General features: G+C 42.1%; 167 protein-coding genes, 6 tRNA genes, 1 pseudogene and 1 riboswitch (1 of these 175 running past the window's edge). Of the genes and pseudogenes, 70 read left to right on the top strand and 104 right to left on the bottom strand.

Going from position 1 to position 182,269, the window contains the following annotated elements; genetic code table 11:
- The 4 genes from FTU22_RS03605 to FTU22_RS03620 form a co-directional block, all read right to left on the bottom strand.
- A protein-coding gene (locus FTU22_RS03605) for an MFS transporter (protein ID WP_180093044.1) crosses the window boundary here: on the bottom strand, positions 1–455 show its start. It extends 775 nt beyond the left edge of the window; the window shows 455 of its 1,230 coding nt (coding positions 1–455); its start codon is at positions 453–455; the stop codon falls past the left edge of the window.
- A 250-nt stretch (positions 456–705) separates the two neighbouring features.
- On the bottom strand, positions 706–1,587 hold the full coding sequence (locus FTU22_RS03610; protein WP_180093200.1) for a pirin family protein: 882 nt from the start codon (positions 1,585–1,587) through the stop codon (positions 706–708).
- A gap of 344 nt (positions 1,588–1,931) precedes the next feature.
- Complete coding sequence (locus tag FTU22_RS03615) at positions 1,932–2,303, bottom strand: hypothetical protein (RefSeq protein ID WP_180093047.1); 372 nt, start codon at positions 2,301–2,303, stop codon at positions 1,932–1,934.
- A gap of 190 nt (positions 2,304–2,493) precedes the next feature.
- A complete protein-coding gene (locus FTU22_RS03620) occupies positions 2,494–3,903 on the bottom strand; it encodes an FAD-binding oxidoreductase (RefSeq protein WP_180093049.1) in 1,410 nt (469 codons plus the stop codon).
- A gap of 372 nt (positions 3,904–4,275) precedes the next feature.
- On the opposite strand from FTU22_RS03620, the gene serA reads away from it, so the two are divergent.
- From serA to FTU22_RS03635, 3 genes are all read left to right on the top strand, one after another.
- Positions 4,276–5,508 carry a phosphoglycerate dehydrogenase gene (serA, locus tag FTU22_RS03625; protein WP_180021554.1) on the top strand — a complete coding sequence of 411 codons (1,233 nt, stop codon included), beginning with the start codon at positions 4,276–4,278 and terminating at the stop codon, positions 5,506–5,508.
- Between the two features lie 117 nt (positions 5,509–5,625).
- Positions 5,626–6,495, top strand: coding sequence for a DMT family transporter (locus FTU22_RS03630; RefSeq protein WP_180093051.1), 870 nt, complete (start codon positions 5,626–5,628; stop codon positions 6,493–6,495).
- Positions 6,496–6,715: 220 nt separating this feature from the next.
- On the top strand, positions 6,716–7,594 hold the full coding sequence (locus tag FTU22_RS03635; protein WP_180093053.1) for a DMT family transporter: 879 nt from the start codon (positions 6,716–6,718) through the stop codon (positions 7,592–7,594).
- Between the two features lie 83 nt (positions 7,595–7,677).
- Here the strand turns inward: FTU22_RS03635 and FTU22_RS03640 are convergent, their stop codons facing one another.
- From FTU22_RS03640 to truB, 3 genes are all read right to left on the bottom strand, one after another.
- Positions 7,678–8,139, bottom strand: coding sequence for a hemerythrin domain-containing protein (locus FTU22_RS03640; RefSeq protein ID WP_078192502.1), 462 nt, complete (start codon positions 8,137–8,139; stop codon positions 7,678–7,680).
- A gap of 135 nt (positions 8,140–8,274) precedes the next feature.
- Positions 8,275–9,048 carry a TSUP family transporter gene (locus FTU22_RS03645; protein ID WP_180059151.1) on the bottom strand — a complete coding sequence of 258 codons (774 nt, stop codon included), beginning with the start codon at positions 9,046–9,048 and terminating at the stop codon, positions 8,275–8,277.
- A gap of 24 nt (positions 9,049–9,072) precedes the next feature.
- A complete protein-coding gene (gene truB, locus FTU22_RS03650; RefSeq protein WP_180093202.1) occupies positions 9,073–9,981 on the bottom strand; it encodes a tRNA pseudouridine(55) synthase TruB in 909 nt (302 codons plus the stop codon).
- 153 nt (positions 9,982–10,134) lie between these two features.
- Here truB and FTU22_RS03655 point away from each other — a divergent pair, with 153 nt between their 5' ends.
- From FTU22_RS03655 to FTU22_RS03675, 5 genes are all read left to right on the top strand, one after another.
- Positions 10,135–11,163, top strand: coding sequence for a lipase secretion chaperone (locus tag FTU22_RS03655; protein WP_180004766.1), 1,029 nt, complete (start codon positions 10,135–10,137; stop codon positions 11,161–11,163).
- A gap of 42 nt (positions 11,164–11,205) precedes the next feature.
- Complete coding sequence (locus FTU22_RS03660; RefSeq protein WP_180093055.1) at positions 11,206–12,186, top strand: triacylglycerol lipase; 981 nt, start codon at positions 11,206–11,208, stop codon at positions 12,184–12,186.
- 367 nt (positions 12,187–12,553) lie between these two features.
- Complete coding sequence (locus FTU22_RS03665; RefSeq protein ID WP_180093057.1) at positions 12,554–13,558, top strand: triacylglycerol lipase; 1,005 nt, start codon at positions 12,554–12,556, stop codon at positions 13,556–13,558.
- Positions 13,559–13,760: 202 nt separating this feature from the next.
- The gene (locus FTU22_RS03670; protein ID WP_078192507.1) at positions 13,761–14,726 is read left to right on the top strand and encodes a triacylglycerol lipase; all 966 of its coding nucleotides are present in this window, start codon (positions 13,761–13,763) and stop codon (positions 14,724–14,726) included.
- Positions 14,727–14,951: 225 nt separating this feature from the next.
- On the top strand, positions 14,952–15,911 hold the full coding sequence (locus FTU22_RS03675; RefSeq protein WP_180093059.1) for a triacylglycerol lipase: 960 nt from the start codon (positions 14,952–14,954) through the stop codon (positions 15,909–15,911).
- Between the two features lie 63 nt (positions 15,912–15,974).
- Here FTU22_RS03675 and rplS read toward each other — a convergent pair whose 3' ends face one another.
- The 12 genes from rplS to ispH form a co-directional block, all read right to left on the bottom strand.
- The gene (rplS, locus tag FTU22_RS03680) at positions 15,975–16,346 is read right to left on the bottom strand and encodes a 50S ribosomal protein L19 (RefSeq protein WP_078189351.1); all 372 of its coding nucleotides are present in this window, start codon (positions 16,344–16,346) and stop codon (positions 15,975–15,977) included.
- A 139-nt stretch (positions 16,347–16,485) separates the two neighbouring features.
- The gene (trmD, locus tag FTU22_RS03685) at positions 16,486–17,226 is read right to left on the bottom strand and encodes a tRNA (guanosine(37)-N1)-methyltransferase TrmD (protein ID WP_180004770.1); all 741 of its coding nucleotides are present in this window, start codon (positions 17,224–17,226) and stop codon (positions 16,486–16,488) included.
- Between the two features lie 42 nt (positions 17,227–17,268).
- Positions 17,269–17,817 (bottom strand): ribosome maturation factor RimM, encoded by a 549-nt coding sequence (gene rimM, locus FTU22_RS03690; RefSeq protein ID WP_078189353.1) that lies wholly within the window; start codon positions 17,815–17,817, stop codon positions 17,269–17,271.
- 17 nt (positions 17,818–17,834) lie between these two features.
- The gene (gene rpsP / locus FTU22_RS03695) at positions 17,835–18,092 is read right to left on the bottom strand and encodes a 30S ribosomal protein S16 (RefSeq protein WP_078189354.1); all 258 of its coding nucleotides are present in this window, start codon (positions 18,090–18,092) and stop codon (positions 17,835–17,837) included.
- A 144-nt stretch (positions 18,093–18,236) separates the two neighbouring features.
- A complete protein-coding gene (locus tag FTU22_RS03700; RefSeq protein WP_180024306.1) occupies positions 18,237–18,716 on the bottom strand; it encodes a type IV pilin protein in 480 nt (159 codons plus the stop codon).
- Positions 18,710–19,180, bottom strand: a complete 471-nt coding sequence (locus FTU22_RS03705) for a type IV pilin protein (protein ID WP_180024305.1) — start codon at positions 19,178–19,180, stop codon at positions 18,710–18,712. The genes FTU22_RS03700 and FTU22_RS03705 overlap by 7 nt, the downstream gene beginning before the upstream one ends.
- A gap of 9 nt (positions 19,181–19,189) precedes the next feature.
- Positions 19,190–22,702 carry a hypothetical protein gene (locus tag FTU22_RS03710; protein WP_180024304.1) on the bottom strand — a complete coding sequence of 1,171 codons (3,513 nt, stop codon included), beginning with the start codon at positions 22,700–22,702 and terminating at the stop codon, positions 19,190–19,192.
- A 17-nt stretch (positions 22,703–22,719) separates the two neighbouring features.
- Positions 22,720–23,499, bottom strand: a complete 780-nt coding sequence (locus FTU22_RS03715; RefSeq protein WP_180024303.1) for a PilX N-terminal domain-containing pilus assembly protein — start codon at positions 23,497–23,499, stop codon at positions 22,720–22,722.
- The gene (locus FTU22_RS03720; protein WP_180024302.1) at positions 23,496–24,572 is read right to left on the bottom strand and encodes a PilW family protein; all 1,077 of its coding nucleotides are present in this window, start codon (positions 24,570–24,572) and stop codon (positions 23,496–23,498) included. Before FTU22_RS03720 ends, FTU22_RS03715 begins: the two co-directional genes overlap by 4 nt.
- A 1-nt stretch (position 24,573) precedes the next feature.
- A complete protein-coding gene (pilV, locus tag FTU22_RS03725; protein WP_078189360.1) occupies positions 24,574–25,086 on the bottom strand; it encodes a type IV pilus modification protein PilV in 513 nt (170 codons plus the stop codon).
- Entirely contained in the window at positions 25,086–25,547 is a 462-nt protein-coding gene (locus FTU22_RS03730; RefSeq protein WP_180024301.1) for a GspH/FimT family protein, read from the bottom strand. Before FTU22_RS03730 ends, pilV begins: the two co-directional genes overlap by 1 nt.
- A 163-nt stretch (positions 25,548–25,710) precedes the next feature.
- Positions 25,711–26,661 (bottom strand): 4-hydroxy-3-methylbut-2-enyl diphosphate reductase, encoded by a 951-nt coding sequence (gene ispH, locus FTU22_RS03735; RefSeq protein WP_180093061.1) that lies wholly within the window; start codon positions 26,659–26,661, stop codon positions 25,711–25,713.
- Between the two features lie 133 nt (positions 26,662–26,794).
- On the opposite strand from ispH, the gene gmk reads away from it, so the two are divergent.
- The 6 genes from gmk (at position 26,795) to bfr (ending at position 31,673) form a co-directional block, all read left to right on the top strand.
- Entirely contained in the window at positions 26,795–27,418 is a 624-nt protein-coding gene (gene gmk / locus FTU22_RS03740; protein ID WP_078192517.1) for a guanylate kinase, read from the top strand.
- Between the two features lie 76 nt (positions 27,419–27,494).
- Positions 27,495–27,776 carry a DNA-directed RNA polymerase subunit omega gene (rpoZ, locus tag FTU22_RS03745; RefSeq protein ID WP_067762989.1) on the top strand — a complete coding sequence of 94 codons (282 nt, stop codon included), beginning with the start codon at positions 27,495–27,497 and terminating at the stop codon, positions 27,774–27,776.
- Positions 27,777–27,994: 218 nt separating this feature from the next.
- On the top strand, positions 27,995–30,100 hold the full coding sequence (locus FTU22_RS03750; protein ID WP_180093063.1) for a bifunctional (p)ppGpp synthetase/guanosine-3',5'-bis(diphosphate) 3'-pyrophosphohydrolase: 2,106 nt from the start codon (positions 27,995–27,997) through the stop codon (positions 30,098–30,100).
- A gap of 54 nt (positions 30,101–30,154) precedes the next feature.
- Positions 30,155–30,538 carry a RidA family protein gene (locus FTU22_RS03755; protein ID WP_180024298.1) on the top strand — a complete coding sequence of 128 codons (384 nt, stop codon included), beginning with the start codon at positions 30,155–30,157 and terminating at the stop codon, positions 30,536–30,538.
- A gap of 218 nt (positions 30,539–30,756) precedes the next feature.
- The gene (locus FTU22_RS03760) at positions 30,757–30,951 is read left to right on the top strand and encodes a bacterioferritin-associated ferredoxin (RefSeq protein ID WP_078192519.1); all 195 of its coding nucleotides are present in this window, start codon (positions 30,757–30,759) and stop codon (positions 30,949–30,951) included.
- A gap of 257 nt (positions 30,952–31,208) precedes the next feature.
- A complete protein-coding gene (gene bfr, locus FTU22_RS03765) occupies positions 31,209–31,673 on the top strand; it encodes a bacterioferritin (RefSeq protein ID WP_180093065.1) in 465 nt (154 codons plus the stop codon).
- Between the two features lie 36 nt (positions 31,674–31,709).
- Here bfr and FTU22_RS16430 read toward each other — a convergent pair whose 3' ends face one another.
- The 18 genes from FTU22_RS16430 to FTU22_RS03850 form a co-directional block, all read right to left on the bottom strand.
- Positions 31,710–31,874 carry a hypothetical protein gene (locus FTU22_RS16430; RefSeq protein ID WP_306670213.1) on the bottom strand — a complete coding sequence of 55 codons (165 nt, stop codon included), beginning with the start codon at positions 31,872–31,874 and terminating at the stop codon, positions 31,710–31,712.
- Between the two features lie 22 nt (positions 31,875–31,896).
- Positions 31,897–33,333: an O-antigen ligase gene (locus tag FTU22_RS03770; protein WP_306670212.1), complete on the bottom strand. Its 1,437-nt coding sequence runs from the start codon at positions 33,331–33,333 to the stop codon at positions 31,897–31,899.
- 76 nt (positions 33,334–33,409) lie between these two features.
- Complete coding sequence (gene tfpZ / locus FTU22_RS03775) at positions 33,410–34,120, bottom strand: TfpX/TfpZ family type IV pilin accessory protein (RefSeq protein ID WP_180093067.1); 711 nt, start codon at positions 34,118–34,120, stop codon at positions 33,410–33,412.
- A gap of 91 nt (positions 34,121–34,211) precedes the next feature.
- Positions 34,212–34,676: a pilin gene (locus tag FTU22_RS03780; protein WP_180093069.1), complete on the bottom strand. Its 465-nt coding sequence runs from the start codon at positions 34,674–34,676 to the stop codon at positions 34,212–34,214.
- 204 nt (positions 34,677–34,880) lie between these two features.
- Positions 34,881–35,441 carry a TPM domain-containing protein gene (locus tag FTU22_RS03785; RefSeq protein WP_180093071.1) on the bottom strand — a complete coding sequence of 187 codons (561 nt, stop codon included), beginning with the start codon at positions 35,439–35,441 and terminating at the stop codon, positions 34,881–34,883.
- Positions 35,435–36,502 carry a TPM domain-containing protein gene (locus FTU22_RS03790; RefSeq protein ID WP_180093073.1) on the bottom strand — a complete coding sequence of 356 codons (1,068 nt, stop codon included), beginning with the start codon at positions 36,500–36,502 and terminating at the stop codon, positions 35,435–35,437. The genes FTU22_RS03785 and FTU22_RS03790 overlap by 7 nt, the downstream gene beginning before the upstream one ends.
- Before the next feature lie 29 nt (positions 36,503–36,531).
- Positions 36,532–37,122, bottom strand: coding sequence for a LemA family protein (locus FTU22_RS03795; RefSeq protein ID WP_180093075.1), 591 nt, complete (start codon positions 37,120–37,122; stop codon positions 36,532–36,534).
- A gap of 161 nt (positions 37,123–37,283) precedes the next feature.
- Positions 37,284–38,168, bottom strand: coding sequence for a metal-dependent hydrolase (locus FTU22_RS03800; RefSeq protein WP_180093077.1), 885 nt, complete (start codon positions 38,166–38,168; stop codon positions 37,284–37,286).
- Positions 38,169–38,407: 239 nt separating this feature from the next.
- Complete coding sequence (locus tag FTU22_RS03805; protein WP_078189374.1) at positions 38,408–39,829, bottom strand: FAD-dependent oxidoreductase; 1,422 nt, start codon at positions 39,827–39,829, stop codon at positions 38,408–38,410.
- 69 nt (positions 39,830–39,898) lie between these two features.
- Entirely contained in the window at positions 39,899–44,374 is a 4,476-nt protein-coding gene (gene gltB / locus FTU22_RS03810; RefSeq protein ID WP_180093204.1) for a glutamate synthase large subunit, read from the bottom strand.
- Between the two features lie 445 nt (positions 44,375–44,819).
- Positions 44,820–45,659 carry a hypothetical protein gene (locus FTU22_RS03815; protein ID WP_180093079.1) on the bottom strand — a complete coding sequence of 280 codons (840 nt, stop codon included), beginning with the start codon at positions 45,657–45,659 and terminating at the stop codon, positions 44,820–44,822.
- A gap of 7 nt (positions 45,660–45,666) precedes the next feature.
- Entirely contained in the window at positions 45,667–46,749 is a 1,083-nt protein-coding gene (gene aroB, locus FTU22_RS03820; protein ID WP_180093081.1) for a 3-dehydroquinate synthase, read from the bottom strand.
- A gap of 14 nt (positions 46,750–46,763) precedes the next feature.
- Complete coding sequence (gene aroK, locus FTU22_RS03825; protein WP_078189378.1) at positions 46,764–47,309, bottom strand: shikimate kinase AroK; 546 nt, start codon at positions 47,307–47,309, stop codon at positions 46,764–46,766.
- Positions 47,310–47,345: 36 nt separating this feature from the next.
- Positions 47,346–49,460, bottom strand: coding sequence for a type IV pilus secretin PilQ (gene pilQ, locus FTU22_RS03830; protein WP_180093206.1), 2,115 nt, complete (start codon positions 49,458–49,460; stop codon positions 47,346–47,348).
- Between the two features lie 61 nt (positions 49,461–49,521).
- Positions 49,522–50,049 carry a pilus assembly protein PilP gene (locus FTU22_RS03835; protein ID WP_180093083.1) on the bottom strand — a complete coding sequence of 176 codons (528 nt, stop codon included), beginning with the start codon at positions 50,047–50,049 and terminating at the stop codon, positions 49,522–49,524.
- The gene (locus tag FTU22_RS03840) at positions 50,046–50,768 is read right to left on the bottom strand and encodes a type 4a pilus biogenesis protein PilO (RefSeq protein WP_180093085.1); all 723 of its coding nucleotides are present in this window, start codon (positions 50,766–50,768) and stop codon (positions 50,046–50,048) included. The genes FTU22_RS03835 and FTU22_RS03840 overlap by 4 nt, the downstream gene beginning before the upstream one ends.
- Positions 50,765–51,451, bottom strand: a complete 687-nt coding sequence (locus tag FTU22_RS03845) for a PilN domain-containing protein (RefSeq protein ID WP_180093087.1) — start codon at positions 51,449–51,451, stop codon at positions 50,765–50,767. Before FTU22_RS03845 ends, FTU22_RS03840 begins: the two co-directional genes overlap by 4 nt.
- Positions 51,451–52,509, bottom strand: coding sequence for a pilus assembly protein PilM (locus FTU22_RS03850; protein WP_078192532.1), 1,059 nt, complete (start codon positions 52,507–52,509; stop codon positions 51,451–51,453). Before FTU22_RS03850 ends, FTU22_RS03845 begins: the two co-directional genes overlap by 1 nt.
- Positions 52,510–52,674: 165 nt before the next feature.
- Between FTU22_RS03850 and ponA the strand changes: the two genes are divergently transcribed.
- Positions 52,675–55,215 carry a penicillin-binding protein PBP1a gene (gene ponA / locus FTU22_RS03855; protein WP_180093089.1) on the top strand — a complete coding sequence of 847 codons (2,541 nt, stop codon included), beginning with the start codon at positions 52,675–52,677 and terminating at the stop codon, positions 55,213–55,215.
- A gap of 56 nt (positions 55,216–55,271) precedes the next feature.
- Here the strand turns inward: ponA and FTU22_RS03860 are convergent, their stop codons facing one another.
- The 9 genes from FTU22_RS03860 to FTU22_RS03900 all read right to left on the bottom strand — a co-directional run bounded on the left by FTU22_RS03860 (position 55,272) and on the right by FTU22_RS03900 (position 65,690).
- Complete coding sequence (locus FTU22_RS03860) at positions 55,272–56,075, bottom strand: putative RNA methyltransferase (protein ID WP_180093208.1); 804 nt, start codon at positions 56,073–56,075, stop codon at positions 55,272–55,274.
- Positions 56,076–56,151: 76 nt separating this feature from the next.
- Positions 56,152–57,270, bottom strand: a complete 1,119-nt coding sequence (gene mraY / locus FTU22_RS03865; protein ID WP_078189386.1) for a phospho-N-acetylmuramoyl-pentapeptide-transferase — start codon at positions 57,268–57,270, stop codon at positions 56,152–56,154.
- A complete protein-coding gene (gene murF / locus FTU22_RS03870) occupies positions 57,270–58,679 on the bottom strand; it encodes a UDP-N-acetylmuramoyl-tripeptide--D-alanyl-D-alanine ligase (RefSeq protein ID WP_180093091.1) in 1,410 nt (469 codons plus the stop codon). Before murF ends, mraY begins: the two co-directional genes overlap by 1 nt.
- Positions 58,680–58,688: 9 nt before the next feature.
- The gene (locus tag FTU22_RS03875) at positions 58,689–60,185 is read right to left on the bottom strand and encodes a UDP-N-acetylmuramoyl-L-alanyl-D-glutamate--2,6-diaminopimelate ligase (protein ID WP_180093093.1); all 1,497 of its coding nucleotides are present in this window, start codon (positions 60,183–60,185) and stop codon (positions 58,689–58,691) included.
- A 10-nt stretch (positions 60,186–60,195) separates the two neighbouring features.
- A complete protein-coding gene (gene ftsI, locus FTU22_RS03880; protein ID WP_078192538.1) occupies positions 60,196–62,022 on the bottom strand; it encodes a penicillin-binding protein PBP3 in 1,827 nt (608 codons plus the stop codon).
- Positions 62,023–62,034: 12 nt separating this feature from the next.
- Positions 62,035–62,367, bottom strand: a complete 333-nt coding sequence (gene ftsL / locus FTU22_RS03885) for a cell division protein FtsL (protein ID WP_078189390.1) — start codon at positions 62,365–62,367, stop codon at positions 62,035–62,037.
- A gap of 10 nt (positions 62,368–62,377) precedes the next feature.
- Positions 62,378–63,289 carry a 16S rRNA (cytosine(1402)-N(4))-methyltransferase RsmH gene (gene rsmH, locus FTU22_RS03890; protein ID WP_180011304.1) on the bottom strand — a complete coding sequence of 304 codons (912 nt, stop codon included), beginning with the start codon at positions 63,287–63,289 and terminating at the stop codon, positions 62,378–62,380.
- A gap of 185 nt (positions 63,290–63,474) precedes the next feature.
- On the bottom strand, positions 63,475–64,491 hold the full coding sequence (locus FTU22_RS03895) for a sulfate ABC transporter substrate-binding protein (protein WP_180093095.1): 1,017 nt from the start codon (positions 64,489–64,491) through the stop codon (positions 63,475–63,477).
- Positions 64,492–64,739: 248 nt separating this feature from the next.
- Entirely contained in the window at positions 64,740–65,690 is a 951-nt protein-coding gene (locus tag FTU22_RS03900) for a sulfate ABC transporter substrate-binding protein (protein WP_373886235.1), read from the bottom strand.
- Between the two features lie 437 nt (positions 65,691–66,127).
- On the opposite strand from FTU22_RS03900, the gene FTU22_RS03905 reads away from it, so the two are divergent.
- The 4 genes from FTU22_RS03905 (at position 66,128) to FTU22_RS03920 (ending at position 68,762) form a co-directional block, all read left to right on the top strand.
- On the top strand, positions 66,128–66,421 hold the full coding sequence (locus FTU22_RS03905; RefSeq protein WP_078192541.1) for a hypothetical protein: 294 nt from the start codon (positions 66,128–66,130) through the stop codon (positions 66,419–66,421).
- A gap of 169 nt (positions 66,422–66,590) precedes the next feature.
- Entirely contained in the window at positions 66,591–68,099 is a 1,509-nt protein-coding gene (gene gltX, locus FTU22_RS03910) for a glutamate--tRNA ligase (protein WP_168378189.1), read from the top strand.
- Between the two features lie 91 nt (positions 68,100–68,190).
- Positions 68,191–68,266: transfer RNA gene (locus FTU22_RS03915), tRNA-Glu, on the top strand.
- Positions 68,267–68,420: 154 nt separating this feature from the next.
- The gene (locus FTU22_RS03920) at positions 68,421–68,762 is read left to right on the top strand and encodes a hypothetical protein (protein ID WP_078189395.1); all 342 of its coding nucleotides are present in this window, start codon (positions 68,421–68,423) and stop codon (positions 68,760–68,762) included.
- Positions 68,763–68,787: 25 nt separating this feature from the next.
- Here FTU22_RS03920 and FTU22_RS03925 read toward each other — a convergent pair whose 3' ends face one another.
- Positions 68,788–69,759, bottom strand: coding sequence for a cation diffusion facilitator family transporter (locus FTU22_RS03925; RefSeq protein WP_180093099.1), 972 nt, complete (start codon positions 69,757–69,759; stop codon positions 68,788–68,790).
- A gap of 353 nt (positions 69,760–70,112) precedes the next feature.
- On the opposite strand from FTU22_RS03925, the gene FTU22_RS03930 reads away from it, so the two are divergent.
- On the top strand, positions 70,113–70,523 hold the full coding sequence (locus FTU22_RS03930; protein WP_180024277.1) for an SEL1-like repeat protein: 411 nt from the start codon (positions 70,113–70,115) through the stop codon (positions 70,521–70,523).
- A 63-nt stretch (positions 70,524–70,586) separates the two neighbouring features.
- Here the strand turns inward: FTU22_RS03930 and ettA are convergent, their stop codons facing one another.
- Positions 70,587–72,248 carry an energy-dependent translational throttle protein EttA gene (gene ettA / locus FTU22_RS03935; RefSeq protein ID WP_078192544.1) on the bottom strand — a complete coding sequence of 554 codons (1,662 nt, stop codon included), beginning with the start codon at positions 72,246–72,248 and terminating at the stop codon, positions 70,587–70,589.
- A 319-nt stretch (positions 72,249–72,567) separates the two neighbouring features.
- Between ettA and FTU22_RS03940 the strand changes: the two genes are divergently transcribed.
- The 12 genes from FTU22_RS03940 (at position 72,568) to FTU22_RS03995 (ending at position 86,943) form a co-directional block, all read left to right on the top strand.
- Positions 72,568–73,845 (top strand): O-acetylhomoserine aminocarboxypropyltransferase/cysteine synthase family protein, encoded by a 1,278-nt coding sequence (locus FTU22_RS03940; RefSeq protein WP_180093101.1) that lies wholly within the window; start codon positions 72,568–72,570, stop codon positions 73,843–73,845.
- A gap of 400 nt (positions 73,846–74,245) precedes the next feature.
- Positions 74,246–75,133: an SDR family NAD(P)-dependent oxidoreductase gene (locus FTU22_RS03945; RefSeq protein ID WP_180093103.1), complete on the top strand. Its 888-nt coding sequence runs from the start codon at positions 74,246–74,248 to the stop codon at positions 75,131–75,133.
- A gap of 100 nt (positions 75,134–75,233) precedes the next feature.
- Positions 75,234–76,535 (top strand): NAD(P)/FAD-dependent oxidoreductase, encoded by a 1,302-nt coding sequence (locus FTU22_RS03950; protein ID WP_180093105.1) that lies wholly within the window; start codon positions 75,234–75,236, stop codon positions 76,533–76,535.
- A 96-nt stretch (positions 76,536–76,631) separates the two neighbouring features.
- Positions 76,632–77,414: a bifunctional phosphoribosyl-AMP cyclohydrolase/phosphoribosyl-ATP diphosphatase HisIE gene (gene hisIE, locus FTU22_RS03955; RefSeq protein WP_078189402.1), complete on the top strand. Its 783-nt coding sequence runs from the start codon at positions 76,632–76,634 to the stop codon at positions 77,412–77,414.
- Between the two features lie 9 nt (positions 77,415–77,423).
- On the top strand, positions 77,424–78,926 hold the full coding sequence (locus FTU22_RS03960) for a UvrD-helicase domain-containing protein (protein WP_111884125.1): 1,503 nt from the start codon (positions 77,424–77,426) through the stop codon (positions 78,924–78,926).
- A gap of 46 nt (positions 78,927–78,972) precedes the next feature.
- A complete protein-coding gene (locus FTU22_RS03965) occupies positions 78,973–80,376 on the top strand; it encodes an AAA family ATPase (RefSeq protein ID WP_180093107.1) in 1,404 nt (467 codons plus the stop codon).
- Positions 80,377–80,718: 342 nt separating this feature from the next.
- Positions 80,719–83,559: a monovalent cation/H+ antiporter subunit A gene (locus FTU22_RS03970; RefSeq protein ID WP_180093209.1), complete on the top strand. Its 2,841-nt coding sequence runs from the start codon at positions 80,719–80,721 to the stop codon at positions 83,557–83,559.
- Position 83,560: 1 nt separating this feature from the next.
- A complete protein-coding gene (locus FTU22_RS03975) occupies positions 83,561–83,926 on the top strand; it encodes a Na+/H+ antiporter subunit C (RefSeq protein ID WP_078189407.1) in 366 nt (121 codons plus the stop codon).
- The gene (locus tag FTU22_RS03980) at positions 83,926–85,734 is read left to right on the top strand and encodes a monovalent cation/H+ antiporter subunit D (protein WP_180093109.1); all 1,809 of its coding nucleotides are present in this window, start codon (positions 83,926–83,928) and stop codon (positions 85,732–85,734) included. Before FTU22_RS03975 ends, FTU22_RS03980 begins: the two co-directional genes overlap by 1 nt.
- 1 nt (position 85,735) lies before the next feature.
- The gene (locus tag FTU22_RS03985; RefSeq protein ID WP_180084543.1) at positions 85,736–86,257 is read left to right on the top strand and encodes a Na+/H+ antiporter subunit E; all 522 of its coding nucleotides are present in this window, start codon (positions 85,736–85,738) and stop codon (positions 86,255–86,257) included.
- Positions 86,254–86,529, top strand: coding sequence for a monovalent cation/H+ antiporter subunit F (locus FTU22_RS03990; protein WP_078192553.1), 276 nt, complete (start codon positions 86,254–86,256; stop codon positions 86,527–86,529). The genes FTU22_RS03985 and FTU22_RS03990 overlap by 4 nt, the downstream gene beginning before the upstream one ends.
- Before the next feature lie 12 nt (positions 86,530–86,541).
- Positions 86,542–86,943, top strand: a complete 402-nt coding sequence (locus tag FTU22_RS03995) for a Na+/H+ antiporter subunit G (protein ID WP_111884120.1) — start codon at positions 86,542–86,544, stop codon at positions 86,941–86,943.
- A gap of 188 nt (positions 86,944–87,131) precedes the next feature.
- Here FTU22_RS03995 and FTU22_RS04000 read toward each other — a convergent pair whose 3' ends face one another.
- From FTU22_RS04000 to tpiA, 13 genes are all read right to left on the bottom strand, one after another.
- The gene (locus FTU22_RS04000; RefSeq protein ID WP_180093111.1) at positions 87,132–87,377 is read right to left on the bottom strand and encodes a hypothetical protein; all 246 of its coding nucleotides are present in this window, start codon (positions 87,375–87,377) and stop codon (positions 87,132–87,134) included.
- Entirely contained in the window at positions 87,338–87,523 is a 186-nt protein-coding gene (locus FTU22_RS04005) for a hypothetical protein (RefSeq protein ID WP_180093113.1), read from the bottom strand. The genes FTU22_RS04000 and FTU22_RS04005 overlap by 40 nt, the downstream gene beginning before the upstream one ends.
- A gap of 403 nt (positions 87,524–87,926) precedes the next feature.
- Positions 87,927–88,334, bottom strand: a complete 408-nt coding sequence (locus FTU22_RS04010; RefSeq protein ID WP_078189413.1) for a ribosome-binding factor A — start codon at positions 88,332–88,334, stop codon at positions 87,927–87,929.
- Positions 88,334–91,027 (bottom strand): translation initiation factor IF-2, encoded by a 2,694-nt coding sequence (gene infB, locus FTU22_RS04015; RefSeq protein ID WP_111884116.1) that lies wholly within the window; start codon positions 91,025–91,027, stop codon positions 88,334–88,336. Before infB ends, FTU22_RS04010 begins: the two co-directional genes overlap by 1 nt.
- A 10-nt stretch (positions 91,028–91,037) precedes the next feature.
- The gene (gene nusA, locus FTU22_RS04020; protein WP_078192558.1) at positions 91,038–92,522 is read right to left on the bottom strand and encodes a transcription termination factor NusA; all 1,485 of its coding nucleotides are present in this window, start codon (positions 92,520–92,522) and stop codon (positions 91,038–91,040) included.
- Between the two features lie 35 nt (positions 92,523–92,557).
- Positions 92,558–93,082, bottom strand: coding sequence for a ribosome maturation factor RimP (gene rimP / locus FTU22_RS04025; protein ID WP_078192559.1), 525 nt, complete (start codon positions 93,080–93,082; stop codon positions 92,558–92,560).
- 216 nt (positions 93,083–93,298) lie between these two features.
- Positions 93,299–93,375, bottom strand: a tRNA-Met gene (locus FTU22_RS04030).
- A gap of 90 nt (positions 93,376–93,465) precedes the next feature.
- Positions 93,466–93,542 (bottom strand) — tRNA-Met (locus FTU22_RS04035).
- A gap of 58 nt (positions 93,543–93,600) precedes the next feature.
- Positions 93,601–93,677 (bottom strand) — tRNA-Met (locus FTU22_RS04040).
- Between the two features lie 73 nt (positions 93,678–93,750).
- Positions 93,751–93,827 (bottom strand) — tRNA-Met (locus FTU22_RS04045).
- Between the two features lie 48 nt (positions 93,828–93,875).
- Positions 93,876–93,960, bottom strand: a tRNA-Leu gene (locus FTU22_RS04050).
- 52 nt (positions 93,961–94,012) lie between these two features.
- Positions 94,013–94,342: a preprotein translocase subunit SecG gene (gene secG / locus FTU22_RS04055; protein WP_180093115.1), complete on the bottom strand. Its 330-nt coding sequence runs from the start codon at positions 94,340–94,342 to the stop codon at positions 94,013–94,015.
- Positions 94,343–94,355: 13 nt separating this feature from the next.
- On the bottom strand, positions 94,356–95,147 hold the full coding sequence (gene tpiA / locus FTU22_RS04060) for a triose-phosphate isomerase (RefSeq protein WP_180093117.1): 792 nt from the start codon (positions 95,145–95,147) through the stop codon (positions 94,356–94,358).
- 275 nt (positions 95,148–95,422) lie between these two features.
- Here tpiA and pilB point away from each other — a divergent pair, with 275 nt between their 5' ends.
- The 4 genes from pilB to coaE are packed head-to-tail and all read left to right on the top strand — an operon-like array spanning position 95,423 to position 99,890.
- Positions 95,423–97,132 (top strand): type IV-A pilus assembly ATPase PilB, encoded by a 1,710-nt coding sequence (gene pilB / locus FTU22_RS04065; protein WP_180093119.1) that lies wholly within the window; start codon positions 95,423–95,425, stop codon positions 97,130–97,132.
- A gap of 32 nt (positions 97,133–97,164) precedes the next feature.
- A complete protein-coding gene (locus tag FTU22_RS04070; RefSeq protein WP_180093121.1) occupies positions 97,165–98,394 on the top strand; it encodes a type II secretion system F family protein in 1,230 nt (409 codons plus the stop codon).
- Between the two features lie 20 nt (positions 98,395–98,414).
- The gene (locus FTU22_RS04075; RefSeq protein WP_180093123.1) at positions 98,415–99,278 is read left to right on the top strand and encodes an A24 family peptidase; all 864 of its coding nucleotides are present in this window, start codon (positions 98,415–98,417) and stop codon (positions 99,276–99,278) included.
- 9 nt (positions 99,279–99,287) lie between these two features.
- Positions 99,288–99,890 (top strand): dephospho-CoA kinase, encoded by a 603-nt coding sequence (coaE, locus tag FTU22_RS04080; protein WP_180093125.1) that lies wholly within the window; start codon positions 99,288–99,290, stop codon positions 99,888–99,890.
- Between the two features lie 14 nt (positions 99,891–99,904).
- Here coaE and FTU22_RS04085 read toward each other — a convergent pair whose 3' ends face one another.
- From FTU22_RS04085 to FTU22_RS04095, 3 genes are all read right to left on the bottom strand, one after another.
- Positions 99,905–100,825, bottom strand: coding sequence for a DMT family transporter (locus FTU22_RS04085; protein WP_373685427.1), 921 nt, complete (start codon positions 100,823–100,825; stop codon positions 99,905–99,907).
- Positions 100,826–100,833: 8 nt separating this feature from the next.
- Positions 100,834–101,592, bottom strand: coding sequence for a 23S rRNA (guanosine(2251)-2'-O)-methyltransferase RlmB (gene rlmB, locus FTU22_RS04090; protein WP_180093128.1), 759 nt, complete (start codon positions 101,590–101,592; stop codon positions 100,834–100,836).
- Between the two features lie 175 nt (positions 101,593–101,767).
- Positions 101,768–102,091 (bottom strand): pyrimidine/purine nucleoside phosphorylase, encoded by a 324-nt coding sequence (locus FTU22_RS04095; protein ID WP_067763086.1) that lies wholly within the window; start codon positions 102,089–102,091, stop codon positions 101,768–101,770.
- 601 nt (positions 102,092–102,692) lie between these two features.
- Here FTU22_RS04095 and recN point away from each other — a divergent pair.
- A complete protein-coding gene (gene recN / locus FTU22_RS04100) occupies positions 102,693–104,354 on the top strand; it encodes a DNA repair protein RecN (RefSeq protein WP_180093130.1) in 1,662 nt (553 codons plus the stop codon).
- A 61-nt stretch (positions 104,355–104,415) separates the two neighbouring features.
- Here recN and FTU22_RS04105 read toward each other — a convergent pair whose 3' ends face one another.
- Positions 104,416–105,141 (bottom strand): hypothetical protein, encoded by a 726-nt coding sequence (locus FTU22_RS04105; RefSeq protein WP_180093132.1) that lies wholly within the window; start codon positions 105,139–105,141, stop codon positions 104,416–104,418.
- A 308-nt stretch (positions 105,142–105,449) separates the two neighbouring features.
- Here FTU22_RS04105 and FTU22_RS04110 point away from each other — a divergent pair, with 308 nt between their 5' ends.
- Positions 105,450–106,004, top strand: a complete 555-nt coding sequence (locus tag FTU22_RS04110; protein ID WP_180022050.1) for a YqgE/AlgH family protein — start codon at positions 105,450–105,452, stop codon at positions 106,002–106,004.
- Positions 105,997–106,440, top strand: a complete 444-nt coding sequence (ruvX, locus tag FTU22_RS04115) for a Holliday junction resolvase RuvX (protein WP_111884874.1) — start codon at positions 105,997–105,999, stop codon at positions 106,438–106,440. The genes FTU22_RS04110 and ruvX overlap by 8 nt, the downstream gene beginning before the upstream one ends.
- Before the next feature lie 105 nt (positions 106,441–106,545).
- Here the strand turns inward: ruvX and FTU22_RS04120 are convergent, their stop codons facing one another.
- From FTU22_RS04120 to FTU22_RS04130, 3 genes are read right to left on the bottom strand one after another with little or no spacing between them, the layout of a single operon-like run.
- Positions 106,546–107,550 carry an HlyD family secretion protein gene (locus tag FTU22_RS04120; RefSeq protein WP_078189427.1) on the bottom strand — a complete coding sequence of 335 codons (1,005 nt, stop codon included), beginning with the start codon at positions 107,548–107,550 and terminating at the stop codon, positions 106,546–106,548.
- A gap of 34 nt (positions 107,551–107,584) precedes the next feature.
- A complete protein-coding gene (locus FTU22_RS04125; RefSeq protein WP_168378210.1) occupies positions 107,585–107,791 on the bottom strand; it encodes a DUF1656 domain-containing protein in 207 nt (68 codons plus the stop codon).
- Positions 107,784–109,883 (bottom strand): FUSC family protein, encoded by a 2,100-nt coding sequence (locus tag FTU22_RS04130; RefSeq protein ID WP_180093134.1) that lies wholly within the window; start codon positions 109,881–109,883, stop codon positions 107,784–107,786. The genes FTU22_RS04125 and FTU22_RS04130 overlap by 8 nt, the downstream gene beginning before the upstream one ends.
- A gap of 465 nt (positions 109,884–110,348) precedes the next feature.
- Here FTU22_RS04130 and FTU22_RS04135 point away from each other — a divergent pair, with 465 nt between their 5' ends.
- Positions 110,349–111,125, top strand: a complete 777-nt coding sequence (locus FTU22_RS04135; RefSeq protein WP_078189430.1) for an IclR family transcriptional regulator — start codon at positions 110,349–110,351, stop codon at positions 111,123–111,125.
- Between the two features lie 230 nt (positions 111,126–111,355).
- Here FTU22_RS04135 and FTU22_RS04140 read toward each other — a convergent pair whose 3' ends face one another.
- A complete protein-coding gene (locus FTU22_RS04140; RefSeq protein ID WP_180093136.1) occupies positions 111,356–111,982 on the bottom strand; it encodes an alpha-ketoglutarate-dependent dioxygenase AlkB in 627 nt (208 codons plus the stop codon).
- 172 nt (positions 111,983–112,154) lie between these two features.
- Here FTU22_RS04140 and FTU22_RS04145 point away from each other — a divergent pair, with 172 nt between their 5' ends.
- Positions 112,155–113,951, top strand: a complete 1,797-nt coding sequence (locus tag FTU22_RS04145) for an ABC transporter ATP-binding protein (RefSeq protein WP_078189432.1) — start codon at positions 112,155–112,157, stop codon at positions 113,949–113,951.
- Between the two features lie 58 nt (positions 113,952–114,009).
- Here the strand turns inward: FTU22_RS04145 and phoU are convergent, their stop codons facing one another.
- Positions 114,010–114,726, bottom strand: coding sequence for a phosphate signaling complex protein PhoU (phoU, locus tag FTU22_RS04150; RefSeq protein WP_078189433.1), 717 nt, complete (start codon positions 114,724–114,726; stop codon positions 114,010–114,012).
- Positions 114,727–114,809: 83 nt separating this feature from the next.
- Positions 114,810–116,165, bottom strand: coding sequence for a TolC family outer membrane protein (locus FTU22_RS04155; RefSeq protein ID WP_180093138.1), 1,356 nt, complete (start codon positions 116,163–116,165; stop codon positions 114,810–114,812).
- 332 nt (positions 116,166–116,497) lie between these two features.
- Between FTU22_RS04155 and FTU22_RS04160 the strand changes: the two genes are divergently transcribed.
- The 7 genes from FTU22_RS04160 to FTU22_RS04190 all read left to right on the top strand — a co-directional run bounded on the left by FTU22_RS04160 (position 116,498) and on the right by FTU22_RS04190 (position 123,223).
- Positions 116,498–117,466 carry a hypothetical protein gene (locus FTU22_RS04160; RefSeq protein ID WP_257225881.1) on the top strand — a complete coding sequence of 323 codons (969 nt, stop codon included), beginning with the start codon at positions 116,498–116,500 and terminating at the stop codon, positions 117,464–117,466.
- 102 nt (positions 117,467–117,568) lie between these two features.
- Positions 117,569–117,695, top strand: a riboswitch (TPP riboswitch).
- A gap of 116 nt (positions 117,696–117,811) precedes the next feature.
- A complete protein-coding gene (thiC, locus tag FTU22_RS04165; RefSeq protein WP_078189435.1) occupies positions 117,812–119,707 on the top strand; it encodes a phosphomethylpyrimidine synthase ThiC in 1,896 nt (631 codons plus the stop codon).
- Between the two features lie 76 nt (positions 119,708–119,783).
- Entirely contained in the window at positions 119,784–120,404 is a 621-nt protein-coding gene (locus tag FTU22_RS04170) for an NUDIX domain-containing protein (protein WP_111884865.1), read from the top strand.
- Positions 120,405–120,414: 10 nt separating this feature from the next.
- Positions 120,415–121,218 carry a 3',5'-cyclic-AMP phosphodiesterase gene (gene cpdA, locus FTU22_RS04175; RefSeq protein ID WP_078192576.1) on the top strand — a complete coding sequence of 268 codons (804 nt, stop codon included), beginning with the start codon at positions 120,415–120,417 and terminating at the stop codon, positions 121,216–121,218.
- 209 nt (positions 121,219–121,427) lie between these two features.
- A complete protein-coding gene (gene dksA / locus FTU22_RS04180; RefSeq protein ID WP_078189438.1) occupies positions 121,428–121,955 on the top strand; it encodes an RNA polymerase-binding protein DksA in 528 nt (175 codons plus the stop codon).
- A gap of 4 nt (positions 121,956–121,959) precedes the next feature.
- Positions 121,960–122,877, top strand: a complete 918-nt coding sequence (gluQRS, locus tag FTU22_RS04185; RefSeq protein WP_373886234.1) for a tRNA glutamyl-Q(34) synthetase GluQRS — start codon at positions 121,960–121,962, stop codon at positions 122,875–122,877.
- A gap of 85 nt (positions 122,878–122,962) precedes the next feature.
- A complete protein-coding gene (locus tag FTU22_RS04190) occupies positions 122,963–123,223 on the top strand; it encodes a zinc ribbon domain-containing protein (RefSeq protein ID WP_180093142.1) in 261 nt (86 codons plus the stop codon).
- On the opposite strand, the gene ftsW is transcribed toward FTU22_RS04190, so the two are convergent.
- The 5 genes from ftsW to FTU22_RS04215 all read right to left on the bottom strand — a co-directional run bounded on the left by ftsW (position 123,212) and on the right by FTU22_RS04215 (position 128,349).
- The gene (ftsW, locus tag FTU22_RS04195; protein ID WP_078192579.1) at positions 123,212–124,408 is read right to left on the bottom strand and encodes a putative lipid II flippase FtsW; all 1,197 of its coding nucleotides are present in this window, start codon (positions 124,406–124,408) and stop codon (positions 123,212–123,214) included. The genes FTU22_RS04190 and ftsW overlap by 12 nt on opposite strands.
- A 21-nt stretch (positions 124,409–124,429) precedes the next feature.
- On the bottom strand, positions 124,430–125,776 hold the full coding sequence (gene murD / locus FTU22_RS04200; RefSeq protein ID WP_078192580.1) for a UDP-N-acetylmuramoyl-L-alanine--D-glutamate ligase: 1,347 nt from the start codon (positions 125,774–125,776) through the stop codon (positions 124,430–124,432).
- 159 nt (positions 125,777–125,935) lie between these two features.
- The gene (locus FTU22_RS04205) at positions 125,936–126,187 is read right to left on the bottom strand and encodes a DUF6587 family protein (protein WP_180035955.1); all 252 of its coding nucleotides are present in this window, start codon (positions 126,185–126,187) and stop codon (positions 125,936–125,938) included.
- 39 nt (positions 126,188–126,226) lie between these two features.
- Entirely contained in the window at positions 126,227–128,089 is a 1,863-nt protein-coding gene (feoB, locus tag FTU22_RS04210) for a ferrous iron transport protein B (protein WP_180093144.1), read from the bottom strand.
- Positions 128,086–128,349, bottom strand: coding sequence for a FeoA family protein (locus FTU22_RS04215; RefSeq protein WP_078189444.1), 264 nt, complete (start codon positions 128,347–128,349; stop codon positions 128,086–128,088). The genes feoB and FTU22_RS04215 overlap by 4 nt, the downstream gene beginning before the upstream one ends.
- A 172-nt stretch (positions 128,350–128,521) precedes the next feature.
- Between FTU22_RS04215 and xerD the strand changes: the two genes are divergently transcribed.
- The 4 genes from xerD to thrC all read left to right on the top strand — a co-directional run bounded on the left by xerD (position 128,522) and on the right by thrC (position 132,985).
- The gene (gene xerD, locus FTU22_RS04220; protein ID WP_180093146.1) at positions 128,522–129,439 is read left to right on the top strand and encodes a site-specific tyrosine recombinase XerD; all 918 of its coding nucleotides are present in this window, start codon (positions 128,522–128,524) and stop codon (positions 129,437–129,439) included.
- Between the two features lie 96 nt (positions 129,440–129,535).
- Positions 129,536–130,348 (top strand): DsbC family protein, encoded by an 813-nt coding sequence (locus FTU22_RS04225; protein ID WP_180093148.1) that lies wholly within the window; start codon positions 129,536–129,538, stop codon positions 130,346–130,348.
- A 130-nt stretch (positions 130,349–130,478) separates the two neighbouring features.
- On the top strand, positions 130,479–131,783 hold the full coding sequence (locus tag FTU22_RS04230) for a homoserine dehydrogenase (RefSeq protein ID WP_078192857.1): 1,305 nt from the start codon (positions 130,479–130,481) through the stop codon (positions 131,781–131,783).
- A 62-nt stretch (positions 131,784–131,845) separates the two neighbouring features.
- Complete coding sequence (thrC, locus tag FTU22_RS04235) at positions 131,846–132,985, top strand: threonine synthase (protein ID WP_078192584.1); 1,140 nt, start codon at positions 131,846–131,848, stop codon at positions 132,983–132,985.
- A 122-nt stretch (positions 132,986–133,107) separates the two neighbouring features.
- Here the strand turns inward: thrC and FTU22_RS04240 are convergent, their stop codons facing one another.
- Positions 133,108–134,157: a serine hydrolase gene (locus FTU22_RS04240; RefSeq protein ID WP_143221671.1), complete on the bottom strand. Its 1,050-nt coding sequence runs from the start codon at positions 134,155–134,157 to the stop codon at positions 133,108–133,110.
- A 212-nt stretch (positions 134,158–134,369) separates the two neighbouring features.
- Between FTU22_RS04240 and FTU22_RS04245 the strand changes: the two genes are divergently transcribed.
- From FTU22_RS04245 to FTU22_RS04255, 3 genes are read left to right on the top strand one after another with little or no spacing between them, the layout of a single operon-like run.
- Positions 134,370–135,005, top strand: coding sequence for a response regulator (locus FTU22_RS04245; RefSeq protein ID WP_111884856.1), 636 nt, complete (start codon positions 134,370–134,372; stop codon positions 135,003–135,005).
- Positions 135,006–135,027: 22 nt separating this feature from the next.
- A complete protein-coding gene (locus tag FTU22_RS04250) occupies positions 135,028–136,593 on the top strand; it encodes a PAS domain-containing sensor histidine kinase (RefSeq protein ID WP_180093150.1) in 1,566 nt (521 codons plus the stop codon).
- A gap of 19 nt (positions 136,594–136,612) precedes the next feature.
- On the top strand, positions 136,613–138,040 hold the full coding sequence (locus FTU22_RS04255) for a sigma-54 dependent transcriptional regulator (protein ID WP_180093151.1): 1,428 nt from the start codon (positions 136,613–136,615) through the stop codon (positions 138,038–138,040).
- A gap of 21 nt (positions 138,041–138,061) precedes the next feature.
- On the opposite strand, the gene FTU22_RS04260 is transcribed toward FTU22_RS04255, so the two are convergent.
- The 4 genes from FTU22_RS04260 to lptF form a co-directional block, all read right to left on the bottom strand.
- On the bottom strand, positions 138,062–139,237 hold the full coding sequence (locus tag FTU22_RS04260; RefSeq protein WP_180024240.1) for a S41 family peptidase: 1,176 nt from the start codon (positions 139,235–139,237) through the stop codon (positions 138,062–138,064).
- Between the two features lie 17 nt (positions 139,238–139,254).
- Positions 139,255–140,802, bottom strand: coding sequence for a 2,3-bisphosphoglycerate-independent phosphoglycerate mutase (gene gpmI, locus FTU22_RS04265; protein ID WP_180024239.1), 1,548 nt, complete (start codon positions 140,800–140,802; stop codon positions 139,255–139,257).
- A gap of 122 nt (positions 140,803–140,924) precedes the next feature.
- Entirely contained in the window at positions 140,925–141,995 is a 1,071-nt protein-coding gene (gene lptG, locus FTU22_RS04270; RefSeq protein ID WP_180039929.1) for an LPS export ABC transporter permease LptG, read from the bottom strand.
- A 1-nt stretch (position 141,996) separates the two neighbouring features.
- Positions 141,997–143,097, bottom strand: a complete 1,101-nt coding sequence (lptF, locus tag FTU22_RS04275) for an LPS export ABC transporter permease LptF (protein WP_180093153.1) — start codon at positions 143,095–143,097, stop codon at positions 141,997–141,999.
- Positions 143,098–143,256: 159 nt separating this feature from the next.
- On the opposite strand from lptF, the gene FTU22_RS04280 reads away from it, so the two are divergent.
- From FTU22_RS04280 to FTU22_RS04295, 4 genes are all read left to right on the top strand, one after another.
- The gene (locus FTU22_RS04280) at positions 143,257–144,705 is read left to right on the top strand and encodes a leucyl aminopeptidase (RefSeq protein WP_180093155.1); all 1,449 of its coding nucleotides are present in this window, start codon (positions 143,257–143,259) and stop codon (positions 144,703–144,705) included.
- A complete protein-coding gene (locus FTU22_RS04285) occupies positions 144,698–145,105 on the top strand; it encodes a DNA polymerase III subunit chi (protein WP_180093157.1) in 408 nt (135 codons plus the stop codon). The genes FTU22_RS04280 and FTU22_RS04285 overlap by 8 nt, the downstream gene beginning before the upstream one ends.
- 39 nt (positions 145,106–145,144) lie before the next feature.
- The gene (locus tag FTU22_RS04290; RefSeq protein ID WP_180093159.1) at positions 145,145–145,783 is read left to right on the top strand and encodes a hypothetical protein; all 639 of its coding nucleotides are present in this window, start codon (positions 145,145–145,147) and stop codon (positions 145,781–145,783) included.
- 142 nt (positions 145,784–145,925) lie between these two features.
- Positions 145,926–146,144: a hypothetical protein gene (locus FTU22_RS04295; protein WP_180093161.1), complete on the top strand. Its 219-nt coding sequence runs from the start codon at positions 145,926–145,928 to the stop codon at positions 146,142–146,144.
- 62 nt (positions 146,145–146,206) lie between these two features.
- Here the strand turns inward: FTU22_RS04295 and FTU22_RS04300 are convergent, their stop codons facing one another.
- The 7 genes from FTU22_RS04300 to glnK form a co-directional block, all read right to left on the bottom strand.
- The gene (locus FTU22_RS04300) at positions 146,207–146,752 is read right to left on the bottom strand and encodes a VTT domain-containing protein (protein ID WP_078189460.1); all 546 of its coding nucleotides are present in this window, start codon (positions 146,750–146,752) and stop codon (positions 146,207–146,209) included.
- 112 nt (positions 146,753–146,864) lie between these two features.
- Positions 146,865–147,524: a riboflavin synthase gene (locus FTU22_RS04305; protein ID WP_180093163.1), complete on the bottom strand. Its 660-nt coding sequence runs from the start codon at positions 147,522–147,524 to the stop codon at positions 146,865–146,867.
- 33 nt (positions 147,525–147,557) lie between these two features.
- Positions 147,558–148,850: a DNA adenine methylase gene (locus tag FTU22_RS04310; protein WP_078189462.1), complete on the bottom strand. Its 1,293-nt coding sequence runs from the start codon at positions 148,848–148,850 to the stop codon at positions 147,558–147,560.
- Entirely contained in the window at positions 148,847–149,950 is a 1,104-nt protein-coding gene (ribD, locus tag FTU22_RS04315; RefSeq protein ID WP_180093165.1) for a bifunctional diaminohydroxyphosphoribosylaminopyrimidine deaminase/5-amino-6-(5-phosphoribosylamino)uracil reductase RibD, read from the bottom strand. Before ribD ends, FTU22_RS04310 begins: the two co-directional genes overlap by 4 nt.
- Before the next feature lie 36 nt (positions 149,951–149,986).
- On the bottom strand, positions 149,987–150,445 hold the full coding sequence (gene nrdR, locus FTU22_RS04320; protein WP_067763170.1) for a transcriptional regulator NrdR: 459 nt from the start codon (positions 150,443–150,445) through the stop codon (positions 149,987–149,989).
- 138 nt (positions 150,446–150,583) lie between these two features.
- Complete coding sequence (locus FTU22_RS04325) at positions 150,584–151,975, bottom strand: ammonium transporter (protein ID WP_180093167.1); 1,392 nt, start codon at positions 151,973–151,975, stop codon at positions 150,584–150,586.
- Between the two features lie 61 nt (positions 151,976–152,036).
- Positions 152,037–152,375, bottom strand: a complete 339-nt coding sequence (gene glnK / locus FTU22_RS04330) for a P-II family nitrogen regulator (protein WP_067763174.1) — start codon at positions 152,373–152,375, stop codon at positions 152,037–152,039.
- Between the two features lie 278 nt (positions 152,376–152,653).
- On the opposite strand from glnK, the gene FTU22_RS04335 reads away from it, so the two are divergent.
- Together FTU22_RS04335 and FTU22_RS04340 are read left to right on the top strand one after the other, a co-directional pair.
- Positions 152,654–152,881, top strand: coding sequence for an accessory factor UbiK family protein (locus FTU22_RS04335; RefSeq protein ID WP_078189551.1), 228 nt, complete (start codon positions 152,654–152,656; stop codon positions 152,879–152,881).
- Between the two features lie 66 nt (positions 152,882–152,947).
- Entirely contained in the window at positions 152,948–154,438 is a 1,491-nt protein-coding gene (locus tag FTU22_RS04340; protein ID WP_180093169.1) for a YifB family Mg chelatase-like AAA ATPase, read from the top strand.
- Positions 154,439–154,481: 43 nt separating this feature from the next.
- On the opposite strand, the gene FTU22_RS04345 is transcribed toward FTU22_RS04340, so the two are convergent.
- Together FTU22_RS04345 and FTU22_RS04350 are read right to left on the bottom strand one after the other, a co-directional pair.
- Positions 154,482–155,213: a TorF family putative porin gene (locus tag FTU22_RS04345; protein ID WP_180093171.1), complete on the bottom strand. Its 732-nt coding sequence runs from the start codon at positions 155,211–155,213 to the stop codon at positions 154,482–154,484.
- 396 nt (positions 155,214–155,609) lie between these two features.
- A complete protein-coding gene (locus FTU22_RS04350; RefSeq protein ID WP_180093172.1) occupies positions 155,610–156,386 on the bottom strand; it encodes a TorF family putative porin in 777 nt (258 codons plus the stop codon).
- 715 nt (positions 156,387–157,101) lie between these two features.
- Between FTU22_RS04350 and FTU22_RS04355 the strand changes: the two genes are divergently transcribed.
- Positions 157,102–158,436, top strand: a complete 1,335-nt coding sequence (locus FTU22_RS04355; RefSeq protein ID WP_180093174.1) for an OprD family outer membrane porin — start codon at positions 157,102–157,104, stop codon at positions 158,434–158,436.
- Positions 158,437–158,537: 101 nt separating this feature from the next.
- Here FTU22_RS04355 and ppa read toward each other — a convergent pair whose 3' ends face one another.
- Positions 158,538–159,074, bottom strand: coding sequence for an inorganic diphosphatase (gene ppa, locus FTU22_RS04360; RefSeq protein WP_078189469.1), 537 nt, complete (start codon positions 159,072–159,074; stop codon positions 158,538–158,540).
- Between the two features lie 114 nt (positions 159,075–159,188).
- Entirely contained in the window at positions 159,189–159,587 is a 399-nt protein-coding gene (locus FTU22_RS04365) for an MAPEG family protein (protein ID WP_078189470.1), read from the bottom strand.
- A gap of 108 nt (positions 159,588–159,695) precedes the next feature.
- Between FTU22_RS04365 and FTU22_RS04370 the strand changes: the two genes are divergently transcribed.
- Positions 159,696–160,085: a hypothetical protein gene (locus tag FTU22_RS04370; RefSeq protein WP_078189471.1), complete on the top strand. Its 390-nt coding sequence runs from the start codon at positions 159,696–159,698 to the stop codon at positions 160,083–160,085.
- A gap of 58 nt (positions 160,086–160,143) precedes the next feature.
- Here FTU22_RS04370 and FTU22_RS04375 read toward each other — a convergent pair whose 3' ends face one another.
- The 6 genes from FTU22_RS04375 to FTU22_RS04400 form a co-directional block, all read right to left on the bottom strand.
- Positions 160,144–161,823: a long-chain-fatty-acid--CoA ligase gene (locus tag FTU22_RS04375; protein WP_180024224.1), complete on the bottom strand. Its 1,680-nt coding sequence runs from the start codon at positions 161,821–161,823 to the stop codon at positions 160,144–160,146.
- A 149-nt stretch (positions 161,824–161,972) separates the two neighbouring features.
- Positions 161,973–164,192, bottom strand: a complete 2,220-nt coding sequence (gene parC, locus FTU22_RS04380) for a DNA topoisomerase IV subunit A (protein WP_180093176.1) — start codon at positions 164,190–164,192, stop codon at positions 161,973–161,975.
- Between the two features lie 163 nt (positions 164,193–164,355).
- Entirely contained in the window at positions 164,356–165,675 is a 1,320-nt protein-coding gene (locus FTU22_RS04385) for an MFS transporter (RefSeq protein WP_078189474.1), read from the bottom strand.
- A gap of 144 nt (positions 165,676–165,819) precedes the next feature.
- Positions 165,820–166,464 carry a trimeric intracellular cation channel family protein gene (locus FTU22_RS04390; protein ID WP_078189475.1) on the bottom strand — a complete coding sequence of 215 codons (645 nt, stop codon included), beginning with the start codon at positions 166,462–166,464 and terminating at the stop codon, positions 165,820–165,822.
- A gap of 59 nt (positions 166,465–166,523) precedes the next feature.
- Positions 166,524–166,991 (bottom strand): YchJ family protein, encoded by a 468-nt coding sequence (locus FTU22_RS04395; RefSeq protein WP_180093178.1) that lies wholly within the window; start codon positions 166,989–166,991, stop codon positions 166,524–166,526.
- 130 nt (positions 166,992–167,121) lie between these two features.
- Positions 167,122–168,693, bottom strand: coding sequence for a TerC family protein (locus tag FTU22_RS04400; protein ID WP_180005207.1), 1,572 nt, complete (start codon positions 168,691–168,693; stop codon positions 167,122–167,124).
- A gap of 320 nt (positions 168,694–169,013) precedes the next feature.
- On the opposite strand from FTU22_RS04400, the gene FTU22_RS04405 reads away from it, so the two are divergent.
- Positions 169,014–169,634, top strand: coding sequence for a TIGR00730 family Rossman fold protein (locus tag FTU22_RS04405; RefSeq protein WP_078192607.1), 621 nt, complete (start codon positions 169,014–169,016; stop codon positions 169,632–169,634).
- Positions 169,635–169,718: 84 nt separating this feature from the next.
- Here the strand turns inward: FTU22_RS04405 and FTU22_RS04410 are convergent, their stop codons facing one another.
- Together FTU22_RS04410 and FTU22_RS04415 are read right to left on the bottom strand one after the other, a co-directional pair.
- Complete coding sequence (locus FTU22_RS04410) at positions 169,719–170,684, bottom strand: hypothetical protein (protein WP_078189479.1); 966 nt, start codon at positions 170,682–170,684, stop codon at positions 169,719–169,721.
- A 156-nt stretch (positions 170,685–170,840) separates the two neighbouring features.
- A complete protein-coding gene (locus tag FTU22_RS04415; protein WP_180008096.1) occupies positions 170,841–170,978 on the bottom strand; it encodes a hypothetical protein in 138 nt (45 codons plus the stop codon).
- A 201-nt stretch (positions 170,979–171,179) separates the two neighbouring features.
- On the opposite strand from FTU22_RS04415, the gene mdtD reads away from it, so the two are divergent.
- The 6 genes from mdtD to FTU22_RS04445 all read left to right on the top strand — a co-directional run bounded on the left by mdtD (position 171,180) and on the right by FTU22_RS04445 (position 177,563).
- Complete coding sequence (mdtD, locus tag FTU22_RS04420) at positions 171,180–172,571, top strand: multidrug transporter subunit MdtD (RefSeq protein ID WP_180093180.1); 1,392 nt, start codon at positions 171,180–171,182, stop codon at positions 172,569–172,571.
- A 77-nt stretch (positions 172,572–172,648) separates the two neighbouring features.
- On the top strand, positions 172,649–173,434 hold the full coding sequence (locus tag FTU22_RS04425; protein ID WP_180093182.1) for a GH25 family lysozyme: 786 nt from the start codon (positions 172,649–172,651) through the stop codon (positions 173,432–173,434).
- A gap of 59 nt (positions 173,435–173,493) precedes the next feature.
- Entirely contained in the window at positions 173,494–174,507 is a 1,014-nt protein-coding gene (locus FTU22_RS04430) for an MBL fold metallo-hydrolase (RefSeq protein ID WP_180093184.1), read from the top strand.
- Between the two features lie 63 nt (positions 174,508–174,570).
- Positions 174,571–175,626 (top strand): DNA polymerase IV, encoded by a 1,056-nt coding sequence (gene dinB, locus FTU22_RS04435; RefSeq protein WP_180093185.1) that lies wholly within the window; start codon positions 174,571–174,573, stop codon positions 175,624–175,626.
- Between the two features lie 234 nt (positions 175,627–175,860).
- Positions 175,861–177,177: a shikimate transporter gene (gene shiA / locus FTU22_RS04440; protein ID WP_180093213.1), complete on the top strand. Its 1,317-nt coding sequence runs from the start codon at positions 175,861–175,863 to the stop codon at positions 177,175–177,177.
- A gap of 29 nt (positions 177,178–177,206) precedes the next feature.
- Positions 177,207–177,563 (top strand): RidA family protein, encoded by a 357-nt coding sequence (locus FTU22_RS04445; RefSeq protein WP_180093186.1) that lies wholly within the window; start codon positions 177,207–177,209, stop codon positions 177,561–177,563.
- Positions 177,564–177,625: 62 nt separating this feature from the next.
- On the opposite strand, the gene FTU22_RS04450 is transcribed toward FTU22_RS04445, so the two are convergent.
- From FTU22_RS04450 to FTU22_RS04465, 4 genes and pseudogenes are all read right to left on the bottom strand, one after another.
- Positions 177,626–178,168: a DUF2726 domain-containing protein gene (locus tag FTU22_RS04450; RefSeq protein WP_078189487.1), complete on the bottom strand. Its 543-nt coding sequence runs from the start codon at positions 178,166–178,168 to the stop codon at positions 177,626–177,628.
- Positions 178,169–178,602: 434 nt separating this feature from the next.
- On the bottom strand, positions 178,603–181,014 hold the full coding sequence (locus tag FTU22_RS04455) for a YgiQ family radical SAM protein (RefSeq protein ID WP_180093187.1): 2,412 nt from the start codon (positions 181,012–181,014) through the stop codon (positions 178,603–178,605).
- 229 nt (positions 181,015–181,243) lie between these two features.
- Positions 181,244–182,047 (bottom strand): M48 family metallopeptidase, encoded by an 804-nt coding sequence (locus FTU22_RS04460; protein WP_218954996.1) that lies wholly within the window; start codon positions 182,045–182,047, stop codon positions 181,244–181,246.
- A 22-nt stretch (positions 182,048–182,069) separates the two neighbouring features.
- Positions 182,070–182,269, bottom strand: a pseudogene (locus FTU22_RS04465) (IS5/IS1182 family transposase); the annotation flags it as partial.

The raw sequence follows: 182,269 nt of genomic DNA on the forward strand, positions 1-182,269 counted from the left end.
GGCGCCAGTAGTGAAATATTGGCCATGATCGCCATGACTTTGATGGCATCTCGCTCTTCAAAAGTTTCCTGAACAGCGGCATAGCCCACGGCTGAAATAACCGACAAGCCAAAACCTTGTAAAAAACGCAAAGTTAAAAAGCTTTCGATATTATGTGTGAGCAATATCGCTAAACAGCATAAGCTAAAGAACGCTACACCACCCAATAGGACTTTTTTACGGCCTAATCGGTCTGACAATGGCCCTAATATCGCAGCGACACAAGCACCTCCCAATAAGTAAAATGACATCGACGAGGGTGCCCATGCACTACTCACACCAAACTCTTGGGTAATCGCAAGCATGGCGGGTTGCACTAAGTCGTTTCCGATATAGACAGAAAATTCAAATAAAACCAGTGCCAAGGGAAACATTAAGGTGGCACGACTTAATTTTGTGGTTTGTACGTTTTGCATTGTTATCTACATATCAAATGTGTGCTGTCGAGCTTGAAATGACAAATAGGGAGAGACACTTCAGCCCAATGACGAGCACTGTAATATTAATTTTAAAAATGAATTTGCGGCATATCCGCCATATGTGCGTCGTATTCACAAGACGCTAGATAGAGATAAAATGAACTTCAACGAACCGATCTGTCGGTTTGAGTCCGACTATTTTAACAGTGTTTGCTGGCGTTGTATTGGTCTTTTTATCTAGCCACTTTTATGGCTTTTCATTGTCTGCTTTTTGGATAAAGCGACCTTGTTTTAGGTCCTCATAGGCTTGCATGACTTCTGCAAAATGATTCATCACAAAATAACCTCTCCCATAGATGGGCTCATTTAAAGGCTGCGCTGATAAATACAATATGTGGCTATCTTCGACTACCGTCAATTCGACATTTTCACCTTGGCTCGACATGACTGCCATATGCTGTGCAATTAACGGTTCATCTGTTTCAGTAAATTTCAGCTTGCCTGAGCGTAAATATACAAGTGTGGTATCCCCTTCCTGTGCAGGTAGTGTGATGCTTTGATTTGCTTTAATAAAGACATCAAATACTTGCATGGGTGTGTGTGTTTCTGCAGGGCCTTGGACTGTTAAATATTGTCCTGCAATGACCCGCACATAACCTGCATCTTGGGCTAAATTGATCTTTGGAATACTGGCTTTGGCTAAGCTCTGATAGCGCGCAGGATTCATTTTATCTTTGGTAGGCAGATTGACCCAAAGTTGCAAAATTTCAAATGCGCCGCCCCGCTGTGCAAAAGCTTGGCTAAAAACTTCTTCGTGCTGAATGCCTGAAGCAGCAGTCATCCATTGCACATCGCCCTCTCCAATGACACCACCGCCGCCAGTCGTATCATGATGTTCAAGTTCGCCTTTAAACACTAATGTGACGGTTTCAAAGCCTCGATGTGGATGTTCCAACACGCCTTTTTTCAGTTGGGTTGGTTTTAGCACTCCAGGCCCTAAATGGTCGAGCAATAAAAATGGCGAGACCGTATTTCCCAATTCATAATGGGAAAATACTGAAGTCACTGGTGCAAAGTCACCGACAGGTGAGCCTGAATCATTGACGTGAATAAAAGCGAGGGTTTTCATCATAAATTTGAAATCTGATCATGATTTGAATTCGGTTCAATATTATTAAAAACTATACGAACTCACGAGAAAATTTTTAGGATTGAATATTCTATGTTTAGGATGAAAATTAAGATACGCGGAAACTCATCCGCAACTGTCCGAGTCAGGACACATTCAATATGTAAAGTTTCTGCGACCTACACAATTGAAGATGGTATTTGACGAGTTTTGCGGATGAAAGATGGTTTTGCTACTTTTGCCGAAACAAAAGTAGATACGAGCTCCAATCATCGAATTTAAAATGAAATGACCCCGTCATGCTGAACATTTAATAAGAAAATTAGACCTTAACTTTTTATAATTTAAGGACACTTCGCCGACTGGAAAGTCTTAGTATTTTTACCACGTTGGCACTGATATTCCTTTTGCGTATTTACACGCTGCCAGTCACCATCCACCAATCTAAAACTATAAATAGTACGAATTGATTTCACCGAATCATCCATCAAACCCGTTTCCGTCACTTTCACCTGCCCCGCATTTGGCGACTCAATACGGTTAAAGTACTGACGAATTTCCACAGTCGACAGCTCTTTACGCAAATCAGGACGTTCTTTTAATACCTGATCGAGTGGCGTAGCAGAAGAACCGACTTTAGACACAATTTTCTGCGTTGTCGCACAACCCGCCAACATCCCCACACACAATGCAGACACAGCAATTAAACGATACATAGAAGCAACTCAAATTTATTATTCAGACCTATCATGCCGAACATTTGTCCAAAACACTATTTAAGCAATGTAAAAGAAGTAGTCCAGTCCACAAAATCAATGTGCTGTTTCTCATCCATAGGCGGCTAAAAAGCATGCTATAGCCATAAAAAACGCATCCGAAGATGCGTTTTCAATCGTCTTTAAAAAATTAAAGATCGAACAATTTACCTGGGTTCATAATCGCATTTGGATCGAATACTTTTTTCAATGCTTTCATATATTCGATTTCTTCTGCTGAACGTGTGTAATCGAGGTAAGGCTTTTTAGTCATACCCACGCCATGTTCTGCAGAAATTGAACCGTCATATTTTTTCACAGTTTCAAATACGTATTTGTTCACCACTTGGCATTTTGCAAAGAACTCATCTTTACTTAAATCCGCAGGTTTCAAAATATTTAGGTGCAAGTTACCGTCACCAATATGACCGAACCAGCAAATTTCAAAGTCTGGGTAGTTCGTTTCCACAATTGCATCAATTTCTTTAATAAATGCAGGCACATGTGTAATCAAAACTGAGATGTCATTTTTGTATGGTGTGAACGGTGCGATTGACTCTGAAATGTCTTCACGTAAACGCCATAAGCTGTGTACTTGGTCTAAGCTTTGGCTCATCACGCCATCCAGTACCCAACCTTGTTCCATGCAATGTTCAAAGATTTCCATTGCCGCATCCATGATCGGTTCAAATGGTGCTTCAAACTCAAGTAAAACATAGAACGGACATGGTGTTTCAAATGGACGTTGTACATGACCATTGTCCAATACTTTTTGCATTGCAAGCTCACCAAAGAACTCAAATGCAGTCAGGTCGATTTTCTTTTGGAAGGCATGTAGAACAGGCATAATCGCATCAAAATCAGGCACACCGAGAACCAACACTTGTAAGTCATGGGGTTGACGTTCAAGTTTGATTTCAGCTTCAGTCACTAAACCTAGCGTACCTTCACCACCAATAAATAAGTGTTGAAGTGCATAACCAGTCGCGTTTTTGATCATGCCTTTGTTCAAGCGCAGGATGTCACCTTTACCAGTAACCACAGTCATGCCCAACACCCAGTTACGAGTCATGCCGTATTTAATCACTTTAATACCGCCGGCATTGGTACCAATGTTGCCGCCAATTTGAGATGAACCTGAAGATGCAAAATCAACTGGGTAGTACATGCCTTGTTCTTCAGCATAGTTCTGAAGTTGTTCAGTCACTACACCTGCTTGTACGCGAACCATACGGTCAGCTGGAAAGAATTCCAAGATTTGGTTCATCTTTTCCATGCTCACCACGATTTCACCGTTAGCAGCCACAGCACCCGCAGACAAACCTGTACGACCGCCACTTGGTGTGATCGCGACATTAAATTGGTTCGCAAGTTTTACAATTTGTTGAACTTGTTCTGTGCTTGAAGGGAAAACGACGACCGACGGGTTTGGATCGAAGTGCTTAGTATGGTCACGACCCCAATTTTGGAGACTATCCGCATCGGTTTTAATTCGGCTTTCGCCAACAATAGCGGTCAATTGGGTCAATAACTCTGGGGTTAAAGCGACTGGAGCATTCATCGTTTTCAGACCTTGCAAGAAGTAAACAAGTTTTTTAAAGGTCCAGACTTCATTCAGTCAAAACTGCGGTAACGCATATTTCAAGGGAAAAAGCCTGAAACAGAGCGCATCAAAATGTCAGGGAATTGGTCATGATGATTTTGAGCGGCACCATTATAAGCTATAACTGGGCTTTTTTTGACAAAACCCAAAGAAAAACGTGATTTCAAAATGTCACGAGGAATATGACCAAGTTAATTAGACCAAATCTAAAAAATATTGACTCATCATTCGCCAAAATAGCCATGACGTCAGTCATAAAGGAAATGTATATCAGGCGACTTCCTATGCTATTATATGCGCACTAAATTTGGCCTTTGTAGCGGAGCCGTAATGAGCCAACATCTTTCTTTACCTAAAGATAAAATTCGTTTCTTGTTGTTAGAAGGCGTTCACCAAAACGCAATCGACACTCTAAATGCTGCTGGATACACCAACATTGACTACCGTAAAACTGCGCTTGAGGGTGAAGCGTTGAAAGAAGCGGTTAAAGATGCTCACTTCATTGGTATTCGTTCACGTACTCAATTAACTGAAGAAGTTTTTGAAGCGGCGAACAAACTGATTGCTGTGGGTTGTTTCTGTATCGGTACAAACCAAGTGAACTTAAATGCTGCAATGATTCGCGGTATTCCAGTATTTAACGCACCATACTCAAATACGCGTTCAGTTGCTGAACTAGTACTTGCTGAAGCGATTCTATTACTTCGTGGTGTTCCTGCAAAATCTGCTTCAACTCACCGTGGTGGTTGGAACAAGTCTGCAGTTGGTTCATTTGAAACTCGTGGTAAAACTTTAGGTATTGTTGGTTACGGTTCGATTGGCTCGCAACTTTCTGTACTTGCTGAAAGTTTAGGTATGCACGTAATTTATTACGATGCTGTAACTAAACTTCCAATGGGTAATGCACGTCAAGTCGGTTCTATGGGTGAACTTCTTGCCAATGCAGACGTGGTTTCTTTACACGTTCCTGACGTTCCATCTACACGTAACTTCTTCGGTAAAGAGCAATTTGCTCAAATGAAAGAAGGCGCAATCTTCCTCAATGCTGCACGTGGTACATGTGTCATCATTGAAGATCTTGCTGATGCAATCAAATCTGGTCATATTGCTGGTGCGGCTGTAGACGTATTCCCTAAAGAACCTAAAGCAAACGGTGAAGAATTCGTTTCTCCACTTCGTGGCTTAGACAACGTGATTTTGACTCCTCACGTGGGTGGTTCAACAATGGAAGCGCAAGCGAACATCGGTCTTGAGGTTGCTGAAAAATTCGTTGCTTACTCTGATAAAGGTATGACTTTATCTGCAGTGAACTTCCCAGAAATCGCGTTACCGTTGACTGAAGGCAAACACCGTTTACTTCATATCCACAAAAACGTGCCAGGCGTGCTTTCAAAAATCAACAACTTGTTTGCTGAACACGGTATCAACATTTCTGGTCAGTCTTTAATGACTAAAGGTGATGTGGGTTATCTTGTGATGGACGTTGATGCAACTGCATCTAAAGAAGCATTGGATACACTTCACGAAGTTGAAGGTACCATCCGCGTTCGCGTATTGTTCTAATTTAATTAGACACTGAAGCCACAGCCTTCGGGCTGTGGTTTTTTTATTGTAGTAGACTTTTAAAATCTGGCTTTTGCCAATCTCCCGCTATTCGAGTCATCGAAACAAATTTAGTCTATGCCAAATTTTAAAATTACCCCTGCTCTACAAGCACCACTGATCTTGCTTATTGCAATGATCAGTATGCAAAGCAGTGGTTCGTTCGCTAAGTACCTGTTTGGTCAGTTTCCCGTCCTGACCGTATCCGCGATGCGTTTACTGCTCGGTGCATTAATCTTGGCGATCATCTTTAAAATTTGGCAAATCAATTTTAAACAAGTCAAATGGTCTGCAATTATCAGCTATGGCTGTGCGCTTGCAGGCATGAATATGCTGTTTTACTTGTCCATTGATCGCCTACCTCTCGGCATTGCCGTGTCTTTTGAATTTATTGGTCCGCTCAGTGTCGCACTATTTGCTGCACGCCGAAAATTTGACTTTATTTGGGTCGGCCTTGCAATTCTAGGCCTAATTTTGCTGTTTCCATTTGATCAAGCAGCACAACGTCTTGACCCAATTGGGATCTTGCTTGCCCTCGGTGCAGGTGCGTGTTGGGCACTCTATATCGTGGCAGGTCAAAAACCATCAGGGGTCTCAGGCAATCATACCGTTTGCTTAGGCATGTTCGTCGGCATGTGTGTTCTGATGCCCATCGCACTCTTTGCAGGTATGCCGGCACAGGCGTTTGAACCAAGTAGTCTGCTGTATTTTATTGCACTTGCGACCTTAGCTAGTGCTTTACCTTTTACTCTAGAAATGATTGCGCTACGTAACATGACTGCGCTGAGTTTCGGTACACTTATGAGTTTGGAACCCGCTGTTGCCGCTCTCTCGGGTTTTATCTTTTTGCATGAACAATTGTTATGGACACAATGGTTGGCATTGGCAGTGATAATCAGTGCTTCGATTGGCTGTACTTATACCACGCAAAAGGCCAAATCAATTTAAATTCAAACCGCCTTAATCTTTTGAAAATATCTCCATTTTTTATTTTGAATTTAAAAATGGTGGCGATTTAAAGACGATTTTTTATATTCAATTTTTTTAAATTCAAAACCTGCAAATTGCATTTCTGCCTCTGAAAAGTCATCAATAATTCAATATTAACCGCTATACTGAGCAGAATTAAAAATTGGGGTACTTTGTTCCCCCCACCACAGCGTGCCGCATGCCAAACTCACAATTATTAGCAGTCGTTTTCATGGTACTTTCCATGATCTCCTATCAAATCAGTGCATCATTCGCCAAGCAATTATTTTTGGTGCTTGATCCACTCAGTGTGACCATTTTACGACTCTGTTTTGCTTCAATTATTATCTGTTTAATGTTTCGTTCATGGCACATTTTAAAACGGCTGTCTTTTTTAAAATGGCGGGATCTGCTCTGCTATAGCGCGGCACTCTGTTTGATGAATGTGTTGTTCTATATGTCACTGGGTAAATTGCCACAAGGCATTGCCGTGGGTTTAGAGTTTATTGGCCCTTTGGGTCTGGCATTGTTATCCATTAAAAACAGCAGTGATTATATTTGGGTCTTTTTAGCAATCTTAGGCATTACCTTGATGGTGCCTTGGGGACAAGCTCATGATGGTAATTTCTCAATACTTGGGGCAGCCTGTGCCTTAGCAGCGGGACTCTGTTGGGCATTCTATATTTTCTTTGGACAAAAAGTGGTACATCAAAATATTGGTATGCATGCGCTAACGATTGCCATCACACTGTCCGCACTGACCTTGCTCCCAATTGGACTATATAACAATGCACCCGCCCTACTCGATACCCAATATTGGCCGAAAGCCTTATTGATTGCGATTTTAGCCACGGCCATACCTTATGCACTGGATTTAAAAGCGTTGAAAATCCTCAGTAAACTTAGTTATGGGACTTTATCGAGTTTGTCGCCTGCATTAGCTGCCATTACAGGTATGGTTCTGCTTGGCGAAAATATTGGGACGTGGCAATGGGTGGCCTTAGTCTGCATTATGTTGGCGTCCGTCGGGGTGACTTTACGTTCCTCTCGCAATACTCCGAGCAGCGTATCAGACTAATTTTTTATATTTATAGTTGAAACAAAAAGACGGCCTCTGCCGTCTTTTTTAATTTGGAATTTGTCCTCAAAACTCACTAATATTTATCCCGTCAAACTGTCTTTATCCGCCTTCTTGTATTTTTTATATTCTGCCAAATATTGTTTGGCTAAACTTTCCTTTTGTTTTTCATCTAAGATTTTACCCGCTTGCTGAAAAAAGCCATGTTCTTCTTCCTGCAAATGATGATGTACCGTTTCAGATAACTTTTTCGCAATTGCCAACCAACCTGGATTACTAAATTCAGTTTCCGTCAGTTGCTCTAATAATTCATCCATCTCATGATGTTCCGCCAATGCATGACGGGTGATGTTTAAGCCTGAATCAGTCATCATTAACGGGATGTAAAAATAACGATCTTCGCCAACAGCATGAGCAAATAACTCATTTTTGAGCAGCTCAAATAAATCTCGACGCTCAGGTGTATCCCCTGATGTTTGAATGAGTTTTTCAGCAAGTTCACGTTGCTTTTCATGACTTTGGCGTAAAGCTTCAAATATATTCATTGTAGTGATGACCTCTGATGCTTAGCTAATTGTGTATTATGAAATTTAATTATTATCCACAACTCAAACGAGTCGCTTATTTTCATACTAATCATTTCAGCGACAGAATTCAGCAACGCTCTGTTAAGATTTGTTTTATGCTTGTCCCGTAAAGGTTTGATAACCCAACCGTACAATCAAAATACTCACCAAAATCAAAAATAGAATTCGAATAAAGCCACTACCGTATTTAATTGCCGCACGTACACCAACGATCGAGCCTAAAATATTTGCTACAGCCATCATTAAGCCTATCGCAAATAACACATGGCCAGTGGGCGCAAAGAAACTCAGTGCAGCTAGATTTGTGGTTAAGTTGGCGACTTTTGACAAAGCAGAGGCATGTAAAAAGTCTGCTTGTAGATAACGAATAAAGAAGAAAATAAAGAAACTGCCAGTGCCAGGTCCAAAGATGCCGTCATAAAAGCCAATCACCAGACTACCAATAGCGGCAAAACCGAGGATTTTAGGAGTCAGTTCTTGGCGTACATGCACCTGACCAAATTGTTTTTTGGCAAAGGTATAAATCGCAATCACGATCAACATGACCAAAACGAAAGGACGTAAGACTTCTTTTGGAATCATTGATACACAGGCTGCTCCCACAAAGGAGGCAACAAATGCACAGCTCGCAATGACCGCAAGTAATTTCCAACGGAGTTTGACTTGGCGTAAAAAAGAATAGGAAGCTGACGCTGTACCAAAAATCGAAGACAACTTATTGGTGCCAAACACCGTCGCCGGAGATAAGTGCGGCATGGCATTCATTATGGCTGGAATTTGAATTAATCCTCCGCCCCCCACTGCTGCATCAATTGCACCGGCAAAAAATGCAAAAAATAAGAGGCTTAAAATAATTTCAAAGTCCATAAGAAGTCTTCAATGCTGTATCAGCTACTCTAGATTTAACACACGCTTAGGCACCAAACGTTTACGGTCTGTAATTTCAGCCAGCCCTAAACAACGCTCACCATCAAATACCAAAACCTGCGCTTCCGCAGCATGCTCAATATTACTTTCCATTCCACGACTAAAATATTCAGCTCGACCTTCCGGCGCTTGCACTTTGCAGAAATGATCGACAGGCGAATACACCGGCAGCAATAATGCTTCACGCTCAGCTTCAGACAGACTCTCTAAATATTCAATGGTAAAGCTGGGGTTAAGATCAAAATGACCCGTTTGAATACGGTGTAGATAGGTTAAATGTCCAAAAGTACCCAATGCTTTGGCAATATCTTCGCCTAAAACACGAATATATGTGCCTTTGGAACAGGTGATGTCGAGTGTAATACTATTCTCATTAAATGATAATAACTCGATGGCATAAATCGAAATTGGACGTGCTTCACGCTCTATTTCTATGCCTTTACGCGCCAACTCGTACAGCGGGCGACCTTCTTTTTTCAGCGCAGAATACATCGGTGGAATTTGTTGAATATCCCCTACAAATTGCGCCAAGACATTTTGAATATTTTCTTCAGTCAATGTTGGAACAGCTTGCTCTAATAGTATTTCACCTTCCACATCACCCGTCGTGGTACTGTGTCCTAAAAAGACGGTGGTTTTATAACGTTTAGTCGAATCCAATAAAAAATGCGAAAACTTTGTTGCTTCACCTAAGCAAATTGGTAATAAACCTGAGGCTAATGGATCTAGCGCACCTGTATGTCCTGCTTTTTGTGCTCGATACAACCAACGCACTTTTTGTAATGCAGCATTCGAGCTAATACCCAAAGGCTTATTTAATAAAAATACACCATGTACAGGACGACGCTGAATCTTAGGAGAAGCTTTTTTCATGACTAAAATAGGGCAAAAAGAGAACTGCGCCATGGTATCAATCCATGCTAAGCGTTTACAACTTTTCTATGTTTTTATCTGCGTTTTATGTCATATTGAGTTCGCATTTAGAACTCTAAAACAATTAAAAACGGAATAAAGGTGCATTGGGATATGCAAAAAAATAAACTTTGGCTCATCATAGCCTTGGTCGTTATCGCAGTTGCTGCATTCATATATTGGCTTGCGCCAAAAGCATCACAAAATGATCCTTCAGATCAATCGATTCAACAACAAAATACGCCTTTAGCTCAGGGCGAAACCGCTACGGCTCAAGCAACAAGCGGTTCTTCGCTGCTCAGTCCAAGTCAACAAGACACGGAAGTTAACTGTCAAATCAGTATGGATGGTTCAAACCGTTTGATCGTGAATGAACAAACACGGAATTGCTTTGAATATTTCATTACTCAGTATGGTGAAAAGTCGATAGATCAAATTAAAAAGGATTTTAAAGCCTACATTGCACAAGGTCATAAAGAACCTGCGCTGTCCCAAATTTATGATTTGTGGGATCGTTATATGAAATATCGTGAACAGTTAGGTCATTTACAGCCACCAAGCGACGACAAAGAATCACCACAATACTATCGCTCGATCTACAGCAGCACCCAGAATTTAAGAAAACAGTTCTTTTCTGATTATGAAATTGAAGGTTTATTTGGCAAGGAAAATACTTATCACGAATACACGCTGAAACGGATGGAAGTAGTAAATGACAAAAAACTGTCTGAATCAGAAAAAGCCAAAAAACTAAAAGCCCTGTTTGATGAACTCCCAGAAGATTGGAAAGAAAATCTGGAACAAATCAATAAACTTGAAGATTTACGCAAGCTCACAGCAGACATTAAAGCCCGTGGTGGTTCAAGCGAAGAAATTCATCAAATGCGGTTAAATTTAGTGGGTCCAGAAGCTACTCAGCGCCTTGAAAATCTAGACAGCCAGCGCAGCTCTTGGAAATCTAGCGTAAATCAATACCTCACAGAGCGTGACAGCATTGTGAAAAGCAATATGAGTGACAGTGCGAAACAACAAGCGGTGCAGCAACTCCGTAATCAACATTTTAAATCGAAGGAAGATCAGCTCCGCGTCAGTACCTTTGAATCTGTGCATGATCAAGGTGGAAAATTACCTTTCGCAGAATAACTGCAAACAACAATTTAAAAACAACCTCAATTTCAGGATGAAATGATGAAAAAACCACAAGCTCTTTTATGCGCAATCATCGCTACATCAGCAGTGATCGCCAGCACACAATCCCAAGCGGCGGCAGGACTCCAACATGTCACCGCCAACAGCTCGGCAAACTATGCCAAGACCAAATATCCGATTGTGTTTACCCATGGTATGTTCGGGTTTACTCGCATTGGTTTTGACAGCTTTGGCATGGATTATTTTTATCAAATTTTGCCAGATTTAGCTCGTAATGGGGCCAATACCTTTGCTGCCCAAGTTTCTCCGCTAGAGTCGACAGAAGTCCGTGGTGAGCAATTGCTCTCTCAAGTCGAAGAAGTTCTTGCTCTGACCGGCCAACCCAAAGTGAACCTCATTGGTCATTCACATGGTGGACCGACAACTCGCTACATTGCAGCGATCAAACCTGAATATGTGGCTTCGGTGACTGGGGTTGCAGGCACTTATCGTGGCTCTCTAGTCGCAGATAAAATCCAAGCGAATAAAACTATTAATTCAGTCTTTGGGGTCCTTGGCGATCAACTCTTAGCACCGATTATTACTTGGGCTGAAGGCAACTCGAGTCTACCCAACAGTGTTGATGCATCACTTGCCGCGATCAGTGAAAAAGGTTCTGCTGAATTTAATGCGAAATTTCCAACTGCAGCACTGGCTGCGAACTGCAATCACTCGGGTGCCAAAGTCGACAAAGGCGTGTATTACTACTCATGGACAGGTACAGCGCAAACCACGAATGTATTAGATGTACTAGATACAGTGATTAGTCAGCTTGCCCCTTTGGCCTATGGAAATCGTGACAATGACGGTTTGGTTGGACGCTGTAGCACCCACATCGGACAAGTGATCCGCGACGACTACAATCACAACCACTTAGATGAAGTGAATATGATCTTTGGCCTACGCAGCCTATTTTCACCTGACCCAGTTGCGCTCTACCGCCAACATGCCAATCGTTTAAAATTACAGGGACTTTAACTCAAAAGTTAGTTCCCTTTCAGCACTGAACAGGACGTCTTTGGACGTCCTTTTTTGTTTACAATTTTTTTTATTTGTACGCATTAAACAATTTAATTCAATAAGTTCTTAAATGATAACAACTAAAATAAACGATAAAAATAAAAAACGAATGTATATAAATATACTTGTCACCTCAACGCCGTCCATGTCCTAAAATGACATGGAATTTCAAACCGAGGATGAAAAAATGACAAGGCATCTTTGTCTATTCAAACTCTCTAAAATCAAAGATATGGCTTGGCCAATCACAAAGATGTTGCTTAAAAACAGAGAGTATTTTCATTATTAAAAAGTAATAAAAACAACATCAGATCAAGGAACATTTATGCGATCTTTAGTAAACACGGCCAAGATGGCCTCTGTAGCTGCAGGCTTAGCGATGAGTATATCGGCAAGCACTCAAGCTGCGCCTAGCGTCCTCCAGGTGAAGGAAACGGCAAAATCTGACTACGCAAAAACCAAATATCCAATTTTAATGGTGCATGGTTGGCTCGGTTGGTCACGTATCGGCACTGACACCATCGGACTAGATTATTGGTACCAAATCTTGCCAGATATGGCACGAAATGGCTCAACCGTATTCGCAGCGCAATTATCTCCTGCAAATACCACAGCACATCGTGGTGAGCAGTTAATTGCACAAGTTGAAGATGTTTTGGCTATTACAGGGAAGTCAAAACTTAACTTAATCGGTCACTCTCATGGTGGTCCAACTGTATTGTATGTTGCTCAAACAAAACCACAGTACATTGCGTCTATTACAGGTGTTGCAGGAACCTATCACGGCTCTAAAGTAGCGGATGATATTCAAGGCAACTCACTTTCTCGCACTGCCTTTAATATTTTAGGTGACTATATTGTCGGCCCGCTGATTGCTTTAGGTCAGGCAAAACCTGAGCTTGAAATCGATTTCGATGCTTCTATGAAATCATTATCACAAACAGGTTCTGCTGCATTTAACAGTACGGTTGCAAAATCTGCTGTAGCTGACAGTGTTTTGGCATCTTCAGAAAATTGCAGCAAAAACTTAAAGCAAGTCGACAGCAAAGGCATTCAGTACTATTCATGGACCGGTGTTGCGCAAACCACGAATCTACTTGATATCGACACGATCCTGATGCAACTCGGGCCATTGTCTTATGGCAATAAAGACAATGATGGTATGGTTGCACGTTGTAGTGCTTATATCGGTAAAGTCATTAATGACAGTTACAAACTTAACCATACCGATTTAGCCAATATGATGTTCGGCTTAACAGGTCTATTTGCACAAGATCCTGTGGCGCTGTACCGTCAACATGCAAACCGTTTAAAACTGCAAGGACTTTAATTTTTATCGTTGAAATTTAAATGCAATAAGGGGGCTTCGGCCCTCTTATTTGCTTTTATCAATCTGAAAATTCGTGATCTTTTATTTTGTTACATTTAGCGTCACAGTTAATCTTTTTCAATTTGCAACAGGTGATCTTTATTGCTTTATTAGAAGTGACAATAAATATTGTCATAAAACAATAATACATTGAGGATCGCTCATGAAATACGGATCATTTTTAGCAGGTTTAATTGCAGCTACGTTCATCAGTAATGTATCTGCATCGCAAGCAACCCAAGTCACTGCCAAAGCTAGTTCCAGCTATGCAAAGACCAAATATCCAATCGTATTCAACCATGGTATGGGTGGTTTTATTACCGTTGGTACGGACTCATTTGGACTCGACTATTGGTATCAAATCCTTCCTGATCTTGCCCGAAATGGTGCAAATGTTTGGGCAACTCGCGTATCGCCTTTTAACTCTACCGAAGTGCGTGGCGAACAGCTTCTACAACAAGTTCTTGAAATCCAAGCACTCACAGGTGCGGATAAAGTGAATTTAATTGGACATAGTCATGGTGGACCAACGATTCGTTATGTTGCCGGTGTTCGCCCAGATGTCGTGGCTTCATTAACCAGTGTTGCAGGACCTCATCAAGGCTCCCCTGTTGCAGACTTAATTTTAAAAGCTGAAGGCACCGCTGTCGAAGCACCCTTGGTTGGAGCTGTGAATTTTGTCTCTAAAGCCATCGTTTGGGCGCAAGGTCTAGATCCAAAGACTTACCCTCATGATGCATTGGCAGGTGGTTCAAGTTTAACGCTAGCGGGTTCTGCAAAGTACAATGCCGCATTCCCTCTGGGCTTGCCTAAATCCAATTGTGCTGATGGCAATAGCGTTGAGAAAGGCATTTATAACTATTCATTTACAGGTGTGGGCCAAATCACCAATATTTTAGATTTAGACTCAGCACTAAAAGTGACCGCATTACTGATCGATGGCGGAAAAGACAATGATGGCCTCGTATCACGCTGTAGTGCCAAATTTGGTAAAACCATTCGTGATAACTACAACTGGAACCATTTAGATGAAGTTAACCAAGTGCTTGGTCTCAAAGCGCTATTTGCACCAGATCCTGTCGACGTCTATCGTCAACATGCAAATCGTTTAAAACTTCAAGGTTTATAATTTAGTAAAGCTATACATTAAACCCTGTAAATTCAGGGTTTAATGATATTTTCATTAATCAATGTACAAAATATCTTTCATTCTATCGATTAGTTCTCACATTTTACTTTCCTTTTTTTATAATCCTTAATGACAATAAAAATTGTCAAATAGACGCGTTTGTCTATTTCCAAACTGAACTGAATCACAGTTTAAAAACCAAAACAAAAAGAAAGGAATGAAAAAATGAAAGGAAAATTGCTCTGCGCCACGCTCCTTGCAAGTATGGCAGTGACCCAAACGCATGCTGCATTGGGTATACAGCAAGCGACCACTAAAAAAGTCATCGACAATTATGCTGAAACCCAATACCCCCTAGTTTTTGTACACGGGATGTTTGGTTTTAATCACTTAGGCGGTGCCGTTTTTGGTCTAGATTATTGGTATCAAGTTCTCCCCGATTTGGCAAGCCATAAGGCAACGGCCTTTGCTACTCAAATCTCCCCATTGGAATCCATTGAAGTTCGCGGTGAACAACTGTTAGACCAAGTTGAACAAGTGGTTGCCATTACTGGCAAACCCAAAGTGAATTTAATTGGTCACTCACATGGTGGCCCTACGGCTCGATATATTGCTGGCGTACGACCTGATTTGGTTGCCTCTGTCAGTACAGTCGCAGGCACTAATGACGGTTCACCTGTGGCGGATTTAGTACAGAGCGTACCGATTTTAAATGGCGTATTAGCGACAGTTATGGATGCCTTAATGACCCCAGTGATTAACTTCGCACAGCAGTCGAATCTACCGTCAAATTTTAAAGCATCGATCTATAGTATGTCTCAACCGGGAGTCAAAGCCTTTAATGCAAAATTCTCACTGGGTATGCCTGCAACCAAATGTGCTGATGGCCCAAGTGTAGCCAATGGCATTAGCTTCTATTCATGGACAGGTATTTCCAACACCACCAACCTACTTGATCCAGACACGATCTTTACCGCAATGGGGCCAATTGCATTTAGCGGACAACCGAACGACGGCTTAGTGAGCCAATGCAGCAGTAAATTGGGTAAAACCATCCGTGATAATTATAAGTGGAACCATTTCGATGAAGTCAATCAAGTATTAGGCTTGAAAGGCTTATTTGCACCAGACCCTGTTTCAGTCTACCGTCAACATGCCAATCGTTTGAAACTTCAAGGGTTATAATTTTCTTTCTTGCATAAAAAAATGCGCCTAAAGGCGCATTTTTTTACAGCGTTGTAAAACAAATTATTTTGCTTTACGAGCTGGTAATTTTTCACGAATACGTGCAGCTTTACCAGACAATTCACGTAGGTAGTAAAGTTTAGCACGACGAACGTCACCACGACGTTTCACTTCGATACCAGCAACGATTGGTGAGTGAGTTTGGAATACACGCTCAACACCGAAACCGCTAGAAATTTTACGTACTGTGAACGCAGAGTTCAAACCACGGTTTTTCTTAGCAATTACAACACCTTCAAATGCCTGAAGACGTTCACGCTCACCTTCTTTTACTTTAACTTGAACAACTACTGTGTCACCAGGAGCAAAAGCAGGGATGTCTTGTTTCAACTGTGCATTTTCAACAGCTTGTACTAAAGGATGTTTACCGCTCATGGGGTATCTCCGATTATGCGAGTTAGAAGAGGTCTAATCATCGCTGGGGCTAGAGGCTAAAGCGCATAGACCCGATTGACTTTCCCTTTATGCTTGACCGCTTCAATGCATAAAGAGCCTAATATAAGATTTAAAAAATTTAAACCTTGGAATCTTTTAGCCATTTCTTTTGCTGCTTGGTCAATTCAACTTTTTCAACCAACTCAGGTCGGCGTTCTAAAGTGCGTTGATATCGCTGCAAAAACCGCCATTTCTCAATATTGGCATGATGTCCCGATTTTAATACTTCAGGAACATCTAAACCTTCAAAATGGTCTGGCTTGGTATATTGTGGGCAATCTAAAAGACCATCCACAAATGAGTCTTGCACATGTGATTGCTCATCAGACATTGCACCCGGAAGTCTCCGAATCACACTATCCAATAAAACCATCGCAGGGAGTTCACCACCAGATAAAACGTAATCGCCTATTGACCATTCCTGATCAACATATTGTTGGATCAAACGCTCATCAACTCCTTCATAACGACCACACAATACAATCAATCCATCATATTTGACGAAATCTTGTACCGCAGGTTCATTTAAGGTTTTTCCTTGCGGCGACATATACACCACAGGGACATGAACAGCACCCGCTTGCTTGGCAAGCTCTTTGGCACGATGAATTGCTTTCGCTAATGGCTCAGCCATCATCACCATACCTGGACCACCACCAAATGGACGTTCATCCACTCTTTTGTAGTTGCCCTCAGCAAATTCGCGTGGATTGATACAATGAACTTGCACAATGTCACGTTTTGCTGCGCGCCCGCTAATACCGTAGGCTGTAATCGCTTCAAACATTTCAGGAAAAAGCGTAATGACTGCAAAAAACATCGCAGACTCCTCTATTTTCCTGCTGCGTCAATCCTTAAAGGATTAATAATCTACGCCCCAATTTACGTAGATACGACCAGCTTCGAGATCAACACGCTGTACTACATCTTTATGCCATGGAATCATTCGCTCTTCGCTATCGACACTGTCAGCAGTAGCGCGAACTACCATCACGTCGTTAGCACCTGTTTCAAACAATTCGTGGATTTGACCGAGGTTGACTTCTTGTTCATCTTCTCCAAGACCTAACACTGTTAAGCCCTTCAAATCTGACCAGTAGTACTCGTCCACGCCTGCTTGAGGCAGTTGCGATTTAGAAATCCAGATATTTGCGCCAACCAAGTTATCTGCCGCGGTACGATCACTCACACCTTTTAGCGAAACAACCAAGCCTTTGCCATGTGGTTTCCAACGTTTTACATCTACTGTTTGCCAACCTGCTTTGGTCTCAATGTACCAAGGGAGGTAGTCAAAAATATTGCTCATAGGTTCTGTATTGGAATAGACCCAGAGCCACCCATTTAATCCATATGCTGAACGTAGCTGTCCAATCTGAATACGATCTTCGGGAACATTCTGTGTTGGTGTCATGGGCAACCTACTACTAATTAAGCAGTAGCTGCAGCTTTCTTAGCTTCAGCAGCTAAAGAAGCAACACGTTCTGAAGGTTGAGCACCTTGTGAAACCCAGTGAGCAAAACGGTCAGCATCTAAACGAAGTTTTTCTGCTTTACCTTGAGCTGTAGGGTTGAAGAAACCGATACGTTCGATGAAACGACCGTCACGTGCATTACGGCTATCAGTCACAATGATTTGATAGAACGGACGTTTTTTAGCACCACCGCGTGCAAGACGAATAACAACCATGATAGAACCTTATAGTTTTTACGGATTATCCCTGTACCGACCATCGATACATTTCAAACCCCTTTCATAGAGGGCAATATTTTACGTGAAATTTGCCCTGAATGAAAGATCAAAAAGTGTTTATCCACAATTTTGAATTTGGGGTTATTTGCCGTCCCAGTTTGAGGTGGCAGATGGAGTACAAGCAGTACCAGAATTATCTGTACCAACAGTCCAACACCGCTCACCTTTATAATTTAGTGCAATATGCCCATCAAGGTGCTGAGTTGAAGTTGCAATTGGTGTAGCAACTAATAACCACCTTTCTGAACCTAAGGGTGAGGATGTATCAATAACTCCACTATCATCAAGCCATTGCAGTTCTAACATATACAAAGGATTGCCCTGAATCGGGTATGTAGTCTTAATACCAATATCAGTCATAGTTGCACCTGTTACCTTAAAATTAGCAATTTTAAAGCGCTGAATTTGTGCAGCAACTTGCAACATATTTGCTTGCATATCAGTACGTTTAGTTTTTTTCACATATTGAAGATATGAGGGATATGCAAATGCTGCAAGTATTCCAACTATCGCAACAACAATCATCAATTCAACAAGTGTAAAGCCATTTTTTCTTACCATGACTCTGCTCCGGAACAATCAAAACCTATTGTCTTCCCTTGCTTAAAACACTGTATACCGGTACTCGTTACTACATAACTATTATTTTTTTCATCGGTTGATGTAGCCATAATTGCCCAACTTTGCCCGGTAGAAGATGAATTACTTAAAGTATTTGCTGTATTCGCTCCATCTCGAACACTAATATTATATTTAATATCAGTGCCCGTCGCACCATTAGGTACAACCAACAAATTGGATGAAGCAGTAAAATTTAAATAATTAAAATTACGCGTTTTATGCTTCTCCAAATCAACAGCGATTTGTTTCATCGTTTGTTGTGCTTGCGATGCTAAAGATTTTCTTGCATAAGCTTGATAACTAGGAATAGCAATAGCTGCAAGTATTGCAATGATGACAACGACAACCATCAACTCAATTAAAGTAAAACCTTTTTGAGCAAATAAAGTATTTTTGTTATACATACCGCCCACCTATTGTAACTTGGCATACCAACGCTGAGGAATTAAACAAATCTTACTCGCTTCACCGGTATTACCACCCAGACCATTATAAATAGTTCGAGTCCCAGTACTTAAACAATAATTGTTTTCACTACCGCCAGTTCCACCACCATTTCCACCACCATTTCCACCGCCAGTTCCACTACCAGACCCGTCATCAACACTGACAACTGTGCCTGTATGAATACCTACACCTATTTCATCTTTACCATACCATTCAGTACCAAATTTTGTTTTATCACACTGACCATATGGCAAACATAAACGCGAAAGATAACTTTCACCTTTGACACCAGCACCACAATCTCCAGAAATACCTGGACGGGAACCATCAAAAGTAGTTACGTAAAGTACGTAATTCATTGCGATTGGGGTGCCAAATACCTTCTCACTTTGAAATTTGTAGTTATTACATGAGTCTGAACCAGAACAGTTTTTATATTCATAATACCAACCTTTTGTCGAAGCATAAGGTGCTTTAAGCGTAGTATCATCCTTACGATCCTCATCCGTAATCGCAACAAGATTTGTTCTTATAATATCTTGTGTACTATATGCAGATAATGACATCAAATTTTTATTAGCAACATCTTTATCATAAACATTATAAACCGCTTCATAATCTGCACCTGAGGCATAATCCTGCAACGGCTTACTTCTATTTCCAGAGCCAATACTGATAAGTGCAAAAACATCACCTTGGTCACTATATAATGAAAATGCTGGCATATCATAAAAACGTGGACTCATCCCACCAGTTTTACTCAAATTCAGTAATCGAACAGGCTTTTTAACAATATTGCCTAGAGCCGTTGCTTTATTGTCTAAATCAACCCTAAATACTTGACCACCCAAATCTCCAAAGTAAATATTATCAATGAGTTCATCACCGTCGCGATCAACAGTTCGGATCTCACTAACAACACTATTAATCATTGTTGATACATTAGATGCTAAAGGTACTGCTGTACTAGTTGTAGCACTCGCACTCGACCACCATAATAAATCACCATTTTGTGCATCAAACATATAAACACCAGCCCCTTTTGCTGGAGCAGAGCTTGTCGGTGCATATTTAGGGCATTCATAACCTACATTTTTGGAAGTCGTATCTGTACCAGTATTACATGCTGTTGTCCCAGTTTTTGCATCATAACCACCACCAACAAACATTACTTGCTTACGAGTCGTTTTTCCTGCTGAATCCTTCCAATTGATCCAACCAATTGCTGGTTTAGACCAACTTTGCCCCATATGTTGAAGTTGGGTGAACGACTTAGACGTGTTATTGTAAAAAACTTTTTGATTTTCTGGGTCTATATGGAACTTCAGCTTAGGATCGCTCATATTTTGCAGATCTAACGCGTAGTAACTTTTTCCGCCCATGCGTAGTCCACCATATACCATCTGTCGGCCTTTTTGCGTTCCCTTTCCTGAACCAACGGTTAAGTAACCATTATCATCTACCACATATTCGGTATAAGCGGTCCAAGGCCCATCTATACCATAATAAAGATTATTAACACCGCCATTTGTAGAATCATATTTTAGAAAAGCATTTTTTTGCTTTTCAATCATTTCATTTGGCACAAATGTAAATACTTCATCACCACCAGCATCAGAAATTCCAGATCCATTTTTATCACCAATTACAATATCGCCATTTTCTAAACGTTGTTTTCCAGCTTTAACGACATGTAAAACACCTTGTGTAGTACCAAATAAAATGTAATCTTCACGCCCCTCAGAACTGAGTCGCTTGACATCTTTATCGTATGCAATTTTACCCTTATTCGTAATTAATAAAGGAGATGAGTGCATTACTGCACCGATTTGGCGTAACTCTTTATTTAAAGTTGTTGATGTTGGGTTGTTTAAATCATTTACGTTATAGCCAAGCAAAGCCATAAGATAACTATTATTTGCATTATCGGCTTTATAGACACTATTTGTTAGATCAGCCCGAGTGACCTGTCTAAGTTTAGTCCCACCACTCCAAACACCTGAATTTACATCTCGATTTGTTAATACTTTACGTTGCTCTTTTGTGTTATCACTCGCACTAAAACCTAATTTTAGTTGAGAAAACACCCCTCCACGCAATGCAAACTTAGTACTACCTTCTGTAAACTCATCACCTTCTTTATTTGCATCAACAACTGATGCTGCCCACAGGTCATAATTATCTTTAATCGCACCTTCATCATCTAAAATAGTATTTTTATTTTTATCTTTTAATACACCGTTGATAACAGCATATTTTTTTAAATTACCAGCCCAGAGTTGAAAGCTTTTCTCTGGGGTTGGTTGAAATTGAGGATAATATGCAAAATCTTGAATAACTGATGGATTTAAAGCGTCTTGCGGAACAGAAGGTGAACCCGTCGTAACAGTTGGTATTGCCACTCCTAAGTCACCTAAAAAGGCATTAACACTATTTACAATATCCTCAGAACTTTTTCCAGAATACCACCCACCCTCACCAATAATTCCTAACTTAGCCGCATTCTTTTGGTTCGTACTAGCATTGGAAGCATCCACCGCTGCCAAATTTTCAGCACGAGTTTTAGCCTTATCAAAACTTGGTACAGAGTTAAAAGAATTACCAAACCCAACCATCGCAGTTTTAATTTTTAAATTAACTGGATTTTTAGTCGGGTCTAATAATGTCTCAGCCAGCTGATGACTACATGTCCAAGTGCTATTATCCGTACATGTAAAAGCATTACCATAAGCACCCAGTGCCTTTTTCATAAGATCTCTAGGACTGCTATCATTTACAGGGTCACCGTCAGTCAAAATATAGACACCTTGACCACTACATTTTTTTATTGCATCTGTTTGCACTAATGATGCAGGCTTTTGGTATTTATTTGTCGCAGCATTTTTTGTTGTATCATCTGAATAAGCGTAACCACTTCCAGTTGTGCCAGAAGTTGTCTCCCCCATTAAGTATGCTATAGCTTCACTGTATGAACGAGAGGTTGGTGTATTAGTAGAAGCTGTAAGACTATTTACTTGATCGATCAAAATTTGCCTATGGGTTTTCCCATTATTAGGCATATTAAAACAACCAACCGCACCATATACGCAGTCTAACCGTCTTGCTGGAACTAATACTGCACCAGTATTATAATTATTATTATTATACTTAGCCCCTAAAGTGGAGATACCAATTACCTTATCGTCACTAATTGGCAATATTTTTTTTGTTGTATTCCCTTGCAATAAATCGGTCATTGCAATTTTTAAACGTTGAATCCTACTTCCTGTTGTTCCTGAATCAAAATTACCCATACTGCCCGAAATATCAAGTACAAACATCAAGGTAATATCACCCGACTTGGCCTCCTGATAAATATCAATATCACTTGCTTGTGCTACACTTGATGCTACTAGACCCGTATAAATTGCTGCGATACTGGTCGCAAGAATTTTCAGACAATAGGATTTTTTTATCGCATTCTGTTCAATCTTTTTCATCTTTTCTTACTCCCAAATCACGTAAAATCTTGTGCAATCACATACTCAGTCGCATGTGAAGTATATGGAACATTTAACCCCGACAAACATTCCGTCACACTTTTAGTTGGATCATCCTCGATGGGATCAACTTTAGATGGTTTTGTCGTACCATCAGGTATGGAAACTTCATTCATTCTTGCATTAAGACAAGTATCAATTTTCGAGCGATCTGCTGTGCTGAGCGCAGGCATAATCGAAACAGCGAACACTTTCACTGGTTTACTTTTTTCAAACTTCACACCCTTTTCATCAGAACCGAACTGCATTCCATAAAATGGATCCGCATCAGACTGAGTTGAATATTTCACAGCAACTTGAGTAATAACAGCCTTACGACCACTCGTAAAAAAGTTGCTTGTAGTAGATGTTGATGTACTGCAATAACCATCCATTCCCATTGCATTTGCTGTTGGTTTTGACTGTCCACCTTCCCATTGCATAATGCTGGCACGATTAATATCAAAAAAGTCCGCCTTATCACCCATATAGCAAAATACTAATTCTTTATCTTTATTTTCAGCCCCACTGATATAACCAAACATTCCACTCGTGGTTAAACTTTGAATTAAGTTCTCTTCTTTTTCCACACTAAAAAAAGCTGAATCAGCATTTTGTAAAAGTAATTGTTGAGCTTGGCTGTTTGTAGCAATGCTTAAACCCACTACACTATTTTTTATAGCTAATGTCCCAATTACAGTTATCGCCAATAAAAGTACCAATACAACTATTAAGGTCGCACCATTTTGATTTTTCATTTTCCTCGCTCCCCAAACGTGTTACGTAACGCAATCGTTTGAGAAACAACTTGTCTTACGTACTTAGAAGATGAATTAGTTTTTGGTGTTTTAACAACGACTGTCTGATCCAAAACTTTAAATTCTTGATCATCCTTAAAAGCTGAATCACTTCCAACACTTTGGGTCGAACGACCTAATAGCCCTAACTGTACAGATAAAATCCGCGGTTTAGGCTCTTCTGTTAAATCCATATATTTTTCTTGAGAAATATATTCATAACCATTTTTCGTATGAATCCCAAATAAAACCCGAAAGTGGTCAACTCGTTTCATTATAATTTCACCCTGACCACCAAAATCAGTTAATACTGTTGGATTGACGTCTGCAGAAGCGCTATTTTTATAAGACTCCCAATACCACCCTGCATCACAAGCTAAAGAAAGTGATTCATTTGGTTCAGTACCTTTATCGGTATCTTCCCTTAAGAAATAGCGCTGTACAATAATTCGCTTTGCAGGTTCTGTTTTTAAAAATTCAATTTTATTACCTTCACAATCGTATCCCCCAAACCACATATCATCTGATGTAACTGTTGTTCCTTTATCATCTGTGACATATTGAGGTTTGTATTGAATAACTAATTGATCACTAGACACATCACCCGACTCACAACCATTATCTATTACATCAGCACAAGAGACATTAGATGAATGAATCCCACTAGATGTCAAAAAAGATTCCGCCGTATTAGCGCCTATTAATGTTGGATATAAATTACTAAATACTTTTTTGGGTACGGTATCAGTTGCAGGAATAGTTCGTGCATTTGCAGCAGATGTAAATACTATTCCTCCATATGTTGTTTCGTCATTTATGATGGATTTAATATTGTTTAAATTAGTAGATCTAATTTCGTCAGTAATATAATTCAAACCAAAAGTGGTATTATCCTGCAAATTAGCCATACCTTGTTGTAAAGCATAACTTTTTTGAGCCGTAATAAACATCAATATTGCTGCAGCAGAAACAATCAAACCCAATGCTAATGCAATCATTAACTCAATTAATGTAAAACCATGTTGAAGTTTCATATTAGTACACCTCCATGATCAGGCATGTTGAACTTGGATCATAAGAAGTCGAGTTAGTACATCCACCAGCCCCTGCATCCGTTTCATTCGTCGGGCTTGTCTCCCCCCACGCGACATATATACATGCACGACCATCATCATTCCCCTGACAATCGATCAAATTTACTGCCATAGCTTTTTCATGTGCTTTTTTAACAATTTCAGAAACATCAAAATCAGCCATTTCATCTGCATCACATGCGGTCTGATAACAGTTTTTAGTAGACGTTTTTTGTTCAGCCGGCGTTGTTATTTCAGACTTATATTTTTCCAAAGCACCCCGATTTACACGAATGCGCTCGGCAAAATCACGAGCCAAACTCATGCCTTCTACTCGATAGGTACTTTCAGCCGATGCCTCAATTGCACGATATTGCAATGCAATAAATCCAAGCACGCCTATTGCTAGCACTAATAGCGCGACTAGGACCTCCATCAATCCCAAACCTTTCTGTACTGATATGTAATGATGCATTAGCAAGTACCCTCTACAATTTGTTGAATTATCCCCATTCTTGAAATCGTAATTATCTTTGATTTCTCTCCGGAATTTTCGTTACAGACTTCAATGACTACGTCAGTCATTGAACTACTCACTCTTCCTGTCATATCAAATACAATAGGGCTAACTGATGTTTTTAATTCAGATTTACCAGAAGGACTCCACCCAAACAAAAGCTTTTCTCTCATTTTTTCTTTTTCAGCGCTACTCGAGGTAACAGTATTTAATGAAAGATCAACCTCTACATTTTGACGATTTAATACAGCTTGAGCTCTTGCCTCATTCATTACCGAGATTAAAGTATTCGTACTTTTATTTAGATTCTGATTTAAAAGCATATTATTCATAAATGGCGCTGCCATTCCCGCAATAATTGCTATCACAGCAATTGTCACAATCAGCTCAATTAACGTAAATCCATTATTTTTCTGCATACTCCCCCCAAGGCGCGCCAAACTTTACCCTATTAAAAATAATATCTAATTAAATTACAAAACAAACACAAATTAGGATAAAAGGCATAAAAAAACAGATAATTGCCAAAAAGCAATTATCTGTCAATTCTTAAAAAATTCAGAATGTTAAGTCATTAACACTTTATGCCTGAGTTACAGGAATACGTAACTCTTTTGGTAAACTAAATGTAATATTTTCTTCACGACCATCCAGTTCTTGCGGCGCTTTTGCCCCCCAATCTTGTAAGCGCTGAATTACTTGTTTAATTAAAATTTCAGGTGCCGATGCTCCTGCAGTTACACCAATTTTTGTGTGCTCATTAAACCAGTCTTGCTGCAACTGATCGGCATTGTCCACCAAATAAGCATGCTTACCCATCCGTTCAGCCAATTCACGTAATCGGTTCGAATTCGAAGAGTTCGGTGAACCCACAACCAATACAACATCACATTGCTCAGCCAGATCACGTACGGCATCTTGGCGGTTTTGAGTGGCATAACAAATATCATCTTTACGCGGCCCCTGAATTTCAGGGAACTTCTGACGTAGAGCATCAATCACTTTTGCTGTGTCATCTATAGAAAGCGTTGTCTGAGTTACAAACGCTACTTTTTCAGGATGCACCACTTTTAGCTCTGCAACATCTTGTTCATCTTCAACCAAATAAATCGAACCACCATTTTTGGTGTCATATTGACCCATTGTCCCTTCAACTTCTGGGTGACCTTCATGACCAATCAAAATCGCTTCCACACCTTCACGAGCGTACTTGGTCACTTCTATATGCACCTTGGTCACCAAAGGGCAGGTCGCATCAAAAACTTTTAGCCCACGGCGTTCAGCTTCTTGTTGTACCGCTTTAGATACACCATGCGCACTGAAGATCACAATATTGTCATCAGGTACTTCATCCAGTTCATCCACAAATATCGCACCGCGTTGACGTAAGTCGTCCACCACAAATTTATTGTGTACTACTTCATGACGCACATATATTGGGGGATTAAAGCATTCCAGTGCACGGTTCACAATCGCGATGGCGCGATCAACACCTGCACAGAAACCGCGTGGATTAGCTAAAACAATTTCCATAGAATCCTCAATGCCCACTCAATTTTACGGGTATCACTTGAAATAAATGTAAACAATAGACGTCTGACTATTTTGTTTGGCGCGCGTCTACTCTAAAATAGAGAAGATATTTTATCATATCAGGAAAAATATCATGTCGGGTCTCTTGTTTGTCGTTTCTGCTGCTTCGGGAACAGGCAAAACATCCCTCGTTAAAGCCCTGCTTGAACGTGTAAACAATTTACATGTCTCTGTTTCTCATACCACTCGTGGTCAGCGTCCTGGCGAATTAGACGGCGTACATTACCATTTTGCAAAAAAAGAAGATTTTCTATCTTTGGTAAATGAAGGCGGCTTCATTGAATATGCAGAAGTTTTTGGTAATTATTACGGTACTGCACAGCGCACAGTAAAAGAGCAATTGGCCAAAGGTCATGACGTTTTACTTGAAATTGACTGGCAAGGTGCTGAACAGGTTCGTAAACTTTTTCCTGAATCTAGACAAATTTTTATTCTCCCTCCGAGTCAGTTCGATTTACGTCAACGCTTATCCAATCGTGGTACAGACTCTGTTGAAGTGATTGAACATCGTCTTAGCTGTGCCGTAGAAGATATGCAGCAATACGTTAATTTTGACTATATCATTATTAATGATGACTTTAATAAAGCACTGCATGACTTAGAGTCCGTTATTATTGCCAATCGTCTTGTTTTAAAACAACAAGCTATGCGCCATGAAAAACTGATTGAGAAATTAATCACCCCTACGGAGCAGTGATTAAAACTTGAGTCTATAGACAAAGCACCTTATACTGCACAATCTGTTAAAAATTTATATTCAAACGAGAATTCTTATGGCACGCGTAACCGTTGAAGATTGTTTAGACCATGTAGACAACCGCTTTGAGCTTGTACTAGTGGCAAGCAAACGCGCGCGTCAATTGGCACGTCAAGGTATCGAACCCACTGTTGAGTGGGACAATGACAAACCTACCGTTGTTGCTCTTCGTGAAATCGCAGCGGGTCACGTTTCTAAAGACATTTTGAAACAACGTGAACAAGACTACCAAACTTCAAGTTTAGACCTTGCACTTTCTGCAAATAACCTAAACTTAGACGGTTTTTCTTTCCAATAAGATAAACCTGACCTTAAAAGCCTAGTTTTTAACTAGGCTTTTTTTATGGATTCTCTTTAATATTTTACTCAGAACAGTTATAACATAAGCTTAAGACGTGCAAAGCAAGCAAAAAAGATTTTCATTTTTTTAAACTAAAAAATTGACAAGTCATGCGATATGCATTTCATTAAAGTATTAACCGTTTCATTTGTAAATCAGTAGTAAAAGGGTGTTCTATGCCAGGCCCAATGGTCAGCCAAGCCAAGCAACAGTTAAATGTGATTATCGACGCTTACCTTTCAGTAAGTGATGTCGAACGCGTGCTTGAAGCTTGCGACTATGCGGATATTGCTCATGATGGCATTACACGTAAAAGTGGCGAACCCTACATCCTCCACCCAATTGCGGTGAGCTGTATTTTGGCGCATATGCGTCTTGATGCGGAAACTTTAATGGCCGCTTTACTACATGATGTCATTGAAGATACCGAATTTACAAAACAAGATATTACTGAAAAATTTGGTCTGACCGTTGCTGAACTCGTCGACGGCGTCACTAAACTCAGCCACTCTAGTGATAAAGAATATAATAAAGCCGCATCCTTCCGTAAAATTCTGCAAGCCACCCTACAAGACCCACGTGTCATTATTATTAAACTGGCGGATCGTTATCACAATATGACCACACTAGGTGCTTTACGCCCTGACAAACGTGCTCGTATTGCCCAAGAAACTTTTGAAATTTTTGTACCTATGGCACGCCTTGTCGGTATGAATGAAATGGCCGACAACCTTGAACATTTGTGTTATCAAAATCTCGACTTAGATATGTATAACAATGTTCAAGAAGCGTTATTACAAACCAAACCGAAACGCTGCGAATACCAGACCAAGTGGGAAAACAACCTCACCACCTTGCTAGAACAACACCATATTTCAGGTCGAATTAAAAAGAAGAATAATAATATTGAATTACTTCGCCACTTTGTAAAAAACGATATCGATCTGCAAGAGCTCACCCATAGTCATGCCTTTGAAATTATTTTACAAAGCATCGCAGACTGTGACCGACTTGCTGATATCCTTAAAGAAAGCTTTAAAGTTCTAAATTACACCGATCATATTCGCCGCCCGTTACCCGGTGGCAACCAGTCACTGATGATGCGCTTAAAAGGTGAAAAGACCATTTTATCTCTGACTATCCAAACGGAGTTGATGCGTAAAGCGGCGCGCTTTGGTGTGGTTCTCGGTGAAAATGCACCACAAGCTTGTCGCTCAGCGATCCAAGCCTCCATGCAAAATTTAAACGTGTTAGTCGATGGTGCATGTGCCAAGACAACATTTAGTGAATTACTCGATTATCTACATCAAGAGAAAATTTGGGTTTATACCCCACATGGTCATTTGCATGAACTCCCTCAGGGTGCCACAGCGGTTGATTTCGCTTATTCAGCAAGCTTATTTTTGGGCAACCATGCCGTTGGTGCGAAAATTGATGGGGAAACCAAGCCCCTTTCAACACCATTACTGAGTGGTCAAGTGATTGAAATTATCACTGATGTTCTTGCAACACCAAACCCTGACTGGCTAAGCTTTATTAATACCCAAAAAGCCCGCCGCGCATTACAAAATATCCTCCGCGACCAAGACCAAGATGAACAACGTTTAGTGGGTCAGCAAGCTTTAAATCGCGCATTAAAACTCTTTAACCGTTCTGTAAGTGATTTGACATTAGCGGATTGGGAAAATGTGCTGAATTGGCGTCATTTAAATGATAAAGAACAATTATTTGAACACATTGCCGTGGGTGACTTATTACCGCAATTGGTTGCTAATCATTTATATGCTCAAGATACCATTCAGAATTCAAACTCTGCACGCTTAATCTTGGGCACTGATGGCGTCGACGTCAAATATGCGCACTGCTGTAACCCGGTTTTAGGTGATCCAATACAAGGGCATTTATCACGTCGTGGTTTGATTGTGCACCGTTCACGTTGTCATAATTTATTGCATGAACAACATTTACATCCTGAAAATATCATGCCTTTACACTGGACTACAGAAGACAGTGAGGACATTAGTTTTACAGCCTATTTATGCTTAAACATGCTGTTAAATGATGAGCAAATTTCAGAACTGATCTATCTATGCCGTAAAGAAAAAGTCGGTGTAGAAACTGTCCGTTCACATGAAGAAAAAACCTATGTGAATATTGTTGTACACAATCGTAAACAAATTGCCGAAATTATCCGTAATTTAAGAATGCATTTTGGCTTCCCACGCATCAGTCGTTTGGCACAACCTGTTGCCATTGCTGAGCCTGCGAAAGTTGCCAGCTAACCTGACACCACATATTTATATGTGATGTGTCTGTGATGATAATAGGAGAAATAGATGTCCCGCCAGGTAATCCATACTGAAAATGCACCCGCTGCAATTGGTACTTACTCACAAGCCATTTTAGTGGGCGACACTTTGTATTTATCAGGTCAAATTGGCTTAGATCCATATAGTATGGAGCTGGTAGAAGGCATTGAAGCTCAAATTCGCCGTGTATTCGACAACTTAAAAGCGGTATGTGAAGCTGCAGGTGGTTCGCTAGCAGATATCGCTAAGCTGAATATTTTCCTCACTGACCTTTCTAACTTCCAATTGGTCAACCAAATTATGGGCGAATACTTTGCTCAACCCTACCCTGCACGCGCAGCACTCGGTGTTGCTAGCCTACCAAAAGGTGCACTAGTTGAAATGGATGGCGTGGTGATTATTAATCAATAAGTTAGTAAACACCGATTAAGCCTTTCACTAAATATCATATTCCAAAAGAACAAAAAGCCTCACATGGAAATCTGAGCATTACTCAGATTTCCGCTTAAATGACAGTTTTTATTCAAAAACTCAATCACTTTAAAAGCATTTTTAAATGATTTTTATTGACAAACGATAATAATTATCAATAATATTACTTATCCCGTTTATTCACTTGGTTTGATTTCATGTACGTTTGTTTGTGCCGTGGTATTACTGATCAAGACATTAAAGATGCAATTGCCAATGGCGCAGAAAGCTATCGTGAAGTTCGCGATATGCTTGATTTAGGCACCTGTTGTGGTCGCTGTGCTCCTGAAGCTCGTATGATCATAAGTGATGAAGTTGCACAAATTGCAGCCCGTATCGCAATTGCCGCATAAACCAAGCTTTTAAATTTTCTTAACAATCATAATTATAAAACCAATGGTTTTAGACCATTCCTCCTCCCCCGCTTCTGACTCTAAGCGGGTTTTTATTTATTAAAGTCCTGAAAATTAGCGCCTTGTTTTGATTGTGATTTTCATTTGCTGTTCTATAAAATACTCGCTAAATTGCACTTTGTTGTTTAAGATATTTCTATTCTAATATCGAATTTATATTGCTTAATTCGAGCTTTATTGCAGTTAAGGAGTCAGACATGAAAGGCAATCGTGATGTAATTAATCAGTTAAATCAAGTGCTTTATCATCATTTAACTGCAATTAACCAATATTTTCTTCATTCACGGATGTTTAACGATTGGGGCATTGAAAAGCTAGGCGAAGCTGAGTACAAAGAGTCTATTCGCCAAATGAAACATGCTGACAAAATCATTGAACGTATTTTGTTCTTGGAAGGTTTACCGAATTTACAACATTTGGGCAAACTCTATATTGGGCAACATACCCAAGAAGTGCTGCAATGTGACGTGCGTAAAGTTCAGGAAAATATTGAAGCCATGCAGCAAGCCATACAATTGGCTGAACAACACATGGACTATGTGACCCGTGATTTGGTACAAGAAATTTTAGAAAAAGAAGAAGCCTATTTAGACTGGACCACTACTCAACTCGACCTCATTGAACAGGTGAGTATTGAAAACTATATTCAAAGTCAGCTCTAATTTAAAAAAAGCCTGCGTTAAGCAGGCTTTTTTGTTTTAAGGTTTAGGCTGTTCTTCGATGAGTGATTCATAAGAGACATTCAAGTCACGTAATAACTTTAAGCGCAACAACTGATGTTTCGCCTCTTGCTCATAGCCGTTATAAGCCAAGAGCCGTGCATATTTCAGCAAATCATAAGGAATAGGATAATTGAGTACCATTTCATCTATTTGCTGAATGTGTTCAGGACTGACGCGTATAAGGATTTAAGCGTACCCAAGCAATACGGCGATCAAACTCACTTAACAAATAAATAGGCTTGTTATTGGTCCATTTGGCAGGATCATCGTATTTAATGGACTGACTTAACTTTGGACCAACCACCACATAATCACGATGAATAGCCAACATGATGACTGCACCCACCACAAAACTCAGTTGAGTAAAACGTGGCGACCACGACCAACATGCACCGTCTTTTTGCGCCTGTAATACCCCAATTAAGAAACCAAAAGGCAATAAGAAATAGGCATAAAATAATGGGAACTCGAGCATGGCATGGGTCAAAATTGCCCCAAGCATAAGCATCGCCACCACCGACTCTAAGGAACGAATATTGAGGTGTAAGCGCAGCATCCAATAAGCAAAATAAGCCAAAAATGGCACAGCAATCACTAAACCATTCCATAGCGCAAAGTCGAGTACAAAGTTATGTGCGCTTTTAATCCAAACCGGCCCCTGTACGGTATCGCTAATTAAAGTATAGGCCACACTGGTTTGATGCCAACCATAGCCCCACCATGGCTCTGCCGCAATGGCATGCAGCATTTGGTTCCAAATCGCCATACGCGACATATCGCCTGTGGCACGGCGTGCCAAGTCTACCGCCTTAATCGGGGCATCTAGGGCTTCCGCAAAAACCGTACTAACCTGTGGAATCAACCATAAAAAAGCCACAAAGCTGATGGCACAAAGCGCTATGCTACGCCAATGAATGTGTAAAAGACCCCGATAGCGCTGATAGCCCATATAAATAACAATACACAGCAATGCCACCCATGATGTCCGAGATTGACTTAAAGCAATCGCAAATAAAATCACCGCAACACTTGGAATCAGCCAACCCAGTGCCAGCTGCTTACGCTCATACAAGTATAGTGCCGACAACACCCCTAAAATCAGGAACGTCGCCATATTGTTGGGTTGCGCAAAGTTGGCATACGGACGTCCTGAACGTAAGTCTGCCATGAAACCCGGAAAATACTGATCAATGGTCAACCATTGGAACACGGCAATTACGCCCGACAACGCTGCCACATACAGCACCAATTCACAAAATGCGGCAAATAAAGTCGGACGCTGCTCTGCCAAGCTCAGGTTATACGCCACGACAATACTCAGCCAAAACGCAAAAATATAGCAGCTACTGACCAACGCCTTACTAAAGAAAAATAGCTCGCCCGTTGCACATTGTAATAAGGGAACAAACATGAGTAATAACAACGGTAAGCTGATTTTAGGCACCTGCAAACGTTGTTTGAATAAGGGAATGGTCAGCGCAAATAACGCTAAAAATGCCATGGCATCACCAGTATAGGTGACCCAAGGGCGATAATGCACCGGCAGCAGCCATGCCAGCGCAATCAAGATGGCTGCAAGCCACATCCAAATGGATTTCATTGGGAATCAAATTCGTAAAAAATTGTGCTTATGATAATAAAAAAGCAGATTAAAAGGTAATCTGCTTTTTCAGGTCTTATTCCTGCCAAGGTCTAAGGTCAACCGTGGCAACTACATTTTGTTGCTGATCGAGCAGCACCACTAAACCCAAACCTGTGGTACGTAACGGCATCCATGCGGTAGCGTTTGGATATTGTTTTAATACCTGCTGTACCTGTGCAGAATCATTAAAAGTATTTAACGCGTCGAGCTGTTGTGCATTCCTTTGAATGCGCTGTTTAGCATCAGACAGTGCGGTATACACGTTTGGTACTAGCGTTTGCTCTGCATAACGCTGATATTGTGCATGTTGTTGATTGACCGCCACCCATTGAGGACCCGTCCATAATTTGGTCTGATACTCAGGCTTCGCGTCTTTTTGATCTTCCGGCAATATTGCATTTGCTCGAACCATTTGGAAGATGTTGCCATTTTGTACAATCCAGACGGGACGTGATTGGGTAATGCTATACAGCCCATACAACATAGCAGACAGCTGAATCAAAATAATGATAGCCAAGTCCATTTTTAAGGTCTTTTTGCCTTCTTTATAGACCAATAAACTGAGTATTGGCCCCAAAGTCACATCAATCGCCAAGAGCATTAAAAAAATATGGGTCACGCCTTCGGCTTTGGCTAACGGTGCCGGATACCATACTAAAAAGACCAAAGCAAGCAGTGTTAAACCCACACCTATAGAACAACTAAAATGTCCCAAAAAATAACGAATTCTTTTAGAAAGAGTCATTCAGGTTTACTCTCTATATGCCAAGGTTATTTAAGTTTGGATAAAAAAAGCCCCCATAGAGGGAGCTTTTTTCGCTAACTTCTTAAATCAATTATTGACAAGAAGAAGGACGGAATTTAGCTGGCGCAGTTGTAGCACAACCCCAAGAACCTAAAGCAGTACGAGTCCAAGTTACTGTAGCTGGGGTAGTATCAGTAAGTGCTGCTGCTGCAGAACCTGCAAATGTACCCGCAATTGTACCTGTAGAAGTAAGCGCTACTGTGTTAGTCACTTCAGCAGTAGGCGCAGTACCAGCAGTTGTAACTGCAGGCGCACTTAAGCTCAAGATAGAAGAACCAGTGAAGCCAAGATCACATGCACCTGTACCAGTTTGACCATTGTTTAAACAGTCTTCATAAGCCGTTTTGATTGAACCTAATTCTGCAACTGCACGGCTAACTTGTGATTTAGCAATGTAGTTTTGGTATTGAGGAATCGCAATTGCAGCAAGAATACCGATAATTGCAACAACGATCATTAATTCGATAAGAGTAAAACCCTTTTGAACTGATTTCATAACATTCTCCACAAATGTTTTTTAATTTAATTATTTAATAAAGCTATGTAGCTTGTTTTATAAATAGCACAGAGCGTGCCAAGAATTATTATAGTGAAAATGACAGAAAAAACAGCACTTTAAAAAAATATTTTTATTTTTTGTAATCATTACGTCTCTTTTTGTGTTTAAAAGTGACGATTTGTGTCACTTTATCACCGTTTTTTAGCGCAGAATAATGGGCACATTTGCGATTTCATTCGTTCTATCTACAGACTTCCCTGCATAAAAGTGATCCATCACTTCACCAATCTCTTTTACACCAACCGTCAAAGCTATTCGGTATTGTTTATTTTGCATGCTTTGGATAATTCGCGCGCAAATATCCTGCCACACTTGGGCATCGGTTGCCTGCCTCATCCCACGATCAATGACAATTTCAACCTGACTTTCACATAAGTTTAAATAAAGCAAAACACCACTATTAAATTCTGTATCCCACACACCCAGTTCAGCAAAGAGCTGTTCAGCACGTGCACGGGTATTTTGATAATAGGCTTGGTCCGAAGGAATATGCCCTTCGATCACGACCTGTATTTCGCCCACATGGCCATGCTCAGCTTCTGTCACCGCTTGCGCAATGGCCTGCTGATCTTGCTTATTAAAAAACCGGTTTGCTGCAGGCATATAAAAAAAGTGCTTCAACCAGCGTTTAAAACTTGGTTGCTGTATTTCCTGTGTTTTAGGACAGGTGACAATTTCTGTTGTTTCTGTTTTCGTTACCATGAACCTGATGCTCCCCCACCGCCAAAGCCACCACCGCCCCCACTATAGCCTCCGCCACCAAAGCCACCACCTCCGCTACGGCCACCACCCCCACCACCACCGGCAAGGAACATTTGAAAAATGGTTTGAGCAATAGCAGTTATGAGTAGAAAGAAAATTGCTCCACCCATCAACAGACTGGTGAATAGACCTGCACCATTGACCAAACCCGCAACGGTACCTGCAACAGCAGCAGTTGACGCACTTAAGCGCTTACCCACAATAAAGGATGCAAAAATACCAATCACCAAAATGATGAGAACCGTTGTAAACGTTTTCTCTTTGGCTTGCTGCTCGTGTAAAGCTTGTTCCTGACGTTCTTTTAACTCTTGGGCTGCTTGAGCGGCAACTTCAGGGTCTTGATTTAAAATTTGGGTTATTTCCGTTAAGCCAGCATCAATACCTTGAGCATATTGGGCTTCCTTAAAATGAGGTGTAATTTGATTTCGAATAATGCGACTAACGATGATATCAGGCATGATTCCTTCCAGCCCATAACCCGTCAGGATTTGTATTCTGTGATCATTCACAGCAATCGCCATCAATATCCCGTTGTCACGTTTTGCTGAACCGAGTTGCCATTTTTCTGCAACACGCATGGCATAATCAAAAATATCTTCTTGGCCCGTGGTTGGCACAATCACGACACCAACTTGTGCTTTGCCCTGTTCGTGTAACTGTAAAATTTTCTGACTAATGGCTTGCTTTTCAGCAGCAGAAAGTAAATTTGCCTGATCAACTACAGGTTCATTTAGGGTCGGCAAGCCACGAATTGACTCTCCATCTACCATATCATTGGCAATATTCGGCTGCTGAATTTTGATTTCAGGCTGTGCTGTTGTTTCTTTTTGCGTAGCTGACTGCTGATCTTTTAATATTTTACCGACAACAACTGTTTCAGCATCTACATCTGTAGCGGTGGCAGTTTCTGCATGTGTGAAACCCACCACACACAATAAGCATGCTAAAACCATGCGCTGCAACCACAACAAACCTGTATGTTTTAGCTCAAAATACACCATCAGCCCACCTCACAATGCAGTGACGCCAATTAATTAAAATCAACTTTCGGTGCAGTTTGTGCACTTTGCTCTGCGCTAAAGTTAGGCTTGGTATCCATACCGATGACTTTAGCTGTCATCACTTGCGGGAACTGGCGTGCATAGCCATTAAAGTCTTGTACCGTAGTAATGTAGCGATTACGTGCGACAGCAATTCGGTTTTCAGTGCCTTCAAGCTGTACCTGTAAATCACGGAATTGCTCATTGGCTTTTAAGTCCGGATAATTTTCCGAGACTGCAATTAAACGAGAAAGTGCGCTGGTCATCTGCGCTTGTGCTTCTTGATATTTTTGGAACAGTGCTGGATCTTCTAAAACTTCCTTATCCACTTTTAAGCCCGCAACATTGGCACGTGCTTGAGTCACTTCGGTCAGTACTTGTTCCTCATGTTTCGCGTAACCTTTAACCACATTGACAAGGTTAGGTACCAAATCTGCACGGCGTTGATATTGGTTTTGCACCTCAGACCATGCTGCTGTAACGGCCTCGTCTTTGACTTGTAATGTGTTATAGCCACAACCACTCAGGGTCAATGTACTGACTAATGCGATTGCGAGCATGCTTTTTTTCATTGATTTCATAACCCTTAACCTCAAGTATTTATTTGTAATTGTTTAAATAAATTCATTCTAACCTTATTTTTCGAATGAATTATGTATTTTCTTTGTGATTAAATTCATCTACTCCTAAAATATTCAGCATTAAAAAAAGCCCACAACTCGGGCTTTTTTAACATTTTGAATTAACTATACAGTTGCGGTGTAGTTTCAGTCTGAAAACTTTCCATTTGATATTCATCAGCAAGGCGTTCTTTCCAATATTTCACGATCTGACTGTAATCAATTTCGCTCGGATGGAATTCTGCTTTGTAATATGACAAATATTCTGGCGTCAATTGAATAAACATTTTTGCTAGCAAATACGCCCCGAATATATTTCCACCAACCTTCGGCAAACTTTTTTTCTTATCCTGCATAAATAGCTTTGTTGCAGAATAAAACGTAAGACTTGCAAAACCCGTGGTCACACTGCGCATAATCATGCGGCGTATTTTGTCATCTCCATAGACATGTTGATATACATCAAATGCCACTGCGCGATGCTCAATTTCTTCAATCGCATGCCAAACCCAAAGTTTCACTGCATCATCATCTAAAGTACTGAGCACTTCTGGATGTCTTAAAATATAGCCACCAAGTAAAGCGGTAAAATGTTCAAAAGCACAGGTGATTGCAAGTTGAATCTTTGGATGTAAGTTTTTTACATAGCTATCTTTACGTGCCAGCCATGCTTGGAAACGATCTAAATTATAGCTTTCACTCCGCCAAGCATTATTAAATTCAGCATGGGCTTTGGAATGCATCGCTTCTTGCCCAATGAATGCTGCGATCTCAGCTTGTAATTTTTCATCACTGACTTTATCGCGTACATTACGCACGCTATGCACAAAGAATTGCTCACCAATGGGAAAGGTCGATGACAATGCCGTCAACAAATGCGACATGACCGGTGAGTTGGCAAAATAATGCCGGCGAATCGCTTTAGGATTGAATTGTGCTCGACGTACCGTAATGCCTATGGCTTTAGGACGATTTAAATATGCTTTTTGTGTCGTCACTTGCGTCATGGTCGCTTCCTAAGATTTGGATCATGATCGCAGTATGTAATTCCTAAGCTCTTTCACACATGGCAAAATGTGCTAGCACACTTGCATAATTCACCATTCTAAAGCGCTGTCTGACAACTTTTCAGCGTATTTATCTGCAAAATCCATTTACTTGTCATTTGAGGTAAATTCCAAAAAATAAAAACCCGCCGAAGCGAGTTTTTTGAATAAATCCAATGCAATCACTGGCATGTCATGACTTAAACATCTAAGTAGTCAAGAATACCTTCTGCAGCTTGGCGACCTTCCCAGATTGCGGTTACCACAAGGTCAGATCCACGGACCATATCACCGCCGGCAAAAATTTTCGGATTCGATGTTTGGAACTTAAATTCTTGCTGTTCAGCAGCAATGACGCGGCCTGAACCATCCATACTGATGTTTGATGTAGTAAACCAATCTGCGGGGCTGGTACGGAAACCAAAGGCTAGCAATACTGCATCTGCTGGTAAAATTTCTTCTGAACCCGGAACTGGCTCAGGGCTACGACGACCGCGACTATCAGGCGCACCAAGCTGTGTAGTCACAACTTTAACACCCGTTACTTTGCCATTTTCACCTACAATTTCAATCGGCTGACGATTAAATTGGAAATCCACACCTTCTTCACGTGCATTTTTCACTTCACGACGTGAACCCGGCATGTTTTCTTCATCACGACGGTAGGCACAGACAACGGATTCGGCACCTTGACGGATCGAGGTACGGTTACAGTCCATCGCGGTATCACCACCACCGAGCACGATCACTTTTTTGCCTTCCATGCTGATGTATTCAGATGGATCTTTTTCCCAACCTTGCGTACGGTTGACATTGGCAATCAAGAAATCCAGTGCATCATGCACACCAACAAGATCTTCACCCGCAAAACCACCCTTCATGTAGGTATAAGTTCCCATACCCATGAATACAGCGTCGTAATCAGCCAAAAGCTGATCAATGGTCACATCTGTACCAATTTCAGTATTTAGACGGAATTCAACGCCCATGCCAGAGAAAATCTCACGGCGACGTTTCATCACATCTTTTTCCATTTTGAATTCTGGAATACCAAATGTCAGCAAACCACCAATTTCAGGGCGTTTGTCGAATACAACTGGCTTCACACCATTACGTACAAGAATATCTGCACAGCCAAGGCCAGCAGGACCTGCACCAATAATCGCAACTTTCTTGTCTGTCCACTTAACGTGTGACATATCTGGACGCCAGCCCAATGCAAATGCCGTATCGTTAATGTATTTTTCAGCATTACCAATGGTGACTGCACCAAAGCCGTCATTTAGCGTACACGCGCCTTCACATAAACGGTCTTGCGGGCACACACGACCACAAACTTCAGGCAAGGTGTTGGTTTGATGACACAATTCTGCCGCTTGGAAAATGCGACCTTCTGCAATCAGTTTTAACCAGTTTGGAATGTAGTTATGTACTGGACATTTCCATTCACAATACGGGTTACCGCAACCTAAGCAGCGGTGTGTTTGGTTTTTTGCAACTTCAGCTGTAAACGGTTTATAGATTTCCACAAATTCTGCTTTGCGGACAACTAGATCTTTTTTCTCTGGATCTTGGCGTGCTACATCCAGGAACTGAAAGTCATTATTTAGGCGCTCTGCCATGTCTCTCTCCGTGGGTAGGTGTAAGCATGTTTGGACTTACACCTGCCTATCAAATCTGCAGTAGTGGAATTATTGTGGATCAGCTTGAGTTGTTTTCAACAAAGTCTGCAAATTAGCAGCTTTTGGTTTCACAAGCCAGAATTTGCGGCTATAGAAGTCAAACTCGTTGCGGATCTTATACGCCCAAGCACTACCTGTTTCTTTAATATGTTCATCTAAGATACGGCACAAGAACTCTTTGTGTTCTTCCATCGATTCTGTAGAGATACGGTTCAATTCAATCAGTTCGTGGTTGTAATGGTCAACAAAGTCATTGTCGAGGTCGAGCACATAAGCGAAACCGCCTGTCATACCCGCGCCAAAGTTATGACCCACTTTACCCAATACAGTCACGATACCACCTGTCATGTATTCACAGCAGTGGTCGCCTGCACCTTCAATCACGGCAAACGCACCTGAGTTACGTACAGCAAAACGCTCGCCTGCTGTACCTGCAGCAAACAATTTACCGCCTGTTGCACCATACAAACAGGTGTTACCAATAATCGCAGTATTTTGCGTTTGGAACGGTGAACCTTTAGGCGGGAAGATCGAGATACGACCACCAGCCATACCTTTACCCACGTAATCATTCGCATCGCCTTCTAGGCTGATGTGTAAACCACCTGCGTTCCAAACACCCAATGACTGACCTGCAGTCCCTGTTAATTTAACTTTAACAGGATGCGCTTCCATGCTGAGGTTGCCATAACGTTTTGCAATCTCACCCGAAATACGCGCGCCAATTGAACGGTCACAGTTACCGATAGTGAAGCTATATTCACCGCCTGTGCCTGCTTCAATCGCTGGCAGCATTTCCGCCACCATTTTTTCAGCCAAGAGACCTTTATCAAATGGTGCATTGCCTTGTACTTCACAGTACTGTGCTTTGCCTTCAGCCGCAGGATGCGATTGGAGCAATGCGCTCAAATCAAGGTGTGCATGCTTTTCAGTTTCACCCGGAAGCATTTCCAGTAAATCTGTACGGCCAATCAAATCTTTCAGACTTGAAACGCCTAACGCGGCTAACCATTCACGTGTTTCTTCCGCAATAAAGTGGAAGAAATTGATCAGCATTTCAGGCTCACCGATATAGTGTTCCTGACGTAAATGATCTTGCTGTGTTGCAACACCGGTCGCACAGTTGTTTAAATGGCAAATACGCAGGTATTTACATCCCAATGCGATCATCGGTGTAGAACCAAAACCGAAACTTTCAGCCCCAAGAATCGCTGCTTTCACAACGTCCAGACCTGTTTTCAATCCACCATCAGTTTGTACACGGACTTTGCCACGCAGATCGTTCACACGAAGCGCCTGATGCGCCTCAGATAGACCAAGCTCCCATGGAGAACCTGCATGGTGAATTGAAGAAAGTGGAGAAGCCGCTGTACCACCGTCATAACCAGAAATGGTAATGAAGTCTGCGTAAGCTTTCGCTACACCTGCCGCAATCGTACCAACACCTGGCTCAGAAACCAGCTTAACTGACACCATCGCCTGTGGGTTAACCTGTTTTAAATCGAAAATTAACTGTGATAAATCTTCGATTGAGTAGATGTCGTGATGCGGTGGCGGAGAAATTAATGTCACACCCGGTACTGAGTAACGTAAACGTGCAATTAAGCCATTCACTTTACCGCCCGGCAACTGACCACCTTCACCTGGTTTTGCACCTTGTGCCACTTTAATTTGAAGGACTTCTGCAGAAGTTAGATATGCAGGGGTCACACCAAAACGGCCAGATGCAATTTGTTTGATTTTCGAGTTACGAATGGTACCGTAACGCGCAGGGTCTTCACCGCCCTCACCAGAGTTTGAACGACCACCAATGGTATTCATAGCGATTGCAATAGCTTCGTGCGCTTCAGGTGATAATGCACCTAAAGACATCCCAGCCGAGTCAAAACGCGGCAGAATTTCTTCTACGGATTCAACTTGATCAAGCGCAATTGAATTATCAGTTTTAAGTTTGAATAAGTCACGAATCGTCGCGATTGGACGGTTATTCACTAGCTCTGCGTATTCTTTAAAGTCCGCATAATTACCAGAACGCACAGATTTATGCAGCGCATTGATCACATCTGGGTTAAATGCGTGATATTCCTTACCGAATACAAATTTCAGCATACCGCCTTGATCGATTGGCTTACGTGATTTCCACGCCAAATCTGCCAATTTTTTCAAGTCATTTTCTAGATCAGAGAATGTTGCGCCTTTAATACGGCTCGGTACGCCAGTAAAGCATTTTGCAACCACTTCATCAGAGAGGCCGACCGCTTCAAACAACTGACCGCCACGGTAAGAGGCAACAGTAGAAATACCCATCTTAGAAAGGACTTTTAATAAGCCTTTCTCAATGCCTTTACGGAAGTTCGCTTGCGCATGGATTGGGTCACCCAACAACTCGCCTTTCGAGATCAAGTCATTGATCACGTCATATGCAAGGTAAGGATAGATCGCAGTCGCACCGAAACCAAGAATCACCGCAAACTGGTGTGCATCACGTGCTAAACCAGTTTCGACAATGATGTTGGCATCTGTACGCAGACCCACATTGATTAAATAGTGGTGAACCGCACCAGTTGCCATCAATGCATTTGCAGGTAAAAAACCTTGACGGATTTTCTTATCAGACAATACAAGTAATGTTTTTCCATCGCGAATCGCTTGTGCAGATTCTTCACAAATACGCGCGATAGCAGCTTCTAAGCCTTCATCTTCTGCATAGTTCAGGTCGATGTCTGCAATCTCGTACCCTTTACGGCCAAGGGTACGGATTTGATGCATTTTCGAATTTGACAGTACAGGGCTTGAAATGATCAGACGATCTGCATGCTCTGGACCTTGTTCAAATACATTTTGTTCACGGCCGAGACATGTCTCTAAGGACATTACGATCGATTCACGTAATGGATCGATTGGCGGATTCGTAACCTGCGCGAACTGCTGACGGAAGTAGTCAGACACATGGCGCACTTGACGAGACAATACTGCCATTGGCGTATCGTCACCCATTGAGCCCACGGCTTCCTGACCGCTTTCAGCAATTGGACGAAGCAATTGGTCACGCTCTTCAAAGGTAACCATGAACATTTTTTGTGAAGCTTTCAGGTCATCACCTTTTAAGCCTTGGTCACATAAATATTCTTCGAGCTCTGGACTGCCTTGCACACGTACTGAGTTTTCACGTAACCACTGACGGTACGGACGCATACGTTTGAGGTGATTACTCACATCTTGAGTATCGAGCATTTTGCCGGTAAAGGTATCAATCACCAAGATTTGACCCGGACCGACACGACCTTTAGATACAACGTCTTCAGGTTCATAACCCCAAACACCAATTTCTGATGCCAATGTGATGTAACCATTTTTGGTAATTACCCAACGTGCTGGACGTAAACCATTACGGTCAAGCATACAAATCGCATGACGACCATCTTGAATTACCAGCCCTGCTGGACCATCCCATGCTTCCATATGCTTCGAGTTGAATTCGTAGAATGCACGTAAGTCCGCATCTAAAGTTTCAACGTTTTGCCAAGCAGGTGGAACCAACATGCGTAGCGCACGGAACAAGTCCATACCGCCACCGACAAGGATTTCCAGCATATTATCTAAGCTTGAAGAATCCGAACCTGTACGGTTTACGATTGGATTCAGCTCAGTTAAACCCGGCAATAATGGGTTTTCAAATTTTGGTGTACGTGCCATCGCCCAGTTACGGTTGGCGGTAATGGTATTGATCTCACCATTGTGTGCTAAGTAACGGAACGGCTGAGCCAATGGCCAACGAGGCAAGGTATTGGTTGAGAAGCGCTGATGGAATACAACAATGTGTGACTTTAAACGCTCATCAGCAAGATCGGTATAGAAATCAGCAATGGCTGCTGGCATCATCAAACCTTTATAGCTGATCACAGTTGAGCATAAAGTGGTTACATAGAAGTATGGGTCAGCAGTCAGCTGTTGTTCTGCACGACGACGTGCCATCACCAACTTACGGTTGAATTCAACCTCTGAAACACCCATTGGGCAATTCACGATAATTTGTTCAAATGCAGGCAATGACTGCATCGCGATTGAACCCAACGCATCGTTATTGGTTGGCACAACACGCCAAGCGATGACTTTACAACCTTCGTCTTCGATTTCTTTGGTTAAAATTTGTTTTGCATGTGCGGCTAATGCAGGGTCTAGGTTTAGAAATACCGTACCCACAGCAAAGATTTCACTCAATGTAATGTCACTGAGTTTTTTCGCTTCTTCACGGAAAAATTCTTTGGGCATAGCAAGGAGTAGACCGCAGCCGTCACCGGTTTTACCATCTGCGGCAATACCACCACGGTGGGTCATACAACTTAAACTATGCATTGCGGTTTTGACGAGATCATGGCTTGCATCACCCTGCATATGGGCGATTAAACCGAAACCACAGTTATCTTTAAACTCATCCGGTTGGTATAAACCTTGAGCGGGAGCTACAGTATTAGGCGATGGCATGTGCATAGCGTACCCTTCTTTTCTTTACAGCTCTTTCGAGCACTTAACAAACTAATTTCTTGTTGCGATTCGTCTTAACTTACTCACATGAATTGTTCTGTCGAGCAAAATTATTTCTTATTCACACCCTTAAGATAAACCGAATTCATCTTAGATGCATGAATAAAAGTCAAATTTTCTGCTTTTGCAGTTCAGATCAGGGATAACGACTGGATTAATGACTTCGCACTTTTATCGAATCATTTTCGCGCCAAAACAGGGAGAAAAGTTCAATTTACGCACCAATTAAGCAATATACATGCCAACTTGATGCATTTTCTCCTAAGATGGCTGATTACAAACATTTTTTATTTATAATAAATAATTTAAATTGTTCTTTTATAATTTTATGCACTTTTTCTGTGCAGTTTAGACTTTTCCTAAGACATCTTGCGCTATTTTAGAACTAATTAAAAGGATCGGTTACTTCTTGTTCTAGCGGTGCAGGTTTTGGACGTGGTGCATCTACACTACTTTGTGATTTTTGCACATCAATCACATTCCCTTCAGCATCACGGCGAGTCACCGTAGTACTTGTTGTTGCATTAGCTGGAGTTGTTACCGACGCTGCAGCCGCTGCTTTTCGTGCTGCGATTTGAGCTTCATCAATTTTCGGTAAAGGCACAGACTTTAATTTAACAGCATATAACTTTTGACTCGACGACATTTCTTCCGCGCCTAAGTCATTCACATATGCTTGATATTGTTTAAATTCCACAACCTTAGGTTTAATTGATGCAGGCAAAGCAATATTGAGGCTCGACATTGCAGTTTTCGCATCATTTTGAGACGAATATGGTCCTGTTAAAATGACGTATTGCTCAGGATGGTCTTCACCAGAAAGACGTAGATAAATAAATTTGTGACGCTCAGGCTGCTTTCGTAAGAAGCTTTTTAAAATATCTTCTTCAGAAACCCTAAATAATTCAATACCATAAAGCTTGACAGAATCATTGATAAATTTAGTGCCGCGGAATTCTGGTTCATGTTGAGCTGTAGCAACTACGCGTGTCGTCATATCAAGCGGACGCACTTCGTCATTTAATGCACCAAGATGGGACATTGCTGCCACTTTCTCTGGCTGAATTTGCAAATCCACTTCGGTTTCCGCTTGTTTTTCAACTTCAACCAATTCTTTGGTATCTGTAATCGCCCAGAAAACCAATGCAGCGAACAGACACACAGCTCCACCCACCAACCATGTGTAGTGATGAACTTTTTGCCATTGAGACTGCCGCGCTGCCATGATGTACCTACTCTGCCTGATTTGCCAAAATTGCCTGTTTCATTAATTCGACATCAAACTCTTTGGTGATGATGGCCTGACCTAATGATTTCAGTAAAATAAGTCGTAATTGCCCATTCAATACTTTTTTATCATGGGACATATACGCCAAAAATTCCTCTAGCGGAATTTTAGGGCAAACTATCGGTAATTGTGCACGTAAAATGATTTTTTTTGTACGCTCTAAATCTTCAACTGTGATCCAGCCCATACGATGCGATAAATCTGCAGCCATCACCATCCCTGTTGCAACGGCTTCGCCATGTAACCATTCACCATACCCCAAGTACGATTCAATCGCATGGCCAAAGGTATGACCCAAGTTTAATAACGCACGCTCACCTTGTTCTTTTTCATCATTGGCCACAATACGCGCTTTATGAGCACATGAACGATAAACCGCTTCAGCCAACAAAGTTGCATCACCTGCAACTAAAGCATCCATATGCTGTTCAAGCCAAGTTAAGAATTCAACATCACCCAACAACGCATATTTAATCACTTCAGCCAAACCTGCAGAAAGTTCACGCGCTGGCAAAGTTTTTAATTGCGCCATATCCGCAAGGACCACTTGGGGTTGCTGAAAGGCACCAATCATGTTTTTACCTAGTGGATGGTTAATCCCTGTTTTGCCACCAACACTTGAATCCACTTGAGAAAGTAAAGTCGTCGGCACTTGAATAAAATACACACCGCGTTGATAGCATGCAGAGGCAAAACCGGTCATATCTCCAATAACACCACCACCTAATGCCAAAACCGTACAATCGCGGTTAAAGCCTGCTTCGAGCAAGGCATCAAAAATTAAATTCAAATGGTCTAAATTTTTATACTTTTCACCATCAGGCAAAATACATGTCGCAACAGTTTTCCCTAATGCTTCAATTGCTTCTACATAATGTTTTAAATAGAGCGGGGCAACTGTGGTATTAGAGACAATCATCACTTGTTTACCCTGAATATAAGGCTCAAGTAAAGTTTGTGGATTAAGGTCACTCCCAATAAAAATAGGGTAGCGACGATCACCGAGTTCAACATGTAAGGTTTGCATGAATTTAACCTTTTCTAACGAGATATATTTTGTGAAACAATTAAATTAAAAATTTTTTGCGCAAGATCTCGCGCGGCACCTTGATTGGTTTCAATAATATAGTGCGCGACTTCACGATAAAGAGGATCACGGGCAGCCAATAAATCTCGTAGCTTTTGCTCTGGATTTTCCACTTGAAGAAGTGGACGATTTTTGTCGCGGTAGGTTCGTTGTAACTGAATTTCCACCGGAGTATATAAATAAACAACAATACCACGTTGTTTTAAAAACTCACGATTTGGGGGCTGAGTCACAGCACCACCGCCAGTCGCCAAGACCAGTTGTTTTTTTGCAGTTAACTCATCAATGACATTCGTTTCACGACTTCTAAAGCCTTTTTCCCCTTCTTTTTCAAAAATCCAAGGAATGGTCGCACCTGTTTTACGTTCAATTTCATGATCACTGTCTAGAAATTCACGTCCTAACAATTCTGCTAAATGTCGCCCTACGGTTGTTTTTCCTGCCCCCATTGGCCCTACCAAATAGATATTTGGTAGGGTTTCAAACTCTTTGCTTGGCAAGGAGTCACCTATTTCTTTTGTTAAATTGAAAATATATTAATGATTTCTGGTAACACTGTCATTAACAATTCGCGGAGTAACAAAAATCAGCAACTCATTTTTTGCATCGCTTTTCATATCTTTACGGAATAAGCGACCCACATAAGGAATATCCCCCAAGAACGGTACTTTAGTTTGCTTACTTTGTGTTTCCTGATTAAAAATACCGCCGAGCACAACAGTTTCACCATTGTTGACTAAGACATCGGTATTAATTTCATTTTTATTCAGGATGATTTCACCATTTTGTGCATATCCTGCCGGTGAGTCGCTCTTGATATTCAGCTTCATTTGCACTTTACCATCTGGAGTAATGCTAGGCGTGACATCCAAACTTAATAAAGCTTCTTTAAACTCGGTTGAAGAAGTCGCATTTGAACCTGTACCCGTTATGGTTTGATACGGAATTTCTTGACCTGATGCAACTTTGGCGGGTTGTTTATCCGCTGTCAGTACTTTTGGTGTAGAAATGACTTCACCATAACCATCCGCTTGTAAAGCAGAAAGCTCTAAATCCAACATAAAATCAGAAAGACTAATTAAGCCGAACGCAATTCGACTGGCACCTGCAGTAGTCACCCCTAAGTCCACGTTTAAGTTACTTGGACGTTGAATCGTATATTTCCCATCATCATCCGGTGTTTTTAGGTCCCAAAGGGTAGTATCACTACCACCCACCAATAAATGGTCATTTTGGTTAATCCCTTGAGACAAGAGACCCCATTTCACACCCATTTCTTTGGTAAAGTCAGTAGATGCTTTTACAATACGTGCTTCAACCATGACCTGCTTGACTGATACATCAAGCAAATCCACCATCTTACGAATCTGATCAATGTTTTGCGCGGTATCATTAATAATCAGTGTATTTGTACGCGTATCTGCAGAAATCGTTCCGCGTGGACTTAACAAATTACCCCGATCATCATCAGCATTATTACTATTATTTGACGAACCGCTATTACCCGCAGTTTTAGACTGCGTAATCAGCTTCTCTAGCTCAGCAGCTTTTGCATAGCTTAACGTTAAATATTCAGTCTGTAATGGTGCCAACTTCATACTTTGACGTAAGGCTTTTGCTTCTTCTTCTTCCGCTTTAATCAACTCAGATACAGGCGCAATCCAAATCACATTACCATTACGACGTTTGTCCAAATTCTTGGTTTTCAATACGATATCTAGTGCTTGATCCCAAGGCACATCTTTTAAGCGAAGTGTAATATTTCCTTGAACCGTATCAGCAGCAACCATATTGATTTCAGTGAAATCAGCCAAAAGTTGCAGCACACGACGTACTTCAATATCTTGGAAGTCTAATGAAATCTTCTTACCGGTATAATGATTGGCAGCTTTAGGACGTAATGGATTCTTATCTTCCGGACGTTTCAAACTTACCGTTAATTTATTATCAGTTTGGTACGCCATATATTCATAGCTGCCCGTCGACTGAATGGTAATCACACCATTACCGCCATCATTATGTGCATCCACCGTTGCAACAGGTGTTGCAAAATCATTGACATTTAAACGGCGAGTCAAATGTGCAGGTACTTTATTGCCTAAAGTACGGATCACCACTTTACTGCCTTGCTGTTGAACATCAACGGGAGTATTTCCACCCAGTAAATCAACAACAACTTGACCTTCACCATTAGAACCACGGTGGAAACCAATATTTGAGATGCCCTGTTGCTGACGTTGTGCTACAGGCTGTACATAATTTGCAGCTTGTGCAGAGTTGATTTTTAAAATAAAGGTATTACCTTCAACACGCGTGGTAAAAGCACCAGCATTGGCTAAATTCACAGTTAAGCGCGCACGTTGTGCATCCGAACTCACATCCACAGTGCTCGCTTCAGCCGTTGCAACAGGAATTGAACTTTGTTTTAAATTTTGCTGTGCTTTATCAAAGTCTAAAACTAGTCGTGATGGTTGATCGAGTTGATAAGCTTGTGGTTGCGGCGGCAAGCCATTAAACATCACGCGAATTTCAGTCCCTTGACCTGGAATTTGCATTGGTACCACATTGGTTACACTCACCTGAGCATTGGCAACTTGCATCATCGCCATTGCAACAGCCCCCATCGAAAACTGACGAAACACATGATTCATTGTATTGCCATCCCCAAAAATAAAATCTTGTACACTATTCTTCATTTTTATTCCTTTAAGCTTAAGGTGCTGGTCCAATTAATATGAGACTTCTAGGACGCTCTACATATCCTTCTCGCCCATCCGGAATAATCTCAATCAAATCAATTTGAGTCGGGGTAATATTTACCACTCGACCATGATTGAGCCCCATATAACTTCCACGTTGAATACGCTCAAGTTCACCATCAGGTGTCTGAATCAAGGCTAATATTTGCCCAGATTGGTTACGCATACTACCCTTCATATTCAGGGTTTCGAGTGCATAACTCTCCAAAGGTTGAGGCTGACGGCTCAAGTTTGGATAAACACGCTTACCTGCCATGATTTTAAGTTCTGCTGCCAATGAACTTGGCAAGAACGGACTTTTTAAAGAGTGCGCCGCATAATTAAAAGTTTCGACAGGTACAAAATCTGGCGCAGGTTCAATCGCTAGTGGAGCTTGATTGCGTATATTTGCCATCTCTTGATTGACCACATCAATACGTGATTCACAACCAGCCAATACAAATCCAACCATCACAGAAAGTGCCAATTTATTCATTTTCATTTTGGAGCCTCCTGTGTGCTTGCTGAATCTGCAGCTTTCGCAGCACTTTCAGTATTCCCTTCATAACGATATGTTTTTGCAGAAATCACATAGTCAATTTTTGGAATATCTGAGTTCTTTTCTTTATTTTCAGTTGCTGTAATCGTTAAATTATGCAAAGTCACAATCCGTGAAAGCCCCGCAATACTACTTACAAATGAACCAAAGGCGTGGTAATCACCTGTTGCCTCAATATGAATTGGCTGTTCCGTAAAGAACTCTTGCTTCACTTCAGGCTCAAGACGAATAATTTTAAATTTCAAACCAGAATTCACGCCTGTTAAGTTGATATCTTCAACCAAACCTGGAATTTCAGTTTCTTTCGGCAATTGTTCTAACTGTTGATTAAAACGTGCTTCCATATCCTGCAACTGCAATTGATATTGTTGCAAATTACGTAGTTTTGAATCTTTTTCACGAAACTCATTTAACAAATTTTGTTCTTGTGCATTGGCACTTGAAATAGCTTCAATCTTGCCTTTAATCGCCAAGAAATAGCCCAAAATTGCCACAAGGATAATGATAAAAATCCAACATGTAATTTTGACTGAAATTGGCCAACTACCATAGTTATTCGGATCTAGCGTATTGAACTGCTGTACAAACTTATCAAAAGTCATTTTCTTTTTCGGAATGACCACAGCATGTTGATTCAATTGTTCAAATTCATCACGACTCATTTTGCAGCCTCCGGAGTTGGTGTTGCTGCAGTTTGTGCGTCAGATGTTTGCGCCGATGAAGCTAACTGTCCTGCATTTGCTGCTGGATCATTAATGGTCGGCTGCGCAATTTGCTCCAAATCAGCAGTCACAGTAAATGCACCATAAGATTCTTCTACGCGAGGAACCACTGACGTCGGTGCTTTGTCTTTTTTCTCTTCCGCCACCAGGAATGAGCTCATGAAGGCATTACGATACCAAGGTGATGCTTCCAAATTACGCAGTAGATCTGCAACAGTGTTTGGACTTTCCGCACGCCCTTCGATCATAAATTTGTCGCCATTACGTTCAAATTTTGTGATGTACATATTGGCAGGTGTCACACGAACCAATTCATCTACAAGATGTACAGCGATTGGACGTTGACCTTGTAATCCTTGAATCAACTTCATTCGTTCAATAATGGCATTACGCTGTTCCTGTAAACCATCCAAAGACTTTAATTGAACATCTAAGTTTTGGTTATGACTGATAATCAATTGGTTCGCTTGTTCTTGATCTTTTAATTTGTGATCAAAGTACAACCATGTTAAACCAACCCCAATTACCCCAATTAAGAAAGCCCCAATACAAAGTGCAATAAATTCTTTTTTTCGTTTCTCTCTTAGCTCATCACGCCAAGGGAGCAAGTTAATTTTTGCCATTAATCAAAACTCCTCAATGCTAGACCGCATGCCACCATGAGTGATGAGGCATCATTTTCAATTTTTTTAATATCAATTTGAGGTGAAAAACCCATTTGTAAGAATGGATTGGCAATCGTGACGCGGTAACCCAATTTTTGTTGAAGTAATTTTGCAAGCCCCGGAATATTGGCATTCCCCCCTGCCAATAAAATATGGTCAATTTCGTTGAACTGTGAAGATGAGAAAAAGAACTGTAAAGAACGTGCTGCTTGTTGAACGACAGCTTCTAAGAAGGGTTCTAAGACTTCGATATCATAATCATCTGGCAAGGCACGTGTTTTTTTCGCTCGACCTGCTTCTTCGAAAGACAATGCATAGCGATTTTGAATTTCCTGTGTCAATTGTTTGCCACCAAACACTTGCTCACGGGTATAAATCACTTTGTTATTCTGCATGACAGATAAGGTCGTCATACTATGACCAATATCTAAAATACCCACGGTATTCACACCCATTGGCAAAGTATCTGAGAAAACTTTAAATGCATTTTCAATTGCAAAGCTTTCTACATCACCAATTTTTGGTGTAAGACCAGCAAGCTGAATGACTTCCGCACGCGCTTCAACATTTTCAATACGCGTAGCGACAAGCAAAACATTGACACGATTTGGGTTGGACAGACGATCTGGCAAGACCTCAAAATCAAGGCTCGCTTCATCAAGTGGGAACGGAATATATTGCTCAGCATCATCACGAATCTGAATTTCACGTTCATCATCGTTCATATCTGCGTCCATTTCGATGATTTTTGTAATCACCATCGACGTTGGAACCGCCAAAGCTGCATTAGTGGTCTGCGTATTGGCCAAATTAATTGCGCGCTCTAAACAGTCACCGACAGCTTCCGGATTCAATATGTTCTTTTCAACAACACTTCCTTCTGGTAATGGTACCAAAGCATAGCTTTCTACCCAATACCGCCCACTCTTTACAGAAAGTTCCAAAACCTTAACAGAAGTCGAACTAATATCTACTCCTATTAACCCCTTATTTGGCTTACGATATAACCTGAGCACAATATAATTCCTATTATTTTTTTATCCCCAAAAAAATTAACCCACTAATTAGCATTGGTCTATAATTTTATACAGATACAATAACTCATCTAACAATCCGTATATCGAAAGGATATACTGACCACCAATTAGTTTGCCATTAGCTCTTATTAAAACTTACTTGTTATGAAAAAGCTATCTTGTTCAGGCCTTGTTCATCCATTTTTTTTGGCCATTATTATTGTTTTGGTCGCAATTCCAATGGGTTTCTATGGCATGTATCTCTATATTGCCCCGTCTTTGCCTGAAATGTCCATCTTAAAAAAGGCTCCATTATTAAAACCATTGCAAGTTTATAGTGCTGATAATGAGCTGATTGCAGAATATGGTGGCAAACTTTCGGTTCCTGTAGAGTACGACCAAATCCCGTCTCATTTCATTCATGGCTTTTTAGCTGCGGAAGATTCTTCGTTCTTTGAACACAGCGGAATTAGTTTCAAAGGATTGGGGCGTGCCGTCAGTGAAAGTATTACAGGCTCAGATGTGCAAACGGGTGGTTCAACCATTACCATGCAGGTTGCAAAAAACTATTATCTGACTCCAGAGCGTACTTTAAAACGTAAATTAACCGAAGTTTTCCTTGCTCGAAAAATTGAACAAAATCTAAGTAAGGAAGAAATTTTAACGCTGTATGTTAACAAAATCTTTTTGGGCAAAAATGCATACGGGATCGCAGCAGCTGCAAAAATTTATTATAACAAGAGCTTGCAAGATTTGAGCTTGGCTCAAATGGCAATGATTTCAGGCCTACCCAAAGCACCATCAAAATATAATCCTGTAGCCAATCCAAAACGTGCTTTAGAGCGTCGTAATTGGATTTTAGGACGTATGTTGCAATTGGGTTATATCAATCAATCGGAATATCAAGAAGCAATTGCTGAACCAATTAATCTCGATATGCCTGACCGCGGAGTTAGCAACAAATTCCCCTATGTCGGGGAAATGGTTCGCTCTGAGCTCGTAGAAAAGTTTGGCGAACAAGCGATAGATTCTGGCTATAAAGTCTATACCACCATCAACAGCCAACGCCAAGCCTATGCTGAGCAAGCTGTGCAAGATGGTCTTGAAGCTTACGATAGACGACATGGTTGGCGTGGTGCAGAAGCACATGATGAGCCATTAAAAAACTTTATTCCATATGCCAACACATACCCTGCCGAAGTCACTAAAGTTAACAACACCAGTATCGAAGTGTTGATGCAAGATGGCAGTAGTGTGACTGTTCCATGGTCAGGTCTGTCTTGGGCACGTCCCTATCGCAATGCCAATAGTGTAGGCAATGCGCCAAGCAAAGCCTCACAAATTGTTAAAGTAAAAGATATTATTCGCCTACGTCCGAATGCTGATAAAAGCTCATGGGCTTTGGTGCAAATTCCCAAAGCGCAAGGTCAATTGATCGCACTCAACCCCAATAATGGTGGCATTGAAGCCATTGTCGGTGGTTATAATTTTTATCAATCTAAATTTAACCGTGCTCTACAAGGCTGGCGTCAGCCGGGTTCAACCATTAAACCCTTTGTTTATGCTTTAGCACTTGAACGCGGTATGACTCCATACTCCATGGTCAATGACAATCCAATTACGATTGGCAAATGGACGCCTAAAAACTCTGACGGTCGCTATTTGGGGATGATTCCTCTACGCCGCGCCCTCTATTTATCACGTAACACAGTTTCAGTTCGCTTATTACAAGTGGTCGGGATTGAACGTACTCGCCAATTATTTATGGATTTTGGTTTGCAAGAAAACCAAATTCCACGAAACTACACCATTGCTTTAGGTACCCCACAGGTATTGCCGATTCAAATGGCGACAGGTTATGCGACATTTGCCAACGGTGGATATCGTATTCAACCGCACTTTATTAGTCGTATTGAAGATGCTTATGGCAAAGTGATTTATCAAGCCAATCCTGAATATGCATGTATTCAATGTATCAATCAAAAGGACGAAGTTGAATCTGCAGATCCGACCACGCCAGATGATGAAGTGATTGAAGTCACTAATCAGGATAATAAACCTGCTGAATCGAAAATTTCAGATACTGAAGCAGCAAACTATAAACAAGCTCAGCGAATTTTGAAGTCAAGTTCGGCCTTTGATATGGCGAACATCTTGCGTGACGTGATCCAACACGGTACAGGTCGTGCGGCATTAAAAATTGGTCGCGGAGATTTAGGCGGTAAAACCGGTACAACCAATGATGCAAAAGACGCGTGGTTTGCTGGATTTAATGGAAAATTAGTCACTGTGGCTTGGGTCGGTTTTGACCAACCCTCTACCTTAGGTCGTCGTGAATATGGTGGTGTTGCAGCTCTGCCGATTTGGTCAGATTTTATGGCGAAATCACTCAAAGGCACACCTGAAGCTTGGGTGCGTTTAGACACTCATGCCAAAAATCCAATCAACCGTAATTCGGCTAAAGCGACTCAAGGTCAACCTGAACAAGATCGTGCAGCAACGCCGCCGATGGCTCAACCGCTGTATCGTCCGGCACCTGTTGCACCAAAGCCGCAGGCTTCACAAAATGATTTTGACGACCTTCCTGGGTCTACTGAAACCAATCTTGCACCGACTCGAACTGCGCCACCACCAATGCAGCCTAAACCACAAGGTACAGAGCATAAAACTGACGCACTTGATCATCTCATCGATCAAGTTCAGTAAATAAGCTGCATAAAAAAAGCCCTCAAACGAGGGCTTTGTTTATCACTTCCAATGCATTATTTCTTTTTAAAGAGATAAATTTGATACTGCGCTTGCAACTCAAATTGTTCATTTTTTTCTAGAGCTTCTCGACGCTCAGCTTTCACTTTATAGGCATAAGGCGTCATTGCAATTAAGTTTTTGAGATCCTGCTGAGAAAGTGACATTTTCGCTTCAACCACTTGTTCACTTTCCAATTCAAAATCATTCGCCAGTTGTTCCACAAATTTATGCGGTTCATGTAGTTTTACTTCTTCAAACAGGGCTTCACGCATTGCATAAAGATGCTCTGGCGCAGGTGTGACCACCATCAAGTGCCCTTCAGGCTTTAACACACGAAGGATTTCTTCTTGAGGAATAGGACTAAATAAACTCGTACACAAGTCAATCGAATGATCTAATACAGGTAAGGTTGCCCCTGTCCCAACCACCCAAGTCACCTCTTTATTCAGTTTAGCGGCCACTTGTACTGCATTTTTAGCGATATCGACACCCACACACTGTAATACTTCAGCTTGCATCGCATTGGTGTAATAGCCTTCACCACAGCCAATATCCAACAAGTTTTCAACACGTAACTTTTGAATCAAAGCCACTACTGTCTGTTGCAAAGGTGCGTAGTGACCTGCACTTAAAAATGCTCGACGCGCCTGTACAGATTCAGGCGTATCACCCGGGTTTTTACTGTGTTTATGTTGAACCACATGTAAATTGACATAGCCTTGTTTTGCAACATCATAGCTATGATTATTTTCACAGCGCCATGTCCGCTCTGTGAGTTTCAATGCTTCACGGCATACAGGACACATCAACAGGTTCATCATTTACTCCACTAGATTTTGAAATAAAAAAACCGGCATCTGTGGGAGCAAATGCCGGTTTCGTTTATTTATTTGCTTAACGTAATTTTAAAGTCATTAGACCCAAAACTACCAGCATAATTGTGATAATCCAAAAACGAATCACCACCTGAGTTTCACGCCATCCCTTTTTCTCATAGTGATGGTGCAGCGGTGCCATTAAGAATACACGCTTGTTCCGCATACGCAGTGAGCCAATTTGCAAGAAAACAGAAATAGCTTCAACCACAAAGACACCGCCCATAATGGCAAAAACGATTTCTTGACGAACCATGACTGCGATCGTACCGAGCATCGCACCTAGAGATAAGGCACCGACATCACCCATAAACACTTGCGCTGGATGCGCGTTAAACCATAAGAATGCCAAACCAGCACCGATCATTGCCGCACAGATCACGACAAGTTCAGATGCGTATTTCACATAAGGGATATGTAAATAATCGGCAAAACGAACATCACCAGCCAGATAAGCAAATACACCTAAACCTGCGGCAACCAGAACGATTGGCATAATCGCCAGACCGTCCAAACCATCCGTTAAGTTCACAGCGTTAGATGCGCCGTTAATCACCAAATAAGTAAAGACAATAAAGCCAATACCGAGTGGAATAATAGACAACGGAATGCTAATTTCTTTAAAGAATGGAATCAGCAGATCCAACATATTTGAGGTATGTACTGGGTTTGCTTGCTGTGTCGCAATCACATAGAGCGCAATACCGGCGCCTAACGATGCCACAGAAGTCCAAAAGAATTTCTTCTTCGCAGGTAGACCGGCATTGTCTTTATAACGGATTTTAATCCAGTCATCGGCCCAGCCAACAGCACCAAAGATCACCATCACGCCAAGTACAATCCATACATAAGGGTTTGAAAGATCGGCCCAAAGTAAGGTTGAAATCCCAATAGATAGTAAAATCAACACACCGCCCATAGTCGGTGTGCCCATTTTTTTTGCATGATTTTCAGGTGCAAATGAACTGACTGCCTGACCATATTTGAGAGCTTGCAATTTGCGGATCATCACAGGTCCAAGCAACAGACCAATGGCCAATGCCGTTAAGACACTGAGTAGCGAACGAAGCGTTAAATAACGAACAACCTGAAACGAGCTGTGATAACCCGCAAGCTGCTCAAATAACCATAACAGCATTAAAGTTTCTCCATCAATTCAGCCATCAAAGTTTCCATGTGGGTATAACGAGAACCTTTAAACAGGAAACTCATGGACTGAGGCTGATGTGTTTTGACTAGACTAATTAATAACGGTAAAGCCTGTTCTTGAGTAAGAAAGGCCTGTAATTTTTTACCATATTGTGTACTGCGCGCGCCTTCTTGCACAGCAGGTGAAAACTCACCGACAGCAACAACAAATTGAAGACCAGCGTGTGACACAAGATCACGTCCCAACATGTAGTGCTGCTGTGCAGCAGATGAACCTAACTCACCAATATCCCCAATGACCATGACTTTGATGCCATCTTGCTGCGCAAGTACATCAGCAGCAGCACGCATTGAGGTTGGATTTGCATTGTAAGTATCATCAATAAACAAATAATCTTTATGTTGAATAAAGTTTAGACGGCCTTTGGCACCTGTCGCATGTTCAAGCCCCACAACGATATCATCTAAACTCACACCAATCGACAACGCGAAAGCTGCGGCTGCAGTGGCATTTTGCACATTATGTTCACCAGCAAATGGCAGCTGAACAGGACGTGCACCGTGTGGCGTATTTAAGATAAAACGTGAAGATTGAGCCTGAAGCTCCGTCTCAGTCGCAAAGATATCCCCACCCTGACCAAAACTCATTAATTGTTCAGTTTGCACAGCTTGACGAATGGCATCTGTAAAATCATCTGCCGCAGGCACAATCGAAGTTCCTGTTTTCGCTATATGTGCATAAATTTCAGACTTGGCACGACAAATGCCATCACGCCCACCAAATTCACCCATATGAGCAGTACCAATATTTAAAATACCGGCAACCTGAGGCTGTACCAAATTTGAGGTGTAATCAATTTCACCCTTATGACTGGCACCAAGCTCCATCACGGCATACTGATGTTCTGGACGCAACTCAAGTAACATCATCGGTACGCCAAGGTCATTATTTAAATTACCGCGCGTAATTAATGTTGGTGCAAGACGAGAAAGGATACTCCCGAGCATCTCTTTGGTCGTAGTTTTACCACTGCTTCCTGTCAAGGCAATTACTTTTAAAGCTGGGTTTTGGGCACGACGAAATGCACCCAAATGTCCAAGCGCCAAACGTGTATCTGCAACCACCAACTGATAAATATCCACATCGACAGGATGACTAACGATGGCAATTTCACAACCCTTTTCAGCCACTTGAGCAAGGAAGTCATGCGCGTCAAAGCGCTCACCTTTCAGGGCAAGAAAAGCGTCACCTTTCTCTGCATGACGTGAGTCGGTCAAAATTCGTTTTACAGAACCTGTCGGCGCTTGATTGTTATGCCAGTGACCTTGTGTCGCTTGAACCAACTGTTCGGCAGTCCATGGTTCTAACGGAACCGTACTGGTCGTTGAAGTATGCATATCTGTTTCCTATTGAGCTGGATAAGCCGAGTCAGTGTTGTGATGTTGTGAATCAATCGCTGATTTCACTTCCACCACATCATCAAACCAATGTCGAACACCATCAATTTCTTGATAGTTTTCATGGCCTTTACCAGCAATCACCACAATATCACCCGCTTGGGCATGGTTGACTGCGAATTTAATCGCTTCACGGCGGTCATGGATTTCATGGACAGTTTTTCCAGTAAAATCAATACCAGCCTTCATATCTGCAAAAATTTGTTCTGGGTTTTCAGTACGTGGATTATCCGAGGTAATCAACGCAACATCTGCATGGTTTAATGCCGCTTGTGTCATCAATGGACGCTTACCACGGTCACGATCACCACCACAGCCAAACACCGCCCATAACTGTTGCGATACATGACGTTTTAAAGTCTGTAACACTTGAACTAAAGCATCTGGTGTATGTGCATAATCCACCACAAACAGGCGTTCATCATCACGAATCACTTGCATACGACCCGGTGCACCTTTTAACTCGGGCGCAGTTGCGATCAAGGCAGATAAGTCAAAACCCGCTTGCTCCGCTGAAATTAAGCTCGCCACAATATTTTCAATATTGAAGTGTCCCAATAATGGACTTTGCACCACAAATTCAGCTTGAGCAGTACGCAATTTAAATTGTGCGCCCGTTAAGCTGTATTGAATATCCGTCACTTGATAATCCGCAGCCTGACGCGTTGAATAAGTCAAAATTTTAGGCTGAGCCGGGTTTTGGCGTGCGGCATTCAGCATCACTTCTGCATATTCATCATCGAGATTGATGACTGCAACTTTGAGCGATGGAAACTGAAACAAACGTGATTTCGCTTCAGCATAGGCTTCAAGGGTTTTATGATAATCCAAATGATCACGACTTAAATTGCTATATGCCGCAATTTCAATTGCACAGCCATTTAATCGACCTTGTTCTAATCCGTGCGAACTTGCCTCTATGGCAGCAAACTCTGCACCCTCAAGCGCATAGGCATGCAATGCATTTTGCATATGTAACGCATCTAAAGTAGTGTGAGATGAGGCTTCTAAATTCGGTAAAATCCCGTTTCCAGTGGTTCCCATCACTGCACATTTTTTGCCTTGCAGCATGAGTAATTCAGCGATTAAGCGTGAGATCGTGGTTTTACCATTGGTACCCGTCACAGCCAAAATCCGTGCAGCTTGAGCTGGTTGAGTCGCCTGTAAATATTGCTTTTGCCACTGCCCCATCAATTGACGCACATCCGCGATCACGACACTTTGATCCAAGCCCAAATCAGTTTCTGAAATGACAGCCAACGCGCCATTCTCTAACGCTGCACGTGCAAATTGTGCTGTTTTTTCAGGTTGCGAAAACGAAGTCAGGGCAATAAATATTTGCCCTGCTGTAACTTTGCGACTATCCAGATTGAAGCCCTGAAAGGATTGCAACATCCATTCTGCGGGCTGTTCAACGGTGTATAGATCTTGAAACGTAATTTTCATTCATCACCTATTACTGGATCTTAGGAGTGTCTAAAGGTTTATCTAATGGTACGTTCATTAAACGTAAAGATTCTTGCATTACACGAGCGAAAACTGGTGCAGCCACCAGACCACCGTAATACTGACCTGTCGGGTTTTCCACTACAACAATCATGGCCAAACGTGGATCACTCACTGGTGCAACACCGGCAAAGAGTGCTCGATATTCTGAAGTCGAATAGCCTTTACGGTCTGCACGTAATTTATGTGCTGTACCAGTTTTACCCGCCACGCGATAACCCGGAATATTGGCTTGACGTGCCGTACCACCCGGCAAGGTCACTGCTTCCATCATTAAAAGCACTTGATCAGCAATTTTAGGGTCAACCATCTGCTCACCTTTCGGCTTTTCCTCAAGCTTGTACAAGCTCAGTGGCATTTTGACGCCCTTATTGGCAATCATGGCATATGCATCAGCCAGTTGGAGCACTGTAGCGTTCAAACCATAACCATAAGCCATGGTCGCTACTTCTGACACATTCCATTTACTCTTCGGCAAAATCAGACCAGCACTTTCGCCGGGGAATTTCACCGCTGAACGTTGACCAAAGCCAAGACGTTGATAGAACGTTGGTAATGTTTCATAAGGGAGAGATAAAGCGATTTTTGCCACACCGACGTTAGACGATTTTTGAATAATGCCGCCCAAAGTCAGAGGGCCATAGTTATGCGTATCTCGGATAGTATGATTCCCTACACGCATAGAACCGGGTGTGGTATTTACAACGGTATTTGCCGTGTATTTACCGCTTTCCAATGCCATTGCCACGGTCAATGGCTTCATGGTTGAACCTGGCTCAAAGGAGTCAATCGCACCACGGTTACGCATAGCATCTTTATTTAAGACACCTTTTTTATCATTCGGGTTGTACGACGGCCAAGACGTCATCGCTAAAATTTCACCTGTTTTGACATCCACGGCAATCGCGGTTGCAGAACGTGCGTTATTGGCTACGCCGGCTGCAGTCAACTCACGATACATAATGTATTGCAAACGTGAATCAATACTCAGCGTGATATTTTCACCCGACTCAACCTCTTTCACGATCTCAGGGTCTTTAACGCGGTTGCCTTTTTTATCTCGGACAATTTGCTGCGCACCATCTACGCCTGCAAGACGTTCATTCAATTGCATCTCTAAACCTTCGATGCCCATACCCTCACTATTGGTTAAACCAATAATTTGTGAGTTTGGCTGAGGCTGTGGATAGTAGCGCTTATAGTTTTTCTCGGTATATACCCCCTGAAAGTCACGTTTCATGATCAATTCAGCTTGTTGTGGTGGCACTTCTTTCTTTAAAACTAAATAACGTGAACGTGGACGCTCATTCATTTTGCGTCTCAATTCAGCACGATCCATCCCTACAGCATCAGCGAGTTCATCTAAATTCAGATTCTTATCTGGTAATTGACGTTTTAACTTACGATTGTTTGGATCTTTAGCCAATTCGGCCGTAATTTCTTCAAAGAGTTTTTTATTGTCAAAATAATCACGTGGATCGATCACGATTTTCATGATCGGAGTACTAATGGCTAAAGGAACGCCGTGACGGTCATAGATTACACCGCGCATGGCTTTTAAGGTTTCAGTTCTTAAAATTTTGGCATTGGCTTTATTTTGTAAAAAGTCTTTGTTGATGATTTGTACATAAAAAGCCCGCCCGACCAATGCAATAAAGCACAGTAAAACCACTGCCCACATCAAGTGATAGCGCCACATCTCCACCGAAATGGCTGTACGACCAGTAACAGACTGCTGTTTTTTACGCGGAGTTTGTTTGTTTCTCTTTTCAACCATGTGACCGGCAGCCTATTTTTTCTGTTCAGGAGTTTGTGGCAATGAAATAACAACGGTTTGTGCAATAGGAGGCGAATACATCCGTAATTGGGTAACTGCACGTGTCCCAATTTGGGCTGTTGCACCAAAAGTTTGTTGTTCGATCAGCAAACGTCCCCATTCTGCATTGAGGTCATCCCTTTCACGCATATAGGTACTCAATTGACGATAATCTTGGCGATATTCAAAGACTTGAAACACCACCATAATCGCACTCACAAAAACCAAGAGCAATAAAATGCCGTATGTAATGATTTTCTTCGACTGCGATTGATCAGAGTTTTTTTCGATTGCTTCGGTTTTCATTCTTTGCCTTTTAAGCTAAACGCTCTGCCACACGAAGCCAAGCACTACGAGATCGTGGATTGGCTTTAACTTCTTCTTCACTTGCTTTAATTCGTGACACTTTTTTTAAGCGGCGGGTATCTTCGCGTTTTTGTGGCAACCCCCAGCCTGTGTCTTCTGCAAGTGTAGATTCTTTTTGAATAAATTGTTTAATTAAACGATCCTCTAAAGAATGGAAACTGATCACTGCCAGAGTGCCTTCAGGTTTCAGCATCTCCACCGCTTGAGGTAAGAAGATATCAATATCGTCGAGTTCTTTGTTAATAGCAATACGAATTGCTTGGAAAGTTCGTGTCGCTGCATGTTTATTTTTTTCCCATTTCGGGTGGGCAACTTTCACGATTTCTGCCAATTGAGCTGTAGTTTCAATATACCCTGCCGCTTTAATCGCTTTGGCAATACGGCGGCTATAACGCTCTTCACCATATTTAAAAATAATATTGGCCAAATCTTCTTCTTCAATATCAACCAACCACTCTGCGGCTGTTGGACCTTGTGAATTGTCCATACGCATATCGAGTGGGCCATCTTTCATAAAGCTAAAGCCACGCTCTGCTTGGTCTAGCTGCGGAGATGACACCCCTAAATCCGCCATAATACCGTCTACCAAGTCGATACCACGACTACGCAGTTCCTCTTTTAAATCGGCAAAACTAGCGTGAATGATTTTAAAACGCGCATCTTCTTGTTCTAATTCTGCTGCAACAGCCAATGCTTGCGGGTCTTTATCAAAGGCATAAACACGTGCGTTTTCATCTAATTTAGACAGTAATAAACGCGTATGACCACCACGCCCAAATGTGCCATCTACGAAAATTCCTGTATTGCGATCTGCCAGTAAAGCATCAACAGTTTCATGAAGTAATACAGAAATATGCGACATAAGGGTTCGTTCAACACAGCTAAAAATGTAACTGCACATTATTACCTTGTTTTAGCAAAGCTCCAAACGTCTTTTTGTACAGAAATATTACTTTCCATAGAGAAAACCGTTTTTATTTTTTTCCATCCATTAAAAAACCTCCCGAAGGAGGTCTTTGAACATCTCAAATCATAGATTTCGATGTATTAGCGCTTGTTATTGTAGATCTGATCGAAGATCGCACCATTCACAAAATGTGTTTGTTGAGCTTTTGCCCAGCCACCAAAGACTTCATCAATAGTAAAAGTTTTTAAAGGTGGGAACTGAGTTTTATATTTTGCTAAAACTGCTGCATTACGTGGACGATAGAAATGACGAGCTGCCATCTCTTGACCTAATGGAGAATAAAGATAATTGATATAGCCTTGAGCTAACCATTTATTACCATTTTTATCGACAGTTTTGTCTACGATTGCCACTGAAGGCTCAGTCAAAATTGACATCGATGGATATACGATATCAAATTTGTTTTTACCCAAAGTTTTTTGCGTAACTAAAGCTTCGTTTTCCCAAGTCAATAACACATCACCGATGCCTCGTTCAGCAAAAGTAGTCATCGATGCACGTGCCGCAGAGTCCATCACTTTTACGTTATGGTACATCTTACCCACGAAATCTTTGGCTTTCGCTTCATTACCACCCGGCTGTTTCAAAGCATAACCCCAAGCTGACAAGTAAACCCAACGTGGGAGACCGCCAGTTTTCGGGTTCGGGGTAATAATTTGTACGCCCGGCTTGGTTAAATCAGACCAATCTTTAATATGTTTCGGGTTGCCCTTACGCACCATGAAGACAATCGTTGACGTATATGGCGCTGAGTTATGTGGAAACTCTTTTTGCCATCCCGGCTGAATCTGTCCAGACTTCACAATTTCTTCGATGTCATTGGCTAAAGCCAAAGTCACGACATCACCTTTTAAACCGTCAACCACGGAACGGGCTTGTTTACCTGAGCCACCGTGTGATTGTTTAAATGCAACCGTTTTACCGGTACGCTCTTTCCAATATGCGCCAAATGACTTATTAAATTCGTCATAAAATTCACGCGTTGCATCATAAGAAACGTTTAAAAATTCACGATCAGCGGCCTGAGCAGACGCTGAGAAAGCAACACCAGTGGCAAGCAACGTAGCACTGAGCCACGCCTTAAATTGAGTTTTCATAACAGCCAGCATAAAGTTATATTCAATACTGCTAAATATATGAAATAAAGTCATAAATCGCAATTGCAGCAAGTTTAGACCCTTTACTAGATACAGCTAACGCAGCGAATTTAATTGTTTGTTTTTCATATTAAAATACACAAAAACAATCTACTTATTCCCTATATATAGATTTTTATGCATTACATATGCAAAAAACGAATAATCCCAATTATCCGTTTTTACACCAATCAACTTTATTTGCAGACTTACTCTTTATTCTTTTCACTATAGATTTGATCGAAAATCGCACCATTCACAAAATGTGTTTTTTGCGCTTTTGCCCAACCTCCAAACACTTTATCAATGGTAAAGGTTTGAACTTTCGGGAATTGAGCAGCGTACTTTGCAGTGGCTTTTGCATCGCGAGGGCGGAAGAAATATTTGCCTGCTAGCTCTTGGCCCTTAGGTGAATATAGATAGTTCAAATAACCCTTCGCTAAATTTCGATTACCATTTTTGTCGACGGTTTTATCTACTACAGCCACCGAAGGTTCAGCTAAAATCGAAATAGAAGGATAAACAATGTCATATTTATCTTTGCCTAGGCCCTGAGTCGCTAATAGTGCCTCATTTTCCCAAGATAGTAAGACATCTCCAATGCCACGCTCAGCAAAGGTCGTGAGCGAACCACGTGCACCAGAATCCAATACTTTGACATTGCTATAGAGTTTTTTCACCAATTCTTTGGCTTTGGCCTCATTTCCACCCGGTTGTTTTAAAGCATATCCCCAAGCTGATAAATAGATCCAACGCGGTGCCCCACCTGTTTTTGGATTTGGCGTAATAATTTCAACGCCCGGTTTGGTTAGGTCATTCCAATCTTTAATTTTTTTCGGGTTGCCCTTACGCACCAAAAATACGATGGTTGAGGTATACGGAGCAGAATTATGTGGAAATTGCTTTTGCCAGTTCTTATTGATTTGTCCGGTCGCCACAATTTCATCAATATCATTTGCCAATGCCAAAGTGACAACGTCTGCTTGTAAACCCGTTGCTACTGCACGAGCTTGTTTGCCAGAGCCACCGTGAGATTGTTTAAAATTAATCTCTTGTCCTGTACGCTTTTTCCAATATTGTCCAAATTCTTGGTTATATTCCTGATAAAACTCACGTTTTGGATCATATGAGACATTTAAGAAATCTTTTGCGGCATACACCTGTACCGCCACCCACCCAACAATGCGAAAATGCCCGATGCTATTATTTTTTTCATCTGCTCAAACTCAAATTGATCTTGAGAGCACTATATAAATCAAAAATAACTTTAACAATCAGCTATCTATAATATAAATTCAAATCTATTTCTGTTTTAAAGATATCTAAAAATAACGTATTTAAAGCTTTAATTCTGCTAATGCAGCAACAATCAGAAGCGATCTCCATGCTATCTTCATAGTTGTTTGCTAAAACATCCGAAAATCTGGAGAAAACAGTCTATTTAGGTAATCCCAGTACAGACTTTTTTAGTTTTTTTGTAAAAATTGTGACGTAGTTCTACTTTTTAATTACGAAAGATGGTTAAATCGTAGTCTAAATATTAAAACTATTTTGCAAATAAAAAGTTCCATCACCAAAACTAGGGGGAGATTTGGACATGAAATTTTCATACGCGCTATGCCTAGGCTTAAGTTTAAGCGTGACTGCACAGACTGGATTTTGTGCTGCAACCAGCACCGCATCGAATAACAAACTTACGATGCCTGCTGAACGTACCTCCTTGATCGAAAAAGCGATTAATCAGCAAAAATCTGAAGGTAAAGGCCGTACAGACGATAATTTAAAAGTACTTACGTCTATTAAAGCTGCACCGACTCAAAGTTTCTTTGCATCACAAAACCAAAGTTTTTCTCGTTTTGTTCAAGCTATTTTTTCTGGTAGCAACTCATAACGACATCAGCATACTGATGCTGTCCAAGCTATTGTTTTAGACGAGTTCCCCTACTGTCGTCTAAAAAATACTAAAAAACGCCTGATCATTCAATGTTGAATTAAGCATTAAGTGATCAGGCTTTTTCGTTATAATAGATCCCAATTTACATTCTGATTAAAAGCTGATTATGACTGTTCGTACTCGTATCGCACCTTCTCCTACTGGTTTCCCGCACGTTGGGACTGCTTATATTGCATTGTTTAACTTATGTTTTGCGAAGCAACATGGCGGTGAATTTATTCTTCGTATTGAAGATACAGACCAACTACGCTCTACCCCAGAATCTGAGAAAATGATTTTAGATTCATTGCGTTGGTTAGGTTTGAACTGGTCAGAAGGTCCAGATGTGGGTGGCCCTCATGCGCCATACCGTCAATCTGAACGTATGGACATTTATAAACAATATGCTTTGGAACTGGTTGAAAAAGGCCATGCATTCTACTGCTTCGCAACAGCAGAAGAACTCGATCAAATGCGTGCGGAACAACAAGCGCGTGGTGAATCACCGCGTTATGACGGTCGTGGTTTAAAACACACTGCAGAAGAAGTTGCACAGCGTTTGGCTGCTGGTGAACCGCATGTTATTCGAATGAAAGTGCCTGAAGAAGGGATTTGTAAATTTAATGACTTACTGCGCGGTGAAGTCGAAATTCCTTGGGCACAAGTCGACATGCAAATTCTATTAAAAACCGATGGTTTACCGACGTATCACTTAGCAAACGTGGTTGATGACCATTTAATGGAAATCACTCACGTGATTCGTGGTGAAGAATGGATTCCATCTGCGCCTAAACACCAATTGTTGTACAAATATTTTGGTTGGGACATGCCTGTACTTTGCCACATGCCGCTGTTACGTAACCCAGATAAATCAAAACTGTCTAAACGTAAAAACCCAACCTCAATTAACTACTACAAAGACATCGGCGTTTTACCTGAAGCATTATTGAACTACTTAGGCCGTATGGGCTGGTCAATGCCGGATGAAAGTGAAAAATTCACTTTGGCTGAAATGATTGAACACTTTGACATTCAACGTGTATCACTAGGCGGTCCAATCTTTGATGTTGAAAAGCTAAACTGGTTAAATGGTCAATGGATTAAAGGTTTAACACCCGGTCAATTGCTCGATACCCTACTGGCTTGGAAATCAGATCGTAATACCTTGGAAGAAATTGCTGCTGCGATTCAACCGCGTATTAATTTATTATCTGAAGCAGTGAATTGGGCAGGTTTTTATTTCAACCAATTCCCAACACTCAGCAAAGAACAGTTTGAAAGCAAAAAATTGACTGAAGAACAAGTGCGTCAAAGCCTTCAATTTGCCATTTGGCGTCTAGAAAGCATGTTCACTTGGAACAATGACACCGTCAGCCAAACGCTTATGGATTTGGCGAACCAAATGGACATTAAACTTCGTGACTTCATGCCAACCTTCTTTATTGCTATTGCTGGTTCGACATCTTCGACACCGGTTATGCAATCGATGGTAACCATTGGTCCTGATTTAACCTTTGCTCGCTTACGTCATGCACTTGAAATTGTGGGCGGCCCGAGTAAAAAAGAAACAAAAGCATGGGAAAAACTCAATGAAAGCTTAAAACTGCCGAAAAATGATGCAGTTGATGAAGCTTAATTGATTTTTTAGTTGACGGATGGGCGTTATCCCCCTAATATAGCGCCCATACCGAGAGATGGTGTCAACCAACTCTACGTTGCCTCAAATTGTCCCTATCGTCTAGAGGCCTAGGACATCGCCCTTTCACGGCGGTAACCGGGGTTCGAATCCCCGTAGGGACGCCATATTCAAGGTGATGCAAATCATCTTATAAAAAACCCAAGCATTATGACTTGGGTTTTTTATTGCCTAAATTTTATCTGATTTAAATTTACGGTATTTTTGCTTTCTGCGTCATTCTGATTAAAATAAACCATAGATTAAAATTATGGAGTTGCAATGCAATACCGTTGCCCTAAATGTCAAAGCCCTAAAATTATGCCTCTTGCGCAAGCAGGCCAGCCTGTTGCTCGTCCTGTCGTGCCTAAAAGCCTGATTATCCTCATCCCTGCGGTATTTATTCTTTTACTGTTGGTGATTATCAGCATCGCAATGTGGATTTTTGGTGACGGTGCAGGCACTACATTACAAACTGCAACTGTTGTTGTATTTATTGCTTGCTTGATTGCTGGCTTCATGTTCTATCGCGACCTGCCAGATTTCAAAATTTCAATGCAAGGTTTTATGCAATCACAGAAAAAATGGAAATGCCGCGAATGTAATCATGAGTGGGAAATCTAAGCCGGCCATTTAAATTACATCAGCATTAGTGCTGATGTGATTCATCATGAGAATGCGCGTGATCATCTTGAAGGTGCTCATGTGCATGAGCAGACTTTTGGGTATGTTGGTGTACCACACATTCATCTTCTTCGATTTGTAATGTCATCTCCGTGATTCCATGTTCATGTTGCAACATTTCAATCGCCTCAAAATACAAGGCATTACGATCGGCTTCAGGTGCAAAGAGATGAACTGTCAAATGCACATTCTTTGATGTTATTGCCCAGACCTTTAACTGGTGAATACTCTCTACCCCATTGAGTGCCAATAAATCATTGCGTAACTTTTCTATGTCAATTTCTTCTGGTACACCTTCCAATAAAATATTGATGCTTTGTTTTAATAAAATCCAAGTTCTTGGTAAAACCCAAAAGCCAATGAGCACCGCAATTAGTGTATCGACCCACATCCAGCCCGTAAAATAAATAATCGCTGCACCAATAATTACACCAACCGAACCTAGAGCATCACTCAACACTTCTAGATACGCCCCCTTCACATTCAAGCTTTCTTGTGAACTGGAAAATAAAATACGCATCGAGATTAAGTTAATGATCAAACCAATAACGGCGACCATCATCATGCCCATACTTTGAATTTCCGGCGGCGTTGAAAAGCGCTGATAGGCCTCATACAAAATATAAATCGCCACCACAAATAGCATCAAGGCATTAAACAAGGCTGCCAAAATTTCAAAACGCTGATAGCCAAAGGTGCGTTTGTTGTCAGCAGGAAGCTTGCCAATTTTGATCGCGACCAATGCTATGGCAAGGGCTGCGGCATCGGTAAACATATGTGCCGCATCTGACAATAGCGCCAAACTTTGCGTCATAAATCCTGCAATGACTTCAATAATCAAAAACGTCGTGGTCAGTGCTAAGGCAAAACTTAATTTTTTGACATTCCCTTCCGTCACAACGGCATGGCTGTGGTCATGCCCATGATGCTCACTCATTATTTTCTGACCTTTATAAATTATATATTCTTCAGCCTTGAGCTTAACAGGTGCAGTAAACGTAATAAAATTACATTATTCAACCTTCAGTACTACGTTTTACCTTCAAGCTTAAAAACTGCTTTTTCAGCATCCTCTTTCAATTTATTCAAATTAATTTTTCGCGATCTAGATGACTGAAATTACTTATAAATATTTTTCAACACCTATTCACATATCATGACAAGCATGCTAATTTTCATCTTAAGTGTGATCTGTTTAAAACAATTAAATCATTCATCGCAGCGCACGAATGACTGCAATTAATATTTTTATTAATCAAGTGGTTATATTTAGCAACAAGGAGTTTAACAATGATGATACAAGCTCTGAAAAAAATCTATGCACTGTTGTCACAACAGATGAATCCAAAGTTGCAAGGAATGCACCTTTCGATTCCAGAAGCCGAGGGTGATTACGCCCAAGGGACTTATTTTGAAATTCTTGCGGCTCAACACCATCAAGACTTTCTCAGTCACCATACTATGGATTCAGCAGACCAATCCCCTACTGACTATCGCAATGCCATGTGGAATTTCTTAAGTGCCGCATTAAAAGGTCATAAAGATGCCCAATATCGCTTAGGTCTCGGTTATTTACGTGGAGAACTCGGCTTAGACCGCAATTATGAACTTGCAGAGCTTTGGCTCAGTAAAGCGGCTGCACAAGGCCATGAACAAGCAGACTACGTCTTACATCATGCCTATGAAGACATTGTTGTATAGTCATTGCTTCTCACGCAATAAAAAACCAGCCCGCAGGCTGGTTTTTTATTTTAAAACTGGAACTTAGTTACCAATTTTGCGGTATTTTTGACGCTTTGCAACAAGGTCATCACCATCACGTTTACGACGGTATTCTTCAAATTCATGGTAGTTACCCGTGAAGAATTCAGGGGTTTCACCTTCAAATGACAAGATGTGCGTTGCAATACGGTCGAGGAACCAACGGTCATGCGAGATCACCATGACTGTACCCGGGAATACTAAAATGGCATCTTCAAGCGCACGTAAAGTTTCGATATCCAAGTCGTTTGACGGTTCATCGAGTAAGATGACGTTTGCGCCCATTTGCAGGATTTTCGCAAGTTGTAAACGGTTACGTTCACCACCTGACAATTGACCTACACGTTTTTGCTGATCTTGACCTTTGAAGTTAAAGCGACCGATATACGCACGAGATGCGATTTCGTATTCACCAATTTTCAAGATATCTAAACCGCCAGAAACTTCTTCCCAAACAGTTTTGTTGTCATCTAAGGTGTCACGAATCTGACCAACATAAGCCACTTTAACAGACTCACCCAGTGTAATTGTACCTGTATCTGGTTGTTGTTCGCCTGTCATCATACGGAATAATGTGGTTTTACCCGCACCGTTTTCGCCCACGATACCTACAATTGCAGCAGGTGGTACAACGAACGATAAATCTTTATAAAGTGTACGGTCACCAAAGGATTTACTAATACCTTCAACTTCTACAACTTTATTACCTAGACGTGGACCAGGTGGAATATAGATTTCAGATGTTTCGTTACGCTGTTGGAATTCGCGTGAGTTAAGCTCTTCAAAACGCTCCATACGCGCTTTGTTTTTCTTTTGCTGACCTTTAGCATTTGAACGAACCCATTCAAGTTCTTTTTTCAATGCTTTAGCAAAAGATTCTTCTTGCTTTTGTTCTTGCTCTAAACGGGCATTTTTCTGCTCTAACCAAGAAGAGTAGTTGCCTTGGTATGGAATACCCATGCCGCGGTCAAGCTCAAGAATCCACTCTGCCACATTATCCAAGAAGTAACGGTCATGGGTAATCGCAACGATCGTACCTGGGAAGTCTTTCAAGAAACGTTCCAACCATGATACTGATGAAGCATCCAAATGGTTCGTTGGTTCATCTAGAAGTAACATGTCTGGTTTAGACAATAACAAACGGCAAAGTGCAACACGACGGCGCTCACCACCAGACAACTTAGATACATCTGCATCCCAAGCTGGAAGGTTCAACGCTGCAGCAGCCTGATCCATTTGGTTCACAATATTATGTGCATCCCATGAATGGATAATGGCTTCTAACTTCTCTTGTTCTTTTGCAAGTGCATCAAAGTCAGCATCTTCTGCTGCATATTCTGCAAACACTTCATCAAGACGCGCCAAAGCATCTAACGGCTCACGTAAACCGTCTTCAACGTTACCACGAACGTCTTTGCTTTCATCCAATGGCGGCTCTTGTTCAAGGTAACCAATTTTGATACCCGGTTGAGCACGTGCTTCACCTGAGAAATCTTTATCTACGCCCGCCATAATACGAAGCAAGGTAGATTTACCTGCACCGTTTAGACCAAGCACACCAATTTTTGCGCCTGGGAAAAATGATAAAGAGATGTCTTTCAGGATTTCGCGCTTAGGCGGAACCATCTTCGACACACGGTTCATCGTGTAAATATATTGGGCCACTTAGGACTCCTCAATAGTCAAAACATATACGGAACAACACAAAGTTGCCCCTGCTCAATTGAGCGAAAAAATAATCGGCTATTATACGCATAAAGTCGTGAAAAAATAAGGTTTCGCACACGCCTTCAATGCATTGTTACAAGTTTAATGGCGAACAAAATTTAAACATGCGTTTTTAAGCATGATTTCGCTCATCTTTAGCTGAAAATTTTTCAACAATATGAATAATTATGATATTCATTTTATAAATAAAGCACTTTTATTCATATATATAAATGATAGACTATTTAAAAAATTAGCTCACTTAGATGATGTAATCATGACATATAAAGACGAAACTTTAGCAATTCACGCGGGGTATACCCCGGAAGCAACCACCAAAGCTGTTGCAGTTCCGATCTATCAAACCACCTCATATTCGTTTGATAACACGCAGCATGGTGCTGATTTATTTGACTTAAAAGTTCAGGGTAATATTTATACCCGCATTATGAATCCAACCACGGCGGTACTTGAACAGCGTGTTGCAGCGCTCGAAGGCGGTATAGGCGCACTGGCGTTGGCATCAGGTATGGCTGCCATTACATATGCGATTCAAACCATTGCTGAAGCGGGCGACAATATCGCTTCTGTTTCGACCCTGTACGGCGGCACATATAACCTGTTTGCCCACACCCTGCCGAAACAAGGCATTGAAGTTCGCTTCTTTGATTATCAAAACCCTGAAGCGCTGCGTAGCCTCATCGATGACAAAACCAAGTTGGTCTTTGTCGAATCTATTGGTAACCCATTGGGCAATATTATTGACCTCGAAGCAATTTCGAAAATTGCGCATGAATTTGGCATACCTGTAGTCGTAGACAATACTGTTGCCACACCTGTTCTGCAAAAATCATTTGAATTTGGTGCCGACATCGTGGTGCACTCACTCACAAAATATATTGGCGGTCATGGTAATTCGATCGGTGGCATCATCGTCGATAGCGGCAAATTTCCTTGGGGCAAATACCCTGAACGCTTTAAATCACTCAACACCCCTGATCCAAGCTACCACGGGGTCAATTATGTCGAAGCCTTAGGTGACGCAGCCTACATTGCCCGTGCGCGCGTGGTCCCGCTGCGTAATACAGGCGCTGCGATCAGCCCGCACAATGTGTTTTTGATCTTACAAGGTTTGGAAACCTTAAGCCTGCGCATGGAGCGTCATACTGAAAATGCGCAAAAAGTGGCGGAATATTTACAAGCGCATCCAAAAGTAAAATGGGTCAACTACGCTGGCCTAAAAGACCATCCTCAGCATGCTTTGGCGCAAAAATATGTCAAAGGCAAACCATCTGCGATTCTTTCCTTTGGGGTTCAAGATGGCCTTGCAGGCGGCACACGTTTCATCGATGCGTTGCAGTTATTTACTCGCCTTGTGAATATTGGTGATGCCAAAAGTTTAGCTTGCCATCCTGCGACCACGACACATCGTCAGCTCAATGAAGATGAACTCAAAGCAGCCGGTGTCAGCATTGATATGGTTCGTTTATCGATTGGGATCGAACATGCAGATGACTTGATTGCCGACTTAGATCAAGCCTTAGCTGCTGTTTAAACCACAAGTGCACAATCCACAGGTCTTATTTTTAAGGCCTGTTTTTATTTCCATTTCATTTAAATAACCACCCCCACATAATCCGCCTTCCAATTTTGGGCATCTATGGCCCTGCTTCTATATTTATTTACAATTTTATTTATCTTGAAAATCGACTTTTTTACGTTGCAACGATGTGGATAAAAGCACTTCTCTTTCACATATTTATGTGTTAAAAAATGAGTAAATAGGGATTTTAATTTAGAGTAAAAACTCTAAATATTATTTTATTATCAATTACTTATATATGGCTTTTTTTTAATAAAACGCTATCATACCGCTGACTTAAAACAGCCCTGCACATAGCATTGTCGGGCCGATAAATGAATACAATAAAACTGATTTAACAGGGAACCTCATCGTGAATTCAAGACTTGAGAAACGTTTCGTTGACCGTGTCAACGGCAAGACCATTTTAATCACCGGTGCATCAAGTGGTATCGGTTTAACCACAGCGCATCGCCTTGCCAATGCAGGCGCACATGTTCTACTGGTTGCACGTACCAAAGAAACGCTTGATGCCGTAAAAGCTGAAATTGAAGCCACTGGCGGTAAAGCTGATGTTTTCCCATGTGACCTCAATGATATGGAATCCATTGATGCTGTGGCACAACGAATCCTCGCTTCCGTCGATCATATTGACATCTTAATTAATAACGCTGGCCGTTCTATTCGCCGTGCCGTGCATGAATCAACTGATCGTTTCCATGATTTTGAACGCACCATGCAGCTGAACTATTTTGGCGCGGTACGTTTGGTCATGAACCTGTTGCCAAAAATGATGATTCGTCGTGAAGGTCATATCATTAATATCAGCTCGATTGGTGTATTGGCCAATGCAACGCGCTTCTCTGCATATGTTGCGTCTAAAGCCGCATTAGATGCTTTCAGTCGTTGCCTAAGTGCTGAAGTTCACTCGCATAATATTGCCATCACGTCGGTCTACATGCCATTGGTGCGCACACCAATGATCGCCCCAACCAAAATTTATAAATACGTACCAACCCTTTCTCCAGAACAAGCAACCGACCTGATTGCCTATGCCATCGTGAAACGTCCGAAGAAAGTGGCGACCAATTTGGGCCGTTTGGCTTCGATCACTTACTCCATTGCTCCTGACATTAACAATAAACTCATGTCGATTGGTTATAACCTGTTCCCAAGCTCTTCAGCGTCTATTGGTAAGCAAGAAAAACTCAATTGGGTACAAAAAGCATATGCTCGCCTATTCCCTGGTGAACACTGGTAAGACCTGACTCCCCCTTTAAAAAGCCCTTATAAGGGCTTTTTTATTGGGTTTTATGCAGCATCTGCTACATTGGGCTGAGATAAAATCAACTTTTATAACAATGAAAACTCAAAACATTGCCATCATCGGTGCAGGTACAGCAGGATTAGCTGCTGCAGCAATGCTTGCTGCTCAAGGCCATCAAATCTGCTTATATGAAAAAGTCTCACAACTTGAACCTGTGGGCGCAGGATTATTATTACAACCCGCCGGGCTGGCGGTTTTCGAACATTTAGGCATTTTGGAACATGCCTTAAGCCTAGGTGCTGTGGTAACAGGTCTGGAAGGTCAACTGGCTGGCGGCGACTTGCTGATTAACAGTTATTATCGACAAGCCGATGAACGTTCATATGGACTCGGCATTCACCGTGCCACGCTCTGTCATGTCCTCGCATCCAAAGTCCGTGAATATCCTCAACACGTTGAGTGGTGCATGGCGCATGAAGTGCATGAACTTCAAGAATCCAGTGAGGGTATAAACGTAATTGGGCAGTCCGCAGATCAATCCTTTCAACGTCAGTTTGATCTCGTGCTGATCGCCAATGGTGCACGCAGCCATTTACGCCCTAATGCATGGGAAAAGCTCAACCAAGCCTATCCTTGGGGGGCGAAGTGGATCATCGTGCCTGAATGCGAAGTACTCAATCCGCAGATCTTGCATCAGTTCTATGACCGTTCCAATATCATGATGGGTGTGATGCCAACGGGAGCAATTCCAACGCAGCCTGAACAGCGCCTTTCGAGCATTTTCTGGAGTCTGCCTACAGAAGATTTAGAGGGATTCTTAAAAACCAAGAACGCACAGCAGCACTGGTTGCTTGAAGTTTCAAAACGCTGGCCGAGTGTTGCAGAATGGTTAGCGCATGTGATTCCACATCCAGATGATCCGCAGCAATGGCTATCTGCCAATTATCGTGATGTGGTGCTGAGCAAACTTGGTGAAGGTCGTATCGGTATATTAGGCGATGCTGCTCATGCCATGAGTCCACAGCTTGGACAAGGCGCCAACATGGCTTTGCTCGATGCATGGGCCATCAGTCAAGCTCTGCTTCAATATCAACAGGACTCCTCACTGCAAAACCTCTGGCAGAAGTATCATCAGCTACGTTTGTACTCCGTGCGATTTTACCAATTTTTTAGTCGCTTGCTGACTCCTTTTTATCAATCACATCATCGCTGGACAGCGCCGCTCCGTGATTTTTCATTTCGTGCTATGTATCAGCTGCCGTTTTTCCGCAAAGAAATGGCGATTACGATTTCCGGCTTAAAAACGGGTGCATTTGGGCAAATGAATTATGCTGACATTGCCCGAAAGCCTGCAGATGATTCTGCGGCTGAACTGCGCAATTTAAAATTTGATTAAGAATTAACTCCCCATCATTCTCTTGATGGCTTACACTATAGTGCTGCTCAAATGCTGCGGCATTTATTTTTTGATTTTTGAATTGGTGAAATCCTCATGAACAACCTGCAATGGCTCGATGAAGTAAAATTTAACGAACAAGGCTTAGTGCCTGCTATTGCACAGCATCATCAAAGCGGGCGCGTATTGATGGTGGCATGGATGAACCGTGAAGCGTTGGCGCAAACTGCAGAAAAAAATCAGGCGGTGTACTTTTCACGTTCACGCAATAAGCTATGGCACAAAGGTGAAGAATCTGGCCATTTCCAAACCGTACATGAAATCCGTTTGGACTGTGATGCTGACGTGATTGTGCTACAAATTGAACAGCATGGCGGCATTGCCTGCCATACCGGCCGTGAGTCATGCTTCTACCGCAAGCTTACTGCCAATGGCTGGGAAATTGTCGATGCGCAATTGAAAGATCCTGCTGCAATTTATGGTGCAAAATCAGCAAATCCACATACTCTTGCGATGAATGCATCCAATGCGCAATCTGAGCAAGTCGAAGTACTCGACTACTTAGGTAAAATGATGGCTGAACGCAAACAAGCTGATCCTGAGTCCTCTTATGTGGCAAAGCTTTACCATAAAGGCCTCAACAAAATTTTAGAAAAAATCGGTGAAGAAAGTGTTGAAACCATCATTGCCGCTAAAGATTTCAAAATCGAAGCCAATGAAGACAACAAAAACGATTTGATTTACGAAGTAGCAGACCTTTGGTTCCATACCATTGTGATGTTGGGTTATTTCGATATTGATCCTCAATTGGTACTTAACGAACTCGCTCGTCGTCAAGGCCTTTCCGGTTTGGTTGAAAAAGCCAACCGTCAGCACTAAGACGCAACCGTGCCAGATCTTAAAAAACCGACCGCGACCTATGAGCAGGCCACCGCCATAGATAACGCACGTCTTGGTAAATCATTTAAAGTGATTGCCTATGCTGGCACAGGTAAAACAACCACACTCCAAATGATCAGTGATGCCATGCCTCAGCGGCGTGGCATGTACTTGGCCTTTAACAAAGCCATTGCCACCGAAGCACAGAATCGTTTTCATCAAAATGTCGACTGTCGAACCTTCCACTCATTGGCTTATCGTAGTGTTCCACGTGGAGTGACTGACAAACTGCGTCTACCACGTTTAAGTCCGAGCTTTATTGCTAAAGAATATCGACTAGAACCGATCACCTTACGTCGTATGATGGGCGGTCGTTATGAAAAATATGTACTCATGCCTTCGCGTTTGGCAAGTCTGGTGGCAAATGCTGTCAGTTATTTCTGTTCGACCAGTTCGCAATACCCTGCCCCACGACATCTACAAGCACCGAGTTGGCTGCATCCGGACGATATCGAAAGCTTACAAAAGCATTTGTATCCTGCCATTGAACGTCGTTGGTTAGAGTCGATTGATCCGAACCATGCAGCAGGGATTGGACACGATATTTATTTAAAACTCTGGGCTCTGTCTGAACCGAATATTCCTGCCGACTACGTGTTGTTTGATGAAGCTCAGGATGCTGACCCACTAATGCTAGGGATTTTACTGAAACAGCGGAATACCCAAGTCATCTATGTTGGCGATGCGCATCAACAAATTTATGCATGGCGTGGCGCAGTCAATGCCATGCAGCAACTCCCTTTACCCGAATCCCGTTTAACCACGTCTTTCCGTTTTGGTGAAGAAATTGCCTTGAACGCCAATGCTCTACTGGGCGCATTGAACGAAACCGTGCCTTTATTGGGTAATCCGCAGCTCAACTCTAAAGTGGTCAATAAACCACATACCAAGATGCGCGATGCCATTTTATGTCGTACCAATGCACGTGCGATGGAACTGTTATTGGCGGGTTTGGTTAAGGGCGAAAAAGTTAGCCTGCAAGCAGATCATGCGCGACTCAATCGTTTTGTAGATGCTGCAGCCATGCTCAAGCAAGGCAAGCGCGTAGTCGATGTCCCAGAGCTTGCGTGGTTTAACTCATGGCATGATGTGCATGAATATTGTGAAACCAATGACGGCAGCGATATTAAACCGCTAGTGAAGTTGGTCGATGACCACGGTACTGACCCACTGAAAAAGGCGCTGGCGAAAATCACCCCGATTGATCAAGCCGACTACATCATCTCGACCGCCCATAAAGCCAAAGGTTTAGAATGGGATCGGGTACATATTGAAGATGACTACCAATTTAAGCTCAACGATAAAGATTATAAAATTAGTGACGAAGAGTTACGGTTACTTTACGTGGCTTGCACACGTGCTAAAGTAAGTTTAAATATCCATCATATTTATGACTTGATGCAGCACTTAAAACGTCAAATGCCCAAATCTTTGGCACAAGCGGTCAGCTAGTATGATGAAAAAGGTGAATAAACAATAAATCAGTAAAAGGTGCACCATGAAATTACAATCGATCCAACTCAAGCACACCCTTCATTTTACTGATATCACCCTCAATTTTAATTACCACGATCTGCCGATCACCTTAATTTTGGGTGATCAAAGTTCTGGAAAAACCTCCCTACTACGCTTTAGTTATCAGGCCCTCACTTGGTTTGCTGCACGCTATAAAGATTTACGTACCGCAGGCGTGGTAATGCTCGATCAAGACATCATGTTAAATCGCTTGCAATCGAAACTTGATATTCAAGTCAGTTTTCCCGAAGAGATTGGCTCATTTCAGCTTTCAAGTGATCAACAAGACCAAGACCCACAATGTTGTTCATGGCAATTGTACAAAACCTTAAACAGTCAAGGCGTCGGCCTCAGTAAGGCCGAAACACAGCAATTAGAATCGATGGTTGCGCTGTATCAAAAAGCCCTCAAAGCCGATCTGTTACAAGGGTTGCCACTCATTGCCTATTACCCTGCTGAACGTTTCGTCAACGATGTGAATATTCTCAATAAAAATAATCCTGCTATTTTTCAGCCTTCGCATGCTTATGAAATATCGGCCATTCCCTTTACCACGTTTATTCGTTTTTTTGAGTGGTTTCGAGAAATATCCGACATTGAAAATGCGCAAAGTGCCGAATTAATTCAAAATTTATTACATCCTAAAACTCAAGCCGATATACCCAACGCATCAGACACGCCTCTTTTTGGGCATAAACTAGCACAAGCTCAGGCCGATCTACACGCGCCGTCACTCAGATCATTAAAACAAGCTTTAGAGACCGTGTTGCCCGATGTGAGCAATATTTATCTGCAATATCACCCCAAATTACAGTTAATGGTCTGCTATCAAGGCAAAGACATGTTATTTCAACAGCTGTCAAATAGTGTGCGCAACCTTGTGGCCTTAATTGGTGATATTGTACGTCGCCTGTGTCTACTCAATCCTCATAGCTTATATCCTTGCCAAGAAGGTGACGGGATTTTATTGATCGACGCCATAGACCACCAACTCGATCAAAACATGACTCAAGTGATTTTGACCCGTTTAAATCAAGCGTTTCCACGACTCCAAATCATTGCCAGCGGCAACCGTCCTGAACTGATGGAACAGGCTTCTCGCTTTCAGTGCTTACAATTACAGAATAAAAAGCTCAGTGAGATTCAGCCTGAAAAACTACAAGAAACCTATGATCAAATTTATCAGCAGTTGCAACTCGGATCTAAACCATCGCTTCCACCTAAAACTGAAGAGATTGAATTAAATGAGCCGCTGAATAATCCGGATATCACCCAGCACATGTTGCAGTTAATCCAGACACAACTGACCGAGCAACAGCAACAAGAATTGGTAAGGGCTTTATCACAGCGGGGTGATCAGGACATTACGATCCAACCGCTGAATTAAAAATACTGAGGTTGATTGACTGAGTGTAATCCATAGCCTCGATGTTTAAATATTCAGCAATAAGGCCGCAATAGATGTCTAGACAGTTTCGTCAGGCGTATAATGTGTAAGTGGTTCATAAAAAAGATTGATGTTGTTTTACGCATGTAATATGATCGGTTTTATTTGCAATTTTCATAGTAACATCGGAAATTGCTATCGCTTCACGAGTTGCGCAACACAGCTTGTTTTTAATTTTTTTGACACACATGGCTTTCAAGATTGAATTTTTGGACTGCTCTTTGCTGTCCTGTAATCCTTGAAAGATGAAATACACCTAGGTTTCACCGCCTAATCATGACAATGGATACGAGTGTGCTACCGATTATTATATTGTTACCGTTAATACTAGGCACAACACTTGTCTCGTGGTTGAAGCAATTCTCTCGCGGGGTAACAGCTTTAGGGGCGATTGGCGTCAGCCTCAGCAGTTTAGTTTTATTATTGAGTCAGGCTCAAGATGTATTTAATGGCAAAACCATCATTCAAACATGGCCATGGCTCATTCAAGTTGGCATTGATTTCAGTTTCCGCCTCGATGCACTGGGCTTGTTGTTTTCCCTGCTCATTACCGGGATCGGCACCTTAATTTATATCTATGCCTACTATTATTTAAGTCCAAAGAATTCGCTCAGTAAACTGTATGTTTTATTGATGCTGTTCATGGCTGCCATGCTCGGCATTTCATTGTCTAATAATTTAATTTTATTGCTTATTTTCTGGGAACTTACCAGCATTTCATCTTTCCTTTTGGTTGGTTATTGGAGTAATTACGACGCAGCTCAGCGTGGCTCTCGAATGGCTTTGACCATTACAGGTATGGGTGGTTTATGTATGCTGGGTGGTTTTGTTCTGTTGGCGCAAATCACGGGCACCTATCAGATTGATCAAATCCTAACGATGAGTAGCCAAATTCAGCAGCACTCGCTTTTTGTACCCACACTGCTATTAATATTAATGGGAGCATTTACTAAAAGTGCGCAGTTCCCTTTCCATTTTTGGTTGCCAAATGCTATGGCGGCACCGACCCCCGTCTCGGCCTATTTACATTCTGCCACGATGGTGAAAGCCGGAATTTTCCTGCTTGCACGCTTATTACCGATTTTTGCAGGCGCTACGTTGTATCACAACTTGGTCACCTTTATTGGCTTATTTACCTTATGTATGGCAGCATTCTTTGCCATTTTCAAAGAAGATTTAAAAGGGCTTTTGGCCTATTCCACCATCAGCCATTTAGGTCTGATCGTTTGCTTACTGGGGATCGGTTCTCCCCTTGCAGTTGCGGCTGCCATTTTCCATATCATTAATCATGCGACCTTCAAAGCAGCCCTATTTATGATCGCGGGGATTATTGACCACGAATCAGGCACACGTGATTTACGAAAACTCTCTGGTTTATGGCAATTACTTCCGTTTACCGCAACGCTAACCATGATCACTGCGGCCTCTATGGCAGGTGTCCCATTAACCAATGGTTTCCTCTCTAAAGAGATGTTCTTTACTGAGCTTTTAGCCAATCTGACTGGGCCTGTGATGATCGTATCAGCCATCATTGCCACCTTTGCCGGTATCTTTGCTGTCGCGTATTCAGTACGTTTAGTTCACGGGGTGTTTTTTGATGGTCCACTGGGGAAAGAAATTCCCAATAAAGAAGCACATGAACCACCGTTTGGTATGCGCGCACCAGCAACATTACTGGCTGCTTTATGTATTTTAGTTGGATTATTCCCTGCCCTATTGGTTGAGCATATAGTCAACAGCACAGCACGTGCGAGTATTCAAAACCCTGCGTTTGAAGGTACACATTTAGCGATTTGGCATGGTTTAAATGCACCGCTTTTGATGAGTGTAATAGCACTATTGGGTGGTTTAATTTTCTACTTCGCATTGGCAAAGGGCGGCAAATTACGCCGGATCGACTTAGATCCATTTTTGGGTCGTTTGCAAGGTAAAGTGCTGTTCGACTTATTTTTAAAATATCTTTTACTCAGCTCAAGAAAATTCCGTCGCTTTACTGAAAATGGCAAATTACAAAGCTATGTATTGTGGATTTTAATCTTTAGTGTAGCCATCGTCATCGTTCCATTTTGGCTGCAAGGCATCGGCACAGGCAGTCGTGAACTGGTACATGCACCGGTCATCGCAATCGTTCTGTGGCTATTATTATTCTCTGCATGTTGGATGATGCTTTGGTTCCACCATGAACGGATTAAAGCCGTCCTCATCAGTGGTGCAGTCGGTCTAGTTGTGACCATGGTATTTATCTGTTTCTCCGCTCCAGATTTGGCGTTGACACAGATTACTGTTGACGTGGTGACCACCGTGCTCTTACTCATGAGCCTATCGTTATTACCACAGCTCACCCCTTATGAGTCGAGCGTGTCACGTCGTTGGCGAGATGCATTGATTGCGATTATTGCAGGTCTAGGGATTGCATGGATTTCATGGTTGATCATGACCCGTGATCATAACTCCATTTCATGGTTCTTCATGCAGCAGTCTATCCCACTTGGTGGTGGTACCAATGTGGTCAACGTGATCTTGGTGGACTTCCGTGGTTTCGATACCTTTGGTGAAATTACCGTACTGGGAATTGCTGCAATTGGTACGCTATGCATGATGGATGGTATGCGTGCTCATGGCACCACCATTACGCAAGGTCTGACCTATCGTTTTAATCCGTCGCCACTGATGTTCCGTATTACCTCATCTTGGATTTTGCCTTTGGCCTTGGTGATCAGTCTGTATATTTTCCTACGGGGTCATAACTTACCTGGCGGTGGCTTTATTGCAGGTTTAATTACCTCTTTAGCCTTAGTGATTCAATATATCGCGCTCGGTCAAGACCGTGCTGAACAATTGATTGGTGCAAAATCAGGTCGCTTATATGAAGTGTGGATTGGTATTGGTTTAACCATTGCAGGTCTGACAGGGATTGCTGCTTGGCTATGGGGCCGTCCATTCCTGACCAGTGCCCATATCTATGTCTCACCACCCATTTTAGGTGAAATGCACCTTGCCTCCGCTGCCCTCTTCGATACAGGTGTCTACATCACTGTTGTGGGCGCGACGATGTTAATGATTTCCGTCTTAGGCGACTCGCGTCACTCGAGTATGTCTGGTCCAGTTCCAAGAGGCGAATAAGATGATTAGTTTAGAATTTTTACTCGCTTCAGCCATTGGCTTACTGACCGCAACAGGGGTATACCTGATTTTGCGGGCACGTACCTTTCCTGTCGTGCTGGGTTTAGCCATGATTGGCTATGCTGTGAACTTATTTTTATTTGTCATGGGGCGTATTCATGTCAACGCACCAGCTGTGTTAACGGAAACAACCAAAGCGACCGATCCTTTACCGCAAGCCTTGGTCCTGACCGCCATTGTGATTGGCTTTGCGACCACTGCGTTTATCGTACAATTGGCTCTGCGTAGCCGCTATGAAACCGGAACAGATCATGTGGACTCCAAAGAAGAAATACCGCAAATTGACCCGCGGGAGGATGAGCCATAATGCATGATTTCATCCAATTTTGGACTACCCACAGCCCGATTTTCAGTATTTTAATTCCTGCAATTACTGCATTTATTTTAGTCCTGTTGGGCAACCCCGGCTCTGGCTCGTTGGCACATGACTGGCGACAACCTTGGCGTCGTGGAATCAGCTATGTTTCTGGCATCCTTGGGCTGATCACATCTATCAGTTATTTGATGATCGCCAGCTCTGGCCAAGTCTTGGTTTATAACCTGAGTGAATGGGCTGCACCGTTTGGTATTGTCTTAGTTCTAGATCGACTCTCAGCATTCATGTTGGTGCTGACTTATGGTCTTGCTGTGCCAGTGATGTGGTTTGCCAGCAAAGAATGGGATGAGCGTGGTCGTTATTTCCATGCCATGTGCCATTTCTTACTGATGGGTTTGTGTGGTGCGTTCCTAACAGGCGATTTATTTAACCTATTTGTCTTCTTTGAAATCCTGTTGATGGCATCGTACGTTTTGCTCTTACACGGCCAAGGCAAAGCACGTTTTCAATTGGGGATTCATTACGTCACCATTAACCTATTTGCTTCTGCCCTCTTCCTGATCGGACTCGGGATGATTTATGGCAGTGTAGGTAGCTTAAATATGGCAGATGTTGCACGACTTATGCCTTTGCTTGAAGCGGATCAACATCGTATTGCTGTAGCTGGTGCATTGTTACTGTTTACCGTCTTTGGCATCAAGGCAGCAATGCTGCCTGTAGGGTTCTGGTTACCGAAGACCTATGCTGTGGCAACCACTCCTGTCGCAGCCTTGTTCACCATTATGACCAAGGTCGGCATCTATGCCATTCTCCGTGTTAATGGCACTGTGTTTGACGATGGGATTAGCCGTGAAATCTTACAGCAGTGGCTATTACCGATTGGTTTAGTGACGTCGCTCTATGGTGCTTATGGTGCAATCGGAACGGATCGTTTACGTCGTTTTGTCGGTTTTATGATTTTGTCTTCTATCGGTACAATATTGGTTGCGATTTCACTCTTTAATACGGATGCATGGGCTGCAGGACTTTATTACCTGATTCACAGTACCATTATTGGTGCAGCTTTTTATATTCTATCGGGTTGGATTACCTCACAACGCGGCGAATTTAAAGATCATTTTAAAATTGCGCCCCGCATGAAACAGCATAATACAGTTGCTGTCTGCTATTTCATCATTGCGTTGATGATGGCTGGTCTACCACCATTTAGCGGCTTTTTGGGTAAAGTATTTATCTTACAAGCAACAGCCAATTCACCTTACCAAATCATGATTATTTTAATTGTTTTGTTGGTGAGTTTACTCAGTATCATGGCATTTACCCGCGCTGGTTTTGTACTTTTCTGGCGTTCATCTCGTCCAGAAGATGATATTGATACTGAAGAATATCAACGTTATCAGGCTTTGCCGAATAAGGCTCCGCTACGCAATGACAAGACCATTTATCTACTATTAACAGCGCTTGTGGGATATATGGTCTTTGCTGCACCAATCTATGATTATACCTACAAGACTGCGCAGCAAATTCAAGACAACCCATTATATGAATCGTTGCTATTGAAAAAGGATAAAGAAGGTCAAATTATCAGTGTTCAACCTTATGATCCTGAAAATTTACCTGAAACCAAATATGGTGGCGAATCAGCGGATCCAAATGCACACCTCATCCCTGCATTGATTGCGCCTGAAACCCTAAATGGCGAACATATTTCTGAATATAAGCGACGCCAAATTCAGGGACAGCAACAAGAAGAAAAATTGCCTGAAGAGACCCAGCTGAAACCGATGGAGGTACCTTAACATGGCGACACTATCTTTATTTAATCGCTGGTTTCCGCATCCATTGGTATCAGTCATGGTTGGTCTGAGCTGGGTGATGTTAGCGCACAGTTTAGATGCAGCCACACTATGCATGGCCTTGGTTTTAGCCATTGTTATTCCGCGATTGGTTCGCCCTTTTATTGATCGAACACCGAATATCAACTGGCTGGCAGCATGTAAATTATTCTTTGTGGTGTTATGGGATATTATTGTCAGTAATATCCATGTTGCAAAACTAGTCCTTGGTCCGACACATAAATTGCATCCGAAATGGTTCCGTGTTCCTCTCGATACACAGCATGAAGAAGTCAATTCTCTGCTTGCGATGATCATCACCACGACACCCGGTACGGTGTCTGCTGGGATTGACCAAGACCGTGGTGATATTTTGGTCCATGCGCTGAGCACGGATGATCCTGAAGCAGAAATTCAAACCATTAAAGAGCGCTATGAGCGCCCTCTCATCCTTATTTTTGGCGCTGATACAGGAGAGTCTGCATGACAATTTTACCTTATGCGCTTGGCATTTGTTTAGTTGCGGTGACGATCTCAATGTTACTGTGCCTCATCCGCTTGGTGATGGGACCCTCAGTTGTGGACCGATTACTTGCTTTAGATACTTTGTTCTTAAATGCCACCTGCTTAATCGTCATTTTAGGTATTTATTGGGCAAGTACATCAATGTTTGAAGGGGCTTTATTGGTTGCCATGCTGGGGTTTGTATCTACAGCTGCTTTAGCGCGTTATTTCACTACTGGCCACGTCATCGACTAGGAGTCCTTTAATATGCAATTAGTCATGGAAATTTTGGTCTCGATTTTTTTGGTGATTGGCGCTTTTTTCATGTTGGTCGGCGGTATTGGCATGGTTCGCCTACCCGACTTATTTATGCGACTGCACGCACCGACCAAATCGAGCACCTTAGGCTTAGGAAGTTTTCTAATTGCTGCAATTATTTATGCAGCATTTCAAGGCCGTTTTGGATTTGCAGAAATCCTGATCACGCTTTTTGCTTTTATAACTGCACCGGTTTCTGCAAACCTCATGGCACAAGCGGCATTACATTTACGACTGCGCTCGATGAGTGGTGATGCACCAGAAGCTCTGAATCGCCCTCTTCCTTGGCAGCGAACTCGGCGCCGTGCATTTCACTCTAAACGCCATTCAAAACCGGAGGATCTGGATTAAATCTAGATCCAGTTTTGATTATCCCTTATAGCCCAAAAGTCTTTAATTTTCATCCATAATTTCTCAAATACATTTCCCTGAGCCAGATATTGCAAACGCTTTTGGTTATATGGCGTTGTCTTTAATCCATATTTTTCAGCTAAATCAATCAGTATATTTGTTTCATAACGACTTTGAAAATGATCAGACTAATTAGGCTGATATTGACTCATCTCAAGATTCGCAAATTCATAAAACAGCTGTACCATCACGGCATCTTGTCTTGAAACAACATTTTTCTGCTCATTAATCTGTAAACTAGCCTGCTCTCGTATAGCATCATATTCTGCTGTTGTGAGTTTTCGCTGATTCTTCCAGTGTGCATCGGGTACATAACCTGCTCCATAATATACATTCAACAATAGATATTCATGAAAATATTCAGATGAATCCATTCACTGCCAAGATGTATCGATGGATCACGCTTCATACCTTCTGCAATCCAATTTTTGGCCAGTTTAATATTACCGATCAACTCATAAGCTGTGCCTAAATTCACTGCCATCTTCGGTAAACCTGGATACTCAATTTCCAATTGCACGTAAAACCTTAATGGCTAAATCGTATTTACCTGCATAAATCTGATGTACGGCATAATCATTTTCTGCCTGATAGTCTATTGGGCTAGGATGCCTTGATACAAAGTTATTCAATTTCTCGTCATGATGTTCTTCGCGTTGATTTTCTTTTTATGAATCAGATGTATAAAAATCTTCTACATAGGTATTTAAACATGCCCAACTTGGCATAGTAATAAATAATACGCTACTCAAAAGGATTATTTTTTTCAATTCATTATTTTTACAGATTGGCGGATTAAATATCATGTTCGACCTGTCTTTCATTGGCATATTATAATTTTAAAGTGATTGAGTTTTTAAATTACCGTTATTCAAACATAAAAAAGCCACCCAAAGGTGGCTTTTTTCATTCAGCGAACTGAATTATTCATCATCTTTTTTTGCTTCGTCAGTAGGAGGTAAGTCCTTGACCGCTTCCGCAATTAGACCAAACATATAGTTGCCATAAGCATTTGTTTTGTCGTAATGGAAACGCAAACGTGGCGTAATACGTGTTTTGATACGACGGCTTAGTTCATGACGCAAGAAACCAGATGCTTTATTCAAGACATCTAAAGTCTCTTTATTTGCGGCTTCACTTTGCTCATCGCCTAGCTCACGACCCATTACAGTCACATAAACTTCGGCATATCCTAAGTCTGGGCTCACCTTCACGGCAGAGATGGTCACGAGACCACCTAAGCGTGGATCTTTCAGCTCCTGACGGATCAGTTCTGACAACTCACGTTGTACTGTATCCGCCATACGCTTCAGACGTTGACTACCCGCCATTAAAGACTCCGTTTAATCAATTGAACATCGTACACTTCGATCTTATCTTGTGCTTTGATGTCTTTATAGCCTTTCACCGCAAGACCACATTCCATACCGGCACGAACTTCTTCAACCACATCTTTGTAGCGACGAAGAGATTCAAGCTCACCTTGGAATACCACCACGTCATCACGTAATACGCGAATCGGTTTATTACGGTGTAATGTACCTTCAAGTACCATACAACCTGCAGCAGCACCGAATTTACTTGAGTGGAACACTTCACGTACTTCAGCCACACCCAGAATTGTTTCACGGTGTTCAGGCGCCAATTTACCGCTCATCGCATCTTTCACATCATCAATTAATTGATAGATGATCGAGTAGTAACGAATGTCGATACCGTCAGCATCAGCTTTTTGACGTGCAGTATTATCAGCACGTACGTTAAAGCCGAGAAGAACCGCTTCTGATGATTCAGCAAGTGTTACGTCAGACTCAGTGATCGCACCAACACCTGAACCAATAATACGTACTTTCACTTCATCAGTTGCAAGTTCAGCAAGTGCAACGTGTAATGCTTCCAAAGTACCACGTACGTCTGTTTTCAATACCACGTTGACAATAGGCACATCTTTCTTGCCCATAGACGCCATGATATTTTCAAGACGCATCGCAGATTGACGCTCAAGACGTTTTTGACGTTCACGATCCATACGCGCATCAGCAACTTCACGTGCTTTTTTCTCGTCATTTACAACAAGAACTTCATCACCCGCCATTGGCGCTTCTGGTAGACCCAAGATTTCCACAGGAATCGAAGGACCAGCAGATTTAATACGTTGACCATTTTCATCTGTCATTGCACGTACACGACCGTATGACGAACCTGCAAGAACAAGGTCACCCACTTTCAATGTACCGTTTTGAACAAGAATCGATGTTACCGCACCACGCCCTTTGTCTACACGTGCTTCAATTACAACACCTTGTGCTGCACCCTCTTCAGATGCTTTAAGCTCAAGAAGTTCGGCTTGAATTGAGATCAAGTCAAGAAGTTCGTCGATACCTGCACCGCTGTGCGCAGAAACCATTGCCACTGGAACGTCACCGCCCCATTGCTCAGGTACGATTTCTTTCGTCGTCAACTCATTCAATACGCGATCTGGATCAGCAGACTCTTTATCCATTTTGTTGATAGCAACAATAATTGGCGTACCTGCTGCACGTGCATGGTCAATCGCTTCCGCAGTTTGTGGCATAACACCATCATCTGCTGCAACAACCAACACTACGATATCTGTAGATTTCGCACCACGTGAACGCATTGCAGTAAATGCTGCGTGTCCCGGTGTATCTAAGAAAGTAATAATACCTTTTTCAGTTTTCACATGGTAAGCACCAATATGCTGTGTGATACCACCTGCTTCACCTGCAGCCACTTTAGAGCGACGAATACGGTCAAGAAGTGATGTTTTACCATGGTCAACGTGACCCATAATTGTCACAACTGGCGGACGAGTGGTTTGGACACCACGCGCTTCTTCAGCTGCTTCAAGTAAGTTGTCTTCTGCTTGTGTATCCGAAACAAGTACTGGATTGTGACCCATTTCTTCAACAACAAGTGCTGCAATTTCTTGATCAATCGCTTGGTTTTGAGTAACCAATTCGCCCATTTTCATGAGTGATTTGATAACTTCGCGAACTTTAACCGCCATTTTCGCAGCCAAGTCAGCAACAACAATTGTTTCACCAATTTCAACATCATAAACTTGTTTTTTAACTGGTTTTTCAAAGCCATGCTTGTTCGCTTGACTTGTTTTTAAACCACGTTTATGTGAGTTATCACGGAAAGATTGCTCTTCGCCACGACGACCACCTTTTTTAGGTGAACGTGAATTGTTGGTATTGGTACCACGTTTAATTTCACGGTCTTCTTTCGCAAACGAATCTTCATATGCCTGACCTACAAGGCCGGCAGCAAGCGGAGAATCATCTACAACACGAATGGTCGCAGTAGTGTCTTCGTTAGAATACTTAGACGCCATTTGACGCATTTGCTCAAGCGTACGTTGTTGCGCTTCTTCAGCGGCTTTACGACGCGCCGCTTCTTCTACAGCTTTCAATTGTGCTGCTTGAGCTTCACGTGCTTTTTTCTGTTCTAGAGTTTCAACAGGTTTTGTAATTGGCTTGTTGTTTGACTTACGTTTTACAACAACCGCAGCTTTGGGTGTTTCTTGCTTCGCATGTTCTTGCTTCGCAGCAGCACGCATTGCTTCTAAAGCTTGTTTCGCTTTAGATACTGGTTGTTGCTTCGGTTCTTCAGCTTTCGCTTCAACCTTAGGTTCCTGTTTACGTGCTTGTTGGTCAGCTTGTGCTTTCGCTAATGCTTCAGCTTTAATTTGCTCAGGATCCGGTTTAACAAATGTATGTTTCTTACGAACTTCTACATTAATCGTTTTTGCCTTGCCCGATGTACTCGCCACTTTAGCAGTACTGGTAGTTTTACGTTTCAACGTGATTTGTCCTGCATTGCCCGCATCCTGACCATGAACTTTTTTCAAATGGTTAACGAGGGCATTTTGTTGTTCAGTGGAGATAATATCGTCAGGTTTAGTTTGTGGTAAACCCGCATCACGAACCTGTTCCAGTAGCTTCTCAACTGGACGACCCACGCTGAGAGCTAACTCCTTAATCGACTTGTCCGTCATATATTACCTCCTAGTTAAACCATGATTCGCGCGCTTTCATAATAAGTTGACCTGCTTTTTCAGCACCTAAACCTTCGATATCAGAGATATCGTCAGTGGCTTGATCTGCAAGATCATCTACAGTTACCACACCGCGAGCGGCAAGCGCATATGCGATTTCTTTAGTCACGCCTTCCATTGCAGCAAGCTCTTCGCTTGGCTCTTGGATGTTTTCTTGTTGCTTCAATGCATCAGCCAATGCAATTTCTTTTGCACGACCTTGTAGCATTTCAACAGTTTCAGCATCAAGTTCGATCTCATCGAATGTTTCCGCAGGAACATACGCAATTTCTTCTAATGATGTGAAACCCATTTCAACCAACGCCATCGCTAAGTCTTCATCAATATCTAGACGTGTAACAAACATATCTAAATATTGTTGCGCTTCGTTTTGTTGGCGTGCGTGATATTCTTCTTCAAGCATCATATTGAGCTTGTAACCAGTCAATTCAGATGCTAAGCGTACGTTTTGACCTTGAGACCCAATTGCACGTGCTAACTGATCACTCGTTGCAAAAATAATATCTGCAGTACGTTCTTCTTCATCAATCACGATACCTGATACATCAGCAGGCTCTAGAGCACTTGCAATGTACTGTGCCGCGTCATCAGACCAAACGACTACATCAATACGCTCACCATTTAACTCTGATTGAACTGCTTGGATACGTGTACCACGCATACCAATACATGCACCTACAGGATCAATACGGTGATCGTTTGTTTTCACAGCGATTTTAGCACGAACGCCAGGTTGGCGTGCAGCAGCCTTAATCTCAATGATTTCTTCAGCAATTTCAGGAATTTCTTTCTTCATCAATGCAATGAGCATTTCTGGTTTAGAACGAGAAAGTAATAACTGAGCACCACGGCCTTCACGGTTTACGTTAAACAAAATCGCGTTTACACGTTGTTTAGGACGTAGAATTTCTTTAGCGATCATTTCTTCACGCGCAAGATATGCTTCTGCATTGTCACCTAAATCAATGATAAAGCCATCTTTGGTTTGTTTTTTCACTTCACCGTAGATGAGTTCACCAACTTTAGATTCGTAAGCATCTGCAATTAGCGCACGCTCTGCTTCACGAATTTTTTGAACAATTACTTGTTTCGCAATTTGTGCCGCAATACGACCGAAATCAATCGATTCAACTTCAAGTTCACGGATATCCCCAATTGCCCATTTTGCAGGATCTACATCAGAGATCGCATCTTGGCATGCTGGCATTTCGTGATCTTCGTCGGCAACCACTTCCCATTGACGGAAAGTACGGTAATCACCAGTACGACGGTCGATTTCTACACGTAGACGAGCTTCTTCCGAGTGAGTTCCCTCGTAGAATTTCTTCTTAGTCGCTGCAACTAAAGCTTGTTCAAGCGCTTCAAAAATTGCATCACGACTTACACCTTTTTCGTTACTAACCGTTTCTACTACGGTAAGAATTTCACGAGCCATAAGTCACCTATTCGTTCAGATTCTTATTTATTAAATTAATCTTGGAAAACCAGATTTGCTTTATCAATATTGTGGCTGTCAATATCCAACACTTGTTGCTTTTCAACTTCAACCTGAATCATTTCGTTCTCAAGGTCTACGTTTACAAGTTTGGCTTGGAATTTACGACGATTATCTACAGCACTGATCAAACGCAAAGCGACTTGCTGACCAATGTATGCCGTCATTTGTTCCAATTTAAAGAACTGACGATCCCAACCTGGAGATGACACTTCTAATGCATATTCGCCTGAAATTGGATCATGTACATCCAACATCGCACCCACTTGCTGAGTGACACGAACACAGTCCTGCACGCCGATACCACGGCCTTGCTCAACTTCGCCATCTTCATTGATGACAGGTTCTGCATTTTCATCAACTTCACGGTCGATATAAATACGTAACAGTGAACGTTTTCCTTGAGGTTGGAAATCAATCCCCCAAAGTTCTACATCACATGCTTGCACCGCTGGGGCAATTAAGTCCTGAAGTGCTTGAGTTTTATTTGATAGCTTCATTTACTCTCGTCAAATTTGTGCGATTCGATGGTCGAAATGACCACTACAGACCAATGCGAAACTATAGTAGTAGTGAAACATGACGGTTTGACCAAAATACTGTCGACACTACACGATAGCCAATAAAAAAGGGCGTAAATCGCCCCATTATTACACAGAAAACCATAGTCCACTGTGCAAAAAGGCCCACCTAGTTGTGAGCCTCTTTTAGAAACTTGGTAGCGGGAGCTGGATTTGAACCAACGACCTTCGGGTTATGAGCCCGACGAGCTACCAGACTGCTCCATCCCGCATCAACATGCAAAAATTATATACAATTTCTTGGTCATTTTCAATCTAAAACAACCTGAAGAATTGCCCTACTGAGTTGCATCTCAGAGGATTGGTAGCGGGAGCTGGATTTGAACCAACGACCTTCGGGTTATGAGCCCGACGAGCTACCAGACTGCTCCATCCCGCATCAACATCACAATGACTTTCAGATAAACTGCTTATATAGATTGTGTGCTATATAAGATTGGTAGCGGGGGCTGGATTTGAACCAACGACCTTCGGGTTATGAGCCCGACGAGCTACCAGACTGCTCCACCCCGCATCAATATGCAAATAGTTTTCTCAGCTTTAAAAGCTGTCCATTTAAAAGTTTGCATCTTAAAAATAGAATTGATTGGTAGCGGGAGCTGGATTTGAACCAACGACCTTCGGGTTATGAGCCCGACGAGCTACCAGACTGCTCCATCCCGCATCAACAGAGTTTTGCTGCATACACCAACTTATGTTCTGGATTATAAGTTGGTGCGGAAGGGGGGACTTGAACCCCCACGCCCGAAAGCACTACCACCTCAAGGTAGCGTGTCTACCAATTCCACCACCACCGCAGCTGTGACGCATTCTAGTCGCAACACGTCAAAAAAGAAAGTGCTAAATAAATTATTCAGCGCTTTTTGGTGCAGTTGGCGAAGTTTCAGCCAATTTTGCAGGCGCAGTCGGTACTGAAGAAATCGCATTCAGACTATAAGCATTTGTCGTTTGTTTCTTTGCAAACACAGCAAGTGTCAAGCTCGTAACGAAGAACAAAGCCGTTAAAATCGCAGTCAAACGGGTCATAAAGTTACCCGAACCCGATGCACCAAATACAGTTGCAGCACCGCCGCCACCAAAAGATGCACCCGCATCTGCGCCTTTACCATGCTGAACTAAAATCAGCACGATCATTAAAATCGCTAAGATAATATGTACCACCAGCACAAACGTATGCATGCTGAACTCCTAATTATTTTGTATTTGCAAATGCTTGAGCAATTTTATAAAACGACTCTGCATTTAATGATGCACCACCGACCAGCGCACCATTGATATCCGGACAGGCTGCCAACTCTACTGCATTTTCAGGTTTTACACTACCACCATAAAGAATCGCAGTATGAAGTCCCATTGGGGTGATTTGGCTTAAACCTTCACGAATTTTAGCATGCATCGCTTGCGCATCTTCAGGTGACGCCGTTTTACCTGTGCCAATAGCCCAAATTGGCTCATAAGCAACCACAATTTGTTTCCACTGCTCTGCTTGTACGACAGCAGCAATATCACATATTTGTTGTAACACAATCTGTTCTGCTTGGCCGCTTTCACGTTGTTCTAAGCTTTCACCCACACAATAAATCACAGTCAAACCTGCGTTTAATGCATTTTTTACTTTTTCATTAATGATATGCGGTTGATCAGCGAATATTTCACGGCGTTCCGAATGACCAATCAGTACAAATTCAACACCATAATCTTTTAATAGCTCAGCACTGAGCTCACCCGTATATGCGCCTGTACCTGCGAAGCGAGAAACGTCTTGTGCAACGGTTATGATGTTACGGCTTGCTTGTGCTAATTCATTTTGCACCGTGGTCAGAGCAATAGCTGTTGGTGCAACCCCAATATGACATGCCGCTTCAGCAATATTTTGTTCATCTAATAATTGCTTAAAATTCTTAAGAAGTGCGCCAGCATCGGCTTGCAATGGGTTCATTTTCCAGTTACCCACTACCCAAGGCGTAATCGTCGAACCCGACATATTTATCCCACATGACAAAGATGAAATCGGGCACATTCTACACGTAATTCATAATTTTGAAGATAAATTTCAACACATTTGCATCTTCGCAGCACACCAGTCATTCCAAGATCTTCACTTTTCTGTAAAAAAATTAAGCAGATTTAAGGACTGGTTCATGCTTTTTACCAATTCTTAGCTAGTGACAACACTTTAAGATATGGTATTTTTGTGCAACAAAAGTATAATTTTGCTATACCAATTATAAACAGACTGAAGCATAGGCAAGTAAAAGCATGACAGCAGTTCAAGGTTCTTCAAGATTTACGGGGTTTATTCGTCGCTTAGTTGACGAAGGGCATCTGTCTGCCGAAAAAATGCAAGCAGCGCTGCAAAATTCAAAAAAGGCTCATCAAGATATCGTGCCGCATTTGATTCAGGAATATCACCTTTCAGCACGCCTGATCGCAGAAACCATCTCGATAGAGTTCGGTGAACCGGTTTTTGATATTTCAACTTATGATACGTCTTTAATTATACGTGATGAATTTGAAGATAAACTCATTACCAAGCATCGTATTTTGCCTATTTTTAAACATGGCAATTTATTATTCGTTGCGATCAGTAATCCCACCAATATTGAAGCAGTGGATGCCATTCGATTTGGTAGTAAGCTAAATACCGAAACAATTATTGTTGAACATGACAAACTTGAAAAGTTAATTGAGCAGAACTTCGCTGAAGAAAGTACTTTTGACTTTGATGATGACTTTGATCTTGATTTAGATAGTGAAACACCCGATCCATCTCAAGAGGATGAAGATGAGGCAACGGGTGATGAAGCGCCGATTGTTAAGTACATCAATAAACTACTAGTCGACGCCATTCGCATGGGTGCATCCGACTTACATTTCGAACCCTATGAAAAGTCTTACCGCGTCCGCTACCGTGTTGATGGCGTGTTAAGAACAATTACTAATCCGCCCTTGCAGCTCGCGACTCGACTTGCTTCGCGTTTAAAAGTCATGTCACAAATGGACATCTCGGAAAAACGTATACCTCAAGACGGTCGTATCAAGTTAAAGCTGTCAAAGAACAAAGCTATCGACTTCCGTGTGAACTCTTTACCGACCTTGTTTGGTGAAAAACTTGTTCTACGTATCCTTGACCCATCTAGTGCGATGCTAGGGATTGATGCGTTGGGTTATGAACCTGATCAAAAAGAACTGTTCATGCAAGCTTTAGAAAAACCACAAGGCATGCTGCTCATCACTGGTCCAACGGGTTCCGGTAAAACCGTATCTCTATATACAGGTCTAAATATTCTCAACCGTGAAGATACCAACATTTCAACGGCCGAGGATCCTGTGGAAATTAACTTAGAAGGGATCAATCAGGTCAACGTAAATAATAAAGTCGGCCTCACCTTCTCTGCAGCCTTAAAATCATTCTTACGTCAAGACCCTGATATTGTGATGGTCGGTGAGATTCGAGATTTAGAAACGGCTGAAATTGCAATTAAAGCGGCTCAAACAGGTCACATGGTTATGTCTACACTGCACACCAATAGTGCACCTGAAACACTGACACGCTTACGCAATATGGGCGTGCCTTCATTTAACATCGCGACATCCGTAAACCTTGTCATTGCGCAGCGACTTGCACGACGCTTATGTTCACAATGTAAAGAAACAGTAGACGTACCAAAACAAAGTCTATTGGAGCTTGGTTTTACCGAAGGTGATTTAAATACACCAGAATTCCAAATATACCAGCCTGTGGGTTGTGCCGAATGCCGTGAAGGCTATAAAGGTCGTGTGGGTATTTACGAAGTCATGAAAGTGACACCTGAAATTTCAAGAATTATTATGGAAGACGGCAATGCCTTACAAATTGCCGAAGCTTCAAATCAAGCAGGTTTCAACAATTTACGCCGTTCAGGCTTAATTAAGGTCATGCAGGGGGTGACTTCACTTCAAGAAGTCAATCGTGTGACCAGTGAGTAAGTGAATTAGTATTTAAAAATAAGGATAAATTCATGGCTGTAAAAAAAGCGCAGATGATGCCAACCTTCAGTTATGAAGGCGTGGATCGCAAAGGGGCGAAAATTAAAGGAGAGTTGCCTTCGCGTAATATGGCTTTAGCTAAAGTCACTTTACGTAAGCAAGGCATTACCATCCGAACCATTCGAGAGAAACGTAAAAACATTCTCGAAGGCTTGATGAAAAAGAAAGTATCCACTTTGGATATCACGGTATTCACGCGCCAACTTGCAACTATGATGAAAGCCGGGGTACCGCTCGTTCAGGGCTTTGAGATCGTGGCAGAAGGCTTAGAAAACCCAGCCATGCGTGAAGTGGTTTTGGGGATTAAAGGTGAAGTTGAAGGCGGCAATACCTTTGCAGGTGCACTCCGTAAATATCCGCAGTATTTCGACAACCTATTTTGCTCTTTGGTTGAATCAGGCGAACAATCGGGTGCACTTGAAACCATGCTGGATCGTGTTGCCATTTATAAAGAAAAAAGTGAATTGCTTAAGCAAAAAATCAAAAAGGCCATGAAGTACCCAGCCACAGTTATTGTGGTCGCGATAATTGTGACCATTATTTTGATGGTGAAAGTTGTACCCGTATTTGAAGGCCTTTTCAGTTCATTTGGTGCAGAACTGCCAGCTTTTACTAAGATGGTTGTCAATATGTCAAATTGGACTAAAGATTATTGGTTTATCATGCTTGTGGTTATTGCAATATTAATTGGTGGGTTTCTAGAAGCAAAAAAACGTAGCAAAGCTTTCCGAGACTTCTTAGACAAAGCTGCACTAAAAGCACCAATTTTTGGTGATTTGGTTTATAAAGCGATTATTGCCCGCTATAGCCGTACTTTAGCAACTACATTTGCAGCCGGCGTACCCTTAATTGATGCACTTGAATCGACTGCAGGTGCAACCAATAACGTAGTTTATGAAACAGCGGTCATGAAAATTCGTGAAGATGTGGCGACTGGTCAGCAATTGCAATTCGCCATGCGTGTCACCGATAAATTTCCATCCATGGCGATTCAAATGGTCGCTATTGGTGAAGAGTCCGGTGCATTAGATGCCATGCTAGACAAAGTGGCGACGCATTATGAAAACGAGGTAGATAATGCCGTAGATGGATTAACCGCGATGATGGAGCCCTTAATCATGGCAGTATTGGGTGTCCTCGTCGGTGGTCTTGTGATTGCAATGTATCTTCCTATTTTCCAAATGGGTTCAGTGGTTGGTTAAAACCAATAAAAGGAAATATTTTGTTTACTGATTTTATTACTTATTTAATCAATACCCCAATTGCGTTATATATCGCAGTTGGGATTTTTAGTCTTTGCATCGGTAGTTTTTTGAATGTGGTAATTTACCGCACACCAAAGATGATGGAACAAGAATGGCGTACGGATTGCCAACTGTTTTTACATCCGGATCAACCGATTATTGACGAAACAAAGATCACACTGAGCACACCTGCTTCAACCTGCCCAAAATGCAAAACGCCCATTCGTTGGTATCAAAACATTCCGGTTATCAGTTGGATCGTTTTACGCGGAAAATGTGGAAGTTGCCAAAATCCAATCAGTAGCCGTTATCCACTGATTGAATTACTCACCATGATCTGTGCGCTGATTGTTGTTGCAGTTTTTGGTCCAACTATCCAAATGCTGTTTGGTCTAGTGCTGACTTATGTATTGATTGCCTTAACATTTATTGACTTTGACACCCAACTTTTACCTGACCGCTATACCCTTCCTTTGGCTGCACTCGGGCTTGGCGTGAATAGCTATGCCATTTATACCTCTGCAACCTCAGCCATTTGGGGGTATATCATCGGGTTCTTATGCCTATGGATTGTTTACTATTTATTTAAAATCATCACTGGCAAAGAAGGTATGGGCTATGGTGACTTTAAGCTTTTAGCTGCCTTGGGTGCGTGGATGGGCCCTTTCCTGCTTCCACTGATTGTATTACTCTCTTCACTGGTGGGTGCAATCATTGGCATTATTTTGCTCAAAGTTCGTAAAGAAAACCAACCTTTTGCATTTGGTCCCTATATTGCCATCGCTGGATGGATCGCCTTTTTATGGGGTGATCAAATTATGAAAATTTATTTGGGTCAGTAAGGTCGTTGTATGACATTTGTCTTGGGTTTAACAGGTGGTATCGGTAGCGGAAAATCTGCTGCAAGCAATTGGTTTGAACTCCAAGGCATTCAAGTCGTCGATGCTGATATCGTTGCTCGCGAGGTTGTCGAACCGGGGCAACCCGCACTGATTCAGATTCAACAACAATTTGGTGATTGGGTTTTACTTGCGAATGGTGAGTTAAATCGGCGTGCATTACGTGAGCATATCTTTAAAGATCCTACAGCACGTCAAGCACTTGAAGCCATTACCCACCCAGCAATACGCCAGTCCATTATCCAACAATTAAACGAAGCAAGCAGCCCCTATGTCATCTTGGTTTCGCCGCTGTTATTTGAAACCAATCAACATGAATTAACCAATCACACCTTGCTTATTGATGCCACGGAACAATTGCAAATTCAGCGTGCATCACAGCGCGATGGTCAAAATATCGAGCAAATCCAAAAAATCATTCAAGTGCAAATGTCGCGTCAGGAAAAGCAAAAAATCGCCGATGATATCGTGCTGAATGATGGTCATTTAGATCATCTTTATGCACAGCTTCGGCCGTTGCATCTCAAGTACTTAGCGTACGCTGAAAAAAGCTAAATAAAAAAGCAGTCTTACTCAGACTGCTTTTTTTGTTGTTCGAGTTGCTGCTCTAGACTGTCCTTTCGTCCCAACCATTTCCACGGTTGAATCGCTCCAATCCCCATCCCGACCAATCCACACACAATTGCAAAACTTAAGGGTTCATTCAGCAGCGGTACCGCTAAAATTGCAGCAATAAAAGGTGCCAAAGTTACGATACTTCCGGCTTTAAATGCACCCAAGCGCTTGATCGCCTCTACATACGTTAAAGTCGCAATAATCACCACAAAAATACCGTGAAAGATAACTTGTCCAATGAGTTGCAATGGCTCTGGGTCAGACCAATGTTTAGGGAAAAATAGTAGATAAATAGGCACGAATACCACGGCAGACCAAACCGCAACCCCCGCCATGGCATGCCAAGCAGAGAGCCTCCATTGCTTAAGCAATACCGTAAATATCCCCCACCAAATGGCACTGATAAAAAATAGCAAATCACCTAAACCAAATGCCACACCAGTCTCGACGTACATTAAATAGCTCATTAAGCTAATGGCAGAGATCATAATCACCACACTGATCCACGTATGCTTATCGAGCGGCTGTTTGAAGATCAGAAATGCGGCTATGGCCGTACATAAGGGAATACAACCATTGAGGAAGATTGCAGCATGAGCCGCAGGAGCATAATGAAATGCGCTATAGGCCGTTAAGCAATAGGTCACCCCGCCGAGCATGGCAAGGATAAAAGGCTCTTTCTTCCATAAAAAAGCCGTATCTTTTTTATAAATCAAAATTGGCATTAAGATGCAAAATGCCAAAGCAAACCGAAGTGCCGTGATATCCCAAGCACTGATTCCCCAATTGGCGCTTAAACGCGCCGTTAAGGTGAATCCACCCCAAATACACATGGTAATGAATACATATAAATAACCTTGTTTTTGGGGAGACATCATCACTGCTATTTCAATTCATTATTACGTTGGCGGCATGCTTCATACAATGCCATACCTGTCGCGACACTGACATTTAAGCTTTGCAAATTACCCGCCATTGGAATGTAAACAGTTTGATCACATTGCGCCTGCGTAATAGGACGCAAACCTGTATCTTCAGCGCCCATAACCACACATACACCCGTACCAGTAAAGTCAAATTTTTGAATCGGCAAAGCTTTTTCATCTAGCATAGTACCGACCACACGTACATTAAAGTCTTCTTTGATTTGAGCCAATGTACGTGCCAAGTTGGTCACCTGAATAAACTTCACTTTTTCAGCACCACCAGCAGCAACTTTACGGGCTGTTGGAGTAAGTGTCGCTGAACGATCACGCGGTGCAATCACGGCTTCAACACCCATAGCTGCCGCTGTACGGATACATGCACCAAGGTTATGTGGGTCTGTAATATGATCTAAAGCCAATAGCAACGTATTGGGATTGGCTTGTAATAAAGCCTCTAAATCTTTTTCGTTTAAGACTGGATGGGGGCGTACAGCCGCGACCACACCTTGATGGAACGGTTGTCCCGCAAGTTTTTCCAAACTATCACGGCTAGCTTTTTGAATGCTGACACCAAACGGTTCTGCCAACTCAAAAATACGTTTTAAACGCTGATCATCACGTCCTTTTAACGCAAATAAAGTTAATACGCGTTCTGGCTCAAGTTCCAGTAATGACTCCACTGAATGAACGCCATAATAATATTCCGGTTTCGCCATGAACGACCTCTAATTTGCAAACTTCGAAAACTTTTAAACAGGGTATGATCACCCAGCGCACAGCTTAGGTTATCAAAAAGAAAAATCCTGCAAAGCAAGCTTTACAGGATTTATGCTATGACACATAGTTTAACCGATTTGAAGTTAAAAAACTGTGCCTAAATGGATTGAATTATTAGCCTTCTAAGTGGCACACATAATCCAAGACTTCATCTGTTTCAATTTTAAAACGGCTATTACCTGGCACGTAGAATGATTGACCCGCACGGAATAGTTCGCTTTCTTCGCTATCAGCAATTTGAACACGACATTCACCTGAAATAATTTCCATACGTTCAGGTACATGGGTTTCAAAAGTCAGCGCTTGTTCAGTTGGAAGCAACACACCCAGTGTTTTCTTGGTTCCATCTTCAAATTGCACAGTGTGGCTGATACATAGACCGCCAAAATAAACATTTGATTTTTTGATGACTGATACATGATCAAACTGTGCTGACATGCGTTTTCTCCAGATAAAGCATATTTATAATATTTTGATCGAAGTAGTTTAATTGTGCTGCAAAAACTAATCAATCAGTGTTGAAAATTTTGAGATAGATAATTACAAAAATCTGAGAAGTGGATATGTCCCAATACCATCCCACTATCTTGACATTGAGAATCTAAAACAAACTGTACTTTTGTACAAAATACTTTTTTTATTTCATCTACTAAAGTCCTAGTTAGGGTCTATTGAAACGCTGCAAAATCATTTCACAGATATATACATGGATAATGAATTATATGGACGGATTTAAGAGACCAAATCATGACGTTTTAAGGCAATAACACGTTAGATTAAATACAAGAATACATACACAAACGTGTTTTGTGAGAACTTAGCAAAATGTTGGATGGTTTAAGCTCACGTTATGCAAGATCATTTACTCTTTGCATCACTACACTGCGTGCTTACGGCAGATACGAAACTAATTTCTTGTTAAACTGAAATTTAGGATAGAATTATGAGGTTTTTCGTCATCTTAAAATAAAACTTATCTTGTGACTAAAACAAAACTTAATTATCTTTAACTAGAACTTTTCGCAGCTCGGATGCGTATATGCTGACACATTTAACTCTGATCAATTTTGCATTAGCCGACCATTTAGCCATCGACATTGAACAAGGCTTTAACGTCCTGACGGGTGAAACAGGTGCAGGTAAATCTTTGCTGCTAGACGCACTATCAGCATGTTTAGGTGAACGAACAGACACCAACTATGTGCGCTATGGATCAGACAAAGCCGATGTGACAGCGACCTTTAGCTACCAAGAGCACAGTCCTGAAGCGCTTTGGCTCAAAGAACACGAACTGGATGATGAGTCTGGAGAAATCCATTTACGTCGCGTGATTTTTGCAACAGGTCGTAGCAAAGCATGGATTAATGGACGTCCGAGCAGCTTATCTGAGTTAAAAGAAATTGGCCGCTTATTGGTACAACTCTATAGCCAACACAGCCAACAACAACTCTTAGAACCGCCCTATCCAAAACATTGGCTAGATCGCTATTACAATTTTTATCAGCCTGCTCAAGCCGTGCGTGATGCCTATAGCAAGTGGCAAAAGGACATTCGACAGCACCAAGCAGCACTCGATGCCCAAGCCACACGTAAGCAACGGATAGAAACGCTTGAACTTCAATTGGAAGAACTTGAAGACGTTGTGCAAACGGACTACAAAGAAATCGAGCAAGAATTTGACCGTCTCAGTCATCATGAACATATCATGCAGGATTGTAGCTATGGTCTAAATGCCCTCGATGACGCCGAGCAAAATATCAATCAAGAAATGGGCGCGATCATTCGTCGGATTGAATCGCATGCAGGACGTAGTGAACAACTTTCTGAAATTTATACGTCGCTACTGAACGCTCAAAGTGAAATTGAAGATGCCACCGCAAATTTACGTCAGTTTATTGATCGTCAAAGTTTTGATCCTGAACGTATGGACGAATTAAATACCAAACTGGAAGTTTTTCATCGCTTAGCGCGTAAATATCGTACTCAGCCTGAAGACTTAAAAAATGATTATGATGCGTGGCAACTTGAGCTTGAACAATTACATCAGCTTGAGGATCCTGAAACCTTAGCTGAACAAGTGGAAGTGTCTCATCAAGACTTTTTAACTAAAGCACAGCATTTGGATGATATTCGTCGTGAAGCGTCTACCCCATTGGCGAAGCAGTTGACTGAACAAGTGAAACAGCTCGCGCTCCCAGAGGCTCATTTTGAATTTAAGTTTGAGCCTCTAGAACAAGCTTCAAGTGAAGGTTTAAGCTTTATTCAACTCCTGTTCACCGCAAACAAAGGGATTCCTGCTCAGCCTTTAGCACGCGTGGCATCTGGGGGTGAATTGTCACGTATCGCCTTAGTCATGCAAGTGATGAATGCTGAAAAAACGGAATCCGAAGTCTTGGTCTTTGATGAAATTGATGTCGGGATCAGTGGCGGAACGGCAGAAATTGTGGGGCGTTTGTTGGCTGATTTGGCGCAGCATGTTCAAATTCTATGTATCACGCATCAAGCGCAAGTTGCAGCACAATCCGATCAGCACTTGTTGGTGAAAAAACGTCAAACGGATCCTGCAAGCAGTACCATTATCGAATTAGAAGAAGATGATCGGATCCAAGAGCTGGCTCGAATGACTGGTGGTGTGGAGATTAGTCAAACGACCTTACAACACGCAAAACAGTTGCGACAATTAAAATTTCAACATAGTTAATTTTTGATGCTTTCAAAAAAACCTGTGTATTCAAAGTACACAGGCTTTTTTCTTAAATACACTATTTGACAATCCCCTGATACACAAAGGCTTTCGAGCCTAAGCTATAGCGTAAATATTTATACTGCGGCTGATGTTGTTGATTGAGTAACATAACATCCACGTGTTTCGGACTGATTTTGAGATATTCATTACCGCTACGACGATCGGTTTCATAATGGCAGTCATAATCTATCGAGATTTGATCTAGTTTCTTTTGCTTAGTTTGAAATACATAAGATTTAAGTAACTGTTTTGGTCCAACTTCAACAGCTCTTAGATGATGTAGTCCACTGCAATTATCACCTTTATAATAACTCTTCACCAAATATACGGTTTTATTTTGGATGTTGACCGGCAAAATTTGATTGATATAGCCTGAGTCAAATTGATCTAAATGTTGCGTTTTTCCCGTTGCATATTGCACATAGCTGCTCCACTCCCCCATGGTGCCTCCGCCAGACACATCAAAACTATAAAATTTAAGTTTTTTATCTGGTGAATATTGCACATGAACAAAACCTTGCTTTTCGAGTTGCGTAAATCCGTAGTGAAAACTGCTCGGATCTGCCGCAATGACATCCACAATTTCACGTTCTATCGCTTCATTGACCTCATAAAAATTTAAGTTTTTATATTTTTTAATCACCTGAGATTCATGTTTTTGTAAGTCAGCGCTTCCTGCAAAGCCTGAAATAGGTAGGCTTGCACAGAGTGCCATCCCTATTATTTTTGAAAAATGTGTCATTGTTTTACCCTCAGTTTATCCTGCTATTTTAAGCAATCCTTATCATCCATCACGTATATCTTCTCCTCACTTTTGTACTGCTGTTGTTCAAATCACCAATCATCGCTTCACAATTCACCACATTACAGACCCGCCTGCACGATGAAGATTTTTAGCATGTCCCTCACTGGTCGAGCATGACAAATATTGAATTTGCAGAAAAACTCATTGTTGAAAACTTGTGAGTCTAGTATGTTGATAAATACAACGTTATTCGAATGCAATTCCCCCCAAGAATCAAACTTACCCCAATAAGGAGAAGCCATTAGGTGACTAAACAATACCTCACACACCGCTGCCTGATTGCTCCACCCGAAATGAACGATGAATTCTTTGCCAATACGGTGATTTATTTAGCGCGACATGATGAAGATGGCGCTCAAGGCATCATTATTAATCGTCCTTCTGGCTTGCAGATCAAAGAACTATTGAATGATTTGGAAATTGAGGCAGATAATGTGCATCCTCATGAAGTGTTGCAAGGTGGTCCTTTGCGCCCAGAGGCAGGTTTTGTTCTTCATACCGGTCAACCGACATGGCATTCGTCTATTGCTGTAGGTGAAAATGTCTGTATTACCACGTCTAAAGATATTTTAGATGCGATTGCACACAATGAAGGTGTGGGTCGCTATCAGGTGGCTCTAGGCTATGCCAGTTGGGGTAAAAGCCAATTGGAAGAAGAAATTGCTCGGGGTGATTGGCTCATTTGTGACTCAGACATGGATTTAATATTTAACTTACCTTATGACGACCGCTGGGACGCTGCCTATAAAAAAATGGGCGTAGACCGCACGTGGTTATCATCTGAGATTGGACATGCCTGATTTACCACAATATCAAATGATTATGGCCTTTGACTTTGGCACACAAAAAACAGGAATAGCTGTGGGACAAGCCTTGATTGAAAGTGCAAATCCCCTGCCACTCTTTCCCATGAAAGATGGCATTCCCAATTGGGATAATCTACTCAAGATTGTGAAACAGTATCAGCCGGATTTGTTCATCGTGGGTCTACCGCTCAATATGGATGACAGCGAATCTGAGCTCTCCACACGTGCGCGTAAATTTGCACGACGCCTTCGCCACCAAACCAATATTGAAACCTTGATGGTCGATGAACGCTTAACTACACGTGAAGCGCGTGATGAATTAGATCATTATCAAGCCCAAGGCCGTGCGAAGAATCTTTCTGCCGACAGCCTTGCTGCAGCATTATTTATTGAAAGTTGGTATCGAAATCCAGTGGGACTGAAACCTTAAGCGCTTTCAACAAACAGGCAAATAAAAAAGCATCCGAAAAAGGATGCTTTTTTATGCGCAAGATTGATCACTCAATGCTGCGCAAATGAAATGATTGGGGATAACTTAGTTTTTATCCACAATATGAATCGTGGTGGTTCGACCCGCGACAAAAGCCAGCTGATCATGCGGCACTTCATCCAGTACAATTTTCACTGGTACACGCTGTGCCAAACGGACCCAACTAAAGGTTGGATTAACATTGGCAAGTAAGCCATCAGTCGAGGTACGTTCACGGTCTTCAATCCCTGTTGCAACGCCTTGTACATGGCCTTTATAAACTTCAGAACTTCCCATCAGTTGGATTGTTGCAGGTGCGCCAACATAGATTTTATCCAGTTTGGTTTCTTCAAAATATCCCACAACATACAATTGTTGACGGTCAATTAAAGCCGCCACGGCTTGTCCTACTTTGACGTAATTCCCTGCTTTGAGTTCAAAGTTAGACAAAGTTCCATCTGTTGGTGCAACCACTTCCGAACGTTTTAAATTCAACTCAGCCAAATGCAAACTGCTATTCGCTGCTTCAATTAGGGCTTTTTGCTGCACCACACTGGCTTTGGCTTGTTCAATCGCTGCCTGAGTTTGCTCATGCTCTGCATGTGATTGATCACGCACTGCAAACATTTGATCTTGTTCTTGTTTTGAAATCGCACCGTCCATCAAACTTGCATAACGATTTGCATTTTTATCTGCAAGATTGATATTGGCTTGTGACTTCACTAGATTGGCTTTGGCTTCAGCAAGCTGTGCTTCAGCCCCTGCCAGTCCTGCTTTGGCTTTCGCCAGGTCAGATTTGGCTTGCTCAACATCCAACGCTTGACGTGCCACATCTATACGAAATAACACTTGGCCTTTTTTCACTTGTTGGTTGTCTTGAACCAAGACGTCTGTGACCAAACCTGAAACATCCGATGACACTTGAATCACGTCACCACGTACCCGTCCATCACGCGTCCATGGTTCCGAATTGTAATAGTCCCAAATATGTTTTAGCGCAAGTAATGCGCCACATAGCACGATTATCAACAATACAGGCCGAACATATTTTCGGACATTCAAATTGGTCATACGATTACCTCAATCATTTCATTTTTTTAGGGGCTTAGAACTGGCAGAAAATAAAGATTTCATGCACCAGCCAAAGCAACATCACAAATACACCCAAATAAAAAATATTGGGCATCGGCACCCAATCTTGCGCCATCCATCGGTCAAGCAAACGCATGATGACCCGCAATAACAGATAGGCCAATACCGCTTGAATCAATAGAATGGGCACATAGACGCCATATACATTTAGCTCACCCATGTTGTGCCTCGACCTGTAAATGATTTGGAGTCTGCTGTGTTAGAACATGACACAAACTGCTTTGAATATTGTTCAGTGAATACTGAATTCGATGCATAACATCGTCGTTTTCAATACCCTGAACGGCCTGATTCAATCGTTGAATTCGCTCTACAATTTGCTGTTTCAAGCTCCTATACACATTCTTTTGCCCTTGTTCCATGGCCCGAAAATAGTCATCTAAATCTTGTTGTAACTCTTCGAGTTCGCTGACCAATGCATCATTCGGATCGAGTTTATTCATGAGTTCTTGTAAGCGGGTCAAATCAATCACCGCACTGGCTTCCACCAAAGCCCACTCGATCTGTTGCTTCAAATTTCCTGATTGCACCATTTTGCTGTTTAGGATGCCAATTCGGTCCAACATACTGCGTAAATGCACCCGAAACGGTAAGCCGTTCGGCAGATATAAAGCCTGACGCAGTGCCTTGTAATGCTGTGAAAGTATGCGTTGGGCCGTCATATCTGGGGACATCGCACGCACTAAATGAATAATAAATACCGAGATAATGGGTCCCAAAACCGTCCCAATCGATGCATCGAAGAAAAACACCTGATCGAGGCTAAAGCGGTTTTGAAAATTCAGTCCCATGATGGTGCCCATCAAAAGCGGCAAGCTGATCCCAATCAAAGGCGGATGTAAAAACAGCATCAGACAGAACATCACAAACGGTGCTAACACCACGATCAACTGCCAAAAAGCGGTCACATGCGGGAAAATGCCATAGGCGTAGATAAACACCATGAAAGCCGCATACATATTGGCGCGAATAAACATTTTCAATGCAGGAACAGGGTTATCCATTGCCGTTAAAATACAGGCACTGATCGCAGCCATTTCGGCCATCATAAATCCAGCTTTCCAACCACTAACGATCCAAAAACCCGTAGAAATTAAAATAATCAAACATGCAGACACCCCGCCACGAATGGCAACCCCCGCATCTCGGTGCAAAGTCGGATAATGACTATTGCCCAAGGCGGTCAGTGTAGCTGGTAAAGTGGAGTCGCCTTGCTGTACCCGCTGCCAAAGCAAGCGAATCGCACGAATATTCTGAATAAAATGGCGAATATCCATTTTTAGACTGCCCAAAATCACCTGTTGTGATGGCAATGCCTGTGCATGAATGTGTTGAAAATCTTGCTCAAACTGTTCAGGCAATTGATTAAGTTCACTTTCCTCAATCTGATGTTGATCTAATAAAAACGCGGCAATATGTTCATGGGCTTGCTTGAGTGCCGTCCGATAATGTGTGTCCAGACCATCTAATTGTTTCATCCGTTCAGACATGGCCACCAAGTTGCTGACCAACAAACTCAACTGATGCAAGATTTCCTGCAACGGACGTGTCATGCCTTTTAAGGTGGATTTTTCATAAGACAAATGCACCGCCATGACATGTATATCGGCGATATCTCGTGCAATATTGCCGAGATTTTTAGAATAATTTTTTAGCTCGGCAGGCTCTAATAAAATCTGATCAAAAATTTCTTTGGTATCGGCAAAGGTTTTGCTCACCCGTGTTTCGACGGCAGGGCCAATATGCATTGGAAATAATGTCGTGGTCACGATGGCACTACAGACCACACCCACCGTAATTTCGAGAAAACGCCCCAAGGCCATATCGAAAATCGAAGCAGTATCAATAAAATACACCACGTTAAAACAGATAATGACCGTGGTATAACCCGCCAACATGGAAACATAACTACGAGGCGTGCGGTCTAGCAATGACAAATACAGGCAAAACCCAACCCAAACCGCTAAAAACACCGTAAACAGTACAGGCATGTGGATGAGATGTGGCAGTGCCACCACCGACACGGCCGCCCCTAAGAACGTCCCTAATACACGATACAAACTTTTTGAAGACGTCATCCCTGAATATGGATTCGCGATCACGAAAACGGTGCCAATCGCCCAAATCGGATAAGCCAAATTCAGTACAAAGGCCACATACAATGCCAACATGCCCGCGATGAACGTTTTGGTCGCAAAAATCCAGTCCATTTTATTGGGCCGAAAAGCGAGTATTTGTTTCGTCAGCAGCATGATGGATCTCGGTGGCTTGCTTCTTTTTAGTGAAAACGGCCTCGTATCGAATGCTTAAACATTCGATAGCACAACCTGTATCACGGCACAGGAATGACTAGAAATTTCAATAAGTAAAGAAGCGATTCAAATCGTGTTTCAAACCATTTGAATACAAAAAGTAGTGTGCAACATTGCCTGCGCATCGAAATAATGGGCAATATTTATTCAATATAGGATATTTTCATAGCAATTTTGCTAAAAAAACAAATTAAAGTCAATATTAATATCTTATTTTGATAATTGACCTATATTTTAAATGAGTATTTCAATTTTTTTATTATGCTTTTATCAGAATAACCCAAGAAACCCTGTGATATTTCAGATTTGTTTCATTTCCAGTGTAGAAAAGCGCAACATCAGGCCGAGCAATTTGTTATAAAGTAACTTAACGATTCATTTTTTATTGTGACCAAGCAGGTTCTTATGGCGCTTTCCAGTTTTGGTAAAATTCTCACCGTACTCGACTTATTTTCAGTTGCTCGTCCCATCATCAATGTCGACATTATTAGTGAAGAATTAGGCTTATCTAAACCAACGAGCTATCGCTATTTAAAAGAACTGGTTTCTGCTGAATTATTGCAGCGCCTCAGTGGGACTTCTGGCGATTACACACTGGGTTCAAAAATTGCTGTGCTTGATTTTATTTCTCGCACCACCGATCCATTGGTGCAAATTAGCATCCCCTTCATGAAAGAAATTGTGGAACGCACAGAGTCTTGCTGCTTATTGACGCATCTAAATATCGACTCTTGCATTGATGTACATCATGAACTTTATAAAGACTATGCCGCATTGGCTTATGGTCGAGGTAGCCCGCGTCCAATGTATAAAGGCTCATCGTCTAAAGTGATTTTGTCGCAGTTACCTAAGCAACGGATTTTAGATTATTACCACCGTTTTGCGGACGAGTTATCTCAAGTTGGTTTTGCGCATAATGAAGAAGAATTTATGCAGCAAATGAAAAAGATTAAAAAGCAGGGTTATTATTTTTCCAATGGTGAAGTTGACCCGAATATGTCGAGCCTATCGATTCCGATTAAATTTTCCAGTAAAGAACCCCCACTTGCTTTGACCCTATTGGCGTCTAAAAATCGTTTTGAATTTATGAACTTTCAAAAAGTCGTAGAAATGATGCAAGACTGTACAGCGCGTATTGAGAAAAAATACAGCAGTATGATGGAAGAATCGGACGCCATTTAAATCTGATCAGTTTGCGCACAACTGATGCGATGTTGTAAAGATGATATTTAATTAATCTGATAAATTCATATTATTAATTGAATTTATTAATTATAAATTCCAGATATATTATCATAATATGATTATTGTTCTTTAGCAGTCATCTCAACCATGTGTTCCATGATTTCAGTTGATTGTCGTTATACTCTTCCTCAGAGAAAGAAAAAAGCTCATCTAGATATGGGCTTTTTTTATGGCTGTTTATCATAGAAATAACGAAAGGTTAAATTCACCCTCGGCTCGGTCACGTTCATCGACTTCATTAGGGCATGCTTCCAATACCGTTGGGTTTGCCCACGCATCACGATCAACTGTCCACTTTGCAGTAAAAGCTGTACTTTCTCTTGGGTGCTTTTATGTTTAAAGCAAAACTTTCGGCTTGCACCAAAACTCAAAGATGCGATCACCACCTGCTGTGTGGGTGAAAGCAAAGATGGCTCATCATCACTATGCCACCCCACCGCTTGCGTACCATTTTCGTATAAATTGGCCAAACAGGAATTAAACGTCTGACCCACCCGTTGCTCAATATATTTCTTTAAGCGCAGTAAAGCTGGATTCCAGATCAATGCCTGCTTTTGCATGCCTGAATAGTGATACTCATAATGAGCATCTCCATACCAAACCACTTTTCGTTCCGTTTGAAAATACTGTCCATGCAAAATGACTTCATCATGCTGCCAAGCCAACTGCGTGAGGAAATAGCGTAAATATTTTTCACTGTCTTCAGCATTGAAGATCAGTCCATAATCTTCAACTTCACCATCATAGGGCAACAGATTTGCATGCGGTTCAGGCGTAAATAATTCAAAATTCATCGGTTCAACTCAACACTGTTTGGCACAGCAGCGTGATGCTGATGTCGTGAGCACATTTAAAAAATATCTTAGCCGAAAAACTCTCGTCACAAATCAAAACATTGTCATTACTTGTCGCATAGAATTTTCAGTCTTAGACTAAAGCTCATATTCACAATAAAAATAATTGCTTATGAACCTGTGGCAGCTTTTCCAAAAATTACGTCCATTCGTACAGCCATACCGCTGGCTGGTGGTCGTGACGCTGATCTTGACCTTAATTGGCTCACTCACGGCACAGGTGAATGCCCTGACACTCAAATATGCCGTAGACAGCATCAATCAGCTTTTACAGCAAGGCCTCGGTCTAGCCAATGGTTGGCATATATTAATCACCATCACCGTAGTTTTACTGGGAAAAGAAGTCATCAATGCCATCGTGCAATTTGGACAAAAATCGTTTGGTGAAAAATTACGTATTTTAATTTCTCAGGATTTGTCCCAAGGCATTATTGAAAAATTTATCACCTATCGATTGGCATTCTTCGATCAACAAGACAACCAAGCAGGCAAACTCCAAACTCGAATTGATCGGGGGGTTAGCTCGCTCACACGACTGGTTCAAATCTTTTTTATTGATATTTTACCGCTATTTACCAGTGCTATTATTGCACTGGGCTTAATGTATTATGCCAATGTTTGGGTTGGCGTGGTGGCCACAATTATCGTGCCGATTTATTTTTGGCTAACTTTCAAACAATCACAAAAACTGGCAGGCAAACGCCGTGCCCTACGCGATAATTTTGAAAAGAAAAATCAGGGTATTCTGAGTATTATCAACTCGATAACGGTCATTAAATCTTTTAACAAAGAAGCCGTCGAATCGAAAAAGCAATTAAATCTGCAAAAGTCGCTGACTGAAAACCAGATGCAGACACGGCAAACCAGTTATATCTTTGACGGACTCAAAACCTTTATTGAACAGGTCGGTGTGGTACTGATCATCATTCTGACAGCCTATTTTGTTTTGGATGGGCAAATGAGTATCGGGATGATTATGTATCACGTGTTGTTATTTAATAATGTCTCTGCCCCGATTCGCTCGCTGCATCGTATCTATGATGAAATTAACTCTGCGATGATTTATTCGGAAAGCTTCTTTAACATCTTAGAAGCGGATCATGAAATTGAAACCAGTGGCACTGCTCAACCTCCGATTCAAGGTCAGTTTGAATTAAGCAATGTCGACTTTAGCTATCCCAATGGTTTTCAGGCATTGCACCGCATCAACATGACCATCCAACCGAACAAAATTACCGCCTTGGTTGGTTTATCTGGCGCTGGAAAATCGACATTAATTAGCTTACTGGATAAGTTTTATCATCCTCAAGCGGGCAATATCAAACTTGATGGCATCGATTTAGAACAGATTGATACACAGTATTTACGTGAAAATATTGGTTTGGTTTTACAAAAAAATCATATTTTCCCAGGTTCAATTTTTGAAAATATTCGCTATGGAAAAAGTACAGCCACAGAGCAAGAAGTCTTTGATGCGGCAAGGAAAGCCTCGATCCATGATCAGATCTTAAAACTGCCACATGCCTATGAAGCAGATGCCTTACTGCTCTCAGGTGGACAGCAACAGCGTATTGCCTTGGCACGTATGTTCCTAAAAAATCCGCCGATTATTTTCTTAGATGAACCGACTGCAAGTTTAGATGCGATCGCTGCTGAACAAATTAAAAATAGTCTGGATCAAATTAAACAAGGGCGTACCGTCATCATGATTTCACATAGTTTGTCGCAAATTATCGATGCCGATTACACCTATGTGATGAAAGACGGACAAATCGTAGAACACGGGGAGCATCATGATTTGTACCATCAAGAAGGTGCTTATAAGCAAATCTTCGATGCGATGGCGAAAAGTTTAAATATTGACAAAATTGCCCGTACTTTTGAGGAAGACGAAGAAACACATAGTTAATTTTACACCGAAAAAAGCCCATCGTTTGATGGGCTTCGTTCATATTTGTTTTATTCAATTAACGCTGAACTTTTTGCTCAATTTCTTCAACACTGGTGTGACGGACATCTAGACCTTTCACCATATAAATCACTTGTTCAGAGATATTTCGAGCATGGTCACCAATACGTTCAAGTGAACGCAGCACCCAAAGTACATTCATGACCCGAGTAATGTGGCGTGGATCTTCTATCATATACGTCATGAGGGTACGGGTTGCCGATTGGTACTCGCGGTCAATATCAGCATCGGCCAAAAGGACACGTAAAGCCTGATCCACATCCAAACGTGCAAAGGCATCGAGCGCATCATGAATCATCACGCGGACTTGGTTGCCAATATGACGTGTTTCCATATAACCACGCGGTGAACCACCCTCTTCACACAAGCTTTGTGCAATACGGGCAATTTTTGCCGCTTCATCACCAATCCGTTCTAAATCGGTGTTGGCTTTCGACATCGCAATCACCATGCGTAGATCAATCGCAGCAGGATGACGACGCGCCAAAATTAGGGTAAGCGCTTCATCAATTTCAGTTTCCATACGGTTCACCGTATTGTCTTGAAATTGAACATCAATCGCCATTGTTGCATCCGTATCCAATAAGGCATGAATGGCATTTGCAACCTGCTGCTCCACCAAACCACCCATGGTCATAAATTTGGTATGCACATCCTGCAACTCTTCATTGAATTGCGAAGAAATGTGATGGTTTAAAACAGGATTATTAGGCAAAGCGAGTCTCCACTACAACGTGAATCGGCAGATTTTAGTGCCATATTAAAGCATATTGATTGTGAAACTTTTATGACCATGGATTATTTCTTTAGTAGGATCGATGGCTGATTTTTCTGATCGACCAACCACGCATTCATTTCCACTAAATCAGCTTCCGTTAATTTCCCAACTGAGGCTTTAAGTTGTAGAACATGAATTAAATAATCGTACTTAGAATTCAGATAATCTTGACGGGCTGAAAAGGCATTACGCTGTGCCAGTAGAACATCAACCATAGTTTTCAGACCTTCCTGATACTGGGCTTGTGAGGCCAATGACACTTGCGCGGAAGAATCCATTGCAGCTTTACGTGCCTGTAATTTACTTTGATCCGTTTCGACTTGCATATATGATTTTTTTACATCGGTTTGTGCTTTTCGAATCGCTGCATCCACCTGTGCTTGGCTTTTTTCAACATTGATCGCCGCTTGCTTAATGGATTTCTGTGTCCGTCCACCATTAAACACATTCCAGTTCATTTCAATCCCCACCTGATCAAATTGACCATCTTGCGACATGATGGATTGTGGACTTTGCTTGTTATAACCATAGGTCCCTACCGCTTCAATCTGAGGATATAAGGCAGCTTTTTCGACGCGTTTGCCATCTTCCGCATAACGTTGTTGCATACGCGCTTGTAAAATGCCTAGGTTCTGCTCCTGAGCCAGTTCTTCCCACGCTTGTACATTGTTTGGAATCGGTTTTTCAAACTGAAAATCTTCACGTAACACCGCCAAATTTTCTCGATATGGCCCAATCAACTGTTGTAATTGTTCCTGCGCCAAAACCAATTGAACATTGGTTGCCATGCGGTTTGCCCGTGCATTTTGATATTGTGCATTGGCTTCGCTGACATCACTTTTTGCCACCAAGCCTTCTTTTAATTTGCCATTCATCATGCGCAGCTGTTCAGATAGCGCCTGTTCTTCTTGTAGGTTGGCAACCGTCAATGCTTGCTGACGTAGGACATTAAAATAAGCTTCAGAAACATTTAAAATATGATCTTGTTTTTGAATCCGCAGATTGATTTCACTTAAATTAATCGAGGTCTTGACTTGCTTCAGCCCTTCCCATGCATCCCAACGAAAAATGGGCTGACGGGCAGTAAGCGCAATTTGTCTTGTTGTGGTGCTGTCTGGCATGATCAGCCCGGCTTGAGCGCCACTTTGGTTGGAATTTTGATTTTTTCGGGTCACATTTCCGGAGATTGTTACCGTTGGAAGTAAGTTCCCATTGGCAATCCCCAAATTCAATTTATCCGCTTCATATTGTAGTTTATTGGCTTGCCAATTGGGATCTTCCTGTTTTGCTCGTTCATAAGCTTGCACAAGATCTAGCGCACACGCCCATTGACTCGTGAAAAGCAAACAAAGACCCACCACAACTTTTTTGTTCATTTTTTTTGTAAATTCCTAATATTCAAATACCCGAGATTGAATATTCAAGCCTAAAACTAAGCAGATACTAATCATATCCTTGCAAATTTCCGTATGATTTTTATTAATTTTTTATATCAAATGCGACAAAACCGGATAATTTCAGTCGTTTTCGGACACTACTCACAACGCTATAACAAAGAACTGTACAATAGTACACATATTGCACGTGTTTCATCTATAAAATAGTCGACATTCCATCGGACAATACCACTTCTATAGCGCATCGAGTTCCTGTGTCAAAATTTTTTCAGCTGCCTGCAAAGTTTAGTGCAATGTTTTTATGTTTCAGTATGTTGAATGGATGCCAACAACAGCCTGAACCACAACCTGCACCAGAGTTTCCCAACAATAAGACTGTTCAAAAAGAAGCAGTCGATTTGTCTTTGCTGTGCAAAAAACTTGAAAAAAACATGCTGGAAATAGACGATCAACGAACAACTTTCGCTTTAGAACAAATCAACCAAGATCTCAAAGTCTGCTTACCGCTATTAAAAGCGGACGAACAAAAAAAATTACTGCGTTTGTCCAATCAAATGTATCACAACTTTTTACATGTTGAACGTACAGCTCAACAGCAAATGGCGTTCGAACAATTTGCCTTTGATATGGCTCAGCATCCCACCATTCAACAAAATCATTATGAGCAGCTCACTGCCCGAGATCAATACTTACTGAAACATAAAGGCCAAGCTTATGTGGAGTTGTTCGATGCAGGTGAAGGACAGTTACGCTATCGCCGCAGTCCTGAATATTTAGCCAAAATTTTTGCGCCTTATATGGAAGAATCTGAGCAAGTCTTTATTGAAAAACTGGCTGAACAAAATGCACAACCTGCCTTGCTGCAACAAAGTTTAGCCATTGAGCCACAAGAGATTGCGACACGTGCAATTTTTTGGGAAGACTATCTCAAACAATATCCAGATAGCCCCTACAAAAAAGATGCACAACAATTACTATATCAATATAGCCAGTTGTTATTTATTGGATCGGCACATAGTCCAGTTTCCAATGACTTTTCAGACCGCCTCAGTATTCAAGCCAGTTCTTTGGAAGAAATTGAACGCTTGGCTCAATTAAAAAACTCCAAATTGGCAGATCAGGCGCGTTTATTTTTAAAATTATTAGATCAAAATACTGCTGCATCTAATCAGCGATCAGAAGCGCAGCTGTTGAATTTAATTGGTGTCCGCAATCCTGATCCGCATTATAAGAAAGACTGTTTTAGTGACGCCATCTGTGTAAATCAGTCCTCTACTTAGCCAATGCAAGTTCAATTGCACACGGGCCTAGCCAAAATTCTGCACTGCAAAATCGATGAAAAATAACACTGTTTTAAAACAGCCTTCATGCTAATATCCGCACAAAGCTTGACGGAGCGCAGGTAATTTCCTGCTGAGATCATCTAAATTTAGTTCGCTAAATTTAAGGATGAGTACCGTTGAACCTGATCAGGTTAATACCTGCGTAGGAATCAAGCCATCTAAAAACTTAAGCCCTTCTTATCTCTTGGTTTTACGCCTTTATTTTCAGGTGAATCCATCAGATAAACTGCCACGTTTTTGGTCGTGCTTGATTCGTTGATGTCATTCATAAGGATCATTGTAATGAACCAATTAACGAATCTCACCGCTTCAGATCGCGCTGCTCAACATGAACAAGATGCTAAAGATCTCACCCGTATTCTCCCCGCGTCAAAAAAAGTCTATATCCAAGGCTCACGTCCAGATATTCGCGTACCAATGCGTGAGATCAGTCTTACAGATACGCCTACAGGTCTGGGTGGAGAAAAAAATCTACCGATTATGGTCTATGACACCTCTGGTGCTTATACCGACCCCAATATTCAAATTGACCTGAATCAAGGTCTACCCAATGTCCGTGAATCTTGGATTGAGTCTCGAAATGATACGGAAATACTCGATACCTTAACTTCAAAATTTGGACAAGAGCGTCTTCGAGATATTCGTACTGCAGAGATTCGTTTTGCGCATATATCAAAACCCCGTCGCGCTCGTCGTGGACACAATGTCTCTCAAATGCACTATGCCAAACAAGGCATCATCACCCCTGAAATGGAATACATTGCGATTCGTGAAAATCAGCGCCAGCGTGAAGGTGTAGATATGCGCCAACATGCCGGTCAAAATTTTGGCGCACGCAATTTAACTGAAATCACCCCAGAATTTGTACGTCAAGAAGTGGCTGAAGGTCGTGCCATTATCCCTGCTAACATTAACCACCCTGAATGTGAACCGATGATTATTGGTCGTAACTTCTTGGTGAAAATCAATGCCAACATTGGTAACTCAGCACTTGGTTCAAGCATCGATGAAGAAGTGGCAAAAATGACTTGGGCAACTCGTTGGGGCGCTGACACCATCATGGATTTATCGACAGGTAAAAATATCCATGAAACCCGCGAATGGATTATTCGAAACTCCCCTGTACCGATTGGCACCGTGCCGATTTACCAAGCTTTAGAAAAAGTTGATGGTGTCGCAGAGGACTTAACCTGGGAAATTTTCAAAGACACACTGATTGAACAAGCCGAGCAAGGTGTCGATTATTTTACGATTCACGCAGGCGTACTGCTTCGTTATGTTCCACTCACCGCCAACCGTTTAACAGGGATTGTGTCACGTGGCGGATCCATCATGGCGCAGTGGTGCTTAGCGCATCATGAAGAAAACTTCCTGTATACGCATTTTGATGAAATCTGCGAAATCATGAAAGCCTATGATGTGTCATTCAGTTTAGGTGATGGTTTACGTCCAGGGTGTATTCAAGATGCCAACGATGAAGCTCAATTTAGTGAATTACGCACCTTAGGTGAATTGACTCACCGGGCATGGGAACATGATGTACAAGTCATGATTGAAGGCCCAGGCCATGTCCCAATGCATATGATCAAAGAAAATATGGATCTACAACTCGAGGTTTGCAAAGAAGCACCTTTCTATACCCTTGGACCACTCACCACCGATATTGCCCCGGGCTATGACCACATTACCTCTGCGATAGGTGCAGCAATGATTGGTTGGTATGGCACCGCGATGCTGTGTTATGTGACCCCGAAAGAGCACCTTGGTCTACCAGATAAAAAAGACGTCAAAGATGGCATTATCACCTACAAAATTGCAGCCCATGCCGCAGACCTTGCCAAAGGTCATCCCGGTGCGCAGGCTCGTGATAATGCATTATCCAAAGCACGCTTTGAATTCCGCTGGGAAGACCAATTTAATCTGAGCTTAGACCCTGATACAGCGCGTAGCATGCATGATGAAACTATGCCGAAAGAAGCACATAAATCAGCCCATTTTTGTTCGATGTGTGGACCTAAATTTTGCTCGATGAAAATCACACAAAATGTGAGAGATTATGCAAAAAATCAGCAAGATATGCAGCTTTCTTCAGAATCTAATCCTGAAATTGAAACAGGTTTACAGAGCATGAAAGCGGCCTATCATGAACATGGTCAAAAGTTGTACCACAAAGTGTAAAGCTTAAAAAAAATCTTTTGTATTCAACAAAATCTCGGTTAGGATGAAATGGAAGATTTCATCCTAATTAGCGCTTATGAATATTATTAAACAGGCCACATATAACAAAAAAGATTACAGCATTGAAGGGCGTGAACATCTTTATAAAGGCTTTATTCAAGTTGAAAAAGTTCAGCTTCGACACCGCTTATTCCATCAAGACAGCATGATTCCAACCATTCAGCGTGAATTGATTCATCGTCCTGAAGCAGCAGGTGTGCTGATTTATAGTCATCAACAACAAAAATTTGCCTTAATTGAACAATTCCGCATTGGGGCGATTGATGATGAAACTTCGCCCTGGCAACTAGAGATTATTGCCGGCGTGCTCGATGGTGATGAATCTGCTGAAAGCTGCATCCGCCGTGAAAGTTTGGAAGAATCAGGCTGTGAATTAGATGCACTACAGCATTTATTTAGTTTTTATCCCTCTGCGGGTGCCTGCGCGGAATTATTCCACCTTTATAGTGCTGAAGCAGAACTGCCTGAACATGGAGGAGTCTTTGGCATGCCTGATGAAGGAGAGAATATTCAATTGCATATCTTAAACTATGCTGATATTCCTGAATTATTAACCAATGGTCGGCTAAAAAACGCACCTGTCATTATGGCCTTGCAATGGTTACAACAACAAATACATACTACAAGGAATGTCTAAGGGGAAGGACATGACTTTAAGGGATACACCACAATACGACTGGACACTGATCCAGATCTCGGACACACATTTAATGGATCAGGAAGATCTTGAATTTGTCCGCATGAATCCAGAGCAAAGTTTTCACGATGTGATTCAACAAATTCAGTTGAACCATCATCACATCGATACGCTTGTCCATACTGGCGATCTTGCACAAGTGCCGGTAGAGCGTACCTATGCGCGTTATCTCGAATATATGCAACAGCAGCCGTTTCCGTTTTATCAGATTCCGGGGAACCATGACGAAGCGTCTTGCTTCCCATTTCATCAACAGGAAGATCGTGCTCACTGCATCGCATTAGGCAATTGGTGTCTGATTTTACTGAACAGTGCGGTTAAAGGAAAAGTGGATGGTTGGGTATCACAACAGCAGTTGGAACAATTAGATCAGTTACTCACAGCACACCCACAGCAACACATCATTGTGGCATGCCACCACCACCCTTTTGCCATGCAATCGCATTGGATAGATCAGCATAAACTAAAGAACGCTGAACATCTCATAGATGTGCTTTCACGCCATGACAATGTCAAAATTGTACTATGCGGACACGTACATCAAGACTCGTCTAATCAATGGCGCAATATTCAGTTTTTATCGACGCCTTCGACCAGTGTTCAGTTCAAACCACATAGTGAAAATTTTGCCTTAGATGAGGCTTTACCAGGGTATCGTGCACTCTATCTGAATGATAATGGTGAATTTAAAACTGAAGTTGTTCGGGTCAAATTAAAACAACCTCAAATTAATGTTGAAATTTCAGGTTATTAACTTTTCAATTTGATTTTTTTGCTTTACTTTATGGCTTCTAAAGGAAAAGTGATAGTTAGAATCCAAACATCAAAGACTATCAATAAGCAGAAAAAGTCTATATGATGACGACCCCCACAGAAGGAAACTCTGTGTTGGGTGGATAAAAAACTTGCATATCACCATATTTTTTGCGTATAGATATATGCATATGATGAGGAATGCCCTACATGGCGAATGACAACCAAAATCAAGTCTTAGACGAACAAACTGATGTAGTAGACGAAAAGTCTACCAAACGCGTGCGCAAATCAAAGCCAAAGGCGACTGAAGGTGGTTCTACTGCAAGCTTATTTGGTATTGAACCTTATCAGCCTAAAAAGAATGAAGAATACATGTCTGAAGGGCAACTTGAGCATTTCCGTCACATCTTATTGGCGTGGAAAGCTGAGTTAATGTCTGAAGTAGACCGTACTTTGAATACCATGCAAGACGAAAATACTGCACTTCCAGATGTGAACGACCGTGCAACGCAAGAAGAAGAATTTGCGATTGAACTTCGTACACGTGACCGTGAACGTAAACTGATCCGTAAAATTGAACAATCAATTGAAGCGATCAAAAATGATGACTACGGCTTCTGTGAAACGTGTGGTATCGAAATTGGCTTACGTCGCCTAGAAGCGCGTCCAACAGCGACTTTATGTATCGACTGCAAAACACTTGCAGAGATCAAAGAGAAGCAAAATAACGGTTAATTCTGTGTTGAGTAATTCCTCTCTAGCCCTCCCTTTAGATAAGGGAGGGAAAGCTGCAGAGTATTACGTGGGCCGGTTTGCGCCATCGCCAACCGGCCCTTTGCATTTTGGCTCTTTAATTACAGCAGTCGCAAGCTACTGCGATGCCCGTGCCCATCAGGGGCAATGGGTGGTTCGTATCGAAGATACCGACATTCCACGTATATTTCCCGGCAGCGAAGAACACATCTTACGTTGTATTGATGCATTTCAATTCGAACCAGATGCCGAGATCATTTTCCAAAAAGACCGCTTAGAAATCTATGAGGAAGTCATTGCACATTTGTATTCCCAAGACTTGATCTATGCTTGTCAATGCACCCGAAAAATGCTTGGTTCGAATCATATCTATCAAGGCACATGTCGTAATCTTGACCTTCCCCTTCAGGATCAGGCTATTCGAATCAAAGTCGATGCACAGAACATTTGTTTTACCGACCGCTTACAAGGGACGCATTGCTCCAATCTGCAACAAGATTTGGGCGACTTCGTCTTAAAACGCCGTGATGGCATTATCAATTATCAACTTGCTGTCGTGGTGGATGACTACCTACAAGGGATGACCCATGTCGTACGTGGAGCTGATCTTTTGGACAATACCGAACGTCAAATTTGGCTCGGACAGGTTTTGGGTTATCCACGCCTTGAATACATGCACTTGCCATTGGCAATGAATAATCAGGGACAAAAGCTGTCAAAACAGAATATGGCTCAAGCTCTTGATTTAAACCAAGCAGCACCTTTATTGCAACAAGCTTTGCAGGCACTACATCAACCGCCAGTCGACTTAGACACGCCGCGCATTATGCTGCAACAGGCGATTGCGCAGTGGGATATTCAACATATTCCCCATGGCACAGCATTGCCTCAAATCTATCAATAAACCCAAATATTGATCTAAGCCAATCACTCGATATTCAATTGAATTATGCTTTAATAAAGTGATCAATCGGCCATTGGAGAGCCTAATGTTTTTTATTTTTGGAGTTGGTCCGAAAACCGAAGTCATTGAAAAGAGCCAATTTACTTGCCCTGTCTGCCGCAGCAGAACTCAGTATGAGTTGAAACAGCAACGTAATTATTTTTCTTTATTTTTTATTCCATTGATTCCACTATCTAAAGCCAAGGCGAGCTTGGTCAAATGTCTCCATTGTGGAACGGAGATGCCGGCGAGTGTACTGCACCATGCATCTCCCGATCCGCAACGAGATACCAATTTAGAAGCTTGATTCTTCTTTACTTGGGTTTACTTCTTTGGTCGTCGCATCGATCTTTAAGATCAGACTCACCATAACCGCACAGATAATCAGAGAAGACCCCCCATAACTAATAAACGGTAAGGTCAAACCCTTGGTAGGAAGCATGCCCATGTTCATGCCGGCATTCACCAAAATTTGCAGCAAGAAGATAATACTAATGCCATAAGCCAAGTAGCCTGCACGTAAGTATTGATGACGTAAAGCACGATGACCAATGCGAATACAGCAGATCAACATCACAAATGACAGCGTCAATACGGTCAAAATCCCAAAGAAGCCAAATTCTTCGCCCAAAACCGCCAACATGAAGTCGGTATGAGCCTCAGGTAAATACGACATTTTTTGAATACTATGACCCAAGCCGACACCAAACCATTCACCGCGACCAAAAGCCATTAATGCATTCGACAACTGATAGCCTGCGCCTAATGGATCATTCCATGGATTTGAGAACGACATCAAACGTTCTAAACGGTAAGGTTCAAATAAAATCAAGAACACAAAGGCCATGATGATCGCACCAAAGGCAATTGCGAACTGAATCAACGGTGCTCCTGCGAGGAAGAATACCCCTAGCATGGTTAAGGCAATCACCACCGTCGCCCCTAAATCGGGCTCTGCCATGACCAAACCGACAGTTGCAGCCATAATCACTGCCAAACGCACCAAGCCCTTAATATTATTACGGACTTCTTCGGCACGCCGTACCACATAGTCCGCGGTAAATATCGCCATCATGACTTTGGCAACTTCCGAAGCCTGTAAGGTGAAACCAGCAATACGAATCCAACGTTTAGAACCATTGACCTCTGTCCCGACAGCCAATACAGCAGCCAGTAAGATAATCGTGATAATCCATAAAAAGAAGGTGTTGTTAAACCAGACATTTAACGGCACTTTATAGGCGATATAGGCGGCGGCGGCGGCAGCGGCAATCGAAATACCGTGTCGTGAAATGTAATGAAAGGCATTTTCATGCATGCGTTCTGCATAAGGCATCGATGCAGATGCCACCATGATCGAACCAATACACAACAATGCCAAAACACAGAACACCAGAACATTGCGCACGTTGACCTCGGCAGGTAACCGAGGAAGCCAACGCTCTACAACTTCATTTATTCTATTTATGGTCGTCTGAGCCAACCCAGCCATACAACTTTCCTTATCGTTCTTTTAAACGAGTGCATTCACACAATCAACAAATTGGTGTCCACGCTCACTGTAGCCTTTAAACATATCAAAACTTGCGCACGCTGGAGACAATAACACCACATCATTGGCTACCGCATTTTGTTGGCACAGCTCAACCGCTTGTTTCAAACTTTCAGCATGAATCAGCGTGGTTGTCCCTTCAATCGCTTTTTCAATAATTGGACGATCTTCACCAATCAATACCGCAACTTTGGCATATTTTGAAAGTGAATCACGCAGTGCAGTAAAGTCCTGCCCTTTGCCTTGACCACCTAAAATAATCGCCACTTTACCGCCTTTGGCTTCAATCGCAGCACCTAGGCCATCAATCGCAGCTAAAGTCGCACCAATATTGGTGCCTTTAGAGTCGTTATAATAACGAACACCATGCACTTCTTTGACAAATTCACAGCGGTGCTCTAAACCTTTAAATGTTTTCAAAGTTTCCAACATGCCTTCGAGTGGCAAACCAATCGCTTCACCCAAAGCTAAACATGCCAAGGCGTTTGCCACATTATGTGTCCCTTGGATATACATATCTGCACTTTTCAGTAAACGCTCACGACCACGTGCCAACCAAATTGTGCCATCAGTATCGCGTAAAATACCAAACTGATTCATATCTGGAGCATTTAGGCCAAAGCTTTGCATTGGGGTGACATCTGGAACCAATGGACGTGTTAATGAGTCATCACGGTTATACACCACTTTTTTTACCGCTTGGAAAATACGATGCTTCGCAGTGTGATAGCCCATCATATCGCCATGACGGTCCAAATGGTCTTCACTCATGTTCAACACCACAGCCACTTCTGCTGCCAAGTTCGACGTGGTTTCTAATTGAAAACTTGAAAGCTCTAAAACATAAAGTTCAGGATCATCTTTGGTGAGATCCAAAGCTGGACGACCCAAGTTACCACCCACTGCCACTTTTTTGCCTGCATCTGCTGCCATAAGACCAAATAAAGTCGTTACGGTACTTTTCGCATTCGAACCTGTAATTGCGACAATCGGCTTATCTGTCGCACGACGTAAAATTTGAATTTCTGAAACCACAGGAATGTTGGCTGCAATGGCCGCCTGAATTTGCGGTAATTTTGGATCTAGCCCCGGGCTGATAATAATTTCTTCTGCTTGGAGTAATAAATCTTGATCCAACTGACCAAAACTGGTTTGTACATCACTTGGAATTTGATCATGACCCGGTGGGACTGCTCGTGAATCGGTGACTGCAACGCGGTAGCCATGGCTATGTAAGAAATTCACTGCAGAAACACCAGAAATCCCTAATCCGGCAACAACCTTCAATCCACCACGCTGTATTAACATTTTCGCCCCATTTTTTGGTCGGTTTTTAAATCTGACAAAATGTTAGCACTTTGCTGTTTTGAATGCTTTTTATGTTTTCACTTTCTCGCAGTTTTTTTGTGTCCGCTCGTAAAAAAACCGCCCATCTTGGGCGGTTTCTTCAAGCAATTGACGGTGAGTTTATTTCCATTTCACCGCTTGTACTTCAGCTTTTTTTGCAGATGGATTATCCGAAGCTGAACATCCACAACCGCCTGCACAGCCTGCGGCCATTTTGGGCTTTAACCATTTGGCTAAACTGTTCCAACCACGGTTTGCACAGTGCTCAGAAAAAGTTGTGAAGACTGAGTTCGATGTTTTTGGAAATACCTTCTTAAACACCACGACAGCACTCCAAATCACCAATACCGCAATAATTATTGATTCAAGCATGTCTCTCTCCTTTGTTCAGCTTTTGCCATTCAAGATTCACTATCCAAAATAGCGTGTTGCAATTTGATACGTGATGAATGCCATTAGATAAGCCAAACCAAATAAATAGATAGTCATGAAACTCACCGTTTTCAAGGAGCCAGTTTCACGTTTAACTGTCGCCAGTGTCGCCAAGCAATGTGGCGCATAAATAAACCACACCAATAATGATAGACCGGTTGCCAATGACCAACCCAATGACCCATCGCTACTAATTAAATTTGCCAGACCTTGAGACATGGCATCTTCATCTGTTGCAGACAAGGCATACACCGTACCCAATGCCGCTACAACAACTTCACGTGCCGCCATCGCTGGAATTAAGGCAATACAAATCTGCCAATTAAAACCTAATGGTGCAAAGATCGGTTGTAGCACATGCCCAAGCATACCTGCCAATGAATAATCAATATCCGGCAAAGTTGCGCCTTCTGGCGGTTGCGGGAAAGTACACAAGAACCATAACAAAATCGATAAAGCGAAAATGATGCCACCGACACGTTTCAAGAAAATCTTGGCACGGTCCAGTAAACCAATCCAAACACTCTTAATATCTGGGAAACGGTAGCTTGGAAGTTCCATCAATAAGGCATGCTGTGATTTATCTTTTTGGAAGAATTTCAGCACTGTTGCCACAATTAAGGCACTCACAATCCCTGCTGCATATAATGCAAATAGTACCAAGCCTTGTAAGTTAAAGACGCCCCAGACCATTTGCTGTGGAATAAATGCCGAGATCAGCAAAGCATAAACTGGTAAACGTGCCGAACACGTCATCAACGGCGCAACTAAAATCGTTACCAGACGATCTCGGGGGTCTTGAATACTCCGGGTTGCCATAATGCCCGGTACAGCACAGGCAAAGCTCGACAGCAAAGGAATAAAAGCACGTCCACTCAGACCCGCTTTAAACATCAGCTTATCTAGTAAGAATGCTGCACGTGGTAAATAACCCGATTCTTCTAAAACCAAAATAAAGAAGAATAAAATTAAAATCTGCGGCAAGAACACCACTACACCGCCTGCACCCGCAATGATCCCATCAACCACCAAGCTGTTCAGGAGTGGATGTGAAATGTGTTCACCGACTAATTCACCGAACCAACCGAAGAAGGTTTCAATACCATCCATAAACGGCGCAGCCCACGCAAACACCGCTTGGAAGATAATAAACATCATCACCGCTAAGGTAATTAAACCAAAGACTGGATGTAGAAAAATTTTATCGAGAAAGTCTGAGCGTTTATCTTCATGATCAACAAACACCACCACGTCTTTTAAAATTTGTTCAATTTTTTCGTGGTTAGTCCCAGAAAGATTGGTATCACTTAATGACGCATCTGGTTTTCTGAAGCCTTCGGCATCCAAAGCGCCCATTAAGTTTTCAATACCTGCATTACGTACAGCAACGGTTTCTACAACAGGAACGCCCAAACGCTGAGACAGCTTTTGGGTATTGATTTGCATGCCACGACGACGTGCTTCATCCATCATGTTGAGGACAAGTAAAATTGGACGACCCAAATCGATCATTTCCATGACCAAACCGAGGTGCAATTTTAAGTTTGTCGCATCAACTACACATAAAAAGACATCTTGATGCCCTTCTTCTGCAATTTTACCTTGCACGACATCACGCGTAATGGCTTCATCAGGACTCGTCGCTTCTAGGCTATACGTCCCCGGCAAATCCAAAACTCGAACAGATTTACCCGATGGCAACGTAAATTGACCCACCTTTCGCTCAACCGTTACCCCAGCATAGTTTGCAACTTTCTGACGTGTGCCCGTTAAATGATTGAATAATGAAGTTTTACCACAGTTTGGATTACCAACGAGGGCAATACGTAACGCATCACTCATGCTGATGCCCCTTCCATTGCTATTTCCACTTTTTCAGCTTCTACTTTTCGCAGTGCGAAGCGAGTAAACCCAACTTGAATTAAAATCGGGTCACCACCAAAAATACCTTTGGTAATCACCTGTACTTTTGTTCCGGGAACAAAACCCAAAGTCTCTAAACGGCTAGCGACTAAATCAGCCGGAGCATTGTTGCCATTCTGGTTACGATGTACCTTATGAATGACTGCGCTTTGTTTCACTTTCAAATCAGATAATCGCACGCAACTAACCCTAAAAAATTTTGAATATTATACAAACAAATGAGAATAATTAACAAATCGGATTCGATTTCAATTCTCATTTAACAATCTAGCATCGACACGACTATTTTTTTAAATTACATTGCATTAAACCATTGTGATTTCTTGGTTTAATTTCGAAAATGAGCGGCACATGTTAAATAAAAAACCACGTATTCCAACCCCAGTCCAAATTCCAGAATCACTCAGTTTTTTACACGGATATCGTGATCATTTAATAGCTCAAACCGTCAGTCCACACACTCGAAATGCATATTTATCTGATTTAATTCAATGCAGTGAGTGTCATACGCATGTCATGACTGATTGGAGCAGTGACGACATTTCAGATGTCTTGCTTAGCCTGACTAAACAAGGAAAAAGTCCACGCTCGATCGCCCGCTCACTTTCTGCACTGCGTTCATTTTTCAAGTTCTTACGCGAACAAAAAATACGCAGCGACAATCCTGTTGCAATCCACAAAACACCCAAATTGGGTCGTGCCCTACCAAAGGATTTATCTGAAGCAGATGTTGAAGCCCTGATTAATGCCCCAGACCTCAACACCGCATTGGGTCTACGTGATCGTGCCATGCTCGAAGTGCTGTATGCCTGTGGTTTACGTGTCTCTGAGTTATTAAATTTAAGATTAGAGCTGATCAATCTTAAACAAGGCTATTTACGAATTACCGGTAAAGGCAATAAAGAACGCTTAGTTCCTTTAGGTCAAATGGCGGTGGAATGGATCGAGAAATATTTAGCCGAAGCGCGCCCCGTCTTATACAAAAGCGCAACCGATGCTTTATTTCTCACTCAACTCGGTGGAATGATGAGTCGCCAAAACTTTTGGTACGCGATTAAACGCTATGCGCTCATTGCAGGCATTCAAGCCGAATTATCACCACATACCTTACGCCACGCCTTTGCCACGCATTTGCTCAACCACGGTGCCGACTTACGTGTCGTGCAGATGCTGCTCGGCCACAGTGACTTATCCACCACACAAATTTATACCCATGTTGCGCAGGTTCGTATGCAAAAATTACATTCAGATTATCATCCGAGAGCTTAACGGCAGGAAATATCAGACCAAGAAGTTCTATTGTGCCCGATATTTTTTGCTATGCTTACTCACCTGTTTGATAAAGCTAAAAGAAAAGGGTTGTTTATGTTATTTACCCGTTCAAAAATTTTTCTCGCATCGACACTTGTTGCCAGTATGGCGTTAGTGGCTTGTTCTAATTCAAATAATGACGAAAAGAAAGATGCGACATTAACGGCAAGTACGCCTGCAACTGGTGAAGCTTCGAATTTATCTGAACGTAATGCTCAGCAGCGTTTAATTGATACTTTGCAATCTAATCTGCAAAAAGCCAATATCAATGCCAAAGTCACTGGGGTGAAAGCGACTGAAGTTCCTAATTTTTTTTGGGTGAGCTTTGAAGGCATGCCTGCGGTCTATGCTACAGCTGATGGTAAATACATTTTCCAAGGCGACGTGGTTCGTTTAGGTGAAAAACAACTCTTTAATGTAGGCGATACCCTACAAGCAGAGGCCAACAAAAAATTATTTGATCAATTAAAAACTGAAGACCTACTGATTTATAAAGCCAAAGGTAAAACCAAACACGTGGTTTATGTGTTTACCGATGTTAGCTGTCCTTATTGCCATAAATTGCATGAACAAATGGATGATATTAATGCCCGTGGCATTGAAGTCCGTTATATCGCTTGGCCACGTGGTGAACAACACATGCCAATGATGGAAACTATCTGGTGTAGCAAAGACCGTCGTGCCGCATTTGATAAAGCCATTGCCGGTGAGCAAATCGAGCCTGCATCATGTCAAAACCCTGTGCGCAACATGTATGAAATGGGTCTAAATATTGGTGTGAATGGTACGCCAGCGATCTATAACGCAGAAGGCAAACACATCGGTGCTTACATGTCGGCTTCCGAACTTGAAAGTTCGCTTAAATAACTAATTTTTATAGGCTAAATGAATGTTTTTTATGGGTAGGAATAAAGTGATTTCTACCCTAGAGTCCGAACGTTTTTTTAGCTATGATCTAAACTCACTTAAAGCAATGATGAAATAAATGGAGTGTGACGTGAAACCAGTTCGTCTGGCAATCCTCGGTCTTGGTACTGTGGGTGGTGGTGCCCTTAAACTACTAAAAGAAAATGCTGCTGAGATTAAACGTCGCACCGGTCGTGAAATTGAAATTACCCATGTGGGTACGCGTCGCCCTCGTCCTGATTTAGAGCTGCCTGCTTCAGTAAAGCAAAGTGCTGATTTATTGGATATCGTCCGTCAACCCGATGTAGACGTTGTGGTTGAAGTTATGGGTGGCATTCACCCTGCGTATGAAGTGATTCGTGAAGCAATCGTTCATGGCAAACAAGTGGTCACAGCCAACAAAGCTTTATTAGCTGAACACGGTAATGAATTATTTAAATTGGCCGATGATCATCACGTTCAGATTGCTTATGAAGCAGCTGTCGCAGGTGGTATCCCAATTATTAAAGTCCTCCGTGAGGGTTTGGCAGCCAATAAAATTGACTGGCTTGCAGGTATCATTAACGGTACTGGTAACTTTATCCTGACTGAAATGCGTGAAAAAGGTCGTGCCTTTGCAGACGTTCTCAAAGAAGCGCAAGAACTCGGTTATGCAGAAGCAGATCCAACATTCGACGTCGAAGGGATCGATGCGGCGCACAAGTTAACATTGCTGGCTTCTATTGCTTTTGGTATCCCACTCCAGTTTGACAAAGTCTTCACGGAAGGCATCAGCAAAGTTACTGCACAAGATGTCAAATATGCTGAAGACCTTGGTTTCCGTATTAAACATTTAGGTATTGCACGTCGTGCTGCAACTGGCATTGAGCTTCGTGTTCATCCAACGCTGATCCCTGAAGACCAACTGATTGCCAATGTAAATGGCGTTAAAAATGCCGTATTGGTTCAAGCCAATGCCGTTGGTCCAACGCTTTACTATGGCGCAGGTGCAGGTGCAGGCCCGACAGCATCAGCAGTGGTTGCCGACGTTGTCGATATTGTCCGTGACATCTCCTATACCGAAGATGGCGCAGGTACAATTCCACAGCTTGCTTTTGAAGCACTGACCGATTTACCAATTCTTCCACGTGAAGAAATGACCACTGGATACTACATCCGTATTAATGCCGAAGATCAAACTGGCGTTCTTGCTGATGTCACTACGATTTTAAGCCGTGCAGGAATCAGCATCGATGCGATCATGCAACAGCCGCGCTTAAAAGACCTTATTCCTATCGTGATTCTGACTGATCCAGTTAAAGAATCTAAAATGGATGAAGCCCTTCAACAAATTCAAGCATTGCCTGTCATTCATGGCGAAATTGTACGAATTCGTTTAGAATCGCTTGATAATTAATCGGGTCGAGGGGAATATTTCAGTTCCTCTCGCCAAGCTCTACACACAATTGGAACATCATCATGTCTAATGCCAATCGTTATACTGGTTTAGTTGACCGCTATCGCGACCGTTTACCCGTATCTGCAACTACTCGCGCAATTTCTTTGGGCGAAGGTAATACGCCACTGATTAAGCTTGAGAACATTCCACGCATTATTGGCAAAAATGTTGAAATTTATGTGAAGTACGAGGGCTTAAACCCGACTGGTTCATTTAAAGACCGTGGTATGACAATGGCTGTAACAAAAGCAGTTGAAGAAGGCTCTAAAGCAATTATCTGTGCATCTACAGGTAATACATCTGCTGCAGCGGCTGCTTATGCTGCACGTGCAGGCATTAAAGCATTTGTGCTCATCCCAGAAGGCAAAATTGCCATGGGTAAAATGGCACAAGCGATGATGTATGGCGCGGTAACAATGCAAATTCACGGTAACTTCGATGACGGTATGCGTCTTGTAAAAGAAGTTGCAGATCAAGCACCAGTTACGATTGTAAACTCAATCAACCCATACCGTCTGCAAGGTCAAAAAACCATTGCTTACGAAATCGTTGACGAATTAGGTCGTGCACCAGACTACCACTGCCTACCTGTAGGTAATGCGGGTAACATCACAGCACACTGGATGGGTTATACCGAAGCTGTGGCGAATCAGCCTAAAGAAGAATTTGTACAAGTCGTTTATGATCCTGAAACTGATCAATTCACAGGTCCAAAACCTGCGGGTCTACCAACAATGGTGGGTTACCAAGCTGCTGGTGCGGCACCATTCCTACGCGGCGCACCTGTGGAAAACCCTGAAACAGTAGCAACTGCAATCCGTATCGGTAATCCACAAAGCTGGAACCATGCTAAAGCAGTAGTCCGCGATTCAGAAGGCTGGTTCGATGAACTTCAAGATGCTGAAATCTTAGAAGCACAGCGTCTACTGTCTATGTACGAAGGTGTATTCGTAGAACCTGCTTCTGCAGCGTCTATCGGTGGCGCGATTCGTGACATCAAAGCAGGTAAAATTGCTGAAGGTTCTGTGATCGTATGTACTGTGACAGGTAACGGTTTAAAAGATCCTGACACTGCCATCAAGCAATGCCAAGATGCAGTAATGTTGTCAATTGATGCAACTATGGATCAAGTTCGCGATTCAATTCTGTCAAATATGTAATTCATATGCTGACTAAATAAAAAAGCCCTGCTCTTGCAGGGCTTTTTATATCTTGCATTCACTTCAGCATTTAAACGTTGAGTAAATCCAAATACTGAAAGAATGAAAAATCTGAAATCTTATTAAATACGTTTTGGTAACTGGCTCGCCCAATTCATTAAACGTGTCGCATCATTGGTTCGTGCAACTGAAGAATCCGCACCCAATAACACCACCACCGCTGGACGGTTATTCAGTGTGGTATGCATCACAACACAGCGCCCTGCTTCATTAATAAATCCAGTTTTTGAAATATTAATATTCCAACCACCATTACGTACTAAAGCATTGGTATTGTTTGATTTCAACACGCGGTAGCCCAAATTAAAGTCATAACTTGGTGTGGTTGAAAATTGACGAATCAAACCATACTGCGAAGCGGTATTCACCAAAATACCTAAGTCACGTGCCGAAGCGACATTGCCTGGGTGCAAGCCAGTCGATTCCACATAATGAGTCGAGTTCATCCCTAATGAGCGTGCTTTCGCATTCATCGCTGCAATAAATGCAGAACGACCACCTGGATAAGTACGTGCTAACGCCGAAGCAGCTGGGTTTTCAGATTTCATCAAAGCAAACAGCAATGCTTCTGCACGATTCATACTGTCGCCAGCACGCAGCGTTGAACTTGAGCTTTTACAACCTGAACATGAGAAATCAGACTGTTGTAAGGTAATCTTTTCAGACATGTTTAATCGGGCATCTGAAATCACTACTGCTGTCATGAGTTTGGTAATTGATGCAATCGGTAAAGCGGTATTGCTATTTTTGCTATATAGCACTTCACCAGTTTGACCATCCATAACCAGTGCTGCACGCGCATTTACAGAGGGCTGTCCTGCGTATTGATTGGTATCAATAATACGGACCGTTTTCGATGGTGCTGTCTGTACCACGCCGCCTGTACTACGTACAGAAGTAGTCACTTTCGTTGACCCTTGAGGAGATGGCTCTTCAGCGCTATAAGACACGTCACCGTTGAGTAACTGGTTTGCATCTTCAGATGACCAGCTAATATTTGACTGCTGATTTGCAGCACTATTCATCACAATCTCAGCAGAACTGAAACTGCTCATACTGAATAAAATTGACATGCCCAAAACGTGCATGAAGGATTTATTTAATTTTTTCACCATTGCTCACTCAACTCAGGATACTAAACATTTGCGCAAGACCAGCAATATGCCGTACATTGGTCACAACTACGAACATTTTTTGCTCACACATTGTGTATGAAGTTTTTCATTTCATATAAGAATAGGATTGCTAATTTTGTCGTTTCATTGCAAGCTTATTTTGCTTTATGTAACAAAAAAAACAGATTTTGATTTGAGGGAGAGTGTAGGTGATTACAGTTTTGGTGGTAGATGACCATGAATTAGTCCGTACTGGTATTTGCCGTATGCTCGAAGACCATGCAGATATCCAAGTCATTGGACAAGCCGAATCTGGTGAAGATGCGATTACACTTGTTCGCCAACACCATCCAAATGTTGTTTTATTAGATGTCAATATGCCGGGGATCGGGGGGGTAGAAACCACACGTCGCCTACTTCAAACAGCGCCAGATACAAAAGTCCTCGCCGTCAGTGGACTTGCTGAAGAACCCTACCCGTCTTTATTGTTAAAAGCAGGTGCCAAAGGCTATATCACCAAAGGTGCACCAGTTAATGAAATGGTCCGTGCGATTAATAAAGTGATGCAAGGCGGCAAATATTTCAGTGCAGACATTGCAGAACAACTGGCCAGCTCATATTTGTCTGATACACAACAATCACCTTTCGACGCCCTGTCTGAACGTGAAATGCAAGTTGCCATGATGGTGGTCAATTGTATAAGTGCACAAGAAATTTCCGATAAATTATTCGTTAGTGTTAAAACAGTGAATACCTACCGTTACCGCATTTTTGAAAAACTGAATATTGATAGTGATGTCAAACTAACTCACTTGGCAATTCGCTACGGGTTAATCAAACCTTAACACCACGTACATCCAGCTACTTATGACACAGCGTTCAATTCATAGTGAATTGAACCAGTATCATTTGGGCCTTTGGTACAGTGCTTATCGCTTTATCATCAGTGCCTGTCTGTTACTGGTCTTTTTACTGACCTACACTCAATTCACTTCAGATTATGAATACCCACGTTTATACCTATATGTATTGACGATTTATTTGCTGTTTACCAGCATTCAATTCATGTCACTTGGACGTTTCAAAGTCCGTATTCCAAACCAGTTACTGCTGTTATTCATTGTAGATGTCATTTCGCTGAGCTTACTGACCTTAGCCATCGATGGACCCAATTTACATTTGAGTTTGCTGTTTGTGATTACGATTTTTGCAGCGTCCCTATTATTAGATGCCCAAAAAGCTTTGGTCATTACCCTCATCGCTGTGATTTGCGTGGTGTATCAACTGTTTTTAGGTTCAATTCTTGAATTTACCTCACTCAAAAATTTAACCAACAGTGCGATTTTGGCTTTTTTATTTTGTGTAGTGTATGGCAGTGCGCAAATTGCCGTGAAACGTTTCCAGTTATTGGAAAATCTGAATTTTTCGCAATCCTTAGAGCTCCATCGGCTACAAAACATTAACCGCTATATCTTGGAGCAGATTGATACGGGCTATTTGGTGTTGGATGAAAACTGTCATGTGGTGCTGAGTAATCCTGCTGCTTGCCATTTACTCGGCATGCCAAATTTTTATCATCATGATCAATATCCACTGTATACCACGCAGCCCGATTTATTTGAATTACTCAAATTTGAAGATTTAAAAAGCGGTGAAAAATTCCAATTTGAATCCCAACAAAGCCAATACCACATTCAGGTACTGGTACAAAAACTCGTTGTGCCGCATCAAATGCTGACCTTGCTGATTTTACAAGATGCACAAAAACTCAATCAGCAAGTGCAACAACTAAAATTAGCCGCTTTAGGGCAACTCTCCGCCAGTATTGCACATGAAATTCGTAATCCTTTAGCCGCAATTGTGCATGCCAATGATTTATATCCGCAAAGTGATACCGAACAACAGCACATGTTGAATCATATGATTTCACGTCAAGCGGTGCGGATTGACCGAATTATTCAAGACACCCTAAATATGGTGCGCAATAAGGAAACCCATCCGACTCGTCTGAATCTAGAAAAATTTTTACCGTTGTTCCTACAAGAAGATCTGGCAGACATTCAACAGAACATTCGGCTCAATGTACAAGCCAAAACTTTGATCGATTTTGATGAGGCACAGTTCAGACAAATTTTAATCAACCTAATTCGTAATGCGATTCGCCATAACAATCCGGACATGTCGTATATCGAAGTGGTGGCGCGTACAGATCAGAAAAAAGTCCAGATCGATGTCCGAGATTTCGGTCATGGGGTTGCTTTACAAAACCGCGCACAGTTATTTCAACCATTTTTTAGTACCGAAATTACTGGAACTGGTTTAGGATTATATCTTGCTCATAGCTTCTGTGAAGCGAATCAAGCACAGCTTTCCTATGTAGAACAAAAACAGGGAGCTTGCTTTAGGATTGAGTGCTTACAAGCTGTTATTTAATTGTTTTTAGGGGAAAACTGTGGATTCACAACCACTGGTATTGTTAGTTGATGACGAAGAAGACTTATGTATGCTGATGCAAATGTCTTTATCAAGGATGGGGGTTAAAACGCATGTTGCACATCGCCTCGACGAAGCTAAAAAAGCCTTGTCTACCTATAGCTACGATGCCTGCCTAACCGATCTCAACTTACCCGATGGTAATGGTCTACAGCTTTTAGATTGGATGAATGAACACTGTCCTGCCCTTCCAGTTGCTGTGCTAACAGCCTATGGCAACATGGACATTGCCATTGCCGCATTAAAGGCGGGAGCTTTCGACTTTGTCAGCAAACCGATCAATCCCAAACATCTTGAACAACTGCTACAAAAAGCCCTGAATAAGCCTTTGGCTGAAGACATTACTTCGCAAGATGCTTTAGAACATAAAATGTTGATTGGTGAATCGCTTCCAATCCAGCAATTGCGTCGAACTCTAAAGAAAATTGCACGTTCACAAGCACCTGTTTTTATTACGGGTGAATCTGGTACGGGTAAAGAAGTCGTGGCCAATCTGGTTCACCGTTTAAGCAACCGTAATGAAGGGCCATTTATTGCTATTAACTGTGGAGCAATTCCCACAGAGTTAATGGAAAGTGAACTTTTTGGCCATAAAAAAGGCAGCTTTAGTGGTGCCACCCAAGACAAACAAGGTCTGATTCAATCTGCACATGGTGGTAGCTTATTTCTGGATGAAATTGCCGAATTACCTTTAGCCATGCAAGTTAAACTGCTACGTGCGGTACAGGAAAAACGTATTCGCCCCGTAGGTTCAGACTGTGAAATTGATGTTGATTTCCGTGTGATCAGTGCCAGTCATCAGGACTTAGAAGCACTCGTACAACAAGGTCGATTCCGCCAAGATTTATTTTTCCGTATCCATGTGATGGATTTAGTGTTGCCTGCCTTACGTGAACGTGGCGACGATATCCTCTTATTGGCGCAACATTTTATTCAAAAAATTAGCCATGAATGGGAAATTGCCACTAAGCCTCTGACTGAGCGTGCGAAGAGTTTCCTGCTCAGCCAATATTATCCGGGTAATGTGCGTGAACTCCGCAATATTATCGAACGTGCCATGACCCTCTGCGATGATGATCAGATTGATCTTCAACATCTGCAAAGTGCGCCATTAAGACAACCGAGTGCTCAGTTCAATTCCGCTCCAACAACGAATGATTCTACTCAGCTTGCTGCAAACAGCAACGAACAGAGTTTGATCCCACGCAAACTACCTGAAGAAGGTTTAGAACTCTTTTTAGAAAATATCGAAAAAGAAGTGCTCATGAATGCGTTGAATCTCACCCACTGGAACAGAACACTTGCCGCCAAAAAATTAGGTATGTCATTCCGTTCATTGCGCTATCGTTTGAAAAAATTCGGTTTAGATACCGAAGACGAAGAGTAAAAGCTTTCCAGCGTATTGCTGTTATTTTTGATTCAGCAATAACTCTGCAACATGATCGACATAGTGATCTTCACGTGCATCATGTTGCAGCGGATAGTTATAGTCTGGCTGCACCCCAATTCCTTCAATCATTTTGCCATTCGGTGTCAGATATTGCGACACAGTCATTTGTAAAGCTGCACCATTACTCAATGGAAATAGTTTTTGAACCACACCTTTACCATAACTTTTCTCACCCGCTACCCATGCACGTTTATGCTCTTTTAATGCTGCGGTAAAGACCTCTGCGGCAGAAGCAGAACGATTGTTGATTAAGATGCCGACTTTCATATTTTGAAATTCAAAACTTGGTAAAGCCTGAAATTGTTGGTCACCTTCAGATCGACTTCGAGTCGACACAATAATGCCCTGATTCAAAAATAAATCGGCAGACTCCACTGCTGCTGACAGTAACCCCCCGGGGTTATTTCTTAAATCAAACAATACAGCTTTGACACGTGAACCATGACTTTCAATTAAACGCTTAATTTCATTGGCTGTATCTTGTTGAAAAACTTTTACGTGTAAGACTAAAACCTGATTATTTAATAATTTAGATTCTATATCTGTTTCAACTTTAGTGTTTCTGACCAAATTGACCGGTTGACTTGCAGTTATCAGCTGTAGATTCAGCGTCGAGCCGATACTGCCTGTGAGCAGGTGTCGCACTTGATCTTGATTAAGTTTTTTGAGTTCTTGATCATCAATTTTAAACACCGCCGCGCCATTTTTCAGACCTAGCTTTGCTGAATCGGCATCAGGCTTTAAATTGGTGATGACCCATTGCTGTAGACCTGCATCAAAGCGCAAATTGAAATCGACACTCGCAATATCCCCTTCGGTGTATTGCAAAAGCTGCTTATAGTCTTCAGGTGAAAGATATCGTGAATAGCGGTCTAAACCACTGACCATACCTTTGGTAGCTTGTTGGAATAATGCATCGTCATTTTTTTCAACGACATAATTTTCTTTGACAATGCCATAGATCTGAACAAATTGTTGGATCGATTCGACAGGTACTTCGGCATAACTTTGTTCATAGCTGCCATCAAATTCATCGAAAGCCGACTTTGCTTTGTCGGCTCCCCATGTCGAATGACTAGAACACAGCAGCAAGGCTGTAAGGCTTACAACTGACGTCCAGTGTGCTTTAGTCATTCATGCTTCCTTACATTTTAAGCTTCAAGAGTAATCAAGTTACGACCTTGCATTTCTGTTGGTACAGGAATGTGCATAAGCGTTAACAGTGTCGGTGCTACGTCAGCCAAAACACCACCTTCTGCAATTGTTGCATTGGTCGGGCCAACATAGATAAACGGCACAAGTTCAGTGGTATGTTGAGTATGCACCTGACCACTTTGGTAATCCTGCATTTGCTCTACGTTACCATGATCGGCGGTCACTAACATGTGACCTTTATTTGCCATCACAGCTTCATATACACGGCCTAAGCACGTGTCTACAGCCTCAACCGCTTTGACTGCTGCATCAAACACACCGGTATGGCCAACCATATCACCATTGGCATAGTTCACCACCAGTAAGTCGTACTCACCTGAATTAATTGCGGCAACCAATTCATCAGTGACTTCATAAGCGCTCATTTCTGGTTTTAAATCATAGGTCGCAACGTTTGGTGATGGAATCAAAATACGTTTTTCACCCGGATATTCATCTTCACGACCACCACTGAAGAAGAAGGTCACGTGTGCATATTTTTCAGTTTCAGCAATACGAAGTTGTGTTTTACCCAAATTAGACAGGTATTCACCAATCGAGTTATGCAACGCTTCTGGCATATAAGCCACTGGCGCATCAATTGTTGCTTGGTAACGTGTCAACATGACAAATTTTGATAAAGCGGGAACCACTTTACGTTCAAAACCTGCAAAATCTTTTTCCACAAAAGCTTTGGTAATTTCACGCGCACGGTCAGCACGGAAGTTCATGAAGACAACGCTATCACCATCTTGGATCGGTGCTAAATCACCAATACACGTCGCTTTTACAAATTCATCTGATTCTTCAGCAGCATAAGCCTGCTCTAAACCTTCAACAGCAGTCGCTGCTGTACGCACTGCTTCACCTTCAGTTAAAAGACGATAGGCTTGCTCAACACGATCCCAACGGTTGTCACGATCCATTGCAAAGTAGCGACCAATCATGGTGGCAATACGACCTTGACCCGGATACTGAGCAAACAGTGCATCTAATTTTTCAAGCGAAGGTTGTGCACTTTTTGGCGGTGTATCACGACCATCAAGGAATGCATGAAGATACACTTTTGCACCGCGTTTTAATGCCAATTCAGCCATCGCCACAATGTGATCTTCATGTGAATGCACACCACCTTCAGACAACAAGCCCATGATATGTACAGCACGATTTGCAGCTTTGGCTTTTTCAACCGCATCGACTAAAACGTCATGTTCAAAGAACGCACCGGTACGAATATCTTTGGTAATACGAGTAAAGTCTTGATACAGCACACGTCCTGCACCAAGGTTCATGTGGCCCACTTCAGAGTTACCCATTTGACCATCAGGTAAACCAACGTCTTCGCCAGAGCCTGAAATCAATCCATGCGGATGCTTTTCCTGCATTGCAGTCAAGTTAGGTCGTTTTGCTGCTAAAAAGGCATTGTCCTCGACCGCTTCGCGATGACCCACACCATCCATAATTACCAATACGTGTGGGATTTTGCCAGCAGTTGCATCCGTCATAATGAACACTCTTTCGTTTATAAATTAATCATACTATCTTACCGAATTTTCGGTGAAGACTCTATGTGACAACCATGGTTTATCTAGGTCATCAACATTGTTTTACTCAATCTTGCATGCACTTAACGTGCGCGGTGCAGCAGATAGCCACCCGCTACAAACATCAAAATAATTGGTATAAAGACGAACCATGCAGGCGATGGTGCGTACACCAAACTTGCATAACCTAAGAAATCTTGTAAGTAGTAAAAGCCCAGTCCAGCAAATAAGGCAATCACCAAGCGGAAACCCATCGACTGTTGACGTAAAGGTCCAAAAATAAAAGAACACGCGATCACCACCAAGGCAATTAAAGCAAAGGGTGAACCAAACTTTTGCCAAAACGCCAATTGGTAAGTCTTCGGGACTTGGCTATATTCATGCATATAGCTCATAAAGCTCACCAATTGACTCGGTGATAGGTCTTCAGGATCAATGGTAACCATATGCACATATTTGGGTTGCAAGGCCAATGAAAGCGGCTGTTCAGCATTTTGCTTCGCCACGGCATCACCCGTCGCTAAGAGATCGACTTGGGTTGAATTTTGCAGCGACCAAGAGCCATTTTTGACAAAATTCCCTTGCTCCGCATCCAAAGTGCCTCGCAAACGATATTTTTCATCAAAATCAACAACCTGAACATCTTTAATTTGACCTTGTGAATTGGCATAGTCAATATAAATAAAGCGCTGGCCTTCACGTGACCAATAGCCTTTGACTTCGCCCAGTTCAGCCGCAGTGCGGTGACTTTTGACGCTTTTGGCTTGTTCATTGGTATAGGGAATGACCCATTCGCTTAATGCAAAGGATAAAACCACCAAAATGAGTGCCGAACGAATCACCCAGCCCACAATCCGCCAAAGGCTGATGCCGACCGAACGCATGACAATCAATTCACTGTTTGAAGCTAGAGTCCCTAAACCCAGTACCGCGCCAATCAAGGCTGAAATCGGTAAAATTTCATATAAATAATTCGGTGAACTCCATAACACATACTGCAAAGCATTCCATGCGTTATAGCCTTCTTTCAGCGAGCCCAATTCACCTAAATAAGTAAAAAGCACTTGTAAGCCAGCCAATACCGCTGTCGCACCAAGCATGGCTAAAGCAGTAGTTTTGGTCACATGTTTTGCAACTATACGACGTGCCAACATTTTAAGACCTCACTCGCTGAATTTGTTTCTTAATTTTGGGCGCTAATTTTTGTTTACGCGAGAACAATGCTGCTGCAATGCCGTAAATCACTAAGACCAGTGGATAAGCCCAGATGCCCATTTCATCTTTACTGATCCGCGTTTTGATCGCCATTAAGGCTACGATTAAACTGGCAAAAATAAGTAAAGCTGGGAACAGTTTCAGGTAACGCCCTTGACGAGGACTCACTTCAGACAAAGCGGTAGCGAGTAATAACGCCACCAAAATAGCGAACGGCACAAACATCCGCCAACCGAGTTCACTGGCAACCACAGGATCATGACGGTTATCCCATAACTTCGAGGTAGGTAAAGCTTCTACTTCGGTACTTTCAAATTTTGCTTCTTTATCATTTTCTAAACGTAAACGATAGTTTTGGAATTCAGCTTGAGAATAACGCGGTTGCCCTGGATAGATTTCGTAACGGCGGCCTTCAACTAAATCAACGACATTGGCATTGTCATCTGGCACTTCGACGCGGGTCGCTTCTTTTGCCAAAATAATGACATCGGGTTTACCGTCTTTTTCTGCACGCTGATAAAAGAAAATATCTTTTAAGTTTTTACGGTCTTCTGACAAGTCCCCTGCATAAATGGTATAGGGCCCAGAGGAAATAAACTCTTTTGGTCGAACCAAGTCAAAGCCTGTTCGTACCGCTTGCGAAGTCGTTAATGCTTCAAACTGACGGATGCCCCAAGGCGATGCCCACAGCATCAAAAATGCTTGAACAGCCATAAAGACCACAGTCATCGGCACCAATAAACGTGACAATTGATTTCGACTGACACCACTACCATTAAGCACAGCCATTTCATGATCGACATACAGACGACCAAAGACCAACATCAGACCGATAAAGAAACCGAGCGGAAGAATTAAAGTTAAAAACTCAGGCAAACGGTAGCCAATGATGCTAAATAAAATACTTGCATCTAAACGACCCTGCGCCGCGACACCAAAGTACTTGATCAAACGACCACCCATCATGATCAAGGTCAATAAGGCAATCACAACCAGTGATGTCGACACCACTTGCTTGACCAGATAACGCCGAATAATCAAATTAATTCTTCCAAAAATAGGGCCAATAAAAACTAGCGTTAGTTTACCCGAATGTAGAAAATATAAAACCTATACCCTTGTTGCTCATTGAAACTCTATTCATATAAATGTTTCAATGGTTTAATGGTTTATAAATTTAAAAAGGCATAAATACCGCACATGAAACTTTCTATTAATACGTCATTCCAAGCGAATACGTCCAGCCAATATTTATTGATATTAGTAGATTCTGAGCACGTTACAAATGCAGCTACTTCATATCAAATCAATGATTTAGATAATTTAATTGAAGCAACTCAATTTAAAGCAGCACTTAATGAAAGCCTGCCTTTGGTGGCGAACATTGCCGCTTGTCGCAATAGCGCTCTTTTAGGCCTCGGCAAAGTTGCTGAATTACAAGTCAATAAATTTGCAAAAATTGCACAAACTATTATTAAAGCGTCACAAAAAAAATTCAAACAGATCAGTGTCGATATCTCTGCCCTACCACAAGAACAACATTATTTATTTGCACTTAGCCTGACCCAAGCGGCTTATGCATTTGATGAATACAAATCAAAGAAAAATGAATTTGTTTTGGAGCAGATCCATTTAATCGCTGCTGAAAGTCCATTAACCACTGCACAGCTTGAATTAATTTCTGCAGTGCAATCAGGTCAAAGTTTTACTCGTGACTTAGGTAACCGTCCGGGCAATATCTGTTTTCCTGAATATTTAGCCGAACAAGCTCATGCACTTGCAGCTGAATTCCCAGATCAACTCAAAGTGACTGTACTCGATGAACAGCAAATGGCTGATCTCGGTATGGGTGCTTTCCTTGCTGTGAGCAAAGGTTCTGACCGTCCAGGCCGTATTATTACCATCGAATACCTTTCAAACCGTGAAGAAGCACCTGTGGTGCTTGTTGGTAAAGGCGTGACTTTTGATACGGGTGGTATCTCTCTTAAACCGGGTGCAGGCATGGACGAAATGAAATTCGACATGTGCGGTTCTGCATCAGTTTTGGGTACCATCCGTGCGCTGTGTGAAGCGAAATTACCAATTCATGTAGTCGGCGCAATTGCTGCTGCAGAAAACATGCCGTCTGGTCATGCCACTCGCCCGGGCGACATCGTAACCACCATGAGCGGTCAAACCGTTGAAATTTTAAATACTGATGCCGAAGGTCGTTTGGTGCTGTGCGATACCTTGACCTATGTAAAACGCTTTAATCCTGCACTGGTGATTGATATTGCAACCCTCACTGGTGCATGTGTCGTAGCACTGGGTTCAGTCCTTACTGGTATGTTCACTCCGGATGATGAACTTGCGGCTGAATTGACTGCTGCGGGTCAACACAGCTTTGACCGCGTATGGCGTATGCCCGTGATTGAAGATTATCAAGAACAACTTGATTCTCCATTTGCAGATATTGCCAACATTGGTGGTCCAAAAGCAGGCTCTGTGACCGCTGCATGTTTCCTTCAACGCTTTACGCGTGAATACCGTTGGGCGCATTTAGACATTGCGGGTACTGCATGGAACTCAGGTGCCAATAAAGGCGCAACAGGTCGTCCTGTACCATTATTAATGCAATTTTTAGCGAATCGTGTTCAAGCGAATGGCTAAAGTTAGCTTTTATTTATTTGAAAAAAGTCCTGAACGGCAAGTCGAAAGCACTTGTCGTTTATGCCGTAAGATCCTGCGTCAGCCTGTACGTATTTGGCTACATTGTGCTAACCCAGACTTACAGCAACAACTTGATGAACGCCTGTGGAGTTTCGATCACACAGGTTTCATTCCCCATGGTATCGATCAACCCGAGGCAACGGTCTGTATTTCTGCCCAATTGCCTGAGCAAGCCGACTGGATTGTGTTTAATTTTAACGATCAAGCACTTGAACAGTTCGCAAGTTTTAGTCACATTATCGAAATTATTGAAAATAACGAACCCGCTAAAATTATCGGGCGTGAAAAATATAAACAATATCGACGTTTGGGCGTTCAACCGCAGACCCATAAACTTTAACGTGATATTGGTTTTACCCTATTTGCAAGGAGATGCACCATGGCATTGAATGTCGGTCCAGACTTTAAACAGCGCTGGTTAAAAGTACCTGAAGCTATTCGTCAGACCTTTATTGATGACCTTGGTCGCGTTTGCGATGTCCTCAATCCCAGTACAGACATTCAACACTGGCTGGTCAATGACCAACAGCAGCAGCAAGTGTCTTTTGACAAAATTGAGTCTGCCTATGCAGATTTAAAAGCACAGTTGATAGAAGATGCTCGTATACGTAAACAACTGGCTTTAGAAAAAGCCTTAGAAGAAAAACGTGAAGCTGAACAAGCCTATGCAGAACAACTGAAACGTGACGAAGAGTTACGCTTTGCTGCACAAACGCAAGCTCTCACCATGATGCAGCATAATCTTAATCGTGAAGTACAACACTATGCCGCTCGCTATCATAAAAACCCTGAAACGGGTTTAGCGGGATTAAGTCAAAGCTTATCGGTGAGCGAAGGACAGATGTTGTCAGAACTCGAAAGTGTACGCGTGCGTTTGGAACTTGAAGCAGAAACGCAAATCGAAATGGCCGTCAGTGATTTCCGTGCAAAATTGAAAGCAGCCGCACAAGAAGAAATTGACTATATCTTAGAAAACTCCAATTTTTCGACAGAATCTACATCGTCCCAAGCATCTTAAGCTGTCGATCGAAATCTGGTCACTGTCATTAAACTGACATGTATTTGCAACATGATGTTCATATGGCTGAAGCATTGTCCTTCAAAATACAATGCTTCAGGCATCCTAAAAATATAATCATGCATCCAGATGGGAATTCAATATGGACATCATTCACCAGATTACCCAGAAAATATCCTCTCTATCTGCTGGAGAACAATGGGACATTCGTGCCAAAGATCTTTGGCTGAGTCATTCAGACTTTCACAGTATTTCGGTTTATCTCAGCCGAGAATCAGAAAAAGGTGGTTTTAGCATTCAGCAACCACCCCACAGCTCGATTTTTCAAACCCTTGATATGGTGACCGTTACAAAACACTAAGTGGTCATCTACTCCATAAAAAAAGCCCACAACTGTGGGCTTTTTTTATGTCTAAGTTTGGCTTAGACCAAATCTGCAACTGCAGAAACGGTATGTCCTAGGAAATAACCGATACCGAGTAATAATCCAATCCAGATGAAACCACCTAGCACGTTATAGAACATAAATGTGCCAAGGCTCATGCGTGCAGACCCAGCGGCAAAAGGCGCAAAAGAACGCACAAAGGGTACAAAGCGTGCGACTAAAATCGTTTTACCGCCATGCTTCATAAAATATTTATTGGTTTTGACCATATATTCGGGCTTAAAGTAACGTGTGTGCTTATTAAAGTACTTAATACCTAACACGCTGCCCGTATAGTAATTGACGCAGTAGCCCAAGACCGATGCGACAAATAACATCAGCCCCATGGTGTGTAAATGCACCACTTCCGTTGTTGAGCATAATGCGCCGATGGCAAGCAACAGGCTGTCTCCTGGCAGGAAGAACATAAATACTGAACCCGTTTCTGAAAATATCACCAAAAATAAAATGGCATAAATCCACACACCATAATTTTCCAATAGCATGGGTAACCACTGTTCCAGATTCAGTAAGAAATCAATCATTATCACCTGTCTGATTATTCATCATATATGTCATTCCGCGACGCATTATCACCAAAAATAAAAAAACAGTCTAATTTTTCAATCAGACTGTTTGGTTTTCTTCGGTATCAACTTATTTCAAGAAGCCATTTTCAGCGAGAAAATCTAAGCTAATTTTCGATTGCGCTGTGGTCTCAGCGGCTTTATCGCCAAGCAATAAACGCTCAATATAACGTGCTAAAACATCCACTTCTAAGTTCACTTTAGCCCCAGCCTTCCATGTGCCAATATTGGTTCGTTCCGCCGTATGCGGAATTAAATTTAAGCTCAGCACATTGCCACGTAAATGGTTAATTGTCAGGCTAATACCGTCTACGGTCACAGAGCCTTTTTCCGCTAAATAGCGTGAAATTTCTTTCGGTGCGGTCACTTCAAAATAAATAGAACGCGCATCTGAACGAACTTGAGTGATTTCACCCACTGCATCGACATGACCACTGACAATATGTCCACCAAAACGCGTAGTCGGCAACATGGCTTTTTCCACATTCACCGCCTGCCCTGCTTTCCAGTGTTCCAAGGTGGTCCGATTTAAACTTTCACGTGATACATCAGCTGCATACCAATTGCTACCAAAGTCAATCACGGTTAAGCAAATGCCATTGGTGGCAATCGAGTCCCCCAAATGCACATCCGACATGTCTAAATCTGTCTGGATACGCAAGCGGACATCGCCACCCACGTTTTGAATGCTTTCAACTTTACCTAGACTTTCAATAATGCCTGTAAACATGTTCAATCCCTGAAAAATATGGGGCGATGATTTTTACCACAAATCAAGTTGCGTGCTCACGCCAGAGGTATCGACACCACCTAATTCTGCAAAATGGTGCAATTGACTCAACAACTGACGGATTGGTGGACCTGATTTGGCATGCGTATCCGTGATGACAATAAACTCTAGTACGCGTGCACGTTCAGACTGACGCTGCTTACTCACGCGGTAACGTGGTACATCTTGCGTCAATAAGCTTACTCGGCCACGTTTTAAATTGGCTTGTAACAAATCTGTGGCGCTGATATTACCATCGGTTGAATAGCTCGTCAGGATGTAACGTGCATTGATGGTTTCTAATAATTTTTCATAAGCTTCTTTCGCATGCTTCGAAGAATTATACGGACTTGGACGTTCTTTACGCCATGCACGGTCGATTCCGCTCTTAAAGCCTTTGGTGTCTGGTGTTGGTAAATCCACCTGATCCCATAACGTTAAGGCATTCAACACATGGTAGTTACTGCTGTAAGCGTGCTGGTTATATGGTGGATCGAGATAAGCCACATCTACTTCAAAGCCACTCATTTGATTGGCCAAATGCTGTGCGTCGACACACCACATTTCAGCGGCGGGTTTTTTCGGATCACCAATTTCACAAAAACGACTTGGGGTCAGCCATAACAAAGAACCGATACGATCCAAGGCCGCTTGGGTTTTACCGCCCCAACCATGATGGAAGCTTTTAAATACACCGCTGGTATTACTGACAAAACTTGCTGAATACAATAACGGCGCTAACAAAGCACTCATTTCCACATCATCAATCGCGCCTTGAGCTTGCCAAGTTGCAATTTGCTGACGAATCGCATCTATACGCATACCGTTACGACGTTTAAAGAATAAACGGTCACGTGCAGGATCGTAGATTTCATCATTACGTGGACACAAGTTATGGGTCACCCAACCTTTCACTTCTGGCAAACGGTTCAGATAATCAATCGCTTTCTGATAGCCACCCAACTCTTTAAACGCTGGTGCTTCAACGCAAGAGAGAATCGCGCTGTTCAAGGCGTGGCTGTAGGGTTCCCAGTCATTGGCAATAACACGATAGCCGTTTTGACGAGCCAACCGTGATACCACACCCGAACCTGCAAAAAAGTCAGCAAATATCGGCGCACGACCATCTTCGCGTTTTAAGGTTCCCGTTTGCTCAAGTGCTTCTAAAATCAGATGTAATAGACGGCGTTTGTTTCCCAAATAAGGAACCAACTGATGGAAAAGATATTCGTCTGTGGTACGAGCCGCATGACGACGTTTGTGATAAACCGTAGACTCTGAATTCATAGCGTCTCTTGAGAAGGGATTAACCTTAAGCGAATGTCATCACCCAATTGAGTGACATCTTTCAGCTTAAATCGAAGCTGCTCTGCCATGCGGTCAAATTCCGCATTAAACATCGCACGTGCTGACTGACCCAACAAGGTCGGTGCAACATAACTGATCATTTCATCGATCAAATGTTCTTGTAAGAAAGCGGTCGAAAGTGTCGCACCGGCTTCCACAAGTACATCATAAATTTGGAACTGTTGAACGCATGCTGCTAACAGATCGGCCAAAGGCTGAATTTCAAATTGTACCACGCCCAAGTCAGCAAGTTCCTGACGATATGGCCCCATGACCATCACGGTTTCAGGTTGCTGCAATATTTTTGCGCTTAATGGCAAGCGGCCTTGACGATCTAGCACGATACGTTTCGGCTGAACCACGTTACGCATGTCAACAGCGTCATCGAGCTGACGTACGTTGAGTAAGCAATCGTCGGCTAATACCGTTTCAATCCCAGTGATTACGGCACCTGATATCGCACGCCAATGCTGTACATCTTGTCGCGCCATCGAACCGGTTATCCACTTAGACTCACCCGAGGCCATGGCAGTACGCCCATCCAGGCTCGATGCAACTTTGAGGCGGACATAAGGCATACCCGTCGCCATGGCTTTTAAAAAGCCCAAGTTCAATTGATGCGCTTCTGCTTGACAAATACCCGTAATCACTTCAATGCCAGCATCACGTAGGATTTGTACACCTTTACCCGCAACCAATGGGTTGGGATCGGGACATGCCACAACGACTTGAGCGACACCTGCTTCTACCAAGCCTTTGGCACAAGGTGGCGTACGTCCATAGTGTGCGCAAGGCTCTAAAGTCACATAAGCGGTTGCGCCACGGGCGGCCTCACCTGCATCACGCATTGCAAAGACTTCTGCATGCGGCTGACCCGCTTTTGGATGAAAACCTTCACCAATCAATTGACCGTCTTTGACAATCACACAGCCCACATTGGGATTGGGACGAGTGCTGTATTGCCCCTGCTGTGCCAATGCAATTGCACGCCGCATCCACTGTTGATGCTGCTGCAACGTCACTTGATCTAACTCAGACATGTAATCACTCATGATAAAAATGGAAGCAGATGTGCATTAGTGCTCACGCTGCTGCATTTGTTCAATTTGACGACGAAAAGCTTCTACATCTTGGAAGTCTTGATACACAGAAGCAAAACGCACATAAGCCACATGATCTAAAGCAAACAAAGACTGCATGACAATTTCACCAATGGTGCGTGATTTCACGTCACGTTCACCCAAACGGCGAATTTGCAATTGAATATCACTGAGTACCGTTTCAATTTGCTCTTGCGTTACTGGACGCTTTTGCAAGGCATGCATCAGCGAGCGGCGGAGCTTGGCCTCATCAAAAGGTTCGCTCTTTGAATCAGACTTGATGACACGCGGCATCACCACTTCATAGCTTTCAAAAGTTGTAAAACGTTCACCGCAACTAATACATTCACGGCGGCGGCGTATCTGACAGCCTTCAGCAGCAAGACGTGAGTCAATCACTTTACTGTCTTCAGCGTTGCAAAATGGACAATGCATAGCGGTTAAATTGAACAAATCCGAATGGATTTAGAGTGTAGCAAAAATTTTGAAATTTGTAGAGCTTTACGCTAGATATGGAAAAAAAACAGCCCTTTTGGGCTGTTTTACACAATATATTGATTTACTGTGATCTTATTATTCTACACGTTCGCCATGTTGACTTAAGTCTAGACCCATTCGTTCGTCATCAGCTTCAACACGGATGCCAATCACTAGATCAATCACTTTCAAGATAATGAATGTGATCACAGCTGAGTAAGCAATAGTCGCTAGTACACCTTCGACTTGAACCCATAATTGATGCATTAAGTTGCTCGGTGCTTTATCACCCATGATGAATTCGCTGGCAAAGAATGCTGTAAGGATCGCACCCACGATACCACCGACACCATGTAGACCAAACGCATCCAAAGAGTCATCCGCTTTCAACGCACGTTTCAGCGCAGTAATACCCCAGAAGCAAACCACACCACCGATCAGACCCATCGCTAAAGCGCCGCCAACTGTTACGAAACCTGCCGCAGGTGTAATCACCACAAGACCTGCTACCGCACCAGAAGCACCACCCAAGACAGACGCTTTACCACGAACCACTTTTTCAGTAATTAACCATGCCACTGCTGCTGCCGCTGCTGCAACTTGTGTTACCACCAATGCATAACCAGCTGAACCATTTGCACCCAGTGCAGAACCACCGTTGAAACCGAACCAACCTACCCATACAAGGCTTGCACCGATGACGGTTAACGTTAGATTATGTGGCGCCATAGATTCACGACCAAGCCCCATACGTTTACCAAGCATGTACGCTGCAACAAGACCCGCAACACCTGAGTTGATGTGAACAACCGTACCACCCGCAAAATCAAGCGCACCGTCGTTTCCTAACCAACCACCGCCCCATACCCAGTGGGTAATTGGTGCATAAACCACGACACTCCAAATTGCGATAAAAGCAACAAAAGCACCGAATTTCATACGTTCTGCAATCGAACCGCTAATAATGGCAACGGTAATGATGGCAAATGTCATTTGGAAAATAACAAAAAGAATCTCTGGAATCGTACCGGACAAGGCTTCTGTGGTGATGCCCGATAACATAAATTTGTCTAAGCTACCGATAAAGGCATTACCTTCACCAAATGCTAAGGTATAACCCACAATCACCCACGTTAAGCTCACAACACCTGCCGCAACAAAACTGTGTGCCATGGTGCTGAGTACATTTTTCTTACGGACCATACCGCCGTAAAATAATGCTAAACCGGGAATTGTCATGAGTAAAACAAGTGCAGTGGACACTAAAATCCATGCTGTATCACCTGTATCGAGCTTAGGCTCTTCTTCTGCAGGTGCTGGCGCTGCTTCAACTGGAACTGCAGCTTCTGTTGTATTTAGCGTTGTTGTATTTGCAGTATCAACTACTGTGACTTCTTCTGTAGGTGCTGTTGCGCTTTCTTCAGCCCACGCAACAGAACCACCTAAAAGTGCACTGGACAAGCCGAGTGCAATTAGCATCTTTTTCATTCGTATCCCCCGACCTGATTTTCTGAGTTATTAGCTACTCAGCAAACTTCATGCCAATTTTTTAAACGGCATCTGCACCTGTTTCACCAGTACGGATACGGATGACTTGTTCCAGATTGCTTACAAAAATTTTACCGTCGCCAATTTTTCCTGTGCTTGCAACACGAGTAATTGATTCAATTACGGTATCAACCATTTCATCACTGATTGCGATTTCAATTTTTACTTTTGGTAAAAAATCAACCACATATTCAGCACCACGATAAAGTTCAGTGTGACCTTTCTGGCGACCGAAGCCTTTAACTTCAGTGACAGTGATCCCTTGAACACCATTTTCAGAGAGTGCTTCACGCACGTCATCTAATTTAAAAGGTTTTACAATTGCAGTTACGAGCTTCATGTTTTGTTTTCCTTCGGCTTATTTCACCTGTAAGGTTTTATGTTCAATTTTCATGCCAATATGACTACAGTCGGGGGAAAATAGTCAGCTCAGCATGAGATTTCTTTATAACCTATTTTATACGGATAATCTTGCGTATGCTTATAAAAATAGACGTTTTTACTAGAAGAATTACGATTTTACTGATCGATTAAACGCATATTTAAATGAAAGCACTATGGTCATGAATGTGGCGATGTTAAACTGCTGCCACCAATTCACTGAGGATGGTCTAAACAATGATTGAAACCTTACTACAAGCGATATTAGAACAAATCGATCAGCCGAAAAAAGACGTCGAACATAATCTTCGCAGCTTACTCAATGAAGCTGTGAGCAAAATGGATCTCGTGTCGAAAGAAGAAATCGAACGCCAACGTACTGCACTGAATAATGCCAATTTACGTTTAAATGAATTGTTGAAACACGTCGAAGAACTCGAACAAAAAATTCAGAACAAAAAATAAGCACCTTTTTAGTGCAACAAAAGACGCATAACGATTAAAAATAATGCACCATAACGGAACAATAATATGTCTTTTGCCAAAATCTATACTCGGGGTTTGCTCGGCTTAAATGCACCCCAAATTGAAGTTGAAGTCCATGTCAGCCAAGGTCTGCCTTCATTGACCATTGTTGGCCTACCTGAGGCCGCCGTCCGTGAAAGTAAAGACCGTGTCCGCTCTGCGATTATTAATAGCGGCTTTCAGTTCCCAACCAAACGTCTGACCATTAATCTTGCACCCGCAGATTTACCGAAAGATGGTTCACGTTTAGATCTCGCCATAGCTTTAGGGATTCTGATCGCGTCGGGACAACTTCCTGAAAATGCAGCAGATGGTTTTGAATTTATTGGAGAATTAGCACTTGATGGTTATTTACGACCTGTCAGTGGCATCTTAAGCATAGCCATTGCCTGTCAGCATATCGGGCATCATCTGATTCTACCTGCACTCAATGCCGATGAAGCGGCGCAACTGCCAGAGTTCCAAGTCTTTCCTGCGCAGCATCTTAAGGATGTGTGTGAACATTTAAGTCGTTCAGCCTTAATCAGTAGCCATCCCTCGACATCGTCAACCAATCAACACAGTTACCCTTTTGATTTATCTGATGTGAAAGGTCAACTCAGACCACGTCGTGCTTTAGAAATTGCAGCGGCTGGCGGTCATTCTCTACTATTTCGGGGTCCACCGGGCACAGGCAAAACGCTACTCGCCTCGCGTTTACCCAGTATTCTGCCCCCCTTAGATATGCAAGAAAATTTGCAAGTCGCGAGTATTTATTCTATTGCAGGTGCAAATCATCATTTTGGGCAGCGTCCATTTCGTGCGCCACACCATACCGCATCTGCGATTGCCCTCGTCGGTGGAGGATCAAATCCTAAACCGGGTGAAATCACCTTGGCACATTTAGGAGTTTTATTTTTAGATGAGCTGCCTGAATTTGATCGAAAGGTGTTGGAGGTGTTACGGCAACCACTCGAATCCAAAGAAATTGTGATTTCACGCGCTTCTCGTCAAATCACCTTCCCTGCAAATTTTCAACTGATTGCGGCGATGAATCCTTGTCCATGTGGCTATGCCTTTAACCAAGACAGCCGCTGTCAATGTAGTGCTGAAAGTATTAAACGCTATCAAAACCGTATTTCAGGTCCATTATTAGATCGAATTGACTTACATATAGATGTCCCGCCACTGGCAGCGCATGAATTACAAAGTTCGCAAGAGGTTGAAAGTTCAAGTGTGGTTAGGCATCGTGTTATACAAGCTTATGAGTTACAAATAGAGCGTCAGCAAAAATCCAATATAGCGCTCACGCCGACGCAATTGGAGCAACAAGCAGTTTTGGATGCTACTGCACAGAATATTTTACAGTTAGCCCAGCAGAGAATGAATTTATCTGCGCGTGCCTATCATCGGGTATTACGTGTTGCCAGAACCATTGCCGACTTAGCTCAAAGTGAACACATTCAAGCTCAACACGTATCTGAAGCGCTGTCTTATCGAAGCCAACTCAATGCTTAAAAAAATGGCGACCCTAGGTCGCCATTTTTAATGCTTTTTAAAATTAGAATTCGTATTTCAAGCCAAATACGACTTTATTCTTTTGTTTTTCATCCAGACGGTCATAACCACCCACGATATAATCCATATTTACGCTCGCACCAGTGTCACCCAATGGATGACTTAAACCTGCTGTAAAATGACGGAAGCCAAAGTCTTCAGTGGTTTCTACAAATTCGTCATCATCACCATATGCATATAGGCCCAATGAAGTATTTAGGGTGAAATCTTTTGGCAATGCATAGCTGTAGCTACCTAAGATATACGTATCGCCCTTGTTACCCCAAGTCGTATTTTGCGTTAAGGTTTGCGCAGTTACGCTAAAGTCTTTGTAGTTCAAACCTAAAAGTGTTTCGAAACCATCTGAATCAACATCCGATTCATAGTAGTAATAATACGTACCACCGACGGTATAACCTAAATCTTCAGTAATTTTGCCGTTATAACCTGCATAAAAGTCATGTTCAAAAGAATCACGCCCTTCTTCACCAAGTGCATAATCTAAGGTTGAACCCCAGTAACCTGCATAGAAGCCTGAAGCATGGCTATAGTCCAAACCACCTTGAATAGTTGCGCTGCTATTTTCAGGCACATTGGTAATACCACGTAAATTATAGCTAGACAGTACGCCGATATTTCCGGATACAGAATGCTCAGAAGCTGGCGCTTCAGCAAAAGTAAATGTCGATGCTGGTCCTAGTACAGCGATTAATAAAGCTTTAAGTGCAAATTTCATGGTTTGTTCCCCCACATCGTGCGACGACGTATTTTTTGGTTATTTCGTTGAACTCAATGAGGTATTAGCAAGCGCTGTGCCATGTTTAAAAATAAGCGCATATTTTTTTTATAAAAGCCACCATTTTGGTTTATCAAAAACCAATATATTACTGTTTTTATTTATTATTTTTCAATTATCCTGTTTGACCTTTTTTCTCTTTAATTTATTTTAGAATGTAGATTTTCATCTATTTAGATTATTTAAATCTTCAGGTTGATAGTTGTAACAGGATTTTAAAAATGCGCTTTTTTGAGTATATTTTTTCAACACCGATCTCAAAAATGCATAAAAAAAGTGCACAATCACCATTATGCACTTTCAAGAATATGACCGAATAAGGTCAACTCGTTAATGTTAGAAAGAATAGGTCAATCCAACCACAACGTTATCATCTAATTGCTCGCCTTCACGATCTTTACCGCCCCATACATAGTCAGCAGCAATTTCAAATCCAGTATCTGCAATCGGTTTACTCAAGCCCAAACGTGCTTCAGTGAACACCACATCTTCTGTGGTTGTTAATAGGCTGTCATCACGACTGTCATTAAAAACAGAAACACCAAGCGATGAATTTAATGAAACATCATAAGGTAATGCATAGCTATAAGTAGCATTCAGATATACATCACCTGCGTTGCCATAATTAACATCAGACAACAATACAGCCATGCTTGCAGTTAAATCTTTATAACTTATGTCCTGAATAAATTCGACGCCTGTCGTGCGACGCTTTTCAGATCGGTCGTCGTTATAAACAGAACCTCCACCTTGATAGACATAAGCCATCACTTGTGACTTATAGCTCCAATCTTCATTCAGTTCACGTCCATATCCGACATAGAAATCATGTTCATAACCATGCGACTGACTGTCGTCCGTAGGATCATAGTTGAGTGTAGAACCCCAATAGCCCGCGAACAGCCCACTGTTGTGTGCATATTCAAGTCCGGCTTGTAATGCCGCTTGATCATTTTCTTCACTCGCACGGTACACATATTTGTTTACCACGCCCACACTTCCAGACCAATTCCCTTGTGCCGTTGTAGCTTGCTCAGTTTGTTCTGCAAATGCAGGGACTGTACCTAGGGTCACTAAAATACTTAAAATTGCTTTTTTATAAAATTGAATCATGTTTAGTCCCCACATCGGATCGATCGTGGATTGGTTTGAGTAAAATTTAGCGCCGATTTTAATCGATTTTACCGCCCTGTATAGCCCCTTTTTTCTTATTTTGATAAATTAAATCATTTAAAAACAAAGCTAAGATTATATAAAACAGTAAAAACCAAGCTTTTGATTCATAAAATATCTTTTATCTTGTTCTAGTCTTTAACAATGATTTAATGCATTCATTTATATGTATTTATCACGAATATTATCATCTTTTATTGAACTGTTTTTTTAAGGAAAAATTTCTGACGACTTCGCTAAAAGTCATTCTCTATTTACAAAAAACACGCCAACGGTGCTTACTGTGCCTGAACAGTGATGCCATGCACCTCAACCATTGATATACTTTTTGATCAAAATACGAATTTAGATTCGGCACAATTTGTCGCAAAGAGTGATGATAAATCAGCAAGTTAAATGAAAGTTTTTACCATTTTTTATATTTTTTTATGATAAGTAATGAATAAACTTCTCTTTAGATTGATATATATTCAATTTAAATAAACTATTTGTTAAACAACAATAACATACGAAAAATTTGCTTATTACAGATTGACCAATGATCTGGCCATTTTCTAACTTTAGTGTAATAAGCGCATTAAAAATAGTGATTTTTTTAAGAAAAAATATACAATCGCACTACATATTAACCAAATTTGCATGAGGCTCTCTCCCAATGCTTAAAGCTCAACAACTAACACTTGCAGTCTTAGTAAACGCTGCTCTTATTTCTACTGCTTTTGCTAGCGAACAAAGTGAATCTAAAGGCTTTGTGGAAGATGCCGAAGGCTCTGTATTGTTCCGTACAGGTTACATCAACCGTGACAAAACTAATTACATTGACAATGATACTAGTGCAGTAAAACGAGTAACAGATACCAGCTCAGCTGCTCAGTCTGCGATTGTAAAACTTGAATCTGGTTTTACAAAAGGTATTATCGGCTTTGGTGTAAATGTTACTGGCGACGCTTCATTCAAATTAGGCAGCAATGATAATGCTGGCAATGGCATGATTCCGCTTCATAACGGCGGAGCTAAAGATGCAAATGGTGATGTAGACGCCTATGACCATTGGGCGCGTGGCGGAGCTAGCCTTAAAGCACGAGTATCAAATACAACTGTTGAATACGGCACCCAAGTTCTAGATCTTCCTGTACTTGCGTCTAATACAGCACGTATGGTTCCAGAATATTTCACTGGTGTTCTTGCGAAAAGCCGTGAAATTGAAAATCTAGAATTGGTTGCTGGTAAATTCACAGAGAATCAATATTCAGATCAAATCAATACTGATGGCCGTCATCTAGATAATGCAATCGTTTGGGGTGCAAAGTACAAATTTAACGATCAGCTTAATGCATCTTACTATGGCTTAGACAGTGAAGATGCGCTTGAACGTCACTACATCAATGCAAACTACACATTGCCTTTAGCTGAAAAACGCTCATTAAATGTAGACTTCAATGGCTACCATACTGAATGGGACGAGCAAGCTGGAACTTATTCTTCAACAATTGGTAATAAAAATGTTGACGGCCGCAGCAATAGCATCTGGTCTCTTGCAGGTACATTAAACCAAGGCGCTCACTCAGTCATGCTGGCTTACCAACAAAATACAGGCAACACTGGTTATGACTATGGCGAAAATGCTGATGGCGCACAGTCAATCTATGTAGCTAACTCATACTTATCTGACTTTGTGGGGAACCATGAAAAATCGGCACAAGTTCAATATAACTTAAACTTTACTGATTATGGTGTGCCAGGCTTGAACTGGACTTCTGCATTCGTTTATGGCTGGGATATTAAAGTCAACAATTCAGCAAAAGAAGGTCAAGAGCGCGAATTCTTTAACCAAGTGAAATATACTGTTCAATCTGGTTTTGCTAAGGACGCAAGCTTACGTGTACGTCATTCTTACTACCGCGCAAGTGATAACTACCAAGCTGGTAACTATATCGGTGATACAAACGAATGGCGTTTATTCTTAGACATCCCTGTGAAATTATTTTAATTTCGCAGCTACTCTAAGATAGAAAAAAAAACCTGCACACTGTGCAGGTTTTTTTATGAGCATCGATTTCATCTAAAAACGATGCTCAGCTTAAAACAATATTATTTGTTCGCAGCTTTGTAAGCTTCAATTGAGCTAAGTACTTCTTGTTTCGCAACATCAGCACCTTCCCAACCACTTAACTTAACCCATTTACCAGGCTCTAAGTCTTTGTAGTGTTGGAAGAAATGTTCAATTTGATTGATCAATAATGCAGGAAGATCTGTATATTCTTGAACATCTTTATAAAGCGGAGTCAATTTGTCGTGTGGAACCGCAACGAGTTTTGCGTCAACACCACCGTCATCTTCCATGTTCAATTTACCAACAGGACGGCAACGAATTACAGAACCTGGCTCTACTGGATGTGGAGTTACCACAAGTACGTCTAGTGGGTCACCATCCAAAGATAATGTATTTGGAACATAACCATAGTTCGCTGGGTAGAACATTGCAGTACCCATGAAACGGTCTACAAATAACGCATCAGAATCTTTATCGATTTCGTATTTGATTGGTGCTGCATTTGCAGGAATTTCAATAATGACATAGATGTCGTTTGGTGCATCTTTACCCGCTGGGATATTGCTGTAGCTCATAGCATCACTCTTTAAACAAGTTAAATCTTTTAATCCGGCACAATTATAACGGTTTTATCGCTTTTTTTGTGATTTTAGCGATCATGCTGATAATTTAATCATCAAGCTGAACATTTAGCTTAATTTAATGACCAATAACATCAGGCAAATTGGGCATAACATCGACAAGGTCCAAATGATTGAACGTAAAGTTGCCCAATTCGCTAAATAACATAGCCCATAAATAACGCGTAAAACGAGATAGGCAATCCCAAACGTCATGATGTATTGCTGATGAATCACCATATATTCAGCCATTAGAATAGCCGCAATAAATAAAGGTAAACTTTCAAAACTATTTTGCTGCACTGCATGTGCGCGGCTCGCCAATCCTGTAGAGCGCGCTAAAACTTCACGTGGATTTTGATTATCACTCGACTTAAAACCTGCAGCTCGCTTCGCAATAAATGTAAATACATATGGCAATAAACAAGCGGCCAAAATGAGATAGATGATCCCACTGATGCTGTGCATGTGTTTTTTCTCAGGAAGATTTTTATGGCTGCTATAATACCATGGCATTTCGTGAATAATTTTTGTTAAATATAGTGTTTTTATAATCGGCAGATGAAAGGATCCTCTATGAGTACTTCTGATCAAGATCAATTATTTGAAGTTCTTGAAGAGCAAAAACGCCATCAGCTTCGCGTCGATCGTGTTTTAAAAATTGTCATTCCTGTGACTGCATTTTTACTTGCTGTGATCTGTGCCAACTTAAATGTATGGTCGACTGTTTTCAGCTTTGTCATCATGTGGATTGCATTCTATGCAGTTTCCATCAAGCAACTTCCCCTTTGGCATTGGGTCATTGTCATTGCACTATATTGTTTAGTCGACAATATTTTAACCTATGGCAGCTATAACCAATCTGGCTTTAGTCGTCAGTTCGGCGCGATGTTTATTTTCTTAGGTGTTTTTGGTGTAGGACGTCGCTACTTTGATCGCTGGTCGATGAATAAAGGCAAGCTTTAATGATCAAAATTAAAAGCGATAAAAAAAGCGCCCGAAGGCGCTTTTTTTATGCATTATATTATGCTGTTTTACGCAAATCTTTACGTAGAATCTTACCAACATTCGATTTTGGTAATTCATCCATAAATTCAACATAACGTGGGCGTTTATAGCCAGTTAAGTTTTCTTTTGCGAATGCCAAAACTTCTTCAGTCGTTAAAGATGGATCTTTTTTCACAACGAATAATTTAGGTACTTCACCTGATTTTTCATCAGGAACACCAATCGCAGCAACTTCTAGTACTTTTGGATGTTTTGCAACAACTTCTTCAATTTCAGAAGGATAAACGTTGAAGCCAGACACCAAAATCATGTCTTTTTTACGGTCTACAATCTTCACATAACCGCGTGGATCCATGACACCAATGTCACCTGTACGGAAGAAACCGTCCGCCGTCATTACTTTGGCAGTTTCATCTGGACGGTTCCAATAGCCTTTCATGACTTGAGGACCACGAATCGAAATTTCACCTTGCTCACCTTGAGCAACTTCATTGCCATCATCATCTAAAATAGCAACTTCAGTCAGTGGCAATGGAATACCAATCGTACCGCTGAATTCCATTGATGCTGGAGGGTTTGCAGTTGCAACAGGTGAAGTTTCTGATAAGCCATAACCTTCGATGATATTGGTACCGGTAACTTTCTTCCACGCTTCTGCAGTCGAAGGAAGTACTGCCATACCACCACCCATCGCCATTTTTAGCTTGCTGTGGTCAAGTTGCTTGAACTCTTCATTGTTCACCAAAGCATTAAACAAAGTGTTCACTGCTGGAAAGAATGAAGGTTGGTATTTACGTAATTCTTTCATTACCGCAGGTAGGTCACGCGGGTTAGGAATCAATACGTTCGCCTGACCTTTGTACATGCCGTAAAGTGCACACACCATAAATGCAAAGATGTGATACAGCGGTAATGCACAGAAGATACGATCATCTGGCTGACCATCTTGCTGACCAAATTTACTTTGGAAAATACCATCACACTGCAACATGTTTGACACAAGGTTACGATGTGTTAATTCTGCGCCTTTAGATACGCCAGTTGTACCACCAGTATATTGAAGTACTGCAGTATCACTTAGAGTTAAGTTTGGACGTTTGTAATTGTTTGCACTCACTTTAGACATTGCTGCATTAAAGCGAATATGACCTGGAATGTTCCAAGCTGGAATTTGTTTACGTACTGAACGTAATACAAAGTTAACCAATGTACCTTTCAGCGTACCAAGCATGTCACCCACAGATGCCACGATCACGTGTTTTACTGGGGTTTTACCAATAATCGCTTGGTAAACAGATGCAAAGTTTTCAATGATAACCAATGCCTCTGAACCAGAGTCATTTAATTGATGCTCAAGTTCACGAGAGGTATACAGTGGATTCACGTTGACCAATACCAGGCCAGCGCGGAATACACCCAATGCGACAACAGGATATTGAAGAACGTTCGGCATCATAACTGCAACGCGTGAACCTTTAGCCAAACCTAAGCTTTGCAAATAAGTTGCAAATTTACGGCTTGCTTCATCAAGTTCTTTAAAAGTTAAGACTTTATCCATGAAGATAAAGGCATCTCTTGAGCCAAACTTCTGAAAATTACGCTCAAAAATATCGACCAATGAGGTATTTTCTGCGGGTAATTCTACAGTTTCTGGAATCCCTGTCTTTTGGTATTCAGCGAACCAAATCTTTTCCATAACGCCCAATTCTCCTGTCGTAATCCTTAATAATCCAACTGTTTTTTTTCAATATTAAGCGGTCATTATTTAACTTGTTTGTGCTTAATATTGCATCCATTTCACGAATAACAGCATATATAACGTATTTCGTTCCATGGATGCTAGTATTATCTTTGAATGAACAGTTTATTTGCTTTTTGATATCCACGTGGTAACAACACGCCTTTCGATGCACGTTTACCCACATATTTTTGCAGATCGTCGCCTTTAAGCTTTAATTGTTGATTTCCTGCAAGCACTTGAATTATTTCATCTAAATTCAAAGTTGTCATGGATACTATTTGATCTTTTGCTTCAAGTTGTATCAATTTATTACCTTTACCCTTATTCAATACTGGTAATTCATCAAGTTCAACCAACAGCAAACGCCCCGCAGAACTGAGGAGTGCAAGATGTGTTGCATTCTCAATCGCCGTTAAATTCATGACCGCCGCGCCTTCAGATAAGGTAAGGAAGGCTTTACCTGCTTTTGCATTGGTATCGAGGTTTTTGGCTTGGGTTTTAAAGCCATAGCCTTTACTACTCATCGCCAAGACTTCTGTTTCATCTTCAGCAATAAACACTTGTTTAAAGCCGACACCACTTGCAGGTGCAAGTTTAGAACTCAGAGGCTCACCTAAACCACGCGCGGATGGTAAAGTATTGATGCCCAAAGCATAGCTACGACCGGCATCATCTAATACATACACACGTTGATTCGATTTACCTTGCGCATGGCTGAGATATTGGTCACCTGCACGGAAATTTAAGTTCTCAGCATCGACTTCATGACCTTTCGCCGAGCGAATCCAACCCGCTTCAGACAACACCACAGTCACAGGATCTGCAGGAAGCATATCTTGTTCATTAATCGCATGGGCTTCTGCACGTTTCACAATTGGAGAACGGCGGTCATCACCAAATTTCTTCGCATCTTCTTTAAGTTCATTAATGATCAATGCTTTTAATGACTCAGGGTTCGCCAATTGTTCACGAATAATGGCTGCTTTGGCTTCCAATTCTTCTTGTTCACGGCGCATTTCCATTTCTTCAAGTTTTGCCAAATGACGTAACTTGAGTTCTAAAATGGCTTCGGCTTGAATTTCATCGATATTAAAATGCGTCATTAACACAGGTTTAGGCTGATCTTCTTCTCGAATAATTCGAATCACTTCATCAATATTCAGATAGGCAATAATCAAGCCTGCAAGTATATGTAACCGTTTTTCAATTTTATTCAGATGATAAGTCAAACGACGTGTCACGGTATTTTTACGGATTTCGATCCATTCCAACAAAATACGGCGGATCGATTTCACTTGCGGACGACCGTCAGCGCCAATCATGTTCATATTGACACGATAGCTCGACTCTAAGTCGGTGGTTGCAAATAGGTGACTCATCACCGATTCAGCATCAATACGATTCGAGCGCAGGACGATCACTAAACGTGTTGGGTTTTTATGATCTGACTCATCACGTAAGTCCGTGACCAATGGCAACTTCTTCGCCTGCATTTGATCTGCAATCTGCGTGATCACTTTCGAACCTGAAACCTGATACGGTAACTCCGTAATCACGATTTCATTTTTCTCAATACTGTACACAGCACGAGTTCGATAACTACCGCGACCCGTGGTTTGAATTTTAAGTAATTCTTCTGGAGAACTAATAATTTCCGCACGTGTAGGCAAATCAGGTGCAGGAATATATTCTGCGACTTTCTCATCGGTTAAGTTTGGATTGCGAATTAAGGCGATGGTGCCCTTCACCACTTCACGTAAGTTATGCGGTGGAATATCCGTTGCCATACCCACAGCAATACCCGTTGTGCCGTTGAGTAAAATATTTGGAACACGTGCCGGTAAATTCACTGGCTCTTTCATCGAACCATCAAAGTTATCCTGCCAATCACAGGTTCCTTGTCCTAACTCTGACAGTAATAAATCACTATACGCAGACAATTTCGCTTCGGTATAACGCATCGCTGCGAAGGATTTCGGATCATCTGGTGAACCCCAGTTTCCCTGACCTTCAATAAATGGATAGCGATAACTAAACGGCTGCGCCATGAGGACCATGGCTTCATAACAAGCTGAGTCACCATGAGGATGGTATTTACCCAGTACATCACCAACCGTACGTGCAGATTTTTTTGGCTTACCCGTTGGCTTTAACCCGAGTTCGCTCATCGCATAGACGATACGACGCTGAACGGGTTTTAGACCATCACTGATATGTGGCAATGCACGATCCATAATCACGTACATGGCGTAGTTGAGATATGCTTGTTCGGTAAATTCTGCTACGGAACGGTTTTCTGTCGCATGATGCGCAAGGCTTGTCATAACAACCTGTAATCCTAAATTGTTCGTTCTTTATTGGGTTCTTATGCTATGTCGCAGGTGTCCCCTATACAAGGGGATGATCTAACACTCTGCGACAAATTGTGTCTTATGGCGTAAAAATATCCATTTTATTCACCATGATCAACTAAAAATTCAACAGTCTTTATAGACCGATGGATTCTAAAGTTTTGCCCTTGGTTTCTTCACCTAAAACCAGAATCACCACGGCAACGGCAATTAAGACTGCAGTAAACATCATAAATACATAGCTAAAACCATGATCCATATCCATCATATGTGTCACAGCAAAAGGCGCGGCAATGCCCCCGATCCGACCAATGGCACCCGCCCAGCCCGAACCAAAGGCACGAATATTGGCCGGGTATTGTTCTGGTGTATAGGTATAAAGTACGCCCCAAGCACCGAGATTAAAGAAGGACATTAAACAGCCCCAAATCACAATCTCTGTCACACTGCCAGACTGACCGAAGAAATATGCCGAAATGGCACACATCCCAATGAAGCCCGCCAACGTAGCTTTACGACCTAATTTTTCGACCAACCATGCAGCTGCAATATAACCCGGTAATTGTGCCAAAATCATGACCAAAACATATTCAAAGGATTGAACAATGGTGTAGCCTTCTTTGACCAATAAGCTTGGTAACCATGTAAAAATACCGTAATAAGAAAAGACGATACCGAACCAAATGAGCCACAGCATTAAAGTACGACGTGCAAAAATCCCTGACCACAACTGTGAAAAACTGATATTGTGCTTTTCTGCAACCGGTTTGACTTCAAAGATTTCAACAACTTCTACACCACATTTGGCTTCAATCTTTTTCACCAATGCATGTGCTTCATCAAAACGTCCACGGTTAATCAAATAAGGCACCGATTCAGGCACCATTTTCCAAATCACGATCGCATATAACGCAGGGATTCCGCCTATCAGGAACGCCGCATGCCAACCAAAATCAGGAATAATAAAGCGTGATACTAACGCCGCAACCAACCAGCCCAGTCCCCAAAAACTTTCTAGTAAGACAATAAAACGTCCTCGTACATGCGCTGGAATATATTCACTGACCAAAGTCACCGCGACTGGGAGTTGCCCCCCTAAACCTAAGCCGACAATAAAACGAAATACCAACAACCAAGTTAGATTAGGTGCAAACGCACATGCAGCGGTGGCTAAGCTATAAATCACCAATGTCCATGCAAACACTGTTTTTCGGCCGAAGCGGTCTGCTAGTCCACCAGAAAACACCGCACCAATCGCCATCCCAACAAAACCAATCGAGACCACCCAACTTTTATCATTTGGCGTCATGGCCCAATCTTCAGCCATTTTCGCTAAGATGAAGGAAATGAGCCCCGTATCCATGGCATCAAACATCCAGCCAAGGCCAATAACCCAAAGTAAAGTGTAGTGAAACTTACCGATGGGTAAGCGTTGTATACGTGAGACTAAGTCCATAACAAGATCTCTGAACTGGTGGAAGGATGAACACTGCTTTCCCAACAGGATGTATGATTTTGCGTTTTTTAGTATAGATCCATGCAAAAGACCGACCATTGATCCGTCTTTTTAGCATTTTAATGTCATGTTATAGCAACGCGGTTACGACAAATCTTTTGAAGATACTGACTGATCATCATCATCTTTATAAATAAATTTAGGCATTTCTAAGCCAAAGTAAATGGCGATCAGACGTAAGGTGAAACCGAAAATGAGCGTCGCAATGACGGTCAATTCTAGCGATAAGCCAATCTCAATACAGAGCCAATAACAAATCACGGACACAAAAGAAATACTGGCATAAAGTTCACGACGGAACACCAGCGGCACATCGTTACATAGAATATCTCGTAGAATACCGCCAGAGACCCCAGTTAACACCCCTGCTACCGCAGAAACGACAAAACCATGTCCCATTTCTAAAGCGATTTGACAGCCAATAATGGTAAAACCAATGAGACCAAGGGCATCGAGAACCAAGAAGATATTACGAAGATGACGCATCCATTTTGCAATCAGGATGGTGACAAATGCAGCAAAGCAAGTCAGCATGAGATATTCAGGATGCTTAACCCACGTCAGTGGATAATGCCCAAGTAGCACATCACGAACCGAACCGCCCCCCAGTGCCGTGACACAGGCAATCAATGTTACCCCAAACCAGTCCATACTCCGCCGACCCGCAGACAATGCACCTGTCATTGCTTCTGCCGTAATTGCGATAATATAAATAACGGTAAGTAACATCGCCCTTCTTCCACTGAGGGTTGAGATGCGCGCTATTCTAAGCTAAATCTGCTCAAATGTTATAAAAATTGCGCACAACATTGTTTAAATTTTCGTCCAGAACCACAAATACAGGGTTGCTTCATGGTGATTTGCATCTCTGTGGTCGGATCAAGGAAATACCAGCGCTGCTCGAACTTCACAAAGTGTGAAATTTCATGATGTACCTGCGCTTGCTGCCCATCGTGATAATGGGCTTTAAATTCAACTTGAGCATGGTTTTTATCGAGCTTTTCTTGAGCCTGTACCACTTCAAGCTTTAACCACTGATTGGCCTGACTCCACGCTGCAATGGCACTCACATCCAAGGCTTGCTGCTGTCCAAGTGCAGTTGTTTGTACAATATAATCAATCTCATGTTGTGCAAATGCACTATAACGTGATCGCATCAACTGCTCTGCGCTCTGTGCATTTTCACGCCCCGTATGTAAGGGCTGACAACAGCTAGCATACTCACCTTTGCCACATGGACATTGGACTTGTGACATGTTTGTTTCCATAAAAAATAGCCTGACAATGCAGGCTATTTTAACGGATCTTTCCACACAATTTTCATCAGCAGCATGTGAATCCATACTGATCTACATAGATTAAGCTGAATGTTCTCTTGGCATCCACTTAATCTTCAGTTGGCATGGGAATGACATGCACTTTTTCAATCTTATGACCATCCATCGTGACCACTTCAAAAATGTGTTCATCCGCTTTGAATTTTTCACCATTGGCCGGTAAACGACCCAAATGGAATAAGATATATCCGGACAGTGTCGAATACTGTTCGGCATCATCCACCAAATCACGACCCAACAATAAAGACACGTGACGAATGTCAGTTGAGCCATCGAGTAACAATGAACCATCATCGAGGCTTTCTGCTGCCGTCTCAGGTTCATCTTCATCAGGGAACTCACCAGCAATCGCTTCTAAGACATCGATCGGTGTTGCAATCCCTTCAATTGAACCGTATTCGTTTAACACCAAGGCCATTTGCAACGGCGCTTGACGTAGCTGTTCCATCACCATCAAAACTTGAGCATTTTCATGCACCACCACAGGCTCACGGAGATGTTTTTCAAAATCGAGTACGCCCGTTTCAATATAGTCATTCATGACTTTATGAGTCAGTACCGCACCCGCAATATTGTCAAGCTCACCATGTGCCACAATTAAACGTGAATGCGTGGTACTGAGTAATTGAGCACGAATCGCCTCAGGTTCTTCATCTAAATCAATCCATTCCAGTTCAGGACGAGGTGTCATCACGGACTTTACTGGACGCTCAGATAAACCCAGTACCCCTTGTACCATGACACTGTGGTAAACCCCGTTGTCTTCATCAAAGACTTCATCAGCAAAAGCACGTGTTGCAAGCACATCTTCATTTTCATTTTGATTGTCTGCAACATTTTTCCCACCGAGCATACGCATCACTGCTGAGGCTGTGCGATAACGTAAGTCTGTGGTTGTCACCATTTTTTCCTGATTATGACGCATGGTTTGGTTCAAGAACTCAATCATGACAGAGAAACCAATGGCCGCGTATAAGTAACCTTTTGGAATATGGAAACCAAAGCCTTCGACCAAGAGCGAGAAACCGATCATCATTAAGAAGCACAGGCACAGAATCACCACCGTTGGGTGACGGTTCACGAAGTTCATCAGTGGTTTAGATGCCCACAGCATAATGCCGACAGCAATAATGACCGCAATCATCATGACAGAAAGGTGTTTCACCATCCCGACAGCGGTAATCACGCTATCGAGCGAGAACACGGCATCGAGCACCACAATCTGCACAATCACCATCCAAAACGTCGCATGCACAGGATTTTCTTCCTTTAGCATGGGCTTGTTTTCAAGACGTTCACGCAGTTCCATGGTGCCTTTAAACAGTAAGAACACCCCACCAAACAGTAAAATTAGATCTCGACCGGAAAATGGATGGTCGAAAATATGGAACAGTGGGTTGGTTAGAGTCACCACCCATGCAATCGAGGCCAGTAAGACCAATCGCATACACAGTGCAAGCAATAAGCCGACAATCCGTGCAGTATTACGCTGTTCTGGCGGTAATTTTTCCGCAAGAATCGCAATAAAAACCAGGTTATCGATACCTAAAACAATCTCAAGCACCACCAGTGTCAATAATCCCACCCATGCAGAAGGATCGGACATCCATTCAAAGATCATAATTGTATCTCCTGAATGTTATTCACACGTAGATCATGCTGATTTGAAGATGAAATGCATTGGACATGCGCAAACGCTTTTAATGGCGTTCTTTCTAATATTTTGATGTGTGCTGAGTGACAACAACCACTACCCATGACGGTTCTTTAGCTTGAAATGAAGTTTTAAGTATAGCAAGTTAAGGTAAAAATTCACCCTTTTTTACCAAAGTACAATCTCTGTATGGAAGAATTTAAACCCAGTGATGACATTAAATTGTCATATTTAGCTGCCAATGTAGTGTCATAAAAAATAACATGCTAAGGTAAAATTAAAACGTAATGAATAGCGGATTAAAAATGACAGAAAAACGTGGTAATCCTTCTCCTGCTACAACACAACCTTTAATCGCACTGTATTGCGGCTCCCGCTCTGGTAACAATCCAATTTATCAAGAAAAAGCCATTGCATTGGCGCAAGGCTTGGCTGAACATGGTTTTGGTCTGGTCTATGGTGGCGCCAGTATTGGCCTGATGGGTCAAGTCGCTGACGCTGTGGTCGATCATGGCGGCGAAGCCGTGGGTGTGATTCCTGAGTTTATGTTGGATTATGAAATTGCACATAATCATTTGACTGAACTACACGTCGTGCGCAGTATGCATGAGCGTAAAGCCATGATGGCAGAACGTGCAAGTGCCTTTGTTGCCCTGCCCGGTGGTCTCGGTACATTCGAAGAAATTTTAGAAATCGCCACTTGGGGACAATTGAATCAACACCAAAAACCGATGATGCTTTATAACGTCAATGGCTTCTATGATGCACTAATTGCACAATTAGACCATGCGGTTGCTGAAGGTTTCTTGCCGCCGCAGCATCGTGCCAAACTGATCGTATGTAATTCTTCGAAGCAGATCTTTAGCGCACTGAAAAATTTAGATTGCCCGAAAAATTTCGTGGTCTAACTGTATTTTAGATGTCAAAAAGGGGAATAAAGTATTCCCCTTTTTTTATTGCTCGATGTTACTTCAAATCAAGATCGTGTCGACTTAACCTGACACCACACGATAGAACCATGGCAAGGTTGTCGCTAAGAAAATACTCATCAGTAAACCAAGCATCAACTTCATCGCATCTTTGCTGACATTTCGTGAAGTTCGATATTTATTCACTTCATGTAAATGCATGGACATAGCAAATTCACGTCCTGCAAGTAAGCCCAAGAATACCCAAGTGGTACTCATTGGAATATTACTCCACTCTTTGAACACCAATAAAATCAAAGCATACATAAAGTCGATAATGGTTGCCGAGCGGATATCAGCCACACCCGTTTTGGTGTCGATAATGCCCTGAATCGCCCCGCCACGTTGGTACAAAATGATCCCAAGCAGTACGATAAACACCACAATTGCAAAAATCAGGAACTCCAGCGGCACCTGACGAGGGACGTAGACAAAAATATTGGCCAAATCCTGAATCAGCCACTGACTCCATAAAAATGCCGTCGAAACCCACTGTAGTCCCACCCAAATATTCGAGGGTGTTTCATCACGTGTTTTACTGAAATAAACCGAGATGCCTTTAATCACAAATCGATAAACAATAATCGCAACAACAAAAGCTACCGCATAACCCATCATCGACTTAGTTAACATCGACCCAAGACTACTCGGAGAGAAAATCGTTAACACTAAGAATGTGGTGCTGACCGGAATTCCGTAGCGAGTCAAAATGATCAGTAAGATCGGTGGCACAATATAGAGCCACGTGACCCCTTCTGCGGGAAATGGAATCGTTTCTAAACGACCATAAGATGCATCCCCCACGCCAGAACTGTACCAACCATAAACCAATACAATAGCTAGAATACTGCTGACATAGATCCACAACAGCCACCAAGGGCGATGCGCATTGGATGAAATAAAGGTTCCCAATGTCTGTGGCACATCATTACCGACAATAGAATAGGCCGCGAGACAGAAGCCTATGACCATCAGAATTTCGATTGTCATGAAAACAAAACACCTTTGCCATAAAGAAAAAGCCCTCCAATAAATGAAGGACTTGAGCGCATTATGACAGTTTATCTGGCGTTCATACAATTTTGTGCCGTGCTTTTCTCGACATTAAAATAAAAATTTTAGATAAAACAACAATTTAAAATTAAATTATTTCAATTTAATCTGATAAACCGCAGTGCTACCGTTCACTTCATTTCCAACCACCAACAAAGGTTGGGCATTGGGCGAATCTTTGGCCGCAATAAAAATCAGACCTTCAGGTCCCACATCGCCTTGTTTAACCACATCAGTGCCGAAACTTGTAGTTTCATGTTTTCATTCGTCTTTTATTAAAATATGACCAATTTATAAACATTAGGTTGCATAGAGCATGAAACTCTCATTGCATTTTTCTTGCAATTTTTTGGCTCAATTATGCAAAGCTTTTACTACATCCAAATGGCAATATTCATTTAAACTGTTTAAAAATCTCAGCTTTATTGACTTATGAATAGCACGCCAACGCATCAGGCTTTACAACCCGAATTTAGACTTCTAGTGCTATTGGTCTCTATTGGCTTTTTTATGCAAGGCCTGGATACGACCATCGTCAATACCGCAATCCCAGCGATGGCGAGAAGTCTAGGTGAAGACCCGCTTCAAATGCATAGTGTGGTCGTGGCCTATGTCTTGTCTGTCGCAGCGTGTATTCCCTTAAGTGGTTGGTTGGCCGATCGTTTTGGTGTACGAAATACCTATTTCACAGCCATTATTATTTTTACATTAGCATCACTAGGCTGCGGTATGGCCAATAGCCTGAATGAGCTGCTGGTTTATCGGGTAATTCAGGGCATAGGTGGCGCATTACTGCTACCTGTTGGGCGTTTGGCAATGCTCAAAGTAATTCCTCGGACACAGTTTTTATCGGCCATGAGTCTGATGAGCCTTGCTGGTTTAATGGGGCCCTTAATTGGTCCTACCCTTGGCGGTTGGATGGTGGAAGTCGCAACATGGCATTGGATATTTTTAATTAACATTCCAATGGGACTGCTAGGGGTACTTATTACCTTTAAAGCCATGCCCAATGTGACCGAACCGAGCGTACAACGCTTCGACTTTATGGGTTTTTTCTTATTGGTCATCTCCATGGTGGGTTTATCATTAGGCATTGAAAACTTTGCCAGCCCGCATCTGCCGCTATGGTGGAGCCTGCTTTTGGTCGCTGCGGGGATCATCGCTAGTTTGATCTATGCCTTTCATGCACATACCCATGCCAATGCGCTGTTTCGCAGTAAATTATTTCAAAATCGGATCTATGCCATCGGCATTATCGGCAACTTCTTTGCCCGCCTTGGCGGCAATGCCATGCCATTTTTGATTCCCTTAATGCTACAAGTGGCTTTTGGCTTTGAGCCCTTTATCACAGGGTTATTGATGATACCGACGGTACTCGGTTCATTGGCATCAAAACCGATTATTCGTCAAATTATTCAACGCTTTGGCTATCGCAAAGTGTTATTGGTAAATACCTTCTTGGTCGGTGCCTGTATTTGCAGTTTTGCACTCTCTACGGCTGAAACCCCCACTTGGTTACGTGCCTTACACTTTTTTATTTTTGGTATTTTAAACTCGCTGCAATTCGTTTCGATGAATACCTTAACCCTCAAAGATTTACCCCAACAAGATGCCAGCAGTGGCAACAGTTTCTTGTCGATGATTATGATGGTGTCGATGAGTATCGGTGTGGCTTTGGCAGGGACTTTAGTCAACGTATTTACGGCCTATTATGGTCCTGCACAAATCGAAACGGCATTCCATAGCACCTTGATTTTACTCGGCTGCATTAACCTGATTACCGCAGCGATTTTTTGGCAGATTCCTAAACATGTGGATGTCTAAACCTGTGTCATCGGGCAAATCTATGACAGATCAGCCCTTAAAGGCTTATGATAAAATGGATACTTGGATACATTTTCATGCCTAAAAAAGCCAAATCACGTACCTCTAAAAGTTCACTCAAAAAATACAGCCCAATTATTGCACTCAGCGCTATCAGCGGCGTCTTGGCGGTGGCTGGATTAGGTTATTCAGCCGTGATGCCACATCGCCCTGCATCTGCAGAAAAATATCCCGTAAAAGGCTTTGATGTTTCCCATCATCAAAAAGATATTCAATGGTCAAAAATTTCACCAAAAAAATACCAATTCGTTTATCTCAAAGCCACAGAAGGTGGTGATTTTAAAGATCGGAAATTTCAAGATAACTGGTTACAAGCACGGGAAAACGGCTTTTTAGTTGGGGCCTATCATTTTTACCGTCTGTGCCGTGATGGCAAGATTCAGGCGGAAAATTTTATTGCTTCCGTGCCGAAAAAAGCCGATGCCCTTCCTCCCGTGATTGATTTGGAATATGACACCAACTGCATTAACACCTACAGCAAAGAGCAGTTACTCAAAGAAATCAGCTATATGCATGATCGCTTGCACCGCCATTATGGCAAACAACCGATTTTTTATACTTCGAAGTCTTTTTATAATATTGTCTTAGCTGGCGAGTTTAAACAGACGCCGCTGTGGGTCCGCGAATATAAAGGCCCACCCGATCTAAAAAACAATCCGAAATGGCTGATTTGGCAACATACTAATCAAGGAAAAATTCAAGGCATCTCGACCACCGTCGATTTAAATGTATTTTCAGGTGATGCCAATGCATGGACTGATTTTTTAGACAAAAATGGCGTTTCCCCGATCAAACCCCGTTGATTTATTCACCGACTCAGGACAACATCGAAGCAAATAATCCATGAAAACTGAGTCGCAGGATGCGTATTTTAAAAATTTTTCTTATTATATTTTCAGTCTTTATAGTCCTCGCCATCGGGATGTTGGCTTATATGGTCCAACCTTCGGGGACCTTGGCAGCGTTTAAAACGTGGCATTATCAACATCCCACACAAAGCACTACAGATACTCACTCAGCGACACCCTATCACGTCAAATTCTTTGGCGTTTCGACCTTACTGTTTGACGATGGCCAAGAGCAAATCCTCATCGATGGCTTCTTTACTCGTCCATCGCTTAGTCAGACCATATTCACTCAGATTCAAAGTGATCAGCCTTTATTAAAAAGCTATATCGACCAATACGACTTAAAACTCACACGTGTTATTTTCGTGACTCATTCACATTATGATCATGCGCTCGATATTCCAATGTTGGCCCACCAGCTCCCCAAGGCCATGATTGTCGGCTCTAAAAGCACCTTAAATATCGCACGGGCAATGCCAATCAATGAATCACAACTACACGAAGTTCAAGCTTGGCAACCGATGCAAATCGGTAAATTCACCATTACTGCCATCCCCTCGCAACATACTCCGCCAACGGCCGTTAATGATGATTTGGGGGAAGAAATTTCGCAGCCACTGCAACTCCCTGCACATTTTAGTCAGTTTAAAGAAGGTGGATCATATGACTATCTCATCCAACATGGGCCACATTACAGTTTAGTCAAAGCCAGTACAGGTGCTGTGCCCAAACAGTTGCAAAAACTAAAAGTCGATACCTTATTTTTAGGCATCGCTCAGCTTTCCAAGCAAACGACAGTGTTTCAACAGCAATATTTCAAAGAAACCTTAGCGACTCTTCAACCCAGCACCGTGATTCCAATTCATTGGGATAATTTTTTCAAACCACTGAATCCAGAGCTCGAATTTTTGCCTCGCTTTGCCGATGACACCCATCAAAGCCTAAATCTATTGATACAGTCAGCAGCAGCTCAAAACACCAAGGTGGTTTTACTCAGTCAACCTGTGTCGTTCGAGTTAAAAAATTGAGGAAAGTGCTGGATTGACTGTGCGATACTGACATTCAATTTTTAGGCACTGATCTAACTAGGTATGAGGAAAATCATACATATCGACATGGATGCATTTTTTGCATCAGTAGAGCTGCGGGAACGTCCAGAACTCAAGCAGCTTCCTGTTGTTGTGTCTTCACATCACCCTCGTGCAGTCATCTGTGCCGCGTCTTATCCCGCACGTGAGTTTGGTTTACGCTCGGCGATGTCGATGGCACAGGCCCGTAAACTCTGCCCACAGGTCGTGGTGATCGAACCTAATTTTGAAAAATATCGTGCCGTTTCGGCGCAAATTCATGCCATTTTTCAACGCTATACGTCGCTGATTGAACCGCTATCTTTAGATGAAGCTTATTTGGATGTCACAGAAAATTTACAACACATTCCGAGCGCCACCGAAGTCGCTATGCGAATTCAGGCAGAGATTTTACAAAGCACTGGTCTAACTGCCTCCGCAGGTGTCGCGCCCAATAAATTTTTGGCTAAAGTTGCTTCTGATTGGAACAAACCCAATGGCATTTGTATTATCAAACCTTCACAAGTTCTGCATTTCATCCATGACTTGGCACTGAAAAAAATACCCGGTGTGGGAAAAGTGACTCAAAAAAAATTAAAAGCTATGCAACTCAATACATTGGGGGATTTACAACAAATTGAAGAAGCCGTTCTGATTCATCATTTCGGTAAATATGGACGGCAACTCTATCTGTATGCACAAGGGATTGATGAACGACCGGTCCAATCTAGCCGCGAGCGTCAGCAGATTTCCAAAGAAACCACTTTTGATGATGATCTCACCCTGAACCAATGTCAGCCCTATTGGCCCAAACTGATTGACCAAGTTTGGTCTAGTTTAGAAAAAAAGCAGTTAAGCGCGCGCGGTGTATCGGCCAAATTAAAACTGAAGAATTTCCAAGTGCTACAGCACAGTAAAAGTTTTAAAACGTCACTGAATCATCGTGAAGACCTTGCGCAGGTATTGCAGCAATTACTGCATGAAATGCATATTTCTGAGGACGATCAATTTCGTCTGATTGGCGTAGGGGTCTATCAATTAAGTGCGCAAAACCAAGAAGCACAACTTTCGCTGCTCTAAAACTTCATGAAGATCGTATTTGCTTAATATTTAGGCAGAAGAGCAAATTTAAAGCAATTTGCTATTCACAAAGCCTAAAATTAGAGTACTCTATCAGCGCACTACATTATCCGTGTATGCGCTGAGATGCTGAAAATCACCTTTACTTTCAGCATGCTGTCCTGTGATTGGCGTGACGATCAAATCCGAATATTACAGGGCAACTCTGTTGTCAATCATGGAATACCCCGCTGTATGCCTTCTGCAAAATCTGCTCCAAATCCTCAAAATATTTCACAAAATCAAGAACAACGTGCGCGTAAAGCCGCATTAAGTAGCTTCATTGGTGCCGTAGTCGATTGGTACGATTTTTTACTTTATGGCATTGTTGCCGCACTCATTTTCAAAGATCAGTTTTTCCCCAGTATTGGCAACAATATGGGAACCTTGGCAGCCTTGGCGACCTTTGGCATCGGCTTCCTGTTCCGCCCCTTAGGCGGCATTGTGTTTGGACATTTTGGTGACAAGCTGGGTCGGAAAAAAATGTTGGTGCTCACCGTCATCCTGATGGGGATTTCGACTGTCGGTATCGGTTTATTACCCAATTTTGCGGCCATCGGTTGGTGGGCCCCGATCCTGCTCGTAACACTTCGGGCAATACAGGGTTTTGCTGTCGGTGGTGAATGGGGCGGCGCTGCCCTGATGGCTGTAGAAAATGCCCCGAAAGGCAAAAAAGCCTTTTACAGTAGTGGTGTACAAATTGGCTATGGCGTCGGACTCGTTCTGGCAACAGGCGCTGTGTCTTTGATTATTGCCACTTTGGGTGAAGATGCTTTTGCTGATTGGGCGTGGCGAATTCCCTTTATTACCAGTATTGTCTTGCTGGCTATCGCAATGTGGATCCGACGTGATCAAGACGAATCTCAAGAATTCGTCGACCATGTGGTCAAAGCTAAGCAAACGCCAAAAAAATTACCGATTCTGCAAGCGATTAGCCAACACCCCAAAGCCTTTTTCTACATTATTGCGCTGCGCTTAACCGAGTTACTCACCATGTATTTGGTGACGAACTTTGCACTGAATTATTCCACCGCTCAATTGGGCATGGACAAACAGTTCTTCCTTAATATCACTTTAATGGTTGGTGCAATTAGCTGCTTCAGCATTCCCTTCTTTGCGTGGTTAGCAGATCGATTTGATCATCGTAAGATGTGTGTATTGGGTGGCTTAATTGGTGCGCTTTCTGCCTTTCCATTCTTTATGGCCCTTGATGCTCAAAATACTTGGCTGATTATTGTCGGTGCGATTTTCCTTGCCAATATTGCCCATGATATGGTGGTGAGTGTACACCAACCGATTTTCACCTCACTGTTTGGTACCGCCTATCGCTACAGTGGCGCAGGTGTCGGCTATCAAGTTGCTAGCATTATCGGTGGTGGCTTTACCCCAATGATTGCAGCAGCTTTGGTGATTTGGGGTGATGGTTCATGGCATTATGTGGCAATCTACCTTGCTGTCGGCTGTTTATTGACGGCCTTAGTTGCAGCTACGATGCCTAAAACTCAAGATTAAGTGCTCTTTTTGCTTTCAGGATATTCCGCATGACCATCCAACGCCTGCATGTTTCAAAACGCTTTTCCGAAATCGCTATTTCTGGTCAATTGGTTCATTTGGCAGGTCAATTGGCAACAGACCTTGATTTAGACATCAAAGGACAAACACAGCAAACATTTGAGATCATTGATCAATTTCTTGCAGATGCCGGTACAGATAAAAGCCACATTATGTCAGTGACCATTTATCTTAAAGATATTGAACAGGATTATGCCGCATTCAATGAGGTATGGGATACGTGGGTGTCAGACATTAAAGCATTACCCAGAACTTGTGTTGAAGCCAAATTATACGACCCGCGTGTACTGGTAGAATTAACCGTCGTAGCCGTTAAGCCTGAATAATCATTAAAAAAAGCATGTATAAAGACATGCTTTTTTTGCAAAAGATTTTGCTCTTTGAATCCCTAAGATCCAATAATTTTGATCTTTTTACGTTCCAAATCTGAATATAAATGATATTTTTTCAGATCATTAACCGGTACAAATGGCGCTTGTACACGCTGCTCATTTAAGAAATCTTCGCGTAATTGAACGTACTCAGGCACATCATCATAACGAATGACCCGATAGCCTGCCAAAGCGAGCAAAGCATCTTGATATTGCGACTGCTGCATCCGTTTTAGCACCATCGGATCATCTAAAGCGACGATCGCCAAGATCTGATGCTGTTCATCTAAGACGACAAAGTCCGCCACCATATTTCGATACTTGTTCCGCGTACGATAATATTTCGTGGTCAACAGTGCATCAAAAGACACATGCGCGAGGATCGTATGCTTAGGCAAAATTTCTTTTAAACGCGTGTAGGTTAATTGCTCATTAATGTTGAAAATAGCACGTTGTTTCAATGCGCTATCTTGTTGCTTAGAATCACCTTCTAAACTTTTCCAAGCCATTATGAGCACACAGAAGAGTAAAATACTCCCTATTACTATGTATATAGTCATCTCATAATCCTTTATATTTCTTATATTTTTGATTTTTGACATACTTCTTATGAAGACGAAGTATACAACCAGTATTATTTTTTTAATTTCCTATTAAAAAAAATAACTCTAACTTTCACACAATACGTATTTAAACTGACAAAAAGTTGCAAACTTAAAGCGTTAAACATCACATGCCACTTCGTTCAGAGTAATAGCATCCATTGCTATATACAAATACTTTAGATCATTCGCTAAAACGACAGCAAGTGCATTTCCTCTCACTGTCAGACAATTCCGATAAGCTGTCAAATTTTGCTCGTATTTCATTGAGATAACCGACACACATATGGCATTGAGCTTGTAACAGCATATAAAAATGCAAACTGTCTTATGCTGCCGAGCATAACACCCATAAAAAAAGACACCGAAGTGTCTTTTTTTATTTAATCATTTTAAGCGCGTGATTTAGGCTTCGATTTTCCTTTGGGTTTCGGACCGCCAAAAGGTTTTTTCGCATCACCCGTTTCACGCGGCGGCAGACCAGTATGCTGCGTCAAGATTTGACCGCGCTCAGGACGCTTCTTGGTATTTGAAGGACGCGATTGAGCAGCCTTCGTCCGATTACCTTGTTCGCCTGTACGTTTTTGTGAATCACCCGCAATGCTTGAGTTCTTTTTACGTGCAGATTGGTATTGGCCCTCAGCACTACCCGCAGGCTGATACGTCGGAATCAAATGCTGTTTTGAGTTCCCTATCAGATCCTGACGCCCCATTTCTTTAAGCGCTTCACGCAGCAATGGCCAGTTATTTGGATCATGGTAACGTAAGAAGGCTTTATGCAAACGGCGACGTTTTTCACCTTTCACGATATCGACATTTTCAGTATAACGCGCCACTTTAGCCAGCGGGTTTTTACCGGTGTAATACATGGTCGTTGCAGTCGCCATTGGTGATGGATAGAAGGTTTGCACCTGATCGGCACGGAAACCATTCTTCTTCAGCCAAATCGCCAAGTTCATCATGTCATAGTCCGTCGTACCCGGATGCGCTGCAATAAAGTAAGGAATGAGATACTGCTCTTTCCCTGCTTCCTTACTGAAACGATCAAACATTTGTTTGAAACGGTCATAGGTCCCGATCCCCGGTTTCATCATCTTCGATAATGGACCTTTTTCGGTATGTTCAGGCGCAATCTTCAGGTAACCACCAACGTGATGTGTCACCAATTCTTTGACATATTCTGGGTTTAACACCGCAAGGTCATAGCGTAAACCAGAACCGATCAGAATCTTTTTAATCCCCGGCAATGAACGTGCTTTACGGTATAACTGGGTTAAAGGCGCATGATCGGTGTGCAAGTTTTGACATACACCTGGGAATACACACGACGGCTTACGGCAGTTCTTTTCAATCTCAGGATCTTTACATGCCAAACGGTACATATTGGCCGTTGGGCCGCCTAAGTCAGAAATGATCCCAGTAAAGCCCGGTGCGGTATCACGAATTTTTTCAACTTCACGCAAAATCGATTCTTCAGAACGGTTTTGGATGATACGCCCTTCATGCTCTGTAATTGAGCAGAAGGTACAGCCGCCAAAACAGCCGCGCATAATGTTCACAGAGAACTTAATCATGTCAAAGGCAGGAAAACGCGCTTCACCATACGCAGGATGTGGCAGACGTGCATAGGGTAAATCAAACACGTAGTCCATCTCTTCCGTCGTCAATGGAATCGGTGGTGGATTTAACCAGACATCACGTTCACCATGCTTTTGTACCATCGCGCGCGCATTGCCCGGATTGGTTTCCAAATGCAAAATACGGTTGGCATGTGCATACAGCACAGGATCATTCGCCACATCTTCATAGGCAGGCAAACGAATCACCGCCAATTCACGCGGCGGCAATTTATGCTTAATGGCTTTTGATGCAGGTTGCAGCTGCACGATTTGCGTGTCGGCGTCTAAATTATCGCCTTCACGAACAATCGGATTCGCTACCGCCTCTTTTTGGAAGCCCTGATATTGCGTAACGCTGTCTTTGCCTTTCTCGATTTCACAGCCTTCAAGGTCTTCAGTCATCACGTACGGGTTAATGATCGGATCGACACGGCCAATCGCATCGACATCATTTGATGCGATTTCAACAAACTTCGCTTTTGAAGCTCGGTTATTTTTATTCACAATAAATGCAGTACCGCGAACATCCGTAATCTCTTGGATTTTTTCACCGCGGGCCAAACGATGCATGATTTCCGTGATTGAACGTTCACCATTACCATACATCAACAGGTCGGCTTTCGAGTCCATCAATACTGAACGGCGGACTTTGTCTGACCAATAATCATAATGCGCAATACGGCGCAGCGAGGCTTCAATACCGCCCAATAATACAGGCACATCTGGATAAGCTTCACGCACACGCTGGCAATATACCGTTGCTGCACGGTCTGGACGTTTATTCGGTTGATTATCTGGAGAATACGCATCATCCGAACGGATTTTACGGTCAGCCGTATAGCGGTTGATCATCGAATCCATGTTGCCGGCTGTCACGCCCCAAGCAATATTTGGTTTACCCAATACACGGAAGGCTTCTACATTGGTCCAGTCTGGCTGAGCAATAATCCCGACACGGAAACCCTGCGCTTCAAGGGTTCGACCGATGATACCTGAACAGAATGACGGATGATCGATATACGCATCACCGCAAACCAAAATAAAGTCGCAGCTGTCCCAACCGAGTTGATCCATTTCTTCGCGTGACATCGGCAAAAATGGCGCAGGGTCAAAACAAGACGCCCAATATTTGTCGTAATCAAACAACGCTTTTGGCGCAGTCTGCATAGTATAAGCAGTAGACATGGCTAGCAATTCTCGGCTGGCAGATGGAATGATCTGAAAAAAGATCAAAGAAGATGAAAGCCGATCATTTTACCATGAATTCCATTCATCATGCTTGATTATAATTTATACAATAGCTACAGAATCATTGAATTGTTTTATATAGACATCAGATGTAATAGTGCTGTAGCACGACTATAAAACAAGATTTAAATAAATCATTTGTAACTTTGCTTTAGTTTAAATCAACCTAGAATGTGCCATGAGTTATCGCATTTTTATTCAACATTAAAGCCTGCGCCTGTTGAAATTGGATGTGCATTTCAGGTAAATATTTTTCAATATAAATCTTACGCTTATCTATACTGTCTTGAGTCATTAATGGTTTTACATCAAGCATTTGACGGCGTGTCGTTTCCTGCTGATATTTATGCCAAAAACTTAATGCTGCATTTGGATCAAAGCCCGCTTTCGACATCAGATCAAGTGCGAGAACATCAGCTTCTAGTTCAAATTTTGAAACTTTAGGCAGAAAAACAGCTTGCCCAGTCACACTACTGGCAGCCGTTGCAAGCGCACCGATACCCGCAGTTGAAGAAATCATCGCCACCTGACTTGCAAACAGCAGGGAAATCTTCTCACGATGATGATCACGCAAAGCATGTGCCATTTCATGCGCCATCACAAATGCCAATTCATCTTCAGTCAGCTTTAAACTCCAATACAAGCCCGTGTTAATGACAATTTTCCCACTCGGGAAACCATGTGCATTTAAATCTTTATTGAGATTCCCACTGACTTGCCAATCCCATTGACTCGAACCATGGCGGTAAAACTCCGCATTTTGCTTAAGTTTATTTAAAACTTGATCCAATTTCGGATCAATGATCAAAAGTTGCTTGTCTTTCGACTGATGAATAAATTGTTGATAAGATCTGTCCGCCTGTTTAGTTAATAATTTTTGAGGAACGATAAAAAACTGTTTACGTTCTGCACCTGCTGTCCCTAAATTCGTGGTATTTGCGGCTTTGTTGCACAAAGATTTGAAATGCAAAGCGCCCCTAATTGATCCAAATTTAAGGCGTAACTTGGGTAAGTGGGCGACCTAATTCCGTAAATCTGTTAAGGACTGCTACACGTGCATGGATCTCATTCACCTGACTAGGAAAGCTTCTTGCCATTAATTTATCGCCTAATAATTTGATGCAATGCATCTTGGTTTCCACCAAACTGCGGCGATGATAGCCTGACCATTTTTTCCATAATGTCCTGCCTA

The organism is Acinetobacter sp. YH12076 (assembly GCF_013419525.1).
Taxonomy (GTDB): domain Bacteria; phylum Pseudomonadota; class Gammaproteobacteria; order Pseudomonadales; family Moraxellaceae; genus Acinetobacter; species Acinetobacter amyesii.

Bases quoted from the DNA above. Each gene is read 5' to 3' on its own strand.
- ponA (WP_180093089.1), top strand. From the start codon at position 52,675: ATGAAAAAGCTATCTTGTTCAGGCCTTGTTCATCCATTTTTTTTGGCC.
- FTU22_RS04205 (WP_180035955.1), bottom strand. From the start codon at position 126,187: ATGCTTGAATCAATAATTATTGCGGTATTGGTGATTTGGAGTGCTGTC.
- FTU22_RS04140 (WP_180093136.1), bottom strand. From the start codon at position 111,982: ATGAATTTTGAATTATTTACGCCTGAACCGCATGCAAATCTGTTGCCC.
- gmk (WP_078192517.1), top strand. From the start codon at position 26,795: ATGTCGGGTCTCTTGTTTGTCGTTTCTGCTGCTTCGGGAACAGGCAAA.
- FTU22_RS03790 (WP_180093073.1), bottom strand. From the start codon at position 36,502: ATGGTGTATTTTGAGCTAAAACATACAGGTTTGTTGTGGTTGCAGCGC.
- FTU22_RS04365 (WP_078189470.1), bottom strand. From the start codon at position 159,587: ATGCACAGCATCAGTGGGATCATCTATCTCATTTTGGCCGCTTGTTTA.
- mraY (WP_078189386.1), bottom strand. From the start codon at position 57,270: ATGCTGTTATGGTTATTTGAGCAGCTTGCGGGTTATCACAGCTCGTTT.
- FTU22_RS03760 (WP_078192519.1), top strand. From the start codon at position 30,757: ATGTACGTTTGTTTGTGCCGTGGTATTACTGATCAAGACATTAAAGAT.
- rplS (WP_078189351.1), bottom strand. From the start codon at position 16,346: ATGAGCGGTAAACATCCTTTAGTACAAGCTGTTGAAAATGCACAGTTG.
- mdtD (WP_180093180.1), top strand. From the start codon at position 171,180: ATGAATAGCACGCCAACGCATCAGGCTTTACAACCCGAATTTAGACTT.
- FTU22_RS03700 (WP_180024306.1), bottom strand. From the start codon at position 18,716: ATGGTAAGAAAAAATGGCTTTACACTTGTTGAATTGATGATTGTTGTT.
- FTU22_RS03920 (WP_078189395.1), top strand. From the start codon at position 68,421: ATGCAATACCGTTGCCCTAAATGTCAAAGCCCTAAAATTATGCCTCTT.
- ppa (WP_078189469.1), bottom strand. From the start codon at position 159,074: ATGAGCTACAGCAATATCCCAGCGGGTAAAGATGCACCAAACGACATC.
- pilQ (WP_180093206.1), bottom strand. From the start codon at position 49,460: ATGAATCATGTGTTTCGTCAGTTTTCGATGGGGGCTGTTGCAATGGCG.
- FTU22_RS03670 (WP_078192507.1), top strand. From the start codon at position 13,761: ATGAAATACGGATCATTTTTAGCAGGTTTAATTGCAGCTACGTTCATC.
- FTU22_RS03705 (WP_180024305.1), bottom strand. From the start codon at position 19,180: ATGTATAACAAAAATACTTTATTTGCTCAAAAAGGTTTTACTTTAATT.
- FTU22_RS03905 (WP_078192541.1), top strand. From the start codon at position 66,128: ATGAAATTTTCATACGCGCTATGCCTAGGCTTAAGTTTAAGCGTGACT.
- truB (WP_180093202.1), bottom strand. From the start codon at position 9,981: ATGAAAAAAGCTTCTCCTAAGATTCAGCGTCGTCCTGTACATGGTGTA.
- secG (WP_180093115.1), bottom strand. From the start codon at position 94,342: ATGCATACGTTTGTGCTGGTGGTACATATTATCTTAGCGATTTTAATG.
- FTU22_RS03950 (WP_180093105.1), top strand. From the start codon at position 75,234: ATGAAAACTCAAAACATTGCCATCATCGGTGCAGGTACAGCAGGATTA.
- FTU22_RS04070 (WP_180093121.1), top strand. From the start codon at position 97,165: ATGGCTGTAAAAAAAGCGCAGATGATGCCAACCTTCAGTTATGAAGGC.
- ftsI (WP_078192538.1), bottom strand. From the start codon at position 62,022: ATGGTTGAAAAGAGAAACAAACAAACTCCGCGTAAAAAACAGCAGTCT.
- infB (WP_111884116.1), bottom strand. From the start codon at position 91,027: ATGACGGACAAGTCGATTAAGGAGTTAGCTCTCAGCGTGGGTCGTCCA.
- FTU22_RS16430 (WP_306670213.1), bottom strand. From the start codon at position 31,874: ATGGTACTCAATTATCCTATTCCTTATGATTTGCTGAAATATGCACGG.
- FTU22_RS03940 (WP_180093101.1), top strand. From the start codon at position 72,568: ATGACATATAAAGACGAAACTTTAGCAATTCACGCGGGGTATACCCCG.
- FTU22_RS03635 (WP_180093053.1), top strand. From the start codon at position 6,716: ATGCCAAACTCACAATTATTAGCAGTCGTTTTCATGGTACTTTCCATG.
- FTU22_RS03675 (WP_180093059.1), top strand. From the start codon at position 14,952: ATGAAAGGAAAATTGCTCTGCGCCACGCTCCTTGCAAGTATGGCAGTG.
- shiA (WP_180093213.1), top strand. From the start codon at position 175,861: ATGCCTTCTGCAAAATCTGCTCCAAATCCTCAAAATATTTCACAAAAT.
- FTU22_RS04225 (WP_180093148.1), top strand. From the start codon at position 129,536: ATGTTATTTACCCGTTCAAAAATTTTTCTCGCATCGACACTTGTTGCC.
- FTU22_RS03795 (WP_180093075.1), bottom strand. From the start codon at position 37,122: ATGAAATCAATGAAAAAAAGCATGCTCGCAATCGCATTAGTCAGTACA.
- FTU22_RS03710 (WP_180024304.1), bottom strand. From the start codon at position 22,702: ATGAAAAAGATTGAACAGAATGCGATAAAAAAATCCTATTGTCTGAAA.
- FTU22_RS03630 (WP_180093051.1), top strand. From the start codon at position 5,626: ATGCCAAATTTTAAAATTACCCCTGCTCTACAAGCACCACTGATCTTG.
- FTU22_RS04125 (WP_168378210.1), bottom strand. From the start codon at position 107,791: ATGGGTGAGCTAAATGTATATGGCGTCTATGTGCCCATTCTATTGATT.
- FTU22_RS04250 (WP_180093150.1), top strand. From the start codon at position 135,028: ATGACACAGCGTTCAATTCATAGTGAATTGAACCAGTATCATTTGGGC.
- FTU22_RS04305 (WP_180093163.1), bottom strand. From the start codon at position 147,524: ATGTTTACAGGCATTATTGAAAGTCTAGGTAAAGTTGAAAGCATTCAA.
- FTU22_RS03640 (WP_078192502.1), bottom strand. From the start codon at position 8,139: ATGAATATATTTGAAGCTTTACGCCAAAGTCATGAAAAGCAACGTGAA.
- FTU22_RS04295 (WP_180093161.1), top strand. From the start codon at position 145,926: ATGGACATCATTCACCAGATTACCCAGAAAATATCCTCTCTATCTGCT.
- FTU22_RS04400 (WP_180005207.1), bottom strand. From the start codon at position 168,693: ATGATCTTTGAATGGATGTCCGATCCTTCTGCATGGGTGGGATTATTG.
- FTU22_RS04260 (WP_180024240.1), bottom strand. From the start codon at position 139,237: ATGACTAAAGCACACTGGACGTCAGTTGTAAGCCTTACAGCCTTGCTG.
- FTU22_RS03660 (WP_180093055.1), top strand. From the start codon at position 11,206: ATGATGAAAAAACCACAAGCTCTTTTATGCGCAATCATCGCTACATCA.
- FTU22_RS04310 (WP_078189462.1), bottom strand. From the start codon at position 148,850: ATGAATTCAGAGTCTACGGTTTATCACAAACGTCGTCATGCGGCTCGT.
- FTU22_RS03615 (WP_180093047.1), bottom strand. From the start codon at position 2,303: ATGTATCGTTTAATTGCTGTGTCTGCATTGTGTGTGGGGATGTTGGCG.
- FTU22_RS04105 (WP_180093132.1), bottom strand. From the start codon at position 105,141: ATGACACATTTTTCAAAAATAATAGGGATGGCACTCTGTGCAAGCCTA.
- FTU22_RS04375 (WP_180024224.1), bottom strand. From the start codon at position 161,823: ATGGAAAAGATTTGGTTCGCTGAATACCAAAAGACAGGGATTCCAGAA.
- recN (WP_180093130.1), top strand. From the start codon at position 102,693: ATGCTGACACATTTAACTCTGATCAATTTTGCATTAGCCGACCATTTA.
- bfr (WP_180093065.1), top strand. From the start codon at position 31,209: ATGAAAGGCAATCGTGATGTAATTAATCAGTTAAATCAAGTGCTTTAT.
- FTU22_RS03655 (WP_180004766.1), top strand. From the start codon at position 10,135: ATGCAAAAAAATAAACTTTGGCTCATCATAGCCTTGGTCGTTATCGCA.
- FTU22_RS03815 (WP_180093079.1), bottom strand. From the start codon at position 45,659: ATGGCAGCGCGGCAGTCTCAATGGCAAAAAGTTCATCACTACACATGG.
- FTU22_RS04130 (WP_180093134.1), bottom strand. From the start codon at position 109,883: ATGCTGCTGACGAAACAAATACTCGCTTTTCGGCCCAATAAAATGGAC.
- FTU22_RS04170 (WP_111884865.1), top strand. From the start codon at position 119,784: ATGAATATTATTAAACAGGCCACATATAACAAAAAAGATTACAGCATT.
- coaE (WP_180093125.1), top strand. From the start codon at position 99,288: ATGACATTTGTCTTGGGTTTAACAGGTGGTATCGGTAGCGGAAAATCT.
- cpdA (WP_078192576.1), top strand. From the start codon at position 120,415: ATGACTTTAAGGGATACACCACAATACGACTGGACACTGATCCAGATC.
- FTU22_RS04300 (WP_078189460.1), bottom strand. From the start codon at position 146,752: ATGATTGATTTCTTACTGAATCTGGAACAGTGGTTACCCATGCTATTG.
- tpiA (WP_180093117.1), bottom strand. From the start codon at position 95,147: ATGTCGGGTTCGACGATTACGCCTTGGGTAGTGGGTAACTGGAAAATG.
- FTU22_RS03645 (WP_180059151.1), bottom strand. From the start codon at position 9,048: ATGGACTTTGAAATTATTTTAAGCCTCTTATTTTTTGCATTTTTTGCC.
- FTU22_RS03990 (WP_078192553.1), top strand. From the start codon at position 86,254: ATGACAATTTTACCTTATGCGCTTGGCATTTGTTTAGTTGCGGTGACG.
- FTU22_RS04350 (WP_180093172.1), bottom strand. From the start codon at position 156,386: ATGATTCAATTTTATAAAAAAGCAATTTTAAGTATTTTAGTGACCCTA.
- FTU22_RS03875 (WP_180093093.1), bottom strand. From the start codon at position 60,185: ATGAAAATTACGTTTCAAGATCTATACACCGTTGAACAGCCCGCAGAA.
- gltX (WP_168378189.1), top strand. From the start codon at position 66,591: ATGACTGTTCGTACTCGTATCGCACCTTCTCCTACTGGTTTCCCGCAC.
- FTU22_RS03800 (WP_180093077.1), bottom strand. From the start codon at position 38,168: ATGACGCAAGTGACGACACAAAAAGCATATTTAAATCGTCCTAAAGCC.
- rimM (WP_078189353.1), bottom strand. From the start codon at position 17,817: ATGACACCAACACAGAATGTTCCCGAAGATCGTATTCAGATTGGACAG.
- FTU22_RS04290 (WP_180093159.1), top strand. From the start codon at position 145,145: ATGGCATTGAATGTCGGTCCAGACTTTAAACAGCGCTGGTTAAAAGTA.
- FTU22_RS04390 (WP_078189475.1), bottom strand. From the start codon at position 166,464: ATGTTACTTACCGTTATTTATATTATCGCAATTACGGCAGAAGCAATG.
- FTU22_RS04450 (WP_078189487.1), bottom strand. From the start codon at position 178,168: ATGACTATATACATAGTAATAGGGAGTATTTTACTCTTCTGTGTGCTC.
- FTU22_RS04285 (WP_180093157.1), top strand. From the start codon at position 144,698: ATGGCTAAAGTTAGCTTTTATTTATTTGAAAAAAGTCCTGAACGGCAA.
- nusA (WP_078192558.1), bottom strand. From the start codon at position 92,522: ATGGCTCGTGAAATTCTTACCGTAGTAGAAACGGTTAGTAACGAAAAA.
- rlmB (WP_180093128.1), bottom strand. From the start codon at position 101,592: ATGGCGAAACCGGAATATTATTATGGCGTTCATTCAGTGGAGTCATTA.
- FTU22_RS04345 (WP_180093171.1), bottom strand. From the start codon at position 155,213: ATGAAATTTGCACTTAAAGCTTTATTAATCGCTGTACTAGGACCAGCA.
- FTU22_RS03730 (WP_180024301.1), bottom strand. From the start codon at position 25,547: ATGCAGAAAAATAATGGATTTACGTTAATTGAGCTGATTGTGACAATT.
- FTU22_RS04425 (WP_180093182.1), top strand. From the start codon at position 172,649: ATGCCTAAAAAAGCCAAATCACGTACCTCTAAAAGTTCACTCAAAAAA.
- FTU22_RS03840 (WP_180093085.1), bottom strand. From the start codon at position 50,768: ATGAGTCGTGATGAATTTGAACAATTGAATCAACATGCTGTGGTCATT.
- FTU22_RS03895 (WP_180093095.1), bottom strand. From the start codon at position 64,491: ATGAAAACTCAATTTAAGGCGTGGCTCAGTGCTACGTTGCTTGCCACT.
- lptG (WP_180039929.1), bottom strand. From the start codon at position 141,995: ATGTTGGCACGTCGTATAGTTGCAAAACATGTGACCAAAACTACTGCT.
- FTU22_RS03610 (WP_180093200.1), bottom strand. From the start codon at position 1,587: ATGAAAACCCTCGCTTTTATTCACGTCAATGATTCAGGCTCACCTGTC.
- FTU22_RS04355 (WP_180093174.1), top strand. From the start codon at position 157,102: ATGCTTAAAGCTCAACAACTAACACTTGCAGTCTTAGTAAACGCTGCT.
- gltB (WP_180093204.1), bottom strand. From the start codon at position 44,374: ATGCCATCGCCTAATACTGTAGCTCCCGCTCAAGGTTTATACCAACCG.
- aroB (WP_180093081.1), bottom strand. From the start codon at position 46,749: ATGCAAACCTTACATGTTGAACTCGGTGATCGTCGCTACCCTATTTTT.
- FTU22_RS03715 (WP_180024303.1), bottom strand. From the start codon at position 23,499: ATGAAAAATCAAAATGGTGCGACCTTAATAGTTGTATTGGTACTTTTA.
- trmD (WP_180004770.1), bottom strand. From the start codon at position 17,226: ATGTTTTTTGCAGTCATTACGCTTTTTCCTGAAATGTTTGAAGCGATT.
- FTU22_RS03755 (WP_180024298.1), top strand. From the start codon at position 30,155: ATGTCCCGCCAGGTAATCCATACTGAAAATGCACCCGCTGCAATTGGT.
- dinB (WP_180093185.1), top strand. From the start codon at position 174,571: ATGAGGAAAATCATACATATCGACATGGATGCATTTTTTGCATCAGTA.
- FTU22_RS03845 (WP_180093087.1), bottom strand. From the start codon at position 51,451: ATGGCAAAAATTAACTTGCTCCCTTGGCGTGATGAGCTAAGAGAGAAA.
- FTU22_RS04370 (WP_078189471.1), top strand. From the start codon at position 159,696: ATGAGTACTTCTGATCAAGATCAATTATTTGAAGTTCTTGAAGAGCAA.
- FTU22_RS03780 (WP_180093069.1), bottom strand. From the start codon at position 34,676: ATGAAATCAGTTCAAAAGGGTTTTACTCTTATCGAATTAATGATCGTT.
- FTU22_RS03930 (WP_180024277.1), top strand. From the start codon at position 70,113: ATGATGATACAAGCTCTGAAAAAAATCTATGCACTGTTGTCACAACAG.
- FTU22_RS03665 (WP_180093057.1), top strand. From the start codon at position 12,554: ATGCGATCTTTAGTAAACACGGCCAAGATGGCCTCTGTAGCTGCAGGC.
- pilV (WP_078189360.1), bottom strand. From the start codon at position 25,086: ATGCATCATTACATATCAGTACAGAAAGGTTTGGGATTGATGGAGGTC.
- FTU22_RS03985 (WP_180084543.1), top strand. From the start codon at position 85,736: ATGGCGACACTATCTTTATTTAATCGCTGGTTTCCGCATCCATTGGTA.
- FTU22_RS03805 (WP_078189374.1), bottom strand. From the start codon at position 39,829: ATGGCAGAGCGCCTAAATAATGACTTTCAGTTCCTGGATGTAGCACGC.
- ftsL (WP_078189390.1), bottom strand. From the start codon at position 62,367: ATGAAAACCGAAGCAATCGAAAAAAACTCTGATCAATCGCAGTCGAAG.
- FTU22_RS04280 (WP_180093155.1), top strand. From the start codon at position 143,257: ATGAAACTTTCTATTAATACGTCATTCCAAGCGAATACGTCCAGCCAA.
- ruvX (WP_111884874.1), top strand. From the start codon at position 105,997: ATGCCTGATTTACCACAATATCAAATGATTATGGCCTTTGACTTTGGC.
- FTU22_RS04010 (WP_078189413.1), bottom strand. From the start codon at position 88,334: ATGGCGGGTAGTCAACGTCTGAAGCGTATGGCGGATACAGTACAACGT.
- FTU22_RS04145 (WP_078189432.1), top strand. From the start codon at position 112,155: ATGAACCTGTGGCAGCTTTTCCAAAAATTACGTCCATTCGTACAGCCA.
- FTU22_RS03860 (WP_180093208.1), bottom strand. From the start codon at position 56,075: ATGAACCTGTTGATGTGTCCTGTATGCCGTGAAGCATTGAAACTCACA.
- FTU22_RS03980 (WP_180093109.1), top strand. From the start codon at position 83,926: ATGCATGATTTCATCCAATTTTGGACTACCCACAGCCCGATTTTCAGT.
- rpsP (WP_078189354.1), bottom strand. From the start codon at position 18,092: ATGGTTGTTATTCGTCTTGCACGCGGTGGTGCTAAAAAACGTCCGTTC.
- tfpZ (WP_180093067.1), bottom strand. From the start codon at position 34,120: ATGACTCTTTCTAAAAGAATTCGTTATTTTTTGGGACATTTTAGTTGT.
- rimP (WP_078192559.1), bottom strand. From the start codon at position 93,082: ATGAAGCTATCAAATAAAACTCAAGCACTTCAGGACTTAATTGCCCCA.
- FTU22_RS04405 (WP_078192607.1), top strand. From the start codon at position 169,014: ATGAATAGCGGATTAAAAATGACAGAAAAACGTGGTAATCCTTCTCCT.
- FTU22_RS04120 (WP_078189427.1), bottom strand. From the start codon at position 107,550: ATGACCAATTTGAATGTCCGAAAATATGTTCGGCCTGTATTGTTGATA.
- FTU22_RS04340 (WP_180093169.1), top strand. From the start codon at position 152,948: ATGTCTTTTGCCAAAATCTATACTCGGGGTTTGCTCGGCTTAAATGCA.
- FTU22_RS03785 (WP_180093071.1), bottom strand. From the start codon at position 35,441: ATGGTAACGAAAACAGAAACAACAGAAATTGTCACCTGTCCTAAAACA.
- FTU22_RS04395 (WP_180093178.1), bottom strand. From the start codon at position 166,991: ATGTCACAAGTCCAATGTCCATGTGGCAAAGGTGAGTATGCTAGCTGT.
- FTU22_RS04190 (WP_180093142.1), top strand. From the start codon at position 122,963: ATGTTTTTTATTTTTGGAGTTGGTCCGAAAACCGAAGTCATTGAAAAG.
- FTU22_RS04325 (WP_180093167.1), bottom strand. From the start codon at position 151,975: ATGAAAAAGATGCTAATTGCACTCGGCTTGTCCAGTGCACTTTTAGGT.
- FTU22_RS04335 (WP_078189551.1), top strand. From the start codon at position 152,654: ATGATTGAAACCTTACTACAAGCGATATTAGAACAAATCGATCAGCCG.
- thiC (WP_078189435.1), top strand. From the start codon at position 117,812: ATGAACCAATTAACGAATCTCACCGCTTCAGATCGCGCTGCTCAACAT.
- parC (WP_180093176.1), bottom strand. From the start codon at position 164,192: ATGACAAGCCTTGCGCATCATGCGACAGAAAACCGTTCCGTAGCAGAA.
- dksA (WP_078189438.1), top strand. From the start codon at position 121,428: ATGGCGAATGACAACCAAAATCAAGTCTTAGACGAACAAACTGATGTA.
- FTU22_RS04455 (WP_180093187.1), bottom strand. From the start codon at position 181,014: ATGTCTACTGCTTATACTATGCAGACTGCGCCAAAAGCGTTGTTTGAT.
- FTU22_RS04000 (WP_180093111.1), bottom strand. From the start codon at position 87,377: ATGGATTCATCTGAATATTTTCATGAATATCTATTGTTGAATGTATAT.
- nrdR (WP_067763170.1), bottom strand. From the start codon at position 150,445: ATGCATTGTCCATTTTGCAACGCTGAAGACAGTAAAGTGATTGACTCA.
- FTU22_RS04410 (WP_078189479.1), bottom strand. From the start codon at position 170,684: ATGACAATCGAAATTCTGATGGTCATAGGCTTCTGTCTCGCGGCCTAT.
- FTU22_RS03835 (WP_180093083.1), bottom strand. From the start codon at position 50,049: ATGAAAATGAATAAATTGGCACTTTCTGTGATGGTTGGATTTGTATTG.
- FTU22_RS03720 (WP_180024302.1), bottom strand. From the start codon at position 24,572: ATGAAACTTCAACATGGTTTTACATTAATTGAGTTAATGATTGCATTA.
- xerD (WP_180093146.1), top strand. From the start codon at position 128,522: ATGTTAAATAAAAAACCACGTATTCCAACCCCAGTCCAAATTCCAGAA.
- FTU22_RS03620 (WP_180093049.1), bottom strand. From the start codon at position 3,903: ATGAATGCTCCAGTCGCTTTAACCCCAGAGTTATTGACCCAATTGACC.
- FTU22_RS04155 (WP_180093138.1), bottom strand. From the start codon at position 116,165: ATGAACAAAAAAGTTGTGGTGGGTCTTTGTTTGCTTTTCACGAGTCAA.
- FTU22_RS04430 (WP_180093184.1), top strand. From the start codon at position 173,494: ATGCGTATTTTAAAAATTTTTCTTATTATATTTTCAGTCTTTATAGTC.
- FTU22_RS03995 (WP_111884120.1), top strand. From the start codon at position 86,542: ATGCAATTAGTCATGGAAATTTTGGTCTCGATTTTTTTGGTGATTGGC.
- serA (WP_180021554.1), top strand. From the start codon at position 4,276: ATGAGCCAACATCTTTCTTTACCTAAAGATAAAATTCGTTTCTTGTTG.
- FTU22_RS04085 (WP_373685427.1), bottom strand. From the start codon at position 100,825: ATGTCTCCCCAAAAACAAGGTTATTTATATGTATTCATTACCATGTGT.
- glnK (WP_067763174.1), bottom strand. From the start codon at position 152,375: ATGAAGCTCGTAACTGCAATTGTAAAACCTTTTAAATTAGATGACGTG.
- thrC (WP_078192584.1), top strand. From the start codon at position 131,846: ATGTCTAATGCCAATCGTTATACTGGTTTAGTTGACCGCTATCGCGAC.
- rpoZ (WP_067762989.1), top strand. From the start codon at position 27,495: ATGGCACGCGTAACCGTTGAAGATTGTTTAGACCATGTAGACAACCGC.
- ribD (WP_180093165.1), bottom strand. From the start codon at position 149,950: ATGTCTGAGTTAGATCAAGTGACGTTGCAGCAGCATCAACAGTGGATG.
- FTU22_RS04135 (WP_078189430.1), top strand. From the start codon at position 110,349: ATGGCGCTTTCCAGTTTTGGTAAAATTCTCACCGTACTCGACTTATTT.
- FTU22_RS03750 (WP_180093063.1), top strand. From the start codon at position 27,995: ATGCCAGGCCCAATGGTCAGCCAAGCCAAGCAACAGTTAAATGTGATT.
- FTU22_RS04160 (WP_257225881.1), top strand. From the start codon at position 116,498: ATGTTGAATGGATGCCAACAACAGCCTGAACCACAACCTGCACCAGAG.
- FTU22_RS03975 (WP_078189407.1), top strand. From the start codon at position 83,561: ATGATTAGTTTAGAATTTTTACTCGCTTCAGCCATTGGCTTACTGACC.
- FTU22_RS04385 (WP_078189474.1), bottom strand. From the start codon at position 165,675: ATGGACTTAGTCTCACGTATACAACGCTTACCCATCGGTAAGTTTCAC.
- FTU22_RS03970 (WP_180093209.1), top strand. From the start codon at position 80,719: ATGGATACGAGTGTGCTACCGATTATTATATTGTTACCGTTAATACTA.
- rsmH (WP_180011304.1), bottom strand. From the start codon at position 63,289: ATGTCGCATATTTCTGTATTACTTCATGAAACTGTTGATGCTTTACTG.
- FTU22_RS03925 (WP_180093099.1), bottom strand. From the start codon at position 69,759: ATGAGTGAGCATCATGGGCATGACCACAGCCATGCCGTTGTGACGGAA.
- pilB (WP_180093119.1), top strand. From the start codon at position 95,423: ATGACAGCAGTTCAAGGTTCTTCAAGATTTACGGGGTTTATTCGTCGC.
- hisIE (WP_078189402.1), top strand. From the start codon at position 76,632: ATGAACAACCTGCAATGGCTCGATGAAGTAAAATTTAACGAACAAGGC.
- murD (WP_078192580.1), bottom strand. From the start codon at position 125,776: ATGTTAATACAGCGTGGTGGATTGAAGGTTGTTGCCGGATTAGGGATT.
- FTU22_RS04095 (WP_067763086.1), bottom strand. From the start codon at position 102,091: ATGTCAGCACAGTTTGATCATGTATCAGTCATCAAAAAATCAAATGTT.
- gpmI (WP_180024239.1), bottom strand. From the start codon at position 140,802: ATGACGGATGCAACTGCTGGCAAAATCCCACACGTATTGGTAATTATG.
- FTU22_RS04445 (WP_180093186.1), top strand. From the start codon at position 177,207: ATGACCATCCAACGCCTGCATGTTTCAAAACGCTTTTCCGAAATCGCT.
- ftsW (WP_078192579.1), bottom strand. From the start codon at position 124,408: ATGGCTGGGTTGGCTCAGACGACCATAAATAGAATAAATGAAGTTGTA.
- FTU22_RS03965 (WP_180093107.1), top strand. From the start codon at position 78,973: ATGAAATTACAATCGATCCAACTCAAGCACACCCTTCATTTTACTGAT.
- murF (WP_180093091.1), bottom strand. From the start codon at position 58,679: ATGCATACTTCAACGACCAGTACGGTTCCGTTAGAACCATGGACTGCC.
- FTU22_RS03770 (WP_306670212.1), bottom strand. From the start codon at position 33,333: ATGAAATCCATTTGGATGTGGCTTGCAGCCATCTTGATTGCGCTGGCA.
- feoB (WP_180093144.1), bottom strand. From the start codon at position 128,089: ATGAGTGATGCGTTACGTATTGCCCTCGTTGGTAATCCAAACTGTGGT.
- ispH (WP_180093061.1), bottom strand. From the start codon at position 26,661: ATGGAAATTGTTTTAGCTAATCCACGCGGTTTCTGTGCAGGTGTTGAT.